This is a genomic window from Streptomyces sp. NPDC032126 (genome assembly GCF_055580085.1).
The window spans coordinates 244,081-470,479 of sequence record NZ_JBVIMA010000007.1 but is presented as its reverse complement, the minus strand read 5'-3'; the positions used below and the strand labels follow the sequence as shown (position 1 = coordinate 470,479).

Annotated in this window: 203 protein-coding genes, 1 tRNA gene and 2 pseudogenes (2 of these 206 running past the window's edge); 128 read left to right on the top strand and 78 right to left on the bottom strand. The window is 72.1% G+C overall.

Annotated elements, in window-relative coordinates; all coding sequences use genetic code 11:
• The 7 genes from ald to ACZ5NW_RS27320 all read left to right on the top strand — a co-directional run.
• A protein-coding gene (gene ald, locus ACZ5NW_RS27350; RefSeq protein WP_468746577.1) for an alanine dehydrogenase crosses the window boundary here: on the top strand, positions 1-499 show its 3' portion. 626 nt of this gene lie to the left of the window's left edge; the window shows 499 of its 1,125 coding nt (coding positions 627-1,125); its start codon lies off the left edge, out of view; the stop codon is at positions 497-499.
• Positions 500-914: 415 nt separating this feature from the next.
• A complete protein-coding gene (locus ACZ5NW_RS27345) occupies positions 915-2,051 on the top strand; it encodes a ParA family protein (protein WP_468746576.1) in 1,137 nt (378 codons plus the stop codon).
• Positions 2,036-2,632 (top strand): hypothetical protein, encoded by a 597-nt coding sequence (locus ACZ5NW_RS27340; protein WP_468746575.1) that lies wholly within the window; start codon positions 2,036-2,038, stop codon positions 2,630-2,632. The genes ACZ5NW_RS27345 and ACZ5NW_RS27340 overlap by 16 nt, the downstream gene beginning before the upstream one ends.
• Before the next feature lie 18 nt (positions 2,633-2,650).
• Entirely contained in the window at positions 2,651-3,697 is a 1,047-nt protein-coding gene (locus tag ACZ5NW_RS27335) for a segregation and condensation protein A (RefSeq protein WP_468746574.1), read from the top strand.
• A complete protein-coding gene (gene scpB, locus ACZ5NW_RS27330) occupies positions 3,694-4,344 on the top strand; it encodes an SMC-Scp complex subunit ScpB (RefSeq protein WP_468746573.1) in 651 nt (216 codons plus the stop codon). Before ACZ5NW_RS27335 ends, scpB begins: the two co-directional genes overlap by 4 nt.
• An 11-nt stretch (positions 4,345-4,355) precedes the next feature.
• Positions 4,356-5,474, top strand: coding sequence for a pseudouridine synthase (locus ACZ5NW_RS27325; RefSeq protein ID WP_079310585.1), 1,119 nt, complete (start codon positions 4,356-4,358; stop codon positions 5,472-5,474).
• Between the two features lie 53 nt (positions 5,475-5,527).
• Complete coding sequence (locus ACZ5NW_RS27320; protein ID WP_468746572.1) at positions 5,528-6,547, top strand: ADP-ribosylglycohydrolase family protein; 1,020 nt, start codon at positions 5,528-5,530, stop codon at positions 6,545-6,547.
• Between the two features lie 3 nt (positions 6,548-6,550).
• Here the strand turns inward: ACZ5NW_RS27320 and ACZ5NW_RS27315 are convergent, their stop codons facing one another.
• From ACZ5NW_RS27315 to ACZ5NW_RS27305, 3 genes are read right to left on the bottom strand one after another with little or no spacing between them, the layout of a single operon-like run.
• Positions 6,551-6,973 carry a Rieske (2Fe-2S) protein gene (locus ACZ5NW_RS27315; protein ID WP_468746571.1) on the bottom strand — a complete coding sequence of 141 codons (423 nt, stop codon included), beginning with the start codon at positions 6,971-6,973 and terminating at the stop codon, positions 6,551-6,553.
• Positions 6,970-7,542 (bottom strand): DUF6529 family protein, encoded by a 573-nt coding sequence (locus tag ACZ5NW_RS27310; RefSeq protein WP_468746570.1) that lies wholly within the window; start codon positions 7,540-7,542, stop codon positions 6,970-6,972. The genes ACZ5NW_RS27315 and ACZ5NW_RS27310 overlap by 4 nt, the downstream gene beginning before the upstream one ends.
• 24 nt (positions 7,543-7,566) lie before the next feature.
• Complete coding sequence (locus ACZ5NW_RS27305; RefSeq protein ID WP_468746569.1) at positions 7,567-8,229, bottom strand: hypothetical protein; 663 nt, start codon at positions 8,227-8,229, stop codon at positions 7,567-7,569.
• Positions 8,230-8,457: 228 nt separating this feature from the next.
• Here ACZ5NW_RS27305 and aroH point away from each other — a divergent pair, with 228 nt between their 5' ends.
• From aroH to der, 5 genes are all read left to right on the top strand, one after another.
• Complete coding sequence (aroH, locus tag ACZ5NW_RS27300) at positions 8,458-8,820, top strand: chorismate mutase (protein ID WP_468746568.1); 363 nt, start codon at positions 8,458-8,460, stop codon at positions 8,818-8,820.
• The gene (locus ACZ5NW_RS27295) at positions 8,817-9,902 is read left to right on the top strand and encodes a prephenate dehydrogenase (RefSeq protein WP_468746567.1); all 1,086 of its coding nucleotides are present in this window, start codon (positions 8,817-8,819) and stop codon (positions 9,900-9,902) included. Before aroH ends, ACZ5NW_RS27295 begins: the two co-directional genes overlap by 4 nt.
• A 119-nt stretch (positions 9,903-10,021) precedes the next feature.
• Positions 10,022-10,711 carry a (d)CMP kinase gene (gene cmk / locus ACZ5NW_RS27290; RefSeq protein ID WP_468746566.1) on the top strand — a complete coding sequence of 230 codons (690 nt, stop codon included), beginning with the start codon at positions 10,022-10,024 and terminating at the stop codon, positions 10,709-10,711.
• Positions 10,669-11,364 carry a lysophospholipid acyltransferase family protein gene (locus ACZ5NW_RS27285; RefSeq protein WP_468746565.1) on the top strand — a complete coding sequence of 232 codons (696 nt, stop codon included), beginning with the start codon at positions 10,669-10,671 and terminating at the stop codon, positions 11,362-11,364. The genes cmk and ACZ5NW_RS27285 overlap by 43 nt, the downstream gene beginning before the upstream one ends.
• Positions 11,365-11,440: 76 nt before the next feature.
• Entirely contained in the window at positions 11,441-12,925 is a 1,485-nt protein-coding gene (gene der / locus ACZ5NW_RS27280; RefSeq protein WP_468746564.1) for a ribosome biogenesis GTPase Der, read from the top strand.
• A gap of 65 nt (positions 12,926-12,990) precedes the next feature.
• On the opposite strand, the gene ACZ5NW_RS27275 is transcribed toward der, so the two are convergent.
• Positions 12,991-13,410, bottom strand: a complete 420-nt coding sequence (locus ACZ5NW_RS27275; protein WP_468746563.1) for a hypothetical protein — start codon at positions 13,408-13,410, stop codon at positions 12,991-12,993.
• A 68-nt stretch (positions 13,411-13,478) separates the two neighbouring features.
• Entirely contained in the window at positions 13,479-14,261 is a 783-nt protein-coding gene (locus tag ACZ5NW_RS27270) for a hypothetical protein (RefSeq protein WP_468746562.1), read from the bottom strand.
• Positions 14,262-14,778: 517 nt separating this feature from the next.
• On the opposite strand from ACZ5NW_RS27270, the gene ACZ5NW_RS27265 reads away from it, so the two are divergent.
• On the top strand, positions 14,779-15,468 hold the full coding sequence (locus tag ACZ5NW_RS27265) for a LysM peptidoglycan-binding domain-containing protein (protein ID WP_468746561.1): 690 nt from the start codon (positions 14,779-14,781) through the stop codon (positions 15,466-15,468).
• Between the two features lie 81 nt (positions 15,469-15,549).
• On the opposite strand, the gene ACZ5NW_RS27260 is transcribed toward ACZ5NW_RS27265, so the two are convergent.
• Genes ACZ5NW_RS27260 through ACZ5NW_RS27250 form a run of 3 tightly spaced genes read right to left on the bottom strand, consistent with a single transcriptional unit; the run spans position 15,550 to position 19,348 of the window.
• Positions 15,550-16,251: an ABC transporter ATP-binding protein gene (locus ACZ5NW_RS27260; RefSeq protein ID WP_468746560.1), complete on the bottom strand. Its 702-nt coding sequence runs from the start codon at positions 16,249-16,251 to the stop codon at positions 15,550-15,552.
• The gene (locus ACZ5NW_RS27255; RefSeq protein WP_468746606.1) at positions 16,248-18,872 is read right to left on the bottom strand and encodes an ABC transporter permease subunit; all 2,625 of its coding nucleotides are present in this window, start codon (positions 18,870-18,872) and stop codon (positions 16,248-16,250) included. The genes ACZ5NW_RS27260 and ACZ5NW_RS27255 overlap by 4 nt, the downstream gene beginning before the upstream one ends.
• Positions 18,872-19,348, bottom strand: a complete 477-nt coding sequence (locus ACZ5NW_RS27250) for a hypothetical protein (protein WP_468746559.1) — start codon at positions 19,346-19,348, stop codon at positions 18,872-18,874. Before ACZ5NW_RS27250 ends, ACZ5NW_RS27255 begins: the two co-directional genes overlap by 1 nt.
• Before the next feature lie 133 nt (positions 19,349-19,481).
• Between ACZ5NW_RS27250 and ACZ5NW_RS27245 the strand changes: the two genes are divergently transcribed.
• The 3 genes from ACZ5NW_RS27245 to ACZ5NW_RS27235 are packed head-to-tail and all read left to right on the top strand — an operon-like array spanning position 19,482 to position 22,400.
• Positions 19,482-20,072: an MTB12 C-terminal domain-containing protein gene (locus tag ACZ5NW_RS27245; protein WP_468746558.1), complete on the top strand. Its 591-nt coding sequence runs from the start codon at positions 19,482-19,484 to the stop codon at positions 20,070-20,072.
• Positions 20,041-21,333 carry an ABC transporter substrate-binding protein gene (locus tag ACZ5NW_RS27240; protein ID WP_468746557.1) on the top strand — a complete coding sequence of 431 codons (1,293 nt, stop codon included), beginning with the start codon at positions 20,041-20,043 and terminating at the stop codon, positions 21,331-21,333. The genes ACZ5NW_RS27245 and ACZ5NW_RS27240 overlap by 32 nt, the downstream gene beginning before the upstream one ends.
• A gap of 14 nt (positions 21,334-21,347) precedes the next feature.
• The gene (locus ACZ5NW_RS27235; protein WP_468746556.1) at positions 21,348-22,400 is read left to right on the top strand and encodes a helix-turn-helix transcriptional regulator; all 1,053 of its coding nucleotides are present in this window, start codon (positions 21,348-21,350) and stop codon (positions 22,398-22,400) included.
• Here the strand turns inward: ACZ5NW_RS27235 and ctaD are convergent.
• A pseudogene (gene ctaD / locus ACZ5NW_RS27230) lies at positions 22,303-23,970 on the bottom strand (aa3-type cytochrome oxidase subunit I); the annotation flags it as partial. The gene ACZ5NW_RS27235 and the pseudogene ctaD sit on opposite strands and share 98 nt — an antisense overlap.
• Positions 23,971-24,400: 430 nt before the next feature.
• On the opposite strand from ctaD, the gene ACZ5NW_RS27225 reads away from it, so the two are divergent.
• Entirely contained in the window at positions 24,401-24,616 is a 216-nt protein-coding gene (locus tag ACZ5NW_RS27225; protein WP_468746555.1) for an I78 family peptidase inhibitor, read from the top strand.
• Between the two features lie 114 nt (positions 24,617-24,730).
• Here ACZ5NW_RS27225 and ACZ5NW_RS27220 read toward each other — a convergent pair whose 3' ends face one another.
• Positions 24,731-25,771 carry a phosphatase PAP2 family protein gene (locus ACZ5NW_RS27220; RefSeq protein WP_468746554.1) on the bottom strand — a complete coding sequence of 347 codons (1,041 nt, stop codon included), beginning with the start codon at positions 25,769-25,771 and terminating at the stop codon, positions 24,731-24,733.
• Positions 25,772-25,976: 205 nt separating this feature from the next.
• Positions 25,977-27,341, bottom strand: a complete 1,365-nt coding sequence (locus ACZ5NW_RS27215; RefSeq protein WP_468746553.1) for a hypothetical protein — start codon at positions 27,339-27,341, stop codon at positions 25,977-25,979.
• Between the two features lie 261 nt (positions 27,342-27,602).
• Between ACZ5NW_RS27215 and ACZ5NW_RS27210 the strand changes: the two genes are divergently transcribed.
• On the top strand, positions 27,603-29,204 hold the full coding sequence (locus ACZ5NW_RS27210; protein WP_468746552.1) for an MFS transporter: 1,602 nt from the start codon (positions 27,603-27,605) through the stop codon (positions 29,202-29,204).
• A gap of 84 nt (positions 29,205-29,288) precedes the next feature.
• The gene (locus ACZ5NW_RS27205; RefSeq protein WP_468746605.1) at positions 29,289-30,461 is read left to right on the top strand and encodes an acyl-CoA dehydrogenase family protein; all 1,173 of its coding nucleotides are present in this window, start codon (positions 29,289-29,291) and stop codon (positions 30,459-30,461) included.
• A gap of 39 nt (positions 30,462-30,500) precedes the next feature.
• Here ACZ5NW_RS27205 and ACZ5NW_RS27200 read toward each other — a convergent pair whose 3' ends face one another.
• Positions 30,501-30,938 carry a cell division protein SepF gene (locus ACZ5NW_RS27200; protein WP_468746551.1) on the bottom strand — a complete coding sequence of 146 codons (438 nt, stop codon included), beginning with the start codon at positions 30,936-30,938 and terminating at the stop codon, positions 30,501-30,503.
• Between the two features lie 321 nt (positions 30,939-31,259).
• Here ACZ5NW_RS27200 and ACZ5NW_RS27195 point away from each other — a divergent pair, with 321 nt between their 5' ends.
• The 7 genes from ACZ5NW_RS27195 (at position 31,260) to adhE (ending at position 41,934) form a co-directional block, all read left to right on the top strand.
• Positions 31,260-32,510 carry a DUF5685 family protein gene (locus ACZ5NW_RS27195; protein ID WP_468746550.1) on the top strand — a complete coding sequence of 417 codons (1,251 nt, stop codon included), beginning with the start codon at positions 31,260-31,262 and terminating at the stop codon, positions 32,508-32,510.
• 381 nt (positions 32,511-32,891) lie between these two features.
• Positions 32,892-34,721: an FAD/NAD(P)-binding protein gene (locus tag ACZ5NW_RS27190; RefSeq protein ID WP_468746549.1), complete on the top strand. Its 1,830-nt coding sequence runs from the start codon at positions 32,892-32,894 to the stop codon at positions 34,719-34,721.
• A gap of 73 nt (positions 34,722-34,794) precedes the next feature.
• Positions 34,795-35,577, top strand: coding sequence for a DUF1684 domain-containing protein (locus ACZ5NW_RS27185; protein WP_468746548.1), 783 nt, complete (start codon positions 34,795-34,797; stop codon positions 35,575-35,577).
• A 338-nt stretch (positions 35,578-35,915) separates the two neighbouring features.
• A complete protein-coding gene (locus tag ACZ5NW_RS27180; protein WP_468746547.1) occupies positions 35,916-36,818 on the top strand; it encodes a S1 family peptidase in 903 nt (300 codons plus the stop codon).
• A 156-nt stretch (positions 36,819-36,974) separates the two neighbouring features.
• On the top strand, positions 36,975-37,817 hold the full coding sequence (locus tag ACZ5NW_RS27175; RefSeq protein ID WP_468746546.1) for a slipin family protein: 843 nt from the start codon (positions 36,975-36,977) through the stop codon (positions 37,815-37,817).
• Between the two features lie 262 nt (positions 37,818-38,079).
• The gene (locus ACZ5NW_RS27170; RefSeq protein ID WP_468746545.1) at positions 38,080-39,162 is read left to right on the top strand and encodes a S1 family peptidase; all 1,083 of its coding nucleotides are present in this window, start codon (positions 38,080-38,082) and stop codon (positions 39,160-39,162) included.
• A 168-nt stretch (positions 39,163-39,330) separates the two neighbouring features.
• Positions 39,331-41,934: a bifunctional acetaldehyde-CoA/alcohol dehydrogenase gene (gene adhE, locus ACZ5NW_RS27165; RefSeq protein WP_468746544.1), complete on the top strand. Its 2,604-nt coding sequence runs from the start codon at positions 39,331-39,333 to the stop codon at positions 41,932-41,934.
• Positions 41,935-41,964: 30 nt separating this feature from the next.
• Here the strand turns inward: adhE and ACZ5NW_RS27160 are convergent, their stop codons facing one another.
• On the bottom strand, positions 41,965-43,026 hold the full coding sequence (locus ACZ5NW_RS27160; protein WP_468746543.1) for a DUF3533 domain-containing protein: 1,062 nt from the start codon (positions 43,024-43,026) through the stop codon (positions 41,965-41,967).
• Between the two features lie 134 nt (positions 43,027-43,160).
• On the opposite strand from ACZ5NW_RS27160, the gene ACZ5NW_RS27155 reads away from it, so the two are divergent.
• Genes ACZ5NW_RS27155 through ACZ5NW_RS27145 form a run of 3 tightly spaced genes read left to right on the top strand, consistent with a single transcriptional unit; the run spans position 43,161 to position 48,728 of the window.
• Positions 43,161-46,601 carry a DNA polymerase III subunit alpha gene (locus ACZ5NW_RS27155; RefSeq protein ID WP_468746542.1) on the top strand — a complete coding sequence of 1,147 codons (3,441 nt, stop codon included), beginning with the start codon at positions 43,161-43,163 and terminating at the stop codon, positions 46,599-46,601.
• Positions 46,598-47,572, top strand: a complete 975-nt coding sequence (locus tag ACZ5NW_RS27150; protein ID WP_468746541.1) for a DNA polymerase Y family protein — start codon at positions 46,598-46,600, stop codon at positions 47,570-47,572. The genes ACZ5NW_RS27155 and ACZ5NW_RS27150 overlap by 4 nt, the downstream gene beginning before the upstream one ends.
• A 16-nt stretch (positions 47,573-47,588) precedes the next feature.
• Positions 47,589-48,728 carry an NADAR family protein gene (locus ACZ5NW_RS27145; RefSeq protein ID WP_468746540.1) on the top strand — a complete coding sequence of 380 codons (1,140 nt, stop codon included), beginning with the start codon at positions 47,589-47,591 and terminating at the stop codon, positions 48,726-48,728.
• On the opposite strand, the gene ACZ5NW_RS27140 is transcribed toward ACZ5NW_RS27145, so the two are convergent.
• Entirely contained in the window at positions 48,706-49,080 is a 375-nt protein-coding gene (locus ACZ5NW_RS27140; RefSeq protein ID WP_468746539.1) for a cupin domain-containing protein, read from the bottom strand. The two genes, ACZ5NW_RS27145 and ACZ5NW_RS27140, sit on opposite strands and share 23 nt — an antisense overlap.
• An 85-nt stretch (positions 49,081-49,165) precedes the next feature.
• Between ACZ5NW_RS27140 and ACZ5NW_RS27135 the strand changes: the two genes are divergently transcribed.
• From ACZ5NW_RS27135 to ACZ5NW_RS27125, 3 genes are all read left to right on the top strand, one after another.
• Entirely contained in the window at positions 49,166-49,612 is a 447-nt protein-coding gene (locus ACZ5NW_RS27135) for a MarR family winged helix-turn-helix transcriptional regulator (protein WP_468746538.1), read from the top strand.
• A 138-nt stretch (positions 49,613-49,750) separates the two neighbouring features.
• Positions 49,751-50,608, top strand: coding sequence for an esterase/lipase family protein (locus tag ACZ5NW_RS27130; RefSeq protein ID WP_468746537.1), 858 nt, complete (start codon positions 49,751-49,753; stop codon positions 50,606-50,608).
• 163 nt (positions 50,609-50,771) lie between these two features.
• Positions 50,772-51,221 (top strand): GNAT family N-acetyltransferase, encoded by a 450-nt coding sequence (locus tag ACZ5NW_RS27125; RefSeq protein ID WP_468746536.1) that lies wholly within the window; start codon positions 50,772-50,774, stop codon positions 51,219-51,221.
• A gap of 9 nt (positions 51,222-51,230) precedes the next feature.
• Here ACZ5NW_RS27125 and ACZ5NW_RS27120 read toward each other — a convergent pair whose 3' ends face one another.
• A complete protein-coding gene (locus ACZ5NW_RS27120) occupies positions 51,231-51,365 on the bottom strand; it encodes a hypothetical protein (protein WP_468746535.1) in 135 nt (44 codons plus the stop codon).
• 141 nt (positions 51,366-51,506) lie between these two features.
• On the opposite strand from ACZ5NW_RS27120, the gene ACZ5NW_RS27115 reads away from it, so the two are divergent.
• The gene (locus ACZ5NW_RS27115; RefSeq protein WP_468746534.1) at positions 51,507-52,130 is read left to right on the top strand and encodes a class I SAM-dependent methyltransferase; all 624 of its coding nucleotides are present in this window, start codon (positions 51,507-51,509) and stop codon (positions 52,128-52,130) included.
• Between the two features lie 49 nt (positions 52,131-52,179).
• Here ACZ5NW_RS27115 and ACZ5NW_RS27110 read toward each other — a convergent pair whose 3' ends face one another.
• On the bottom strand, positions 52,180-52,683 hold the full coding sequence (locus tag ACZ5NW_RS27110; RefSeq protein WP_468746533.1) for a ribonuclease FAU-1 family protein: 504 nt from the start codon (positions 52,681-52,683) through the stop codon (positions 52,180-52,182).
• Positions 52,664-53,593 carry a GNAT family N-acetyltransferase gene (locus ACZ5NW_RS27105; RefSeq protein ID WP_468746532.1) on the bottom strand — a complete coding sequence of 310 codons (930 nt, stop codon included), beginning with the start codon at positions 53,591-53,593 and terminating at the stop codon, positions 52,664-52,666. Before ACZ5NW_RS27105 ends, ACZ5NW_RS27110 begins: the two co-directional genes overlap by 20 nt.
• Before the next feature lie 107 nt (positions 53,594-53,700).
• On the opposite strand from ACZ5NW_RS27105, the gene ACZ5NW_RS27100 reads away from it, so the two are divergent.
• Positions 53,701-54,072 (top strand): GntR family transcriptional regulator, encoded by a 372-nt coding sequence (locus ACZ5NW_RS27100; RefSeq protein WP_468746531.1) that lies wholly within the window; start codon positions 53,701-53,703, stop codon positions 54,070-54,072.
• Between the two features lie 76 nt (positions 54,073-54,148).
• Here ACZ5NW_RS27100 and ACZ5NW_RS27095 read toward each other — a convergent pair whose 3' ends face one another.
• The 5 genes from ACZ5NW_RS27095 to ACZ5NW_RS27075 all read right to left on the bottom strand — a co-directional run bounded on the left by ACZ5NW_RS27095 (position 54,149) and on the right by ACZ5NW_RS27075 (position 58,827).
• On the bottom strand, positions 54,149-54,916 hold the full coding sequence (locus ACZ5NW_RS27095) for a DUF72 domain-containing protein (protein ID WP_468746530.1): 768 nt from the start codon (positions 54,914-54,916) through the stop codon (positions 54,149-54,151).
• A 23-nt stretch (positions 54,917-54,939) separates the two neighbouring features.
• Positions 54,940-56,037 (bottom strand): DUF5925 domain-containing protein, encoded by a 1,098-nt coding sequence (locus tag ACZ5NW_RS27090; RefSeq protein ID WP_468746529.1) that lies wholly within the window; start codon positions 56,035-56,037, stop codon positions 54,940-54,942.
• A gap of 134 nt (positions 56,038-56,171) precedes the next feature.
• On the bottom strand, positions 56,172-56,972 hold the full coding sequence (locus ACZ5NW_RS27085) for a polysaccharide deacetylase family protein (RefSeq protein WP_468746528.1): 801 nt from the start codon (positions 56,970-56,972) through the stop codon (positions 56,172-56,174).
• A complete protein-coding gene (locus ACZ5NW_RS27080; protein WP_468746527.1) occupies positions 56,969-58,000 on the bottom strand; it encodes a glycosyltransferase family 2 protein in 1,032 nt (343 codons plus the stop codon). The genes ACZ5NW_RS27085 and ACZ5NW_RS27080 overlap by 4 nt, the downstream gene beginning before the upstream one ends.
• Positions 57,997-58,827, bottom strand: coding sequence for a glycosyltransferase family 2 protein (locus ACZ5NW_RS27075; RefSeq protein WP_468746526.1), 831 nt, complete (start codon positions 58,825-58,827; stop codon positions 57,997-57,999). The genes ACZ5NW_RS27080 and ACZ5NW_RS27075 overlap by 4 nt, the downstream gene beginning before the upstream one ends.
• Before the next feature lie 636 nt (positions 58,828-59,463).
• Between ACZ5NW_RS27075 and ACZ5NW_RS27070 the strand changes: the two genes are divergently transcribed.
• Positions 59,464-60,270 carry an SGNH/GDSL hydrolase family protein gene (locus tag ACZ5NW_RS27070; RefSeq protein ID WP_468746525.1) on the top strand — a complete coding sequence of 269 codons (807 nt, stop codon included), beginning with the start codon at positions 59,464-59,466 and terminating at the stop codon, positions 60,268-60,270.
• A 6-nt stretch (positions 60,271-60,276) separates the two neighbouring features.
• On the opposite strand, the gene ACZ5NW_RS27065 is transcribed toward ACZ5NW_RS27070, so the two are convergent.
• From ACZ5NW_RS27065 to ACZ5NW_RS27050, 4 genes are all read right to left on the bottom strand, one after another.
• On the bottom strand, positions 60,277-61,890 hold the full coding sequence (locus ACZ5NW_RS27065; protein ID WP_468746524.1) for a serine/threonine-protein kinase: 1,614 nt from the start codon (positions 61,888-61,890) through the stop codon (positions 60,277-60,279).
• A gap of 75 nt (positions 61,891-61,965) precedes the next feature.
• Positions 61,966-63,693 (bottom strand): urease accessory protein UreH domain-containing protein, encoded by a 1,728-nt coding sequence (locus tag ACZ5NW_RS27060; RefSeq protein WP_468746523.1) that lies wholly within the window; start codon positions 63,691-63,693, stop codon positions 61,966-61,968.
• The gene (locus tag ACZ5NW_RS27055) at positions 63,690-65,036 is read right to left on the bottom strand and encodes a tetratricopeptide repeat protein (protein WP_468746522.1); all 1,347 of its coding nucleotides are present in this window, start codon (positions 65,034-65,036) and stop codon (positions 63,690-63,692) included. The genes ACZ5NW_RS27060 and ACZ5NW_RS27055 overlap by 4 nt, the downstream gene beginning before the upstream one ends.
• Positions 65,037-65,252: 216 nt before the next feature.
• Entirely contained in the window at positions 65,253-66,785 is a 1,533-nt protein-coding gene (locus tag ACZ5NW_RS27050; RefSeq protein ID WP_468746521.1) for a DUF4331 domain-containing protein, read from the bottom strand.
• 207 nt (positions 66,786-66,992) lie between these two features.
• Here ACZ5NW_RS27050 and ACZ5NW_RS27045 point away from each other — a divergent pair, with 207 nt between their 5' ends.
• The 3 genes from ACZ5NW_RS27045 (at position 66,993) to ACZ5NW_RS27035 (ending at position 68,746) form a co-directional block, all read left to right on the top strand.
• A complete protein-coding gene (locus ACZ5NW_RS27045; RefSeq protein ID WP_468746520.1) occupies positions 66,993-67,535 on the top strand; it encodes a sigma-70 family RNA polymerase sigma factor in 543 nt (180 codons plus the stop codon).
• Entirely contained in the window at positions 67,532-68,344 is an 813-nt protein-coding gene (locus ACZ5NW_RS27040; protein WP_468746519.1) for an anti-sigma factor, read from the top strand. The genes ACZ5NW_RS27045 and ACZ5NW_RS27040 overlap by 4 nt, the downstream gene beginning before the upstream one ends.
• Positions 68,345-68,470: 126 nt before the next feature.
• A complete protein-coding gene (locus tag ACZ5NW_RS27035; protein ID WP_468746518.1) occupies positions 68,471-68,746 on the top strand; it encodes a hypothetical protein in 276 nt (91 codons plus the stop codon).
• 196 nt (positions 68,747-68,942) lie between these two features.
• Here the strand turns inward: ACZ5NW_RS27035 and ACZ5NW_RS27030 are convergent, their stop codons facing one another.
• Positions 68,943-69,716 (bottom strand): ABC transporter permease, encoded by a 774-nt coding sequence (locus tag ACZ5NW_RS27030; protein WP_468746517.1) that lies wholly within the window; start codon positions 69,714-69,716, stop codon positions 68,943-68,945.
• Positions 69,713-70,666, bottom strand: a complete 954-nt coding sequence (locus tag ACZ5NW_RS27025) for an ATP-binding cassette domain-containing protein (protein ID WP_468746516.1) — start codon at positions 70,664-70,666, stop codon at positions 69,713-69,715. The genes ACZ5NW_RS27030 and ACZ5NW_RS27025 overlap by 4 nt, the downstream gene beginning before the upstream one ends.
• 62 nt (positions 70,667-70,728) lie before the next feature.
• Between ACZ5NW_RS27025 and ACZ5NW_RS27020 the strand changes: the two genes are divergently transcribed.
• On the top strand, positions 70,729-71,454 hold the full coding sequence (locus tag ACZ5NW_RS27020; protein ID WP_468746604.1) for a TetR/AcrR family transcriptional regulator C-terminal domain-containing protein: 726 nt from the start codon (positions 70,729-70,731) through the stop codon (positions 71,452-71,454).
• Here ACZ5NW_RS27020 and ACZ5NW_RS27015 read toward each other — a convergent pair.
• From ACZ5NW_RS27015 to hmgA, 3 genes are read right to left on the bottom strand one after another with little or no spacing between them, the layout of a single operon-like run.
• Complete coding sequence (locus ACZ5NW_RS27015; RefSeq protein WP_468746515.1) at positions 71,447-72,595, bottom strand: type ISP restriction/modification enzyme; 1,149 nt, start codon at positions 72,593-72,595, stop codon at positions 71,447-71,449. The genes ACZ5NW_RS27020 and ACZ5NW_RS27015 overlap by 8 nt on opposite strands.
• A gap of 47 nt (positions 72,596-72,642) precedes the next feature.
• Positions 72,643-73,395: a GntR family transcriptional regulator gene (locus ACZ5NW_RS27010; RefSeq protein WP_468746514.1), complete on the bottom strand. Its 753-nt coding sequence runs from the start codon at positions 73,393-73,395 to the stop codon at positions 72,643-72,645.
• A 27-nt stretch (positions 73,396-73,422) separates the two neighbouring features.
• The gene (hmgA, locus tag ACZ5NW_RS27005; RefSeq protein ID WP_468746513.1) at positions 73,423-74,799 is read right to left on the bottom strand and encodes a homogentisate 1,2-dioxygenase; all 1,377 of its coding nucleotides are present in this window, start codon (positions 74,797-74,799) and stop codon (positions 73,423-73,425) included.
• 170 nt (positions 74,800-74,969) lie between these two features.
• Here hmgA and ACZ5NW_RS27000 point away from each other — a divergent pair, with 170 nt between their 5' ends.
• From ACZ5NW_RS27000 to ACZ5NW_RS26945, 12 genes and pseudogenes are all read left to right on the top strand, one after another.
• Positions 74,970-75,695 (top strand): nuclear transport factor 2 family protein, encoded by a 726-nt coding sequence (locus ACZ5NW_RS27000; RefSeq protein ID WP_468746512.1) that lies wholly within the window; start codon positions 74,970-74,972, stop codon positions 75,693-75,695.
• Complete coding sequence (locus ACZ5NW_RS26995) at positions 75,692-76,309, top strand: TetR/AcrR family transcriptional regulator (RefSeq protein WP_468746511.1); 618 nt, start codon at positions 75,692-75,694, stop codon at positions 76,307-76,309. The genes ACZ5NW_RS27000 and ACZ5NW_RS26995 overlap by 4 nt, the downstream gene beginning before the upstream one ends.
• Before the next feature lie 96 nt (positions 76,310-76,405).
• Positions 76,406-77,272 (top strand): hypothetical protein, encoded by an 867-nt coding sequence (locus ACZ5NW_RS26990; protein ID WP_468746510.1) that lies wholly within the window; start codon positions 76,406-76,408, stop codon positions 77,270-77,272.
• A complete protein-coding gene (locus ACZ5NW_RS26985; RefSeq protein WP_468746509.1) occupies positions 77,247-82,679 on the top strand; it encodes a caspase family protein in 5,433 nt (1,810 codons plus the stop codon). Before ACZ5NW_RS26990 ends, ACZ5NW_RS26985 begins: the two co-directional genes overlap by 26 nt.
• Positions 82,680-82,768: 89 nt before the next feature.
• A complete protein-coding gene (locus ACZ5NW_RS26980) occupies positions 82,769-85,000 on the top strand; it encodes a molybdopterin oxidoreductase family protein (protein ID WP_468746508.1) in 2,232 nt (743 codons plus the stop codon).
• A gap of 124 nt (positions 85,001-85,124) precedes the next feature.
• Positions 85,125-86,540 (top strand): CitMHS family transporter, encoded by a 1,416-nt coding sequence (locus tag ACZ5NW_RS26975; RefSeq protein WP_468746507.1) that lies wholly within the window; start codon positions 85,125-85,127, stop codon positions 86,538-86,540.
• A 6-nt stretch (positions 86,541-86,546) separates the two neighbouring features.
• Positions 86,547-87,684, top strand: a pseudogene (locus ACZ5NW_RS26970) (MFS transporter).
• Positions 87,685-87,785: 101 nt separating this feature from the next.
• Complete coding sequence (locus ACZ5NW_RS26965) at positions 87,786-88,367, top strand: hypothetical protein (protein WP_468746506.1); 582 nt, start codon at positions 87,786-87,788, stop codon at positions 88,365-88,367.
• On the top strand, positions 88,354-89,319 hold the full coding sequence (locus ACZ5NW_RS26960) for a class F sortase (RefSeq protein WP_468746505.1): 966 nt from the start codon (positions 88,354-88,356) through the stop codon (positions 89,317-89,319). The genes ACZ5NW_RS26965 and ACZ5NW_RS26960 overlap by 14 nt, the downstream gene beginning before the upstream one ends.
• Before the next feature lie 141 nt (positions 89,320-89,460).
• On the top strand, positions 89,461-90,798 hold the full coding sequence (locus ACZ5NW_RS26955) for an ABC transporter ATP-binding protein (protein ID WP_468746504.1): 1,338 nt from the start codon (positions 89,461-89,463) through the stop codon (positions 90,796-90,798).
• 112 nt (positions 90,799-90,910) lie between these two features.
• Entirely contained in the window at positions 90,911-92,299 is a 1,389-nt protein-coding gene (locus ACZ5NW_RS26950) for an aldehyde dehydrogenase family protein (RefSeq protein WP_468746503.1), read from the top strand.
• 14 nt (positions 92,300-92,313) lie between these two features.
• On the top strand, positions 92,314-93,396 hold the full coding sequence (locus tag ACZ5NW_RS26945) for a Zn-dependent alcohol dehydrogenase (RefSeq protein WP_468746502.1): 1,083 nt from the start codon (positions 92,314-92,316) through the stop codon (positions 93,394-93,396).
• Positions 93,397-93,474: 78 nt separating this feature from the next.
• On the opposite strand, the gene ACZ5NW_RS26940 is transcribed toward ACZ5NW_RS26945, so the two are convergent.
• Both ACZ5NW_RS26940 and ACZ5NW_RS26935 read right to left on the bottom strand, forming a co-directional pair.
• Complete coding sequence (locus ACZ5NW_RS26940) at positions 93,475-94,185, bottom strand: ArsR/SmtB family transcription factor (protein WP_468746501.1); 711 nt, start codon at positions 94,183-94,185, stop codon at positions 93,475-93,477.
• 31 nt (positions 94,186-94,216) lie between these two features.
• Entirely contained in the window at positions 94,217-94,867 is a 651-nt protein-coding gene (locus ACZ5NW_RS26935; protein WP_468746500.1) for a TetR/AcrR family transcriptional regulator, read from the bottom strand.
• An 89-nt stretch (positions 94,868-94,956) separates the two neighbouring features.
• On the opposite strand from ACZ5NW_RS26935, the gene ACZ5NW_RS26930 reads away from it, so the two are divergent.
• Together ACZ5NW_RS26930 and ACZ5NW_RS26925 are read left to right on the top strand one after the other, a co-directional pair.
• Positions 94,957-96,108 (top strand): acyl-CoA dehydrogenase family protein, encoded by a 1,152-nt coding sequence (locus ACZ5NW_RS26930; RefSeq protein ID WP_468746499.1) that lies wholly within the window; start codon positions 94,957-94,959, stop codon positions 96,106-96,108.
• Positions 96,109-96,231: 123 nt separating this feature from the next.
• Positions 96,232-96,855, top strand: a complete 624-nt coding sequence (locus ACZ5NW_RS26925; RefSeq protein ID WP_468746498.1) for a TetR/AcrR family transcriptional regulator — start codon at positions 96,232-96,234, stop codon at positions 96,853-96,855.
• 10 nt (positions 96,856-96,865) lie between these two features.
• On the opposite strand, the gene ACZ5NW_RS26920 is transcribed toward ACZ5NW_RS26925, so the two are convergent.
• A complete protein-coding gene (locus ACZ5NW_RS26920) occupies positions 96,866-97,327 on the bottom strand; it encodes a MaoC family dehydratase (RefSeq protein WP_468746497.1) in 462 nt (153 codons plus the stop codon).
• A gap of 112 nt (positions 97,328-97,439) precedes the next feature.
• Here ACZ5NW_RS26920 and soxR point away from each other — a divergent pair, with 112 nt between their 5' ends.
• Complete coding sequence (gene soxR / locus ACZ5NW_RS26915) at positions 97,440-97,910, top strand: redox-sensitive transcriptional activator SoxR (protein ID WP_468746496.1); 471 nt, start codon at positions 97,440-97,442, stop codon at positions 97,908-97,910.
• Between the two features lie 44 nt (positions 97,911-97,954).
• On the opposite strand, the gene ACZ5NW_RS26910 is transcribed toward soxR, so the two are convergent.
• A complete protein-coding gene (locus tag ACZ5NW_RS26910; RefSeq protein WP_468746495.1) occupies positions 97,955-99,022 on the bottom strand; it encodes an RNA ligase (ATP) in 1,068 nt (355 codons plus the stop codon).
• Between the two features lie 154 nt (positions 99,023-99,176).
• Here ACZ5NW_RS26910 and ACZ5NW_RS26905 point away from each other — a divergent pair, with 154 nt between their 5' ends.
• Positions 99,177-99,905, top strand: coding sequence for a hypothetical protein (locus tag ACZ5NW_RS26905; protein WP_468746494.1), 729 nt, complete (start codon positions 99,177-99,179; stop codon positions 99,903-99,905).
• Between the two features lie 51 nt (positions 99,906-99,956).
• Here ACZ5NW_RS26905 and ACZ5NW_RS26900 read toward each other — a convergent pair whose 3' ends face one another.
• On the bottom strand, positions 99,957-100,559 hold the full coding sequence (locus ACZ5NW_RS26900) for a hypothetical protein (protein ID WP_468746493.1): 603 nt from the start codon (positions 100,557-100,559) through the stop codon (positions 99,957-99,959).
• Between the two features lie 232 nt (positions 100,560-100,791).
• Here ACZ5NW_RS26900 and ACZ5NW_RS26895 point away from each other — a divergent pair, with 232 nt between their 5' ends.
• Positions 100,792-103,572 carry a penicillin acylase family protein gene (locus ACZ5NW_RS26895; protein WP_468746492.1) on the top strand — a complete coding sequence of 927 codons (2,781 nt, stop codon included), beginning with the start codon at positions 100,792-100,794 and terminating at the stop codon, positions 103,570-103,572.
• A 22-nt stretch (positions 103,573-103,594) separates the two neighbouring features.
• Here the strand turns inward: ACZ5NW_RS26895 and ACZ5NW_RS26890 are convergent, their stop codons facing one another.
• Complete coding sequence (locus ACZ5NW_RS26890) at positions 103,595-104,908, bottom strand: serine-threonine protein kinase (protein ID WP_468746491.1); 1,314 nt, start codon at positions 104,906-104,908, stop codon at positions 103,595-103,597.
• A gap of 162 nt (positions 104,909-105,070) precedes the next feature.
• Between ACZ5NW_RS26890 and ACZ5NW_RS26885 the strand changes: the two genes are divergently transcribed.
• The 3 genes from ACZ5NW_RS26885 to ACZ5NW_RS26875 are packed head-to-tail and all read left to right on the top strand — an operon-like array spanning position 105,071 to position 108,118.
• Positions 105,071-105,832, top strand: coding sequence for an SDR family oxidoreductase (locus ACZ5NW_RS26885; RefSeq protein ID WP_468746490.1), 762 nt, complete (start codon positions 105,071-105,073; stop codon positions 105,830-105,832).
• A complete protein-coding gene (locus ACZ5NW_RS26880) occupies positions 105,829-107,496 on the top strand; it encodes a class I adenylate-forming enzyme family protein (RefSeq protein ID WP_468746489.1) in 1,668 nt (555 codons plus the stop codon). The genes ACZ5NW_RS26885 and ACZ5NW_RS26880 overlap by 4 nt, the downstream gene beginning before the upstream one ends.
• 28 nt (positions 107,497-107,524) lie before the next feature.
• A complete protein-coding gene (locus ACZ5NW_RS26875) occupies positions 107,525-108,118 on the top strand; it encodes a TetR/AcrR family transcriptional regulator (RefSeq protein ID WP_468746488.1) in 594 nt (197 codons plus the stop codon).
• Positions 108,119-108,134: 16 nt separating this feature from the next.
• On the opposite strand, the gene ACZ5NW_RS26870 is transcribed toward ACZ5NW_RS26875, so the two are convergent.
• The 6 genes from ACZ5NW_RS26870 to ACZ5NW_RS26845 form a co-directional block, all read right to left on the bottom strand.
• Positions 108,135-109,352 (bottom strand): acyl-CoA dehydrogenase family protein, encoded by a 1,218-nt coding sequence (locus ACZ5NW_RS26870; protein ID WP_468746487.1) that lies wholly within the window; start codon positions 109,350-109,352, stop codon positions 108,135-108,137.
• Positions 109,353-109,358: 6 nt separating this feature from the next.
• Positions 109,359-110,384, bottom strand: a complete 1,026-nt coding sequence (locus ACZ5NW_RS26865) for a phosphotransferase family protein (RefSeq protein WP_468746486.1) — start codon at positions 110,382-110,384, stop codon at positions 109,359-109,361.
• Positions 110,385-110,520: 136 nt separating this feature from the next.
• Positions 110,521-110,844 (bottom strand): DUF202 domain-containing protein, encoded by a 324-nt coding sequence (locus ACZ5NW_RS26860; RefSeq protein ID WP_468746485.1) that lies wholly within the window; start codon positions 110,842-110,844, stop codon positions 110,521-110,523.
• Positions 110,841-111,233 carry a YidH family protein gene (locus ACZ5NW_RS26855; RefSeq protein WP_468746484.1) on the bottom strand — a complete coding sequence of 131 codons (393 nt, stop codon included), beginning with the start codon at positions 111,231-111,233 and terminating at the stop codon, positions 110,841-110,843. Before ACZ5NW_RS26855 ends, ACZ5NW_RS26860 begins: the two co-directional genes overlap by 4 nt.
• 10 nt (positions 111,234-111,243) lie before the next feature.
• On the bottom strand, positions 111,244-111,759 hold the full coding sequence (locus ACZ5NW_RS26850; protein ID WP_468746483.1) for an NUDIX hydrolase: 516 nt from the start codon (positions 111,757-111,759) through the stop codon (positions 111,244-111,246).
• A 460-nt stretch (positions 111,760-112,219) separates the two neighbouring features.
• A complete protein-coding gene (locus ACZ5NW_RS26845; RefSeq protein WP_468746482.1) occupies positions 112,220-113,113 on the bottom strand; it encodes a DMT family transporter in 894 nt (297 codons plus the stop codon).
• A gap of 446 nt (positions 113,114-113,559) precedes the next feature.
• Here ACZ5NW_RS26845 and ACZ5NW_RS26840 point away from each other — a divergent pair, with 446 nt between their 5' ends.
• From ACZ5NW_RS26840 to ACZ5NW_RS26830, 3 genes are all read left to right on the top strand, one after another.
• Positions 113,560-114,501, top strand: a complete 942-nt coding sequence (locus ACZ5NW_RS26840; protein WP_468746481.1) for a hypothetical protein — start codon at positions 113,560-113,562, stop codon at positions 114,499-114,501.
• Between the two features lie 97 nt (positions 114,502-114,598).
• Positions 114,599-115,324, top strand: a complete 726-nt coding sequence (locus tag ACZ5NW_RS26835) for a molybdopterin-dependent oxidoreductase (protein WP_468746480.1) — start codon at positions 114,599-114,601, stop codon at positions 115,322-115,324.
• Positions 115,308-115,934 (top strand): cytochrome b/b6 domain-containing protein, encoded by a 627-nt coding sequence (locus ACZ5NW_RS26830; protein ID WP_468746479.1) that lies wholly within the window; start codon positions 115,308-115,310, stop codon positions 115,932-115,934. Before ACZ5NW_RS26835 ends, ACZ5NW_RS26830 begins: the two co-directional genes overlap by 17 nt.
• Positions 115,935-115,970: 36 nt before the next feature.
• Here the strand turns inward: ACZ5NW_RS26830 and ACZ5NW_RS26825 are convergent, their stop codons facing one another.
• Entirely contained in the window at positions 115,971-116,861 is an 891-nt protein-coding gene (locus ACZ5NW_RS26825; RefSeq protein ID WP_468746478.1) for an NAD(P)-dependent oxidoreductase, read from the bottom strand.
• Between the two features lie 73 nt (positions 116,862-116,934).
• Here ACZ5NW_RS26825 and ACZ5NW_RS26820 point away from each other — a divergent pair, with 73 nt between their 5' ends.
• Complete coding sequence (locus ACZ5NW_RS26820; protein ID WP_468746477.1) at positions 116,935-117,327, top strand: MerR family transcriptional regulator; 393 nt, start codon at positions 116,935-116,937, stop codon at positions 117,325-117,327.
• Here ACZ5NW_RS26820 and ACZ5NW_RS26815 read toward each other — a convergent pair.
• Positions 117,320-118,717 carry a GntP family permease gene (locus ACZ5NW_RS26815; RefSeq protein WP_468746476.1) on the bottom strand — a complete coding sequence of 466 codons (1,398 nt, stop codon included), beginning with the start codon at positions 118,715-118,717 and terminating at the stop codon, positions 117,320-117,322. The genes ACZ5NW_RS26820 and ACZ5NW_RS26815 overlap by 8 nt on opposite strands.
• A gap of 50 nt (positions 118,718-118,767) precedes the next feature.
• Entirely contained in the window at positions 118,768-119,286 is a 519-nt protein-coding gene (locus tag ACZ5NW_RS26810) for a gluconokinase (protein ID WP_468746475.1), read from the bottom strand.
• 130 nt (positions 119,287-119,416) lie between these two features.
• Between ACZ5NW_RS26810 and ACZ5NW_RS26805 the strand changes: the two genes are divergently transcribed.
• The gene (locus tag ACZ5NW_RS26805) at positions 119,417-120,118 is read left to right on the top strand and encodes a FadR/GntR family transcriptional regulator (RefSeq protein ID WP_468746474.1); all 702 of its coding nucleotides are present in this window, start codon (positions 119,417-119,419) and stop codon (positions 120,116-120,118) included.
• A 6-nt stretch (positions 120,119-120,124) separates the two neighbouring features.
• Here ACZ5NW_RS26805 and ACZ5NW_RS26800 read toward each other — a convergent pair whose 3' ends face one another.
• The 5 genes from ACZ5NW_RS26800 to ACZ5NW_RS26780 form a co-directional block, all read right to left on the bottom strand.
• Complete coding sequence (locus ACZ5NW_RS26800; protein WP_468746473.1) at positions 120,125-120,502, bottom strand: YchJ family protein; 378 nt, start codon at positions 120,500-120,502, stop codon at positions 120,125-120,127.
• Between the two features lie 27 nt (positions 120,503-120,529).
• Entirely contained in the window at positions 120,530-121,873 is a 1,344-nt protein-coding gene (locus tag ACZ5NW_RS26795) for a M1 family metallopeptidase (protein ID WP_468746472.1), read from the bottom strand.
• Between the two features lie 74 nt (positions 121,874-121,947).
• Positions 121,948-125,799, bottom strand: coding sequence for a Pls/PosA family non-ribosomal peptide synthetase (locus ACZ5NW_RS26790; RefSeq protein ID WP_468746471.1), 3,852 nt, complete (start codon positions 125,797-125,799; stop codon positions 121,948-121,950).
• Between the two features lie 198 nt (positions 125,800-125,997).
• Positions 125,998-126,150, bottom strand: coding sequence for a hypothetical protein (locus ACZ5NW_RS26785; RefSeq protein WP_468746470.1), 153 nt, complete (start codon positions 126,148-126,150; stop codon positions 125,998-126,000).
• A gap of 546 nt (positions 126,151-126,696) precedes the next feature.
• Positions 126,697-126,784, bottom strand: a tRNA-Leu gene (locus tag ACZ5NW_RS26780).
• A 202-nt stretch (positions 126,785-126,986) separates the two neighbouring features.
• Between ACZ5NW_RS26780 and ACZ5NW_RS26775 the strand changes: the two genes are divergently transcribed.
• The 3 genes from ACZ5NW_RS26775 to ACZ5NW_RS26765 all read left to right on the top strand — a co-directional run bounded on the left by ACZ5NW_RS26775 (position 126,987) and on the right by ACZ5NW_RS26765 (position 129,649).
• Complete coding sequence (locus tag ACZ5NW_RS26775; protein ID WP_468746469.1) at positions 126,987-128,312, top strand: M20/M25/M40 family metallo-hydrolase; 1,326 nt, start codon at positions 126,987-126,989, stop codon at positions 128,310-128,312.
• Positions 128,313-128,468: 156 nt separating this feature from the next.
• Complete coding sequence (gene chpH, locus ACZ5NW_RS26770) at positions 128,469-128,702, top strand: chaplin ChpH (RefSeq protein WP_468746468.1); 234 nt, start codon at positions 128,469-128,471, stop codon at positions 128,700-128,702.
• A 113-nt stretch (positions 128,703-128,815) separates the two neighbouring features.
• Positions 128,816-129,649, top strand: coding sequence for a chaplin (locus ACZ5NW_RS26765; protein ID WP_468746467.1), 834 nt, complete (start codon positions 128,816-128,818; stop codon positions 129,647-129,649).
• 124 nt (positions 129,650-129,773) lie between these two features.
• Here the strand turns inward: ACZ5NW_RS26765 and ACZ5NW_RS26760 are convergent, their stop codons facing one another.
• Positions 129,774-129,962 carry a DUF5703 family protein gene (locus ACZ5NW_RS26760; RefSeq protein ID WP_040896034.1) on the bottom strand — a complete coding sequence of 63 codons (189 nt, stop codon included), beginning with the start codon at positions 129,960-129,962 and terminating at the stop codon, positions 129,774-129,776.
• Positions 129,963-130,009: 47 nt separating this feature from the next.
• Between ACZ5NW_RS26760 and ACZ5NW_RS26755 the strand changes: the two genes are divergently transcribed.
• Positions 130,010-130,705 carry a hypothetical protein gene (locus tag ACZ5NW_RS26755; RefSeq protein WP_468746466.1) on the top strand — a complete coding sequence of 232 codons (696 nt, stop codon included), beginning with the start codon at positions 130,010-130,012 and terminating at the stop codon, positions 130,703-130,705.
• Positions 130,706-130,772: 67 nt separating this feature from the next.
• Here the strand turns inward: ACZ5NW_RS26755 and ACZ5NW_RS26750 are convergent, their stop codons facing one another.
• Entirely contained in the window at positions 130,773-133,007 is a 2,235-nt protein-coding gene (locus tag ACZ5NW_RS26750; RefSeq protein ID WP_468746465.1) for a helix-hairpin-helix domain-containing protein, read from the bottom strand.
• A complete protein-coding gene (locus ACZ5NW_RS26745) occupies positions 133,004-133,990 on the bottom strand; it encodes an aldo/keto reductase (RefSeq protein ID WP_468746464.1) in 987 nt (328 codons plus the stop codon). Before ACZ5NW_RS26745 ends, ACZ5NW_RS26750 begins: the two co-directional genes overlap by 4 nt.
• A 175-nt stretch (positions 133,991-134,165) precedes the next feature.
• Here ACZ5NW_RS26745 and ACZ5NW_RS26740 point away from each other — a divergent pair, with 175 nt between their 5' ends.
• Together ACZ5NW_RS26740 and ACZ5NW_RS26735 are read left to right on the top strand one after the other, a co-directional pair.
• A complete protein-coding gene (locus ACZ5NW_RS26740; RefSeq protein WP_468746463.1) occupies positions 134,166-135,221 on the top strand; it encodes an LLM class F420-dependent oxidoreductase in 1,056 nt (351 codons plus the stop codon).
• A 196-nt stretch (positions 135,222-135,417) separates the two neighbouring features.
• On the top strand, positions 135,418-136,206 hold the full coding sequence (locus tag ACZ5NW_RS26735) for a ferritin-like domain-containing protein (protein ID WP_468746462.1): 789 nt from the start codon (positions 135,418-135,420) through the stop codon (positions 136,204-136,206).
• Between the two features lie 7 nt (positions 136,207-136,213).
• Here the strand turns inward: ACZ5NW_RS26735 and corA are convergent, their stop codons facing one another.
• Entirely contained in the window at positions 136,214-137,209 is a 996-nt protein-coding gene (corA, locus tag ACZ5NW_RS26730) for a magnesium/cobalt transporter CorA (RefSeq protein WP_468746461.1), read from the bottom strand.
• 62 nt (positions 137,210-137,271) lie between these two features.
• Between corA and ACZ5NW_RS26725 the strand changes: the two genes are divergently transcribed.
• From ACZ5NW_RS26725 to mshC, 4 genes are all read left to right on the top strand, one after another.
• The gene (locus ACZ5NW_RS26725; RefSeq protein WP_468746460.1) at positions 137,272-137,958 is read left to right on the top strand and encodes a histidine phosphatase family protein; all 687 of its coding nucleotides are present in this window, start codon (positions 137,272-137,274) and stop codon (positions 137,956-137,958) included.
• 85 nt (positions 137,959-138,043) lie between these two features.
• Positions 138,044-138,634, top strand: a complete 591-nt coding sequence (locus ACZ5NW_RS26720; RefSeq protein ID WP_468746459.1) for a DUF3090 domain-containing protein — start codon at positions 138,044-138,046, stop codon at positions 138,632-138,634.
• A complete protein-coding gene (locus ACZ5NW_RS26715) occupies positions 138,598-139,416 on the top strand; it encodes an SCO1664 family protein (RefSeq protein WP_468746458.1) in 819 nt (272 codons plus the stop codon). Before ACZ5NW_RS26720 ends, ACZ5NW_RS26715 begins: the two co-directional genes overlap by 37 nt.
• Positions 139,417-139,511: 95 nt before the next feature.
• Positions 139,512-140,741, top strand: a complete 1,230-nt coding sequence (gene mshC / locus ACZ5NW_RS26710) for a cysteine--1-D-myo-inosityl 2-amino-2-deoxy-alpha-D-glucopyranoside ligase (protein ID WP_468746457.1) — start codon at positions 139,512-139,514, stop codon at positions 140,739-140,741.
• Between the two features lie 88 nt (positions 140,742-140,829).
• On the opposite strand, the gene ACZ5NW_RS26705 is transcribed toward mshC, so the two are convergent.
• From ACZ5NW_RS26705 to ACZ5NW_RS26680, 6 genes are all read right to left on the bottom strand, one after another.
• On the bottom strand, positions 140,830-141,879 hold the full coding sequence (locus ACZ5NW_RS26705; RefSeq protein ID WP_468746456.1) for a PAC2 family protein: 1,050 nt from the start codon (positions 141,877-141,879) through the stop codon (positions 140,830-140,832).
• Between the two features lie 145 nt (positions 141,880-142,024).
• The gene (locus ACZ5NW_RS26700; protein ID WP_468746455.1) at positions 142,025-142,696 is read right to left on the bottom strand and encodes a FadR/GntR family transcriptional regulator; all 672 of its coding nucleotides are present in this window, start codon (positions 142,694-142,696) and stop codon (positions 142,025-142,027) included.
• 170 nt (positions 142,697-142,866) lie between these two features.
• On the bottom strand, positions 142,867-144,483 hold the full coding sequence (locus ACZ5NW_RS26695) for a glycerol-3-phosphate dehydrogenase/oxidase (RefSeq protein WP_468746454.1): 1,617 nt from the start codon (positions 144,481-144,483) through the stop codon (positions 142,867-142,869).
• A 51-nt stretch (positions 144,484-144,534) separates the two neighbouring features.
• On the bottom strand, positions 144,535-146,073 hold the full coding sequence (glpK, locus tag ACZ5NW_RS26690; protein ID WP_468746453.1) for a glycerol kinase GlpK: 1,539 nt from the start codon (positions 146,071-146,073) through the stop codon (positions 144,535-144,537).
• 60 nt (positions 146,074-146,133) lie between these two features.
• Complete coding sequence (locus ACZ5NW_RS26685) at positions 146,134-146,928, bottom strand: MIP/aquaporin family protein (RefSeq protein WP_468746452.1); 795 nt, start codon at positions 146,926-146,928, stop codon at positions 146,134-146,136.
• Positions 146,929-147,313: 385 nt separating this feature from the next.
• Positions 147,314-148,078 (bottom strand): IclR family transcriptional regulator, encoded by a 765-nt coding sequence (locus ACZ5NW_RS26680; RefSeq protein WP_468746451.1) that lies wholly within the window; start codon positions 148,076-148,078, stop codon positions 147,314-147,316.
• Positions 148,079-148,396: 318 nt separating this feature from the next.
• Between ACZ5NW_RS26680 and metH the strand changes: the two genes are divergently transcribed.
• The 4 genes from metH to ACZ5NW_RS26660 all read left to right on the top strand — a co-directional run bounded on the left by metH (position 148,397) and on the right by ACZ5NW_RS26660 (position 156,446).
• Positions 148,397-151,909 carry a methionine synthase gene (gene metH / locus ACZ5NW_RS26675; RefSeq protein ID WP_468746450.1) on the top strand — a complete coding sequence of 1,171 codons (3,513 nt, stop codon included), beginning with the start codon at positions 148,397-148,399 and terminating at the stop codon, positions 151,907-151,909.
• 110 nt (positions 151,910-152,019) lie between these two features.
• The gene (locus tag ACZ5NW_RS26670) at positions 152,020-152,721 is read left to right on the top strand and encodes an HAD family hydrolase (RefSeq protein ID WP_468746449.1); all 702 of its coding nucleotides are present in this window, start codon (positions 152,020-152,022) and stop codon (positions 152,719-152,721) included.
• A gap of 461 nt (positions 152,722-153,182) precedes the next feature.
• Positions 153,183-154,793: an ABC transporter substrate-binding protein gene (locus ACZ5NW_RS26665; RefSeq protein WP_468746448.1), complete on the top strand. Its 1,611-nt coding sequence runs from the start codon at positions 153,183-153,185 to the stop codon at positions 154,791-154,793.
• A gap of 72 nt (positions 154,794-154,865) precedes the next feature.
• On the top strand, positions 154,866-156,446 hold the full coding sequence (locus tag ACZ5NW_RS26660) for an ABC transporter substrate-binding protein (RefSeq protein ID WP_468746447.1): 1,581 nt from the start codon (positions 154,866-154,868) through the stop codon (positions 156,444-156,446).
• Between the two features lie 118 nt (positions 156,447-156,564).
• On the opposite strand, the gene ACZ5NW_RS26655 is transcribed toward ACZ5NW_RS26660, so the two are convergent.
• Positions 156,565-157,236 carry a response regulator gene (locus ACZ5NW_RS26655; protein WP_468746446.1) on the bottom strand — a complete coding sequence of 224 codons (672 nt, stop codon included), beginning with the start codon at positions 157,234-157,236 and terminating at the stop codon, positions 156,565-156,567.
• 230 nt (positions 157,237-157,466) lie between these two features.
• Positions 157,467-158,363 (bottom strand): RecB family exonuclease, encoded by an 897-nt coding sequence (locus ACZ5NW_RS26650; RefSeq protein ID WP_468746603.1) that lies wholly within the window; start codon positions 158,361-158,363, stop codon positions 157,467-157,469.
• Between the two features lie 194 nt (positions 158,364-158,557).
• Here ACZ5NW_RS26650 and ACZ5NW_RS26645 point away from each other — a divergent pair, with 194 nt between their 5' ends.
• The 3 genes from ACZ5NW_RS26645 to ACZ5NW_RS26635 all read left to right on the top strand — a co-directional run bounded on the left by ACZ5NW_RS26645 (position 158,558) and on the right by ACZ5NW_RS26635 (position 162,045).
• Complete coding sequence (locus tag ACZ5NW_RS26645) at positions 158,558-160,243, top strand: site-2 protease family protein (RefSeq protein ID WP_468746445.1); 1,686 nt, start codon at positions 158,558-158,560, stop codon at positions 160,241-160,243.
• Between the two features lie 62 nt (positions 160,244-160,305).
• The gene (locus ACZ5NW_RS26640) at positions 160,306-161,208 is read left to right on the top strand and encodes a tRNA (adenine-N1)-methyltransferase (protein ID WP_468746444.1); all 903 of its coding nucleotides are present in this window, start codon (positions 160,306-160,308) and stop codon (positions 161,206-161,208) included.
• Positions 161,209-161,466: 258 nt separating this feature from the next.
• On the top strand, positions 161,467-162,045 hold the full coding sequence (locus ACZ5NW_RS26635) for a hypothetical protein (RefSeq protein WP_468746443.1): 579 nt from the start codon (positions 161,467-161,469) through the stop codon (positions 162,043-162,045).
• A gap of 57 nt (positions 162,046-162,102) precedes the next feature.
• Here ACZ5NW_RS26635 and ACZ5NW_RS26630 read toward each other — a convergent pair whose 3' ends face one another.
• A complete protein-coding gene (locus ACZ5NW_RS26630; RefSeq protein ID WP_468746442.1) occupies positions 162,103-162,408 on the bottom strand; it encodes a ferredoxin in 306 nt (101 codons plus the stop codon).
• 243 nt (positions 162,409-162,651) lie between these two features.
• On the opposite strand from ACZ5NW_RS26630, the gene arc reads away from it, so the two are divergent.
• The 5 genes from arc (at position 162,652) to prcA (ending at position 168,469) form a co-directional block, all read left to right on the top strand.
• Positions 162,652-164,418 (top strand): proteasome ATPase, encoded by a 1,767-nt coding sequence (gene arc / locus ACZ5NW_RS26625; protein WP_468746441.1) that lies wholly within the window; start codon positions 162,652-162,654, stop codon positions 164,416-164,418.
• 243 nt (positions 164,419-164,661) lie between these two features.
• Complete coding sequence (gene dop, locus ACZ5NW_RS26620; RefSeq protein ID WP_468746440.1) at positions 164,662-166,173, top strand: depupylase/deamidase Dop; 1,512 nt, start codon at positions 164,662-164,664, stop codon at positions 166,171-166,173.
• Positions 166,174-166,361: 188 nt separating this feature from the next.
• Positions 166,362-166,580: a ubiquitin-like protein Pup gene (locus tag ACZ5NW_RS26615; protein WP_356149350.1), complete on the top strand. Its 219-nt coding sequence runs from the start codon at positions 166,362-166,364 to the stop codon at positions 166,578-166,580.
• Between the two features lie 220 nt (positions 166,581-166,800).
• A complete protein-coding gene (prcB, locus tag ACZ5NW_RS26610) occupies positions 166,801-167,646 on the top strand; it encodes a proteasome subunit beta (RefSeq protein ID WP_468746439.1) in 846 nt (281 codons plus the stop codon).
• 58 nt (positions 167,647-167,704) lie between these two features.
• The gene (prcA, locus tag ACZ5NW_RS26605; protein ID WP_468746438.1) at positions 167,705-168,469 is read left to right on the top strand and encodes a proteasome subunit alpha; all 765 of its coding nucleotides are present in this window, start codon (positions 167,705-167,707) and stop codon (positions 168,467-168,469) included.
• A gap of 98 nt (positions 168,470-168,567) precedes the next feature.
• On the opposite strand, the gene ACZ5NW_RS26600 is transcribed toward prcA, so the two are convergent.
• Positions 168,568-169,584, bottom strand: a complete 1,017-nt coding sequence (locus ACZ5NW_RS26600; RefSeq protein WP_468746437.1) for a LacI family DNA-binding transcriptional regulator — start codon at positions 169,582-169,584, stop codon at positions 168,568-168,570.
• A gap of 120 nt (positions 169,585-169,704) precedes the next feature.
• Between ACZ5NW_RS26600 and ACZ5NW_RS26595 the strand changes: the two genes are divergently transcribed.
• The 17 genes from ACZ5NW_RS26595 to ACZ5NW_RS26515 all read left to right on the top strand — a co-directional run bounded on the left by ACZ5NW_RS26595 (position 169,705) and on the right by ACZ5NW_RS26515 (position 186,969).
• Positions 169,705-170,964 carry an MFS transporter gene (locus tag ACZ5NW_RS26595; protein ID WP_468746436.1) on the top strand — a complete coding sequence of 420 codons (1,260 nt, stop codon included), beginning with the start codon at positions 169,705-169,707 and terminating at the stop codon, positions 170,962-170,964.
• Between the two features lie 9 nt (positions 170,965-170,973).
• Positions 170,974-172,335, top strand: coding sequence for a Pup--protein ligase (gene pafA, locus ACZ5NW_RS26590; RefSeq protein WP_468746435.1), 1,362 nt, complete (start codon positions 170,974-170,976; stop codon positions 172,333-172,335).
• 127 nt (positions 172,336-172,462) lie between these two features.
• Positions 172,463-173,473 carry an FKBP-type peptidyl-prolyl cis-trans isomerase gene (locus tag ACZ5NW_RS26585; RefSeq protein ID WP_468746434.1) on the top strand — a complete coding sequence of 337 codons (1,011 nt, stop codon included), beginning with the start codon at positions 172,463-172,465 and terminating at the stop codon, positions 173,471-173,473.
• Positions 173,474-173,534: 61 nt separating this feature from the next.
• The gene (locus tag ACZ5NW_RS26580; protein ID WP_468746433.1) at positions 173,535-173,906 is read left to right on the top strand and encodes an FKBP-type peptidyl-prolyl cis-trans isomerase; all 372 of its coding nucleotides are present in this window, start codon (positions 173,535-173,537) and stop codon (positions 173,904-173,906) included.
• Positions 173,907-174,035: 129 nt separating this feature from the next.
• Entirely contained in the window at positions 174,036-175,004 is a 969-nt protein-coding gene (locus ACZ5NW_RS26575) for a helix-turn-helix transcriptional regulator (protein ID WP_468746432.1), read from the top strand.
• A gap of 17 nt (positions 175,005-175,021) precedes the next feature.
• Positions 175,022-176,017 (top strand): helix-turn-helix transcriptional regulator, encoded by a 996-nt coding sequence (locus ACZ5NW_RS26570; RefSeq protein ID WP_468746431.1) that lies wholly within the window; start codon positions 175,022-175,024, stop codon positions 176,015-176,017.
• 125 nt (positions 176,018-176,142) lie between these two features.
• On the top strand, positions 176,143-176,403 hold the full coding sequence (locus ACZ5NW_RS26565) for a hypothetical protein (RefSeq protein WP_468746430.1): 261 nt from the start codon (positions 176,143-176,145) through the stop codon (positions 176,401-176,403).
• Between the two features lie 20 nt (positions 176,404-176,423).
• The gene (locus tag ACZ5NW_RS26560; RefSeq protein ID WP_468746429.1) at positions 176,424-176,618 is read left to right on the top strand and encodes a hypothetical protein; all 195 of its coding nucleotides are present in this window, start codon (positions 176,424-176,426) and stop codon (positions 176,616-176,618) included.
• A 261-nt stretch (positions 176,619-176,879) separates the two neighbouring features.
• The gene (tatA, locus tag ACZ5NW_RS26555; RefSeq protein WP_468746428.1) at positions 176,880-177,161 is read left to right on the top strand and encodes a Sec-independent protein translocase subunit TatA; all 282 of its coding nucleotides are present in this window, start codon (positions 176,880-176,882) and stop codon (positions 177,159-177,161) included.
• 47 nt (positions 177,162-177,208) lie between these two features.
• Entirely contained in the window at positions 177,209-178,156 is a 948-nt protein-coding gene (tatC, locus tag ACZ5NW_RS26550) for a twin-arginine translocase subunit TatC (RefSeq protein ID WP_468746427.1), read from the top strand.
• A gap of 31 nt (positions 178,157-178,187) precedes the next feature.
• Entirely contained in the window at positions 178,188-179,111 is a 924-nt protein-coding gene (locus tag ACZ5NW_RS26545; RefSeq protein WP_468746426.1) for a diacylglycerol kinase, read from the top strand.
• Between the two features lie 40 nt (positions 179,112-179,151).
• Positions 179,152-182,004 carry a DEAD/DEAH box helicase gene (locus tag ACZ5NW_RS26540; protein WP_468746425.1) on the top strand — a complete coding sequence of 951 codons (2,853 nt, stop codon included), beginning with the start codon at positions 179,152-179,154 and terminating at the stop codon, positions 182,002-182,004.
• A gap of 327 nt (positions 182,005-182,331) precedes the next feature.
• Positions 182,332-183,969, top strand: coding sequence for an ATP-binding protein (locus ACZ5NW_RS26535; RefSeq protein WP_468746424.1), 1,638 nt, complete (start codon positions 182,332-182,334; stop codon positions 183,967-183,969).
• On the top strand, positions 183,966-184,373 hold the full coding sequence (locus tag ACZ5NW_RS26530) for a roadblock/LC7 domain-containing protein (RefSeq protein WP_468746423.1): 408 nt from the start codon (positions 183,966-183,968) through the stop codon (positions 184,371-184,373). Before ACZ5NW_RS26535 ends, ACZ5NW_RS26530 begins: the two co-directional genes overlap by 4 nt.
• Positions 184,370-184,801 (top strand): DUF742 domain-containing protein, encoded by a 432-nt coding sequence (locus ACZ5NW_RS26525; RefSeq protein WP_468746422.1) that lies wholly within the window; start codon positions 184,370-184,372, stop codon positions 184,799-184,801. Before ACZ5NW_RS26530 ends, ACZ5NW_RS26525 begins: the two co-directional genes overlap by 4 nt.
• Entirely contained in the window at positions 184,782-185,402 is a 621-nt protein-coding gene (locus ACZ5NW_RS26520; protein WP_468746421.1) for a GTP-binding protein, read from the top strand. Before ACZ5NW_RS26525 ends, ACZ5NW_RS26520 begins: the two co-directional genes overlap by 20 nt.
• 76 nt (positions 185,403-185,478) lie before the next feature.
• Positions 185,479-186,969: a cytochrome P450 gene (locus ACZ5NW_RS26515; protein WP_468746420.1), complete on the top strand. Its 1,491-nt coding sequence runs from the start codon at positions 185,479-185,481 to the stop codon at positions 186,967-186,969.
• Positions 186,970-187,049: 80 nt separating this feature from the next.
• Here the strand turns inward: ACZ5NW_RS26515 and ACZ5NW_RS26510 are convergent, their stop codons facing one another.
• Entirely contained in the window at positions 187,050-188,000 is a 951-nt protein-coding gene (locus ACZ5NW_RS26510; protein WP_468746419.1) for an RluA family pseudouridine synthase, read from the bottom strand.
• Between the two features lie 136 nt (positions 188,001-188,136).
• Here ACZ5NW_RS26510 and ACZ5NW_RS26505 point away from each other — a divergent pair, with 136 nt between their 5' ends.
• The 3 genes from ACZ5NW_RS26505 to ACZ5NW_RS26495 all read left to right on the top strand — a co-directional run bounded on the left by ACZ5NW_RS26505 (position 188,137) and on the right by ACZ5NW_RS26495 (position 190,780).
• Positions 188,137-188,784 (top strand): PadR family transcriptional regulator, encoded by a 648-nt coding sequence (locus ACZ5NW_RS26505; protein ID WP_468746418.1) that lies wholly within the window; start codon positions 188,137-188,139, stop codon positions 188,782-188,784.
• Positions 188,785-188,972: 188 nt separating this feature from the next.
• The gene (locus ACZ5NW_RS26500; protein WP_468746417.1) at positions 188,973-190,007 is read left to right on the top strand and encodes an ATP-binding cassette domain-containing protein; all 1,035 of its coding nucleotides are present in this window, start codon (positions 188,973-188,975) and stop codon (positions 190,005-190,007) included.
• The gene (locus ACZ5NW_RS26495; protein WP_468746416.1) at positions 190,004-190,780 is read left to right on the top strand and encodes an ABC transporter permease; all 777 of its coding nucleotides are present in this window, start codon (positions 190,004-190,006) and stop codon (positions 190,778-190,780) included. The genes ACZ5NW_RS26500 and ACZ5NW_RS26495 overlap by 4 nt, the downstream gene beginning before the upstream one ends.
• 75 nt (positions 190,781-190,855) lie before the next feature.
• Here the strand turns inward: ACZ5NW_RS26495 and ACZ5NW_RS26490 are convergent, their stop codons facing one another.
• Both ACZ5NW_RS26490 and ACZ5NW_RS26485 read right to left on the bottom strand, forming a co-directional pair.
• The gene (locus ACZ5NW_RS26490) at positions 190,856-191,704 is read right to left on the bottom strand and encodes a siderophore-interacting protein (protein WP_468746415.1); all 849 of its coding nucleotides are present in this window, start codon (positions 191,702-191,704) and stop codon (positions 190,856-190,858) included.
• 102 nt (positions 191,705-191,806) lie between these two features.
• Complete coding sequence (locus ACZ5NW_RS26485; RefSeq protein WP_468746414.1) at positions 191,807-192,730, bottom strand: 5'-3' exonuclease; 924 nt, start codon at positions 192,728-192,730, stop codon at positions 191,807-191,809.
• Positions 192,731-192,944: 214 nt separating this feature from the next.
• Here ACZ5NW_RS26485 and ACZ5NW_RS26480 point away from each other — a divergent pair, with 214 nt between their 5' ends.
• The 4 genes from ACZ5NW_RS26480 (at position 192,945) to ACZ5NW_RS26465 (ending at position 197,584) form a co-directional block, all read left to right on the top strand.
• A complete protein-coding gene (locus tag ACZ5NW_RS26480) occupies positions 192,945-194,003 on the top strand; it encodes a quaternary amine ABC transporter ATP-binding protein (protein ID WP_468746413.1) in 1,059 nt (352 codons plus the stop codon).
• The gene (locus ACZ5NW_RS26475; RefSeq protein ID WP_468746412.1) at positions 193,996-195,813 is read left to right on the top strand and encodes an ABC transporter permease/substrate binding protein; all 1,818 of its coding nucleotides are present in this window, start codon (positions 193,996-193,998) and stop codon (positions 195,811-195,813) included. Before ACZ5NW_RS26480 ends, ACZ5NW_RS26475 begins: the two co-directional genes overlap by 8 nt.
• A 479-nt stretch (positions 195,814-196,292) precedes the next feature.
• On the top strand, positions 196,293-196,856 hold the full coding sequence (locus tag ACZ5NW_RS26470) for a helix-turn-helix domain-containing protein (RefSeq protein ID WP_468746411.1): 564 nt from the start codon (positions 196,293-196,295) through the stop codon (positions 196,854-196,856).
• Entirely contained in the window at positions 196,853-197,584 is a 732-nt protein-coding gene (locus ACZ5NW_RS26465) for a helical backbone metal receptor (protein WP_468746410.1), read from the top strand. Before ACZ5NW_RS26470 ends, ACZ5NW_RS26465 begins: the two co-directional genes overlap by 4 nt.
• On the opposite strand, the gene ACZ5NW_RS26460 is transcribed toward ACZ5NW_RS26465, so the two are convergent.
• On the bottom strand, positions 197,496-198,656 hold the full coding sequence (locus tag ACZ5NW_RS26460) for a TDT family transporter (RefSeq protein WP_468746409.1): 1,161 nt from the start codon (positions 198,654-198,656) through the stop codon (positions 197,496-197,498). The two genes, ACZ5NW_RS26465 and ACZ5NW_RS26460, sit on opposite strands and share 89 nt — an antisense overlap.
• A 70-nt stretch (positions 198,657-198,726) precedes the next feature.
• Between ACZ5NW_RS26460 and ACZ5NW_RS26455 the strand changes: the two genes are divergently transcribed.
• The gene (locus ACZ5NW_RS26455) at positions 198,727-199,659 is read left to right on the top strand and encodes a LysR family transcriptional regulator (protein ID WP_468746408.1); all 933 of its coding nucleotides are present in this window, start codon (positions 198,727-198,729) and stop codon (positions 199,657-199,659) included.
• Between the two features lie 92 nt (positions 199,660-199,751).
• Here ACZ5NW_RS26455 and ACZ5NW_RS26450 read toward each other — a convergent pair whose 3' ends face one another.
• Complete coding sequence (locus tag ACZ5NW_RS26450; RefSeq protein ID WP_468746407.1) at positions 199,752-200,450, bottom strand: gamma-glutamyl-gamma-aminobutyrate hydrolase family protein; 699 nt, start codon at positions 200,448-200,450, stop codon at positions 199,752-199,754.
• Between the two features lie 76 nt (positions 200,451-200,526).
• Positions 200,527-201,261, bottom strand: coding sequence for a FadR/GntR family transcriptional regulator (locus ACZ5NW_RS26445; RefSeq protein ID WP_468746406.1), 735 nt, complete (start codon positions 201,259-201,261; stop codon positions 200,527-200,529).
• 117 nt (positions 201,262-201,378) lie between these two features.
• Here ACZ5NW_RS26445 and ACZ5NW_RS26440 point away from each other — a divergent pair, with 117 nt between their 5' ends.
• The 3 genes from ACZ5NW_RS26440 to ACZ5NW_RS26430 are packed head-to-tail and all read left to right on the top strand — an operon-like array spanning position 201,379 to position 204,898.
• On the top strand, positions 201,379-202,737 hold the full coding sequence (locus ACZ5NW_RS26440; protein WP_468746405.1) for a glutamine synthetase family protein: 1,359 nt from the start codon (positions 201,379-201,381) through the stop codon (positions 202,735-202,737).
• Between the two features lie 8 nt (positions 202,738-202,745).
• On the top strand, positions 202,746-204,119 hold the full coding sequence (locus ACZ5NW_RS26435; protein ID WP_468746404.1) for an aldehyde dehydrogenase family protein: 1,374 nt from the start codon (positions 202,746-202,748) through the stop codon (positions 204,117-204,119).
• Positions 204,116-204,898, top strand: coding sequence for a 3-oxoacyl-ACP reductase (locus ACZ5NW_RS26430; protein ID WP_468746403.1), 783 nt, complete (start codon positions 204,116-204,118; stop codon positions 204,896-204,898). The genes ACZ5NW_RS26435 and ACZ5NW_RS26430 overlap by 4 nt, the downstream gene beginning before the upstream one ends.
• A 3-nt stretch (positions 204,899-204,901) precedes the next feature.
• Here ACZ5NW_RS26430 and ACZ5NW_RS26425 read toward each other — a convergent pair whose 3' ends face one another.
• Entirely contained in the window at positions 204,902-206,104 is a 1,203-nt protein-coding gene (locus tag ACZ5NW_RS26425) for an amino acid deaminase/aldolase (protein ID WP_468746402.1), read from the bottom strand.
• A 965-nt stretch (positions 206,105-207,069) separates the two neighbouring features.
• Here ACZ5NW_RS26425 and ACZ5NW_RS26420 point away from each other — a divergent pair.
• Both ACZ5NW_RS26420 and mycP read left to right on the top strand, forming a co-directional pair.
• A complete protein-coding gene (locus tag ACZ5NW_RS26420) occupies positions 207,070-208,167 on the top strand; it encodes a hypothetical protein (RefSeq protein ID WP_468746401.1) in 1,098 nt (365 codons plus the stop codon).
• Positions 208,164-209,336, top strand: a complete 1,173-nt coding sequence (gene mycP / locus ACZ5NW_RS26415) for a type VII secretion-associated serine protease mycosin (protein ID WP_468746400.1) — start codon at positions 208,164-208,166, stop codon at positions 209,334-209,336. Before ACZ5NW_RS26420 ends, mycP begins: the two co-directional genes overlap by 4 nt.
• A gap of 46 nt (positions 209,337-209,382) precedes the next feature.
• Here mycP and ACZ5NW_RS26410 read toward each other — a convergent pair whose 3' ends face one another.
• Positions 209,383-210,348 (bottom strand): serine hydrolase, encoded by a 966-nt coding sequence (locus ACZ5NW_RS26410; protein WP_468746399.1) that lies wholly within the window; start codon positions 210,346-210,348, stop codon positions 209,383-209,385.
• A 149-nt stretch (positions 210,349-210,497) separates the two neighbouring features.
• Here ACZ5NW_RS26410 and ACZ5NW_RS26405 point away from each other — a divergent pair, with 149 nt between their 5' ends.
• The gene (locus ACZ5NW_RS26405; RefSeq protein ID WP_468746398.1) at positions 210,498-211,226 is read left to right on the top strand and encodes an SseB family protein; all 729 of its coding nucleotides are present in this window, start codon (positions 210,498-210,500) and stop codon (positions 211,224-211,226) included.
• Between the two features lies 1 nt (position 211,227).
• Here ACZ5NW_RS26405 and ACZ5NW_RS26400 read toward each other — a convergent pair whose 3' ends face one another.
• A complete protein-coding gene (locus tag ACZ5NW_RS26400; protein ID WP_468746397.1) occupies positions 211,228-211,605 on the bottom strand; it encodes a DUF1844 domain-containing protein in 378 nt (125 codons plus the stop codon).
• 387 nt (positions 211,606-211,992) lie between these two features.
• Between ACZ5NW_RS26400 and infC the strand changes: the two genes are divergently transcribed.
• The 10 genes from infC to ACZ5NW_RS26350 all read left to right on the top strand — a co-directional run bounded on the left by infC (position 211,993) and on the right by ACZ5NW_RS26350 (position 222,701).
• On the top strand, positions 211,993-212,658 hold the full coding sequence (infC, locus tag ACZ5NW_RS26395) for a translation initiation factor IF-3 (protein ID WP_468746602.1): 666 nt from the start codon (positions 211,993-211,995) through the stop codon (positions 212,656-212,658).
• Between the two features lie 108 nt (positions 212,659-212,766).
• A complete protein-coding gene (gene rpmI / locus ACZ5NW_RS26390; RefSeq protein WP_004933563.1) occupies positions 212,767-212,961 on the top strand; it encodes a 50S ribosomal protein L35 in 195 nt (64 codons plus the stop codon).
• A 102-nt stretch (positions 212,962-213,063) separates the two neighbouring features.
• Positions 213,064-213,447, top strand: coding sequence for a 50S ribosomal protein L20 (gene rplT, locus ACZ5NW_RS26385; protein WP_196463978.1), 384 nt, complete (start codon positions 213,064-213,066; stop codon positions 213,445-213,447).
• A gap of 98 nt (positions 213,448-213,545) precedes the next feature.
• Positions 213,546-214,394, top strand: a complete 849-nt coding sequence (locus ACZ5NW_RS26380; protein WP_468746396.1) for a TrmH family RNA methyltransferase — start codon at positions 213,546-213,548, stop codon at positions 214,392-214,394.
• 102 nt (positions 214,395-214,496) lie between these two features.
• Positions 214,497-215,636 (top strand): sensor histidine kinase, encoded by a 1,140-nt coding sequence (locus ACZ5NW_RS26375; RefSeq protein ID WP_468746395.1) that lies wholly within the window; start codon positions 214,497-214,499, stop codon positions 215,634-215,636.
• Positions 215,637-215,765: 129 nt separating this feature from the next.
• Entirely contained in the window at positions 215,766-216,887 is a 1,122-nt protein-coding gene (gene pheS, locus ACZ5NW_RS26370; protein ID WP_468746394.1) for a phenylalanine--tRNA ligase subunit alpha, read from the top strand.
• Positions 216,887-219,400: a phenylalanine--tRNA ligase subunit beta gene (gene pheT / locus ACZ5NW_RS26365; protein WP_468746393.1), complete on the top strand. Its 2,514-nt coding sequence runs from the start codon at positions 216,887-216,889 to the stop codon at positions 219,398-219,400. The genes pheS and pheT overlap by 1 nt, the downstream gene beginning before the upstream one ends.
• A 147-nt stretch (positions 219,401-219,547) precedes the next feature.
• The gene (locus ACZ5NW_RS26360) at positions 219,548-220,582 is read left to right on the top strand and encodes a PP2C family protein-serine/threonine phosphatase (protein WP_468746392.1); all 1,035 of its coding nucleotides are present in this window, start codon (positions 219,548-219,550) and stop codon (positions 220,580-220,582) included.
• 192 nt (positions 220,583-220,774) lie between these two features.
• Positions 220,775-222,115, top strand: a complete 1,341-nt coding sequence (locus ACZ5NW_RS26355) for a transcriptional regulator (RefSeq protein ID WP_468746391.1) — start codon at positions 220,775-220,777, stop codon at positions 222,113-222,115.
• A gap of 55 nt (positions 222,116-222,170) precedes the next feature.
• Positions 222,171-222,701, top strand: a complete 531-nt coding sequence (locus tag ACZ5NW_RS26350) for an NUDIX hydrolase (RefSeq protein ID WP_468746390.1) — start codon at positions 222,171-222,173, stop codon at positions 222,699-222,701.
• Here ACZ5NW_RS26350 and ACZ5NW_RS26345 read toward each other — a convergent pair.
• The gene (locus ACZ5NW_RS26345) at positions 222,698-222,955 is read right to left on the bottom strand and encodes a hypothetical protein (RefSeq protein ID WP_468746389.1); all 258 of its coding nucleotides are present in this window, start codon (positions 222,953-222,955) and stop codon (positions 222,698-222,700) included. The two genes, ACZ5NW_RS26350 and ACZ5NW_RS26345, sit on opposite strands and share 4 nt — an antisense overlap.
• 206 nt (positions 222,956-223,161) lie before the next feature.
• Complete coding sequence (locus ACZ5NW_RS26340) at positions 223,162-224,037, bottom strand: 3-hydroxybutyryl-CoA dehydrogenase (protein WP_468746388.1); 876 nt, start codon at positions 224,035-224,037, stop codon at positions 223,162-223,164.
• A gap of 182 nt (positions 224,038-224,219) precedes the next feature.
• Between ACZ5NW_RS26340 and ACZ5NW_RS26335 the strand changes: the two genes are divergently transcribed.
• On the top strand, positions 224,220-225,461 hold the full coding sequence (locus tag ACZ5NW_RS26335; protein ID WP_468746387.1) for a glycoside hydrolase family 10-like protein: 1,242 nt from the start codon (positions 224,220-224,222) through the stop codon (positions 225,459-225,461).
• A 1-nt stretch (position 225,462) separates the two neighbouring features.
• Here ACZ5NW_RS26335 and ACZ5NW_RS26330 read toward each other — a convergent pair whose 3' ends face one another.
• Together ACZ5NW_RS26330 and ACZ5NW_RS26325 are read right to left on the bottom strand one after the other, a co-directional pair.
• Positions 225,463-225,654, bottom strand: coding sequence for a DUF1918 domain-containing protein (locus ACZ5NW_RS26330; protein WP_468746386.1), 192 nt, complete (start codon positions 225,652-225,654; stop codon positions 225,463-225,465).
• A gap of 79 nt (positions 225,655-225,733) precedes the next feature.
• On the bottom strand, positions 225,734-226,399 hold the 3' portion of the coding sequence (locus ACZ5NW_RS26325) for a DMT family transporter (protein WP_468746385.1). The gene runs 249 nt beyond the window's last position; only the last 666 of its 915 coding nucleotides appear in the window; the start codon falls outside the window, past its right edge; the stop codon is at positions 225,734-225,736.

Genomic DNA, 226,399 nt, shown 5'->3' with positions numbered 1-226,399 from the left:
GGCCGACAAGATCTTCGGTACGAAGATCAAGGCCGTCATGTCCAACGCCTTCGAGCTGGAGAAGGCCGTCCTCGACGCCGACCTCGTCATCGGCGCGGTCCTCATCCCGGGCGCCAAGGCCCCGAAGCTGGTCACCAACGAGCTGGTGTCCCGGATGAAGCCCGGAAGTGTCCTTGTCGACATCGCGATCGACCAGGGCGGCTGCTTCGAGGACTCCCGTCCGACCACGCACGCCGAGCCGACCTTCACGGTCCACGGCTCGGTCTTCTACTGCGTCGCCAACATGCCCGGCGCGGTCCCCAACACCTCCACCTACGCGCTCACCAACGCGACGCTGCCGTACATCGTCTCGCTCGCCAACAACGGCTGGGTGGAGGCGCTGCGCCGCGATCCCGCGCTCGCCAAGGGCCTCAACACCCATGACGGCAAGGTCGTTTACAAGGAGGTCGCCGAGGCGCACGGCCTGGAGCACGTGGAGCTCGGCGCGCTGCTCGGCTGACACCCCCGGTGACCGGTCGGGATCAAGTCATCCCCAGGTAAAAGGCGATTCGTCAACACAGGTCGTCAACCCCGCACATCCGGCCGGACCTTGCCCCACAAGGTCCGGCCGGATGTGTGTATGGTCACTTTGCGGCTCTCGGTCAACTCGCCTCGAACGTAACCCTTCGACCGATTCGCACACCGGTGAAACCTGCTGTGCGACGGCCGTACGCCCTTGACAGCGGGATGTTTCATTGCCGACACATCGGGCCGGGTCCGGCGGATTGTGTTGCTGCGGACGCCCGACACGCCATAGAGTCGCCAACCGTCGGCATGGTGCCACGCTGACCTTGTCTAGAAGTTTCCTGGTCACCAAGGAGGTAAGACGACTTGTGAATGAGTCGACATTTTCTCCCGGGGGTGGTCAACCAGGAATGCCTACGCGGGGCCCGGGCCCCACGGGGCTCGAGGCTGTCGGCTCCGTCGCTGTCCGAACCTTCGCAGCCCACCAGAGCCAGACCAGCCCCCGCACGGCTCTGTCAGCACACCAGAGCATGGACGGTCATCACGTGAACGCCATGGCCGGCGACGGAAGTGGCGCGCCCCACAACCACTTCGCCGACTACGACGAACTGCCCGACGGGCACTTCTACGATCCCGACGCCGAGTACGAGCCGGACCCCGAGTACGCGGCCACCCTCGCGCCCGACGCGGCCCGCCAGCGCCGCGAGCGCATCGGCCCGACCGGACGCCCGCTGCCGTACTTCCCGATCCCGGGCCCGCTCACCGATCACGGCCCCGCGACGATCATCGCGATGTGCAACCAGAAGGGCGGCGTCGGCAAGACGACGTCGACCATCAACCTGGGTGCCGCGCTCGCCGAGTACGGCCGCCGCGTGCTGCTCGTGGACTTCGACCCGCAGGGCGCGCTGTCGGTCGGCCTCGGTGTCAATCCGATGGAGCTCGACCTCACCGTCTACAACCTGCTCATGGAGCGGGGCATGTCGGCCGACGAGGTCCTCCTGAAGACCGCGGTCCCCAACATGGACCTGCTGCCCAGCAACATCGACCTGTCGGCCGCCGAGGTCCAGCTGGTCTCCGAGGTCGCGCGCGAGTCGACCCTCCAGCGGGCGCTGAAGCCGCTGATGGACGACTACGACTACATCGTCATCGACTGCCAGCCCTCGCTCGGCCTGCTCACCGTCAACGCCCTCACGGCCGCGCACAAGGTGATCGTGCCGCTGGAGTGCGAGTTCTTCGCCCTGCGCGGTGTCGCGCTGCTGACGGAGACCATCGAGAAGGTCCAGGAGCGGCTCAACCCGGAGCTGGAGCTCGACGGCATCCTCGCCACCATGTACGACTCGCGTACGGTGCACAGCCGCGAGGTGCTCGCGCGCGTGGTCGAGGCGTTCGACGACCACGTCTACCACACGGTCATCGGCCGCACGGTCCGCTTCCCGGAGACCACGGTCGCCGGTGAACCGATCACCACCTACGCCTCCAACTCCGTCGGTGCCGCCGCCTACCGCCAGCTCGCCAGGGAGGTGCTCGCCCGGTGTCACGCCGAGTGAGTCTGCCGGGGGCCGACGAACTCTTCCGTACGACAGGGGGAATGGCGCTTCAGCCGTCCTCGCCCCGGCGCCCCGCGGGCGGCGAGGCCCGGGTGCCCGCTCCGGCGGGCGAGAGCGACGCGACGGCGAACGGGGCCGCTACGCCGCTCCCCGCCGAGGACGCGCCGGCGTCGGTGCCCGCCCAGGGCGGCGACGGCGAGGGCGCGGAGCATGTCGCCGCCGGCGCCGAGCAGACCGACGGCGGTGAGTCCCGCAGCCGGGGCGCCGCCGCGGAGCGCTCCGGGCGGCGCACGGAGCCGCAGGAAGGTTCTGCCGCGTCCGACGGCGCCCAGCCCCGCAAGCGGGGACGTGCGGCCAATCGCCGGCCCAGCGGGCGGGAGCGTCACGACGAGAAGATCACCGTGTACGTGTCCGCCGAGGAACTCATGGACCTGGAGCACGCGCGTCTCGTGCTGCGCGGGGAGCACGGGCTGGCCGTCGACCGCGGGCGGATCGTCCGGGAGGCCGTCGCCGTGGTCCTGGCCGACCTGGAGAGCCGTGGCGACGCCAGCATCCTCGTACGACGGCTGCGGGGGCGGTAGGGGTAGCCTGCCAGGGCTATGACCTCGAACGACCTTCCCGCAGCCGCGCCCGGTGCCTCCGGTGGCCGCCGACGTGCGCTGGGGCGGGGGCCCGGGACGGCGATCCCCGAGGTCGAGGAACCGGTTCTTCAGCCGGAGCCGGAGGCCGAGGTCGTCGTCCCCGGGGCGGACGCCCCTGTCGCCGAGCGCGAGGAAGGCCCCGACGGGGTCTTCACGGTCCGGCTGGCCAACTTCGAGGGGCCCTTCGACCTGCTGCTCCAGCTGATCTCCAAGCACAAGCTGGACGTCACCGAGATCGCCCTGTCCAAGGTCACCGACGAGTTCATGGCGCACATCCGGGCCATGGGACCGGACTGGGACCTCGACCGCACGACCGAGTTCCTGGTCGTCGCCGCCACGCTGCTCGACCTCAAGGCGGCCCGGCTGCTGCCCACCGCAGAGGTCGAGGACGAGGCCGACCTCGCCCTGCTCGAAGCCCGCGACCTGCTCTTCGCGCGCCTGTTGCAGTACCGCGCGTACAAGCAGATCGCCGACATCTTCACCGCACGCCTCGACGACGAGGCCCGCCGCTACCCCCGCACCGTCGGCCTCGAACCGCACCTGGCCGAACTGCTGCCCGAGGTCGTCATCAGCATCGGCGCGGAGGGCTTCGCCAAGCTCGCGGTCAAGGCGATGCAGCCCCGGCCCAAGCCGCAGGTGTACGTCGACCACATCCACGCCCCGCTGGTCAGCGTGCAGGAACAGGCCGGGATCGTGGTCGCACGGCTCAGGGAACTCGGCGAGGCCAGCTTCCGCGCCCTCGTCGAGGACACCGACGACACCCTCACCGTCGTAGCGCGGTTCCTGGCGCTGCTGGAGCTGTACCGGGAGAAGGCCGTGGCCCTCGACCAGGAGACCGCCCTCGGGGAGCTGCTGGTGCGCTGGACGGGCGGGGACGGGGAGGCCACCCCGAGGGTGACCGACGAGTTCGACCGGCCGCCCGAGGTGCCCGAGGCGGGCGGGGCGTCCGGGGCGTCCGGGGCGGCCGGGCCGTCCGGGCCGTCCGGGAAGGAGAAGAAGGCGTGAGCGAGCAGATCGGCGAGGTCCCGGCCGGGTCGCGGTCCGTCGCGGACCTCGATCTCAAGCCGGCCCTGGAGGCCGTCCTCATGGTCGTGGACGAGCCCGCGACCGAGGAACACCTGGCGAAGATCCTCGACCGGCCCAGGCGCCGGATCGCGGACGCGCTGCGCGAGCTGGCCGACGAGTACACCGTGCAGGGCCGCGGCTTCGAACTGCGCTACGTCGCGGGCGGCTGGCGTTTCTACACGCGCGCGGAGTACGCGGCGGCCGTCGAGCGGCTGGTCCTGGACGGTCAGACGGCCCGCCTCACCCAGGCCGCCCTGGAGACCCTCGCGGTCGTCGCCTACCGCCAGCCGGTCAGCCGCAGCCGGGTCTCCGCGGTGCGCGGAGTCAACTGCGACGGTGTGATGCGCACCCTCCTCCAGCGCGGTCTGGTCGAGGAGGCGGGCACGGAACCCGAAACAGGTGCGATCCTGTACGTGACGACGAACTACTTCCTGGAGCGGATGGGCCTGCGCGGTCTGGACGAGCTCCCGGAGCTCGCGCCCTTCCTCCCGGAGGCGGAGGCGATCGAGGCCGAGACACTGGAAGGGGTTCCGTCGTTCGATCCGGACGCTCCTGACGCGCCGGACGGCCAGGACGCAGACGACTAGACGGAAATTTGATGCGAAGCAGCAGCGGCAGGAACAGCAGCGGAAACAACGGCGGGAGCCGTGGTGGCAACAGCGGCGGCCGCGGCGGGAGCAGCGGCGGCCGCGGGAATTACCGCGGTGCCGGTAACTCCCGTGACGACAAGCAGGGCGGCCGGCCGAAGAAGCCGCGCCCCGAGGAGCGCCAGTACGACGTGGGTCCCGGCGCCTCTCCGCAGGGTCCGAAGTCCGGGCGCGGCGCCTCGGCGCGCGGCGGCGCGAAGGGCGGGCCTAAGCAGGGTGGCACCGGGCGCGGCCGTTGGGTGCCGGCGACCTCCCGCGAGTACGAGGCGCGGGCCGAGGAGCGCAACCGGGAGCGGTACGCGGGCAAGAAGGACGTCAAGCTGCCCAAGACCTTCCCCGGCGCCGAGCAGGAGGGCGAGCGGCTGCAGAAGGTCCTCGCGCGCGCGGGCTACGGCTCCCGGCGCGCCTGCGAGGAGCTCATCGAGCAGGCCCGCGTCGAGGTCAACGGCGAGATCGTCCTGGAGCAGGGCAAGCGCGTCGACCCGGAGAAGGACGAGGTCAAGGTCGACGGTCTGACCGTCGCGACCCAGTCGTACCAGTTCTTCTCGCTGAACAAGCCCGCCGGTGTCGTCTCCACCATGGAGGACACCGAGGGCCGCCAGTGCCTCGGCGACTACGTCACCAACCGGGAGACGCGGCTCTTCCACGTCGGCCGGCTGGACACCGAGACCGAGGGCGTCATCCTGCTCACCAACCACGGCGAGCTGGCCCACCGGCTGACCCACCCCAAGTACGGCGTGAAGAAGGTCTACCTCGCGCACATCGTCGGCCCGATCCCGCGCGACCTGGGCAAGCGCCTGAAGGACGGCATCCAGCTGGAGGACGGGTACGCGAAGGCGGACCACTTCCGGGTCGTCGAGCAGACCGGCAAGAACTACCTCGTCGAGGTCACCCTGCACGAGGGCCGCAAGCACATCGTGCGCCGGATGCTGGCCGAGGCCGGCTTCCCGGTCGACAAGCTGGTGCGCGTGGCCTTCGGCCCGATCACCCTGGGCGACCAGAAGTCGGGCTGGCTGCGCCGGCTGTCCAACACCGAGGTCGGCATGCTGATGAAGGAAGTCGACCTCTAAACGCCTTGCCGTGATCACCCATCCCTTTTATTGTCAGGGTGACGATAAAAGGGATGGTGAATCGCGTGTCCAAAAGTGCCGCAACGGGATCTCTCCTCGGGCTCGCCCTCGGGGACGCGCTCGGGTTTCCGACCGAGTTCAAGACGGTGCCGTCGATCCTCACGACGTTCGGGCCCTGGCGGGAGATGGAGCTGCCGGAGCGCGCCCGCGTCTCCGACGACACGCAGATGACCCTCGCCGTCGCCCGTGGCCTGCGCACGGCCATGGACCGGGGCGTGCTCGCGCCGAAGCGGCTGGAGCGGCCGCTTCGGGAGGAGTTCGTCGACTGGTACCAGTCGCCGGAGAACAACCGCGCGCCCGGCAACACCTGCATGACCGCCTGTTACCTGCTGAAGACCGAGGGGCGGGCCTGGCAGGACGCCAGCCAGATCGACTCCAAGGGCTGCGGCGCCAACATGCGCGTGGCCCCCGTCGGCCTGGCGCCGGGGCTGAGCGAGGAACAGCGCGCCGGGGCGGCCCAGTTGCAGTCCGGTCTCACCCACGGGCACCCCACCGGGCTCGCCGCCTCCGACCTCACCGCGCACGCCGTACACCTGCTCGCCCAGGGAGCCGACCCGGCCGCGCTCATCGGGCTGCTGCGCTCGTACGCCCTCGCCAACCGCACCCGCTACCACCACGCCTGGCTCGGCGACCTGTGGACCCGGAGCCAGGACCCCGACCCCGAGCACTTCATCGCCCGGGGCTGGGACGAGTGCCTGGGCGTCCTGGACCGGCTGGAGGAGGCCCTGCGGGTCCCCTCGCCGGAGAGCGACCCCTGCCTGGCCACCGGGGAGGGCTGGATCGCCGAGGAGGCCATGGCGACCGGGCTGCTGTGCTTCCTGCTCTTCCCCGACGAGCCGGTCACCGCGCTGCGCCGCGCCGCCTGCACCTCCGGCGACTCCGACTCCATCGCCTGTCTCACGGGTGCCTTCGCGGGCGCGTACGCCGGTGCCGCCGCCTGGCCCACCGCGTGGGCGGACCGTATCGAGTACGGCAGCGAGCTGGTGACCCTCGGGGCGCTCTGGGACGCCTGACCGTCAGGCCAGCCGGATCGAGTCGCCCTCGACCGTGATCTGCTCGGCGGGCAGCGGGCGGGGGGCCGGTCCGCCCGCCACCGAGCCGTCGGCGATGCGGAACTTGCTCTTGTGGCAAGGGCAGTTGATCGTGCCGTCGGAGACCGTGCCCACCGTGCAGCCCTGATGGGTGCAGATCGCCGAGAAGGCCTTGAAGTCGCCCTTCGCCGGCTGGGTGACCACGACTTTCTCCTTCTTGAAGATCGTGCCGCCGCCGACCGGGATGTCGGCCGTCTTCGCCAGCACCTGGCCGGGCGAGGCCTGCGCCGACGAGGAGGTCTCCGCCGAGCCGTTGTCGCCGTACTCGCTGCAGCCCACGGACCCCGCGGCGAGCGCCGCCGCGCCCGTCGCGAGGAGGACCGTGCGTCGTGTTGCGGGGTGGGTCATGTCGTCACTCCGAAGGTGCGGAAGAACCAGAGGGCCGAGGTCAGCCAGATGAGGGTGAGGACGGCGAGGACGAGCCCGCCGACGACGGGCAGCAGCCAGCCGGGGAGCCGCTCCGAGCGGAGCAGCAGCATCTTCGCGCTGAAGGCACCGAAGAAGAAGCAGCCGAGCAGGGAGTGCCACATCACGCGCGTCTCGTACGTCTGATAGCCCAGGGCGTACAGGCAGTGCACCGCCACCGGGACCGCCACGAGGAACGCCACCCGGCCGGACCAGCGGTGCAGCGCCGGTGCCCAGCGCGGGCCCGGCAGCTTCCCGTACATCATCAGGGCCGAGGCCAGCTGCACCAGCGCGAAGAAGAGAGCCGTCGAGGCGAGCCATGACTTCACCGCGCCCGTGCTGCTGAAGCCGGCCAGGTTGAAGGCGGTGCCGGCCGGGTCGTGGACCTTGCCGTACACGCCCAGGGCCACCGCCACCGCGGCGGCGACCAGCGCGGGGACGATGTAGCGGGCGGCGCCGGCGCGGCGCTGGGGCGGGAAGCTCTGCGTGGCGGCGTTCGGGTCGACGGTCATCGTCGCCTCCCTGATCGGAACGGGTCATGGAGTCACGGGGCGCGCCGTGATCTGCTGGCCGTCGACCGTCGTCGCACCGGTCGCCGGGTCGATCCGGGGAGCCGCCTCGGGCTCGCCGTCGCGGGTGAGGACACCGACCTGCGTGCCGTCCTTCAGCACGATCCAGCCGCTGTCGATCCGCGCGGAGCGGACCGTGGCCGTCGCCCGCCACAACCCGGACGGCTTGTGCGCCCGCTCGGCCGTGAACGCGTGCTTCCCGCCGACGGCGACCGTGCCGGTGATCCGCTTCCCGTCGTCGACCGTGCCGTCGAGCCGGGTCCCGCCCGCGCCGGTCAGATGGAGCGTGCCGTCGGCCGCCACCGGGCCCTTCAGCCACGACTCCTTCGTCCGGCCGTCGCAGAAGTAGGCGATCGCCCGCCCGTCGCGCACGGACACCGCGATCGCGGCCGTGTCGTCGTCGGTACGGCCGGCGTAGTCGGCGGCGGGCACCGGGGTCGCGGTCGGCGTGGGCGTGGGTGACGGGGCGGTCGCGCTCGGCGGGGCGGAGGTCTTCGACGGGGTCGGGGCCGGGGGCTCCTGGTACGAGGAGGACGTGCTCCGCGTCCCCGTCGTCGCGTTCAGCGACAGCAGGACCAGGCCGAACACCAGTCCCGCGAGCAGGGTCAGCAGCGGTCCGGGACGTTTCATGCGGGCCTCCCCCGAGGCGGGTTTCCTGCCATCAGAGCCGACATCGCGCCCCGGCGTAAAGAGGCGCACCGGGGCGATCTCCCCCGAAGTGGCGGAACTGCGCGATTCGGGTGACAGTGGCGGACGGCCCGCGCGTCTCAGCGTGCGGCCGCCCCACCGCCGGCGCGCGGGGGCTGACTACGCTGGACGGACCAAGAGCCGATACGCACATCAGCAAGGAGCAGCACCGTGGCGGTACGAGCGGTCCGGGGGGCCGTCCAACTGGAACGGGACGAGGCCGGACACATGGACGAGCAGGTCGGGGCCCTGCTCACCGCCATCCTGGAGCGCAACGGCCTCACCGGCGACGACCTGATCAGCATCTGGTTCACCGCCACGCCCGATCTGCACAGCGACTTCCCGGCCGCCGCCGCGCGCAAGCTGGGCATCGTCGACGTGCCGCTGATCTGCGCGCAGGAACTCGACATCGACGGCGCCATGCCCCGGGTCGTCCGGGTCCTCGCGCACATCGAGTCCGACCGGCCGCGCGCCGACATCGCCCATGTCTACCTCGGCGCCGCCGCCGCCCTGCGCAAGGACATCGCCCAGTGAGAACCGCGCTCGTCATCGGAACCGGACTGATCGGCACGTCCGTCGGCCTGGCCCTCGCCCAGCGGGGCGTCGTCGTGCATCTCACCGACCACGACCCCGCGCAGGCCCGTACGGCGGCGGCCCTCGGCGCCGGCACGGACGAGGCGCCCGAGGGAGCCGTCGACCTCGCGGTCGTCGCCGCGCCGCCCGCCCATGTGGCGGCCGTGCTCGCCGACGCCATGCGGCGGGGTCTGGCGCGCGGCTACGTCGACGTGGCCAGCATCAAGGGCGGGCCGCGGCGCGAGCTGGAGGCGCTCGGGCTGGACCTGACCACGTACATCGGCACGCACCCCATGTCGGGCCGCGAGAAGTCGGGGCCGCTGGCCGCGACCGGCGATCTCTTCGAGGGACGGCCGTGGGTGCTCACGCCGACCCGGGACACCGACACCGAGGTGCTGAACCTGGCGCTGGAGCTGGTCTCGCACTGCCGGGCCGTGCCGGTGGTCATGGACGCCGACGCGCACGACCGGGCCGTCGCGCTCGTCTCGCACATGCCGCAACTGGTCTCCAGCATGGTCGCCGCGCGGCTGGAGCACGCCGAGGAGGCGGCCGTACGGCTGTGCGGCGGGGGCATCCGGGACGTGACGCGGATCGCCGCGTCCGATCCGCGCATGTGGATCGACATCCTCTCCGCGAACCCCGGGCCGGTCGCCGATCTGCTGTCGGACGTCGCGGCGGACCTGGACGAGACGGTACGGGCGCTGCGCGCCCTGCAGTCCTCCGACGACGACAAGCGGCGCGAAGGTGTCTCCGGCATCGAGGACGTGCTGCGGCGCGGGAACGCCGGGCGGGTGCGGGTGCCGGGCAAGCACGGGGCCGCGCCGCGGACGTACGAGGTCGTGGCGGTGCTCATCGACGACCAGCCCGGTCAGCTGGCCCGTATCTTCGCGGACGCCGGGCGGGCCGGGGTCAACATCGAGGACGTGCGGATCGAGCACGCCACGGGGCAGCAGGCCGGCCTGGTGCAGCTGATGGTCGAGCCGAAGTCCGCGCCGGTGCTGTCCGCCGCGTTGCGTGAGCGGGGATGGGCCATCCGGCAGTAGGCGGTCGGCCGGGGGGCGAGAAGGCGCGGCCGGATGAGTGAGCGGGGCCCGGTAACCTTGTGCGGGGCACCTTTGCGCCCCGTCCAGCCCGCCACCTCGCACCAGGAAGGTGTCCGCCCGTGGAAAACGGCGCCGCCCAGCCCGTGATCGTCGCCATCGACGGCCCCTCCGGCACCGGCAAGTCCAGCACCTCCAAGGCCGTCGCCGCGCAGCTCGGGCTGAGCTACCTGGACACCGGCGCCCAGTACCGGGCGATCACCTGGTGGATGGTGACCAACGGGATCGACATCGACGACCCGCACGCCGTCGCCGCCGCGGCCGGCAAGGCCGTCATCGTCTCCGGCACCGACCCGGAGAAGCCCACGATCACCGTCGACGGCATCGACGTCTCCGGCCCGATCCGCACCCAGGAGGTCACCTCCCGGGTCAGCGCGGTCAGCGCGGTGCCCGAGGTGCGGGCCCGGATCACCGAGCTGCAGCGGTCCATCGCGGCGGACGCGACGACCGGCATCGTCGTCGAGGGGCGGGACATCGGCACGACCGTGCTGCCCGACGCCGACCTGAAGATCTTCCTCACCGCCTCCCCGGAGGCCCGCGCCGCCCGCCGCAGCGGTGAGCTCGGCAAGGGCACCGATGTGCACGCCACCCGCGAGGCGCTGATCAAGCGGGACCAGGCGGACTCCAGCCGCAAGACCTCCCCGCTCGCCAAGGCGGACGACGCCGTCGAGGTGGACACCACCGAGCTCAGCCTGCAGCAGGTCGTCGAGTGCGTGGTCACCCTCGTCGAGGAGAAGCGGGCCGCGAAGTGACGTCTCCCTCGACTGCCGCCTCCGAGCGGGGCGCCGAGGTCGGGCGGCGCATCGGCGTCGGCCTGATGTACGGGCTGTGGAAGCCGCGCGTGCTCGGCGCCTGGAAGGTGCCGGCGAGCGGCCCGGTGATCCTCGCCGTGAACCACTCGCACAACATCGACGGCCCGATGGTGATGGGCGTGGCGCCCCGGCCGACGCACTTCCTGATCAAGAAGGAGGCGTTCGTCGGCCCGCTCGACCCCTTCCTGACGGCCATCGGCCAGCTGAAGGTGGACCGCGAGACCACCGACCGCACGGCCATCACCCGGGCGCTGGACGTCCTGGCGGCCGGCGGCGTCCTCGGCATCTTCCCGGAGGGCACACGGGGCGAGGGCGACTTCGCCTCGCTGCGCGCCGGGCTCGCCTACTTCGCCGTCCGCAGCGGTGCCCCGGTCGTCCCGGTCGCCGTCCTGGGAAGCACCGAGCGCCCCGGACGGTTGATAAAGGGGCTGCCCCCGCTGCGCAGCCGCGTCGACGTCGTCTTCGGTGAGCCCTTCGACGCCGGTGACGGCAGCGGGCGGCGCACGCGCAAGGCCCTCGACGAGGCGACCGAGCGCATCCAGAAGCAGCTCACCGGCCACCTGGAAAACGCCAGGCGCCTCACCGGGCGCTGAGCCACACTTTGAGTAGTGGATCACCCCGACCGGGTGCTCCACCGACCACCACGAAGAACGACGAGGTACGGACTCCATGAACGACCACATCCAGCCCGGCGACTCGGCCCCGGAGCACGAGTACGACCACGGGGCTCTCGGCGACGCCGAGTACGCGGAGTTCATGGAGCTCGCCGCGGAAGAGGGCTTCGACATCGAGGACGTCGAGGGCGCCATCGAGGAGGTCGGCCACGGCCCGCTCCCGGTGCTCGCGGTCGTCGGCCGGCCCAATGTCGGCAAGTCGACCCTCGTCAACCGGATCATCGGACGGCGCGAGGCCGTCGTCGAGGACAAGCCGGGCGTCACCCGTGACCGCGTGACCTACGAGGCCGAGTGGGCGGGCCGCCGCTTCAAGGTCGTCGACACCGGCGGCTGGGAGCAGGACGTCCTCGGCATCGACGCCTCCGTGGCCGCCCAGGCCGAGTACGCGATCGAGGCCGCCGACGCCGTCGTGTTCGTCGTCGACGCCAAGGTCGGCGCCACCGACACCGACGAGGCGGTCGTACGGCTCCTGCGCAAGGCCGGCAAGCCCGTCGTCCTGGCCGCCAACAAGGTCGACGGCCCGAGCGGCGAGGCCGACGCGGCCTACCTGTGGTCCCTGGGCCTCGGCGAGCCGCACCCGGTCTCCGCGCTGCACGGCCGCGGCACCGGCGACATGCTGGACGCCGTCCTGGAGGTGCTGCCGGACGCCCCCGCGCAGACCTTCGGCGGCGCCGCGATCGGCGGCCCCCGCCGGATCGCCCTCATCGGCCGCCCCAACGTCGGCAAGTCCTCCCTGCTGAACAAGGTGGCGAACGAGGAGCGCGTCGTCGTCAACGAGCTGGCCGGCACCACCCGTGACCCGGTCGACGAGCTGATCGAACTGGGCGGCGTGACCTGGAAGTTCGTCGACACGGCGGGCATCCGCAAGCGGGTCCACCTCCAGCAGGGCGCCGACTACTACGCCTCGCTGCGCACCGCCGCGGCCGTGGAGAAGGCCGAGGTGGCGGTCATCCTGATCGACGCCTCCGAGTCCATCTCCGTGCAGGACCAGCGCATCGTGACGATGGCCGTCGAGGCCGGTCGCGCCATGGTCATCGCCTACAACAAGTGGGACACCCTCGACGAGGAGCGCCGCTACTACCTGGAGCGGGAGATCGAGACCGAGTTCGGCCAGGTCGCCTGGGCGCCACGGGTGAACGTCTCGGCGCGCACCGGCCGCCACATGGAGAAGCTGGTCCCGGCGATCGAGACCGCGCTGGCCGGCTGGGAGACCCGGGTCCCCACGGGCCGTCTCAACGCCTTCCTCGGCGAACTGGTCGCCGCCCACCCGCACCCGATCCGGGGCGGCAAGCAGCCGCGCATCCTCTTCGGCACCCAGGCCGGCACCAAGCCGCCGCGGTTCGTGCTCTTCGCCTCCGGCTTCATCGAGGCGGGCTACCGGCGCTTCATCGAGCGCCGTCTGCGCGAGGAGTTCGGTTTCGAGGGCACCCCGATCCACATCTCGGTGCGGGTGCGCGAGAAGCGCGGCAAGAAGAAGTGAGCGACGGCGAAGGGGCGGCCCCACCGGGGGCCGCCCCTTCGCCGTGTCCCGCTGCGGTGGCGTGGTCAGTAGCCGCCGCGTGGAAGCGGTGGCAGCGCCGGGACGGGCGTCATCCCCGAGTGCTGCCGGCCGATCTGCCCGACCCGCTGCCACTGTCCCTGCCCCTGGCTCAGCTGGCTCAGCTGTCCGAGGCCCCGGCGCGCGCTCTGCGCCCCCGCGCTGTAGGCGCCGTAGGAGCTGCTGAACGAGCCGGGCCGGGGGGCGTCGTAGGAGCGCGGGGTGTGCGGAATGCTCCCGAAGGCGGTGAACCCCAGGTTCTCCTCGCCGCTGCGGTCACCCGGCAGCGAGCGGAAGGACTTGACGTACTCGGCGTAGAGCGCGTCGTAGATCGGCGTGGCCGATGGGCCGCCGAGGGGGTCCGGCGCCGGTCGCGAGGACGGGATCGACGGGTGGACCTGGCGGCGGGGGGTGTCGTATGCGTGCACGTATGTCCAAACGACCGGCGACCGCAGGAGATGCGGGCGGGGAGCCCGCGCCCCCTCAGTGGGCGAACTCAGGTCCCGGCGAGCGGCAGGGCGGCCGCCACCAACTTGCCGTTCGCCGCGGCCTTGTCGAGCGCGTCCCGCAGCAGGTCCTCGCGCGGCTGGCGCCCGATGGAGCCCACCGGCGCCGCGAACATCAGCACCTGCTGGTGCTTGTTGGCGGCGGCCCGCCAGCCCTCGGTCACCTGGAGCGGCTGGTGCGCCTGCCACCAGGCCACCGGCTGGCCGCCGTTGGCCGACGGCTGGAGCACGGCGTGCAGCTGGCCCATGGCCAGCAGCACCGACCAGCCGTGCCGCACCGGCGGCACCTCGGAGAGCTCGGTCACCGGCATGAAGCCCTGCTCGATGAGCAGCGGCAGGAAGTCGTCGCCGAGGCCGGTCGTGCCGGGCCGCACGATGGGCGCGGTGGGCTCGACGACCAGCGCGGGGTGCAACTCCCCGGCGATCAGGACGAGTCCACTGGTGACCCCGAGCACGGCCTGCTCGGGCACGACCTTGTCCGGGTCCAGGTCGACGGTGTCGCCGCTGATGGAGCGCACGGCCCCCTGGAGCTGCTCCTCGGTGACCTGGACGACCTGGGAGGGCAGGCAGGTGGCGTGGGCGAAGGCGAGGACGGCGGTCTCGTCCCCGATGAACAGGACGGTGCTGGTGCGCTCGTGCTCGGAGTCGCCCGGCGTGCGGCAGGACGTGCAGTCGTAACTGCCCGGGGCGTTCTCTCCGGCGAGCAGCCGGTCGGCTTCTTCGTCGCCGATCTCGGCGCGTACCTCGTCGCTGACGTCGAGCATGCGCGGCACGGGTGGCTCCCTCGGGGATGCGGTGCGTTGGGACGGCCGGGTGGCTCCCCGGCTCATGAACGAGACAACGGGCGATCTGTGGCGGGAGTCACGCTGTTCGGAGAACGGAATCGAACCGTCGGGCACGGACGGTCACGTTCGGTGCGGAATCGGGCACTCATGGTCAATCGGCGTCGGTTCGGCCGGGGTGACGTCCGTGAACTGACTCACAGTGTGCCCGAGTTGCCGGTCGCCATATCGGGAAATCAGCGGATACGCCGGGTGGCAGGAATTCACTGCTACTGCCGGTAACGGTCAACTGGCCTGCGAGAACAGGGAGTTGGTTGATAACGACTCGTCAAAGTCCCTACATTCCTCCGCCGTGTGCAACGAGCACCGCTCGGGAACGTCCGCCGGCCGCGCAGAGCCAGACACGCGCAGCACGACCGCCGGTGGACGGGGCGGAGCGTCCCACCCGCGCCCTTGCGCGGGAGGCGCCCCGCCTTGGGGGACCCCGGGTCCGTTGAGAGGGAATTACATGTCCGAATGTGCCGATACCACTCGCTTCAGCGTCCGTAGGACGCGTACGACGGCGGTCCTCACCGGGGCGGCGCTGCTCGCCCCCCTCGGACTGCTGGCCGCGACCGGCAACGCCGCCGCGGCGGACAGCGGAGTGTGGGACCGCATCGCCCGGTGCGAGAGCGGCGGCAACTGGCACATCAACACCGGCAACGGCTACTACGGCGGACTTCAGTTCTCCGCCTCCACCTGGCGCGCTTACGGCGGTACGGCCTACGCCCCGACCGCCGACCAGGCCACCCGGGAACAGCAGATCGCCGTCGCCGGCAGGGTTCAGCGCGCCCAGGGCTGGGGCGCGTGGCCGACCTGCTCGGCGCGGGCCGGGGCCTACGGGAGCGCACCCGCGACCGGCTCCTCCGCGTCCACCAGGTCCGGCTCGAAGCCGACGACGACGTCGAGCAGGTCCACGAAGCCGGCCGAGGCCACCCGGTCCACCAAGGACACCGAGTCCACCCCGGCGCCGGAGCGTTCCACCGGACACACCGCCCGGGGCACGTCCCGCGGCGACTACACGGTCCGTGAGGGCGACACGCTGAGCGCGATCGCCGCCCGCCACGGGACCACCTGGCAGCGCCTCTACGCGGCCAACAAGGCCGTGATCGGCGGTGACCCCGATCTGATCGTGCCCGGCCAGCGCCTCGTCCTCTGACGGGTCCCCCTGGCCCGGGGCACGCCCCCGCGGCACACCGGCCCCACCCGGTCCACCGACCGAGTGGGGCTCCGGCCGTCCCTAGGGGGTGGACCGGCGATCGGGAGGCGGCCGCCTCCGGCCCTTCGCCGCCTGCTCCCGGGACAGCCACTCGCCCGCCTCTCCGGCGAATACGACGGTGCCGCGCCGGAGTTCGTACACGAACCCCGCCCGGTCGCGCAGGGCCGGGGGCAGCCGCTGTTCGGCGACGACCACGCACGCGTGCAGGTCGGCCAGCAGGTCGTACGTGCGGGCCGCGACCGCCGGGGACATGCCCTGGGCGGGCTCGTCGACGAGGACCACGCGCGCGTGCGTGAGCAGGGCGCGGGCCAGGGCGAGCATCCGCTGCTCACCCCCGGAGAGGGTGCCGGCCCGGCGCGTCAGCAGGCCCTGGAGCCGGGGATAGGCGGCGAGCGCGGAGTCGTAGGCGGGGGAGGCGAGTTCGAGGTTCTCCCGGACGGTCAGCGAGCCGAAGACGGCCCGTCGCTCGGGGATCAGGCACAGACCGCGCCGGGCCCGCTCGAACGCGGGCACGCGGGTGATGTCGGCGCCGTCCCAGACGACCGAGCCCGCGGTCAGCGGCACGGTTCCGGCCAGCGCGCGCAGCGCCGTCGTACGGCCCGAGCCGTTGCGGCCCAGCAGCACGGTGAGGCCGGGGGAGGGGGCGGCCAGGGTGATGCCGTGCAGGGCCTCCAAGGGGCCGTAGCGCACGCGCGCGTGACGCAGGGACAGGGCGGGGGTCATGCCGGGGCCTCCCGCAGGGCGTCCAGGACGCGGTCCGGCGGACCCGAGGCGACGATCCGGCCCGCCGCCATCACGTGGACGACATGGGCCAGACCCGCGACCAGGTCGAGGTCGTGCTCGACGACCAGCAGGGCGGTGCCGTCGGCCGCCAGGGCGGCCAGCAGCCTCGACAGGGCGGTGACCTCGGCGATGTCGAGCCCCGCGGCGGGCTCGTCGAGCAGCAGCACCCGGGGGCCGCCCGCGAGGGCCCTGGCCAGCTCGACCCGGCGGAGCGTGCCGGTGGGCAGGCCGGCCGCGGGTGCGTCGCGCAGGCCGTCCAGGCCGCACAGCGCCAGCGCGCGGTCAGTGGCCGCCGGGTCGTGCACGCGGCCCTGTTCGGCTCCGACGCGGACGTTCTCGGTCACGGTGAGGGAGGGGAAGACGGCCAGTTGCTGGAAGGTGCGGGCGATGCCCAGGCGGGTGCGGGCGTGGGCCGGGAGGCGGGTGATGTCGCGACCCGCGAGGGTGACGTGGCCGCGGGTGGGGCGCAGCGTGCCGGCGAGGCAGTGGAACAGGGTGGTCTTTCCGGCGCCGTTGGGGCCCACGACGGCGGTGACGCGGCCGGGGGCGATGTCGAGGTCGACGCCGGAGAGGGCCGTGAAGCCGCCGTAGCGGGCCTGGAGGCCGCGGGCGGTGAGGAGGGGGCTGGGCGGTGGCCCCGGTGGGGGTGCGACGCCGTCGGCGGCCCCCTGGTGTGCTCTCCCCGTGCGCACCCCCCTTTGGGTAGTCACAGTCGCAGGCGCGGTCGGCCTCAGTCGCCTCCGCACCTCCGCCCCCAGCGCCGTGAGCGCCGGTCTCCGGTGCAGCCGCAGACGTACCGCCTCGTACGGCCCCTCGGGGAAACGGCCCACCAGGACCGCCAGTACGCCGATCAGCGCCGCCGCCACGCCGCCCCGGGCTCCCGCGTCCAGGCCCACCAGCAGGGCCGCCGCGGCCAGTGCGCCCAGGGTGCTGTCGGCGCCCAGGACCACCACCGCGGCGAACCAGAGGAGGCCGCGGACGGGGTCGTAGGCGGCCGGGTCGAAGGCGCGCAGGCCCATCGCGAGCAGGGCGCCACCCAGCGCGGCCAGGGCGGCGCCCGCGACGAACGCCAGGAGCTTCAGGGACGGCACCCGGACGCCGGCCGCCGACGCGCCCGCCTCGTGGTCGCGCATCGCCGCCAGCGCCCGCCCGGCCCGGCCCCGGCGCAGCAGCCGGGTCGCCAGCAACGCGGCGGCCAGCAGGACGAGCTCCAGGACGTAGTACGCGCGGTCCCCGTCGAAGCCGGCCGGGCGGCCCGGCGTCAGGTCCGCCGTGGCGTACGGCTGGGCGAAGACGAACCGGCTCACCCCGACGCCGACCGCGAAGGTCGCGAGCGCCAGGGCCAGGCCGTGGCGGTGGATCGCCGGCCAGCCCGTGAGCAGGCCCAGCGGGGCGACCAGCAGCACCGCGAGGCCCAGCGCGGCCAGTTCGGGGACGCGCGGCAGCCCCGGGAAGCGGCCGGCCGCCAACAGCGCCGTGAACAGGGCGCCCAGGCCCGCGTACGCCGCCTGCCCGAGGGAGATCTGGCCGCCCCGGCCGGTCACCACCACCAGGGACAGCAGGATCACGCCCAGCGCCGGGACCTGCACCGACGTGTGCAGATCGGAGCCCGCGAAGCCGAGCGGCAGCAGGAAGAGCACCACCGCCACCAGCCACGCGCCCGGCGGCGTCGGCACGCGCACGGCGGCCGTGCGGGGCAGGGCGTCCCGGGTGCCCACCCCGGGCAGCACCAGGGCCGCGAACAGCAGGGCCACCACGAACAGGTTCGCGCCGACCGCCCGCAGCAGCGGCTCGCCCCAGCCCGCCGGGTGCAGCCGGGTCAGCTGGCTCTGCGCGACCCCGATGCCCAGGGCCACCGCCACCGCGACCGGCAGGCTGCGCATCCGCGCGGCCACCGCGACCGCGACCACCTCCATGACCAGCAGGGGCAGCCCGTAGGGATCGAGGCGGACGTACGGCGCGAGCAGCACGCCCGTCAGTCCCGCCGTGAACGAGCCGAACGCCCAGCCGGCCGCCGCCACCCGGTCCGCGTCGATCCCGCCCAGCACCGCGAGCTGCCGGTCGTCCACCACCGCCCGCAGCTCCCGCCCGAACCGCGTCCACCGGACCACCGCACCGACGCCGGCCGACAGCACCACCACGACCGCCAACTGGCCCCAGGGGTCCGACGACACGAGCTCCGGCGCGTCGTCCCGCGCCCCCTGGCCCCACACCAGCGCCGCCCCGCCCACCAGGAGCACGAACACGCCGATCGACGCGACGAGGGTCTGCGCCGGATCGCCGCCGAGCATCGCCGTCGGACGGAAGACGAACCGTTCCAGCACCACCCCGATGCCCGGCGCCAGCACCAGCAGGGTGACCACCGCGGCCGCCCACAGCGGCCAGCCCCACTCGACCACGCACTGCCGCAGCGCGTACGCGCACACCATCGCGACCGCGCCGTGCGCGAAGTTGAGCACGCCCGTCGCCCGGTACGTCACGACCAGCCCGATCCCGGTCAGCGCGGCCGCGCTGCCGACCGACAGACCCGCGAGCGTGAGGTCGTACGTCAGGGACGACATCAGGAGTCCGCGGCGTCCGGCTCGCAGATCGGGCACGGGGCCAGCTCACCGCTCGCCAGCACCCGGCCGTCCACCGGCAGCGCCTCCGCCTTCCCGGCGACCATCGGGCAGTCCGCGCGGTGCCACAGCGTCCCGCCCGGCACCATCCGCAGTTCCCCGCTGACCGCCACGGGCACCGACGCCGGCCGCCCCGCCTCCTCCGCGTCGGCGGGCTCGGCGGCCACCAGAAGGCCGTACAGCTCCTCCACGCGCGCGGCGGCCACGCTGTCGCGGCTGTGCGCGAGCAGCACCGCCCCGGCGACGATCAGCGCGGCGCCGGGGACCGTGCTCGACGCGAGATAGGGCAGCTGCCGTTCGGCGAACCGCTCGCCGGAGACGCCGTACCAGCCGATCACGCACAGCACCGCGCCGGCCGCCAGCGCGGTCCAGCCGGCCCACAGGACGGGGTGCTCGGTCCGCAGTCGCGCTGTCCGCATCGCTGGCTCCCACACGTCGTATGTCGTCGTATGTCTGTGCATGCCGCCCAATGGCTTGCACTATGCCCTCCGGAAGCTGACCCTGAAAGCACCGGGCGCCCACCGCCCGGACCGACACCCGGTGGTGAGCCAGATGGTTCTCGGGAGCGACCTCAGACGGGGGACGGCGACACGGGGCCGTGGCCCGCGCGCGGCGGGACGGGGTACGGCACTGGCGGCCGGCCTCGTCCTCATTCTCGCCCCGGCCCTCGCGGCGTGCGGCGACAACAACGGCGGTGGCGCCACCGACACCAAGCCGCCCACGCCGTCCGCTCCGGCGACGACCGGCACCCTGCCCACCACGTCGCCGACCGCCCCGGCCGATCCGGCGAAGGCGGAGCAGGAGATCAGGCAGAACTGGGCGAAGTTCTTCGACCCGGCGTCCTCCCCGCAGGACAAGATCGCGGTCCTGGAGAACGGCGAGCAGATGGCCCCGGTGCTCCAGGCCTTCGGCAGTGACAAGCGCGGCGGCCAGGTGCAGGCCAAGGTGACGAAGGTCGCGTTCACCTCGCCCACCGAGGCGACGGTCACGTACGACATGACCCTGAGCGGCGCGACGGCCCTGCCGGGCGCCACGGGGAAATCGGTCGAGCAGGACGGCACCTGGAAGGTCTCCGTCAGCACGCTGTGCGCGCTGGTCGCGTTGAGCGGCAATGCCTCCGCGTCGGCGCTCCCGGGCTGCTGAGGCCGTCGCCGCGGTCCTGCTGCTCGTGCTGGGCACGGCCTGCGGCAGCCGGCTGCCCGAGAGCGACTTCGAGCGCCCCTCCCGCACCCCCGCGCCCTCGGCCGCCGAGCCGCTCCGCGTCGGCGTCATCGCCAGCGTCACCAGCCCGGTCGGCGGCGCCGCGTTCACCGGCCCCCGCGACGGCGCGAAGGCGTACTTCGACCGGCTCAACGCGCGCGGGGGCATCGCCGGCCGGCGCGTCGAGGTCCGGGAGTGCGACGACGGCGGCAGCGGCGTCGGCAACACCACCTGCGTGCACCGGCTGATCGACGAGGACAAGGTCGTCGCCCTGGTCGCCACCACCGCCCTCGACTACGCGGGCGCCTCCCGCGTCTCCCACGCGCGCGTGCCCGACATCGGCGGCCAGCCCATCGGGCCCGCCTACGACACCTGGCCGCACCTGTACGGCATCTACGGCAGCTCCGCGCCCCGCGACGGCACGACCGGCTGGAACGGCAAGCTGTACGGCGGCACCGAGGTCTACCGCTACTTCCAACGCGAGCACGGCGCCCGGACGGCCGCGGTGGTGTCGTACAACCAGTCCGCGTCCGCGGCCTACGCCCGGCTCGTCGAGCGCGGGCTGAAGGCGGAGGGCTACACCGTCGTCACCGAGCAGGTCGACTTCGCGCTGCCCAACTTCCGCGCGGTCGCCGCCGATCTGAAGGAACGCGGCGCCGACCTGGTCTTCGACGCCCTCGACACGCACGGCAACGCGCGGCTGTGCGAGGCGATGGACGCGGTGGGCGCCCGGGTGACCGCCAAGGTGACCAACGTGCAGAACTGGACGTCCACCGTCCCCGAGGACTACAAGGACGCACCGCGCTGCCGCAACGCCCTCTGGGCGACCGGCTCCAGCCGCAACTACGAGGACACCGCGCAGCGGGCCGTACGGGAGTTCCGGGACGCCACACGGGCTCTGCCGACGCATTCCCAGTGGCAGGTGGAGGGATGGGCGGCCGCCCTGTGGTTCACCGAGGCGGCGCGGCACTGCGCGAAGACCGGCATCACGCGCGCGTGCGTCGACGACTTCGTGAACCGCGGCGCCGGATACACCGCCGACGGGCTGCTCCTGCCCGTGTCGTTCACCCCGTCGGCCGAACCGCCGCGGACCCGCCGGACCTGTCTGTCGGTCGCGCGCTGGAAGGACGGCCGGGGCTGGGTGTCGCAGGGAGAGATGACGACCACCTGCTTCGAGGTGCCGCAGCTGGCGTACACCCCCTGAGAGAGACTGTGACCATGCTGGACACCTCGGCACGGCTGTTACGTCTCCTGTCCCTCCTCCAGGCCCACCGCGAGTGGTCCGGCGCCGCCCTGGCCGAACGCCTCGGCGTCACCCCGCGCACGGTGCGCCGGGACGTCGACCGGCTGCGCGAGCTGGGCTACCCCGTCAACGCCAGCCCCGGCACCGGTGGCGGCTACCAGCTGGGCGCGGGTGCCGAACTCCCGCCGCTGCTGCTGGACGACGACGAGGCCGTCGCCGTCGCCGTCGGCCTGCGCACGGCCGCCGGACAGGGCATCGAGGGCATCGGCGAGACCTCCGTACGGGCGCTGGCGAAGCTGGAGCAGGTGCTGCCGAACCGGCTGCGCCGGCGGGTGAGCGCCCTCAACGCCTTCACCGTGCCGATGCTGCGCGCCCCGCGCCCCGCCGGCGTCGACCCGGCCGTCCTGACCGAGTTGGCCCATCTGTGCCGGGACGCCGAGCGGCTGCGCTTCGACTACCGCGACCACGACGGCACGGCCACCCGCCGCACCGTCGAACCGCACCGCCTGGTGTGCAGCGAGCGCCACTGGTACCTGGTCGCCTGGGACCTCGACCGCGCCGACTGGCGGACGTTCCGCGTCGACCGGGTCGTCCCGAAGCCGCCGCACGGCCCGCGCTTCACCCCGCGCACCCCGCCCGCCGAGGACCTCGCCGCCTACGTCTCCCGGGGTGTCTCCACGCGCGTGTACGCCACCCACGCGGTGGTCCGGCTGCTGGCGCCGCTGGCGCAGGCCGTCGAGCGGATCTCGCCCTCCGCGGGCACCCTGGAGGCCGACGGCCCCGACACATGCGTCCTGCGCGCGGGAGCCGCGAGCCTCGATGTGATGGTCCTGCACCTGATGATGACGGGCTTCGAGTTCGAGGTGCTGGAGCCCGCCGGACTCGTCGACGCGATCAGGGTCGCGCGGGACCGGCTGGACCGGGCCGCGGCTCGGACGGCTGCGCGGGCGGACCCTCCAGCGCCGCGTACTCAGGATGGTGCAGATCGAACGCCGGGGACTCCGAACGGATCCGGGGCAGCGAGGTGAAGTTGTGCCGCGGGGGCGGGCAGGAGGTCGCCCACTCCAGGGAACGGCCGTAGCCCCAGGGGTCGTCGACCTCGACCTTCTCGCCGTACTTGGCGGTCTTCCAGACGTTGTAGAGGAACGGCAGCGTCGAGATGCCGAGCAGGAAGGCGCCGATCGTCGAGACGGTGTTCAGGGCCGTGAAGCCGTCGGCGGCCAGATAGTCGGCGTAGCGGCGCGGCATGCCCTCGGCGCCCAGCCAGTGCTGCACCAGGAACGTGGTGTGGAAGCCCACGAACAGCGTCCAGAACTGGAGCTTCCCCAGCCGCTCGTCGAGCATCCTCCCGGTGAACTTGGGCCACCAGAAGAAGAAGCCGGCGAAGATCGCGAAGACGACGGTGCCGAAGACGACGTAGTGGAAGTGCGCCACGACGAAGTACGAGTCGGTGACGTGGAAGTCCATCGGCGGGGACGCCAGGATCACCCCGGTCAGCCCGCCGAACAGGAACGTCACCAGGAAGCCGGTGGCCCACAGCATCGGCGTCTCGAAGGACAGCGAGCCCTTCAGCATGGTCCCCGACCAGTTGAAGAACTTCACGCCGGTCGGCACCGCGATCAGGAACGACATGAAGGAGAAGAACGGCAGCAGCACCGAGCCGGTGGCGAACATGTGGTGCGCCCACACCACCACCGACAGACCGGTGATCGCCATGGTCGCGCCGACCAGCGTCAGATAGCCGAAGATCGGCTTGCGGCTGAAGACCGGGATGATCTCCGTGATGATCCCGAAGAACGGCAGCGCGATGATGTACACCTCGGGATGCCCGAAGAACCAGAACAGGTGCTGCCACAGCAGCGCCCCGCCGTTGGCGGCGTCGAAGATGTGCGAGCCGAACCGCCGGTCCGCCTCCAGGCACAGCAGCGCGGCCGCCAGCACCGGGAACGCCATCAGGATCAGGATCGACGTGAAGAGCGTGTTCCAGGTGAAGATCGGCATCCGGAACATCGTCATGCCGGGGGCGCGCATCCCGATGATGGTGGTGATGAAGTTGACCGCGCCGAGGATCGTGCCGAAGCCGGCCAGCGCCAGCCCCATGATCCACAGGTCGGGGCCGACCCCGGGCGAGCGCATCTGGCTGTTGAGCGGCGCGTAGGCGAACCAGCCGAAGCCGGGCGGCCCGTCGGGCACCGCCAGCGAGCTCAGCACGATCAGCCCGCCGAACAGGAACAGCCAGTACGAGAACATGTTCAGCCGGGGGAAGGCCACGTCGGGGGAGCCGATCTGGAGCGGCATCAGCTCGTTGGCGAAGCCCGCGAAGGCGGGGGTCGCGAACAGCAGCAGCATGATCGTGCCGTGCAGGGTGAACAACTGGTTGAACTGGTTGTTGTCCATGAGCTGCAGACCGGGCCGGGCGAGTTCGGCGCGCATCAGCAGCGCCATCACACCGCCCGCGAGGAAGAAGACGAACGACGTGATCAGATAGAGGTGGCCGATCTTCTTGTGGTCGGTGGTGGTCAGCCAGTCCACGATCACCCGGCCCTGCGGCAGCGGCCCCCAGGGGCGCGCCTCGGCCGATACGGTGTCCGTCCCCATCGCTCGCTCGCCCCTTCGCTCGTCGCGCCCCGGGCCCGCCGCCCGTGCCGCACGCGTCGACGCGAGCTCACGCCATCATGCGCGCGCCCCGTGCCGGGCGACAGGGGGCGTACGGAGGTTCTGTGGGGGAGCCGTGTATTTCTTATGCGCTGTCAGCTCCCGAGAACGCCCGGAATCGGAATGCGGCGGGGGTCGGGAACGGTTCTCCCGGGAACTTTCCGCCGCCTTGTCGAGGGGGTCGCGGCGACACGCGGGAATTGCGTTCGATTACGCGCGGAAGGCGTACGGCGGCCTGTCGCGCCTTTGCGGAATCATGACCGAGTGCGGTCAAAACGCGGGTCGTGATCCTGTGACAGAAGTGTGACCGGAGTGATCCACCGCGAGCCCGCGGGGGCTTCCGGGACCGCCGCGCTCCGCCTAGCGTGGCCGTATGGCACCCCTCCCCACCCCGCCCCAGGAACCCCACGACAGCCCGGACGGATACGTCGGCCTGGACGCCGAGCACGCCGAGCGGCTCGCCCGGGAACGCGGCTGGTCGACGGTGCGCACACTGCCGCCCGGCGCGATCGTCACCATGGAGTACCGGTTCGGCCGGCTGAACTTCGAGGTGCGTGAGGGCCGGGTGGCCCGCGCCTGGAAGGGCTGAGCGCGCCGGCGCCGGAACGCCGAAGGCCCCGGCGCCCTGTCCGTGCGGACCGGGAACCGAGGCCTTGTCGCGGGGCCGGGTTGTGCGTACCGGGGCCCCGCCGTCGTGAGCCGGTCAGCCGCCCGTCAGGGGGCGGGCCGCCGTCCCGCGCGGGAGACGGTCGGCGTGCGGCGGTCGGCGACTGCCGACGGGGGTGACCGGGGTGCGCTCCGAGCGGGCGCTGTGCGGGCCCGGCGCGAGATACGCCGGGGGATGGACCGGGGTCTTGGCCGTACGGGCCGCGGCGACTGTCTCGCGGGCCGCCGGGACGTCGTCGCGGGGCGTGGTCGGCTGGGCCTTGAGCGGCACGGGCACGGTGACCGGGGCGGCCGGGACGGGCCGGGGCGCCACACCGGCGCGGCGGGCGCGCCAGCGGTCGCGCAGATCGAGGATCCCGACCTCGGCGCGGGTGATCAGCGGCTCGAACCAGGGCAGTGCCAGCAGGATCAGCAGGCCCGCGGTCCAGCCGAGGACGACGTCGCTCAGCCAGTGCGTACCGAGGTAGACGGTGGCCATGCCGACGCCCAGCGAGGTGACCGCGGACAGCGCCGACAGCCAGCGGCGGGCGCGCGGGGTGGAGGCCAGATACGCCAGGATTCCCCAGGTCACGACCGCGTTGGCGGTGTGGCCGCTGGGAAATATATCGCCGCCGAGACCCATCTCGTTGGAGCCGATGGTGGTCGCGTAGTGCGGACCGAGCCGGCCCATGCCGAGCTTGGCGGCGCCGACGGTGATGTTCAGCAGGAGCAGGGAGGCGCCCAGGGTGAGCAGCGGGCGCAGGGTGTGCTGGCGCCAGGATCTCCAGCCGAGCCAGGCGGCGACCATCACGGCCGTCGGGCCGCGCTGGCCGAGGACCACGTAGTAGTCGACGAACCAGTGGATGCCGGACCACTGCTGGTAGGGCCGGAAGAACATGACCTGCCAGTCCAGCCGGACCAGCCAGGAGGTCGTGACCACGAGCCACACGATCGCCAGATAGAAGGCCAGGGTCGCCGAGAGCAGCGCGACCCGGTGCCGGCTCATCTTCGGCACATCGATGTGGGCCGGTCGTTCCGGCTCACGGTCCAGCCTGGCGAACACCCGGTCCAGACGGGTGAGCTTTCGTTCGGTACGCACTCAATCGACGTTACAGCGAGTGAGCTCAGTTCCCGGGCGATTCAGCCGGTTTGTGATGACGATGTGATGTGGGATTGCTCTCAGGATGATGTTTATTCCTGAGGAATGCGCAATCCGAACACGCCTTTCCTTTCAATTCCTTTGATCGTTCCGCATCCGGCTTTTACCGGGCTTGCGAATCGGTTCACCGAAACGGGGCGGTGATTTACGGCGGCCCGGAGCCGTTCAGCCACCAGGCGCCGTACACGGCCGACGCCAGCGCGATCGCCGCCACCGTCGCCGCCGCCCGGGAGGTCCGCAGCCGGGCCAGCGCCAGGGCGAGCGGCAGGAGCAGCGGGAAGGCGGGCAGCAGCAGGCGCGGCTTGGAGCCGAAGTAGCTCGACGCGCACAGGGCGAGCGCGGTGACGACACCGGCGTACACCAGCAGGGGGAGCGGCTGGCGCTGCCGTACGCAGACGACGTACAGCCACAGCAGGAGGGCGACGCCGACGACGAGGGCCAGCCCGGCGAGCGCGCCCGGGACCGAGGTGAACTTGTCGGCGACGAAGCGGGCGAAGGCGTAGCCGCCGTCGAAGCCGTTGCGCCAGCCGGCCTGCACGTCGAGGTAGCCGAGGGGGCCGCCGCCGGTGCGATGGCCGACCCACAGGACGTAACCGGCGGTGCCGAGAGGGGCGATGAGGAGGCCCAGGGCGCGCCGCGCCGACGGCGAGGAGAGGCGGCGGGCGCGCGTGGTGAGAGCGGGGGCGCGCCGGGTGTCCTGCGCGCCGTCCTGTGCACGGATGCGCGGGGGCGGCGTGTCGTCGGTGGCCGGCGGGGCGTGCGGGCCGGCACCCGCGCCGATGTCGCGCGCAGCGCTGCGATCCCGCACGAACGAGGCGGCACCGGGGGTCGGCACCGCCGTGCTGTCCGAGGTCGGCGTCGCCGCGTCGCGGTCTCGTACGTACGACGCGAGCCCCGTGGCCCACACCGCGGCGGCGACGGCGAGGCCGACCGGGCGGGTCAGGCCGGCGAGTGAGGACAGGGCGCCCGCGGTCACCCAGCGGCCGGTCAGTACCGCGTAGAGCGACCACGCGGCGAGCGCGGTGAACAGCGACTCGCTGTACGCCATCGACTGCACCACGCCCACCGGCAGCACGGCCCACACCAGCACCGCGCACACGCCGGCCCGCCGACCGTACACATGGTCCGCGACCGCGAAGATCCCCCAGGCCGCGGCGAGCGAGGCGAGCAAGGACACGACGAGACCCGCGTCGGCGTACCCCAGCGGCGTCACCGCGTGCAGCAGCCGCTCCAGCCAGGGCAGCAACGGGAAGAACGCCAGGTTGGAGTGCACGTCGCCGTTCGGCAGCCGCACCTCGTAGCCATAGCCCAGCTCGGCCACGCGCGTGTACCAGAGCGCGTCCCAGCGGGCCGTGAGCAGCGTGTACGCGCTCTTGTCGCGCGCGGCGCTCCACAGGGCCAGGGCGAGCAGGCCCAGGGCGCGCACGGCCACGTACCCGAGCAGGGCCGGAGCCGCCCGGCGCGGCCCGGGGGCGCGGGCCGGGATCGCACGCGTGTCAAGATCGGTCACGGACTCGATTATCGACCGGGTGCCGCGCGGGCCCGTCCGGCGGGGGCCTGCCGGACGGCGGGCGAGTGGCGTACGCCACATGGGTTCCCCGCGGAGTGTGAGAGGTCCGCCACGTGGTCGGGGCGCGAACTCGCGTACGCTGCGTGTCACTCGTCGTTCATCTGCGCGAGCCGGAGACCCCGCTCCTCTCCGGCCGAGCCGCGGGGAGTCCCCGACCCGCGAGCCCCGCCGAACGCGAGGGAAAACCTGGGAGGTACGTGCATGTCCGGGACGACCACGGCTGCCGCGATGCTGCGCCGTCGGGCGGCCGGGGCCGGTGCAAACCGCTGGGTCGTCCTCGTGGTGCTGTGCGTGAGCCTGCTGCTGGTCGCCGTGGACGCGACCGTGCTGCATGTCGCGGTGCCCGCCGTCACCGAGGACCTCAGGCCCGGCGCGATAGAACTGCTCTGGATCGTCGACACCTATCCGCTGGTCTGCGCCTCGCTGCTGATCCTCTTCGGCACGCTGGGCGACAAGGTGGGCCGCAGACGCGTTCTGCTCCTCGGATACGCGCTGTTCGGCGTGGCGTCCGGGGTCGCCGCCCTCGCCCAGGACGCCCAGGTGCTGATCCTCGCCCGGGCGCTGCTCGGTGTCGGCGGGGCGATGATCATGCCGGCGACGCTGTCGATCCTGCGGCAGGTGTTCCCTGACCGGCGCGAGCGGGCGCTCGCGATCGGGATCTGGAGCGCGGTGGCGGCGGTCGGCGCGGCGGTGGGGCCGCTGCTGGGGGGCTTTCTGCTGGAGCACTTCTGGTGGGGCTCGGTGTTCCTGGTCAACATCCCGCTGATGCTGGTCAGTCTGCCCGTCGGGCGCATGCTGCTGCCGGAGTCGCGCGGCGCCGGCGACGGGCCGTGGGACGTGATCGGCGCGCTGATGGCGGCGGTCGGGCTGTTCGGAGTGGTGCTCGGCGTCAAGCGGCTGGGCGGCGGGGAACCGGCCGCGAGCCCGCTGACCGTGGTGCCGCTGCTGGTGGGGGCGGTGCTGCTGGTGCTGTTCGTACGACGGCAGCGACGGCGTACGCATCCTCTGGTGGATCTGCGGATGTTCGCGCGGCCGACGTTCAGCACGGCCGTCGGCTGCATCGTGCTGGCGATGCTCGCGCTGGTGGGACTGGAGCTGATCGCGGCGCAGTATCTGCAACTGGTGCTGGGGCTCTCGCCGCTGGAGACCGGTCTACGACTGCTGCCGCTGACCTTCGCCGCGATGGCGGCGGGGCTGGCGGGGGCGAAGCTGCTGCGGAGGTTCGGGCCCCGGCGGATGGTGTGCGGGGGGTTCTGTCTCACGGCGGCGGCGGTGGTGACGCTGACGGCGATGGGCGCGGAGGACAACGCGGGGCTGCTGCTGTTCGGGTTCGTGCTGCTGGGGTTCGGGCTGGAGACGACGCTGTTCGCGGCGTACGAGTCGATGCTGAGCGAGGCGCCCGCGGCGCAGGCGGGCGGGGCGGCGGCGATCGGGGAGACCTCGTACCAGCTCGGGGCGGGGATCGGGATCGCGCTGCTCGGCAGTGTCATGAACGCCGCCTACGCGCCGGGGCTGTCCTCGGTGCCGGGGGTTCCCTCGCGGGCGTCGGCCGCGGCGGGGCACTCGTTGGGGGAGGCGTACGAGGTGGCGGGGCAGCTGGGGGGCTCGACCGGGATCGCGCTGCGGCAGGCCGCGCGGGAGAGCTTCGTGCACGGGCTGCATGTGACGTTGCTGGTGAGTGCCGGGTTGTTGCTGCTGGGCGCGGTGATGGCGGTGCGGTTGCCGCGGGTGATGCACTGTGAGGGTGTGGCGGTGGAGGTGCCCGCACCTCGGGAAGCCGTGAAGTCACGCGTCTCCGCCTGAACTCTGTGTGGGTTGTCGGTCGCTTCGGGCTTGCGTAACGTCTGAGTAATTAGCGGTGCTAGTTTTGGAGGGGTTGTGGCTGCGTTGCCTCCGTTCGATCCGGCTGATCCGCTCGGGATCGACGACCTGCTCGACGCCGAGGACCTGGCCGTCCGGGACACCGTGCGGCGGTGGGCCGCCGATCGCGTGCTGCCGTATGTCGCCGAGTGGTACGAGGCCGGCGAGCTGCCCGTCATCCGTGAGCTGGCCCGTGAGCTGGGCGGCATCGGCGCACTCGGGATGTCCCTGGAGGGGTACGGCTGCGCCGGGGCCAGCGCCGTGCAGTACGGGCTCGCCTGTCTGGAGCTCGAAGCCGCCGACTCCGGGATCCGCTCCCTCGTCTCCGTGCAGGGCTCCCTCGCCATGTACGCCATCCACCGCTTCGGCAGCGAGGAGCAGAAGCAGGGCTGGCTGCCCGGCATGGCCGCCGGCGAGATCATCGGATGCTTCGGCCTCACCGAGCCCGACCACGGCTCCGACCCCGCCTCCATGCGCACCTACGCCAAGCGCGACGGCTCCGACTGGGTGCTCACCGGCCGCAAGATGTGGATCACCAACGGCTCCGTCGCCGGTGTCGCCGTGGTGTGGGCGCAGACCGAGGACGGGATCCGGGGGTTCGTGGTGCCCACCGACAGCCCCGGTTTCTCCGCGCCCGAGATCAAGCACAAGTGGTCCCTGCGCGCCTCGGTCACCAGTGAGCTGGTGCTCGACGAGGTGCGGCTGCCCGCGGACGCCGTGCTGCCCGGTGTCGTCGGGCTCAAGGGGCCGCTGAGCTGTCTCTCCCACGCCCGGTACGGGATCGTCTGGGGGTCCATGGGGGCGGCGCGGTCCAGTTTCGAGGCCGCGGTCGACTACGCGAAGTCCCGGGAGCAGTTCGGGCGGCCCATCGGCGGCTTCCAGCTCACCCAGGCCAAGCTCGCCGACATGGCGGTCGAACTGCACAAGGGGATCCTGCTCGCCCATCATCTGGGGCGGCGCATGGACGCCGGCCGCCTGCGTCCCGAGCAGGTCAGCTTCGGCAAGCTCAACAACGTACGGGAGGCGATCGAGATCTGCCGTACGGCGCGGACGATCCTCGGCGCCAACGGGATCTCGCTCGAATACCCCGTCATGCGGCACGCGACCAATCTGGAGTCGGTGCTCACCTATGAGGGCACCGTCGAGATGCACCAGCTCGTGCTGGGCAAGGCGCTCACCGGGCTCGACGCCTTCCGCTGATCCCCGTCGAGGGGGGCAGGGCCGGTGAGCGGCCCTGCCTCAGCTCTGGTTGAAGAAGCCGTCCGCGCGGTGCGGGGCCGGATCTCCGTTGACGATCTCCGTGTTGGCCGGGGTCAGCAGGAACACCCGCGTCGACACCCGCTCGATCGAACCCCGCAGGCCGAAGATCAGCCCCGCCGCGAAGTCGACGACGCGCTTGGCGTCCGCCGGCTCCATCGCCGTCAGGTTCATGATGACCGGGACACCCTCGCGGAACAGCTCACCGATGGCACGCGCGTCCCGGAAGCTGTCCGGGGTCACCGTGCCGATCCGACGGCCCTTCTCCTCGGCCGTGTCCGTGGCGACCTTCACCCGGGGGTCGGTGACCCAGGCGTCCCCGGAGTCGGTCCCCTCGGAGTAGTCGTCGTCGTAGTAACGCTCGTCATCGTTGTCGTCGACGAGGCCAAGCCAGGCACTCGCCTTGCGCACCGATCCCATGGACGCCTCCTCTCACAGCGGTCTTTCTTGCTTTCCGCATCCCCATGGTCGTCCATGATGCGGATGTCGCGCCAAGTGGATAGACGCCGCGCGGGGGGTTTGTGACGGTACTGGTGCACAGCGGATCCGTCGAGAGCCCGCGTCTCCCAAGGGTCGTACCGCATACGGCTGCTGACTGTGAGTGAAATATGATTCTTCGTGGCGTCCGAGTGACTGGTGATGCGTACGGGTGAACAGGGGTGATCGCGCCGGGGATGGTTCCGGTGCGATGGTCGGCCGATAGCATGCGGCCGAATGTCGTAGGCAGCACGGGGGATCGTCATGTTCGGAATCGTCAGGCCGTGTCAGCACCGGCTGGGGGACTCGCTCAAGGCCGAGTGGATGGCGCACTTGTGCGGGCTCTGTCTCGCGCTGCGCCGGGATCACGGGCAGTTCGCCAGGATCGTCACCAATTATGACGGTTTGCTCATATCCGTTCTGACGGAGGCTCAGGCCGAGCGGACCACCGCGGGTCGGCGCACGGCGGGACCGTGCCCGCTGCGCGGGATGCGCACCGCGTCCGTCGCGCAGGGGGAGGGCGCGCGGCTCGCGGCCGCCGTCTCGCTGGTGCTCGCCTCCGCCAAGGTCCGCGATCATGTCGCCGACGGCGACGGGCTGCTGGCGCGGCGTCCGATGGCGCTCGCCGCCCGCAAGGTCGCCACGAGCTGGGGGCGGGCCGGTGAGCGCGGTGGCTCCGCCGTCGGCTTCGACACCGGCCTCCTCGTCGACGCGGTCGACCGGCAGGTGGGCATCGAGGCCCTCGCCGGGCCCGGGACGTCCCTGCTGACCGTCACCGAGCCGACCGAGACCGCCACCGCCGCCGCCTTCGCGCACACCGCCGTGCTCGCCGGCCGGCCCGGCAACGCCGAACCGCTCGCCGAGGCGGGGCGGCTGTTCGGGCGGCTGGCGCATCTGCTGGACGCCGTGGAGGACCAGCAGGCCGACGCCGCCTCCGGCGCCTGGAACCCGTTGACCGCCACGGGCACGCCCCTGGCCGAGGCCCGCCGACTCGCCGACGACGCGCTGCACGGCATCCGGCTCGCCCTGCGGGACGTCGAGTTCGAGGACGCCAAGCTCGCCCATCTGCTGCTCGCGCACGAGCTGCGGCGGTCGGTGGACCGGGCGTTCGGCGCCTCGACATGCGGGCACGCGCCCGAGGACCGGGGGCCGGTGGGTGCCGGGCTGGGCCCCGAGGGTGCCTTCGGGCCGCCGCAGGGTCCCTATGCGCCCCAGGGGCCGCAGACGCCCTACGACCCGGCCAACCCGTACGGGGGCGGCAACCCCTACGGGGGCGCTCCCTTCGGAGGGCAGCCGCCGCACCCGGGGAAGCGGGGCTTCTGGGCCGGGTGCGCGGCCGCCATCGGGCTGTGCTGCACCTGCAAGGTCTGCTGTGCCGACGAGTTCGAAGGTCCCTGGTCGCGCAAGAAGCGCGAGGGTGCCTGCGCCAACTGCGGCAATTGCGACGGGAGTTGCTGCGACGTGTGTTCGTGCTGCGAGTGCTGTGAATGTTGCGCGTGCGACTGCTCCTGCTGACGGGGTGCTGCGCGGGGTGAGGGGTGCGCGTGAAGGCGGGGGAGACAGAGAAGAAGGGGAGAAGGGGAAGAACGCGAAAGTCGCCCGCCGGATTCAGGGGGCGCGCAGGGGGAGTCGGCTCAACAGGAAGAGGACCACACGCGACCGAGGTCGATGTGGGAGCGCTTGACCAGCCACTGCTGCGGATGCATGGGGCAAGTGGAACAGGCATCCGGTGATGCGTCAACCGAGTTGAGACGTACCGCTCACAGTATGGACAGCCTTGACAGTGAGGGGAAACGGCCCCGTAGTCTCGACGGACGGCAGCTGCTGAGGGGCTCTGCCGTGTCCGTGTGAAGGCATCCACCGAGTTCGACCCACTCGACGCTACGGAGCCTTCCCATGTCCTCCGACACCCTCACCGAGGCACCCGCCGTTCTCGTGATCGTCGGGGCCGGGCCGCGCGGGACCGGTCTCATCGAGCGCATCGCCGCCAACGCCCCCGAGCTGTACGCCGGCAGAGACCTCGACATCCATCTCGTCGACCCCCACCCACCCGGCGCCGGGCGCATCTGGCGGCGGGCGCAGTCCCCGCTGCTGTGGATGAACTCGCACGCCGAGGACGTCACCATGTTCACCGACGAGACGGTGGTCATGGCCGGACCGGTGCGCCCCGGCCCGACCCTGCACGAATGGGCGGGTGTCGACGGGCGGCTCTTCGCCGACCGGCCGCTGCAGGGCGACTATCTGGCCTGGGTGCACGAGCGGGCCGTCGCCGCGCTGCCGCCGCGGATCCGGGTGCACCACCATCCCCGGCGCGCGGTGCGGCTGACCGGGCCGCGCGAAGGGCGTCAGCAGGTCTGGCTGGAGGGCCGCGCGCACCCGCTGACCGCCGACCTGGTGGTGCTCGCCCTCGGCCATCTCGACGCCGAACTCGACGACGAACAGCGCCGCTTGGCGTCGTACGCGGCCGAGCACGGGCTGACCCACCTGCCGCCGGACTTCACCGCCGACAGCGACCTGTCCGCACTGCGGCCCGGCGAACCCGTCCTCGTCCGTGGCTTCGGGCTCGCCTTCGTCGACCTGATGGTGCTGCTCACCGAGGGCCGCGGCGGACACCACGAGGGGGAGACCTACATACCCTCGGGGCGCGAACCGGTGCTCTACGTCGGATCGCGGCGCGGAGTGCCGTACCACGCGAAGATCGGCTACGGCCTGAGCGGGGAACGGCCGCCGCTGCCCCGTTTCCTGGGGCCCGCGCAGATCGACGCCCTGCTCGCCCGGCCGGAGGGCTTCGACTTCCGCGCCGACGTCTGGCCGCTGGTCGCCAAGGAGGTGGGCTTCGCCCACTACCACCGGCTGTTCACGGCCCACCCCGAGCGGACGGCCATGGACTGGGCGGACTTCGAGCCGAGGTACGCGGCGGCCACCGGGCCCGAGGCCGAGGCGCTGATCGCGGCCGCCGTGCCCGACCCGCGCGACCGGCTCGACCTCGACGCGCTGGACCGGCCGCTGGAGGGGGTGCGGTACGCCGGCCATGAGGAGTTCCAGGCGGGGCTGCGGGAGTACATCGAGGCCGACCTGATCCGCCGCCACGATCCCTCGTACAGCCCTGACCTGGCCGTCTTCCTCGCTCTGCTGTCGGTCTACGGGCAGCTGGTGCGGCTCGGGGACATCGGGGGCTGGTGGCACGGCTTCTTCAGCTATCTCGACTCCGGGCCGCCCGGACCCCGGCTGCGGCAGATGCTCGCGCTGTCGCGGGCCGGGCTGCTGCGGTTCGTCGGCGCCGACATGACCGTGCGCGCCGAGGACGGCGTGTTCCGGGCCACCAGCCCCACCGTGCCCGGCTTCACCGTCGAGGCCCGGGCGCTGGTCGAGGCGCGGCTGCCGGAGCCCACCGTCGGGCGCGCCCGCGATCCGCTGCTGCGGGCCCTGCACGAGGAAGGGGTCGGCGAGACGCCGGACGGGCTGCTGCGGGTGGACCCCGCCGACGGCCGGATCCTGGACCGGTACGGCCGGCCGCACCCTCGGCGCTTCGCGCTCGGGCCGCACACCGACGCACGGGTGCCGGGCGCCTTCACCCGGCCGCGCACCGGCGGGCCCGCCTTCCGCCAGAACGACGCGGCCGCGCGGGCCGCCCTCACCTTCCTGCGCGATCTGACGGAACAGCACCTCATTCCCGAGGCCCCTGAGCCCGCCCCGTCCGACGAGCCCAGGGAACGCGTCTCATGAGCGCGACGGCCGACATCGGGTCGGTGCGAGCGGGGCGGGCCGGACTTCGTGACGAGAGACAAGGGTGGAGCACATGACGACGGACGCGTCCCAGGCGTGGAAGCGGTGGCAGGAGCGCCGCGAGGAGACGGTGGCGGCACCGTACGGCCCGCTCGCGCTCACCGGCACGTACTGGCTGGAGGACTATCCGGAGGGTCGACTTCCGGACATCCCCGGGACATGGGTGGCGGAGGAGGACGCAGTGGTTCTCACCGCGACGGAGGCCGACGGACTGACCCTGGACGGGCGTCCCTTCGCCGGCGAGGTGCGCCTCGGCGCCGACACCGGTCCGGTGGACGCGGCGCGGGTCGCGCGGGGCGGGCGCCGGCTGGTGGTGCTGGTGCGCGAGGGCGTCCGGGGGGTGCGCGACTACGACCCGGACGCCGAGGCCAGGCGCCGGTTCCGGGGCATCGACGCCACGCCGTACGAGCCGCGCTGGGCGGTGCCGGGGCGCTTCACCCCGTACGCCGAGGGGCGTACCGTCCGGGTGTCGAACGCCGACGGACGGGAACGCGGGCTCGGGCTGGGTGGGGAGGTCGCCTTCCGCCTCGACGGGCGGGATCTCACGCTCCAGGTGTCCGTGCAGGGCGACGGCTCGCTGTGGGCGGTGTTCGCCGACGCCACCAGTGGGACCAGCAGCTACCGGTTCCGCTTCCTGTACCCGGCCGCGCCCGACGCCGAGGGGCGTACGACGGTCGACTTCAACCGGGCCCAGCTGCCCCCGTGCGCCTTCGCCGAGCATTTCATCTGCCCCTTCCCGCCGCCCGGGAACACCCTGGACGTGGCGGTCGAGGCGGGGGAGCGCACGGTGGCCTGACGTGTCGGTCCGCTGTCGGGGCGGAGGCATCGTGAGCGGCCTGATCTTGACCACGGGGTGCGCGGAGCCCGGCGATTCCGGCGGCCCGCTCAGCGCGTAAGGGGTGGGTGTGTACTGATTCGTTCCATGTGGTCAACCGCCGTTCGGTGACGGGAGGTTGAAGGTCGCACGGCCGAAAGGTGCCCTTGCGCCGACCGGCCGTTCGGCCGAATACTCCCCCTCAGCGCTTGTCAGGGCCACGGCGTGTCCGCTATCCGGAGCATGGCGTGGCCCTCGACTGCGCCTCACGGGCCCCGACCCCACGCGGGCCCCTGGATTCCCCTAGGAGGGAACGAAAAGTGAGGATCAAGCGCACCACCCCCACCAGCGGCATCACGAGACGGACCCGGCTGATCGCCGTATCCACCGGACTCGTGGCCGCGGCCGCGATCGCGATCCCCAGCGCGACCGCGGCGGACGCCACCACCTTCAGCACCACCCAGCTCAAGAGCGCCAGCGCCTCGGTGCTCAAGGCCGACATCCCCGGCACCGCCTGGGCGGTCGACAGCAAGACCGACCGTGTCGTGGTCACCGTCGACAGCACCGTCTCCAACGCCGAGATCGCGAAGATCAAGGAGCAGGCCGGGGCCAACTCGGGCGCGCTCACGATCAAGCACACCCCGGGTCGGTTCAACAAACTGATCTCCGGCGGCGACGCCATCTATGCGAGTAGCTGGCGCTGCTCCCTGGGCTTCAACGTCCAGGACAGCAGTGGCAACTACTACTTCCTGACCGCCGGTCACTGCACCGACGGCGCGGGCACCTGGTGGTCGAACTCGTCCCACTCGACCACGCTCGGCACCACCGCCGGCTCCTCCTTCCCCGGCAACGACTACGGCATCGTCCGCTACACCAACAGCTCGGTCAGCAAGTCGGGCGCCGTGGGCAGCCAGGACATCACCAGCGCGGCCACGCCCTCCGTCGGTACCACGGTCTACCGTCGCGGCTCCACGACCGGCACGCACAGCGGCCGTGTCACCGCGCTGAACGCCACGGTGAACTACGGCGGCGGCGACATCGTCTACGGTCTGATCCAGACCACGGTCTGCGCCGAGCCCGGCGACTCCGGCGGCCCGCTGTACGGCGGCAGCACCGCCTACGGTCTGACCTCCGGCGGCAGCGGTGACTGCTCCTCGGGCGGTACGACGTTCTTCCAGCCGGTGACCGAGGCGCTCAGCGCCTACGGGGTCCACGTCTACTGACCCCACGCTCCCGGCCGGCCGGAAGCATCGGAGCCCCCGCACGCGAACCCTCGTGCGGGGGCTCCCCCTTGCTCCCCGCACGGAGTTACCGTCGAAGGACGGGCGGACGTCCTCCCGAGAGCCGTACGCCGTCCTGAGCGGACCCTGGGGGCCGACATGGTCGAGGAGCTGGTCGCGGTCGGAGTGACACTGGCGTCCGCCGGCGCGGTGTACCTGATGGCGGGGGCGCGGGTCGTCAAGCAGTACGAGCGGGGTGTGGTCTTCCGGCTCGGCAGGCTGCGGGACGAGGTGCGTGGACCGGGGCTGACGCTGATCATCCCGGGCGTGGACAAGCTGCGACGGGTCAACATGCAGATCGTCACGATGCCCGTGCCCGCGCAGGAGGGCATCACCCGGGACAACGTGACCGTGCGCGTCGACGCCGTCGTCTACTTCAAGGTGACCGCGCCCGCCGAGGCGGTCGTGCGGGTGGAGGACTACCGGTTCGCGGTCTCCCAGATGGCGCAGACCTCGCTGCGTTCGATCATCGGCAAGAGCGAGCTGGACGATCTGCTGTCCAACCGCGAAATGCTGAACCAGGGGCTGGAGTTGATGATCGACAGTCCGGCCGTGGAGTGGGGCGTGACCATCGACCGGGTCGAGATCAAGGACGTGTCGCTGCCGGACACGATGAAGCGGTCCATGGCCCGCCAGGCCGAGGCCGACCGGGAACGCCGGGCCCGGGTCATCAACGCCGACGCCGAGCTCCAGGCGTCCAAGAAGCTCGCCGAGGCGGCCCAGCAGATGGCGGAGACACCGGCGGCACTCCAACTGCGGCTGCTCCAGACGGTGATGGCGGTGGCCGCCGAGAAGAACTCGACGCTCGTGCTGCCGATCCCGGTGGAGCTGCTGCGCTTCCTGGAGAGGGGACCCCAGACCCCTCTCCCGCCATCGCCCGCGACGGAACAGCGGGCCGGCTCGGCTCCGGTGGAGCGGCAGGAGGACGAGGGGACGGAGTGACCCGGAGTGAGCCGGGGTGCCCCGGGGTGAGCCGGGGTGACCTGGGGTGACCTGGGGTGGGGCCACGCCGCGCCCCGGGCCCCGTGGACGTCGGGTGGGGTGAAGGTGTGGGGAGTGCGGGGTGGAGACCGTACGTGCGTCCGGTGGGTGACCTTGTGTGCCCGCTGCGGGGTTCGGAAGAGTTAACGGTCGTCAACCCAGCCCTTCGGCCCGGGGCGGTCCCCACAACCGCCCCGGTCGACCCCCCACAGGAGGACGTGAGTTGAAACACCGACGCATATCCCGGCGACGGGCCGCCCTCGCGGGCGCGGGCGTGATCGCCCTCGTCGCGGCCGGAGTCACCCTCCAGACCGCCAACGCCAGCGAGAGCACGAACACCCCGCAGCCCCGCACCCTGACCGCCCTCGCCGCCGGGAAGCTCGCCTCGACGCTCGGCACGGACCTCGGCACCGACGCGGCCGGCGCCTACTACGACGCCACCACCAGGAGCCTCGTCGTCAACGTCCTCGACGAGGCCGCCGCGAAGACCGTCGAGGCGGCCGGCGCGCGGGCCAGAATCGTCGAGAACTCGCTGGCCGAACTGAGCGGTGCCCGCACCACCCTGAAGCGGGACGCGACCGTCGCCGGCACCTCCTGGGTGACCGACCCGCGCACCGACAAGGTGGTCGTCACCGCCGACCGCACCGTCTCCTCCGCCGCGTGGGCGAAGCTCACCAAGGTCGTCGACGGGCTCGGCGGCAAGGCCGAACTACGCCGCACGAAGGGAGAGTTCACCCCCTTCCTCGCCGGCGGCGACGCCATCACCGGCTCCGGCGGCCGCTGCTCGCTCGGCTTCAACGTGGTCAAGGACGGCGCACCCTACTTCCTGACCGCCGGTCACTGCACCCAGGCGATCTCCACCTGGACGGACTCCTCCGGCACCGTCATCGGCCAGAACGCGGCCTCCCACTTCCCCGGCGACGACTACGGCCTGGTCAAGTACACCGCCGGCACCGACCACCCCAGCGAGGTCGACCTCTACAACGGCTCCACGCAGGCCATCACCGGCGCCGCCGAGGCCACCGTCGGCATGAAGGTCACCCGCAGCGGCTCCACCACCCAGGTCCACACCGGCACGGTCACCGGCCTGGACGCCACCGTGAACTACGGCAACGGCGACGTCGTCAACGGCCTCATCCAGACCGACGTCTGCGCCGAGCCCGGGGACAGCGGCGGCTCCCTGTTCTCCGGCAGCAGCGCCGTCGGCCTCACCTCGGGCGGCAGCGGCGACTGCACCTCCGGCGGGGAGACGTTCTTCCAGCCGGTGACGGAGGCCCTGTCGGCGACGGGCTCGCAGATCGGTTAGAACCCCTTCGAGGTCCCGGCCGGGACCTCCGTACGGCCCTGTACCGGGGACCTTGGGCCCCCGGTACAGGGCCGTTCTCATGCCCACCGCCGCCCGCCCCCGGTGTCGAATGGAGGTGACACAGATGAGCACGGACAAGTCGCCGATGCCGTGAGAAGGAGGCCTGCCATGCAGGTCATATCGGTCGAGGACCGAGTGGACGCTCTGGTGGGGAACGCGCTGGAGGCGCTGGCCCGGTTCGAGACGTACGACCAGGAGCAGGTCGACCACATCGTCAAGAAGGCGTCCCTGGCCGCACTGGCCGCCCATGGGGAGCTGGCCCGGCTGGCCGTCGAGGAGACCGGGCGAGGTCTGTTCGAGGACAAGGCCGTCAAGAACATCTTCGCCTGTGAGCACGTCACCCACTCGATGCGCGGACTGCGCACCGCCGGTGTGATCCACCGCGACGAGCTGACCGGTGTCACCGAGATCGCCGAGCCGGTCGGGGTCGTGTGCGCGATGACCCCGGTGACCAACCCGACCTCGACGACCGTCTTCAAGGCGCTGATCGCCCTGAAGACCCGCAACCCGATCGTCTTCGCCTTCCACCCCAGCGCCCAGAGGTGCTCGGCCGAGGCCGCCCGGATCGTCCGGGACGCGGCGGTCGCGGCCGGCGCCCCCGAGGGCTGTGTGCAGTGGATCGACGAGCCGTCGATGGAGGCCACCCGGCTGCTGATGAACCACGACGGCGTCTCCACCATCCTCGCCACCGGCGGCAACGCGATGGTCAGGGCCGCCTACTCGTGCGGCAAGCCCGCCCTCGGCGTCGGCGCCGGAAACGTCCCCGCGTATGTCGCCCCGGACGCCGACCTCGCCCGCGCGATCCACGACGTCGTCCTGTCCAAGGCCTTCGACAACGGCATGATCTGCGCCTCCGAGCAGGCGATCGTCCTGGACGAGGGGCTGTACGAGGCCGGCATCGCCGAGATGAGGCGGCTGGGCGCGCACATCGTCACCGCCGGCGAGAAGGAGAAGCTGCAGGAGTTCCTCTTCGGCGTCGGCGCCCACGGCGGCAGCTGCGCCGGGGCGAAGCTGAACGCGGCGGTCGTCGGCAGGTCCGCCGTCTGGATCGCCGAACAGGCCGGGTTCACCGTGCCCGAGGGCACCTCGATCCTCGTCGCCGAGTGCGCGGAGGTGGGCGAGCGCGAGCCGCTGACCCGGGAGAAGCTGTCCCCGGTGCTGGCCGCGCTGAAGGCCGACGACATCGAGCACGGCCTGCGACTGTCCACGCGGATGGTGGAGTTCGACGGCCTCGGGCACTCCGCCGCGATCCACACCGAGGACGAGGAGCTCGCCGAGGAGTTCGGCAAGCGGGTCAAGGCGATCCGGGTGATCGTCAACGCCCCGTCCAGCTTCGGCGGCATCGGCGACGTCTACAACGCCTTCCTGCCCTCGCTCACCCTGGGCTGCGGCTCGTACGGCCACAACTCGGTGTCCAACAACGTCTCGGCGGTCAATCTGCTCAACATCAAGCGGATCGGACGGCGCAACAACAACATGCAGTGGTACAAGGTGCCGCCGAAGATCTACTTCGAGAAGGGCGCCCTGCGCTATCTGAAAGCGATGCCCGATGTGCACCGCGTCACCGTCGTCACCGACCGCACGATGGAGCAGATCGGCTTCGTCCGCCGGGTCACCGAGATCCTCAACTCCCGTGAGGAGCCGGTGCTGCTGCAGTACATCGACAACGTCGAGCCCAACCCGGAGCTGGCCACCGTGCGGGCGGGCGCGGCCGAGATGCGGGAGTTCCGGCCGGACACCATCATCGCGCTCGGCGGCGGATCGCCGATGGACGCGGCGAAGGTCATGTGGCTGATGTACGAGCGGCCGGAGGTGGAGTTCGCGGACACGAAGGAGAAGTTCTTCGACATCCGCAAGCGGGCCTACACGTTTCCGCAGCTGGGTGAGAAGGCCAAGCTGATCGCGATCCCGACCACGTCGGGCACCGGCTCGGAGGTCACCCCGTTCGCGGTCATCTCCGACCCGGAGGCGGCCCAGAAGTACCCGCTCGCGGACTACGCGCTCACCCCGCACGTGGCGATCGTCGACCCGGTCCTGTCGATGAACCTCCCGCCGACGGTGACCGCCGACTCCGGCTTCGACGCCCTCACCCACGCGACGGAGGCGTACGTCTCGGTGTACGCGAGCGACTTCACCGACGGGCAGTGCCTCCAGGCGATCAAGCTGATCTTCGAGAACCTGGAGACCTGCGTGAAGGAGGGCGCCAGGGCCCCGAAGGCCCGGGAGCGCATGCACAACGCGTCGACCATCGCCGGGATGGCCTTCGCCAACTCCTTCCTCGGCCTGGTCCACGCCATGGCGCACACCCTGGGCAACACCTTCCACGTCGCCCACGGCCGCACCAACGCGCTGCTGCTGCCGCACGTCATCCGGCACAACGGCAAGGTCACCCACAAGGCCACCCCGTGGCCGAAGGCCGAGACCTACCGCGCCCCCGAGCGCTACCAGGACCTCGCCCGCATGCTGGGCCTGCCGGCCGCCACCCCGGAGGAGGGCGTGGAGTCCTACGCCCGGGCCGTGGAGGAACTGCGCGAGCGCTGCGGTATCCCGGCCTCCTTCCAGGCGGCGGGCATCGACGAGGAAGCCTTCCTCAACGCCATCCCGCAGCAGGCGGTCAACGCCTACGCCGACCAGTGCGCGCCCGCCAACCCGCGGATGCCGATGCTGGAGGACATGGAGGAGCTGATGCGCAGGGCGTACTACGGCGGCTGAGCGATCCGCGCAGCCGAGCGGCGGCGTCCCCTACGGCGCCTGAGCGCCCGCCGGGCGGTGTGCGGTCCCCTCATCGGGGCCGGACGCCGCCCGTCTGGCGTGCAGGGCGGCCGTCAGCAGGGTGATCAGGGTTCCGGCGACCGCCCAGGCCGACAGCACCAGCATCGAGCCGGTCATGTCGTTGCCCTCGAAGTAGGCGATCGAGCGCGCCGACCAGGTGCCCGCGCCCGGTGGCAGCGCCGGGCCGATGTCCCTCCAGAACGGCGGGAGCATCGGCGGTGGCAGGGCGCCGCCCGCGCTGGGGTTGCCCAGGATCACCACGAGCAGGATGGCCAGGCCGATGCCGGCGAGTCCGAACAGACCCTGGAGGGCGAGCGTGGCCGCGCCCACCGCGAAGACGATCAGCGCTCCCAGCCCCCACAGGGCCGCGAAGCTGCCCGGCAGCGCGCCCAGGACCGGGCCGACGATCAGCGCGCCGCCGAGTCCGCCGACGACTCCGACGAGGGCCATCGTCACGAGCCGGATCACCGCGCGCCGTGGGGTGGAGCGGGCCGCGCCCGAGCTGATCACCATGATCGACGCGCACAGATAGCCGCCCACGCACCAGCCGACCGTCACATAGAAGGACGACAGTCCGTTGGCGTCCTGTCGGTCGGCCGGGGCCGCGTCGATCGTCCGCAGGGTGCGCGACTGGGCCCTCTCCAGGCCGGCGACCAGCGCCTCCAGGGTCGCGGCCAGCACCTTTCCGCCGCCGGTGGCGACCAGAAGGGTGTCGGTGGTGCGGGCCGGGTCGATGATCAGGGCCCCGTCGATCGTCCGCTCCCGGATCTGCCGCCGGGCGGTCGCCGCGTCGGCGACCACGCGCGGGTCCAGGGGGTCGCCGGGCAGCCTCTCCAGCCGGGCCACCGCCTGCTGGGCGGCCGCCGGGGGCGCGACCACCCCGAAGGGCACGTCCTTGGGTTTCGGGTCGTGCAGTGCTCCCACATAGGAGGTGATGAACAGCAGCGAGAGCGCGATGACGCCGACGACCAGCAGCGTGGCCCGCGGGGTGACCGCGTCCTTCACCTCGTCGAGGAAGGAGGACTGTGTCATGTCCCCACAGTCCGGGCACAGGGGTGTTTCCGCAGGTGGGAGACGGCCGAACGGTTGTCGTACAGGCGTTCGGATTTTGGTCTATGGTGGGGGTGAGCAGGTTGGGAACGGATGTTCGATAGCGGGAGGTGCGGATGCCGGGCTTCACGCATCTGCGCACCGTCTCCGGTTTCTCCGTGCGCTACGGCGCCTCGCACCCGGAGCGGCTGGCCGAGCGCGCCTTCGAGCGGGGCATGGACGCCCTCGCCCTCACCGACCGCGACACCCTCGCCGGCGCGGTGCGCTTCGCCAAGGCCTGCGCGAAGGCCGGCGTCCGCCCGCTGTTCGGCGTGGATCTGGCGGTCGCGTCACCGGCCGGGGCCACGCCCGTACGAGGGGGAAGGCGCCGCACCCCGGTGCGCGGAGGTGCCTTCGTCGACGAGTCGACACCCCGTGTGACCTTCCTGGCCCGGGACGGCGCCGCCGGCTGGGCCGGCCTGTGCCGCCTGGTCACCGCCGCCCACACGGCCGAGGGCACCCCGCTGCTGCCCTGGTCCGACAACCACGGCGACGGGCTGACCGTCCTGCTCGGCCCCGGCTCCGACGTCGGCCGCGCGCTCGCCGCGGGCCGCCCGGACCGGGCCGCGCGGCTCCTCGCCCCCTGGCGCGAGATCTACGGCGACGCCCTGCGCCTGGAGACCGTCTGGCACGGGCGCGAGGGCACCGGACCCGGCTCCCTGCGCCTGGCCGCGCGGACCGTCGGCTTCGCCGCCGAGCAGCGGATCCGGCCGGTGCTCAGCAACGCCGTCCGGTACGCCGACCCCGGCCAGGGCCCGGTCGCCGACGTGCTGGACGCCGCCCGCCGGCTGGTCCCGATCGACCCCACCAAGGAACTGGACTCCGGCGAGGCCTGGCTCAAGGACCCCACCGCCATGTTCCAGGCGGCCGAACGGATCGTGGAGGCCGCGGGTTTCCGCCGGGACACCGCCCACCGGCTGCTGGAGCAGACGCAGAACACCGCGCTCGCCTGTGCCGTCGACCCCGAGGACGACCTCGGCATGGGCACCGTCCACTTCCCCGAGGCGCACCTCGTCGGCGCGGGCCGCCGCACCGCCCAGCGGGCGCTGGCCTCGCGGGCGGTGGCCGGCATGGTGCTGCGCGGCTACGCCGACCGCCCCGCGTACTGGGAGCGGATGCATGACGAGCTGGACATCATCGCCCACCACGGCTTCGCCTCCTACTTCCTGACGGTCGCTCAGGTCGTCGACGACGTACGGCGGATGGGCATCCGGGTGGCCGCCCGGGGTTCCGGCGCGGGCTCCCTCGTCAACCACCTCCTCGACATCGCGCACGCCGACCCCGTCGAACACGGGCTGCTGATGGAGCGCTTCCTGTCCAAGGAGCGGATCGTGCTGCCCGACATCGACATCGACGTGGAGTCCGCGCGCCGGCTGGAGGTCTACCGCGCGATCATCGACCGGTTCGGCACCGAGCGGGTCGCGACCGTCGCCATGCCGGAGACCTACCGGGTCCGGCATGCCGTGCGGGACGTCGGGGCCGCCCTCTCCCTGGACCCCGCCGACATCGACCGCATCGCCAAGTCCTTCCCGCACATCCGCGCCCGCGACGCCCGCGCGGCGCTCGACGAACTGCCCGAACTCAGGCAGCTCGCGGGGGAGCGGGAGAAGTACGGGAAGCTCTGGGAGCTGGTCGAGGCCCTCGACGCCCTTCCGCGCGGGGTCGCCATGCACCCGTGCGGGGTGCTCCTGTCCGACGCCTCCCTCCTCGCCCGTACGCCGGTCGTGCCGACCAGCGGCGAGGGGTTCCCCATGTCCCAGTTCGACAAGGACGACGTGGAGGACCTCGGGCTGCTCAAGCTCGATGTGCTGGGCGTGCGGATGCAGTCGGCGATGGCGCACGCGGTCGCGGAGGTGGCGCGCGCGACGGGGGAGCGGATCGACCTGGACGCGCTGTCGCCGGGCGACCCGGCGACGTACCGGCTCATCCGTTCCACCGAGACGCTGGGCTGCTTCCAGATCGAGTCGCCGGGGCAGCGCGATCTGGTGGGGCGGCTTCAGCCCGCCACGTTCCACGACCTGGTCGTCGACATCTCGCTGTTCCGGCCCGGGCCGGTCGCCGCCGACATGGTGCGGCCGTTCATCGAGGCGCGGCACGGGCGGGCGCCCGTCAGGTACCCGCACCCGGACCTGGAGGAGCCGCTGCGCGGCACCTACGGGGTCGTGGTCTTCCACGAGCAGATCATCGACATCGTGGACATCATGACCGGCTGCGGACGCGGCGAGGCCGACCGGATCCGGCGCGGGCTGTCCGACCCCGAGTCGCAGGGGCGTATCAAGGTCTGGTTCGCCCAGCACGCGGCGGAGCGGGGATACAGCGCGGAAACGATTCAGCGGACCTGGGAGATCATCGAGGCGTTCGGCTCCTACGGCTTCTGCAAGGCCCACGCGGTCGCCTTCGCCGTACCGACGTACCAGTCCGCCTGGCTGAAGGCGCATCACCCGGCCGCCTTCTACGCCGGGCTGCTCACCCATGACCCGGGGATGTACCCGAAGCGGCTGCTGCTGGCGGACGCGCGGCGGCGCGGGGTGCCGATCCTGCCGCTGGACGTGAACCTGTCGGGGGTCGCCCATCGCATCGAACTGGTGTCTGAATCCCCTGGTTCTCCCGGGCGCTGGGGACTGCGGCTCGCCCTCTCCGACGTCTACGGCGTCAGCGAGGCCGAGGCCGCGCGGATCGCGGACGGCCAGCCCTACGCCTCCCTGCTGGACTTCTGGGAACGGGCGCGGCCGAGCCGTCCGCTCGCCCAGAGGCTGGCCCAGGTCGGCGCGTTGGACGCCTTCGGCGCCAACCGGCGTGATCTGCAACTGCACCTGACCGAACTGCACCGGGGCGCCCGGGGCGGCGGCGGAGGCCAGCTCCCCCTGGCCGGCGGCCGGAAGACCGCCTCCGCCGGACTGCCGGACCTGTCGGAGACCGAGAAGCTCAGCGCCGAACTGGGCGTGCTGTCCATGGACGCCTCCCGCAATCTGATGGACGACCACCGCGCCTTCCTCGACGAGCTGGGCGTGGTCCCGGCCCGCCGGCTGCGCGAGGCCCGGCACGGGGAGACCGTGCTGGTCGCGGGCGCCAAGGCGGCCACCCAGACCCCGCCGATCCGCTCCGGCAAGCGGGTCGTCTTCACCACCCTGGACGACGGCACGGGCCTGGTCGACCTCGCCTTCTTCGACGACTCCCACGACACCTGCGCCCACACCGTCTTCCACTCCTGGCTGCTGCTGGTGCGCGGGGTGGTGCAGCGGCGCGGCCCGCGCAGCCTCAGCGTGGTGGGCTCGGCCGCCTGGAACCTCGCCGAACTCGTCGAACTGCGCGCCGACGGCGGCCTCGACGAGGTGGCGGCCCGGCTGGCGGAGCCGGCACCGGTGCCGCCGGGGCCGGACGGCGACCCGACCGGGGGCAGGCGCATCCACCTGCCCACCGGATACGAACTGCATCCATGGGCCGATCTGCGCCCGGCGGGCGAAGAGCCCGCGAAGGTACGGAAGTTGTGGCACCAGAGTCCGGGGAGTGCGGGATGACCATCCTCTGCGTACGTTTCCAGCTGCCGCCGGCGCACGAGGCCGCCCTGCCGGGACTGCTCGGCCTCCTGGAGGACCTCACGCCGGTCGTCGAGGCGCTGCCGCCGGACCGGGCGCTGGCCGATCTGCGGGGCGCCGAGCGGTACTTCGGGCGCACCGCCGCCGAACTGGCCGCGGTGATCCGGGTGCGCGCCCTCGCCCTGTACGGCGTCGACTGCGCGATCGGCGCCGGACCCGGCCCGCTGCTCGCCCGTATGGCGCTGGCCGACGCCCGTCCCGGGGCGACCTGTGCCGTCCCCGAGGACCCGGACGGCATCGCCGCGTTCCTCTCCGGCAAGCCCGTCGCCGCGCTGCCCGGCGTCGGTACGGCCACCGCCCGCACCCTGTGCGAGTACGGCCTCGACACCCTCGGCCGGGTCGCCGCCGCGCCCCTGTCCACGCTCCAGCGCCTGGTCGGCGCGCGGACCGGCCGCGAGCTGCGCGAGAAGGCCGGCGGCCTCGACCGGGGCCGGGTCGTCCCGAACGCGATCTCCCGCTCCCTCGCGACGGAACGCCCCTTCGACCGCGACGAGTTGGACCCCGACCGGCACCGGCGCGCCCTGCTGTCGGCCGCCGGAGAGATCGGCGCCCGGCTGCGCGCCGTGGAGAAGGTCTGCCGCACCCTGACCCTCACCGTGCGCTACGCCGACCGCACCTCCACCACCCGCAGCCGCACCCTCAAGGAGCCGACCGCGCACTCGGCGGCGCTGACGAGGACGGCCTACGCCCTGTACGAGGCCCTCGGCCTGCAACGCGCCCGCGTCCGGGCGATCGCCCTGCGCGCCGAGGGCCTGACCCCGGCCGAGGACGCCTCCTACCAGCTCACCTTCGACCCCGCCGACGAGAAGCTCCGCCGCGTCGAGGAGGTCACCGACCGGGTACGGGCGAAGTTCGGAGCGGGGGCGATAATGCCGGGCACGCTGGCCGCGTGACGGCTAAGGTGCGCGGATGATGTGGCGGGGACCGACGTACAAGAGGGTGGACGGGGAGCGGATCGACGGGGTGTGGTGCCATGTCTGGCGCCGCCACCGCTGGAGCGACACCTACTTCGTCGACGACCTGGTCGTCTTCGCCGACGGCACGATCCGCTGTGAGCGCCAGACCGATCCGGACGGGCTGAGGCGGCTGCTGGACTCGGGCGAGGTCGTGCTCCGGGACCCCGCGGCGCCGCCGCAGGAGGAACCCGCCAACCGGTGGGAGTCCCGTAGCGGCGAACCGCTCACCGCGGAGGGTTTTCTGCTCGAAGTGGCCGACGAGATCGAGGAGTTGGCGGGCCGGACGACCTCGTACGACCGCTGCCGCGAGGCGATCCGCGGCTACGCGGAGGCCCCCACCGAGGCGGGCCGCGCCCGGCTCCGTGAGGCCTATCTGGCGCTCCCGCCGCACCGGCGCATCTACTGTCTGGGCGACATGGACCTCCAGGACCGCCCCCTGCGGATCCTGTTCACCGACATCGGTGAACGGGTCGACGGGGACGGCCCCGTGGCGACCGCCGACATGCACCAGTGGGCGTTGGACTACTTCATCCGCGGTGAGCAGGGCCGGGAGGAGCAACGGCGTCGGCTGGCCGTCCGGTACGCGGACGAACCGGAGACGCCGGGCGGCCCGGCGGTCGTCCTGCACGAGACCGTCTTCCCGAACGGACGGCCCGCGGAACCCGGGCCGTTCGTGCTGCGCAACGACCATCCCTCGCCCGTCCGCTTCGCCGGCGACACCTACCCCTCCGTCCTGCACGCCTACTGGGCCCTGTCCACGGCGGAGGAGGCCGACCGGATCGCCGTCCGCGACACCGAGGACCCGCGTGACGCCCACGAGCGGGGCGGCCTGGCACGCCGCCGCGACGACTGGCCGTCCGTCCGCCTCGCCGTCATGGCCGGGCTGCTGCGCGCGAAGTTCACCCAGCACCCCGGCCTGGCGGAGATCCTGCTCGGCACTGGGGACGCGCCGATCAGCTACACCGGCTACTCCGACGCGCCCTACTGGCGGGACACCCTGGACGACCGCGGCCGCAACTGGACGGGCCGCCTGCTGGAGCTGGTCCGCGCCGAACTGCGCGCGGAGCGGATCAGTTGGCCCACGGAGGAGTGATGCGTGTGCCGTCGGCCATCACCGCCTCCAGGCCGATCGAGGTGGTGACCCAGGACAGCGCGGTGTGATCGGTCGGGTTCTCGACGGCCAGCGTCGCACCCGGATTGATGATCACCGTGTCCCCCGCGCCGATCCGGTGGGTCTCCCCGTCGAGCGTGATCAGGAGCTCGCCGACGAGCAGATGGAAGATCTCCTCCCGGCTGACCGTGTGCGCGGGGGCCTTGGTTCCGGCGGGGATCTCGCCCCGCCAGGCGCACAGCTCCTTGCTGCCGGTGAGGGGATTGGCGTACGAGACGAAGCGGGCGCCGTGGATCTCATGGGTCACGGCGTCGGACGAACGGATGACGGGCACGGCGACTCCTCGCAGCGATGGTCAAGCAACTTGACTATATGGTCAAGCTGCTTGACCAAGTAGTCAAGGGTGTTTCAATGCCCTCGTGCAGAACTCGGAAGCCATTGCCCTGTCCGCCGTGGTGCTCGCCGTCGCCGGTGAGCTCACCCAGCGCATCCAGGACGGCGTCGTCGCCCGGGGTTTCGCGGAGATCCGGCCCGCGCACGGCTTCGTGTTCGCGCGCATCGCGCCGGGTGGTGCGACGGTGACCGAGATCGCCGCCCATCTCGGGGTGACCAAACAGGCGGCCAGTCAGCTCGTCGACGAGCTCGTGCGCAAGGGGTATGTCGAACGGCACCCGCACCCCGGCGACGCGCGGGCCCGGCTGATCGTGCTCACCGGGCGCGGGCGGGAGTGCACCCGGGCGGCCGAGGAGGCGGCCGCCGAGGCCGTCGAGGCGTGGGCCGAGCTGCTCGGCGAGGGTGAAGTGCGCGCGCTGCGCGACCGTTTGGCACGTATCGCCCCCCATGGTCCCATCAGGCCCACCTGGTGACGGAGTTTTTTACTGACGCGTAACTTCACACGTGGGCTACTCGCCCGTAACTTGACGAATGAACAGCATCCACGTGATCCGGATCACTGGGAGTAAGGCCCTCGCACCTTCCCCCTTGAGCCGCAAGGAGATCACCCGATGCTGCCCTGGAAGCGAGTGTTCAGACCGCTGGCCGCACTGCTGCTGGCCGCCGCGGTCGTCACCCTCCCCACCGCCTCCGCCCACGCCTCGACGACCACGAGTGGCTGGAACGACTACTCCTGCAAGCCGTCCGCCGCCCACCCCCGCCCCGTCGTCCTGGTCCACGGGACCCTCGCCAACTCCGTCGACAACTGGCTCGCTCTCGCGCCCTACCTGGAGGACCGCGGCTACTGCGTCTTCTCCCTCGACTACGGCCAGCTCGACGGCGTGCCCTTCTTCCACGCCCTCGGCCCCATCGACCAGTCCGCCGCCCAGCTCTCCACCTTCGTCGACAAGGTGCTCAGCGCCACCGGCGCCGCCAAGGCCGACCTCGTCGGCCACTCCCAGGGCGGCATGATGCCCCGCTACTACCTCAAGTTCCTCGGCGGCGCCGCCAAGGTCGACTCCCTGGTCGGCATCGCGCCCAACAACCACGGCACCACCCTCAGTGGGCTGACCCATCTGCTGCCGTACTTCCCCGGCGCCGAGAAGCTGCTCACCCTGGCCACCCCCGCCCTCGCCCAGCAGATCGTCGGCTCCGACTTCATGACCAGGCTCAACGCGGGCGGCGACACCGTCCCCGGCGTGCACTACACGGTCATCGCCACCCAGTACGACGAGGTGGTCACACCGTGGCGGACCGCGTTCCTCAGCGGACCCGACGTCAAGAACGTGCTCCTGCAGGACCTCTGCCCGCTCGACCTCTCCGAACACGCCCTGGTCGGGCTGACCGACAGGATCGCCTTCCACGAGGTGGCCAACGCGCTCGACCCCGCCCACGCCACCGACACCACCTGCGCGTCCGTGTTCAGCTGAGCCACCCCGCCACCGCGGCCTGACCGGCCTGAGCCGCCGGTCAGGTCCCGCGGTGCCGGATCCACGAAACCGTGAAATCCCCCGCCGCAGGAGGCCCCTGGCGATCTTTATGGTCGCCTTAAGGGAGTGCTCAGCGTGAGATCAGGTAGATACCGTGCGGGGCATGACGAACGAGGAGATCAGAACCGCCACGGCGGCGGACGTGCCGGCGGTGCGCACCGTGACCGACGCCGCCTACCACCACTACATCGAGCGCATCGGCGTGGTGCCGCAGCCCATGGAGGCGGACCACGCCGCCGATGTGGCCGCGGGGCGGGTCTTCGTGACGGGGGATCCGGTCGTCGGCCTCGTCGTGCTGGAGGCGCGTGCCGACCACCTCTTCCTCGACAGCATCGCCGTCCACCCCGACGCCCAGGGCACGGGCGCGGGACGGCGGCTGCTGGAGTTCGTCGACACACGCGCGCGTGCGCTCGGCCTGCCCGAGGTCAGGCTCTATACGAACGCCCTGATGTGGGAGAACCAGCGGATCTATCCGAAGTACGGCTACGACGTCGTGGAACGACGTGTGGACGGGCCCTACGACCGCGTCCATTACCGCAAGCGGCTGACCTGACCGGCAGGCTCAGCCGTCCGGCCACCAGGTGCGCGCGATGTCCTTGCGGACCTCCGGGCGTCCGGCGGGGCGCTCGTCGGCCTCGTCGCGCACCTTGCGGCTGTCGGTCCTCTTCAGGGGCTTCTGCAACGTCACACGGCGCATGGCTGCCTCCTTGAGGGACTACCGAGTTCCGCGTTCTCACGGAGATAGACCCTTTGGAGGAGAGTTCCTCATCGACCACCGGTCTGTCAGTGGCGGCTGTCACGATTCGGACTGTCAGTGGTGGCTGTCACCCTTGGGGGCATGACGAACGCGAGTGACGACAGCATGACGACGAGTGTCGACTGGGACGCCGAGGCACCCGGCTTCGACGACGAACCCGACCACGGCCTGCGCGACCCCAAGGTGCGCGCGGCCTGGGCGGACCGGCTGCGCGGCTGGCTGCCCGGGCGCCCCGGCGACCTCCTCGACCTGGGCTGCGGCACCGGCAGCCTGTCGCTCCTCGCGGCCGCGCAGGGACACCGCGTCACCGGCGTCGACAGCTCGGCCCCCATGCTCGACCGCGCCCGCGCCAAGCTCGCCGGGCATGACGCGGAGTTCCTCCTCGGTGACGCCGCGGCACCCCCGGTGGGGGAGCGCCGCTTCGACACCGTGCTCGTCCGGCACGTGCTGTGGACCCTCCCCGACCCCGCGCGCGTCCTGCGCCACTGGCGTGGCCTGCTCCGGCCCGGGGGACGTTTCGTGCTGGTCGAGGGCGTGTGGGGCACGCTCACCCCGGTCGGCATACCCGCCGACCGACTCACCTCCCTGCTGACCCCGCTCACCGGGCACGTACGCGTGGAGCGGCTGTCCGAGGACCCGGCGCTGTGGGGGAAGCCGGTGGAGGACGAGCGGTACGCGGTGGTGGGGGTCCTGGGCCAGGAGTGACCCCAGGCTGGTCCGGCCCGGGCAGGAGCGACCCCGGGCCGGTCCCGCCCTAGGTCAGGAGCGGCTGCAGGCCGTCCGGGTCCCTCGCGAGTCTCTCCAGGTCGTCGAGGGCCCTCACTGCGGCCGCCGCGGCCTCCGGGTCCCGTTCGGCCAGGCCGCTCTCCGCGAACTCGTCCTCGTCCAGCCGCCGTACGTCCGAGCCGTCGGCCGAGCGCCACAGGTCCAGGTCGAGGTCCTCGACGATCAGCTCGCCGCCCGAGAGCGTGGCCGGGCGGGTGATGTCGCAGTACCAGCCCTTGAGCGCGCCGGACGCGGCACGGACCTCCTTCACGGCGTACCAGCGGTCCCGCCAGTAGTACTCCGTGAAGACGTCCCCCGGCTCGAAGCGCACGAAGCCGAAGTCCCGTACGCCCTCCCCGGCCCAGGCGGCCCGAACGGCGACCCGGATGCCGTCGTCGGAGAGCAGCTCCGCCGCGTAACGGATCTTCGTGCGGCCGCCCTTGACGAGGACGACGTCCACCGGGGCGGCCGTCTCAGCCGAGTTCGCGGACATAGCGCACCTCCGTCGCGCAGACCTCGTAGCCCAGCCACTTGTTGATCGCGAGCATCGGCCCGTTGTCCGTGTCGTTGCCCGTGTACGCCTCCGTGATCCCGGCGGTGCGAGCGCGGTGCAGGGAGTCGGCCTTGACCAGCTTGGCCAGGCCGCGGCCGCGGAAGGCGCGGGCCGTGCCGGTCATGGCCGTGTGATAGCGGGCGGCCCCGTCCGTGTAGGCCACGGAGAAGGCGACCGGACGGCCGTCGGCCACCGCGACCGACGTCAGGTCCAGGCTGAGCAACGGGTGCTTCCAGTGGTGCTCGACCCACGCCTCGTAGTCCGTGAACTCGGTGGCGATGTCGCCGGGTTCGTCGGACACCGTCTCCGCGTCCAGCTGGAACAGCGGTCGCGGGTCGTCGGCGAAGTCGGCGGCGGTGCGCAGCTCGACGCCCGGCGGGACGTCCTGGAGCGGGGGCAGGGTGCCGTGCGCCAGGTCCAGCCGGAGGAAGTGCGCCGCGCGGCTCGGGCCATAGCCACGGCGTACCGCGAACGCGCGGTTGTCCGGCTCGTCCAGCACCCAGGCGAACGCCTTGGTCACGCCCAGCGCGGCCAGATGCTCCTCGCAGGCCTGCACCAGCAGGGTGCCCGCACCGCGCCGCCGCCGCTCGGCCAGCGTGTACACGGTGAGGTGGCCCTGCCCGGGCTCCGGGCTGTCATGGGCCAGACCGACCTGCGCGGCGCCGACGATCTCGCCGTCGTCCACGGCGACGAGCTGCCGGAACCGCGCGTCGGGATGGACATGGGCGAGGTCGTGCAGCACCGACTCCGGGGTGGACAGCATGAACGGCAGGGCGAGCCGGCGGACCCGGGAGAAACCCTCGGCGTCGGCTCGTGCGTCGGGACGCAGATCGCGTACGGACATGGTCATGGAGGCGCACGCTACGGGGGGACGCGCCGGGGTGCCTCCCATTTTCCGCCTCGCCTTCTCCAGCCGGCACGGAACAACTTCTCCCGCCGGTACGGGACAATCGCAGCGTGACCTTGAAGATCCACATCGACGACAGCGCCCCGCCGTACGAGCAGGTGCGGGCGCAGATCTCCGAGCAGGCGCGGTCCGGCGCGCTCCCGGTGGGGTACCGGCTGCCGACCGTGCGGGGACTGGCCGAGTCGCTGGGGCTGGCGGTGAACACCGTCGCCAAGGCGTACCGGGCGCTGGAGACGGACGGGGTGATCGAGACGCGGGGGCGGCACGGCACGTATGTCGCCGCCGCCGGCCCGGCCGCGCAGCGCGAGCTGGCCGCCGCCGCGCAGGCGTACGTGGAGCGGGCCCGTCGGCTGGGGCTGGGGGAGGAGCAGGCACTGGCCACCGTGCGGGACGCCCTGCGGGCGGCTCACGAGGAGAGCTGAGCCCAGCCCCAGGCCGCCTCGGGCCGCGGCTCACCAGGAGGGCTGAGCCCGGCCCCGCGCCCGCCTCGGGCCGGGATCACCCGACCGGCTCCAGTTCGGTGCGTGTCGGGCGTAGGCCCGCTCTTCTCGCCGTGCGGGCGAACTGTTCCGCGTTGCGCACCGCGGCCCCGCCCGGGTCGTTGTTGAAGTAGGCGTACACGTCGTCCCCGGCCCGCCAGGTCGTGGCGATGCGGTCGATCCATGTCTCCAGGGCGCGATGGCCGTACTGCGGCCAGGGGTGCGCCCGGCCCTCGTGGAAGCGGACGTAGCCCCAGTCGGTGGTGCGCCACAGCGGGGTCGTCGGGCGGGCGCGGGCGTCCGCCCAGCACAGGGCCGCGCCCCGGGACTCCAGCACCGACCGGACCTCGGGCGTCCACCAGGAGTCGTGGCGCGGTTCGACGGCGACCCGGGTGCCGCGCGGGAAGCGGGCCAGGCAGTCGTCCAGCAGCTCCGCGTCCCCGCGCAGGGTGGGCGGGAGCTGGAGGAGGACCGGGCCGAGCCGGTCGCCCAGGCCCGCCGCGTGGCTCATCAGCCGCTCCACCGGCTCCCGGGGGTCCTTCAGCCGCTTGATGTGGGTGAGATAGCGGCTCGCCTTCACCGCGACCACGAAGTCGCCCGGCACCCGGTCCCGCCACGCCGTGAAGGTCTCCTTCGTCGGCAGCCGGTAGAACGCGTTGTTGATCTCTACGGTGGCGAAGTGGGTGGCGTACTCCTCCAGCCACCGGCGCGTCGGCACGTCCGGCGGGTACAGGACGCCCTTCCAGTCCTTGTACTGCCACCCGGATGTGCCGACGTACAGGGGCATACCTCCATCAAAGCACCCCGGATCTAGAGATACAGCCCCGCGTCCGACGTCTCCCGCGGCTCCGGCAGCGAGGTCGGTGAGGTGCCCCGGCGCAGGGCGTACAGCTCCGCCAGGGTCGCCCCGTCGCGGCCGACGCCCTCCTCGGTGCCCAGCCACCGCACCGCCTCGGCGCGGTCGAGCCGGCCCACCTCGATCCGGGCCAGGCAGCGGCCGGGGCGGACGACGGCCGGGTGCAGACGCTCCAGGTCCTCGTTGGTGGTGACGCCGACCAGGACGTTGCGGCCCTGGCCGAGCAGTCCGTCGGTCAGGTTGAGCAGCCGGGACAGGGCCTGTCCGGCCGTGTGCTTGGCCTCGCCGCGGATCAGCTCGTCGCAGTCCTCCAGCAGGAGCAGCCGCCAGCGGCCCTTGCCCGTCGCGTCCTCCTCGCCGATCGCGATGTCCATCAGATAGCCGACGTCGGAGAACAGCCGCTCCGGGTCCAGGACGCAGTCCACCTGGCACCAGTCCCGCCAGGAGCGGGCGAGGGTGCGCAGCGCGGACGTCTTGCCGGTGCCGGGCGGGCCGTGCAGCAGGAGCAGCCGGCCCGCGATGTCCTGCGGGGTCGTCGCCATCAGGCGGTCCATGGCGTCCGCGACCGGCGCGGTGTAGTTGGCGCGCACCTCGTCCCAGGTGCCCGCGGAGATCTGGCGGGTGGTGCGGTGCGGGCCGCGGCGCGGGGAGACGTACCAGAAGCCCATCGTCACGTTGTCCGGCTGGGGTTCGGGCTCGTCCGCCGCGCCGTCCGTGGCCTGGTTCAGCACCTGCGCGGCCAGTTCCGCGCTGGTCGCCGTGACGGTGACGTCGGCGCCCCGGTTCCAGCGGGAGACCAGCAGCGTCCAGCCCTCGCCCTCGGCCAGGGTGGCGCTGCGGTCGTCGTCGCGGGCGACGCGCAGCACGCGGGCGTCGGGCGGCAGCAGGGTCGCGCCGGAGCGCACGCGGTCGATGTTCGCCGCGTGCGAGAACGGCTGCTCGCCCGTCGCGAAGCGGCCGAGGAACAGCGCGTCGACGACGTCGGACGGCGAGTCGGAGTCGTCGACGGTGAGCCGGATCGGCAGAGCGTCGTGGGGGTGTGCGGCAGACATGCCGCCATGATCGGGCAAGCGGGCCCCCTGTGCACCCGGTTTCCGCAGTGCGCGTGGAGTGTCGGCTGTGTCCGGTACGTTCCGCTGCCGCCGGTGCCCGTCGCGAGGCGGGTGCGAGGGCACCGGCGGGTGGGTCAGACGAGTGTGGCGGCGGCGGTCCGGCCGAGCCGCCGGGTCCGGCGGACCACGGCGTATCCCTTGGTCAGGGCACGGTCCTTGGCGAAGGTGCGGGTGATCGCCCGGCCGTCGAGAAGCCGTTCGAACTCGTCGGCGGTCGTGCGACGCCGTACGGTCACCCGCCGCAGGGCGTACGGTCCCTGGGCGCGGCGGGCCAGCGCGTTGCCGACGGCGAGGGCCTGGGTGAAGCCGTTCTCGCGCACCGCCGTCCGCACCCGGCGACTGGAGTAGCCGAACGGATAGGCGAACGACACGGGCAGGGCGCCGAGTTCGTCGGCGACGATGTCCCGGCAGCGGGTCAGCTCGGTGCGCAGGGTCCGGTCGTCGAGCTGGTCGAGCTGGGGGTGGGTGTGGCTGTGGCCGCCGATCTCGACACCGGCGGCGGCCAGTTCGCGCACCTGCCGCCAGTCCAGCATGGTGTCGGGGGCGCCACCGGTGTCGTACGCACCCCGGATCCAGCCGGTGGAGACGAACAGGGTGGCCGGGAAGCCGTGTTCGGCGAGGGCGGGGAGGGCGTGCCGGTGCACCCCCTCGTATCCGTCGTCGAAGGTGATCAGGACGGGGCGCGCGGGCAGCGGCCGGCCCGCGCGCCAGCGGGCCGCGAGCGTGGCGGTGGTGATCGGGGTCAGCCCCCGTTCCGCGATCCGCGCCAGCTGCGCGGCGAACGCCCGCGGGCTCACCGACAGGGCGCGGGTGGCGTCGTCCGGCTCGGCGGCGACCGCGTGATACATCAGGATCGGCACCGGCGCGGGGCTCATGCGGCGGTCTCCTGTTCCGTCCCGGCCGCCGTCCCGATCTGCTCGACCTCCTCCGGGTCGATCCGTACGACGTGGAAGCTGGTGCCGTGGCGACGGGCCCGGACGCTGCCCACGAGGTAGCCTCCGGCCGCGGTGAGCACCCCGGCGACGATCGCGCCCGCCCGGCGGGCCCCGCCGCGCCGGGCCAGGGCGGCGTCGCGCAGTCCGCGCGCGACTCCGGCGGGCAGCACCCGGGTGGTGTACTGGCGTTCGGTCTCCAGCCCCTTGTCGACGCCCACGCTGCGGGCGACCAGCGCCTTGGACAGCCCCTCGGCGTACGCGCGCGTGCGGAAGTACCCGAAGTGCTCCCGCGCCTCGGGCACCTTGTGGTGGATCACGGCTCTGTCGTCGACGAGCAGGATGGCGTCCGGTCTCGCGCGCCCGAGCCGGATACAGAGCTCGGTCTCCTCGCCGCCCAGCGGACGTCTGTCGTCGTCCCGGCCGATGCCGGTGGCGAACCCGCCGACCAGGTCGAACGCCTCGCGCCGGAAGGAGGCGTTGCCGCCGAGGATGTTGCGTACCCGGACCCGGCCGCGCGGCAGGCCCAGGTAGGAGCAGCCGACCACCCAGTCGAACTCCTCGGGGAACCACACGGGCCGCTTCCCGGAGGACCACACGGGCTCGCACCGCCCGCCGACGGCCAGCACCCGGGGGTCGCTGTAGGGGTCGGCGAAGCGGCGCAGCCAGTCCTTCTCGGCGACGGCGTCGTCGTCGAGGAAGGCGATGACCTCGCCGCGTGAGGCGGCCACCCCGGTGTTGCGGCCGGCCGACAGGCCGCGCGGGCCCGCGTTGGGCAGCACCCGCACCTCGTCGGTCTCCTTGAACTCCCGCGCCAGCCGGTCCAGGAGGCCCGGGTTGTGGTCGACGACGACGAGGGTCTCCAGCGGCGGGTGGCTCTGGGCGCGCACGGAGGCGACGGCGGCGAGGATGTCCGCCCAGCGGTCGTCGGTGTAGACGCAGATCACCACGGAGATGCCGATCGGGATCACGACGCCTCTCCCCGCGCCGAGTCGAGCAGCGGCGAGCGGTTCGGGCGGCGGCGCAGCGCACGCCGGTTGGAGCGCTCCTTGAGGATCACCCGCAGCACGCGCAGCCCGTCGCGCACGGCGCGCAGATTGCTGACGCCGTGGATGCGCAGGTACTCGTGGCTGGGGATCTCCTGCACCCTCAGCCCGGCCTTGACGACCCGGATGTTCATCAGGGTCTCGACCTCGAAGCCGGTGCAGTCGAGCTCGATCTTGTCCAGGCAGTGCCGCCAGAAGGCGTTGTAGCCGTAGCACAGGTCGGTGTAGCGGGCGCCGAACTTGCGGTTGACGACGGCGCACAGCGCGCGGTTGCCGAGCCGGCGGATGAAGGTCATGTCGTCGGTGCCGCCGCCGTTGGCGAAGCGGGAGCCCTTGGCGAAGTCGGCGCCGGAGACGAGGGCGGAGACGTACGACACGATCTCGCTGCCGTCGGCCGAGCCGTCGGCGTCGACCATGACGATGATGTCGCCGCTGCACGCCTCGAACCCGGTGATCAGGGCGTCCCCCTTGCCCTTGCCCCGCTGGCCGACGACCTTGACGCCGGGCCACAGTTCGCGGGCGACCTCGACGGTGTCGTCGGTGGAGTTGCCGTCGACCAGGACCACCTCGTGGATCCAGTCTGGCAGGCTCTTGAAGACGTACGGAAGGTTCTCCGCCTCGTTCATGGCGGGGATGACGACGCTCACCGGCGGCGCGATGGCCAGGTGAGAGGAGATCGGCCGGTAGGCGCCGGCGGGTGGGTGATCGTGGTGGTCCTGGCTCGATGTCGCGGGCTGCAGAACGGAACTCATGAGTCTGGTCCCTCTCGTCCGGTGGGCCGCCCGCCCCTGGGCGGCCCGGATCCACGTCCGGTTCGAAAGGGGGGTTTCTCACCTCCCGCGCTCGCGGGCACGGCGGAGCCGGCCCCGCTCACGCCGGGTGAGCTGGCAAAGCAGGTCGGTCATGGAAAGACGGCCGACCGGTCGCGCGGCACGGCTCGGTCACCGGTGCGGTCACCGAGCACGGCACCCCCCTACCGCGCCCCGCCCCGGATTCCGTCGCGGTCCTTGAGCCCTCCCCTGAGCCGCGTGCTGACGGACCGATGCGGGTGAGTTGTCTGACGGTATTGATGATTGCGCCTGTATGGCAAGGCCTGGAAGGAGGCCTCACGATTTTGTTCGTTTGACCGTTACACTACGGGTCGTCCCGTCGCGGTTCCCGAGTTTTCCGAATTTTCCTCGCTGAGCGTGAACTTACTGTTACGCAGACGGAGTTGACGACGCGTCTGCGGCCGGCGAGAGGCGCCAAGAGGGCGCGTACACCCGAGCCGCACCCCTAATGCACCCGGAACATCGCATTCACCCCCTTATTTTTGGCATGGACACTTCCCGTCAACACGCGTAGTTGCTACGACAGTTATGGCAGAGATCCTGCTAAAGGGAGGTTCCATGAGACGTTCCCGAATCGCGGCATTCGTCAGCTCCGTCCTCCTCGCCGCCGTGGCAGCCCTCACCGGGGCGGCCACGGCGCAGGCATCCCCTCTCGCTGCCACCGGCGGTTATGTGGCCCTCGGCGACTCCTACTCCTCCGGTGTCGGCGCGGGCAGCTACATCAGCTCCAGCGGCGACTGCAAGCGCAGCACGAAGGCGTACCCCTACCTGTGGAACGCCGCCAACTCACCCTCGTCCTTCACCTTCGCGGCCTGCTCGGGCGCCCGAACGGATGACGTTCTGGCGAACCAGCTCGGCGGCCTGTCCTCGTCCACCGGCCTCGTCTCGATCAGCGTCGGCGGCAACGACGCCGGGTTCGCCGACGTCATGACGACCTGTGTGCTCAGCTCCGACAGCACCTGCGTCGACCGCATCAACACCGCCCGGGCCTACGTCGACTCGACGCTGCCCGGCAAACTCGACAACGTCTACTCGGCGATCAGCGCCAAGGCACCCAACGCCCACGTGGTCGTACTGGGTTACCCCCGCTTCTACCTGCTCGGCGCCACCTGCCTCGGCCTGTCCGAGACCAAGCGCAAGGCCATCAACGACGCGGCCGACTACATGGACGCCGCCATCGCCAGGCGGGCCACCGCCCACGGCTTCGCCTGGGGCGACGTCCGCACCACCTTCACCGGCCATGAGATCTGCTCCGGCAGCTCCTGGCTGCACAGCGTCAACTGGCTCAACATCGGTGAGTCGTACCACCCGACCGCGTCCGGTCACTCGGGCGGCTATCTGCCCGTGTTGAACGCCAACGACTGAGGACGATCAAGCACTCGGCGAAGCCGAGGAAGCCGAAGGGGAGGCCCCGCCCGTCGGGGTCTCCGTCTCGCACGTCACCGAGAACGCCACCTGGTTCGACGTCGCCCGCTTCGGCTCGCGCACCTCCACCCCGAGCGCGTTCTCGTACGTCCCGCCCTCGGCGTACGTCGTCACGATCACCCGGGCCCGCTCGGTCTTCGCGCCCCCCTCGGGGAAGTCGAGCGTCTTCCAGCCGTCCCCCACGACATCCCCGCTCCGCGTCACCCAACGATAGCTGACCCGCGCGGGCAGCCGGCCCACCGTGATGGTCGCGGTGAACGCGGGCGCCCGCTCGTCCGGCGGCGGACAGGAACCCGTGTAGTCCGTGTGCGCGCCCGCGACGACGACCGACACGGACTGCGCCGGGGCCGCCGAGGTCGTACGGCCACGGGGACTCGGCGAAGCGGTGTCCGCGCTGCTCGACCCGCTCGGCGTCGCGGCCGGACTCACCACCACGGAGGGGCTGCTGCCGCCTCCCGTGGTGTCGCCGCCGCCCCCGCGGTTCAGCAGACCGTACGTCAGCCCGGCCACCGCCAGCGCCAGGACGATCACCCCGATGATCAGCAGGGCGGCGGAACGCCGGTCGCGGCGCGGACCGTCCGGCGGCGGGCTCGACGGCTGCGCGGAGGCCGCCGGGACCGGCCACGGGGGCGTCGGCGGCTCCTGGCGCAGCGGCTCGGTGGGCGCCGTCGGCGGATACGGGTACGGCGTCGTCGGCAGGGTGCCGGCGCCGTACCCGCCGCCGGAGGGCATGCCCCCGGCCGCCACCAGCCGCAGGTCGTCCTCCGCGCGATTGGCCGGCAGCCGCTCCTCGGGATCCTTGCGCAGCAGACCCTCGATCACCGGGGTGAGCGGACCGGCCCGAAGCGGCGGCGGCAACTCCTCGTCGACGATGGCGCGCAGGGTGCTCAGCGGCGTGTCGTGGCGGAACGGCGAGTTGCCCTCGACGGCCGCGTACAGCAGCACACCGAGGGACCACAGGTCCGACTCCGGGCCGGGGGTGCGCCCCAGCGCCCGCTCCGGCGCGAGGAACTCCGGCGAACCGATCACCTCGCCGGTCATCGTCAGCGCCGAGCTGCCCTCGACCGTGGCGATGCCGAAGTCGGTGAGCACCACCCGGTCGTCGTTCGTCAGCAGCACATTGGCCGGCTTCACGTCCCGGTGCAGCACCCCCGCGTCGTGCGCGGCGCGCAGCGCGTTCAGCACCTCCGCCCCGATGTAGGCGGCGCGCCGCGGGTCGACCGGTCCCTCGGCGTCCAGGAGGTCGGCGAGCGAGATGCCACGGATCAGCTCCATGACGATCCAGGGGCGGCCGTCCTGGGTGACCACGTCGTAGACCGTCACCACATTGCGGTTCGCGACCCGGGCGGCCGCCCACGCCTCGCGCTCCAGGCGGGCGTACATGCGCTCCACGTCCGCCGTCGGCAGCCCGGCCGGGGCGCGCACCTCCTTCACGGCGACCTCGCGGTGCAGCACCTCGTCGCGGGCCCGCCACACCGTGCCCATGCCGCCCTCGCCGAGCGGGGACAGCAGGCGGTACCGGCCCGCGATCAGACGTTCACTGCCCGGCTCTTCGGACACGGCCGTCCCCCATTCGCATCCCGGTTCTCATCCGGGTGAAAGCTGCACTCCGCTCGATATCTCCCCAAAAGTAGCTCAGCCGAGTACGGATGCCGCCCCCTTCAACACGAGTCCGGCGCCCAGGATCAAGACGATCAGCGCCGACCAGAGGGGCGCGGCCCGGCGCGCGGCGTCGACCGCGGGGTGCGTGGTCCAGCGCGGGCGCCGGTCCAGGGCCCGGGTCACTCCCGCGCCCAGCCGGACCACGGCGAACCCGGCCGCCGTCAGGGTGAGGGCCAGGCCGGCGCCGTACGCCACGACGAGCAGCAGCCCGAACCACGCGTGACCGAGCGCCGCGGCGCCGACCAGCACGACGACGGCGGAGGGACTGGGCACGAGCCCACCGGCGAAGCCGAGCAGGAGCGTGCCGCGGAGGGTGGGGGCGATGGGGTGCGAGTGGGTGACACCGCCGTGGGTGTGGGTGTGCTCGTGGGGGTGGTGGTGATGCTTGTGCGCGTGCCCCTTCTCGTGGCCGTGGCTGGGGCCGTGGTCATGGCTGTGGTCGTGATCGTGGCTGTGCTCGTGGTCATGACCGTGGTCGTGGTCGTGGTCGTGTCCATGGTCGTGCTCGTGGTGGGGGTGGTCGTGGGTGGGGGCGGTGCTCCGGGTGGTGGTCCGTGCGCCGGCGAGGGCGAGTTCGCGGTCCGGGGTCTTCACGGGCTCGTGGGGCGGGTGGGGGTGCGGATGGGGGTGCGCGTGCCCCTGCCCGCCGCGTCCGCCGCGCCACGCCCGGCGTACGAGGCTCACGCCCGCCATCAGCACCAGGGCGCCGCTGGCCAGGCCCAGCCAGGCGATCACCGAGGGGGCCGCGGCGGAACCGGCCGTGACCAGGAGGCCGAGGGCGACCACGCCGAGGGTGTGGGTGACCGTGACCGATGCCGCGAGGGGCAGCACGTCCTTGACGCGGGCCCGGCCGCCCCGGGCGGCGGCGGTCGCGGCCATGAGGGTCTTGCCGTGGCCCGGCGCGAGCGCGTGCATCGCGCCGAGGACGACCGCGATGACGAGGGCCAGCGCCGCGAAGCCGACGGTGAGGTCCTGGCGGGCGACGAGGCTGTCCAGGGCCCGGGTCCACCGGTCGGCCCCGCGCGGCAGGACGGACGCGGCGGGCGCGTCCCGCCCGTCTCCGGCCCCGTCGTCCCCGGCGGCGAGCGCCGGTCCGCCGGGCCGGACCCGCAGGGACGCGGTCGCGGTGTCGGCGGGGGAGGAGAGCAACTCCTGCGGATAGCGGGTGAGTTCGTCCGAGACGGAGGACTTCGGTACGTCCGTGGAGGTGAGCGTCGTCCGGTCGCCGCGCGCGGTGATCTCCCGCCAGCCGGGGCCCGAGGAGGTGCCCGCGCTGTGGAAGGTGAGGGAGATGGCGGCGTCGGCGGGCAGGGGCGCCGTGAGCCGGCACTCGACGCGCAGGGTGTTCAGGCCGGCCTGCCCGGGGCGTACGGCGGCGTGGGCGGTGGCGGTGGTCAGGGTGACGGGGCGGCCGTCGACGGTGACCTCGCTGCCGGAGGCGGCCGTGTCGCACCGCTGCCGGGCCCAGGTGTCCAGGCCGAGCCGCTCGACGTCGGGCTTGGCCTGGGTGGCGGGGATCTCGGCGAGGTCCTCGACGTGGTCGACGCGGAGCTGTCCGGGGGCGGTGACGAGACCGTCGTAGCGGTTGACGGTGAAGTTGCCGAGGGGGTGCGCGCTCGCCTCGGCGGCGGGGAGCAGGGCGAGCGCGCAGCCGGCCGTGAACACGGCCGCGCAGGAGGCGAGCAGGCGACGGGGGTTCACTGGTGCGCCTCCGTGAGAGTCGTACGGGCGGCTCGGGCGCCCAGGGGAGAGAAGCCCGGGTTGAGCTTCAGCGCGGCGGAGAGGTGGGCCCGCGCGTCCGGGGCGTGGCCGGTGGCGGCCTCGATCGTGCCGAGGTGGTACAGGAGGGAGGCCGTGCGGTAACCGGTGGCGACGGCCTGCCGGGCGTACGGGAGGGCCTCGCTGTCCCGGCCGTTGACGTGCAGGGCCCAGGCGAGGGCGTCGGCGGTGTGCACGGTGTGGCGGCGGGCCCACTCGGCGCGGGCCGCGCGCAGGGCCGCGGCCTTGTCGCCGTGGTCGGCGGCGGCGAGCGCGGTGTCGAGGTCGGCGTTGACGCCGTTGGCGCGGGCGAGGGCGGTCCAGGCGTCGACGAGGGCGTACTGGTTCCGGGCCTTGGCCTGGTCGCCCTTGCCGCCGCGGGCCTCGTACAGCTCGCCGAGCGCCACGAGCGGGCCGGGCAGGGGGGCGCGGGCCACGACGGCCTCCAGGCCCTTGATCGCCTCGGCCGGCCGGCCGCTCGCCGCCTGGGCGCGGGCCCGGCCCTCCAGCGCGGGGAGGTAGTTCTCGTCGGCGGCCAGCGCGCGGGCGTACAGGTCCAGGGCGGTGGCGTACTCGCCCTGGTTCCAGGCGAGTTGGGCGAGCTGGGTGGCGACGTAGGCGATGTCGCCGGGGGTGGTCGACGCGGTGAGGGCCTGGGTGAGGACGCGGCGGGCGGTGGGGATGTCGCCGCGCAGTTCGTAGACGTAGGCGTAGCGCGTGAAGACGGGGACGCCGGGGCGGCGGGTGTCGGCCGTCTTCGCCGCCTCCAACGCCTCGTCGTAGCGGCCGAGTTCGACGAGCGCGTCGATACGGGAGCACAGCGCGCGTTCGCTGTAGGGGTTCTGTCGCAGGGCCCGGTCGGCGTAGGTCAGCGCGCCGGTGAAGTCGTGGCGGGCCGCGGCGAGGGCGGCGCGGCCGGTGAGGGCCTGGTCGTTGTCGGGGCGCAGGGCGAGGGAGCGTCCGAGGGCCTGCTCGGCCTGCGGGTAGCGGGCGGGGTCGCCCTGGGTGCGGGCCTGCTCGACGTAGGCGAGCCCGAGGGTGGCCCAGGCGCCGAAGTCCTTCGGCTGGGTGCGCAGATGGGCCTGGAGCGAGGCGACCCCGGCGTTGAGGTCACCACTGGCGAGCAGCCCGGGCGAGACGGCGGCCGCGGTGGGCCGTGCCGTCCCCGAGTCGTCCCGCGCGGCCCCGATGGCGATGGCGCCACCGGTGAGGGCGACGGCCAACAGGGCTGAGCTCGCGGCCAGTTGCATCGACCGCCACCGTTTGCCGTCCGTACGCGGGGACATGCCCTCTCCTACCTAGCCTGTGTGATGTCGACGTAGCGAAGCGGCGCGACCCGCGCAGTGGGGGATGGTTGAACGCGGGCCGCGCCGGTTGGTGGGGGCGGGGAGCTGCAGGGGTCTCCCCACCCCGGTCAGGAGGAGCGCCCCGAAAGGGGCGCGGGGAACTGCGCGATCAGCCACACACGACCAGCGGTCGCGCGACGGCCCGGCGCAGCCGACTCAGTAGGCGCGCCCCCGACGCCGCCACCACATGAGCCCACCACCGATGAGCAGAACCCCGATCGCACCGGCACCGGCGGACCCGGCGATCAGCGCGGTGTTGTCATCGGTCGAGCCCGCCGCGGGCGACAGCGCGTCGCCCAGCTGGCTGCGCACGTCGTTGCCGCCGCTGACACCCTTGGCCAGCGCGCCGCGCGACCCCTCGGTCGGCAGGGCGACGTACGGGAACGACTTCTCGAACTCCTTGTCGTTCTTGTCGACCGCGTCACCGAGGTCGTTCTTGGAGCCGACGAGTTCGCCCTCGACGACCTGGAGCGAGGCGTCGATCACGTCGTCGGTGAGCCGGCGCCCGTTGGGGAAGCCCGCGGTGTCGCCGTCGAGGACGCCGAGCCGCTTCGGGTGCATCGACGGCTTGATCGAGGTGTTGAGCCGCAGCTCCTCCGACGGCTTCACGTACGGGGGCTGGTTGAGCCCCTTCACGCCCTTGAGGAACACGTCGACGAGGTCGTTGCGCGGCTCGGCCGGCGCCTTGATCTTGTAGATCGCCTCGATGAGCTTCGGCAGCTCGGGGTTGGTGACGTTCTTCAGGAACTGGGCGTCCTGCCAGGGCTCGGACGCGTTGAACTTGTCCTTGTCCTTGAGGGGGTTGACGACCTCGTTGACCAGCGGGTTGCCCAGCCGGGAGACCTGCGAGTAGTAGCCCTGGGCGTTGCGGCGCTGGGTGGTCGACCAGATGCCGACGATCGGCTGGTGCGACGACTCGGTGATCATGTCCGTCGGGACCTGGAGGGCTATGGAGTTGACGTTGTAGCCCTTGAGGGTGTCGTTGCCGACCTCGGAGAGGTTGCCTCCGTAGAGCAGGTCGAAGACGCGCAGGTCCAGGAAGAACGGGTCGTCGGCCTGGCCGGCGAAGGTCTGGGCGCCGTTGGAGAGCTTGTAGATCGCCTGGTGGCGCAGCTTGGCGTAGTCCGGCATGGACGCCTTGCCGACGTTCGACGGCGCGACCGGCACGTCGTCGGCCAGCTTGGTGCGGTGCACGACCTTCTGGTTCTTGAGCTTGATCAGCTCCAGGTCGTAGGTCTGCGTCACGTTCAGGTCGGGGTCGTCCAGGCTCTCGACCGCGCCGGTGTTGTACAGGAACGTCTTCTTGTTCTTGGTGTGCGTCTTGAACGTGTACCGGAACAGCAGTTCGCCCTGGGCGTCACCGTTGTTGTCGATGTGGATGTCGTACTGGGCGTCCTCGGCGAACGGGAAGAAGTTGGGCCCGCCCGCCGGCTCCTCGAAGGGGATCCAGTTCGCGACGATCGTCGTCGTGTCCGGCTTGTCCGGGCTCACGAAGGCGTACACGTCGGTGTTGTCGTACTGCGGGGTCCCCGAGATCAGCGGGGCCTCCCGGTGGCTGGAGGCGGACGCCGCCCCCGGTTCCAGCGTGGCCACGCCGGCGGCTGCGAGCCCCCCGGCTGCCAGCGCACCACAGATGAGGGTCGCAACGCTCCTGCGTCCCGCGCCGCTCTTGGAGTTAGGTGTGGTCATGCCGTCCGTCCTCAGTGCCAACTTGCCTGACGGACGGGTATACGGAGCGGAGGGCCCGATCGGATGGGTCCTCGGCGAAATTTTTCTTTTCCCTTCCTCCACCCGCGTTTTGGGGCCGGTGATCCGTAACCCCATCCGGAGGTGTGTTCGTTGCGAATGCCTGGTGTGACCGGACGGCCCGGCTGCGGCCGCGGAGAGGGGGACCGCGTGGAGGCGGACGAGCTTCTGGTGCTGGTGGCGGGAGGCGACCAGAAGGCATTCGAGCAACTCTACGGACTGGTGTCCGGGCCGGTCTTCGGACTCGTACGACGGGTGCTGCGCGACGTGGCGCAGTCGGAGGAGGTGGCCCAGGAGGTGCTGCTGGAGTGCTGGCGCACCGCGGGCCGCTACGATCCCGGCCGCGGCAGCGCCCTGTCCTGGATCCTCACCCTCGCCCACCGCCGGGCCGTCGACCGGGTGCGCAGCGTCCGGGCGGCCGGCGAGCGCGAGCAGCGCGAGGCCCAGCGCGCCCACCACCCCGCCTTCGACCAGGTGTCGGAGGAGGTCGAGGCGGGCCTGGAGCGCGAGTGGGTGCGCCGCTGCCTGGACCGGTTGACGGCGCTGCAACGCCAGTCCGTCACCCTCGCCTACTACGACGGCTACACGTACCGTGAAGTGGCCGAACGGCTGAAGCTGCCGCTCGGCACGGTCAAGACGCGCATGCGCGACGGACTCACGCGGCTGCGGGACTGCCTGGGAGGAGCCGCATGAGCCTGCTCGACCGTCTGCGCCGCGAGGACCCGCACTCGCTGGCCGCGCCCTACGCCCTCGACGCCCTGGACGCCGACGAGCGGCGCCGCTTCGAGCGGCATCTGAGAAGCTGCGACCGGTGCGCCGCCGAGGTGCGGGCGCTGGCCGAGGACGCCGTCCGGCTCGCCTGGTCGACGGCCGCCCCGCCGCCCGCCGCGCTGCGCGACCGGGTGCTGGCCGCCGTGCGCGCGACCCCGCAGGAGTCCGCCGCGCCGGTGCGTGAGCGCACGGCACAACTCCCGCCGCACGTCTGGGGCACGCAGCCGCCGCCGGGACGCACCCGTGCGCCCCGGCAGCGCCCCCTGTTAGTGCCGTTCGCCACGGCGACCGCCGCGGCGGCCCTCGTCGTCGCCTCCCTCTTCGCCGTCCAGGCGAACCGCACCCAGGACCAGTTGGACGCCTCGCGGGCCCAGGCGCGTGAGATCGCCCACGTTCTCGCCGCCCCGGACGCCCGGGCGACGACCGGCAAGGACGCGCGGGGCCGGAGTATCGGAGTGATCGCTTCCGCATCGACGGGACAGGCCGTCGTCACCCTGAGCGGATACGGCGGCCTGCCGAGCGGCAAGGTGAACCAGCTGTGGCTCATGCGCCCCGGCGCGCAACCGCGCTCCCTCGGGCTCTTCGACGGCGACACGCCCTTGGTCGCGGACGGTCTCGACAAGGCTGCGACATCACTCGCTGTGACCGTCGAGCCCGACGGAGGGTCAGCTCAGCCCACCAGTCAGCCAGTTGTCCAACTCGCCCTGGAATCGGTTGGATTCGGAGAGTGACCGAGGAGGCGTCGTCAACCCCCTTATGGGGAAGGTGAATCCTGTGACCGCGATACACGCGTGCCCCGACGGGGCGATAGGGTTAACCTGCCCGGGCCGGGTGGACTCGTACGGGTGGGGAGTGACATGGATCAGATAACGATGCGCAGCAGGGCGAGGGTCCCTGCGATCACCTGCGGGAGCAGCGCGACCAGCTCGCGGCTCGACCGCCATCTCTCGGTGCTGGCGGGCCCCGCCATACCGCAACGGGAGACGGTCGAGGCCACCTCGCTGATGCGGGAACTGACCGCGCGCGACACCCGGCACAAGACCGGCGACGTCGGTGCCCGGGTGAGCCGTGTCTCGCTGTTCGCGCCCCTGCGCCGCCTGCGCCGTTCGCTGTTCGGCGGACACCGGCACTGAGATCCCCGGGCCCGCGCTCAGGCGGACGCACCGACCCGGCGCAGTGCTGCGATCCTGTCGTCCGTCATCCCCGCGGGCGGCAGCAGTGCTCCGGTGTGCTTCCCGAGCGCGGGCGCATCACCCCGGCGTGCCTCCCCACCGCCCGGCAAGGTGATCGGGGCCCGCTTCTCCCTTCCGGCTGCCCCCGTGACGCGCGTCAGCGCGCGTAGCGCCGTACGGCCAGGGGCACGAACACCGTGAGCAGGACCGCGCACCACGCGAGCGACCCGGCGATCGGATGGGCCACCGGCCAGGCGGCGCCGTCCGGTACGGGCGCGTTGCCGAAGAGGTCGCGCAGCGCCGTCGTCACCGCGCTGATCGGATTCCACTCGGCGAGCGTGCGCAGCCAGCCGGGCAGGTTGTCGGTCGGGATGTAGGCGTTCGACAGCAGCGGCAGCATGAAGGTGGCGCTGCCCAGCTGACCGGCCGCCTCCTCGCTGCGGGTGAGCAGACCGAGGAAGACGCCGATCCAGGCGCAGGCGAAGCGGAACAGCAACAGCAGCGCCACCGCTCCCACCGCGGCGGGCGCCGACCCCTCGACCCGCCAGCCCACCGCGAGGCCCACCAGCAGGAACGGCACCGTCCCGGCCGCCGTCACCAGCAGATCGGCCGCGGTCTGCCCGAGCGGCACCGCCGCCCGGCTCACCGGCAGGGTGCGCAGCCGGTCCGTCACGCCCCGGTGGACGTCCTGGGCCGCCTGGAACATGCCCGTCATGATCCCGTTGGCCGCGGTCGCCACCAGCAGGCCGGACACCAGGAAGGAGCGGTACGCGGCGCCGGGCATCGCCAGCGCGCTGCCGAAGACGTAGCCGAAGAACAGCAGCATGGTGATCGGCATGGTCTGGGTGAGGATCGCCAGCGCCGGGTTGTTGCGCACCCGCAGCAGCTGGCGCCCCAGCATCGCGGTGCCGTCGTGGGCCAGGCCGCTCATGCCGCCACCTCGTCCCTCGCGTCGCCCTGGGTGAGCCGTAGGAAGACCTCGTCCAGGGAGGGTGGCCGGATGCTCGCGTCCAGCAGGGGGACGCCCGCCGCGTCGAGTTCGCGGACCAGGCGGGGGAGCGTGAGGGTGGTGTCCCGGACCAGCGCGCCGGCGGCGTGCCGCTCGGGGTCGAGCGAGGGCCGGGCGCCGGTGAGCCGGTCGAGGACGGCGGCCGCCCTCGGCAGCACCTCCGCGTTCGCGACCACCACGTCGGCGTAGGAGCCGACGATCGCCTTGAGCTGCCGGGGCGAGCCGGTGTGCGCGAGGCGCCCGCGGTCCATCAGGGCGATCTCGTCGGCGAGTCGGTCGGCCTCCTCCAGGTACTGGGTGGTGAGGACGACCGTGGTGCCGTCGCCCTTGAGTTCCCGCACGGCGTCCCAGATGTCGTTGCGGGAGGCCGGGTCCAGGCCGGTCGTCGGCTCGTCGAGGAACAGCACCTCGGGCCGCCGGATCAGGCTCGCGGCGAGGTCGAGCCGACGGCGCGTCCCGCCCGAGTACGTCGACGCGGGCCGGTCGGCGGCCTCGGTGAGCCCGAAGCGCTCCAGCAGTTCGCCCGCCCGTCCGCCGGGGTCGCGCACCCGGTGCAGCCGGGCGAACAGGCGCAGGTTCTGCCGGCCGGTGAGGTCGCCGTCGACCGTCGCGTACTGGCCGGTGACGGCGATCAGGCGCCGTACGGCCGCCGCCTCCCGTACGAGATCGTGCCCCGCGATCCGCGCCGAGCCGGCGTCCGGGCGCAGCAGCGTGGTCAGGACGCGCACCGCCGTGGTCTTGCCCGCCCCGTTCGGGCCGAGGAGGCCGCAGACCGTGCCCGCCGGGACGGCCAGGTCGAGCCCGCGCAGGGCGGCGACCGCGCCGAAGCCCTTCTGCAGGCCCTCACTAAGTACACCGTACGTAGTAGTCATGCGCCGACCATAGCGCACTACGTACGCTGTACGTAACTACGATGGTGGCCGAGGTGATGACCATGGCGGGCCGTGCGGCCGTACCCGAAGTGATCTGGGCCCGGCCCGAGCGGACCGGCCGTGGGCCCAGGCCCGCGTTCACACGCTCCGACATCGCGGCGGCGGCCGTGCGGATCGCCGACGCCGAGGGGCTGGACGCGGTCTCCATGCGGCACGTGGCCGGCGAACTGGGCTGCGGCACGATGTCGCTGTACAACTACGTCCCCCGCAAGGAGGACCTCTACGAGCTGATGGTGGACGCCGTCAGCGGAGAGCACGAGCTGTGGGAGCCCAGCGGGGACTGGCGGGCGGACCTGCTGCGGGTCGGCCGGCAGACACGGGAGCTGATGCACCGGCACCCCTGGCTGCCCAGGCTGATGTCCCCCGTCTACGGCTTCAGCCCCAACGCCCTGCGCTACCTGGAGCACTGCCTGGCGTGCATGGACCCGCTGGACATGACGTACGGCATGAAGATGCAGCTCCTCGGCATGCTCAACGGCGTGGTGACGACCTACGTCGCCACTGAGCTGGCCACCGCCGAACGGGCGCGGGCGCTGCCCTGGTCCGTGGAGGAGGAGAACGCCGTGCGGATGGCCTATCTGGGCAGCCAGATCGCCGGTGGGGCGTATCCGCGCATGGCCGCCGCCTTCGCGGAGGATCCGGGGCCGATCGATCTGGAGGCCGTGTTCGAGATGGCGCTGGAGAGGGTGCTCGACGGCTTCGCGCCCCGGGACCGGGACGTCAGATGAGCGCGAACTGGCCCTCCGGGCCCTCCTCGTGATGGTCCAGGACCGAGGCCGGCCTGCGGGCCGGCTCCGGGACCGGCAGCACGCCCGCCTCGCGCAGCTCCGCCGCCGTGATCGGTGAGGTCACCTTCAACTCCTCGCGCTTCGGGCGCAGTTCGGCCAGGAGCGCCAACACCGTGATCAGTTCGAGGAGTTCCGAGGTCCAGGTCTGCGGCCAGGTCGCCGGGCGGATCGCGGCCAGCGTGCCCGGCTCGGGCTCCGCCGTCCGCACCGCGAACCACCGCTCCAGCACCCGCACCCCGTCCGCCTCGAAGTCCCACGCCTCCGGCGGCACCGGGGAGACCCGGCCCTCGTCCAGATGGAGGGTCTCCTCGTCGCGGTCGTAGCGCAGGGTCAGCGGGCGGGCCGGGAGCGGGGCCCGGACGTACGGGCGGCGGCCGCCGGGCAGCTTGGGCCGGTCGCCGTCACGGCGCATCAGCCACAGCAGCCGGTGGCCCAACGCGACGCCGCGCGCCCAGAGTTCGGCGTCCCCGGTGAGCGGGACGGTGAGGTCGGGGCCGGCCGTCGCGAGGATCCAGGCCAGTACGTCCGGCGGCGTGGGCGCCCGACCGAGGCGGCCGGACAGATGGTCCAGCAGGCCCGGCGTCAGATTCGGCTCCCTGCCGCCCGGGCGCCGGTACAGCGGGCGGACGCGTCCGGGGCGCAGCAGGGGCAGCAGTGCGGTGGCGACCGGCCCGTCCGGTGTCTCGACGAGGAACACCTGCCGCTCGTCCGCCACCCGCCACACCTCCGGGCGGGCCGCGTCGATGAGCCGGTGATCGGGGATCAGCCACTGCTCGTCGAAGGGCCCGTACAGCACCCTGACGGGTTCCGGGCAGGGGCCCGAGGCGCGCAGGAGCCGGTCCGTGCCCGTGGCGTGGCCCGGCAGCTGGGCGACCGCCGAGTGCAGGGTGCGGGCGCGGGTCGGGGCGAACAGGGCCTCGCGGTCCCGCCCGTCGGCCTTCACCAGGGCGTCCCAACGGGCCTTCAGACAAGCCGCGTCGGGAGCTACCGGCCAGGCCCGCCCGAGCCGGACCGGTGCGACGGACCACGGCATGAGGTCCGCGAGAGGCGGAGCGTCGTCGTAGGGCGTCACGCGGGGCATCGTACGACGCCGGTTCGTGACCGCGCCCCGAGAGCCGGCCCGCGGGCTCAGGACGACGCGTCCAGGGTCACGGTGAACGAGAAACGGTCGCCGCGGTAGGAGATGACGGCGACATCCAGCACCCGTCCCTGAGCGTCGTAGGTCACGCCCGTGTAGTGCAGGATCGGGCTGAGCAGCGGCACGTCGAGCAGCCGGGCGGTCTCCGGGTCCGCGAGGCGCGCCTCCACCGTGTCCGTGATGCGGCTGATGGCCGCGCCCACGACGTCCCGCAGGACCTTGGTCATGGGGTGGCGGATCAGGTCGTCGGGGTGGAAGCGGGCGGCCAGTTCGGGGCGGACCCAGTTGCGGGCGTGGTTCGTCGGCTCGCCCGTCTTCTCGTCGCGGCGCAGCCGGTGGTACGTCGCCACCTCGTCGACGTCCGGGAAGTACTCGGCGGCCTCCGGCGGCACCGGCACGGGGCCGTGGTCCAGCAGCTCGGTCGCCATACCCGACTGCTGGGCCACGATCGCGTCCACCGAGCCGAGCAGCCGCACCGGGGCGCCCCGGCGGGCGTCCGGCTCGATGAACGTGCCGCGCCGGCGATGGCGCGTGATCAGCCCCTCGTCCTCCAGCTCCTTCAGCGCCTGCCGCATGGTCAGCACGCTCACGCCGTAGTGGCCCGCCAGCTGCTCCTCGGTCGGCAGCCGCAGCGGATCACGCGGCGAGCGGCCGAGTATCGAGGCGCGCAACGACTGCGACACCTGGTACCAGAGCGGCAGCTTGCGGTTGAGGACGATGGAGTCCGGGGCGAAGGAGGTCACGGGCCATCCGTACCGGGAGGGGATCTTCTAGTGCAAGGGGCGGTAGTGGCGCTCCAGACCCTGCCACACGTCGTCGTAGCGGCGCTGGAGGTGGTCGGCGCCCGCCGCCTGCGGGGTGAGGGTGACCGGCCAGCGCGTCTCGAACATGAACGCCAGCCCGTCGTCGACCTTGTGCGGCTTCAGCTCGGCGGCGCTCGCCCGGTCGAAGGTCTCCCGGTCGGGTCCGTGCGCCGACATCATGTTGTGCAGCGAGCCGCCGCCCGGCACGAAGCCCTCGGCCTTGGCGTCGTAGGCGCCCTCGATCAGGCCCATGTACTCGCTCATCACGTTCCGGTGGAAGTACGGCGGCCGGAAGGTGTCCTCGCCCACCAGCCAGCGCGGCGCGAACACCACGAAGTCCACGCCCGCCAGGCCCGGGGTGTCCGACGGCGCCGTCAGCACCGTGAAGATCGACGGGTCGGGATGGTCGTACGAGATCGTCCCGATGACGTTGAAACGGCGCAGGTCGTACACGTACGGCACGTGGTTGCCGTGCCAGGCGACCACGTCCAGCGGCGAGTGGTCGTAGGTGGCGCCCCAGAGGTTGCCGCAGAACTTGTTGACGACCTCCACCGGGCCCTCGACGTCCTCGTACGCGGCGACGGGCACCCGGAAGTCGCGGGCGTTGGCCAGGCCGTTCGCGCCGATCGGGCCGAGGTCGGGGAGGCGGAAGGGGGCGCCGTAGTTCTCGCAGACATAGCCGCGGGCGGTCGGGCTCTGCCCGCCATCGGACGCAGTGTCGAGGAGGTCGGCGCGGAAGCGGACCCCGCGCGGGATCAGCGCCATCTCGCCCGGCTCCACGGCCAGCAGACCGAACTCCGTGCGCAGCAGCAGGCCGCCCCGCTCGGGGACGATCAGCAGCTCGCCGTCCGCGTCGCTGAAGACGCGGTCCATGGACGCGGTGGCGTGATACAGGTGCACGGCCATGCCCGCCCGCTGGGTGGCGTCCCCGTTGCCGCCGAGGGTCCACAGGCCGGCCAGGAAGTCCGTCCCGGCGGGCGGCTCGGGCAACGGGTTCCAGCGCAGGCGGTTGGGGTCGGGGACCGTCTCCGCGAAGGGCGCGGTGCGGATCGCGCCGTTGTCGATCCGGGTGAACGCCGGATGCGCGGCCGACGGGCGGACGCGGTACAGCCACGAGCGGCGGTTGTGCGCCCTCGGCTCGGTGAACGCCGTGCCGCTGAGCTGCTCCGCGTACAGGCCCAGCGGGGCCCGCTGGGGGGAGTTGCGGCCGTCGGGCAGGGCGCCCGGCACCGCCTCCGAGCTGTGCTCGTTGCCGAACCCGCGAAGGTACGTCAGCCCCTCGGCGGTCTTGCGCGCGTCCCCACGCTCGAACACGCTCGTGCGGGCGGTGCCCCCATCGCTCATCGTCGCTCCCTCGCGTCCGTCCCCGACTGATTCCTATAGGACACCGTAGGATTGCGGTTGCCGCGGGCGCAAGACGTCCGGGCCTCCTCCTCTCGGAGGACGATCACCCGCTCCCGGAACCAGACCCCAGGGGGATCCGCCGGTCGGACCGGTGTTCTACGCTCCCGGGCATGTCGTGGAAGCGCGGACGCCCAGTCGCGCTCGCGGTCTGTGTCCTGCTGCTGACCGGATCCGCGAGCTGCGGCCCCAGCGGTGATGCCCAGGAACGGAAGAACGGGGAGTCGACCGTGCCGGTGGGCAAGCTCCTCGACGACACCGACGCGCAGGGCCGGCACTACCGCGAGGTGGACAAGAAGGCGGCCCCCGAGGTCGGCATCGTGGTCACCCCGGACGCCGACGGCAGCTGGGACACGCGGCTCACCCTGCGCCGCTTCCGCCTCTCACCGCAGGGCACCCCCCAGCGGGCGGTCGCCGGACGCGGCATCGCGCGGCTCTTCGTCGACGACCGGCCCGTGGCCGACCTGCGCACCCCCGCGTACCGCATCCCGGCCGGCTACCTCCCGCACGGCACCCACCACGTCACCGCCCGCCTCTACGCCGACGACGGCACGGTGTGGGCGGCCGACGGCAAGCCGGTGGAGAGCACGGCGGACATCACCGCGTCGGCGGAACAGGCGTCGCCCTCCGGCACGGCCCCGCCCACGAGCACGGCCCGGCCCTCGGCTCCGGCGTCGGCCGCGGTCACGGTCCCGCCGTCGGCCGCCCCGCCCACGGTCACCGTCTCGCCGTCCGCCTCGGCCTCGCCCACCGCCGTGCCCTCCGCGTTGAGTGCACCGGGCACCCTTCCTCGTACAGAAGGGCGAGCTTCACCGGATCCCGGCGGAAAGGCATCATGAAGGCCGTGCCCCATGCGACCACCCTCCGTCGCGCGCCCGTGCAGCGGCGCAGCGCCGAACGGCTGACCAGGATCCTCGACGCCTGCGCCGACCTCCTCGACGAGGTCGGCTACGACGACCTGAGCACCCGCGCCGTCGCCCAGCGCGCCGGCGTCCCCATCGGCTCGGTCTACCGCTTCTTCGGCAACAAACGGCAGATGGCCGACGCCCTCGCCCAGCGCAATCTGGAGCGCTGGTCGGAGCGGGTCACCGAGCGCCTGAAGGACGTGCGGCCGGGCGACTGGCGGACCGTCATGGACGCCGTGCTCGACGAGTACCTGGCGATGAAACGCACCGCGCCCGGCTTCTCCCTCGTCGACTTCGGCAACCAGATACCGGTCGGCGCCCGCCACGCCGAACCCAACACCCGCGTCGCCGACCGCCTCACCGACCTGCTCGCCGGCTACCTCGACCGCGACCCCGACGACGATCTGCGCCGCGCCTTCCTCGTCGCCGTGGAGACCGCCGACACCCTCGTCCACCTGGCCTTCCGGATCGACCCCCAGGGCGACGAGAAGATCATCGAGGAGATGCGGGTGCTACTGCGGGCCTATCTGACCCGGCTGTTGGACTGAGGCCGGCTCCCGGAGTGACTCCAGCGCATGGACTGACCCCGTCGACACCCCCGTTGCTAAGGTGATCCGACCTCGGCCCGGCCACAGGGGGACGCCATGACGCGGGTGGTCTGTATCCACGGTGTCGGTCAACAGCACGCGGGGGAGCACCAGTTGGCCTCCGCCTGGCACGCCGCGCTCGCCGACGGCCTGCGCCGCGCGGACTCCCCGCTCACCCTCGCCCCGGACGACGTGCGCTGCGTCTTCTACGGCGACCTGTTCCGCCCACCCGGCCGCACCCTCGCCTTCGGCGACCCGCCCCTGGACGCGTCCGACGTCGAGGAGGGCTTCGAGACGGAACTGCTCCTCGCCCTGTGGGAGGAGGCGGCCCGCACGGACCCCGCGGTGGTGCCGCCGGACGCCCGCACCCTCGCCCGCACCCCGAACAGGGTTCAGCGCGCCCTCGACGCCCTCAGCCGCTCCCGGTTCTTCGCGGGCCTCGCCCTGCGCGCCCTCGTCCTCGACCTCAAGCAGGTCCGCGCCTACCTGTGCGACCCCGCCGTGCGCGACGCCGTCCAGGCACGGGTCGCGCACGCGGTGGACGAGCGGACCCGGGTGGTCGTCGCGCACTCGCTGGGCAGCGTCGTCGCCTACGAGGCCCTGTGCGCCCACCCGGAGTGGCCCGTGCGCGCCCTGCTGACCGCGGGCTCGCCCCTGGGCATCCGCAACCTGATCTTCGACCGGCTCCGCGCCGGAGAGGGCGGCAAGCCGGGCGACTGGCCGGGCGGCGTCGAGCAGTGGACCAACCTCGCCGACGACGGAGACGTCGTCGCCCTGGTGAAGGACCTGCGCCCGCTCTTCGGCGACCGCGTCCGCTGCCATGTGGTCCACAACGGGGCACGGGCCCACGAGGCGACGCGCTACCTCGACACGGCCGAGGCGGGCCGGGCGGTGACCGATGGACACGGCCCCCTACCCGGCTGAGCCCGCGGTGCCGGACGGCCCGGAAACCGGCCCGGCGCGCCGCTATCTGATCGCGGCCGCCGTCACCGACGTGGCGGCCCACCCTGACGCCGAACGCGCCGAACTCGCCGACGACCTGCGCCGGATCGAGGCACTGTTCCTCGGCGAGCTCGGCTACACGCGGGGCGCCGACATCGGCATCAACCCCACCCGGGAGCGGCTGCGGACCGCCCTGCGCCGCTTCGCCACCGCCCCCGACCGCCGCCCCGACGACCACGTGGTCCTCTACGTCGCCGCCCACGGCGTCATCGACCCCGACACCGGCCTCCACCACCTCCTGCTGCACAACAGCCGGGGCGACGACCTGTACGACACCGCGCTGCCCACGGAGGACCTCGTCGGCGGGCTCTGGCAGGGCACCGCCATCGAGCGGCTGCTCGTGCTGATCGACGCCTGCTACGCGGAGGAGGGCGCCGACAAGGCCCTGCGGGGCGCCCTGGACGCCCGCCGCTTCCGGCCGCCGGTGACCGAGCACGGCAACACCGGCCTGGTGCTGGTCGCCGCGTCCCGCCGCAAGGAGTTCGCTCTCACCGGCGTCCTGTCGGCCGCCTTCGACCGGGCCGTGCGCCGGCACGCCACCGTCGGGAACGCGCCCGCCCACATCGGCCTCGAACAGGTCATGGCGGCCATCAGCGCTGACCCGGAGGTGCCGCCCGCCCAGCGCCCCGTCTGGTCCCTCGCCCACGCCACCGGCGACATCCCCGCCTTCCTGCCCAACCCCCGGCACATCCCCGACTCCGCCGGCCTGAAGCTGGAGGAGATCGACCGGATCGTGGCCCTCGGCGCCCGCGAGCGCGACGCCCGCGACCAGGACATGCGCGGCTTCTTCCTGCCCCGGGCCCGCGGCACCGACGTCCCCACCGAGGAGGTCTGGGACTTCACCGGCCGCCATGCCGCCCTCGGCGACGTCACCACCTGGCTCGACCCGCGCCGCACCGACGAACGGCTCTGCGTGGTCACCGGCGACCCGGGCTCCGGCAAGTCCTCGCTGCTCGGCATGGTCGCGGTGCTGACCGACCCCGAGCGCGCCGACGCCGTCCCCCGCGAGGCGCTGCCCCCCGTGCTGCCCCGCCCCGGGGACGTCGACGTCCGCGTCAACGCCAGCCATCTCTCCACCCGGCAACTGCTCGACGCCCTGTCCGGCGCGGCCGGCTGCGCCGCCGGCTCCCTCGGCGCGCTCTCCGCCCACCTCCAGACCAGGAGCAGACCCCTCGTCGTCCTCCTCGACTCCCTGGACGAGGCCCTCGCACCGCAGGAGGCCGTCGACGAACTCCTCGCCCCGCTCACCGACCCCGAACGCGGGCTCCCGCTGCGCCTGCTGGTCGGCGCCCGCCCGCACATCGCCGCCCGGCTCCCCGCCGACGCCCCGCGCGTCGACCTGGACTCCGACCGGTACGGCGACCCCGACGCCGTCCGCGCGTACACTCGCAAGCTGCTGTGCGCCTCCGGATCGACCCTGCGCCGCGCCGAACCCCACCTCCTCGACGCGATCGCCGAGGCCGTCGCGGACGCCGCCGGCCGCTCCTTCCTGGTCGCCCGTATCACCGCCCGCACTCTGGCCCGGCAGGCGTCTTTGCCGGACCCGTACGACCAGCGGTGGCGCGACGAACTCCCGCGCCTGCCCGGCGAGGCGATGGAACGCGACCTCGTCCAGCGCCTCGGCCCCCTAGCCGCCCGCGCCCGCGACCTCCTCCTGCCGCTCGCCTACGCCCAGGGCGCGGGACTGCCCTGGGCGGGCGTCTGGCCGCGCCTCGCCTCGGCGCTCACCGGCCGGGAGCATGGCGACGAGGACGTCGTGTGGCTGCGGCAGGCGGCCGGGTCGTACGTCGTGGAGAGCGTGGAGGCGGGCGGTTCGGTGTACCGGGTGTACCACCGGGCGCTCATCGAGTACCTGCGGGAGGGACGGGACGCGGAGGCCGTCCAACGGACGATCACGGAGGCCCTGCGGGATGTCGAACACCCTTATGTCCGCCGGTACTTGGCGCTGCACGCGGGGGAGGGCGGGGTGCTCGACGGGCTGGTGCAGGACGCGGGGTTCGTGCTGAGCGCGGAGCCGGCGCGGCTGCTGGCGGCGCTGCCGCGCCTGCGGACCCGGGAGGGCCGGCGGGCCGGGCAGGCGGTGCGGGACCTGGAGGAGGAGTTGCGCCGCCGCGCGGGCGGGGGGCCGGATCCGCAGGCGCGGGCCCGGCTGCGACTGGCGGCGGTGTGCTGGAGGGCGGGGGCGCTGGCCGACTCGTGCGACGAGGGGGACGTACGGCTGCCGTGGCGGGCGCGGTGGGCGGCCTGGAACCCGGAGCAGGGGGAGCGGCGGTACGACGGGATGAGTGTGGGGGTGGGGACCGGGGTGGTGGTGCCCGGCCGGGGCGGGGCGCGGTTCCTGGATCTCGCGCGGCGGAATCCGGTGTGGATCGACCTCGACGACGGCGGCGTGACGCGTGCGAGTCAGAGCGAGAGCCGCTGGATGTCGTCGACGCTGACCACCGTGCCCCAACTTGTGGAGGGCGCAGCCGGGCTGGACATCATGCGGGAACTCGCGCTGGACAAGGACGGCCTGCGGATCACCCGGGGCATTCGCGTGCTGCACCTGTGGGAGGGAAACCGGCGCAGGACATGGGTGTTGTCGCGCTTCCCGGGCGTGGACGGCATGGCGGATTGGGACTTCCCGGAGAGCCCGGAGCAAGTCGTGGTGCTCGCCCCCGGGGGAGGGCCCTCGGCGGTGGCGCTGCGGATGGGGAGCGGCCATCTTCTCGTCCACCAGTTGGAGTCCGACCTTGCCTACCCGCCCCCGGCCCGGCGGGAGAGGAAGTCCCGCCTGAAATGGGAGCTGGAGCTCTGGGAGGAACGGGCGGGCTGGCGGCGATCCAGGCGCCTGTTGGCCCTGTCCCCGGCGGAGACCGGCAAGCGGATCACGGCGTGTGCGGCACCCCGTGGACTGGCCCCTGGGGCGCTCCTGCTGGGGCGCGACGACGGCAGGGCGGAGCACTTCTCACTCGAGTCCGGCACGGTGGCGGAGGTCGTCACCGGCCACGACGGCGCCGTCGAACTCGTCGACCTGGTACCCGGCCACCCCCAGGGCCGGCTGCTGCTGACCGCGGGCGCGGACAACACCGTACGGCTGTCGTCCCTCACCACGGGCGCCCCCGTCAGAATCCTGCTGACGGATCCCGCCCCGATCGCCTCGCTGGCCGTGCACCGCGTCGGACGGCAGTGGATCGTGGCCGTGGTGACCCGGGACGGCCGGCTGCACCGCGTCGACCTCGACACCGGCCGTCCGCTGGGCCTGCCCCGGCGGGTGGACCGGGGCCCGTCCGTTCGGCTGGAGGCCTTCGACCTGGGCCCCACGGCCTGTGTCTCCGTCCAGGGCGACACGCGCGGCCTCCAGCTCTACGACCTGGTCACCGGTGACCGCGTGGGCGGCCAGGTGCTGCCGCACGCGGCGACCGCGCTGTGCCGGGTCGGCGGCACGGTCTGCGTCGGCGGCTCGGACGGCATCGTACGGCTGTGGCCCACCCCGCACGCGGCGGACTCCACGCACGTCACCGCCCACGACAGCCGGGTCCTCGCCGTGGGGGAGATCCGCGGCCCGGGCGGCGCGCCGGCCCTGGTCAGCGTCGGGCAGGACCAGGAGATCCGCTGCTGGGACCTGGTGCGGTCGCACGAACGGTGGCGGCGCAGCGTCCACATCCCGGTGCCCGGACCGCCCGTCTGGTCGTACCCGCTGATGACCTGCGCCGCCGTCGGGCGGACCGCCGACGGCCGGGACTACGCCGCCACCGGCGAGAACGCGGGGCGCGTGCGGATCCTCGTCCTGCACGCCGGACTGCCGGTCGCGGAACAGGAGTTCGCCGTCCCCGACACGATCACCACGCTGACCACCGGCCGGGTGCGGGGCCGCGACGTGCTGGTGGTCGGCACGGGGTCGGGCCGGATCGTCTGCTGGGACGTGGGCGCCGGACGGATGTACAGCTACGGCCCCGACCCCGACGAGGACGTGTGGACCACCGCGCTGGCCCTCGCCCCCGACGGCTCCGGGCGGCTGGCCGTGGGCGGGCTCGACGGGTCCGTGCGCGAGTGGTCGCTGCCGGCCTGCCGTCCCCTCGGCCCGGCCCGCGTCAGGCACCAGGGCGCCGTGCGGGCGCTCGCCCACACCCCCACCGGCCTGGTCAGCGGCGGGATCGACGGCCGGCTGATCGCGTACGACGACGGCTGGGAGCGGCGGATGCCGTGCTCCGTCGCCACGCTGCACCTGACCGAGGGCGGGTTGCTGTGCGGTGACGACCACGGGCACATCTGGTGGGTGCGGGAGGGGCCGGAGGGCCGCCGGGTCGTGGAGGCGCTGGACGGCGTGCGGCCCGTCACCGCTGCCACGCCGCTGCCCGTCGGCCCGCGAGCCGGAGAACCGGCCGTCGTGGTGGGGAGCGGCGACGGTTCCGTCCAGGTCCGGGCGGCGGCCGACGGCACGCTGCTGCGGCGCTTGCGGCCGGTCGGGGAGTCCGAGGTGCTCTGGCTGGGCGTCGTGTCGGGTTCCCGGCCGCGGCTCTACGCCCGCACCGACGACCGGCTGCTGCAGTCCTGGGAGCTCGGCGCCGACGGTCCGCTCGCCTCGACGGGCCGGCCCGTCTTCCTGCCGCTGACCCACGAACGCGGCGACGCCCTGCCGGGGGTGGTGCCCGACGGCAGCGGGTCGGAGTCCCTGCTGTCGCTCACGGTCGACTGGTCCGGTCATTCCCCGCTCCGCGACCGGCTCCTCGTCCATGACGTCGACCGGGGCCCGCTGACCGAACAGCTGTGTGCCCCCATGGGGAAGGAGAATCGCAACGCCGATGGCCTGCGGGCGGTGCGCTGCGCGGGCAGGCTGCTGGTCCTGCTGCCGCTCGAACCGACGGTGCTGGGCGTGCTCGACACGACGACCCGGCGGTGGGCGATGGTGCGGCTGTCCGAACCCTGGCTCATCGGCGCCTTCGCCCTGCCCGGGTCCGACGGCGAGGACCTGCTGCTGGTCAGCGATGTCGGTGCCACGATCCTGCCGTGGCAGGAGCTGCGGGCCCGCTTCCCGCAGCGGGGCGAACGGCCGCGGCCCGTCCGGCAGTTCCGGTTCCGGGGCGTCCGCTACTGGCACTCGGTCCCCGAACTGCCCGTCACGCCGCACGGGCGGTCGTTCCTGGCGGAGCGCTGCGTCCTCCTGCCCGGCCGCGAGCACTACGTCGTGAGCGACGGGTCGCTGCTCGCCGTCGTCCACGTCCGCACCGGGGAGACCCTCCGCCGCCTCGACCTGCCCTCCCCCTGCACCGCCCTCGCCACCACCCCCCACGGCGAGCTGATCGTCGGCACCGGCAACGGCCCGATCCTCTTCGACCGGCTCTACTGACCCCGCCGCCCCCCTCCCCCTCATCCATACCGGTCGGTATGCTCACCCCACGTACGAGCGCCACCGCCGACGCCCCACCGGGAGGACCCGTGTCCCGCACCGCCCTGCGAATCTGCCCCCTGTGCGAGGCCACCTGCGGGCTGACGCTGACCATCGAGGGGACGGCCGTCACCGGCGCCCGCGGTGACCGTGAGGACGTGTTCAGCAAGGGGTTCATCTGCCCCAAGGGCGCCTCCTTCGGCGCCGTCGACGGGGACCCGGACCGGCTCCGCGCCCCCCTCGTCCGCCGCGACGGCGAACTGCGCGAGGCGACCTGGGAGGAGGCCTTCGACGCGGTGGCCGCCGGCATCCGTCCCGTCGTCGAACGGTACGGACCGCACGCGGTCGGCCTGGTCCTCGGCAACCCCAACGTGCACACCGTGGCCGGCGCCCTCTATCCGCCGGTCCTGATCGCCGGCCTCGGCAGCCGCAGCCTGTTCACCGCCTCCACCGTCGACCAGATGCCCAAGCACGTCTCCAGCGGCCTGCTCTACGGCGACGCCAACGCCATCCCCGTGCCCGACCTGGACCACACCGACCATCTGCTCCTCATCGGCGCCAACCCCCTGGAGTCCAACGGCAGTCTGTGCACCGCGCCCGACTTCCCCGGCAAGCTCAAGGCCCTCAAGGCCCGCGGCGGCACCCTCACGGTGATCGACCCGCGCCGCACCCGCACCGCGAAGCTCGCCGACCGGCACATCGCGATCCGGCCCGGCGGTGACGCCCTGCTGCTCGCCGCGATGGCCCACACCCTCTTCGAGGAAGACCTCGTGGACACCGGCGCGTTGACGCCGCACCTCCAGGGACTCGACGAACTCCGCGACGCCGTACGGGACTTCACCCCGGAGGCGGTGGCCGCCGCCTGTGACGTCGAGGCGCCCCTCATCCGCACCCTCGCCCGCGAACTGGCCGCCGCCCCCACCGCCGCCGTCTACGGCCGCATCGGCAGCTGCACCGTCCCGCACGGCACCCTCGCCAGCTGGCTGGTGGACGTCCTCACCATCCTCACCGGCAACCTCGACCGGCCCGGCGGCGCCCTCTTCCCGCAGGCCGCCACCGACAAGGCACCGCGTCCCGCCGGACCGGGACGCGGCTTCCAGCTCGGCCGCTGGCGGTCCCGGGTCGGGCAACACCCCGAGGCCAAGGGCGAGTTGCCGCTGTCCGTGCTCGCCGAGGAGATCGACACCGCGACGGAGGACGACGAGCCGATCCGGGCGCTGATCGCCGTCGCCGCCAACCCCGTGCTGTCCGCGCCCGACGGCGACCGCCTCGACAAGGCCCTGGACTCCCTCGACTTCATGGTCAGCGTCGACCCGTATCTCAACGAGACCTCGCGCCACGCCGACGTCGTCCTGCCCCCGCCCCCGCCCTCGCAGAGCCCGCACCACGACTTCGCCTTCAACACCCTCGCCGTGCGCAACCAGGTGCGCTACTCCCGCCCGGCCGTCCCACTGGAGCCCGGCCGGATGGCCGAGTCGGAGATCCTCGCCCGGCTCACCCTGGCCGTGACCGGCATGCACGGCGCCGACCCGTCGGCCGTCGACGCGATGGTCATCGACCAGACCCTCGGCAAGGCCGTCCGCGACGAGCACTCGCCCGTGCACGGCCGGGACCCGAAGGAACTCGCCGCCCGGCTGACGGGCGACACCGGCGCCGAGCGCCGACTGGACATGATGCTGCGGCTCGGCCCCTACGGCGACGGCTTCGGCGCACGGCCCGACGGGCTGAGCCTCGCCGAACTGCTCGCCCACCCGCACGGCATCGACCTCGGCCCCCTGCGCCCCCGGCTGCCGCAGCCGCTGAAGACCCGCAGCGGCAAGGTCGAACTCCTGCCGCAGCCGATCGCGGACGACCTGCCCAGGCTCGCGCGCGCCCTGAGCGAGAGCACCGACGGACTCGTCCTCGTCGGCCGCCGTCATCTGCGCTCCAACAACAGCTGGATGCACAACGTCCCCGCCCTCACCGGCGGCACCAACCGCTGCACCCTGCACATCCACCCCGAGGACGCCGAGCGGCTCGGCGTGCGCGACGGGGCCGCCGTACGCGTCAAGGGCGCTGGGGGAGAGGTGACCGCCCCCGCGGAGATCACCGACGGCATCCGGCCGGGCGTGGTGAGCCTGCCGCACGGCTGGGGACACGACCGGCCCGGCACCCGGCTGAGCCACGCCGCCCTCGACCCCGGCGTCAACGTCAACCAGCTCCTCGACGGCAGCCTGCTGGACCCCCTGTCGGGCAACGCGGTGCTCAACGGAGTGCCCGTCGAGGTCAGCGCAACTCTGTGACCTGGAGTTTTGCGCTTATTGCTCGCACGTCAACGTCTTGTTAACCCCGGATGGCGCGACCTAACGTCAACGCACCGCCGACCCCCAGGTGGGATGTTCAAGGGCGAACGTTAGGTATCCACACATGCTGACCATCCTCGGCTTCGCCATGATCGCGACCTTCCTGGTCCTGATCATGCTGAAGAAGATGTCGCCGATCGCGGCGCTCGTGCTCATACCGGCACTCTTCTGTGTCGTCGTGGGCAAGGGCGCCGAGCTCGGCGACTACGTCATCGACGGCGTCACCGGCCTCGCCCCCACCGCGGCGATGCTCATGTTCGCGATCGTCTACTTCGGTGTGATGATCGACGTCGGTCTCTTCGACCCGATCGTTCGGGGCATTCTCAAGTTCTGCAAGGCCGACCCGCTGCGCATCGTCGTCGGCACCGCGGTCCTCGCCGCGATCGTCTCCCTCGACGGCGACGGCTCGACCACCTTCATGATCACCGTCTCGGCGATGTACCCGCTGTACAAGCGCCTGAAGATGAGCCTGGTCGTGATGACCGGTGTCGCCGCCATGGCCAACGGCGTGATGAACACCCTGCCGTGGGGCGGCCCGACCGCCCGCGCCGCGACCGCGCTGAAGCTCGACGCCGGCGACATCTTCGTGCCGATGATCCCGGCCCTGGCGATGGGCCTGCTGTTCGTCTTCGCGCTCTCCTACGTCCTCGGCCGCCGCGAGCGCAAGCGGCTCGGCGTGCTCACGCTGGACGAGGTGCTCGTGGAGGAGACCGAGACGGTGCTGGTGGGCGCGGCGGCCGGCGGCAGCGAGGGCAAGGGCGGCAGCAGCAGCGGCAAGGCCACCGGCGGCTCCGGCTCGGGCACGGACGCCGATGTCCCCTTCGAGGAGGCCGACGACCTCCAGGGTCTCGACCCGCACCGCGCCACCCTGCGCCCCAAGCTCTACTGGTTCAACGCGCTGCTCACGGTCGCCCTGCTCACCGCCATGATCATGGAGTGGCTGCCGATCCCGGTGCTCTTCCTGCTCGGCGCGGCCCTGGCCCTGACCGTCAACTTCCCGCACATCCCGGACCAGAGGGCCCGCCTCGCCGCGCACGCCGAGAACGTCCTCAACGTCTCCGGCATGGTCTTCGCCGCCGCCGTCTTCACCGGAGTGCTCAAGGGCACCGGCATGGTCGACCACATGGCCCGCTGGCTGGTGGACAACATCCCCGACGGCATGGGCCCGCACATGGCCTTCGTCACCGGTGTCCTCAGCATCCCGCTGACGTACTTCATGTCGAACGACGGCTTCTACTTCGGTGTCCTGCCGGTGCTCGCCGAGGCCGGCCAGGCCCACGGCGTCTCCTCGCTGGAGATCGCCCGCGCATCGCTCGTCGGCCAGCCGCTGCACATGTCCAGCCCGCTCGTCCCTGCCGTGTACGTCCTGGTGGGCATGGCCAAGGTCGAGTTCGGCGACCACACCCGGTTCGTCGTGAAGTGGGCCGCGCTCACCTCCCTGGTGGTGCTCGGCGCGGGCATCCTGTTCGGCATCATCTGATCGGCCCTGGAGGGGAATTCATGGCTCGTCATAGCCTTCGCCTTCGCGCAGGGGGCGGTGTCGATGGCCCGGCCCGCCGTCTCCTACCGGGCGCTCGCGCTGGGCGCCGACGAGCGGGCGGTCGGTGTCATCGCCGGTGTGTACGCGCTGCTGCCGCTGTTCGCCGCGGTCCCGCTGGGCCGTCGTACCGACCACGGCCGGTGCGCGCCCCTGCTGCCCGTCGGTGTCGTCCTCATCTCCGGCGGCTGCGCGCTGAGCGGCCTCGCGAACTCCCTGGTGGCGATGGCCGTCTGGAGCGGGGTGATGGGCCTCGGCCACCTCTGCTTCGTCATCGGCGCCCAGTCCCTCGTCGCCCGCCGGTCCGCGCCGCACGAACAGGACCGCGACTTCGGGCACTTCACCATCGGCGCCTCCCTCGGCCAGCTGGCCGGCCCGATCGCGGCCGGCGCCCTGATCGACGGTTCCGACCACGCCGCGAGCAGCGCCCTCGCCCTGCTGACCGCGGGCGCGGGCGGCGCCGTCGCCCTCACGTCCCTGTGGCGCGTCGAACGCCCTACGACGGCCACGTCCCGCACGCCACCGGGTGATCGCGTCCCGGTGAGCCGCATCCTGCGCGCCCGGGGCGTCCCGGCGGGCATCCTCGTCAGCATGTCGGTGCTGTCGGCGACCGACATCCTCACCGCCTACCTTCCGGTCGTCGGCGAGCACCGGGACATCGCCCCGTCGGTGATCGGGCTGCTGCTCAGCCTGCGGGCGGCGGCCTCCGTCGCCTGCCGTCTCGTCCTCACCCCGCTGCTGCGGCTGCTCGGCCGGAGCGCCCTGCTCACCGCGACCTGTCTGGCGGCGGCCGCGCTCTGTGCCGGCATCGCGCTGCCGGTGCCGGTGTGGGTGCTGGCCCTGATGCTCGCGGTCCTCGGCTTCTGCCTCGGCGTCGGTCAGCCGCTGTCGATGACGACGGTCGTCCAGGCGGCGCCCGACGGCCGGGGTCGCGGGGGTGGCCGCGCCCTTCGTGATGCTCGCCGGGTTGCTGCTGCTGTCGTCGGGGGTGGCGCTGCGGTCGCCGGAGCGGCCGGCCGGTGCGTCCGGGCCGGCGCCGAACGCCCCGCGGATGAAGAGGGTGGTGGGCCGGAAGAGGGACAGCTGACGGGTCGTAGGGCGCTGCTCCTGCGATTCGCCGGGCACATATGACAAAGAGTCAGAAGACAAACGATTTGTATGAAAATCGTCTGACTCGGAGGAGTGTGCATGTCCACCATGTCCCTGCCGCGCCGCGCGGCGGCCCCGCTCGCGGCCCTCGTCGCCGTGGGAAGCGTCCTGACCGCCGCGCCCTCGGCCACCGCGGCCCCGGGCGACAACGGCGACGTCAAGATCCACGTGTGGGGCAAGCCGGAGGCCGAGCCGGACAACAACCCGCACGTCTGCCGTTTCTACCTCGACGCCTTCAACTTCGACCCGGGGGAGACGGTCAACTGGAAGATCGAGACCCAGCCCCCGTCCACTGGCGGCACCCCCCGCACCGGCTCCGAGGTCATGGACGCCATGGGCAACGGCAAGACCGACGAGATCAAGGGCCTGCCCGACGGCCACTATCGGCTCACCTGGCTGTCGACGAACGGTCATGGGGCGGGTAAGCACAAGGTGTTCTGGATCGACTGTGCCCCCGGCGGCCCCGGCGGCGGCCCCAACGGCGGTCCGCCCGCCGGTGGTGGCGGCCTCGCCAAGGAGGAGGCGTTCTCGCCGGTCGCCGGTGCCGCCGCCGTCGGTCTCGCCGCGGTCGCGGGGGCGGTCTGGTTCCGGCTCCGCCGCCGCTCGCATGGCGCCGCGTAGACCCACCCGCAGGCCGTGGCACCGGACCCGCGCCTACCGCCTCGCCCGGACGGCGGTCCTGGCCGTCTCCCTGGCGGCGACCGGCGCCTGGTGGTCCCACGCCGAGGACCCCGGGGAAGCGACGATCACCGCTTCCCCGGGCTCCCGGGCCCACACCACGCCCCCGAACACCGCGCCCCCGGCCCAAGCGGCCACGCACCCCGACGGCACGGCCCCGACCCAGAACACCCCGAACCGAGCCGGCCTGGGCACGGGCCTCGCACTGGCGGGCGCGGTGGCCCGACCGACACCCCCGCCAGAAGCATCGGGCGGCGCTGACCCCACGCGGCCCAGCCCACCGGCAACCGCCCGGGCGACCCGGCCGACACCCCCGTCGGGAGCCCCGGACCGCCCCGCCCCCACCGCCCGGGCCCGCACGACGGCCCCCGGCCCCGCCCGGGGCCGCCCCACCCCCCGCCGTCCCCCCGGCCCCCTTCCGCTGCCCCCCTCCCGCGCCGTCCGCCTGACCGTCCCCTATCTCGGGATCGACGCCCCCGTCACCGGGCTTCGGCTCGGTGCGGACCGGCGGTTGCCCGCGCCGCCCGACGACGATCCGAATCTGGCCGGCTGGTACGAGGGGGGCCCGGCGCCCGGGGGTGCCGGGACCGCCGTGGCCGTCGGGCATCTCGACACCGATCACGGGCCCGCCGTCTTCGCCCCCCTGAGCGAGATGAAGCCCGGGCACACGGTCGAGGTCCGCCGCGCGGACGGACGCACCGCCGTCTACACGGTCGACGCCGTGAAGGAGTACGAGAAGGCGCACTTCCCCAGCCGGAAGGTCTACGGCGACCGGGGCCGCCCCGAGCTGCGGCTCATCACCTGCGGCGGCTCCTACGACCGCCGCAAGGGCTACTCCGGCAACATCGTCGTCTACGCCCACCTCACCGCCGTACGACCGCCCCACTCGCACTGAATCGATCCGTCCGCTTTCTCACCTGTCGGACCGGCCGCCCGATTCCCGCTCCGTCCCTTTCCCGGGCGCGCACAGTCCGTTAGCTTCCGTGACTCGCACAGGCCACGTACGACCCGCGAGTGAGCCCGAGGGACGACTCTCATGACACGCGCCATCTCCCTGCACGACGTGAGCAAGGTGTACGCCAAGGGCGTGCGCGTGGTGGACCGGCTCACGCTGGACATCGCACCGGGCGAGTTCCTCGTACTGCTCGGCCCCTCCGGCTGCGGCAAGTCCACCGTGCTGCGCATGATCGCCGGCCTGGAGGAGATCACCGAGGGCGAACTGCTCCTCGACGGCGCCCCGTCGGGCCATCTGATGCCCGCCGAGCGGAACATCGCGATGGTGTTCCAGAACTTCGCCCTCTACCCGAACATGACGAGCCGCGACAACATCGGCTTCCCGCTGCGCATCGAGGCCCCCGGCACCGACCCGCGCGACCGCGTCGACGCCACCGCCCGCATGCTCGGCATCGAGGAACTCCTGCACCGCTTCCCGGCCCAGCTCTCCGGCGGCGAACGCCAGCGCGTCGCCATGGGCCGGGCCATCGCCCGCCGCCCCTCAGCGTTCCTGATGGACGAGCCGCTGTCCAACCTGGACGCCAAGCTCCGCAGCCATCTCAGGGCCGAAATATCCACCCTGACCCGCGCGTTGGGCGTCACCACGGTCTACGTCACCCACGACCAGGCCGAGGCCATGTCCCTCGGCGACCGGGTGGCCGTGCTGCGCGGCGGAGTGCTCCAGCAGATCGACACCCCGCGCTCGGTCTACGCCCTGCCCCGCAACCTCTTCGTCGCCGCCTTCGTCGGCACCCCCCGCATCAATCTGCTGCGCGGGACGGTCCGCGCCCCCCTCGACGGCGCGATGACCATCAGCCTCGGCAAGCAGGCGCTGCGGCTGCCCGAGCCGCTCTCCACGGACCACCGGCTGCTGCGCGTGCAGCAGGGCCGCGAGGTGATCGTCGGACTGCGCTCGGAGGCCGTCCGCGTCGCCGACCCGGCCACCGCCCGGCCCGGCGAGACCCTGATCACCGGTCTGGTGGAGCACGTGGAGTTCCAGGGCCACGAGGTGCTCGCGCACTTCAACACCGGGTCCCGCCCGGCCGTCGTACCCGAACTGGAGGCCCCGCGCCCGGCTCCCGACGCGCCCCGCCGCCGGCGCCGGCGCCCGGAGGGCTCGGTCCTCGACCGGCTCCGGGAACGCGCCGGAAGCCTGCGGGCAGGGCCGGTCGTGGTGCTGGACGAGCCGCAGGAGCAGCCCGTGGCGCCCCCGGAGGGCCGCCTCCCCGGCGATCTGGTCGTGCGCACCACCCCGGACTTCGACCTGCGCCACGGCATGCAGGTCCCCCTCCTGGTGGACCTCGCCCACCTGCTGGTCTTCGACCACTACGGCGACCGCATCTGCCCGACCCCGGCCCGCCTGCCGGACCTGGACGAGTGAACCGTCCGCCCGGGCGGGCCCGCGGCCCGTCGCCACCGGTCCGCTCTGGTGCCGCAAAACTAACGCCGATAGTTTGGGCCCCGGACGACGAGGACCGCCCGGAAGGAACCCGATGAAGGCACACGACGGCATCTACCTCGACGGCGCCTGGCGCCCGGCCGTGAGCCGGGAGGTGATCGACGTCGTCAACCCGGTCGACGAGCAGGTGATCGCCCAGGTCCCGGCGGCCGGCCCGGAGGACGTCGACGCCGCCGTCCGCGCGGCCCGCGCCGCCCTGCCGGCCTGGGCCGCCACACCGCCCGCCGAGCGCGCCGCCCGCCTGGCCGCCCTGCGGGACGTGCTCGCGGCCCGCGCGGAGGAGATCGCCGAGACCGTCACCGCCGAACTCGGCTCCCCCCTGGCCTTCTCCCGGGCGGTCCACGCCGGCGTGCCGATCGCGGTCGCGGGCTCCTACGCCGACCTGGCCGCGACCCATGTCTTCGAGGAGCGGGTCGGCAACTCGACCGTCCTGCACGAGCCGATCGGCGTGGTCGCCGCGATCACCCCCTGGAACTACCCCCTCCACCAGATCGTCGCCAAGGTCGCCCCCGCGCTCGCGGCCGGCTGCACGGTCGTCCTGAAGCCCGCCGAGGACACGCCGCTGGTCGCCCAGCTCTTCGCCGAGGCGGTCCATGAGGCGGGCGTCCCCGCCGGCGTCCTCAACCTGGTCACCGGCCTCGGCCCGGTCGCCGGACAGGCCCTCGCCGGGCACCCCGGCGTCGACCTGGTCTCCTTCACCGGCTCCACGGCCGTCGGCCGGAGCATCGCCGCGACGGCGGGGGCGGCGATCAAGAAGGTCGCCCTCGAACTCGGCGGCAAGTCCGCCAACGTCATCCTGCCGAGCGCCGACCTCGCCCGCGCCGTCAACGTCGGCGTCGCCAACGTGATGTCCAACTCCGGCCAGACGTGCAGCGCCTGGACGCGGATGCTGGTGCACGACGCGCACTACGAGGAGGCGGTCGAGCTGGCACGGGCCGCCGCCGCGAAGTACGGCGACCGCATCGGGCCCCTCGTCAACGCCAAGCAGCGCGACCGGGTGCGCGGTTACATCGACCAGGGCATCGCCGAGGGCGCCCGCCTGGTCACGGGCGGCACCGAACCGCCGTACGAGAAGGGGTACTTCGTCAGCCCGACGGTCTTCGCCGAGGTGACGCCGGAGATGACGATCGCCCAGGAGGAGATCTTCGGCCCCGTCCTGTCGATCCTGCGCTACGCCGACGAGGAGGACGCCCTGCGCATCGCCAACGGCACGGTCTACGGCCTCGCCGGAGCCGTCTGGGCCGGCGACGAGGCCGAGGCCGTCGCCTTCGCCCGCCGCATGGACACCGGGCAGGTCGACATCAACGGCGGCCGCTTCAACCCGCTGGCCCCCTTCGGCGGCTACAAGCAGTCCGGCGTCGGCCGCGAACTCGGCACCCACGGCCTCGCCGAGTACCTCCACACCAAGTCCCTGCAGTTCTAGGAGAGTCGACCCTGATGACCGTACGAGCCGCCGTCCTGACGGCCATCGGTGCCCCGCTGGAGATCACCGAGATCGACCTCCCGGACCCCGGCCCCGGACAGGTCCGTGTCCGCCTCGCCGCCGCCGGCGTCTGCCACTCCGACCTGTCCCTCACCAACGGCACCATGCGCGTGCCGGTCCCGGCCGTCCTGGGCCACGAGGGCGCGGGCACCGTCGTGGCCGTCGGCGAGGGCGTGACCCACGTCGCGCCCGGCGACGGGGTGGTCCTCAACTGGGCCCCGTCCTGCGGCGCGTGCCACGCCTGCTCGCTCGGCGAGGTCTGGCTGTGCGCCAACGCCATGAACGGCGCCGCGAACGTGTACGCCCGCACCACGCGGGGCGTCGACCTCCACCCCGGCCTGAACGTGGCCGCGTTCGCCGAGGAGACCGTCGTCCCGGCCGCCTGCGTCCTGCCCCTGCCGGAGGGCGTCCCCCTCACCGACGCGGCCCTCCTCGGCTGCGCCGTCCTCACGGGCTACGGCGCCGTCCACCACGCGGCGCGCGTCCGCGAGGGCGAGACGGTCGCCGTCTTCGGCGTCGGCGGGGTGGGCCTGGCGACCCTCCAGGCGGCCCGGATCGCGGGCGCGTCGAGGATCGTCGCGGTCGACGTCTCCCCGGAGAAGGAGGAACTGGCCCGCGCGGCGGGCGCCACGGACTACGTCCTCGCCTCCGCGGACACCGCCCGCGAGATCCGCGGCCTCACCGGCAAGCAGGGCGTCGACGTGGCGGTGGAGTGCGTGGGCAGCGCGGTCACCATCCGCACGGCCTGGGAATCGACACGCCGAGGCGGCCGCACGACGGTCGTCGGCATCGGCGGCAAGGACCAACAGGTCACCTTCAACGCCCTGGAGATCTTCCACTGGGGCCGCACCCTGGCGGGCTGCGTCTACGGCAACACGAACCCGGCGGAGGACCTGCCGATCCTGGCCACCCACGTACGCGAGGGCCGCCTGGACCTAACGGCGTTGGTGACGGACCGCATCACCCTGGACGACATCCCAACAGCTTTCGAAAACATGCTGGCAGGCAAGGGCGCGAGAGCCCTGGTGATTTTTTAAAGAGGGGCGAGTGAAACGCGCCCCGAAAGGGGCGCGGGGAACTGCGCGATCAACCACAACGCAGCCGCACCAAACCACCTACCGCAACGCACCCACATCAATCCCCAGCAACTCCCCAAACACCCGCTCCCCGACGGCAGTCACCCGCACCGCCCGCTCGGACCCGATCCGCTCGCACCACCCCACGTCCAGCGCGTGAGCGCACAACGCCGCCCCCGCCACACCGGCGAGGTGAGGACGCCGCTCGGTCCAGTCGAGACAAGCCCGAACCAGCGGCCGCCGCCCCGCGCGCTCAAGGGAGATGCCGACGGCGGCAAACCACCGCAGACCCGCGTCCGTCAACGCGAACCCCGTGTCGTCCCGCAACAGCCCCCGCGAGGCCATCGCATCGGTGACCGCGATACCGAGCCGCCCCGCGAGATGGTCGTAGCAGGTGCGCCCCCGGGCCATGGCCGACCCGGCACTGGACTCCCGCAACGTGCGGGGCCGCCGTACCTCCTCCGGAGCGATCCGCCCGGCGAGATCCTCGACGAGGTGCGCGACCGACGCGTCGGCGAGGCGCACATACCGGTGCCGCCCCTGCCGCTCCTCGCCGAGCAGCCCGCCCGCGACCAGCTTGCCGAGGTGCTCGCTGAGCGTCGACGGGGCGACGCCCGCGTGCCGGGCCAGCTCACCCGCGGTCCAGGCCCGCCCGTCCAGCAGTGCCAGCAGGCACGCGGCCCGTGTCTCGTCGGCGATCAGCCCCGCGAGCCGGGCCAGCCGAGCCGCCTGCGATTCCCTGGTGGTCATGCGTCCCAGGATGGCGCACGGACACTTCGGTTCACGCCGAAGTGTCCGCGGCGGCGCGCTGCTGGTACTGCAGGGCCAGCCCGTCCAGCAGTGCGTCGAGCCCCGTCTCGAAGGCGCGCTCGTCGATCTTCTCCCGCTGTTCGGCGAGCAGGTGGGCCTGGCCGAGGTGGGGATAGTCGGCCGGGTCGTAGGCGCTGGCGTCGTCGACGAAGCCCCGGGCGAAGGAGCCCAGCGCGGAGCCCATGATGAAGTACCGCATCAGCGCGCCGATCGAGGTGGCCTGCGCGGGCGGCCAGCCGGCGTCGACCATCGCGCCGTAGACCGCGTCGGCGAGCCGCAGCGCGGCCGGGCGGCGGCCGGGGCCGCTGGCGAGGACGGGGACGATGTTGGGGTGGTCGCGCAGGGCGCCGCGGTAGGAGACGGCCCAGTCGTGCAGCGCGGTCCGCCAGTCCCGGCCGTCGTCGAACATCGACAGGTCGACCTGCGCGCTCACCGAGTCCGCGACCGCCTCCAGGATCTCGTCCTTGGTGCGGAAGTGGTTGTAGAGCGACGGCCCGCTCACTCCCAGCTCGGCGGCGAGCCGGCGGGTGGAGACGGCCGACAGGCCCTCCGCGTCCACGAGTTCGCGCGCCGTCTCGACGATCCGGTCGGTGCTCAGGAGGGGCTTGCGCGGTCGGGCCATGGCGCACATAGTAGGGCTGCGTCCGGAAACTAGCAGTGCTAATTTAAATGTACGGCTTTCAAGGTCCGTTATCTGTGGGGTGACTCGGCATGAACCTGGAGCTCAGCGAGGAGCAGACCGCCGTACGGCGGCTCGCCCGGGACTTCGTGGAGCGCGAGATCGCCCCTCACTCCGTGGCCTGGGACCGCGCCGAAGAGGTCGACCGCTCGATCGTCAAGAAACTCGGCGAGGTCGGCTTCCTGGGCCTGACCGTCGACGAGGAGTACGGCGGCTCGGGCGGCGACCATCTGGCGTACTGCCTGGTCACGGAGGAGCTCGGACGCGGGGACTCGTCCGTGCGCGGCATCGTCTCCGTCTCGCTCGGGCTGGTCGCCAAGACGATCGCCGCCTGGGGGAGCGAGGAGCAGAAGCGGCACTGGCTGCCGGGCCTCACCTCCGGCGAGCTCGTCGGCTGCTTCGGCCTCACCGAGCCCGGCACCGGCTCGGACGCCGGGAACCTCACCACCCGCGCGGTCCGCGAGGGCGGCGACTTCGTGATCAACGGCAGCAAGATGTTCATCACCAACGGCACCTGGGCCGACGTCGTCCTGCTCTTCGCCCGCTCCACCGACGCCCCCGGCCACAAGGGCGTCTCCGTCTTCCTGGTCCCGGCGGACACCCCGGGCCTGACCCGCCGCCCGATCCACGGCAAGCTCGGCCTGCGCGGCCAGGCCACCGCGGAACTCGTGCTCCAGGACGTCCGCGTGCCCGCGTCCGCGCTGCTCGGCGAGGAGGGCAAGGGTTTCTCGGTGGCCATGTCGGCGCTGGCCAAGGGGCGGATGTCGGTGGCCGCCGGCTGTGTCGGCATAGCGCAGGCCGCCCTGGACGCGGCCGTGCGCCAGGCGGGCGAGCGCGAGCAGTTCGGCAGGACCATCGCCCACCACCAGCTCGTCCAGGAGCTGATCAGCGACATCGCCGTCGACGTGGACGCCGCGCGCCTGCTGACCTGGCGGGTCGCCGACCTCGTCGACCGGGGCCTGCCCTTCGCCGTGGAGTCCTCCAAGGCCAAGCTCTTCGCCTCCGAGGCCGCCGTGCGCGCCGCCAACAACGCCCTCCAGGTCTTCGGCGGCTATGGCTACATCGACGAGTACCCGGCCGGAAAGCTGCTGCGCGACGCCCGTGTGATGACTCTCTACGAGGGCACCACCCAGATCCAGAAGCTGCTCATCGGCCGCTCCCTGACCGGCGTCTCGGCCTTCTGAGCACGTACCCGTCGAGAAGCTCTGCGCCATGCCGTGGGCCGCGCCCCGAAGGGGCCACTAAGCGCTCGCTCACCTTCGGCGGTATGGTGGTGCCCCTGTCGGAGACGAGGAACGGGGCGAGTGATGAGTGCGGCGGAGGAGATCGGCGGCGGAGACGCGCAGCCGTGGGGCGAGGTCACCCCTGACGCGGCCCGGCGACTGCTGATCGCCGCGGTCGAGGCCTTCGCCGAGCGCGGCTACCACGCCACGACGACCCGGGACATCGCGGGCCGCGCCGGGATGAGCCCGGCCGCGCTCTACATCCACTACAAGACCAAGGAAGAGCTGCTCCACCGCATCAGCCGGATCGGCCACGAGAAGGCGCTGGACATCCTGCGCTCGGCGGCCCGGCGCGAGGGCACCGCGACCGAGCGGCTCGCCGACGCGGTCAGCTCCTTCGTCCGCTGGCACGCGGGCGGACGCACCACCGCCCGGGTCGTGCAGTACGAACTCGACTCCCTCGGCCCCGCGGCCCGCGCCGAGATCGTGGGACTGCGCAAGCAGGTCAACGCCGAGGTGCGCGGCATCATCGAGGACGGCGTCGCCACCGGCGAGTTCGACGTGCCCGACGTGCACGGCACGACGCTCGCCGTGCTGTCGCTGTGCATCGACGTCGCCCGCTGGTTCAACGTGAACGGTCCCCGGACGCCCGACGAGGTCGGCGCGCTCTACGCCGACCTCGTGCTGCGGATGGTGGGGGCCAAGTAGCCGCCGCCGGTCAGAGGTAGTACCGGGACACCGACTCCGCGACGCAGACCGGCTTGTCGCCGCCCTCGCGCTCGACCGTGAAGGAGACGGTGACCTGCACACCGCCGGTCACGTCGTCGACGCCGGTGATCGTCGCGGTGGCGCGCAGCCGGGAGCCGACCGGGACGGTGGCGGGGAAGCGGACCTTGTTGGTGCCGTAGTTGACACCCATCTTCGCACCCTCGACGGAGATCAGCTGAGGGCCGAAGAGCGGCAGCAGCGACAGCGTGAGATAGCCGTGGGCGATGGTCGTCCCGAACGGCCCCGCCGCGGCCTTCTCCGGGTCGACGTGGATCCACTGATGGTCGCCCGTGGCCTCGGCGAACAGGTCGATGCGCTTCTGGTCGATCTCCAGCCAGTCGGTGTACCCCAGCTGCTCGCCCACCGCCGACCTCAGTTCGTCGGCGGACCTGAAGATCCTCGGCTCTGCCATGTGTCTCCCCGGCCTCTCGTGCGGTGCCATGCTAAGCGACTGCTTAGCATGCTCGCCCCGGGTTCCCCTGTCAACGGACACGGGGTGTCACACGATCGGTAGGCTTCGAGGGGTGCCCCAGATTCCCGAGAAGATCCACGAGCTCACCGTCGGCCAGCTCTCCGCGCGCAGCGGCGCGGCCGTCTCGGCCCTGCACTTCTATGAGGCCAAGGGCTTGATCAGCAGCCGGCGCACCTCCGGCAACCAGCGGCGCTACGGCCGCGACACCCTGCGCCGGGTCGCCTTCATCCGGGCGGCCCAGCGGGTCGGCATCCCGCTGGCCACGATCCGGGAGGCCCTGGCGGAACTGCCGGAGGAGCGGACCCCGACCCGTGAGGACTGGGCCCGCCTCTCCGAGCGCTGGCGCTCCGAACTGGACGAGCGCATCAGCCAACTCAACCGGCTCCGCGACCACTTGACCGACTGCATCGGCTGCGGCTGCCTGTCGCTGAGCAGTTGTGTCCTGTCCAACCCGGACGACGCCTTCGGCCGGCGGGGCCCGGGCTCCCGCCTGATGGCGGAACACCCCAAGGAGCGCTCCTAGCTCCTGGAACACCCCAAGGAGCGCTTCTGGTATTGACCGCAGCCCTACTCGTACTCGGTCCCACCCTTTCGGGTCAGATACGCCGCGCTCACCGCCTTCGCGATGGCCCGGCCCCCGACCACCGGGCTGTACCGCTCCACGGCCGGCCGGATCACCACGCCCTCCCGCAGATGCAGCTCCCGCCCCGACACGGTCTCGCGCCCGCTCGCGTGCCGCAGGACCGTCTCACTGTCGTACGGCCCCTCGAACACCCGGGGCACCAGCGGCAGTTCGCCGTCCAGCAGCTCCGCGGCGTCCAGCCACCGCACCTCGCCCCCGATCTCCGCCGACACATCGAACACCGCGTACCCCAGCGTGTCCCGCCGTCCGTCCGCGCCGTACGTCAGGTCCTGGACCCCCGCGCCGAACACCTCCCCGAAGATCCCGACCCGCCGCGCCCCCAGCCGTCCGGCCAGCCGCGCCGCGACCTCGGGGACCCCGTGCCCCCGCACGGCCCGCCAGTACAGATTGCGCGGATCCTCCTTCAGCGCCAGCGACTTCGCCCCGAAGCCCTTGGACGAGACGAACACCCGCTCCTCGTCGGCGACATACGTCACCAGGCACGCCGATCCGTGCAGCTTCTCGGTCAGCACCACCGGCTCGCCGGCCGTGAAGACGTCCGGATACCGCTGGATGTTCTCGATGTCGACCCACGGCAGCAGATCGGGCGCGGACTCCACATCCCCGTTCATCGTCGGGGGGATCGGCGGCACCCACTTCGTGATGCCCAGCAGCTCCGCGAAGTCCGTGCCGTCCGCCGCGGCCCGCGCCAGATCGACGTCCGCCAGCGCCTTCGGCCGGCACACGATCCCCTGCGACAGCTCGCCCCGCAGCCGCACCGCCTTCACCCGGTCCGCGTTGCCGCCCGCCAGCCGCCCGGTCAGCCCCAGCTCCTCGATCAGCCCCGCCGGAAGCACGGACTGCTCGGGGATGTACACGGCCACCTCGCCGGTGCGGTAGGCGCCCTTGGCCACGACCGCTCGATACAGGCCCACCTGGGCCAGTTCGAGGGCGTCGGCGTTCGGATGCTCATGGACGGTCAGCACTTCGGCGGTGACGCGCAGCGTCGACATACGGGGCTCCTCCGGGAACTCAGCTCGGTTTCATCGCCCCCACTGTCGCGATCGGATAAGCGCTGGAGCGACCCGATTAGCGGCTGGTAGTGTCGCGCTCTTCGGCCGGCGGCCATCCGCCGCCGCGCACGGAGTTCCGACGGGACCGACTCCCATGACCTCGAAGGCCCTCGCCGCCGCGCTGGCGGACATCGACACCGTCTTCAACGGCTTCGCCAGCCCCCGCGAGACCAACTGCCCGCTGTGCCACGCCCCCGAGCACGCCGCCCACCTGCGCACGCCGTACACCCGTGTGCCCCCCGACGTCGTGGAGATGTACGTCTTCGAGGTGGCCGACCACTTCGACGACCACGCCGCCTCGATGCGCCGGCTGCTGCCGCAGGCCTCGCACGCGCTGGCGGACGGCACGCTGGACGGGGTCGGCTGGGGTGCGCACGGTCTGGTCAAGGCGGACTGGCGGACCTGGCCGGCCGAGCAGGCGGCGGCCATCGACGCGTTCGTGCGCGCCTGGTGGCAGGAGGTCCTCGCGACGCCCGAGCCCGCCTACGCGGTCCATGAGATCTTCGAGCTGTGTAGCGCGATCGCCCGGACCGTGACGCCCTTCCTCGACACCTGGGTCCGCGGCCCGGCGGCGGACGCGCATCTCGTCCCCTGCGTCGAGGAGTGGCTCTACGATCTGCTCTCCGACTACTCGCCGTTCGACTGGTGGCAGAACGACAGCGAGGACGCGGCCGTCGCCGAGCTGCGCGCGTGGCTGATCGGGCCGGGTGCCGCCCGGCTGCGCGCCCAGGGCGAGTCCGATCTCGCCGCCCGCTGCGAACTCCTCGCCCTGCCCTGCGACGAGCGCTGGGTCCATCCGTACTGGGACACCGTCACCGGCTGAGCGGTGGACGTCCGCAGGGGGTGCGGCATCCCCGGCGCACCCCCGCCGTGCTCAGGCCGACATCAGCAGCCGTTCGCGCCGGGCGAACGCCAGCGCCTCGGGCGTCAGCACGGGCCGCGGCACGAGTATCCCGCAGTTCCCGCAGACCGGACCGGAGGACGGCTCATGGTCCAGGTCGTATGTCCACCGCAGCCGTTCGCCGCCGCACACCGGGCAGGCCGCGCCCGGTTCGCGCTCCAGCGCGGCGATCAGCCGGCGCAGTACCTCGGCCAGCGGCTCACGGGGGTGGACCCGCGGGTCGTCGCACCACGCCACACCGAAGCCGCCCCAGGTCAGCCGGTGCCAGTCGTCGACACTGCCCGGCCTGCGCAGCCCGTCGTGCTTCTCCTTCCTGCGGCGCTCGGCGAACTCCACCTCGTAGGCGAGCCACACCGCGCGTGCCTCCTCCAGCTCCTCCAGCGCGGCCACGAGCCGCACCGGGTCGGGGGAGCGGTCCTCCGGGTCGAACCCGGCCCGGGAGCACAGGTGGTCCCAGGTCGCCCGGTGGCCGTAGGGCGCGAAACGCTCAAGGCACTTGCGCAGGGAATAACGCCGCAGGGCCAGATCGCACCGCGGGTCGCGCACCTGTCTCGCCAGACTCCGGAAACCGGCCATCGCCTTGCACCTCCGTCACATCTGCACCTGTACTTCGGTCACTTCGGCGTCGTCGCACATCCTTCGCGCGGCGTCGACGAATAGACGTATCGACAGGCGATTCGGCTCCATCCGATCTCTCCGCGCTTCCGCCGGCCGTGGAGGCCGACTTCGAAAAGTGACGCATGTTCATCTTCAATCCCGGGGATACCGCCGGTAACCTTCCGGCCACCCCCGTCGCTAGGAGCTGACCATGCCTCGGCGAACTCCCCGTACCACACTCGACAGACTGAGAACTCCCGGCGCGTTCCCCGGGTTCCTGAAGACCGCGTCCATATGCGCGCTCATCGCCGGACTTCTGTCCCCGCTCTCCCAGGTCGGCGTCGCCCAGGCCGCGACCTCGAACGACTACTGCGGCGGCCAGTGTTCCGACATCCTCCCGCCCGGTGAGAACGGCAACGCCACCCTCGCGCAGGTCCTGCTCAACCAGGCCTTCGGCACCCAGCCCGACCACGCCGAGGACCAGCTCGGCCCCTACGCCAACCTGGCCAAGGGCTACCCCACCCTCACCAACGCCACCATCAACTCCTTCTTCAACGACGCCTCGTTCGGGGTCGCCTCCGATCAGGTCGCCTCCTCCGAGAAGCCCGCGGGCCGCTCCGACGTGACGATCGTCCGCGACAAGAAGACCGGCGTCCCGCACATCACCGGCACCACGCGGTACGGCACCGAGTTCGGCGCCGGCTACGCCGCGGCCGAGGACCGGCTGTGGCTGATGGACGTCTTCCGCCACGTCGGCCGCGGCCAGCTCACCTCCTTCGCCGGCGGCGCCGCCTCCAACCAGGGCCTGGAGCAGCAGTTCTGGCGCAACGCGCCCTACACCGAGGCCGATCTCCAGGCCCAGATCGACAACGCGGTCGCCGTCAACGGCGCCCGCGGCCAGCAGGCCCTCGCCGACGCCAACGCCTATCTGGCGGGCATCAACGCCTACATCGACGCCTCCGACAGCGGCCGCTACTTCCCCGGCGAGTACGTCCTCACCGGCCACAAGGACTCGATCACCAACGCCGGCACCATCGACCACTTCAAGATCACCGACATGGTGGCGCTCGGCTCGGTCATCGGCGCGCTCTTCGGCTCCGGGGGCGGCGGCGAGGTCAACAACGCGATCTCCCTGCTCGCCGCGCAGGAGAAGTACGGCGTGACACAGGGCACCGCGGTCTGGGAGTCCTTCCGCGAGCGCAATGACCCCGAGGCCGTCCTCACCGTCAACAGCGGCAGCTTCCCGTACGCCACCCGCCCCGCCGACCCGCAGGGCGAGGCACTGCCCGACGCCGGGTCGGTCGTCGAGGAACCCCTGGTCTACGACCGTACGGGCACCGGCGCCACCACGAGCGCGAGCAGGGCCTCCACCACGGCCGCCGCGACCGCCCTCAGCTCCGCCCGGCGCGGGATGTCCAACGCCCTCGTCGTCAGCGGCAAGCACACCGCGAGCGGCCATCCGGTCGCCGTCTTCGGCCCGCAGACCGGCTACTTCGCCCCGCAGCTGCTGATGCTCCAGGAGATCCAGGGCCCGGGCCTGAGCGCCCGCGGCGCCTCCTTCGCCGGCCTGAGCCTGTACGTCGAACTGGGCCGCGGCCAGGACTACTCGTGGAGCGCCACGACCTCCGGCCAGGACATCATCGACTCGTACGCCGTCGAACTCTGCCAGGACGACTACCACTACCTGTACCACGGCACCTGCACGGCCATGGACAAGGTCGAGCAGAAGAACGCCTGGAAGCCGACCACGGCCGACGGCACCGCGGCCGGCTCGTACACCATGCGCGTGTGGCGCACCAAGTACGGGCCCGTCACCCACCGCGCGACCGTCGGGGGCAAGAAGGTCGCCTACACCACCCTGCGCTCCTCCTACCTCCACGAGGCCGACTCGATCATCGGCTTCCAGATGCTCAACGACCCCGACTACGTCAAGGGCCCGGAGAGCTTCCAGAGCGCGGTGCAGCACATCAACTACACCTTCAACTGGTTCTACGCCGACTCCACGCACACCGCGTACTACAACAGCGGCGACAACCCGGTGCGCGCGAGCGGCGTCGACGCCGAGTTCCCGGTGTGGGCGCGGTCCGCGTACGACTGGCGCGGCTGGGACCCGGCGACCAACACGGCCTCCTACACGCCGGCTTCGGAGCACCCCAACTCCATCGACCAGGACTACTACATCTCCTGGAACAACAAGCAGGCCAAGGACTACACGACCGCGCCGTGGGGTGACGGGTCCGTGCACCGCGGCAATCTGCTGGAGGACCGGGTCAAGAAGCTGGTCGCGGCGGGCGGGGTGACCCGCGCGTCGCTCGCCGGGGCGATGGGCGAGGCGGCGCTGGTCGATCTGCGCGCCGAGGACGTCGTACCGGACCTGCTGAAGGTGATCAACAGCTCGACGGTCACCGACACCACGGCGGCGGCCGCCGTGACCAAGCTCCAGACCTGGCTCTCGGCGGGCGGCAGGCGCACCGAGACCTCCGCCGGATCGAAGAAGTACGCCGACGCCGACGCGATCCGCATCCTGGACGCCTGGTGGCCGCTGCTGGTGAAGGCCGAGTTCGAACCGGGCCTCGGCAGCGGTCTCTACACCGCCTTCACCGCCAACCTGCCGATCGACGAGGCCCCGTCGGCCGGCCACGGCCCCACCGGTTCCCACGCCGGCAGTTCCTTCCAGTACGGCTGGTGGAGCTATGTCGACAAGGACATCCGGGCCGTGCTCGGCCAGAACGTCCAGGGGCCGCTCGCCCAGAAGTACTGCGGCGGCGGCAGCCTCAGCGCCTGCCGGGACGCCCTGATCAGCACCCTGAAGACCGCGGCCGGCAAGACCGCCGCCCAGGTCTACCCGGGTGACGACCAGTGCTCGGCGGGCGACCAGTGGTGCGCCGACGCGATCGTCCAGCGCACCCTGGGCGGCATCAAGCACGGCAAGATCAGCTGGCAGAACCGCCCGACCTTCCAGCAGGTGGTGGAGTACACCTCGCACCGGTGAGACCCCCGCGGCGGGCCGGAGTTCAGTGGATCCGGCCCGCCGCCAGAACCACCCGCGCCAGCTCCGGGTGCACGATGTCGCTGTGCGCCCCGGCGGGCGGCCCTCCGCGCCGGACCACCTGCGCGGCATCGACGTTCACACACCCCGACGCCGGCAGGGGGCCGGCCAGCGCCTCGGCGAGGGTCAGCGCGCGGGTGCCCGGCACCGCCTGCACCCCGTCGAAGCCCAGCGCCCCCCACTTGGCGCCCAGCAGCTGCCCCAGCCCGAACTCCGCGACGGCGCCCTGCGCGTCCCCCGCCATCTTCGAGGCCAGCGGATACATGGTCCCCAGCGCCGCGTCGTGCTGCGAGTGGCAGCACACCAGAGGGCCGTCGACCCGGTTCTGCTGGCCGTGCAGCATGCCGCCGGCGCGGGCGTCGTGCGGCAGCCGGGCGGCGAACGCGTAGTGGGAGAAGGCCCCTTGCAGGAGCGTCACCGACTTCACCGCGCGTACGCCCTCCGGCAGTCCCCGCAGCGCGAACGACACCAGCCGGGCGCCGAAGCTGTGCCCGACCAGATGCACCCGCACCCCGGGCGACTGCCGCGCCAGCCCGCCGATCGCCGGCCCCAGCCCCCGCTCGCCGACCGTGCCGGCCCGGCGCTTCATCGCGTAGTACGTCGCCTGCCGCAGGAGTTCCTTCCCGCCGTCCCACGGGTCGGGCAGGCTGAACGTCTCGGCCCCCTCCGGCGTGTGCAGCCCCGCCAGCGCCGCCGCGAACTCCTCGCAGGCCGCCTCGGTCCGCGTGAACATCTCCGGCTCGTCCTGCGGCACCCCCTCGGCGAGGGTGTCGGCCGCGAACTGGGCCTGCGGGCCCGGCGGTACGACGTCCACGAGCAACTGCACCAGACGGCCGAACTCCTCCAACTCACCGTCCACCGGCCGCTGTTCCAGCATCCTGGCGATCTGCTCCACGATCGTCGCCCGGCCGGGGAAGGCCTCCAGCAGGGCGTGCCGGGTGTCCTTGTCGAGGGCCGGCGGGCGGGCCTCCAGGACGGCCACGGAGCGCGGGAAGTCGGGGATCGGCTCGTCGGCGAAGCGCATGGACGGCCAGAGCACGCCCGCGTACCCGAGGCTCGCGTGCGGCGCGAGCGGGGGAAACTGGGCGAAGAAGCGGCTGTAGAGACGGGTGGCGGTCGAGCGGTCGTTGTTCCAGCCGTGGGCGAAGACGATCAGGTCCCGCACGCCCGTCGAGGTGATCCCGGCCAGGAGCCGGTCGCGTTGGCGGCGGTCCACGTCGCCGTCCGCGTCGAAGGTCAGCTCCCAGTAGGGAGTCACGCTCATTGCCGGATCAGCCATGACAGGCCTCCTCGCCCCCGAGTGGTGCGCGATCTGCGGCGCATCGTCCTGCTAACAGGGGGAAATGGCCATACGTCACGGCTCGGGAAGTCACTCTTCCCAGCGACATACCGACTGGTTAGTCTGGCCAGCCAGAGCCGTGTCGTGTCGAAGGAGACCGAGGTGGAAGCCGTGCAGGGTGCTGGAGTGGTCGTCACGGGAGCCGGAGGCGGTATCGGAGCCGCGCTCGCCCGGCGGTTCGCCGCCGAGGGAGCCCGCGTCGTCGTCAATGACCTCGACCCCGACAGGGCCGCGGCCGTCGCCGACGAGATCGGCGGCATAGCCGTCCCCGGCGACGCCTCCCTCGTCGTCGACGCCGCCCGCGACGCCCTCGGCGGCACCATCGACGTCTACTGCGCCAACGCCGGGGTCGGCTCCGGCGGTTCCGAGGCCGCCGACGAGAGCGTCTGGGCGCTGGCCTGGGACGTCAACGTCATGGCCCACGTCCGCGCCGCCCACGTCCTGGTGCCCGAATGGCTGGAGCGGGGCAGTGGACGCTTCGTGTCCACCGTCTCCGCGGCCGGACTGCTCACCATGATCGGCGCCGCCCCCTACAGCGTCACCAAGCACGGCGCCTACGCCTTCGCCGAGTGGCTGTCGCTGACGTACCGGCACCGCGGGATCAAGGTGCACGCGATCTGTCCGCAGGGCGTGCGCACCGACATGCTGGAGGCCAGCGGCAGCGCGGGCGACCTGGTGCTCAGGCCGACCGCGATCGAGCCCGACGACGTGGCGCAGGCCCTGTTCGAGGGCATCGCCAAGGACCGCTTCCTGATCCTGCCGCACCCCGAGGCCGCCGCGTACTACCAGGCCCGGGCCGCCGACCCCGACCGCTGGCTGACCAGCATGAACCACCTCCAGCAGAAGTGGGAGGCCACCGAGTGACCGCCTCCCGGTACGAAGCCCGCCCCTGGCTGGCCCTCCTCGACGACGCCCAGCGCGGCCCGGTCCACCCCCTCGACTCCCTGGTGCACTCGCTGCGCCGGTCCGTCGCCGAGGCGCCCGAGCGGACCTTCCTCGCCTACTTCGACGGACGGCTGACCTACCGCGAGGTGGACGAGCTCAGCGACTCCGTGGCCGGTCATCTGGCCGCACGCGGCCTGGAGCGCGGCGACCGGGTGGCCGTCCTGCTGCAGAACTCCCCGCTGTTCGTCATCGCGCTGCTGGGCGCCTGGAAGGCGGGCGCGATCGTGGTGCCCGTCAACCCGATGTACAAGTCGGGGGAGGTCGGCCACGTCCTGCGGGACGGTGAGGTGGCCGCGCTGATCTGCTCCGACCGGGCCTGGGCGGAGTATCTGCGCGAGACGGCCGCCGACTCGCCCGTGCGGATCGTGCTCACCGGCTGTGAGCGGGACTTCCAGACGCGCGACGACGCGCGCGTGCTCGCCTTCGAGCGGCTGCCGCCGGCCGAGGACGCCGACGACCTCGTCGCCGTGGCCCGCGCCGGCCACCGGGCGCCCGAGGGGCGCGACCTCGCGCCCGCCGACATCGCGCTGATCAGCTACACCTCCGGCACCAGCGGCACCCCCAAGGGCGCCACCAACACGCACGGCAACATCATGGCCAACGTCGAGCGGCAGTGCACCGGACTGCCCCTGCCCGACGCCCCGGTCTACTACGCCCTCGCGCCGCTGTTCCACATCACCGGCATGGTCTGCCAGTTCGGCGCCTGTCTGAACGCCGCGGGGACGCTGGTGCTGACGTACCGCTTCGAGGCGGGCGTCGTCCTGGAGGCCTTCGCCGAGCACCGGCCGCACTACACCGTCGGCCCGTCCACCGCCTTCATGGCCCTCGCCGCCCACCCGGCCGCCACCCCGGACCACTTCGCCTCCTTCGTGAACATCTCCTCGGGCGGCGCGCCGGTGCCGCCGGCCCTGGTGGAGAAGTTCCGGGCGGGCTTCGGGCCGTACATCCGCAACGGCTACGGGCTCACCGAGTGCACCGCGCCCTGCGCCTCCGTGCCGCCCCAGCTGGAGGCGCCCGTCGACCCCGCCTCCGGGACGCTCGCGGTGGGCGTGCCGGGCCCCGACACGGTCGTACGCATCGTCGACGACCTGGGCGAGGAGGTGCCCTTCGGCGAGCAGGGCGAGATCGTCGTGCGCGGGCCGCAGGTCGTGCCCGGGTACTGGCGGCGGCCCGACGCCACCGCCGAGACCTTCCCGGGCGGCGAGCTGCGCACCGGCGACATCGGGTTCATGGACGAGCGGGGCTGGCTCTACGTCGTCGACCGCAAGAAGGACATGATCAACGCCTCGGGCTTCAAGGTGTGGCCGCGCGAGGTCGAGGACGTGCTCTACACCCATCCGGCGGTGCGCGAGGCGGCCGTCGTCGGGGTGCCCGACGGGTACCGCGGGGAGACCGTCAAGGCGTACATCAGCCTGCGGCCGGGCGCCGAGACGGACCCCGCCGCGCTGGCCGCCTACTGCAAGGAGAGACTGGCGGCCTACAAATATCCGCGCCAGGTGGAGATACTGCCCGACTTGCCCAAAACGGCGAGTGGGAAGATCCTCCGTCGGGAACTGCGTTCCCGTGCGGGCGACAGCAAGTAAGGACCGAGGAAGAAGGCAGGTGGCGGCAGTGCCCAGGACGACGGACGGCGCGGGGGCCCCCGTTCCGCAACGGCTTCTCGCCGCTGCCACCCGGCTCTTCGCCGAGCAGGGCTACGACCGCACCTCGGTGCAGGAGATCGTCGAGGCGGCCGGCGTCACCAAAGGGGCGCTCTACCACTACTTCGGCTCCAAGGACGACCTCCTGCACGAGGTGTACGCGCGCGTGCTGCGCGTCCAGCAGGAGCGCCTGGACGCCTTCGCGAACGCCGACGAGCCGATCGAGAAGCGGCTGCGGGACGCGGCGGCGGACGTCGTCGTCACGACCATCGAGAACCTCGACGACGCGTCGATCTTCTTCCGCTCGATGCACCATCTGAGCCCCGAGAAGAACAAGCAGGTCCGCGCCGAGCGCCGGCGCTACCACGAGCGCTTCCGCGCGCTGATCGAGGAGGGTCAGGACGCGGGCGTCTTCTCCACGGCGACCCCCGCCGACCTGGTGGTGGACTACCACTTCGGTTCCGTGCACCACCTGTCGACCTGGTACCGCCCCGACGGCCCGCTCGGCCCGCAGGAGGTCGCCGACCATCTGGCCGACCTGCTCCTGCGGGCCCTGCGGCCCTGAGGCGGGCACCGCCCCGCTACGCCAGGTACTTCTTCAGCTCCCGCCGGGCCAGCGACCGCTGGTGGACCTCGTCCGGGCCGTCGGCGATCATCAACGTGCGCGCCCCGGCGTAGAGTTCGGCCAGCGGGAAGTCCTGGCTGACGCCGCCCGCGCCGTGCAGCTGGATCGCCCGGTCGATGATGTCGACGACCGCGCGGGGCGTGGCGATCTTGATGGCCTGGATCTCGGTGTGGGCGCCCCGGTTGCCGACGGTGTCCATCAGCCAGGCCGTCTTCAGCACCAGCAGCCGCAGCTGCTCGACCGTCACGCGCGCGTCCGCGATCCAGTTGTGCACCACGCCCTGCTGGGCCAGCGCCTTGCCGAAGGCCGTACGGGACACCGCCCGCCGGCACATCAGCTCGATCGCCCGCTCGGCCATGCCGATCAGCCGCATGCAGTGGTGGATACGGCCGGGGCCCAGGCGGGCCTGGGCGATGGCGAAGCCGCCGCCCTCCTCGCCGATCAGGTTCGACACCGGCACGCGCGCGTCGTCGAAGATCACCTCGGCGTGGCCGCCGTGGTAGTGGTCCTCGTAGCCGAAGACCCGCATGGCGCGCTTCACGGTGACGCCCGGGGTGTCGCGCGGGACCAGGACCATGGACTGCTGGCGGCGGATGTCGGCGCCGTCCGGATCTGTCTTGCCCATCACGATGAAGATCGCGCAGTCCGGGTTCATCGCCCCGGAGATGTACCACTTCCGCCCGGTGATGACGTACTCGTCACCCTCCCGCCGGATGTGCGTGGTGATGTTGGTGGCGTCCGAGGAGGCCACGTCCGGCTCGGTCATCGCGAACGCCGAGCGGATCTCGCCGGCGAGCAGCGGCTCCAGCCACTGCTTCTTCTGCCGCTCGTCGGCGAACTGGGCCAGCACCTCCATGTTCCCGGTGTCCGGTGCCGCGCAGTTCAGCGCCGTGGGCGCGAGCTGCGGGGAGCGGCCGGTGATCTCGGCCAGCGGCGCGTACTGGAGGTTGGTCAGCCCGGCACCGTACTCGGCGTCGGGCAGGAAGAGGTTCCACAGGCCCTGCCGGCGCGCCTCGGCCTTCAGTTCCTCGACCACCGCCGGGGTGTCCCACGGCGAGGCCAGCGCGGCGCGCTGCTCCTCCGCGACGGCCTCGGCGGGGTAGACGTACTCGTCCATGAAGGCGAGCAGTTTGGCGCGCAGTTCCTCGGTGCGCGCGTCGAACGCGAAATCCATGGCCGGTCAGCCTTCCTGAAGAGTCGTCAGTCCGTGTTCGATGAAGACCGGGACGAGTTCGCCGATGCGGTCGAAGCCGCGGCCGACCGTCTGACCCAGCGTGTACCGGTAGTGGATGCCCTCCAGGATCACGGCGAGCTTGAACCACGCGAACGCCGTGTACCAGGAGACGGCCGACACGTCCCGCCCCGAGCGCGCGGCGTACCGCTCGATCAGCTCGGCCGGTTCCGGGTGCCCGGGCGCCTCGGCGGTGGTGGAGACGGGGGAGTCGGGCATGCCCAGCGGCATGCTGTACATCACCAGCAGGCCCAGGTCGGTCAGCGGATCGCCGAGCGTCGACATCTCCCAGTCGAGGATCGCCTTGATCCGGTCGTCGGCGCCGATCAGGACGTTGTCCAGCCGGTAGTCGCCGTGGATCACCGTGGGCGCGGGGGAGACGGGGAGCCGCCGGCCGAGCGTCGCGTGCAGCTCGTCGATGCCGGCCAGCTCGCGGTTGCGGGAGGCGTCCAGCTGCTTGCCCCAGCGGCGCAGCTGCCGGTCCAGGAAGCCCTCGGGGCGGCCGAAGTCGCCGAGGCCCACCTCGGCGGGGTCGACGGCGTGCAGCTGGACCAGCGTGTCGACGAGCGACAGCACGGCGTCGCGGGTGCGCTCGGGGCCCAGCGGGGCGAGCTGGCCGGCCGTGCGGTACGGGGTGCCCTCGACGAACTCCATGACGTAGAACGGGGCGCCCAGCACCTCCTCGTCCTCGCACAGCAGGACCGGCGTCGGCACCGGCACGTCCGTCGCGTGCAGGGCGCTGATCACGCGGTGCTCGCGCTTCATGTCGTGCGCGGTGGCCAGCACGTGCCCGAGCGGGGGCCGTCGTACGACCCACTTCGAGGTGCCGTCGGAGACCGCGTACGTGAGGTTGGACCGTCCGCCCTCGATCAGCCGGCCGGTGAGGGGACCGCGCACCAGGCCGGGCCGCTCGCGCTCCAGCAGCGCGCGCAGCCGGTCGAGGTCGAGTCCGGGCGGGTGGTCGTCGGGGCTCATGCGTCGCTCCTACGGACGGGTGAACGGGTCCCGACTCATGATGCCGACCGGTCGGTATGTCGTCCAGTGGGCGGGGCCAACGTGATCGGGGCCACGATAGGCCGACCGCTCCCGCCGCAGAAGCACGCGGCGGGTCTCACAGGACGAGCGCCGCCGCGCACACCGCCATCGCCACCGTGCACAGGACCGCCGCGGTGGCGTGCCGGGCGGGAAGCGCGGCCGGGCGCGGAGTCGCCGCGAGAGCGCGGATACGGTGGTGCGCCACCGCGAGGAACCCGAGCCACAGCGCGCCGCACAGCCCGCACACCACCATCCCCGGGGCCGACGGCCCGCCGTGCAGCGCCGTCTTCACGGCGAACACGGCGGCCACGGTGCTCGTCAGCGTCGTACGGCGCCAGGCGAGCCGGGTGCGCTCCGGCTGCAGCCCGGGATCCCGGTCGCGCGCCCCGCGCCCGCTCATCCCTCCCACCCGACGAGCACGACGACCACCATCACCAGGGCCACCACCGCCACCACCACACTCAGCAGCGCCGGGAACCGCGACGGGGGCAGATCCTCGCCCCGCCGCATCGCCCGCTCACAGCGCACCCAGTGGTTCACCGCGCGCAGCGAGCACAGCACGCCGGCGGCGAGCAGCGCGAGCGCCAGCCCGACCCGCCAGCCCCAGCGCAGGTCCGGCAGGAACTGATCCACCGCGAAACCCCCGCCGATCAGCGCGAGGGCCGTGCGCAGCCAGGCCAGGAAGGTGCGCTCGTTGGCCAGCGAGAAGCGGTAGTCCGGCGTGCTGCCCTCCTGCCGCACCTGCTCCGGCGCGAACCACAGCCGGACGTTCCGCACGAAGTCGATCACGCCGAGGACCCTACCCGGCCGCCCGGAAGCGCCTGAGCCGCTCGTACGCCGCCAGGCCGTCCGGCACCCACTCCCACTCGGGCAGGCGCCGTACGACCTCTCCCTCCGGCAGGAAGTCGTGCCAGGCCACCTCCTCCACCTGGGGGCGGACGGGCAGCTCGCAGCGGACCTCGTAGACGGCCGACCACCAGCTGGCGCCGGACGCGTCCTCGTAGAGGAACTTGAAGAGGAACGTGGGCCTCGGCAGCCCGCTCACGCCGAGCTCCTCCTCGGCCTCGCGCAGGGCCGCGTCGTCGTAGGACTCGCCGGCGCCGACGACTCCGCCGACGAACATGTCGTGCAGGGAGGGGAAGACGAGCTTGGTCGCGGTGCGCCGGTGGACGAAGATCCGGTCCTGGGCGTCGCGCGCCTCGATGAAGACACAGCGATGACGCAGCCGCTCCGCGTACACCCGCCCCCGCGGAAGCCGGTCGACGACCCGGTCCTGCTCGTCGACGATGTCGAGGATCTCGTCAGCTGCGCTCATACACCCCATCCAAGCAGGAGGACACGACGGGCGTCAGTCGGGCTCAGGTGGGGGGCTGGTGCGGCGGCCTCGCGCGATGCGGCTGAGGGGGGCTCGCGTGATGGGGCTGGGGTGGGGCTGTGCTCAATGGGGCTGAGGCCGGGCCCGCGCGCGATGCGGCTGGAGCGGGGGCTTGTGCTCGACGGGGCTGATCCGGGCCCTCGCTCTGTGCGGCTGAGGCCGGGTCCGCGCGCGGTGCGGCTGGTGCGGGGGCTTGTGCTCGACGGGGCTGATCCGGGCCGTCGCTCTGTGCGGCTGAGGCCGGGGCCGCGCGCGGTGGGGCTGAAGGGGGGGCTTGTGCTCGGCGGGGCTGATCCGGGCCCTCGCTCGATGCGGCCGAGGGCTGGCCCTCGTCTCGATGCGGCTGACGCCGGGGTCTTGCTCGACTCCGTGCCTCATGTGGCGGAAAGCCGGTCTTGGCTCAGTTCGGCTGGAGGCGGGGCACTCGCTCCTGGGGGGCCGCGCCCCTCGGCATTGCCGGGTGCAGGCCGAGCAGGACGATGCCGGCGACGATCGCCGCGAGGCCGGCCGCCTCCCAGGCCAGTGCCCCGGTGTCGGTGCGCAGGCGGTCGCCGAGGAAGCCCACGCCGCAGGCGATGCCGGCGAGCGGCTGGGCGGCGGTCAGCGCGGGCAGGGACATCCGCAGCGGCGCCGTCTCGAAGGCGCTCTGCACCAGGACCAGTCCGGTCACCCCGAGCGCCAGCACGGCGTACGGCTGCCACCCGGTGAGCAGCTCCAGCAGGCCGCCCGTGGAGAAGCGCTCCCCGCTGACCCGGGTCAGGGCGTCCTGCACGCCGTAGAGCAGTCCGGCGGCCAGGGCCAGCAGCACCGGGCCCGAGCTGAGCCGCGAGCGCTTGGCGTAGGTGGTGAGCAGGAGCGCCAGGCCGATCATCGCGCCGATGATCACCCAGTGCCGCAGCGGATCGGTGACGGCGTCGCCGCCGCGCGGCTGGCCCGCCATGATGAAGGCGGTCACCCCGCCCGCGAGCAGCGCCAGACCCGCCCAGCCCTGGCGGCCCAGGGTCTGCTTGGTCCGGCGGCGGGAGAGTGCGAGGGCGAACAGCAGGTTCGTCGCCAGCAGTGGCTCCACCAGGGACACCTCGCCCTGGCCGAGCGCGACCGCGCCCAGCGCCATGCCGACCACCATGAGGCCGATGCCGCCGAGCCAGTGCGGGATGCGCATCAGGTCGAGCAGCAGCCGCGGGGAGAGGAAGTCGCCCAGGGGCGCCTTCTGCGCGGCGGCCTGCTGGAGGACGAACCCGAAACCCAGACAGCACGCGGCACTCACGGCGAGAATCAGAACCAGAACCGACACGCTGCGTACCTCGATCATTCGGCCGGGCCACGGGTGCGTAATGGCTGACTGTAGCGCCCCCGCGCCCTCGATGCCCGTGGGAGTACCCAGAAGGGCACTCCTCAGCCATGGTGTGCGGCCGACCCCGCGAAGTCCATGGCGTACGCCACATCGGAGCCGCCGATTCCGCGCCCTCCCCGGGCCGACCTGGGCCGGAGAGGAATCAAGTTTCCTCCGCCGCACGGCACTTGCCGGGTGACATGGTCCAGGGCGCTTGACGCCGAGTGTTGGCTGCGGGTTTGCTGTGCGTGATCGGTCGATCGCGCGCCGACACCGACTTCTGTCATGTCCCCGCGCCCTTCCCCGCCGATGTCCCCCTGTGCCCTGCCCCCGCCACCTCCCCATGTGCCCTGTCCCCTGCCACGTCCTCGCGTCGTGTCCTTCCAGCAGGATGAGGAAGTCCCGCGGTGCCTCCACCCCCGTTCACCCCCGAGTTAGTCGCCGGCGATCCGGACGACGCCCTCGACGACACCGAACTCCGCGCCGCCCGGGCCGCGTTGGCCCAGGGCCGCTGGCAGGTCGCCCGCACCCTGCTCGCCCGCACCGGTGACGACTGGGACCGCCGCGGCCATCGGATCACCGTCCTCGCCGCAGGCCCCCACGCCGTACCCTGGGCCCGCGCATGGCAGCTCGCCGACCCCGGCAGCGCCGACGCCGCCACCCTCCTCGCCCTCGCTCTGGTCCGCCGCGCCTCGCGCGGCCACGAGGAACCAGGCAGGGCCCGCGCCGCCTGCCGCGCCGCCGCAGCGCTCGCCCCCGCCGACCCCACCCCCTGGCTCGGCCTGCTCCTGCTGGAGCCCGACGGCGGCCCGGCCGCGATCCGGCTCTTCGAGGAGATCCGCGCCCGTTGCCGCGACCACCACCAGGCCCACCACCTGATGGTCGCCCGGCTCGCCGAGCGCCGCGCCGCCACCGGCGCGGACCCGCTGCACGAGGTCTACGACTTCGCCGCCTGGGCCGCCGAGAACGCCCCCGCCGACTCCCCGCTCGCCATCCTGCCGGTGGTCGCCCACGCCGAGCGCTACCGCGTCCTGGCCGCCCACGGCTTCGCGCCCGCCGACCCCGCCGCCTCCGGCCACTGGTCCGACGGGCGGTCCCGGGAGGTGATGAAGGCCGCCTTCGACTGGTGGCTGGAGTGGGAGCACGACGGCCACCCGCGCCGCCTGCTCGACCTGAACTTCCTCGCCCACGCCAAGGTCTGCGAGGGGCGGGGCGCCGAGGCCGCCGCCCTCTTCCAGCGCATCGGCGACCACGCCACCGCCGCCCCCTGGTCGTACCCCGACCGCGACCCGGGCACCGCCTTCCGGGAGGCCAGGGCCGCAATCCTGGGCGGCGGCCGCACACGGTGACCGCGGACGCGGCCACGGACACGGCGAAGGTGACGGAAGTCTGACGGATCACCGGGGTCCCTGGCTTCGCGCACCCCCTCGGTGCTCGAATGGACACGTGAACCCCGAACCACCTCAGGAGCGCGGCACCCCCGTCGGCCGCCGCGTCTTCCTGGGCACCCTCGGCCTGGGCGCCCTCGGCGTGCTCACCGCGCCCACGCTGCAACGCGGCATGGAGGCCTTCCTCGGCAACGCCGCCGGCAAGGACCCCACCGGCCTGACCGGACTGCTCCCCAACGGCGGCGGCTTCCGCTACTACTCCGTGGCCTCCTCCGTCCCGCACAAGGACGCCTCGACCTACCGCCTCACCGTCGACGGCCTCGTCGACCACCCCCGCCAGTACACCCTCGCCGATCTCCGGGCCCTGCCGCAGACGCGGCTGGTCAGGGACGTCCAGTGCGTCACCGGCTGGCGGGTCCCCGGCACGCCCTTCGAGGGGGTGCGGCTGTCCACGCTGCTCGACGCGGCCGGCGTGCGGGCGAAGGCGGGCGCGATCCGCTTCACCTGCTTCGACGGCACCTACAGCGAGAGCCTCACCCTCACCCAGGCCCGCCGCGCCGACGTCCTCGTCGCCCTGCGCATGCAGGACAAGGACCTGGGCCACGACCACGGCGGCCCCGTCCGCCTCTACGTGGCGCCCATGTACTTCTACAAGTCCGCCAAGTGGCTCTCCGGCATCACCGTCACCGAGGACGTGCGGCCCGGCTACTGGGAGGACCGCGGCTACGACGTCGACGCCTGGGTGGGCCGGTCGAACGGGCGGGACGATGACCCTACGAGCTGACCCGGCCCCGGCGGCCGAGACCCGGGTCCGGCGGTTCGGCCGCGCGCCGCGCTGGGTCCACCGCACCACCGCGCTCCTCATGGGCGTGTGCGTGGTGACGGCCGCCGTGCTCTACATCCCCGAGTTCGCCCAGCTCGTCGGCCGCCGTGAGCTGGTCGTCCGCGTCCACGAGTGGGCCGGGCTCGCCCTGCCGGTGCCCGCGCTGACCGGCCTCGCCTTCCGTGCCTTCCGCGCCGACCTCGGCCACCTCAACCGCTTCGGCCCGCACGACCGGATCTGGCTGCGGGCGGCCCTGCGCCGGGACAAGCGGCGCGAGGCCCGGCCGGCCGGCAAGTTCAACGCGGGCCAGAAGATCTACGCGTCCTGGATCGCCGGGGCGACGCTGGTGATGCTCGGCACCGGGCTGCTGATGTGGTTCACCCATCTCACCCCGATCAGATGGCGCACCAGCGCGACGTTCGTCCACGACTGGCTGGCCCTGACCGTCGGCATCGTCCTCGCCGGCCACATCGGCATGGCCCTGGGCGACCCGGAGGCCCGCCGGGGAATGCGGACGGGCTGGGTGAGCCAGGCCTGGGCGGACCGCGAGCACCCCCTGTGGCGCCGCTGAGAACCAGGCTCCGGGGGCCCGTCCCACCGGCCTCCCTCACACCCCCCGGTGTTCGCTCAAAACCCTGGCGAGGCGGGCCAGGCCCTCCGTGCCGTGGCCGTGGGCCACCGCGCGGTCCGCCGTGCGCCGCGCCGCGGCGAGGGCGCCCGTGTCGAGGCCGTGGGCGGCGGCCGCCTCGACGAGGTGGCCGAGGGTCGTCGCCGCGGAGGCGATCGTCGAGCGCTCGCCCGGGAAGTCGTCCGCCGCCAGCTGATCCGCGAACCGTGTGACCATCTCCGGCAGCAGCCCGCCGATGCCCACGGCGTACGGGGCGAGGTCGCCCGGCGCGATCCCTTCCGCCTCGGCGAGGGCGAAGGCGTGCGTGACACCGTGCACCGCGACGGCGAACAGGTCGAGCAGCGCGACCTCGTACGCGGCCGCCCGCCCGGGATCCTCGCCCAGATGGACCGCCGTGCCGCCGAGCGCGCCCATCGTCTCCCGCACCGCCTCGTACGCGGCGCGCTCCCCGCCGTACAGCACGGCGGCCGCCGGTGTCCCGATGGCGTCGGTCGGGGTGAGGATCGCGCCGTTCAGCAGGCGGACGCCCCGCCCGGTCGCCCAGTCGGCGAGCGCGCGGGCCCGGGCCGGTCCGCCGCTGGTGAGGTTGACCAGGACCCGGCCCGGCCAGTCGGCGTCCGCGGAGTCGAGAACGGCGCGTACGGCGTCGTAGTCCCGCAGGCAGACGACGACCACCCGCCCGTTCTCCACGGCCCGCGCGACCGAGCCGGCCACGACGGCGCCCCGGCCGGGGAGGTCGCCGGTCCGGCCCGGGGTGCGGTTCCACACGGTCACCGGATGGCCGGCGGTCAGGAAGGCGGAGGCGAGGGCGTGGCCCATCGGGCCGAGGCCGAGGACGGAAACGGGGGTGCGCGCGGCGGAGATCGTCATACGGTGATGCTCGACCCTCACGTCGACGTGAGAGTCAAGTCCCCGCCGCGCCGGGCCACATGAGGAGGCCACCTTGCGTATCGGCGAACTCTCCCGCCGCACCGGAGCCAGCCCGCGCGCCCTGCGCTACTACGAGGAACAGGGGCTGCTCACCCCGGAGCGCCGGCCGAGCGGATACCGGGAGTACGCGGAGCGGGACGTCACCACGGTCCGACGCATCCAGGTGCTGCTGAGCGCCGGCCTCGGCACCTCCGCCATCGCCGAGATCGTGCCCTGCGCCGACGACCAGGACGTCGTCCTGGTCGGCAGGTGCCCCGAGATCCTCGACGGGATCGCGCGGGAGCGGGAGAGGATCACGGCGGCGATCGAGGACCTGACCGCCGCTCGCGACATCCTGGACACCCTGGTGGGGCGCCCGCTTCAGGGTCCTTCCGGGCGCCGGACCACCAGGCGCCCGGCTATATGACCAGGGAGAGCAGCAGGACCAGGCCGCCGGCCGTCACGGAGATGATCGTCTCCATCACCGACCAGGTCTTCAGGTTCTGCCCGACGCTCAGCCCGAAGTACTCCTTGACCAGCCAGAACCCGGCGTCGTTGACATGGCTGAAGAAGAGCGAGCCGGCGCCGATGGCGAGGACCAGCAGGGCCGCGTGGGTGGTCGACATGTCGGCGGCCAGCGGCGCGACCAGACCGGCCGCCGAGACGGTCGCCACGGTCGCCGAACCGGTGGCCAGCCGGATGGCCACGGCGATCAGCCAGGCCAGCAGCAGGGCCGGGATGTTCCAGTCCTGGGAGATGTCCAGGATCATCTGACCCACGCCGGAGTCGATCAGCGTCTGCTTGAAGCCGCCGCCCGCGCCGACGATCAGCAGGATGCCCGCGATGGGCGCGAGCCCCTTCTCGACCAGCGCGGAGATCCGCTCCCTGGAGAAGCCGGCGGGCACGCCCAGCGTGAAGATGCCGACGATCACGGCGGTGAGCAGGGCGATCAGCGGAGAGCCGATCACGTCGAAGACGCGCTGCACGGTGTGCTCTTTGTCGTCCACGACGATGTCGACCAACGCCTTGGACAGCATGAGGACGACGGGGAGGAGGATCGTGGCGAGCGTCGCGCCGAACCCCGGGCGCTTCTCCAGTTCCTCCGAGGGCCGCTGGGGGATCATGCGCTCCGGCGCCTGGACATCCACCCAGCGGGCGGCCACGCGGGAGAACAGGGGGCCGGCGACGACGACCGTCGGGATCGCGACCAGGACGCCGAGCGCCAGCGTGACGCCCAGGTTGGCGCCGACCGCGTCGATCGCGACCAGCGGGCCGGGGTGCGGCGGCACCAGACCGTGCATCACGGAGAGGCCGGCGAGCGCGGGGATGCCGACGCGCATCAGCGAGTAGTTGCCGCGCCGGGCGACCATCAGCACGACCGGGATCAGCAGGACGACACCGACCTCGAAGAACAGCGGCAGGCCGATCACGGAGGCGATGAGGACCATCGCCCACGGCATCGAGCGGCCGCCGGCCTTCGCGAGGATCGTGTCGACGATCTGGTCGGCGCCGCCGGAGTCGGCGAGCAGCTTGCCGAGGATCGCGCCCAGCGCGATCAGCACGCCCACACCGGCGACGGTGGCGCCGAGCCCGGTGGTGAAGCTGGATATCGCCTTGTCGAGCGGCGCCCCGGCGAACGCGCCCAGCGCGAGCGAGCCGATGGTGAGCGCCAGGAAGGCGTGGAGCTTGAACTTGGTGATCAGCAGGACGATGACGGCGATTCCGCCCAGCACGGCGATGCCCAGCTGGGCGTGGCCGGCCGAGGTGATCGGCTCGACGGTGTCCGCTGCCAGCATCTCGACGCTGAGTCTGGTCACGGGGGTTCCCTTGCAGATACGGGGATGGGGAGAGGGGTGCGGGGGGTGGTCTAGCGCGTCGGCTCGGGGAGCTCGCCGAGGGCGCGTACGGCGCGTTCGGTGATCTCCTCCGGGCCGCCCGTGACATCGACGACGACTCCGGCCTCGTCGGCCTGGAGCGGTTCGAGCGTGGCGAACTGGGAGTCGAGCAGCGCGGTCGGCATGAAGTGGCCCTGCCGATGCCCCATCCGGTCCGCGATCAGCTCGCGGGCGCCGGTCAGGTGCACGAACAGCAGCCCGGGCGCGGCGGCCCGCAGCCGGTCCCGGTACGACCGCTTCAGCGCGGAACTGCTGACCACCCCACCGAGCCCCGCCCGGCCGTGCGCCCAGGAGCCGATGGCGTCCAGCCAGGGCCACCGGTCCTCGTCGGTGAGCGGCGTGCCGGCCGACATCTTGGCGATGTTGGCCGGCGGGTGGAAGTCGTCGCCCTCGGCGTACGGGACGCCGAGCCGGGCGGCGAGCAGGGGACCGATGGTGGTCTTGCCGGTGCCCGCGACGCCCATGACCACGACGACATGGGGGGTACTCATCGCTGCCTCGCTGTCTTCGTCGACACGTGATGTCGACGTCACTGAAACCCATTAGGTACGACGAATTCAAGAGCCTGTGATGAATAAGTCTGACTTTTTGTTCGCGTGATCCGCCCCGTACTCTGTGTGCATGACCACTCCGGGCCGGGGTCTGCACGGCCATGTACTGGACACCCTCGGCCCCGCGATCACCGCCGGCGAGTACCCGCCGGGCAGTGTGCTGCGGACCGACGAACTCGCCCAGCGCTTCGAGGTCTCCCGCTCCGTGATGCGCGAGGCCGTGCGGGTCCTGGAGTCCATGCACCTCGTCGAGTCGCGGCGGCGCGTGGGCGTGACGGTGCGCCCCAAGGTCGAGTGGAACGTCTACGACCCGCAGGTCATCCGCTGGCGGCTGGCCGGCGCCGACCGCCCGCACCAGCTGCGCTCACTGACCGTGCTGCGCTCCGCCGTCGAGCCCGTGGCGGCGGGCCTGGCCGCGCGGCACGCCACGGCCGAGCAGTGCGCCGAGCTGACCGAGTGCGCGCTCGGCATGGTCGCCAACTCGCGCGGCCACCGGCTGGACCAGTACCTGATCCACGACGTGGCCTTCCACCGGGTCATCCTCGTCGCGTCCGGCAACGAGATGTTCGCCCGCCTCGGCGACGTCGTCGCGGAGGTGCTGACCGGCCGCACCGAGCACCAGGTGATGTTCGAGGACCCCGACCCGCCGGCCGTCACCCTCCACGTCCAGGTCGCCGAGGCCGTCCGCGAGGGCGACGCGGCCCGCGCGGAACGGCTGACCCGGGAGATCACGACGGGCGCCCTCCAGGAACTGGACATCCTGGCGCCCTGACCACGGCTACGCCTCGGGGAACTCCCCGTCCACGTAGACCCACGCCCCGTCGACCCGCTCGAACCGGCTGACCTCGTGCAGCGAACCGCCCCGGTAGGACGCCCGGAACTCCACCGTGCCGGTCCGATGGAACGCCGTGCCCTCACCGGTCGCGATGATCTCCAGCCCCGTCCACCGCATGCGCGGATCCAGCTCCAGCCGCTCCGGGCGGGTACGCGGATGCCAGGTGCGCAGCAGATAGCCCGCGTCGCCCTTCACGAACGCGCTGTACCGCGACCGCATCAGCGCCTCGGCGGTGGGCGCGGCGACGGCACCGGAGTGGAACCGCCCGCAGCAGGCGTCGTAGGGCTGGGCCAGTCCACAGGGACAGGAACGGGTGCTCATGACGGCCATTCTCCTGGACGACCCGCCCTAGACCGCCGCCCGCGTCTCCGCCGTCGGCAGCGGCGGCAGCGCCGTGCCGTACAACCACGCGTCGAACAGCTCCTCCACCGGCTCCTCGGCGAACCGGGCCACATGGGCCGTGAACGTGGCGGTGGTCACCGCGCCGCCCCGGTGCAGCCCCGCCCAGGCCCGCAGCATGTGGAAGAACCGGTCGTCGCCCAGCGCGCAGCGCAGCGCGTGGATCGTGAGCCCGCCGCGCTCGTACAGCCGGTCGTCGAACATCGACTTGCGGCCGGGATCGGCGATCCGCAGGTCCTGCGGCAGCGTCGACAGCAACCGGTGGGCGACCGTGGCCAGTTGCTGGGCGCTGCGGCCGCCCGCGTGCTCCGACCACAGCCATTCCGCGTACTTGGCGAGCCCCTCGTTCAGCCAGATGTGCCGCCAGTCGGCGATGGACACGCTGTTGCCGAACCACTGGTGCGCCAGCTCGTGCGCCACCAGCCGCTCCGAACCCCGCGCCCCGTCCACATGGTTGGCGCCGAACAGCGACAACGCCTGGGCCTCGACGGGGACATCGAACTCCTCGTCGGCCACGACCACCGCGTACTCGTCGAAGGGGTACGGCCCGAACACCCGCTGGAACAGGTCCATCATCGCGGGCTGCCGAGCGAAGTCCCGGGAGAACTCCGGCAGCAGGTGCGCCGGTATGTGCCCGTGCATCGGCACCCCGCCGAACCCGGGGTCGCCCAGCAGCACCGTCTGGTACTTGCCGATCGCCAGCCCGACCAGATAGGTCGATGTCGGCGCCGCCTGCTCGTACACCCACGTCGTCGTGGACGCCTTCGTCGCCCGGGTCAGCAGCCGGCCGCCCGCCACCACCGAGTACGCCGACGGACAGGTGATCGAGATCAGATACGACGCCTTGTCGGCGGGCCGGTCGTTGCACGGGAACCACGAGGGCGCGCCGATCGGCTGGCTCGCCACCAGCGCGCCGTCCGTCAGCTCCTCCCAGCCGAGCCCGCCCCAGGGGCTGTTGACCGGCTTGGGGTTGCCCGACCAGTTCACCTCGACGGTGAACGCGGCCCCGGCGCGCACCGGCTTCGCGGGCCGCACCCGCAGCTTGCCGCCCCGGTGGGTGTAGTGCGGCTGCCGCCCGTCCACCCGGATCCGGCCGATCTTGAAGTCGGCCAGGTTCAGCTGGAACTCGGCCAGCGGCGCCCGGCCCGCGATGGCGTTGATCCGGGCCGTGCCGGACAGCCGGTTGGGGCCGGGCCGGTAGTCCAGCGTGAGCTCGTAGCGGTGCACCCGGTACCGGGGATCCCCGTGGTCCGGGAAATAGGGGTCCGGACCCGCTGACTGCTGAACTGCCACTTCCCCGTCCGCTCCCTGCGCTGTGCTCGAACCACTGACCGGTGCACCGCCCGCATGCGCCGAGTGGCCCGCGCTCAGGGACGCCATGCCTCGATCGGATTGCCGAGCCAGCGGGTGTCGTCCGGGACGGACTCCGCGGCCATGACGAGCGACGCGGGACCCAGCGTCGTACGGGCCCCGATCGTGCTGCCGGGCAGCACGATCCCGCCAGGGCCCAGCGTGGCGCCCTCACGGAGGACCACAGTATCCGTCCGCAAGATCCGGTCGTGGAAGAGGTGGGTCTGCAGGACACAGCCCCGGTTCACACTCGCCCCGTCCTCCAGCGTCACCAGGTCGCTCTCCGGCAGCCAGTAGCTCTCCAGCCACACACCCCGCCCGACGCGCGCGCCGAGCGCCCGCTGCCAGGCCGTCATCACCGGCGTACCCGGCACCGCGCCGGCCAGCCACGGCACCGCGAGCACCTCCACGAAGGTGTCCGCCAGCTCGTTGCGCCACACGAAGGAGCACCACAGCGGATGCTCCCCGGCGCGGTGCCGCCCCACCAGCAGCCACTTCGCGACGACCGACAGCGCGCACGCGACGACGCCCGCCCCCAGCAGCACGGCGCCGCCGAGCAGCGGCGCCCACACCCCCAGCGCGCCCAGCGCCAGCACGGTCAGCACGGCGAGAGCGGCCGAGCAGAACACCGGCACGATCCTGCACAGTTCCACCAGCCCGCGCGCCCACAGCAGCCGCGCGGGCGGCTCGTACGTACGGCTCTGGTCCCCGTCCGCCGTACTGCGCGGCAGCCTCACCGGCGGCAGGCCCAGATACGAGGTGCCCTTCTTCGCCTTCTTGGGCGCCGCCGACAGCACCCCGACCAGACCGCCGTCCGGCACCCGGCGCCCGGGTGCGGTCATCCCCGAGTTGCCGAGGAAGGCCCGCCGCCCGATCCGCGCCCTGCCCACCCGCACCCAGCCGCCGCCCAGCTCGTACGGCGCGGTCAGCGTGTCGTCGGCCAGGAACGCGCCCTCGCCGACCGTGGTGAGACTGGGCAGCGCGAGCACCGTCGACACCTCGGCGCCCCGCCCGATCCGCATCCCCAGCAGCCGCAGCCACACCGGCGTCACCAGCCCCGCGTACAGCGGGAACAGCGTCTCCCGGGACCGGTCCATCAACTGCGTCACGGACCACGCCTGCCAGGCGATCCGCCCGTGCCCGGGATGCGTGCCCTCGCGCAGCCCCACACTCAGCAGCCGCACGGCGACCAGGATCAGCAGCGCGTACGTCACCCCGTAGGCCAGCGTCGCCGGGACGAGGGCGATCGCGACCCCCGGCAGCGGACGGGAGAGGTCCGCGCACACCCCCGCGACCAGCAGCGCCACGGCGCCCGCGCACACCGGCAGCAGACCGAGTCCCACGCCCGCAGCCCCGTACATGAACCGCCAGAACGTCCGCCGGGGCGGCCGCTCCCGGGGCCAGTTGCGCTTGGCGCGGCCCAGCTTCACCGCCGGGGCGCCCGCCCAGCGCTGCCCGGTCGGGATCTGCCCGGTGACCGCCGAACCCGGCGCCACCTCGGCCCGCTTGCCCACCCGGGCGCCCGGGAACAGCACACTGCGCGTCCCGACGACCGCGTGCGCGCCCACCTTCACCGCGCCGATCTCCAGCCGGTCCCCGTCCAGCCAGTACCCGGACAGGTCCACCTCGGACTCCACGGCGGCGCCCCGGCCCAGCTTGAGCAGCCCGGTCACCGGCGGCAGCGCGTGCAGATCGACATCCGGCCCGACCTTGGCGCCCAGCGCCCGCGCGTACCGCTGGAGCCAGGACCCGGTCAGCGAGGTCGCCCCGCTGACCTCGGCCAGCCGCTCGGCGGCCCACAACCGCAGGTGGACACCGCCGCCGCGCGCGTACCGGCCCGGTCGCACACCCCGCAGCAGCAGCCGCGCCCCGCCCGCGCCGAGCGCGAGCCGCCCCGGCGGGCTGAAGAACAGCAGCGCCCCGGCGCCCACCAGCCACCAGGGGGCCGTCGGCAGCCAGGACCAGGCGGGCAGCAGATTGCCGAGCGCGGCCGCCGCCACGCTCCAGCGCAGCCCCATCAGGGTGAACAGCGGCAGCAGGAAGAGGAGTTGGAGGGCCTGCGCCCGCCGGGGCACCGGCGCCACCGTGCGCCGCGCGGCGTCGTCCCGCACCGACGCCTCCAGCCGCCGCGCCAGCTTGCGCAGGGTCGGCTGCTGGTAGACGTCCAGGACGGCCGCGCTCGGGTAGCGAGTGCGCAGCCGGGTGGTGAGCTGGGCGGCGGCCAGACTGCCGCCGCCGATCGCGAAGAAGTCGTCCGAGGCGCTGCCGACCGGGATGCCGAGGACCTCGGTCCACTGCTCCGCGAGCCACGCCTCCGTGCCGTAGAGCTGCTCCCGCGTCGGCTGCTCCACGCCCTCCAGCGGCCACGGCAGCGCGTTGCGGTCGACCTTCCCGGAGGTGCGGGTGGGCAGGTCGGGCACCGGCGCGAGCAGCGGCACCAGAGCGGCCGGCAGCTCGGCGCGCAGCCGCTCCACGGCGGCCGTGTGGTCCCAGCCGTCCTGGGTGACGACATAGCCGACGAGCAGCTGATTGCCGCTGCGGGCGGTGCGCACGGCGGCGGCCGCCCCGGCGACCCCGGGGAGCGCCTGGAGCGCCGCGTCCACCTCGCCCAGCTCGATCCGCCGCCCGCCCAGCTTGACCTGCTCGTCGGCCCGGCCGAGGAAGACCAGCCCCTCGGGATCGGCCCGCACCAGGTCGCCGCTGCGATACGCCCGCTCCCAGCCGAGGGAGGGCAGCGGCGCGTACTTCTCGGCGTCCTTCTCCGCGTCGAGGTACCGGGCGAGCCCGACGCCCCCGATGACGAGCTGCCCGCTGCCGCCCGGGGCCACGGGCTCCCCGGCCTCGTCGACGACGGCCAGCTCCCAGCCCTTGAGGGGCAGCCCGATGCGGACGGTCTCCTCGCCGCCCATCAGCGCGGCACAGGCCACGACGGTCGCCTCGGTCGGCCCGTAGGTGTTCCACACCTCGCGCCCCTCGGTCACCAGCCGCTGCACCAGCTCGGGCGGGCACGCCTCACCGCCGAAGATCAGCAGCCGTACGTCGCTCAGCGCCTCCGGCTCCCACAGTGCGGCCAGCGTCGGCACCGTCGACACGACGGTGATCTCCTGCTCGACCAGCCACGGCCCGAGATCGGCGCCGCTGCGGACCTGCGACCGCGGCACCGGCACCAGACAGGCCCCGTACCGCCAGGCGAGCCACATCTCCTCGCACGAGGCGTCGAAGGCCACCGACAGCCCGGCCATGATCCGGTCGCCGGGCCCGATCGGCTCGTCGACGAGGAACAGCGCGGCCTCGGCGTCCACGAACGCCGCCGCGCTGCGATGGCTGACGGCGACGCCCTTGGGCTTCCCGGTCGATCCGGAGGTGAAGATGATCCACGCGTCGTGCTCGACGGTGGGCCGGGCGGCGGGCGTCTCGCCGCGGGAGAGGACGGTCAGCTCGTGCCCGGCGCCGACCACGGCCCGTACGTCCGCCTCGCCGAACACCAGCTCGGCCCGCTCGTCGGGGTCCTCGGCGTCCACGGGCACATACGCGGCGCCCGCAGCGAGTACGGCGAGGATGGCGACGTAGAGGTCATTGCTCCCGGACGGCACCCGCACGCCCACCCGGTCCCCGAGCCCGACCCCGCGGGCGCCCAGCCGCCGCCGCAGCCGTTCCACCTCGACGGCCAGTGCGCGGTAGGTGAGTTGGCGCGTCCCGTCGTCCAGCGCGAGCTCGTCCGGCCACGACCGCACCGACGCCTCGAAGACGTCGACGAGCGTGCGCGGAGAGGCCGCCGGTCCACCGGAGAAACGCGCCACCTCGTATGCGTTCGCACCGATTTCTTCGTCCAGCAGGCCGAGAGCAGTGCCCTCGTGTATGGCGGCCATTCGGTCCTCGCGTCTCGGCTCCGGCTCGGTAACAAACCGGAAATACTAGTACGACGCTAGGTTCGAGGCCGTCGGCTCGCCAGTCGGCACGGCCGTTCGGGGGACGCCGAAGCGCCGAACGGCCGTCCGTGAGCTGGGAGTTCTCCTCACCGGCGAGAGATGCCCCACATCAGAGGGCCACGCGCGACCCCACCCGGATCAGAAGCTGCCGTACGCCGGTCCGACGCCGACGGCGAGCGCCGCGACCACGCCGGCCTCCTCCCCGTCCGAGGTGGAGGTGACCTTCAACTGGAGCTGGATGTCGCCCGAGACCTCGGCCTCGCCGCCGGTCACCGGGTGTGTCTTGAACACGTGCCGCGGCCCGTGACTCGGCCTTGAGCCGCGAACACAGCGCGTCGAGCGCGACACCCCCGACGGCCCGGGCCGCCCCCGAGGCCACGGCGGCCTCCAACGCCGCGACGTCGGGCGCCAGTTCGCAGGCGAGCGGGAAGGCGCCGCCCCACGCCACCTTCAGCGGCCCGTTGATGGACAGTTCGGCGCGGATCGGCGGGGCGGTGCCCGGCTCGACGAGACCGACCAGCCGACTGGAAGCCGCGAACGGCCTCGCACAGTTCGGGGGAGGCCAACCCGTCCCCGATCGCCGGAAGGGCGCCGATCGGGGTACCGCCGGCCGGGAGCCCCACCGCGTCCAGCAGCTCACCGACCTGCTGCTGGTCCGATGGCCGGTTGGGGTACTGCGTGCCCTCGTCGGTCAGCCCGACTGCCTCGCGTGCGCGCGGAGCTCGGCGCCCGCCGTTCCTTCCGCCGGCGCCCTCCCGTTATCGCACGGTGACCTCCGCACCGCATCCGGACCGCACACACGCCGAGGGCCCGACCGGAAACCGGTCGGGCCCTCACTGGTGTCCGAGGGGGGACTTGAACCCCCACGCCCGATAAAGGGCACTAGCACCTCAAGCTAGCGCGTCTGCCATTCCGCCACCCGGACAAGGTGTCTGTCGCGCGGGGTTTCCCTCGCGGCGACGTCGTAAACATTACCAGGCTTTCGAGGGTGGCCGATCACCGGTGACGGCCGGGGCGCTCGCGCGGGCGTGAACGCGGTGTGACGGGCGCGGATCCGTCTTGGGCGGGGCCGCCCGGGGAGGGAGGATGAGGAGGACCCACCAGCAGCGACAGCGGGAGGAATCAGCGTGAGCGAGACCGACTCGGCCAGGCACGTCACCGGCGAGGACGAGGTCGTGGACCTCTGTCGCGAGCTGATCCAGTTCGACACCAGCAACTACGGCGACCACTCCGGCCCCGGCGAGCGCAAGGCGGCCGAGTACGTCGCCGGCAAGCTCGCCGAGGTGGGCCTGGAGCCGAAGATCTTCGAATCCCACCCCGGCCGCGCCTCCACCGTGGCCCGCATCGAGGGCGAGGACCCCTCCCGGCCCGCGCTGCTCATCCACGGCCACCTCGACGTCGTACCGGCGAACGCGACCGACTGGACCCACCACCCCTTCTCCGGCGAGGTCACCGACGGGTGCGTGTGGGGGCGCGGCGCCGTCGACATGAAGGACATGGACGCGATGACGCTGGCGGTCGTGCGGGACCGGCTGCGCAGCGGGCGGCGCCCGCCGCGGGACATCGTGGTCGCGTTCCTCGCCGACGAGGAGGCCGGCGGCGTCTACGGCGCACGCCATCTCGTCGACCACCACCCCGAGCTGTTCGAGGGCGTCACCGAGGCGATCAGCGAGGTCGGCGGCTTCTCGTTCACCGTGAACGAGCAGCGGCGGCTCTATCTGATCCAGACGGCCGAGAAGGGCATGCACTGGATGAGGCTGAAGGTCGCGGGCACGGCCGGGCACGGCTCGATGATCCACCGGGACAACGCCATCACCGAGCTGTCCGAGGCGGTCGCGCGGGTCGGCCGGCACAAGTTCCCGGTGCGGGTCACCAAGACGACCCGGGCCTTCCTCGACGAGCTGGGCGACGCCCTCGGCACCGACCTCGACCCGGAGGACATGGAGTCGACGCTCGCGAGGCTCGGCGGCATCGCCAAGCTCATCGGCGCGACGCTCAGCAACACCGCCAACCCGACCCAGCTGAACGCCGGTTACAAGGTCAACGTCATCCCCGGCGAGGCCACCGCGGGCATCGACGGGCGCTTCCTGCCCGGCCACGAGGAGGAGTTCCTCGCCGACCTCGACCGGCTCCTCGGCCCCCACGTCCAGCGCGAGGACGTGCACTCGGACAAGGCCCTGGAGACCAGCTTCGACGGCGCGCTGGTGGAGGCGATGCAGTCCGCGCTGCTCGCCGAGGACCCGACCGCCAAGGCCATCCCCTACATGCTCTCCGGCGGCACCGACGCCAAGTCCTTCGACGACCTCGGCATCCGCGGCTTCGGCTTCGCCCCGCTGAAGCTGCCGCCGGAGCTGGACTTCGCCGGAATGTTCCACGGCGTCGACGAGCGGGTGCCGGTGGACGGACTGAAGTTCGGGGTGCGCGTGCTCGACCGCTTCATCGACGCGTCCTGAATTCGCCCACTGAAACGAAACTTCACTATTCGCGCGCGTGTACGGGAACGACCTGGAAGAGTGAATGCGACCATAAGCTCGTAGCCCCATTACTCCCTCCTCGTTACTGGTGACGTGATCCGCTCATTGGGATCGCATTGCCAACAAGGAGGAATAATGATCAAGAAGGTCGTCGCTGCTGCGGCTGCCACTGGTGGGCTGGTTCTCGCGGGCGCGGGCCTGGCTGTCGCCGACGCGGGTGCCCAGGGTGCCGCCGTGCACTCCCCGGGTGTCGCTTCCGGCAACGTCGTTCAGGTGCCCGTGCACGTCCCGGTGAACGTCTGCGGCAACACGATCTCGGTGATCGGGCTGCTGAACCCCGCCTTCGGCAACACCTGCGTCAACAACTGACGTACGCCCGCTGAGGGGGTCGTCGACACCGTCGGCCCCGGAGCGCGCGCCATGCGCTCCGGGGCCGGCCGGTATTTCGGCAACGAATTCATATTTTCGAGGGGGATTCAGCAGTGCGACAGATCACGCGCAAGAGCCTTATGACAATGGCGGCGGCGACCGGGGTGATCGCCGCCGCGGGTGGTTACGCCCAGGCGGATTCCGGTGCCATCGGATCCGCATCGGATTCACCGGGCGTGCTCTCCGGAAACACCGTGCAGGCGCCGGTGAACGTCCCCGTGAACGTCTGCGGGAACACCGTCGACGTGGTCGGGGTGCTCAATCCGGCGATGGGTAACTCCTGTGCGAACACAGGGGGATCCGGATCGGGATCCGGTTCCGGTTCCGGAAGCCACGGTGGCTCGGGTGGCGGCTCCGGCGCGCACACCGGCTCAGGGGGCGCGCAGTCCGGCGGGCACACCGGTGACTCGTCCGGCGTCGCCTCCGGCAACCACGTAGAGGTCCCGATCGACGTGCCGGTGAACGTGTGCGGCAACAGCGTCAATGTCATCGGGGCCGGGAACGCGGCGTACGGCGACGACTGCGACAACGGCGGCGGCTCCGGCGGGGGCCACCACGGGACGCAGCCGGGCGGCGGCGGGCACGGGAGCACGCCGGGCGGCCCGGGAGGGCACGGCGGTTCCGGTGATCACGGCGGGCCCGGCAGCCAGGGGCACCCCGGTCAGGAGGGTGTCCACAGCGCGCAGGGCGGACCGGTCGACTCCGGGCGGCCCGGCGCCGGCGGTTCCTCGTCCACCGTCCGGGCGGGCCTCCGGACGGCCGGTCAGCAGGGTGTTTTCGGACAGCTTGCGCACACCGGCGGAGACCTGGAGTACGTCCTGCCGGCCGGCGCGGGCGCGCTGCTCGCGGGCGCGGTCCTCTACCGCAGGGCCCGGCGCTCGGCGTAGCGCCCGGGGAGCGTGCAGGGGCGTGAGGCACGCCTACAGGCGAGAGAGCGGGCCCCGCGCCCTTGCGGGGCCCGCTCGTCGCGGTCATGGCCCGGTCGCCGGGGCGGCCGGGCGCCGTCTCAGCTCACCACGTGGCGCGCACCTGGCGGATGATCCTCCGGCGCAGGCGCACCCTGCGGCTGCCGTCGCGCATCAGGCTCAGACGGTGCAACTCCCAGTGTCCGTACTCGGCATGGTCCGTCAGCAGACGTGTCGCCTCCTTGCGGGAGACCCCGCGAGGCACGTACACGTCGACAAATTCGTATTCCGGCATCGCATCTATTGTGCGGGCTGGGGCCCGGTACGGATAGCGTCTGCACTATGTCTGATGCTGCGCAGCCCACCGCTGCCGAGGTACGCGCCGCCGCCGAGGCGGTCAAGACCGCGCTCGACCGCCACCTGGCGGCGGTCGAACGCCGGTCGGGAGAGGACGACCCGGCCGTCTACGAGGCGTTCAACCAGCTGGCCGCGGCCGCGGAGGCGTACGACGAGCTGCTCTACGACCGCTACGACGAGGTGACCCCCTTCGAGATCCCGGGCGCGGAGGACGCGCTTCCGCCGTACGCGGGCCCCGGGGAACCGAGCGCGCTGAGCGTCCTGATCCGCCGGGACTACGCCGTCGTGGAACCGCAGCGGCTGCTGGCCCAGGCGCAGCGGGTCGAGGAGGCGGACCAGGGCGGCGCGGGCGAGGGCGACGCACGCACCGTGCCCGGGGCACTGGGCGTCCTGTTCGGCGAGTTCGAGGCGGACGAGATCGCCTCCCGGCACAAGGAGTTCGGCCTGGAGGAGGGCGACTCCACGCTGTGGGTACTGGCCACGGACGAGCCGGCCGAGCCGGGGGAGTGGCTGGAGAGCCCCTTCGAGCAGATGGATCCGCAGCGGGTGGTCTGCCGCTTCGACGTGAGCGCGGTCTTCGACGAGGACGTCGATGAGGACGCCGACGAGGCCGAGGACCCCGAGGACGACCCCGAGCTGGACGACGAGCTGGACCTGGAGCCGCTGGACGTCGATCGCTGAGCCGGCGGCGGGTGAGAGGGAGGGCGGCGGCGCTGCGGGCCGCAGGGCCGCCGCCCTCTCGTCGGCCCTATTCCGCCGGCGTCGGTACCAGCGTGCGCAGCAGCAGCGGCAGGCGCGTCGTGCGGGGCTTGGCGGTGACCTCGGCGACCGCTCTCGGCAGGGCCTGCTCCACTCCGTGCACCACGGACAGATGGCGCTCGCCCCGCCCGAAGGCGGTGTACACCCAGGGGCGGGACAGGGTCTGCGCGGCGTCCCCGGGGAGTACCACGACCGCCGCGGGCCAGCGGCCGCCCACCGCCTGGTGCGCGGTCAGCGCCCACCCGTGCCGCACGCACTGCTCGACGCGCTCTCGCGGTACGACGACGGGAGCGCCCGCGCACGACAGGTGCAGCCCGTCGGCGTCGGCCCCCACGACCTGCCCGGGCACCGTACGACCCGGGGCGGGGGAGTAGGCGATCCGGTCGCCGGGGTCGAAGCCGCCGAAGCGGCCGGGACCCGGATTCAGCCGTTCCTTGAGCGCCGCGTTGAGCGCGCGTGTACCGGCCGCGCCGCCATGGCCCGGAGTGATCACCACCGTCTGCTCGGGCGGCACCCCGATCGCCCGGGGCACCGAGTCGGCGACCAGCTGCACGGTCCGGTGCACGGCCTCGCCCGCGTCCCGCACCGGCACGATCACGAGCTCCTTGCCGGGCGCGTCGACCTGGTTCAGCTCGCCGACGCCGATGCCGGAGACGAGCTCGCCGAGCGGGCCGGGATCGGGGGTGCGCGAGGCGATCTGCGGGCAGGCGCGCGCGGCGAGCAGGTCCGCGAAGACCCGGCCCGGACCGGCCGACCACAGCAGCGCCGGATCCCCGCTGAGCACGAGCCGCGCCCCGTCCGGCAGCGACTCCACGATCATCGCCGCGCTCTCCACGTCGAGCTGGGGCGCGTCCAGCAGGACCAGGAGGTCGAGCTCCAGGGCCCCGTCGGCGTCCCGTCCCGGACCTTCGGCGCCGGCGAGGAGACCGGCGACGGTGACGACGGACGGCGTGCCGTCCTCGTCGCCCGTGGCCGCCGCGAACCGGCGCCGCCCGTCCGGTGTGTGGCAGGCGGCGACGGTCCGCAGGCCCAGCGCACGGGCCGCGGTGACCAGCGCCGCCGCTTCCGCGCGGGACGCCTCGCCGCCGGTGTGCAGCACCAGCCCGTGCCCGGCGACGGCACGGATCAGCTCGGCCGCGCTGCCGGAGGCGTCCGCCGCCGCCGGCCCCCAGTCGGGTGAGGTCTCCTTGGACAGGGAGTTGACGATCCGGGCCAGGCCGTCGGCGAGGCTCTCCTCCGCGAGCGCGTACCGCTCCAGGCCGATCAGGACCCGGACCGGGCGGGCCTCCTCGGCGTCGTCCTCGCCGTCCTCACCGGCGGGCGCCGGGTCGGCCGGTCCCTCCTCCAGGGCGTCCTGGAAGGCGAGGGCCTCGCCCTCCGCGAGCGCGCTCTGGACGGCGGCGTCCGCGTCCGGCACGCCCCGCTGGGACAGCGCCGCCGTCAGCGCCGGCAGCTCCAGGGCGGTGTGCCCGGCCAGGGCCGCCTGCTCCAGGAGCCACACGGTGACCGCGCGGCCGCGCCGCTCGTCGTCCGGGCGGCACTCCGCGCCGAGCAGGGCCCGCGCGAACCCGTCGGCCTGCTCCGGACGCACGCCGGGGACGCGCAGCAACTGCCAGGGGTCCGCACGCAGCAGTCCTTCCGCCCCCTCGCCCAGCGCCGAGGCGGCCTGCGGGGCCAGCGCCTCCGGGGCACCGGCCGCGGCCAGCACGCCACGCACGGCGGCGACCGTCTCCGGGGCGGGCGCGGCGGGGGCGACGGCGGCTGCCTCGGCGGCCACCGGCTGCGGGCGCCGGACCGGCTCGGGCGCGGGGCGGCGGGGCGCGGGCGCCGGCTCGGCGAACACGGTGGCCGTCGGCTTCTCACCGCTCTCCACGGCCCGGACGGCGGCCAGCAGATCGGCGGCCTTCCCGCTCAGCTTGGCCCCGCTGGCGATGGGCCCCTGCCGCTCGGCCTTGCGCCGCTCGATCCGTTCCCGCTCGACCCGCTGAGCGGCGAGCTCGGCCTGAGCCTCGGAGAGCCCCGCGTCATCACCGGCCTCCGCGGCACCCTCGACGGCCGACGCCTGTTCGCCTTCGGCGGTGTCTTCGGCGGCCGACTCCTGTTCGCCCTCGGCTGTCGCGGTGGCCTCGTCCTCCCCCTCCGAGCCACTGTCCACCGCCGCGCCCCCCGGCGTCTCCGGTGTCCCCGGCTCCGTGTTCTCCGTGGTCTCCGGTTCCGTGCTCACAGCGTGCTCCAGTCGTGATCGGGATAGCGGTGCACGGGGGCCGACACATCGTCGAGCGCCCGGCAGATCTCGTCAGGAAGACTAAGCGCCTCCACTGACAAAGCCGCCGTGAGCTGCTGCGCGGTGCGCGCGCCGACGATCGGGGCGGCCACACCGGGCCGGTCGCGGACCCAGGCGAGGGCCACCTGGAGCGGAGTCACCGCGAGCCCGTCCGCCGCGGTCGTCACGGCGTCCACGATCCGGCTCGCGGTGTCGTCGAGGTAGGGCTCGACGAACGGGGCGAAGTGGTCGGAGGCGGCACGGGAGTCCGGCGGCAGGGCGTCCCCCCGGTACTTGCCGGTGAGGACGCCCCGGCCGAGCGGGGAGGACGGCAGCAGCCCGATGCCCAGGTCCAGCGCGGCCGGCAACACCTCGCGCTCCACGCCGCGTTGCAGCAGGGAGTACTCCATCTGCGTGCTCGCCAGCCGGGTGCGCGTGCCCGGCGCCGCGAGCTGCCAGGTGGCGGCCTTGGCGAGCTGCCAGCCGCAGAAGTTGGACACGCCCGCGTACCGCGCCCGTCCGCTGGCGACCGCGATGTCGAGGGCCTGGAGAGTCTCCTCCAGCGGGGTGTCCGGGTCGAAGGCGTGCACGTGCCACACGTCGACGTAGTCCGTGCCGAGGCGGGTCAGGGAGGCGTCGAGGGCGGCGAGCAGGTGGCCGCGGGAGCCGTCGAAGCGGCGGTCCGGGTCGGGGACGCTGCCCGCCTTGGTGGAGATGATCAGGTCCCGGCGCGGGACCAGCCCCTCTATGAGGCGTCCGAGCAGATACTCGGCCTCCCCGTCGCCGTACACGTCCGCCGTGTCGACGAGGGTGCCGCCGGCCTCCCAGAACGTCTTCAAGAGGTCCGCGGCGTCATGCTCGTCCGTGTCGCGGCCCCAGGTGAGGGTGCCGAGCCCGATCCGGGACACACGCAGGCCGGTCCGGCCGAGATGCCTCTGCTCCATGGACGCCGAGATTACTGGCCAGAACCGGGCGGTGGGTTGCCTGTGGATAACCGAATTCCGGCCGCGGACTGCGGTTTCGTACGGTCGTCCCCGCCCCATCGCCCTGCCCCGTCGGACACGTGCACGCTAGTGTCTGCCCAACAGCGTCGTTACTGATCAGTAAGGGGATTCGGCCATGCAGCTCGGGATCAACCTCGGCTACTGGGGCGCGGGAATGGACGCGGACAATCTCGCCGTCGCCCAGGAGGCCGACCGCCTCGGCTATGCCGTCTGCTGGGCCGCGGAGGCCTATGGCTCGGACGCGGCGACCGTACTGAGCTGGGTCGCCGCCCAGACCGAGCGCATCGACGTCGGCTCGGCCATCTTCCAGATCCCTGCCCGTCAGCCCGCGATGACCGCGATGACCGCCGCCACCCTCGACTCCCTCTCCGGCGGCCGCTTCCGCCTCGGCCTCGGTGTCTCCGGTCCCCAGGTCTCCGAGGGCTGGTACGGCGTCAAGTTCGACAAGCCGCTGTCGCGCACCCGGGAGTACGTCGAGATCGTCCGCAAGGCGATGACCCGCGAGCGGCTGTCGTACGACGGAGAGCACTGGACGCTGCCGCTGCCCGGCGGCCCGGGCAAGCCGATCAAGCTGACCGTGCACCCGCAGCGCGAGCACATCCCGCTGTACATCGCCGCGATCGGCCCGAAGAACCTGGAGCAGACCGGCGAGATCGCCGACGGCGCCCTGGTGATCTTCCCCTCCGCCGAGCACCTGGAGGAGACCACCGTCCGGCATCTGCGCGCCGGCCGCGAGAAGGCGGGCAAGACACTCGACGGGTTCGACATCTGCCCGACGCTGCCGCTGGCCGTCGGCGAGGACAAGGACGTGACCGCGCTCGCCGACACGTTCCGTCCGTACACCGCGCTGTACGTCGGCGGCATGGGCAGTGCCAAGCAGAACTTCTACAACCGGCTCGCCCAGCGCATGGGCTTCGAGGCGGCGGCCGCCGAGGTCCAGGACAAGTACCTCTCCGGCGACAAGCAGGGCGCCGCGGCCGCGATCCCGCACGACCTGATCGACAAGACCACGCTGCTGGGGTCCGTGGACCGCATCGCGGACCGGATGAGGGAGTACGCGGCGGCCGGTGTCACCACCCTGAGCCTGGCTCCCGCGGGCTTCACGCTCGACGAGCGCCTGGCTTCCCTCCGGGCGGGCGCCGAGGCCCTGGAGCTGGCCGGGCTGGCCTGAGGGGCCGGACGGCGGGAGGAGATTTCCAGCGGCCGTGGTGGGGGCTCGGGGGTCTTCCCCGCCACGGCCGTCATCGGGAACAACGCGCCCGCGCGCGCGTGGTTACGCGCCGGGCGGGACGTCGGCCGTCCTTCTTTTGGCGCAGTTGTCCGGCACATCTGTTGCGGCGCCCGGCTTGCGGCATTTGACTCGTTCCATGCTTTCGGCCAAGAGCCTGTTCCAGGAGATCCTCGACAACGACGCCTCCTTCGCCCTGTTCTGCTCCATCGCCGCCAGCGGGGAGTCGCAGGGCGGCTGGGAGAACGCCCGGATCGCCGCCCTCGTCCCGCCCGGCGAACGCGATCTCGCCCCCAAGATCACCCGCCATGGCGCCGACGAGGACAAGCACGGGCGGATCTTCAACGCGCTCATCAAGAAGCGCGGCCTCGAACCCGTCCCGGTCCCGCCCGAGACCGACTACACCATGCTGCTGGAACGGGCCGGCATCGGCCTCGCCCACGACAAGCTCAAGGCCGACCGGCCGCTGACCGTGCAGGACATCGTCACCTACCTCGCCCACAGCCGGGTCACCGAGCAGCGCGCCTCGGAGCAGATGGACCTGCTGCGCAAGCACTTCGCCGACCATCCCGACATCGGCCGCGCCGTGAAGATGATCTCGGGCGACGAGGACAACCACCTCGCCTACTGCCACGAGGAGCTGCTGCGCTTCGCGTACGCCGGACACGGGCGCGCCATCCAGCGGACGCTGCGCGAGTGCGCCCTCGCCGAGATCCGGATCTACCGGGACGTCAGCCTGGCCGTGATGGCGCACATGGGCCGCATCCTCGGCTGGCCGCGCGCCAAGTCGGCGGTCCTCGCGGCCGGCATCCACGCCGTGTACGCCTGGGAGCGGGTCGCGGGCTGGCGGCGCATGGTGTCCCTGAGCATGCCCGAACGCCGCGACGCCCTCGGCGGACCGGCCACGACGTCCCCCGAGTTCGCCTGACCTCCGGCTACAGCCAGCCCCGCCTCTTGAACAGCCGGTACAGCACGACCTCCAGGGCGGCCATGAGCAGGATCAGCGCCGGATACGCCGCCGTCCAGTGCAGCTCCGGCATGTGGTCGAAGTTCATGCCGTAGATGCCCGCCAGCATCGTGGGCACCGCGGCCATGGCCGCCCACGCGGAGATCTTCCGCATGTCGTCGTTCTGCCGGACGCTCATCTGGGCCAGATGCGCCGACAGGATGTCCGAGACCAGCCGGTCCAGGCCCTCCACCGACTCGTTCACCCGCACCAGATGGTCGTGCACGTCCCGGAAGAACGGCCGCGCCTTGTCGTGCACGAACGGCAGCACGCTGCCGAACGGACCGCTGCCCGCGAGCCGCATCAGGGGCAGCCCGAGCGGGCCGGTCGCCCGGCGGAACTCCAGGATCTGCCGCTTGAAGGTGTAGATCCGCGACGCCGTGTGGCGCGACCCGCCGCCCTCCGGCGAGAACACCTCCGTCTCCAGCTCCTCCAGGTCGGTCTGGAGCTCGTCGGCCACCTCCAGGTAGTGGTCCACGGTGGCGTCCGCGATGGCGTAGAGCACCGCCGTGGGGCCCTTGGCGAGCATCTCCGGCTCGTGCTCCAGCCGGCGCCGCACGGACGCCAGCGGCGAGCCCTCGCCGTGCCGGACGGTCACCACGAAGCAGTCGCCGAGGAAGACCATGACCTCGCCGGAGGACACCGTGTCGTGCCGCGGCTCGTAGACCACCGGCTTCAGCACCAGGAACAGCGAGTCGTCGTAGACCTCCAGCTTGGGCCGCTGATGCGCCTTCAGGGCGTCCTCGACCGCCAGCGGGTGCAGCGCGAACTCCTCGGTGACCAGGTCGAACTCCGCCTCGGTGGGCTCGTGCAGCCCGATCCACACGAACCCGCCCGACCCCCGCGCCACGTCCAGGGCGTCGGAGAAGTCGTCGGGTCCCTCCGTGCGGTGCCCGTCGCGATAGATGGCGCAGTCGACGATCACGGAGCGAATTCTCCCGCCGCGCGCCGTCCGCCGCACCCCGGTGTGTGCCTACTCTGGGCCGCATGCCCACCCTCATCCTCGTCCGGCACGGACGGTCCACCGCCAACACCTCGGGCGTGCTCGCCGGACGGACGCCCGGTGTCGCGCTCGACGAGCGCGGTGCCGCACAGGCCGCCGCGCTGCCCGGACGGCTCGCGGACCTTCCCCTCGCCGAGGTCGTCACCAGCCCCCTGCAGCGCTGCCGCGAGACCCTCGGGCCGCTCCTCGACGCCCGCCCGGAACTGCGCGCGCACACCGAGGAGCGGATCACCGAGTGCGACTACGGCGACTGGAGCGGCCGCAAGCTGGCCGAGCTGAGCGACGAGCCGCTCATGCAGATCGTGCAGGCCCATCCCTCCGCGGCCGCCTTCCCCGGCGGCGAGTCCATGCGGAGCATGCAGACCCGCGCCGCCGAGGCCGTACGCGAGTGGAACGCGCGCGTGGAGCGTGAACACGGCGCCGACGCCGTCTATCTGATGTGCTCGCACGGCGACATCATCAAGTCGCTCGTCGCGGACGCGCTCGGACTTCATCTCGACCTCTTCCAGCGGATCTCCGTCGAACCGTGTTCCATCACCGCGATCCGCTACACCCGGCTGCGTCCCTTTCTCGTGCGCCTCGGCGACACCGGCGACTTCGCCTCGCTCGTGCCGCGCGAGGAGCCGCCCGCCGAGGAGGCCACGGTCGGGGGCGGCGCGGGCGCGCCGTGATCGTCCCGCAGTAGGGTGAAGCGGTCCGCACACACGCGTGCGCGTATGGACGTTCACGTACTCACGATTCCCAGGGAGACAGGACGTGTCCCGTCAGGTGTTCCTCTACGACCCCCCGGACCGCTTCGTGGCCGGTACGGTCGGACTGCCCGGGCGCCGTACCTTCTTCCTCCAGGCCTCCGCCGGCTCCCGCGTGACCAGTGTGGCCCTGGAGAAGACCCAGGTCGCAGCGCTCGCCGAGCGCATGGACGAGCTGCTGGACGAGGTGGTGCGCCGCAGCGGCGGCAGCGCCTCCGTGCCCGCCATGGCACCCTCCGAGAACTCCGACACCGCGCCCCTCGAGACCCCCATCGAGGAGGAGTTCCGGGTCGGCACCATGGCCCTCGCTTGGGACGGTGAGGAGCAGCGCATGATCGTCGAGGCGCAGGCCCTCGTGGAACTCGACGCCGAGACCGAGGAGGACCTCGCCGAGGCCGAGGAGCGGCTGCTGCAGGACGAGGAGAACGGGCCCCCGATGCTGCGGGTCCGGCTCACCGGCGCGCAGGCCAGGGCCTTCGCCAAGCGCGCCCTCGACGTCGTCAACGCCGGCCGGCCGCCCTGCCCGCTGTGCAGCCTGCCGCTCGACCCGGAAGGACACGTATGTCCGCGCCAGAACGGATACCGCCGCGGAGCATGACCGCCGCGGAACTGCTCGCCCAGGGCGAGCTCACCGTGCGCGGACGCATCCGTGACGCCTCCAACGCCGCCCTGTACTGCACGGTGACGCACGAGGGCCGCGAAGCCCACTGCGTCTACAAGCCGGTGGTCGGGGAGCGCCCCCTGTGGGACTTCCCCGACGGCACCCTCGCCCAGCGCGAGGTCGCCGCCTACGAGGTCTCCGAGGCGACCGGCTGGGGTCTCGTCCCGCCCACCGTGCTGCGCGACGGGCCGTACGGCGAGGGCATGTGCCAGCTGTGGATCGAGGTGACCCCGGAGGCGGAGCTGCTCGCCCTGGTCGACGCGGAGGAGCCGGAGCCCGGCTGGAAGGCGATCGGCTTCGCCGAGGTCGGCGAGGGCAGGACCGCCCTGCTCGTGCACGCCGACGACGACCGCCTGCGCCGCCTCGCCGTCCTGGACGCGGTCATCAACAACGCCGACCGCAAGGGCGGCCACTTCCTCCCCACCGCCGAGGGCCGCCTGTACGGCATCGACCACGGGGTGACCTTCAACACCGAGAACAAGCTGCGCACCCTCCTGTGGGGCTGGGCCGGCGAGCCCCTGACCGCCGAGGCCACGCGAGTCCTGCACCGGCTGGCGGACGCCCTCGCATCGGGCGCGGCCCTAGCCGAACGGCTCGGGTCCCTGATCACCGCGGCCGAGGTCGATGCCACACGCGCGCGGGTCGAGGCGCTCCTGACGTCGGGGCGGCACCCGGAACCGAGCGGCGAGTGGCCCGCGATCCCCTGGCCGCCCGTGTGACAGCACACAGGCCGGAAACCCGCAAGACGGCCTTCCCGGCCAACCCGGCCCCCTCCGGTTCGTATACCGAACTCCGGTCCGGTTACGCTCATGACATGCATGCCTGGCCCGCTTCCGAGGTCCCCGCCCTGCCCGGTCAGGGCCGCGACCTCAGGATCCACGACACCGCGACCGGCGGCCCGGTCACCCTGGACCCCGGTCCCGTCGCCCGCATCTACGTCTGCGGCATCACCCCGTACGACGCCACCCACATCGGCCACGCGGCGACGTACAACGCGTTCGACCTCGTACAGCGCGTGTGGCTCGACACCAAGCGGCAGGTTCACTACGTCCAGAACGTCACCGACGTCGACGACCCGCTCCTGGAGCGCGCCGAGCGGGACAACGTCGACTGGGTCGCCCTCGCCGAGAAGGAGACCGCCCTCTTCCGCGAGGACATGACCGCGCTGCGGATGCTCCCGCCGCAGCACTACATCGGCGCCGTCGAGGCGATACCGGGCATCGTGCCGCTGGTCGAGCGCCTGCGTGAGCTCGGCGCCGCGTACGAGCTCGACGGGGACATCTACTTCTCCGTGGAGTCGGACCCGAACTTCGGCAAGGTCTCCGGACTGGACGCCGCCGCCATGCGGCTGCTGTCCGCCGAGCGCGGCGGCGACCCCGAGCGTCCCGGCAAGAAGAACCCGCTCGACCCGATGCTGTGGATGGCCGCCCGCCCGGGCGAGCCCAGCTGGGACGGCGGCTCGCTCGGCCCCGGCCGGCCCGGCTGGCACATCGAGTGCGTGGCCATCGCCCTGGACCACCTCGGCATGGGCTTCGACGTCCAGGGCGGCGGCTCCGACCTCGCCTTCCCGCACCACGAGATGGGCGCCTCCCACGCCCAGGTGCTCACCGGCGAGTTCCCGATGGCCAAGGCGTACGTCCACGCCGGCATGGTCGCCCTGCACGGCGAGAAGATGTCCAAATCCAAGGGCAACCTCGTCTTCGTGTCGCAGCTGCGGCGCGACGGCGTCGACCCGGCCGCCATCCGGCTCGCCCTGCTCGGCCACCACTACCGGGCCGACTGGGAGTGGACCGACGAGGTGCTCCAGGACGCGCTCGCCCGGCTCGGCCGCTGGCGTTCCGCGGTCTCCCGCCCCGACGGGCCGCCCGCCGAGGCTCTCGTCGAGGAGATCCGCGAGGCCCTGGCGAACGACCTCGACGCCCCGGCCGCCCTGGCCGCCGTCGACCGCTGGGCCGAACTCCAGGAACGCGAGGGCGGCACGGACGCCGGAGCCCCCGGCGTCGTCTCGCGGGCGGTCGACGCCCTGCTCGGCGTCGCGCTCTGACACGAGAACACCAGAACCCGGACGAGGGGCGCTCCATGGGAACGCCCCTCGTCCGGGTTCTGTCGGTCCGGCAGGTCCGGCCGTCGCCTCAGTCCTCCGACGAATCGTCCTCACCGGGGTCGGAAGACCCGGAGGGGCCGGAAGACCCGGGGGACTCGGGGGAGTCGAAGGGCCCGGCGGACTCGGAGGGGCCCGGGGACTCGGAGGGCCCGGCGGACTCGGAGGGGTCCGCGGAGTCCGCGCCCGGCTTCGACGGCCTCGGCGGGCGGGTCCGCTCGCCCGGGTCCACGGGGCCGCCCCCGTCGCGGCGCCGCAGATACCGCTCGAACTCGCGGGCGATCGCCTCGCCGGACGCCTCCGGCAGCTCCGCGGTGTCGCGGGCCTCCTCCAGCGTCTGCACGTACTCCGCGACCTCGCTGTCCTCCGCCGCCAGCTGGTCCACGCCCACCTGCCACGCGCGCGCGTCCTCGGGCAGCTCGCCCAGCGGGATGCGCACGTCGATCAGGTCCTCCAGCCGGTTCAGCAGGGCCAGCGTGGCCTTGGGGTTCGGCGGCTGCGAGACGTAATGCGGCACGGCCGCCCAGAGGCTGACCGCGGGCACGCCCGCGTGCGTGCAGGCCTCCTGGAGGACGCCGACGATGCCCGTGGGCCCCTCGTACTTGGTCTCCTCCAGATCCATCCGGCGGGCCAGGTCCGGGTCGGACGTGGTCCCGCTGATCGGGACCGGACGGGTGTGCGGGGTGTCACCGAGCAGCGCGCCCAGGATGACCACCAGCTCCACCCCCAACTCGTGGGCGAAGCCCAGCAGCTCGTTGCAGAACGACCGCCAGCGCATGGACGGTTCGATGCCGCGTACGAGCACCAGGTCCCGCGGCTTCTCGCCGCCGACCCGCACCACCGACAACCTTGTCGTCGGCCAGGTGATCTTGCGGACACCGCCGTCCATGAACACCGTGGGGCGGTTCACCTGGAAGTCGTAGTAGTCCTCGGCGTCGAGCGCCGCGAACACCTCGCCCTTCCATTCCCTCTCCAGATGCGCGACCGCGGTGGAGGCGGCGTCGCCGGCATCGTTCCAGCCCTCGAACGCGGCCACCATGACCGGGTCGATCAGCTCGGGAACCCCCTCGAGCTCGATCACCCAGCGCCTCCTTCCAACATGCCCTCGCCTGACCACCCAACCTTACGGCGTGCGGCGGGGGCGCCCGCAGCCCCCTTGCACGGGGGAGTGAACGGATCACTGCCCCGTTCGCCACCCCGGAACACCCCACGACGATCACGGGCCCTCACAGTGAGCTGCGCAGCCACTGCTCCACGCTCGCGATGTGCACCGTGGCCCAGGAGCGCGCCGCCTCCGCGTCCCGGTCCCGCAGCGCCGCGAGGATCGCCCGGTGCTCGCGCAGCGTGCGCGCGACCGCGTCCTCCTGGGTCAGACCGCGCCAGATCCGGGCCCGGGTGGTCGGCCCGGACAGGCCGTCCAGCAGCGAGCACAGCACCGAGTTGCCCGAGCCGGCCACGATCCCGCGATGGAACTCCAGGTCGCCCGCGACGAGTTCCTCCACGGAGGGCGCCTCGCCGAGTCGGTCCAACTGGGCGTCCAGCGCGTCCAGTTGCTGCGCGCTGATGCGCGTCGCCGCCATCCCCGTCGCGGCCGGCTCCAGGATGCGGCGCACCGCGAGGAACTCCAGGACCGTGTCGTCGCGGTGGAAGTCCACCACGAAACTCAGCGCCTCCAGGAGCAGTTGGGGATCGAGGCTGGTCACGTACGTGCCGTCGCCCTGCCGGACGTCCAGGATCCGGATCAGCGACAGCGCGCGCACCGCCTCCCGCAGGGAGTTGCGCGACAGCCCGAGATCGGCGGCCAGCTCGCTCTCCTTGGGCAGTCGGTCACCGGGCCGCAGCGCACCCGAGACGATCATGTCCTTGATCTTCTCGATCGCCTCGTCGGTGACTGCCATGCCGGCCTCCTGTTGCTCCCGCCCAGACGTCGGACGTCTGGCCCTCCATTATGGCCCGGCATGCGAGAGGGGCGGCTCCGTCGGCGGGAGCCGCCCCTCTCGTGTGCCGGTCCCGGTGCGGTGGGACCGGCCCGTGCCGGCCCGGTCAGGGGAGTGGCCGGCGCCGGGGTCTACTTCTTGTCGAGCAGGTCCTGCACCTTGGCGCGTACGTCGTCCGTGGCCAGGCCGCGGATCGTCAGCGTCGTACGGCGGCGCAGCACGTCGTCCGCCGTCTCGGCCCACTCGTTGTCCCGGGCGTACACGACCTGCGCCCAGATCTCGGGGGCGTCGGGGTGCACGCGCTGCCCCAGCTCCGGGTTCTCGTTCGCCAGGCGGGCGATGTCGAAGGCCAGGGAGCCGTAGTGGGTCGCCAGGTGCTTCGCCGTGTCGGCGGCCATGCGCGGGCCGGGCGCCGGGTTGTCGACGAGCAGCCGGTGGGCCACCGCGCGCGGGTTGGCGACGCCGGGCAGCGGCAGCTTCTTCGGCAGCGAGTTGATCGGCTCGAAGTCGTCGCCCAGCGGGTGGCCCGGCAGGGCCTCCAGCTTCTTCATCACCGTGCGGCCGATGTGCCGGAACGTCGTCCACTTGCCGCCCGCGACGGACAGCATGCCGCCACGGCCCTCCGTGACCACCGTCTCGCGCTTGGCCTTGGCGGTGTCGCCGGGGCCGCCCGGCAGCACCCGCAGACCGGCGAAGGAGTAGGTGATCAGGTCACGGGAGAGCTGCTGGTCCCGGATGGAGAACGCGGCCTCGTCCAGGATCTGGGCTATGTCCTTCTCGGTGACCGCGACATCCGCCGGGTCTCCCTCGAACTCCTCGTCGGTCGTGCCGAGCAGGAGCATGTCCTCCCAGGGGAGGGCGAAGGTGATGCGGTACTTGTCGATGGGGGTCGCGAGCGCGGCCTTCCACGGGGAGGTCCGCTTCAGGACCAGATGCGCGCCCTTCGACAGACGGATCGACGGCGCGGCATTCGGGTCCTCCATACGACGCAGGTGATCGACCCACGGGCCGGTCGCGTTGAGCACCAGACGGGCGTTGACGCCGAACTCGTCACCCGTCGTGCGGTCCTTCAGGTCCGCCCCGGTCACCCGGCCCTTGGTGAAGCGCAGGCCGGTGACCTCGGCGTGGTTGAGCACGACCGCGCCCGCCTCGACGGCCGCGCGGACCGTCATCAGCGCCATGCGCGCGTCGTTCATCTGGTCGTCGCCGTAGACGGCGACGGCCTTGAGGTTGTCGGTGCGCAGCTCCGGCACGTCCTGCGCCGCCTTGGCGGGGGACAGGAGGTGGCCGACGCCGTCACCGAACGCGGAGAGCGCGGAGTAGGCGAAGACGCCCGCACCGAGCTTCGCGGCGCCGTGCGGCCCGCCCTTGTACACGGGGAGGTAGAACGTGAGCGGGTTCGCCAGGTGGGGGGCCACCTGGCGGGAGACCGCACGGCGCTCGAAGTGGTTCTCCGCCACCAGCTTCACCGCGCCGGTCTGCAGGTAGCGCAGACCGCCGTGGAGCAGCTTGGAGGAGGCGGAGGAGGTGGCGCCGGCGAAGTCGCCGGCGTCGACCAGTGCCACCCTCAGGCCGGACTGCGCGGCGTGCCAGGCGGTGGAGATGCCCAGGATGCCGCCGCCGATCACGAGAAGGTCGTACGACGCCTTGGCGAGTTGCTCCCGGGTCTCGGCGCGGCTCGGGTTGGAGCCGGAGGCCGGGCGCGTACCGAGGGCAGGCACGGACGGGAGGGTGGACTGACTGGTCATATCGGGTTCTTACTCCTCATCAGAGCGTTCGAAAGCCGTCAGGAGCTTTCGTCAGCTCTCGTCCTCGATCCAGCCCATGGTCCGCTCGACGGCCTTGAGCCAGGTCTTGTACTCACGGTCGCGGGTCTCCGCGTCCATGCGGGGGGTCCACTCGGCGGCCCGGCGCCAGTTGGCGCGCAGGTCGTCGGTGCTGGTCCAGAAGCCGACGGCGAGACCGGCGGCGTAGGCGGCGCCGAGGCAGGTCGTCTCGGCGACCATCGGGCGCACCACGGGGGCGTCCAGGAAGTCCGAGAGGGTCTGCATCAGCAGGTTGTTGGAGGTCATGCCGCCGTCGACCTTGAGGGCCGCGAGCTCGACGCCGGAGTCCTTCGTCATGGCGTCGGTGATCTCACGGGTCTGCCAGGCGGTGGCCTCCAGGACGGCGCGCGCCAGGTGCGCCTTGGTGACGTACCGGGTGAGGCCGGCGATCACACCGCGGGCGTCGGAGCGCCAGTGCGGGGCGAACAGGCCGGAGAAGGCCGGCACGAAGTAGGCGCCGCCGTTGTCCTCGACGGAGAGCGCGAGCGTCTCGATCTCGGCGGCGGTGGAGATCAGGCCCATCTGGTCGCGCATCCACTGCACCAGCGAACCGGTGACGGCGATGGAGCCTTCCAGGGCGTAGACCGGGGCCTGGTCGCCGATGCGGTAGCCGACGGTGGTGAGCAGGCCCGAGTACGAGTTGATGATCTTCTCGCCGGTGTTCATCAGCATGAACGTGCCGGTGCCGTACGTCGACTTGGCCTCGCCCTCGGAGAAGCAGGTCTGGCCGAACAGGGCCGCCTGCTGGTCGCCGAGCGCGGAGGCGACCGGGATGCCGCCGAGCAGGTCGCCCAGCTTGCCGCCCTTGATCTCGCCGTAGACCTCGGCGGAGGAGCGGATCTCCGGGAGCATCGCGAGCGGCACACCGATGGACTCGGCGATCTTCTCGTCCCACTCCAGCGTGTGGAGGTTCATCAGCAGGGTGCGGGAGGCGTTGGTGACGTCGGTGTAGTGCTTGCCGCCGTCGACACCGCCGGTCAGGTTCCAGATGACCCAGGTGTCCATGGTGCCGAAGAGGATGTCGCCGGCCTCGGCGCGCTCGCGCAGGCCCTCGACGTTGTCCAGCAGCCAGCGGGCCTTCGGACCGGCGAAGTACGAGGCCAGGGGGAGGCCCGTCTCGCGGCGGAAGCGGTCCTGGCCGACGTTGCGGCCGAGCTCCTTGCACAGGGCGTCGGTGCGGGTGTCCTGCCAGACGATGGCGTTGTGGACGGGCTCGCCGGTGTTCTTGTCCCAGAGCAGAGTGGTCTCGCGCTGGTTGGTGATGCCGATGGCCTTGATGTCGTCACGGGTGATGCCGGCCTTCTCGACCGCTCCGGCGACGACCTCCTGGACGTTGGTCCAGATCTCGTTGGCGTCGTGCTCGACCCAGCCCGGCTTCGGGAAGATCTGCTCGTGCTCCTTCTGGTCGACGGAGACGATACGGCCGTCCCGGTCGAAGATGATGCAGCGGCTGGAGGTGGTGCCCTGGTCGATGGCGGCGATGAAGGGGCCGGCGGTGTGGGCGTCGGTCACTGTGTGCTCCTGGGTTTCCGTGAGTGAGGGGTCGGTCTACGACTGCTTCTACTGGTGCTCTTAGGCGAAAGCGACGTTGTAGATGCCTGCGGCGATCGCCCCGCCGATCAGCGGACCGACGACCGGGATCCAGGCGTAGCCCCAGTCGGAGCCGCCCTTGTTGGGCAGGGGCAGGAGGGCGTGCACGATACGCGGGCCGAGGTCACGGGCCGGGTTGATCGCGTAGCCGGTCGGGCCACCGAGGGAGAGACCGATCGAGACGACCACGAGCGCCGTGACGAGGGCGCCCAGGGTGCCCAGGCCGTTGCCCTTGTCGTTGAGGCCCTGAGTGAGGACGGCGAGCACGAGCACGATGGTGCCGATGATCTCCGTGGCGAGGTTCTGCACGGCGTTCCGGATCTCCGGACCGGTGGAGAAGATGCCGAGGACGGGGCCGGCGCCCTGCTCCTGGGCCTCGACGGCCTTCGCCGACGTGGTCTGCGCACCCGGACCGCCGACGATCTCCTTGTCGGTGAGGTGCGCCTGGAACTGGCCGTAGTAGGCGACCCAGACCAGGGTCGCGCCGATCATGGCGCCGAGCAGCTGTCCGCCCCAGTAGGTGGGGACGTTGCTCCAGTCGTCGTCCTTGATCGCGAGCGCGAGCGTCACGGCCGGGTTCAGATGGGCGCCGGACAGCGGCGCCGAGGTGTAGACCGCCGTGAGCACTGCGAAGCCCCACCCGAAGGTGATGGCGAGCCAGCCGGCGTTGCGGGCCTTGGAGGCCTTCAGCGTGACGGCGGCGCAGACGCCACCGCCGAGCAGGATGAGTATGGCGGTACCGATGGTCTCGCCGATGAAGATGTCGGAGCTGGACACCCGCGACTCCTTTGTCCTTCGTCCAGGGAAGCCGAACCCCGGGTCCCACCGGGTGGTTCGAGCGCCCTCGGGGGTGAGAGCTGCCGGCCCTTGGCGTTGTCACACTCTAGCGTGTATTGCCGGTAGGTGTTCGACAATGCCGACCGATGGACGGGAGTCTTGCTCCGGCGTCACCTGCGCGTCAAGAGTGCTGTTATCGAAAACCTGATCGTTATTGATCGCTGCGGGTTATCGATCTTGCCTGGTCGGCCGCTTATGGCAGGGGAACGGTCATGGGGCGTACGGCGTGGGCGGTTTGCCTGTTGTGTCAGGGTACGACTGAGGCCGGAACGTCGCCCGACGTCCCGGCAGCTCCCTCCGTTTGCGCTGGGCCCGGCCCGGCTCCTCAGAACCGTCCGGCGCCCAGGTCCCGCGACACCGCGCGGGCACAGTCCCGTACCGCCGCGATCAGCTCGGGGCGCAGCTCCCCGTCCCGGCACACCCGCTCCACGGCGCCGGTGATGCCCACCGCGCCCACGGGCATGCGGCGCCGGTCGTGGATGGGCGCGGCGATGGACGCGACGCCCTCCCAGGTCTCCTCGACGTCGGCCGCGTAGCCACGCGCGCGCGTGATGTCGAGGAGCTGCTCGAAATCGTCCAGGTCGCACACCGTGCGGTCCGTGAACGCCTTGCGGTCGGCCTCCAGGGCCTCGCTGTGGGCCACCGGGTCGTAGGCCGACAGGACCTTGCCCAGGGCCGTGGAGTGCAGCGGCTGCATGGCGCCGATCTCCAGCACCTGCCGGCTGTCGTCGGGCCGGAACACGTGGTGCACGACCAGGACGCCCTGCTGGTGCAGCACGCCCAGGTGCACGCTCTCGCCGCTGGAGCGGGCCAGATCGTCCGTCCAGACCAGGGCACGCGCGCGCAGCTCGTGCACGTCGAGATACGTGGTGCCCAGGCGCAGCAGCTCCGCGCCCAGCTGATAGCGGCCCGAGGCCTCGTCCTGCTCGACGAATCCCTCCAGCTGGAGGGTGCGCAGGATGCCGTGGGCGGTGCCCTTGGCCAGGCCAAGGGCCGAGGCGATGTCCGACAGGCCGAGCCGCCGCTCGCCGCCCGCGAGCAGCCGCAGCATCGCGGCCGCCCTTTCGAGCGACTGGATGTTCCGTGCCATCGCCGCCGTGCCTCCGTCCCCTTCGTCCGGCCGACCGGCCCTTTCGTAGTGTGAACTACCCCCGTTCGGCAATGTCGAACACTACCGGTCCATGCCGACCTCCCGCTAATGGTCGGTCGACATGTGTTTCGCCACGCGTCCCTCCGGAGTCACCCGAGTGGCGCTGGAGCCACCCCGTCCGCCCCGTGGACGCCCTGACCATAAGCCCTCGGTCCCGGATACCCTGACGGCGTGCGCTCCCTCGGCGCCGACCGCGCGCACGTGGTGGGGCCCGGGGGCCGTAAAGCCGACAGCCGTCGCACCCGAAGGAGCCCATTCATGGCCTCTGTGCCGCCGCCCCCTTCCGCCGACAGCCGGACCCGTGTGTCCGCGCTCCGTGAGGCGCTGGCCACCCGTGTGGTGGTCGCCGACGGAGCCATGGGCACCATGCTCCAGGCCCAGGAGCCCACCCTCGAGGACTTCGAGAACCTCGAAGGGTGCAACGAGATCCTCAACCTCACGCGCCCCGACATCGTCCGCTCGGTCCACGAGGCGTACTTCGACGCCGGCGTCGACTGCGTCGAGACGAACACCTTCGGCGCCAACCACGCGGCCATGGCCGAGTACGACATCGCCGAGCGCGTCCACGAACTCTCCGAGGCCGGCGCCCGCATCGCCCGCGAGACCGCCGACGCCTATTCCGCGCGCGACGGGCGCCCGCGCTGGGTGCTCGGCTCCATCGGCCCCGGCACCAAGCTCCCCACCCTCGGGCACGTCCCGTACACCACCCTCCGCGACGGCTTCCAGCAGAACGCGGAGGGCCTGCTCGCCGGCGGCGCCGACGCCCTGATCGTGGAGACCACCCAGGACCTGCTGCAGACCAAGGCGTCGATCCTGGGCGCCCGCCGCGCCATGGATTCCACCGGCGTCGAGGTCCCGCTGTTCGTCTCCATGGCCTTCGAGACCACCGGCACCATGCTGCTCGGCTCCGAGATCGGCGCCGCGCTCACCGCGCTGGAGCCGCTCGGCGTCGACATGATCGGCCTGAACTGCTCCACCGGCCCGGCCGAGATGAGCGAGCACCTGCGCTACCTCACCCGGCACTCCCGCATCCCGCTGCTGTGCATGCCGAACGCCGGTCTGCCCGTCCTCACCAAGGACGGCGCCCACTTCCCGCTCGGCCCCGAGGGTCTGGCCGACGCCCAGGAGAACTTCGTCCTGGACTACGGCCTCTCCCTGGTCGGCGGCTGCTGCGGCACCACCCCCGAGCACCTGCGCCAGGTCGTCGAGCGCGTCCGCGAGCTCACCCCCGTGGAGCGGCACCCGCAGCCCGAGCCCGGCGCCGCCTCCCTCTACCAGACCGTCCCCTTCCGCCAGGACACCTCGTACCTGGCCATCGGTGAGCGCACCAACGCCAACGGCTCCAAGAAGTTCCGCGAGGCCATGCTGGAGGCCCGCTGGGACGACTGCGTCGAGATGGCCCGCGAGCAGATCCGCGAGGGCGCGCACATGCTCGACCTCTGCGTGGACTACGTCGGCCGCGACGGCGTCGCCGACATGGAGGAGCTGGCCGGTCGCCTGGCCACCGCCTCCACCCTGCCGATCGTCCTGGACTCCACCGAGGTCGAGGTCATCCGGGCGGGCCTGGAGAAGCTCGGCGGCCGCGCGGTGATCAACTCGGTGAACTACGAGGACGGCGACGGCCCCGAGTCGCGCTTCGCCAAGGTCACCCGGTTGGCCCAGGAGCACGGCGCCGCGCTCATCGCGCTGACCATCGACGAGGAGGGCCAGGCCCGTACCCCCGAGAAGAAGGTCGAGATCGCCGAACGGCTGATCGACGACCTGACGACGAACTGGGGCATCCACGAGTCGGACATCCTCATCGACACCCTGACCTTCACCATCTGCACCGGTCAGGAGGAGTCCCGCAAGGACGGCATCGCCACCATCGAGGCGATCCGCGAGCTCAAGCGCCGTCACCCGGACGTGCAGACCACCCTCGGCCTGTCCAACATCTCCTTCGGTCTCAACCCGGCCGCCCGCATCCTGCTGAACTCGGTCTTCCTGGACGAGTGCGTCAAGGCGGGTCTGGACTCGGCGATCGTGCACGCCTCGAAGATCCTGCCGATCGCGCGCTTCTCCGAGGAGGAGGTGCGGACGGCCCTCGACCTCATCTACGACCGCCGTGCCGAGGGCTACGACCCGCTGCAGAAGCTGATGGCGCTGTTCGAGGGCGCCACCGCCAAGTCCCTCAAGGCCGGCAAGGCCGAGGAGCTGGCCGCCCTGCCGCTGGACGAGCGCCTCAAGCGCCGCATCATCGACGGCGAGAAGAACGGCCTGGAGGCCGACCTCGACGAGGCCCTGCGGGACCGGCCCGCCCTGGACATCGTCAACGAGACCCTCCTGGACGGCATGAAGGTCGTCGGCGAGCTGTTCGGCTCCGGCCAGATGCAGCTGCCGTTCGTCCTGCAGTCCGCCGAGGTCATGAAGGCCGCCGTCGCCTACCTCGAACCGCACATGGAGAAGTCCGACGCCGAGGGCAAGGGCACCATCGTGCTGGCGACCGTGCGCGGCGACGTGCACGACATCGGCAAGAACCTCGTCGACATCATCCTGTCCAACAACGGCTACAACGTCGTCAACCTCGGCATCAAGCAGCCGGTCTCCGCGATCCTGGACGCCGCCGAGGAGCACCGCGCCGACGTCATCGGCATGTCCGGCCTGCTGGTCAAGTCCACGGTGATCATGAAGGAGAACCTGGAGGAGCTCAACCAGCGCGGCCTGGCGGCGAAGTTCCCGGTCATCCTCGGCGGCGCCGCCCTCACGCGCGCGTACGTCGAGCAGGACCTGCACGAGCTGTACGAGGGCGAGGTGCGCTACGCCCGGGACGCCTTCGAGGGACTGCGCCTCATGGACGCCCTCATCGGCGTCAAGCGGGGCGTGCCCGGGGCGAAGCTGCCCGAGCTGAAGCAGCGCCGGGTGCGCGCCGCCGCCGTGGAGATCGAGGAGCGCCCCGAGGAGGGGCATGTGCGCTCCGACGTGGCCACCGACAACCGCGTCCCCGAGCCGCCGTTCTGGGGCACCCGGATCATCAAGGGCATCCCGCTCAAGGAGTACGCCGGCTGGCTCGACGAGGGCGCCCTGTTCAAGGGGCAGTGGGGCCTGAAGCAGGCCCGCACCGGCGAGGGCCCGACGTACGAGGAGCTCGTCGAGACCGAGGGCCGGCCGCGCCTGCGCGGTCTGCTGGACCGCCTCCAGACGGAGAACCTCCTGGAGGCCGCCGTCGTCCACGGGTACTTCCCGTGCGTGTCCAAGGACGACGACCTGATCATCCTGGACGAACGCGGCAACGAGCGCACCCGCTTCACCTTCCCGCGCCAGCGCCGCGGCCGCCGGCTGTGTCTGGCCGACTTCTTCCGCCCGGAGGAGTCGGGGGAGACCGATGTCGTCGGCCTCCAGGTCGTCACCGTCGGCTCCCGCATCGGCGAGGAGACGGCCCGCCTCTTCGAGTCGAACTCCTACCGCGACTACCTCGAACTGCACGGCCTGTCCGTGCAGCTGGCCGAGGCGCTCGCCGAGTACTGGCACGCGCGCGTGCGCTCGGAGCTGGGCTTCGCCGGCGAGGACCCCGCCGCGATCGAAGACATGTTCGAGCTGAAGTACCGCGGTGCCCGTTTCTCGCTGGGCTACGGGGCCTGCCCCAACCTGGAGGACCGCGCGAAGATCGCCGAGCTGCTCCAGCCCGAGCGGATCGGTGTCCACCTGTCCGAGGAGTTCCAGCTGCACCCCGAGCAGTCCACGGACGCGATCGTCATCCACCACCCCGAGGCGAAGTACTTCAACGCGCGCTGAGGCGTGCCGCACAGCACGCTGATCCGATAAGTCGTACACTGGTCGGTCCACTGCAGGCCGGTTCCCTGTCCGGGGAACCGGCCTGCTCGTCCCCCGACGGAGGTACGTGGATGACCAGCACAGTCCCCGCCCTCGGAACACGCACGGCCGAAGGCTCCGCCCTGCAGGCGGTGCTCCTCGACATGGACGGCACCCTGGTGGACACCGAGGGCTTCTGGTGGGACGTCGAGGTCGAGGTCTTCGGCGCCCTCGGCCACACCCTGGACGAGACCTGGCGGCACGTCGTGGTCGGCGGTCCCATGACCCGCAGTGCCGGATTCCTGATCGAGGCCACCGGAGCCGACATCACCCTCGCCGAACTCACCGTCCTGCTCAACGACGGGTTCGAGGAGCGCATCGGGCGCGCTCTGCCGCTCATGCCGGGCGCCACCCGGCTGCTCGCCGAGCTCTACGAGCACGAGATCCCGACGGCCCTGGTCTCCGCCTCCCACCGGCGCATCATCGACCGCGTCCTGACCTCCCTCGGCCCCCACCACTTCACCCTGACCGTGGCCGGCGACGAGGTCTCGCGCACCAAGCCGTACCCGGATCCGTATCTGCTCGCCGCCACCGGCCTGGGAGCCGATCCGGCCCGGTGCGCCGTCATCGAGGACACCGCGACCGGCGTCGCGGCGGCCGAGGCGGCGGGCTGCCAGGTGGTGGCCGTGCCGTCCGTGGCCCCGATCGCCCCGGCCGTCCGGCGGACCGTCGTGCCCTCGCTGGAACAGGTCGACGTGGCATTTCTGCGCGGTCTGATGACGGAAATGCGATAGACGTTCACCCAGCGTGCACCGCCGTTAGCCGTCGCGCCCGCGATCATTGCCGCCCCGGCGCACCCTCGTTTGGAGAGGAATTCGGCGCCGTCCCGCCACGGAAATTCCGATCAACGCAGACGGCCGAATTCCACTCCCCGCCACCCCTGCCGGATGTGTGACGTTCACCACTCCGTCGGGGTGTCAGGGGTGGGATCCCACGCGCCGGGCACCCCCGATCGGGGGGTATCGGCGTGCCCATGTGTCCCGATTGATGGATTGCTGCACCGAATCCTTCCGCTGTCGGGTTTTCGGTCCGTCCGCATCCGGTTCCACAGCGTGATGGGGTTTCAACTCCGGTGGCCGCCAGCCCTCGTGCGGGCGCGGACTAATCTCGTCGCGAGAACATCGCACTTCCCCGTGATCCGCTGCGACACCCCTGCATGCCGGATACACGGACTCGACGCTGGAGAAACTCGAGCATGAACCGCAAAACCTTGGTGCTGCCGGCCGTAGTGGGCCTGCTCGCGCCCGTTCTCGCCGCCTGCGGCGGGTCCGACAGCGGCAGCGGCGGCGGCGACGCCATCGTCGTGGGCACCACCGACCGGTTCACCGCTACGAAGGACATCCCGGCGCCCCTCGACCCCGCCTACGCCTACGACGTCGGCACCTGGAACATCCTGCGCCAGACGGTGCAGACCCTGATGATCCAGCCCAAGGGCGAGGGCAAGCCCGTCCCCGAGGCCGCCGAGAGCTGCGGCTTCACCGACAGCGGCAACGAGCGCTACGCCTGCACGCTGCGCGACGGCCTGGAATTCGCCAACGGCGACAAGGTCACCGCCGAGGACGTCAAGTTCTCCATCGACCGCGCCATCGCCATCAAGGCCGAAGGTGGCCCCTCCGGACTGCTGTCGACCATCGACACCGTCGAGACCAAGGGCGAGCGCGAGGTGATCTTCCACCTCAACACCGCCGACGCCACCTTCCCGTTCAAGCTGTCCACGCCGGTCGCGGGCATCGTCAACCCCGACGACTACGACAAGGGCAAGCTGCGCGACGGCTTCGAGGTGGACGGCTCCGGCCCCTACACCCTCAAGGCCGAGACCGACGGCGACGACATGACCCGCGCCGTGTTCACCAAGAACCCCCACTACAAGGGGACGCTGAAGGTGAACAACGACAAGGCCGAGCTCGTCTCCTTCGACGACGCCGACGCCATGGGCGCGGCTCTCGAAAAGGGTGACATCGACGTCATGACCCGCACCATGACGCCGGAGCAGATCAAGAAGCTCTCCACCGCCACCTCCGGCGGCAACGGCATCGACATGGTGGACGTGGCCGGCCTCGGCACCCGCTACCTCGCCTTCAACACCGACGCGCCCGGGGTCGAGACCAAGGCCGTCCGCCAGGCGATCGCCCAGGTGATCGACCGCACCCAGCTCGTCTCCCAGGTGTACGGCACCCAGGCCGAGCCGCTCTTCTCGCTGGTCCCGGCCTCCGTCACCGGCCACTCCAACTCGTTCTTCAACAAGTACGGCGACCCCAGCGTCGGCAAGGCCAAGGACCTGCTGGAGAAGGCGGACGTCAGCACGCCGGTGAAGCTGACCCTGAACTACACCACCGACCACTACGGCGCCGCCACCAAGCAGGAGTTCGAGGTCCTGCAGAAGCAGCTCAACGACAGCGGCCTGTTCGACGTCACCATCAAGGGCAGCCCCTGGAAGACCTTCGTCCCCGCCGAGCGCAAGGGCGAGTACGCGGTCTACGGCATGGGCTGGTTCCCCGACTTCCCCGACGCGGACAACTTCCTCGCGCCGTTCGTCGACAAGGACAACTTCCTCAAGTCGCCGTACTCCAACAGCGAGATCATCAGCACCCTGATCCCGCAGTCCCGCCGCGAGGCCGACCGCGCCGCCGCCGAGAAGAGCCTGACGGCGATTCAGGACAAGGTCGCCGAGGACGTCCCCTACCTGCCGCTGTGGCAGGGCAAGGAGTTCATCGCCGCCCGAGACGACATCACGGGCACGGCGTACGCGCTGAACTCGTCCTCGACCCTCCAGCTGTGGGAGCTCAGCCGCGGTGTGAGTGGCTGATCTGCCCGTTGTACCCGGGGCCCGGGACGGCGGCCCCGGGGTTGACCAGAACCGAAGACAAGGCACACGCACGTGAACCTGCGCAACCAGTGGCCGGTCCTGCCCATCGTGGCAGGGCTGGCCTCCGGCCTGTTGACCGGATGCGGCACGGAGTCCGGGGGCTCCGGGGGGAAGGGCTCCTCCGTGGTGATGGGGATGTCGGACGACGTCCTCGCCACGGACCCCGCGTCCGGCTACGACCCCGGCTCGTGGCTGTTGTTCAACAACGTCTTCCAGTCGCTGCTCAGCTTCCCCAAGGGGGGTACGGAACCCGAGCCCGACGCGGCGGAGCAGTGCACCTTCACGGACACCGCGACCAAGGTCTACCGGTGCACCCTGAAGGACGGCCTGAAGTTCAGCAACGGTGACGGTCTCACGTCCGAGGACGTGAAGTTCTCCTTCGACCGCATGCTGAAGATCAACGACGAGGCCGGTCCGGCGATCATGTTCCCGATGCTGGACAAGGTCGAGACGCCGGACGAGAAGACGGTCGTCTTCCGCCTCAAGGTCCCCGACGCCACCTTCCCCAGCAAGATCGCCTCGGGCGCCGGTTCCATCGTCGACCACCGGCAGTACGACGCCGACGGGCTGCGCAAGGACGGCGAGGCCGTCGGTTCCGGCCCCTACAAGCTGGAGTCCTTCGGCAAGGACGAGGCCGTCTTCGGCGTCAACGGGAACTACAAGGGCACCGCCGAGGTCAAGAACTCCGGCGTCACCCTCAAGTTCTTCCACGGCGACCAGGCCGCCCTGAAGAAGGCCCTTCAGGACGACGAGGTCGACATCGCCTACCGCGGTCTCACCGCCGCCGACATCGCCGACATCGAGAAGGCCAACGGCGCCTCGGGCGTCGAGGTCGTCGAGGGCAGCAGCGCCGAGGTCCAGCACCTCGTCTTCAACATGGACGACCCGGTCGCCGGAAAGCTCGGCGTGCGCAAGGCCATCGCCTACCTGATCGACCGCGACGCGCTCATCAAGGACGTCTACCAGGACACCGCCGAGCCGCTCTACTCGATCATCCCGGCCGGCATCGCGGGCCACAACACGGCCTTCTTCGACCGCTACGGCGACACCCCCTCCAAGGCCAAGGCCGCCGCGGCGCTGCAGGGCGAGGGCATCACCGACAAGGTGCGGCTCACCCTGTGGTCCACCCCCTCCCGCTACGGCCCCGCGACCGACCAGGAACTGAAGACGATCGCCGAACAGCTCAACGCCAGCGGCCTGTTCGAGGCAGACGTCAAGTCCGTCGCGTACGACCAGTACGAGAAGGACGTCGCGAACGGCAAGTACGGCGTGTACGTCAAGGGCTGGGTGCCGGACTACCCCGACGCCGACAACTTCACCGCGCCCTTCTTCGGCAAGGGCAACGTGCTGAGCAACAACTACACCAACAGCACGATCAGCGACACGCTCATCCCGCGCACCGCCGCCGCGAGCAACCGGTCCACCACCGACAAGGACTACGGCTCGCTGCAGAACATCGTCGCGCAGCAGCTGCCCGTCCTGCCCGTCTGGCAGGCGAAGCAGTACGCCGTCGTCCGCGACCACGTCTACGGCCTGGAGTACTGCCTCGACGCCTCCACGGTGTTCCGCTTCTGGGAACTCAGCAAGGGCTGACGGGAGTTCAGAGGGCGAGCGGAGGCCGGCGGTGGCCGACCCGCCCCCGGGAACGCCGAGAGGGCGCCCGCTGCTTCGGCAGGGGGCGCCCTTCGCGTCGTAGCGGACGGTGCCCGGGCTACTGGGCGCCGGGGCGCACCAGCCCGCTCTCGTACGCGTACACCGCGGCCTGCACCCGGTCGCGCAGGCCCAGCTTGGTCAGGACGTGCCCGACGTGCGTCTTCACGGTGGTCTCGCTGACGAACAGGTCGGCGGCGATCTCGGCGTTCGACAGCCCGCGCGCCACCAGCTTCAGCACCTCCACCTCGCGGTCGGTGAGGGTGTGCAGCGTGTCCGGCACCGGCTCGTCGCCGGACGGCAGATGCGTGGCGTACTTGTCGAGCAGCCGGCGGGTGATGCTCGGCGCGAGCATGGCCTCGCCGGCCGCGACCACCCGGATCGCCTGCACCAGCTCATGCGCGGGCGCGTCCTTCAGCAGGAAGCCGCTCGCGCCGGCCCGCAGCGCCTCCACCACGTACTCGTCGAGGTCGAAGGTGGTCAGCACCAGCACCTTCGCCGGGCCGTCCCGCCCCGGACCGGTGATCTGCCGGGTCGCCTCGACGCCGTCCATCCGCGGCATACGGATGTCCATCAGCACCACATCGGGCTGCAGGGCCCGCACCTGGTCCAGGGCCTGCAGGCCGTCTCCGGCCTCGCCGACGACCGCGATGTCCTGCTCGGCTTCCAGGATCATCCGGAAGCCCGTACGCAGCAGCGGCTGGTCGTCGACCAGCAGGACGCGGATGGCCACGTAAGTCTCCTTCGCTCAAGGTCTCTTCTGGATCGGGCCGACGGGAGTGGGGCGTGCCCGCCGACCGACCCGGGCGGGTCTGGGGCGTGCGGCTGCGAGGCGGCCGTGGGCGTCGACGCGCCGGTGCCCCCGCGCGAGCGCACGCGCGTGTGGGGGGATCGGCAACCGACGACAACGCGGCAGATGCGTGTACCAGCCTCGCGTCGCCGACATGATCCAGAAGACACCCCCTAGTCCGGCCCCATTCTGCCCTGTGCGCCCCCGGCCGGGTCGGCCGGGATCACCGGCAGGGGATACGGCGGGGGAGTGCCGCCGAACTCCGGGCAGTGCGCCTGGTGGTCGCACCAGCCGCACAGCTTCGTCGGACGCGGCCGCCAGTCACCGGTCTCCGTGGCCAGCCGGATCGCCTCCCACAGCGCGTGCAGCTTGCGCTCCACCCGCTCCAGGTCGGCGATCACCGGGTCGTAGGTCAGCACGTCCCCGCTGCCCAGATACACCAGCTGGAGCCGACGGGGGATCACCTTCTTCAGCCGCCACACGACGAGCGCGTAGAACTTCATCTGGAACAGCGCGCCCTCCGCGTACTCCGGGCGCGGGGCGCGGCCCGTCTTGTAGTCGACGATGCGCACCTCGCCGGTCGGCGCCACGTCGACCCGGTCGATGATGCCGCGCAGCCTCAGCCCCGACTCCAGCTCGGTCTCCACGAACAGCTCGCGCTCCGCCGGCTCCAGGCGGGTGGGGTCCTCCAGCGTGAACCAGCGCTCCACGAGCTGCTCCGCCTCGCTCAGCCAGCCCGCCAGCCGCTCGCCCTCGGGGTCGTCGGCGAACAGCTCCATGATCTCCGGCCTGCTCTCGCGAAGCCGGTCCCACTGGCCGGGGATCAGCGACTTGGCGCGCGGCGCGGTCCGCTCGACCGCAGGGTCGTCGAAGAGGCGCTCCAGGACCGCGTGCACCAGCGTGCCCCGCGTGGCCGCCGCGCTCGGCTTCTCCGGGAGACGGTCGATCACCCGGAACCGGTACAGCAGCGGGCACTGCATGAAGTCACCGGCGCGCGACGGGGACAGGGAGGTGGGCGCTATGGCCGTCACGCCGGACTCCGCCGCCGCTGCCTCGACCTGTGCCGTCATGTCCTCGCCGCTGTTCTCCATGACCACAGACCTTACGGCCCACCACTGACAGTCACCCACTCCCCGCCGTGGCCGGTGCGACGGCGGGGAAAACACAGGGGGTGCCGGGCGGAACACGTCGCGACGGCCGCATACCATCGTCGAAGACCCTTCCGTCCGGCAGAGGCGGGAGACGCTGCGAACGAGGGGACACCGTGGTGGAAAGCGGCGGGAGCGGGCGGCCGCGCCAGGCCAACGAACAGCCGTCCGAGCACCCCACGGAGCCGACGGCTCCACCCACCGGATCGCCCTCATCCGACGACCACACCGAGGGCGGCCCCCGCCGCTCCGCCCCGGAATCCGGGCTTCCGACCCCCACGCCCCCGAACGGCACCACCGAGGCCGCCGACCCCGGCACCGGGCGCCCCGATGTCCCCGCCGACACCGAAGAAGACCCGACCGACACCGACCAGGCAGGCATCCGGAACCCCGCAGAGTCCCCCACCGAGGCCACCGGGGGACCCTCCGCCGACCGGCCCACCGAGGAGACGGCGCGTCCTTCCGCCGACGGGCACACCGAGCACACCGAGGCCACCGAGGACACCGAGCACGCCGAGGCCACCCAGCAGACCGAGCACACCGCGCACACCGCGCATCCCCCCGTCGACCCGCACGCCCGCTCCGAAGCCCACAGCTCCGGCGGATCCGGCGTTCCCCACGCCAAGCCCCGTCCGCCCCGGCGCCCCCCGGAGCCCCGCAACGGGCTGCTCATGGGGCGGCCCTTCGGGGTGCCGGTCTATGTCGCGCCCAGCTGGTTCCTCGTCGCCGCGCTGATCACCTGGGTCTTCGGCGGACAGCTCGACCGGGTCCTGCCCGAGCTCGGCGCCGCCCGCTACCTCGTCTCCCTCTTCTTCGCGGTCGCCTTCTACGCCTCCGTCCTCATCCACGAGCTCGCGCACACCGTCGCCGCCCTCCGCTTCAAGCTCCCGGTCCGCCGCATCCAGCTCCAGTTCTTCGGCGGCGTCTCCGAGATCGAGAAGGAGGCCGAGACCCCCGGCCGCGAGTTCTGGCTGGCCTTCGTCGGCCCCCTGCTCTCCCTCGTCCTGGCCGGTCTCTTCTACCTCGCCCTCCAGCCGGTCGAGCCCGGCACGGTCCCCGGCGTCCTCCTGGCCGGCCTGATGGTCTCCAACCTCATCGTGGCCGTCTTCAACCTCCTCCCCGGCCTCCCGCTCGACGGCGGCCGCATGCTCCGCGCCGTCGTCTGGAAGATCACCGGCAGGCCGATGAGCGGCACCATCGCCGCCGCCTGGGTCGGCCGCGCCCTCGCCGTCTCCGTCCTGATCGGCCTCCCGCTGCTCACCCAGTCCGGCGCCCTCGGCTCCACCGCCGAGGACAGCGTCGGCATGGACACCGTCACCGACGCCCTGCTCGCCGCCATCCTCGCCGCGATCATCTGGACCGGCGCCGGCAACAGCCTGCGCATGGCCCGCCTGCGCGAACACCTCCCCGAGCTGCGCGCACGCAACCTCACCCGCCGCGCGGTCCCGGTCGAGACCGACACCCCGCTGTCGGAGGCCCTGCGCCGCGCCAACGACGCCGGCGCCCGCGCCCTGGTCGTCGTAGACGCCCACGGCGAGCCCCTCTCGCTCGTCCGCGAGGCCGCCATCGTCGGCGTCCCGGAGCACCGCCGCCCCTGGGTCGCCGTCAGCGGCCTCGCCCAGGACCTCACCGACGGCATGCGCGTCTCCGCCGAACTCGCGGGGGAGGACCTCCTCGACGTCCTGCGCGCCACCCCCGCCACCGAGTACCTGGTGGTCGAGGAGACCGGTGAGATCTACGGCGTCCTGTCGGCGGCCGATGTGGAGCGCGCCTTCGTGAAGGCCATGGCCAGACCGTCCTAGGCAGGTCCGCCGGACAGGCCCTGGTGGTCGGCGGCCCCCGCAATCCCCGGTAGTCTGTTCACATGTCCGAACCGACCGGTGCCGCCCGCAGGCGCGGGCCCTTCAAGGTCGGGGACCAGGTTCAGCTGACCGACCCCAAGGGCCGCCACTACACGTTCACGCTCGAAGCCGGAAAGAACTTTCACACCCACAAGGGTTCCTTCCCGCACGACGAGCTGATCGGCGCTCCCGAGGGCAGCGTTGTCCGCACCACCGGGAACGTCGCCTACCTCGCGCTGCGCCCCCTGCTCCCCGACTATGTCCTGTCCATGCCCCGCGGGGCGGCCGTCGTCTACCCGAAGGATGCGGGGCAGATCCTCGCCTTCGCGGACATCTTCCCCGGCGCGCGCGTCGTGGAGGCCGGCGTCGGCTCCGGCTCGCTCAGCAGCTTCCTGCTGCGCGCCATCGGCGACCAGGGCATGCTCCACTCCTACGAGCGCCGGGCGGACTTCGCCGAGATCGCGCAGGCGAACGTGGAGCGCTACTTCGGCGGCCCGCACCCCGCCTGGCAGCTCACCGTCGGCGACCTCCAGGACAATCTGTCCGACACGGACGTCGACCGCGTCATCCTCGACATGCTCGCCCCCTGGGAGTGCCTGGAGGCCGTCTCCAAGGCGCTCGTCCCCGGCGGCATCGTCTGCTGCTACGTCGCCACCACCACCCAGCTCGCCCGGACCGTCGAGTCCATCCGCGAGATCGGCGGCTTCAACGAGCCGACCGCCTGGGAGACGATGATCCGCAACTGGCACATCGAGGGCCTGGCCGTCCGCCCGGACCACCGGATGATCGGTCACACCGGCTTCCTCCTCACCGCCCGCCGCCTCGCGGACGGCGTCGAGCCGCCCATGCGCCGTCGCCGCCCCGCCAAGGGCGCCTACGGCGAGGACTACGACGGCCCCAACGCCGACGGAGGCGTGGGCCGCTAGCCGGACCCGGGCCCACCGCCCGGCCGGCCCGCGCCCCATCAACGGACGAACGCCGTGGCCGAGTTCCCCGCACCGACCGGGAACTCGGCCACGGCACCGTCGTATTGAGACCACGTCGGACCACCCCGCCGCGGCCGCGTGACCCTCCCCGCGGCAGCGGTGCGGAACAAGCCCCGACCCCACCGTTCCCCAGCTCTGTGACGTGTGGCACGATGCTGGCCACCCCCACCGGCACAGCCCTCACAGGAGACACTCCTAGTGCAGCATTCCGCCGTTCCGGAACTGGCACACACCCACACCCGGCCGATCCACTGGGTCGCGACCGCCACCGCCGTGGCCGGCGTCGTGGCGCTCTCCTCGATCCTCCAGCCGGATCCGGCCACCGCGGCCCAGGGGTCCGGTCCGGAGCCGAAATCCGCCGCCGCGACCGCCCCGGCGCCCGGCACCGCCGGTGTCGACTTCCCGCTGGAGTGCGGCCCGGTGCAGGCTCTGGTGCAGCGCCGGGCGTCGGGGGACCTCGACGGCGACGGCCGGCCGGAGACGGTCGCCGTGGTGCACTGCGACGCCCCCATGGGCACCCCGCCCGACGCCGTCTACGTCCTCACCCAGGGCGCCGACGCGACCGCCCCGCGCGTGGTGGCCACCCTCGTCGACCCCAAGGAGCGCACCACGGTCACGAGTCTGTCCGTCAGGGACGGCGCCGTACTCGCCTCGCTGCTCGGCTACTCGTCGGACGACGTGCCCAGTTGCTGCCCCGACGTCAAGGAAGGCGCCAAGTGGCGCTGGAAGGACAGCCGGTTCGTCCGCTCGACGCCCGCGAGCGCCCACAGCGTCTGACGCCCGGCAGGACCGGTGTGAGAAATCAGACAGCGGTCACCGGCCGGACCTGGCCGGTCACTCCGCGTCGGGACCGTAGACCTCGACGCTGTCCGAAACGCGCCGCACGTGGATGCACTCGCCCGGACACTCCCGTGCCGAGTCCACCACGTCCGTGAGCAGCGGCAACGGCACCGGCGCCGTGGCCCCCTTCTCCTGCAGCAGCACGTCGTCCGGGCTCTTCACATAGGCCAGCCCGTCGATGTCCAGCTCGAACACCTCCGGCGCGTACTGCGCGCAGATGCCGTCGCCGGTACAGAGATCCTGGTCGATCCAGACCTCCAGCGCCTCGCCTGCGACCGACGCCTCCTGCTGCACGCTCATGTCTCCTGCCGTTTGGTGCCGAGCCGCGGGGGAACGATGCAGGCTCTGACGGGTGTTGAACAGTTCGACCCTACCTCTGGCAGCTTTCCAATCATGTTCGGTGGGTATTCCCCTGGCGTGAGGGAGAGCGCAAGGGTGAAGATCGGACACACCCCGACCGTCTTTGTGATCTAGGGGTTTCAATCGACACCCACCCAGGTAGGGTCTGGAAGCGTCCAGCTCCCCTTGGAGGAGGTGAGGACCGTGGCAGCCCACGACGACGACATGAACCGCGGCATCCGCCCGGGACGAGGGTCCGACGACCCGGCCGGGCAGATTGCCTACCTTGAGCAGGAGATCGCCGTCCTGCGACGCAAGCTCGCCGACTCTCCGCGGCACACGAGGATTCTCGAAGAGCGGATCGTCGAGTTGCAGACGAACCTGGCCGGCGTATCCGCACAGAACGAGCGACTCGCCAACACGCTCCGTGAGGCCCGTGACCAGATCGTGGCCCTCAAGGAAGAGGTCGACCGGCTCGCCCAGCCGCCCGCCGGTTTCGGTGTCTTCCTGTCGGCGAACGAGGACGGCACCGCCGACATCTTCACCGGCGGCCGCAAACTCCGGGTGAACGTGAGCCCGAGCGTCGAGGTCGAGGACCTCCGGCGCGGCCAGGAAGTCATGCTCAACGAGGCGCTCAACGTGGTCGAGGCCATGGAATTCGAGCGCGTCGGCGACATCGTCACCCTCAAGGAGATCCTGGAGGACGGCGAGCGCGCCCTGGTGCTCGGGCACACCGACGAGGAGCGGGTGGTGCGGCTCGCCGAGCCGCTGCTGGACGTCACCATCCGCCCCGGCGACGCCCTGCTCCTCGAACCCCGCTCCGGCTACGTCTACGAGGTCGTGCCCAAGAGTGAGGTCGAGGAACTCGTCCTCGAAGAGGTCCCCGACATCGGCTACGAGCAGATCGGCGGTCTCGGCAACCAGATCGAGGCCATCCGCGACGCGGTCGAGCTGCCCTACCTGTACCCGGACCTGTTCAAGGAGCACGAACTGCGCCCGCCCAAGGGCGTCCTGCTCTACGGGCCGCCCGGATGCGGCAAGACGCTCATCGCCAAGGCCGTCGCCAACTCGCTGGCCAAGAAGGTCGCCGAGGTGACCGGCCAGGCCGCCGGCAAGAGCTTCTTCCTCAACATCAAGGGCCCCGAGCTGCTCAACAAGTACGTCGGCGAGACCGAGCGGCAGATCCGCCTGGTCTTCCAGCGGGCCCGTGAGAAGGCCAGCGAGGGCACCCCCGTCATCGTCTTCTTCGACGAGATGGAGTCCCTCTTCCGCACCCGTGGCTCCGGTGTCAGCTCGGACGTGGAGAACACCATCGTCCCGCAGCTGCTCGCCGAGATCGACGGCGTGGAGGGCCTGCAGAACGTGGTCGTGATCGGCGCCTCCAACCGCGAGGACATGATCGACCCGGCCATCCTGCGCCCCGGTCGCCTGGACGTGAAGATCAAGATCGAGCGTCCGGACGCCGAGGCCGCCAAGGACATCTTCGGCAAATACCTCACCGAGCGCCTTCCGCTGCACGCGGACGACCTCGGCGAGCACGGTGGCAACAAGTCGGTCACCGTCGAGAGCATGATCCAGACGGCCGTCGAGCACATGTACGCCGAATCCGAGGAGAATCGCTTCCTGGAAGTCACCTACGCCAACGGCGACAAGGAAGTTCTTTACTTCAAGGACTTCAACTCCGGCGCCATGATCGAGAACATCGTGGGCCGCGCCAAGAAAATGGCGATCAAGGACTTCCTGGAGAAGAACCAGAAGGGCCTTCGCGTCTCCCACCTCCTCCAGGCGTGCGTGGACGAGTTCAAGGAGAACGAGGACCTGCCCAACACCACCAACCCGGACGACTGGGCCAGGATCTCCGGAAAGAAGGGCGAGCGGATCGTCTACATCCGTACCCTCATCACCGGAAAGCAGGGCGCGGACACCGGACGCTCCATCGACACGGTGGCCAACACCGGACAGTACCTGTAAAAGGCAGGGCGGCTGCGGGTGCCCTCTCCGGGTATCCGCAGCCGACTGTTTTTCGGGCGACGGCCGGAAAAGGGCGAGCAAGGCAATGACGCAAATGATCTCCCCACCAGCGCAGAGGCGTTCTAGGCTCTTCGGTACCGCCGGGTCGCGCAGTGCGGGGACGGGCACCGCACAGGCACCGGAGCACCAGCGGTACGCGAGCGGCGCCCACGACCGAGGGTGCCGCCGGGCAAGGAGGGCCGCATGACCGTACGGCGAGTAATGGGCATCGAGACGGAGTACGGCATCTCCGTCCCCGGCCACCCCAACGCCAATGCCATGCTCACCTCGTCCCAGATCGTCAACGCCTACGCGGCGGCGATGCACCGGGCCCGCCGGGCCCGCTGGGACTTCGAGGAGGAGAACCCGCTGCGCGACGCGCGGGGCTTCGACCTCGCCCGTGAGGCCGCCGACGCCAGCCAGCTCACCGACGAGGACATCGGCCTGGCCAATGTGATCCTCACCAACGGCGCGCGTCTCTACGTCGACCACGCACACCCCGAGTACAGCGCCCCCGAGGTCACCAACCCCCGCGACGCCGTCCTGTGGGACAAGGCCGGCGAGCGGATCATGGCGGAGGCCGCCGAACGCGCCGCCGCGCTGCCCGGCGCCCAGCCCATCCACCTCTACAAGAACAACACCGACAACAAGGGCGCCTCCTACGGCACGCACGAGAACTACCTGATGAAGCGGGAGACGCCCTTCTCGGACATCGTGCGCCACCTCACGCCCTTCTTCGTCTCCCGCCAGGTCGTCACCGGCGCGGGCCGCGTGGGCATCGGTCAGGACGGCCACGAACACGGCTTCCAGCTCAGCCAGCGCGCCGACTACTTCGAGGTCGAGGTCGGCCTGGAGACCACCCTCAAGCGCCCGATCATCAACACCCGCGACGAGCCGCACGCGGACGCCGAGAAGTACCGCCGCCTGCACGTGATCATCGGCGACGCGAACCTGTCGGAGATCTCGACCTACCTCAAGCTCGGCACCACCGCCCTGGTGCTGTCGATGATCGAGGACGGCTTCATCGCGGTGGACCTGGCCGTCGACCAGCCCGTACGGACCCTCCACCAGGTCTCCCACGACCCCACCCTCAAGCGTCTGGTCACGCTGCGCAGCGGCCGCACCCTCACGGCGGTGCAGTTGCAGATGGAGTACTTCGAGCTGTCGCGCAAGTACGTCGAGGAGCGCTACGGCGCGGACGCGGACGAGCAGACCAAGGACGTCCTGGCCCGCTGGGAGGACACTCTCACCCGGTTGGAGAACGACCCGATGAGCCTGGCCGGCGAGCTGGACTGGGTCGCCAAACGGGAGCTCATGGAGGGCTACCGCCGCCGGGACGGCCTCGACTGGGACGCGGCGAAGCTCCACCTCCTCGACCTCCAGTACGCCGACGTACGGGCCGAGAAGGGCCTCTACAACCGTCTGGCGGCCCGCGGCCGCATGAAGCGGCTGCTGGACGAGGCCGACGTCGAGCGGGCCAAGGGCACCCCTCCGGAGGACACGCGCGCGTACTTCCGCGGCCGCTGCCTGGAGCAGTACGCCGACGACGTCGCGGCCGCCTCCTGGGACTCGGTGATCTTCGACCTGCCCGGGCGGGACTCGCTCCAGCGCGTTCCAACCCTGGAACCGCTTCGCGGAACGCGAAATCACGTCAAGGAGCTCCTGGACCGCTGTCGCACGGCGGAGGACCTGGTCAGGGTCCTGTCCGGGGGCTGAACCGGAACGCGCGCGGTACCGGGCGCGCGGGTGGAAACCCCGCCGCCCGGGAATCATCGAGGTGGCCCCCGTACGTTGGAGAAACCACGGGGCCGATGTCGGACCCGCCTTGTAGGGTCTGATCATCACCGATCGGCAGGAAAGCCGACCTGTCGACCATGTCGGGCGATCTGAGCGGGGTGAGGGTTATGGCGACCAAGGACACCGGCGGCGGCCAGCAGAAGGCCACGCGCTCCACCGAAGAGGTCGAGGAGCAGGCGCAGGACGCGCAGGCGACCGAGGACCTCAAGGAGCGGCACGAGAAGCTGAGCGACGACGTGGACTCGGTTCTGGACGAGATCGACGACGTGCTTGAGGAGAACGCGGAGGACTTCGTGCGCTCCTTCGTGCAAAAGGGTGGCCAGTAAGCGATTTCGCCTTCGAATCGAAGGTTCGAGGGTGCGGGGGTGTGAGTGACCGGTGAACCCGCGACCCGTCGTGGGTTCACCGGTCCTCGCACTCCCGACAGGGTGCCGCGCGATCCGTGCGACGGCTTCGGTCAGGGATGTGGATCACCGCCGCGAGCCGGGTATGGTCCGTGGCGTACCACCGCTTCAACGGCAAGTCGGCCTCTCCGGAAGGAAACTCGTGGAAGCCAACTCTCGTGGCATCGGGCGTCTACCAGCTGCCTTCCTGACGCCCGGATCGTCGTCCTTCATGGACTTCCTCTCCGACCATCAGCCGGAGCTGCTCCCCGGCAACCGTCAACTCCCGCCCACCCAGGGCGTGATCGAGGCGCCGCACGGGACGACCATCGTGGCCGTGACCTTCCCCGGCGGCGTGGTGCTCGCCGGTGACCGGCGAGCCACCATGGGCAATGTGATCGCCCAGCGGGACATCGAGAAGGTGTTCCCGGCCGATGAGTACTCCGCCGTCGGCATCGCCGGCACCGCCGGTCTCGCCGTCGAGATGGTCAAGCTCTTCCAGCTGGAGCTGGAGCACTTCGAGAAGGTCGAGGGGGCGCAGCTCTCCCTGGAGGGCAAGGCGAACCGGCTGTCGACCATGATCCGGTCCAACCTGGGCATGGCCATGCAGGGCCTCGCCGTCGTCCCGCTCTTCGCGGGCTTCGACGTCGACCGCGACAAGGGCCGCATCTTCTCCTACGACGTCACCGGCGGCCGCTCCGAGGAGCACGGCTACGCCGCCACCGGCTCCGGCTCGATCTTCGCGCGCGGCGCCATGAAGAAGCTGTTCCACGACGACCTGAGCGAGGCCGAGGCCACCACGCTGGTGGTCCAGGCCCTGTACGACGCGGCAGACGACGACTCGGCGACCGGTGGTCCCGATGTCGCCCGCCGGATCTACCCCATCGTCACCGTGATCACCGAGGACGGCTTCCGCCGGCTCACCGACGAGGAGTCCTCCGAGATCGCCCGCTCGGTGCTGGAGCGCCGGCTGCAGCAGCCGGACGGCCCGCGGGCCGCCCTGCTGTAACCGGCCGACGCTTTCGAAGGGTGATCCAGTGACTTCCACAGAAAGGGACGGATAACCGGTGTCGACGCCGTTCTATGTCTCACCCCAGCAGGCCATGGCCGACCGCGCGGAATACGCGCGCAAGGGCATCGCCCGCGGCCGCAGCCTGGTCGTGCTGCAGTACGCCGACGGCATCGTCTTCGTCGGCGAGAACCCGTCCCGCGCGCTGCACAAGTTCAGCGAGATCTACGACCGGATCGGCTTCGCGGCCGCCGGCAAGTACAACGAGTACGAGAACCTGCGCATCGGCGGCGTCCGCTACGCCGACCTGCGCGGTTACACCTACGACCGGGACGACGTGACCGCCCGCGGTCTCGCCAACGTCTACGCCCAGACGCTGGGCACGATCTTCTCCTCGGCGGCCGAGAAGCCGTACGAGGTGGAGCTGGTCGTGGCCGAGGTGGGCGAGACGCCCGAGGGCGACCAGATCTACCGGCTGCCGCACGACGGCTCGATCGTGGACGAGCACGGCTCGGTCGCGGTCGGCGGCAACGCCGAGCTGATCAGCAACTACCTCGACCAGCGCCACCAGGACGGCATGACCCTGGCCGAGGCCCTCAAGCTCGCCGTCCAGGCGCTGTCCCGCGAGTCGAACGGCACCCAGCGGGAGATCCCCGCCGAGCGCCTGGAGGTCGCGGTCCTGGACCGTACGCGTCCGCAGTCGCGCAAGTTCAAGCGGATCGTCGGGCCCCAGCTGTCCCGTCTGCTGGCCGAGGGCGGCGTGGATGTCGCCAAGGAGGACGCCGACTCCGGGTCCAAGGAGTCCGGCTCCGAGGACGAGTGACCTCACGGGTGACCCCTCGGTGACCTCCGGGACGCCCGAGAAGGTCCCCCGTGCGCCCCGGCCGATCCTCGGCCGGGGCACACGGCGTTCAGAGGCGCTCAGGGGCCGCTCGGGGTCGCCGTGGATCCCCGGACGACCAATTCCACCGGGATGTCACCCGCGTCCGGTGTGCGGCCCTCCAGGACCGCCAGCAGCGCCCGCATGCCGCGTTCGCCGAACAGCTCGGCGTCCAGCCGGATCGTCGTCAGCTCGGGGTCCAGGGCGGCGGCCAGGGCGATGTCGTCCACGCCCGTCACCGAGACGTCGTCCGGTACGCGCAGCCCTCGTCGCCGTACGGCCTTGTAGACGCCCGCCGCGAGCTTGTCGTCGTCGCAGACCACGGCCGTGGGCAGGGGGCCCGGCGCGGTCAGCGCGGCTTCCGTGGCGGCGAGGGCGCCCTCGATGCTCATCGGGGTGTGCGCGGTGCGCAGGGAGGTCCCCGGCACCGTGGCGAGCCGGGCCGCCAGCTCACGCGCGCGTACCTCGAAGGTCCAGGACGGGATGTCCGCTGCCACATGCAGGAAGCGGCGGTGCCCCAGGCCCAGCAGATGGTCGGCGATCCGCCGCACGCCGTCGGCGATGTCCAGGTTGACGGTGGCCGCGCCCAGGCTGCCCGCGGGGTCGCTGTCCAGCATCACCAGGGGCAGCTGGTCGCCGCGGATGGCGGTGAGGGCGTCGGCGGCCATCGAGGAGGCGATCACGCCGTCCAGGGCGGCCTGGGCCGAGGCGAAGGGGTCGCGGGCCGGGCCGATGCCCTCGGGGGAGGGGTAGAGCACCACGCCGAAGCCGTGGTCGGCCGCGACCCGGGCGGCGCCGGTGTAGACGCCCGCGAAGAACTCGGTCGTCAGGGCGGGGACCACGAGCAGCACGGTGCGGGTGCGGCCCAGGCGGAGGTGGCGTGCGGCCAGGTTGGGGCGGTACCCGAGGTCGCGGGCGGCCTCCCGGACGCGTTCGGCGGTGGCCTCGGACACCCGTCCGCGCCACTTGTCGCCGAGCACCAGCGAGACGGCCGCCTGTGACACGCCCGCGGCCTGGGCGACGTCACGGCTGGTCGGGCGCGTGCTGCTTCGTGCCACCCCGGGCCCCTGTCTTCCGTCTGGACTCCTGAACAGCGCACATGGTACGTATGACGGAGGACGTTATACGTAAAACTCCGGGGCGGGCCGAGGCCCCGGCGAGCTGACGGAGGCGGGACGATGGCCGCGGGATACCTGGAGATCCTCAGGGCGAGGCACGCGGCGCGGCTGCTCACCGGCACCCTCGTGGGCCGGCTGCCCAACGCCGTCGCCGCGATCGCGATCGTGCTGTTCGTGCGCGCCGAGGGCGGGAGCTACAGCCTCGCGGGCGCGCTGGCCGCGGTGTACGGCCTCGCCAACGCCGTCGGCCAGCCGGTCCTCGGCCGGCTCGTCGACCTGCGCGGGCAGCCGCGCGTCCAGCTGCCCGCCGCCCTCGCCTCGGCCCTGGCGATGGCCGTCTTCGCCCTCACCGGCCTGGAGCCGCTGCCCCTGGCCTACGCCGCCGTCGCGGCCTCCGGACTGTTCACCCCGCCCCTGGAGGGCGGGCTGCGGGCCCTGTGGCCGTCGGTGCTGCGCCGCGAGGACCAGGTGCACACGGCCTACGCCATGGACGCCGTGGCCCAGGAGGTCATGTTCACCGTCGGCCCGCTCCTGGTCACCCTGTGCGCCGCGCTCTGGTCGGCCCAGGTGGCCCTGCTCGTCCTGAACGCCCTCGGCGTGCTCGGCGCGCTCTCCGTGGTCGTCTCGCCGCCCTCGCGCGCGTGGCGCTCCGCACCGCGCGAGGCGCACTGGCTCGGCGCGCTGCGCTCACCCGGCCTGGTCGTCCTCCTCGGCGCCTTCCTGTTCGTCGGGATGGCCCTCGGGTCCATCGCGGTCGCCTCCGTGCCGTACGCCGACGACCACGGCGGCGACGCGGTCTACGGCTGGCTGATGGCGGCGCTGGGCCTCGGCGCGCTCATCGGCGGCACCCTCTACGGGGCGCGGCCGTGGCCGGGCGTACCGGAGCGGCGACTGCGCGTCCTGGTCGGGTTCCTGGCGGTGTGTTACCTGCCGCTGATGCTGATGCCGGGCCCCGTCGCCATGGTGGCGCTCAGCGCGCTCGCCGGTGTGTTCCTGGCGCCCGCCATCGCCTGCGCGTTCGTCATCGTGGACCGGCACGCGCCGAGCGGCACGGTCACCGAGGCGTTCTCCTGGCTCGTCACCACGTTCACCGTCGGCGCGTCGGTCGGAACGGGCGTGGCGGGGCCCGTCGTCGAGGCGGGCGGCGCGCTGTGGGGCTTCGCCGTGCCGGGTGTCGCGGGCGCCGTGTCGCTGATGGTTTTGCTGGCCACCGGGCGGGTAATGGCAGTACCCGCCGTGCACACGGTTGTTGCGTCTTCATCGGAAAATGATCCAAACCGTGCCCCCGAACCCCGTTTCAGTTCAGGGGATCGGGCGTAATGTTCACTCATGGACCGCCGCATTTTCGGGCTGGAGAACGAGTACGGCGTCACGTGCACGTTCAGGGGACAGCGCCGCCTGTCGCCTGACGAGGTGGCGCGGTACCTCTTCCGCCGTGTCGTGTCATGGGGCCGCAGCAGCAATGTGTTTCTGCGCAACGGCGCCCGCCTCTATCTCGATGTGGGCTCGCATCCGGAATACGCGACACCCGAATGTGACAACGTGACCGAACTGGTCACCCACGACAAGGCCGGCGAGCGCATTCTCGAAGGACTGCTGGTCGACGCGGAACGCCGCCTGCACGAGGAGGGAATCGCGGGCGACGTCTACCTCTTCAAGAACAACACCGACTCGGCCGGCAACTCCTACGGCTGCCACGAGAACTACCTGGTGGCCCGCCATGGGGAGTTCTCCCGGCTCGCGGACATCCTCATCCCCTTCCTGGTGACCCGGCAGCTGCTCTGCGGCGCCGGCAAGGTGCTGCAGACCCCGCGCGGGGCCGTGTACTGCGTCAGCCAGCGGGCCGAGCACATCTGGGAGGGCGTCTCCTCGGCGACCACCCGCTCCCGTCCCATCATCAACACCCGCGACGAGCCGCACGCCGACGCCGAGCGCTACCGCCGCCTGCACGTCATCGTGGGCGACTCGAACATGTCCGAGACGACCATGCTGCTCAAGGTCGGCGCCACCGACCTGGTGCTGCGCATGATCGAGGCGGGCACCGTGATGCGCGACCTCACCCTGGAGAACCCCATCCGGGCGATCCGCGAGGTGAGCCACGACATCACCGGCCGGCGCAAGGTGCGCCTGGCCAGCGGCCGCGAGGCCTCAGCGCTGGAGGTGCAGCGCGAGTACTACGAGAAGGCCGTGGACTTCTGCGAGCGCCGCGGCATCCGTACCGGCACCGTCGAGCAGGTCCTGGAGCTGTGGGGCCGCACGCTGGACGCGATCGAGGCCGAGGACCTCGACCGGATCGGCACCGAGATCGACTGGGTGATCAAGTACAAGCTCATCGAGCGGTACCGGGCCAAGCACAACATGACCATGTCGCACCCGCGCGTGGCGCAGATAGACCTCGCCTACCACGACATCCACCGCCGTCGTGGCCTGTACTACCTGCTGGAGAAGAAGGGTCAAGCCGCCCGCGTCTGCGACGACTTGAAGATCTTCGAGGGCAAGTCGGTTCCGCCGCAGACCACTCGGGCCCGGCTGCGCGGCGACTTCATCCGCAGGGCCCAGGAGCAGCGCCGTGACTTCACCGTCGACTGGGTCCACCTCAAGCTCAACGACCAGGCGCAGCGCACGGTGTTGTGCAAGGACCCGTTCCGTTCGGTGGACGACCGGGTGGAGAAGCTGATCGCCGGAATGTGAGCACAGCGTCCGGACGAGGGTCCGGAACGCAACACGGGCGCCGTACGTTACCCGTACGGCGCCCTTCTCACGCCGTAGAGTTGCGCGCACGCCATCATCAAGATCGACCGATTACGAGGCCCCCACCGTGCGCCGACGCTCCCTCATCCTCGCCGCCGTACCCGCAGGACTGGTCACGCTCGCCGGCTGCGGCGACGACAAGTCCGACTCCAGCGAGGCGAGCGACAGCACGTCGCCCTCCGCCTCCGCCGCGGCCCCCTCGGCGGCTCCGGCGCCGAAGATCGTCGACGGCCCGCTGCCGGCGATCACCGCGGGCACGAAGTTCGGCGAGAAGCCGACCGTCGCCAAGGGCACCGGCAAGCCGTCCGACCAGCTCGCGGTGAAGACGGTCATCACGGGCGGCGGTCGCACGGTCGCGGAGAACGACTTCGTGGTGGCCCACTACCTCGGCCAGATCTGGGACACCGCCAAGGTCTTCGACAACTCCTACGACCGCAAGACCGCGCTGGCCATCCAGCTCTCCCAGGGCAGCATCATCGACGGCTGGCGCTATGCGCTGGCCGGCAAGAAGACCGGCAGCCGGGTCCTGTTCGCCGTCCCGCCGACGTGGGGTTACGGCACGGGGGGCAACTCCCAGGCGGGCATCAAGGGCACCGACACCCTGGTGTTCGTCGTCGACGTCCAGGGCACCTACCCGGTCACCAGCTCCGCCAAGGGCAAGGACGTCCCCCAGGACGACGCGGACCTGCCCAAGATCGGCACGAACACCGACGGCAAGGCACCCTCCATCGAGGTCCCCAAGGCCGACCCGCCGAAGAAGCTGGTGGCGAACTACATCATCGAGGGCGACGGCGAACCGCTGGCGGCCGACAGCTCCGTGCTCGTGCAGTACAAGGGCGTCGTCTGGAACACGGGCAAGGAGTTCGACTCCACGTACGCGCGCAAGACGCTGACCTCCTTCGGTCTCGGGCAGGTCGTGAAGGGCTGGGCGCAGGGCCTGACCGGCAAGAAGGTGGGCAGCCGGGTCCTCATCGTCGTGCCGCCGGACCTGGGGTACGGCGACAACCCGCCGAGCGGCAGCGGCATCGAGAAGGACTCCGTGATGGTGTTCACCGTGGACATCCTCGCGAAGCTGTGATCGCCGCCGGATGTAAGACTGTGCGTGTCGCCTATTTCGACCATCAGCAGGAGCTAGAGACGTGAGCATCGACAAGCCCGAGATCGACTTCCCCGAGGGCGAGGCCCCCGCGGACCTTGAGATCAAGGACATCTGGGAGGGCGACGGCGAGGTGGCGACGGCGGGTCAGACCGTCACCGTCCACTACGTGGGTGTCGCCTTCAGCACCGGCGAGGAGTTCGACGCCAGCTGGAACCGCGGTACGCCGTTCACGTTCCCGCTCGGTGGCGGCCGCGTCATCAAGGGCTGGGACCAGGGTGTGCAGGGCATGAAGGTCGGCGGCCGTCGCCAGCTGACCATCCCGGCGCACCTCGCCTACGGCAACCAGAGCCCGACTCCGGCGATCAAGCCCGGCGAGACGCTGATCTTCGTCGTGGACCTGATCGCGGTCTGAGCCGGATCCGACCGGAGCCGATCATCTGGGGTCCATGCCTGTCCGGGCATGGGCCCTCGGCTTTTGCCCCGCCACCACGGGGCGGTACGGTCATCGTTCGTAAGCACCATAGGGAGGCGAAGCGCGTCGATGGCCATTGCCAAGGCCGAGCGGCTGATGAACCTGGCGCTGTGTCTGCTGGGGACGCGGCGGCCGCTCAGCAAGCGCGAGCTGCGCGAATCCATCGAGGCGTATGTCGAGGCCTTCGGCGGGGGTCCCGGCTCCGACGACTCCTTCAACCGCATGTTCGAGCGCGACAAGGACGACCTGCGTGAGCTCGGCCTGGTCATCGAGACCGTGGAGAGCCTCGACGGCGAGGTCGGCTATCTCGCCCGCCGCGACAGCAACCGGCTCCCCCCGATCACCCTGGACGCCGAGGAGGCCGCCGCCCTCGGCCTCGCCGCCAAGGTGTGGCAGCAGGCCCGGCTCGCCGGCGCGGCCAGCGGCGCCCTGCAGAAGCTGCGCGCGGCCGGTCTCCCCGAGGACGTCGACCCGTACGAGGCGCATGGCGCGCTGGAGCCCCGCATCCCCGTGCACGAGGTGGCGTTCGAGCCGCTGATGCTGGCCTGCCGCGACCGCCGCCCCGTCGTCTTCGACTACCGCAAGGCGACCGCCGCCCACCCCGAGCCCCGGCACGTCGAGCCCTGGGCCCTGGAGTGCTGGCGCGGCCACTGGTACCTGGCGGGCTTCGACCGAGACCGGGGCGCCGAGCGCGTCTTCCGGCTGTCCCGGATCACCGGCAAGGTGCGCTCGCGCGGCGGCCGCTTCACCGCCCCCGTCCCCGACGTCGTCACCGTCCGCGAGACCGTCGCGAGCTGGGCGGGGGAGACCGCCGACCGCAGCGCGCGGATCCGGCTGCGCGCCGACGCCGGGTACCCCTTGCGGGCGAGAGCCACCTCCGTACGGGAACTCGGGGACGGCTGGGACGAGTTGGAGATTCCGTACGGGCACGGGCTGGACGCCTGGCTGGTGGAGTTCGGGCCGGACGTGGTGGTCCTGGAGCCCGCCGAGCTGCGGGCGGACGTCGTGGACCGGCTGCGGGCCGTGGCCAAGGGCTGAGGGGGAGCGAGCGCACAGTGGCAGGCAAACCGGTCAGGCCCGTCAACGCCATCGACCAGACCCGGCGGATGCTCTCGCTGGTGACGTATCTGCGGGAGCGCCCCGGGGCGCGCATCGAGGATGTCGCCCGGGCCTTCGGGATCACTGAGGACGAGCTGGTCTCGGACCTCGATGTGCTGCCCATGTGCGGCACCAGCTTCCGGGGCGGCGATCTCCTCGACATCGACACCGACGGCGAGCGCATCTGGTGGCACAACCCGGCCGCGCTCGGCGCGGAGGCCGCCGAGCCGCTGCGGCTCGCCGCCGACGAGGCGACCGCCCTGCTGGTGGCCGCCCGCGCGGTGGCGACCCTGCCGGGGCTGCGCGAGAGCGACCGGCAGGCGCTGCTGCGGGCGACCGCCAAGGTGGAGACCGCGGCCGGCGAGGCGGCGGGCGCCAGCTCCCGGCTGTCCGTGACGTTCGAGTCGGAGGGCGGTGTCTTCGCCGACGTCGACCGCGCCATCTCCGAGCGGCGCCGCCTGTGGATCCGCTACTACTCGCCCGCGCGCGACGAGCTCACCGAGCGCGAGATCGACCCCATCCGCCTGGTCAGCGTCGGCCACACCTATGTGGAGGCCTGGTGCCGCCGCTCCGAGGCGCGCCGCACCTTCCGCCTCGACCGGGTCGCCGAGATCAGGATCCTCGACGAGCCGTCCGCGCCGCCGGAGGTCGAGCTGCGGGACCTGTCGGAGGGGCTGGTGCAGCCGGCCGCGGAGGACCCGGAGGTCGTGGTCGAGGTCGGGCCCGGGGGCCGCTGGGTCGCCGAGTACTACCCGCACGACAGCGCGGATGAGCTTCCGGACGGCGGCCTGCGTATTGCTTTGCGCACGCCCGACCCCGCCTCGCTCAGACGCCTGGCCCTGCGGCTCGGCCGCGACGGCCGGATCGTCGCCCCGCAGGACCTCGCCGACAGCGCCCGCCGGGCCGCGCGCGAGGCGCTCGCGGCTTACGACGGGATCGAGGCGGAGGCGTGACGGGCGGTCGGCCGGACCGGTGCCGGGGGACCGGCGGGCCGCGGGACAGGCATGTCGACGGACCGGCATTTCGACGGACGGGAGCAGGGGCTGTGAGCGAGTCGACGGGGTCCGGGGGACGGGGCATGTCCGTGGCGACCGCGTTCGCCGGGATGCGCAGCGTGGTCCCGGTCGTGTTCAAGGCGGGCTGCCCGGACTGCCGGGGCCACTTCGAGCTCGCCGCGGGCGCCCTGCGCCTGGCCATCGGCGCCACCAGCCGCACCACCTTCTACTCCTTCACCTGCCCCGACTGCGGCGCGGCCGTACGCAAGCCGGCGGGGGAGCGGATCGTGGAGCTCCTCACCCGCGGCGGCGTCAGGACCCTGCGGCTGCGGTCCACCCCCTGACACGGGCTAGGCTCAGCGGCATGTTCTGGCCGATGTTCGCGGTAGCCATGGGATTCGTCGGACTCGCCGTCCTCGGGGTGCTCGCCGTGCGGGTCTTCCTGGAGGCGCGCCGGCTCGGGCGGCAGGTCGCGGACTCCGCGGCCCGGATCAACAGAGCCGCCGAGGACCTGGAGCGGGCCGCCGTGAGCACGGCGCGCGCCGTGGACTCGCTGTGAGCGCTGCTGCGATGGCTCTGTGAGTCGTGCGGGACAGGCGAATTGGGCGGCTTCGCCCTCCCGCGCCGGTCCCGGCGGCAGGTACGCTGCTGATCGCGGTCCGGAACACGAGGCCTGGATCGCTTGACCGGGAGAACGCACGGGGATTGCCTGACGTTCACCCCCGAGCGTTACGATCGCTGTCGAACCGATCGTTCGGACACATGTCCGACCGGCCGGACAGCATCCCCACCCGCCCGCCTCGGTGAGAAGGTAAAACTTATGGGACGGCTCGGACCTACCGAGATCATTCTGATCCTCGTCGTCATCATCCTCCTGTTCGGTGCCAAGAAGCTTCCGGACATGGCGCGATCGCTCGGCAAGTCCGCTCGCATCCTGAAGAGCGAGGCCAAGGCGATGAAGGAAGAGGGCAGCACCCCCGCTCCCGCCGACCCGCCGAACACCGGCGAGCAGCCCCCGGCGCAGCGCACGATCCAGGCCGCCCCCGGCGACGTGACCAGCTCCCGCCCGGTCACCGAGCCGACGGACACCACCAAGCGCTGACGCAGGGCCGGTGACCTCCGGCCCGCCGCACGAGATGGGATCGTGGGTTGCTCAAGCCTGCCCGCAAGAAGGAGAAGGATCCCGAGGGGCGGATGCCCCTCGCGGAACACCTTCGTGAGCTCCGCAACCGGCTCGCGAAGGCGATCCTGGCCATCGTCGTCGTGACGATCGTCGCCGCCTTCTTCTACAACGACATCATCAACTTCCTCACGAAGCCGATCCTCGACTCGGTCGGCTGCAAGGAAAGCTTCGAGGAGCTGGCGAAGTCCTCCGGCGACGACCAGTGCGCCCGGATCACGATCAACGGCCTCCTCGCCCCCTTCACGCTGGCCCTCCAGGTCTCGCTGATGGCGGGCGTCGTGTTCGCCTCGCCGGTCTGGCTGTACCAGCTGTGGGCGTTCATCGCCCCGGGGCTGCACAAGCACGAGAGGAAGTACGCCTACGCCTTCGTGGGCACCGGTGTGCCGCTCTTCTTCTGCGGTGCCTTCTTCGCCTACAAGATGCTGCCCACCACCGCGGGTGTGCTCATCGACTTCACTCCGCAGGGCGTCGACAACCTCCTGCCGCTCGACGATCTGCTGCAGCTCGTCACGCGCATGGTCGTGGTCTTCGGTCTCTCCTTCGAGCTGCCGCTGCTGCTGGTCATGCTCAATCTGACCGGGGCGATCACCGGCAAGCGCATGCTCGGCTGGTGGCGCGCGATGATCATCGGCATCACCGTCTTCGCCGCCGTCGCCACCCCCAGCACCGACCCCATCTCGATGATGGCGCTGGCCGGACCGATCTGGGTGCTGTACTTCGGCGCGGTCGCCTTCTCCCTGCTCAACGACCGGCGCCGGAGCCGCCGCGCCGCCCTGGGCCCGGACGACGACGAGGCCTCCGAGCTGGACCTCACCCCCGAGGACATCGGCGAGGTCGAGACGGTGTCCGCGAGCAGCGTCCTGCCCGAGCAGTCGAGCACGGACCGGGTCAACGGTTATGACGACGTGACCTGAGGATCACCGGGAAACTCTTAAGGTCGCTTCCGTGACCAGCGAGATCACCCTCTTCGTCAACCCCACCGCGGGCCGCGGCCGGGGCGCCCGCGCGGCGCAGCCGGCCGCTTCCGCCTTTCGGGACGCCGGCTTCTCGGTGCGGACCGTCGTCGGGGAGAACGCCGACGACGCCCTCGCACGCGCGCGTGCCGCCGTCACCGACGGCACCGGTGCCCTCGTCGCCGTCGGCGGGGACGGGCTGGTCAACCTCGCCCTCCAGGCCGTCGCCGGCACCCGCACCCCGCTCGGTGTGGTCGCCGTCGGTACCGGCAACGACTTCGCCCGCGCCCTCGGCCTGCCCGTGCGCGAACCGGCCGCCGCCGGACGGCTGCTCGCCGACGACCTCAAGCAGTCCCGCGTCCGCGACATCGACCTCGGGCGGATCGGCGACCACTGGTTCGGCACCGTCCTCGCCTCCGGCTTCGACTCCCGCGTCAACGACCGCGGCAACCGCATGCGATGGCCCACCGGACGGGTCAAGTACGACCTGGCGATGCTCGCCGAACTGGCCGCCTTCCGCCCGTTCCCGTACCGGATCCGGCTGGACGGCGGCACCGCGATCGAGGTCGAGGCCACCCTCGTCGCGGTCGGCAACGGATCCTCGTACGGCGGCGGCATGCGCATCTGCCCCGGCGCCGACCCCGCCGACGGACTCTTCGACGTGACCGTCGTCGGCGACTGCTCCCGTACGACGCTGCTGCGGGTCTTTCCGACGGTGTACCGCGGCACCCACGTCGAGCACCCGAAGGTCACCGTGTACCGGGCGGCCGAGGTCGAGCTGGCGGCGCGAGGCATCACCGGGTACGCCGACGGCGAGCCCGTGGGCCCCCTGCCACTCACCGCGCGCTGTGTACCGGGCGCCGTGCGCGTCGTAGGCTCGAAACCGACGGGCGGCGGGGCGGCCGTACGCTCGTGAGCTGCGGGGACCCCGGGTTTGGGCGGGCCCGATCCGGATAATGATCGTCCTGTTGTCAGTGGGGCCCGGTACGCTCGAAAGCACGATGACACAGGACCTCTCACCGGCCGAGCGGTACGCGGCTGCGCGCAGGCGCGCTGCCGAGCAGGCCACCGCGCTCGCGTCCTTCCGCGAGATGTACGACTTCGGCCTCGACCCCTTCCAGATCGAGGCCTGCCAGGCTCTTGAGGCGGGCAAGGGCGTCCTCGTGGCCGCGCCCACCGGCTCGGGCAAGACGATCGTGGGCGAGTTCGCCGTCCACCTCGCCCTCCAGCAGGGCCGCAAGTGCTTCTACACGACGCCCATCAAGGCGCTGTCCAACCAGAAGTACGCCGACCTGTGCCGACGCTACGGCAGCGAGAAGGTGGGCCTGCTCACCGGCGACAACAGCGTCAACTCCGATGCCCCGGTGGTCGTGATGACCACCGAGGTGCTGCGGAACATGCTCTACGCCGGCTCGCAGACCCTCATCGGCCTCGGCCATGTCGTCATGGACGAGGTCCACTACCTCTCCGACCGCTTCCGCGGCGCCGTCTGGGAGGAAGTCATCATCCACCTCCCGGAGTCGGTCACCCTCGTCTCCCTGTCGGCGACCGTGTCCAACGCCGAGGAGTTCGGCGACTGGCTCGACACCGTCCGCGGCGACACCGAGGTGATCGTCTCCGAGCACCGCCCGGTGCCCCTCTTCCAGCACGTCCTGGCCGGGCGGCGGATGTACGACCTGTTCGAGGAGGGCGAGGGCCGCAAGAAGGCCGTCAACCCCGACCTCACGCGCCTGGCCCGCATGGAGGCCAGCCGGCCCTCGTACCAGGACCGCAGACGCGGGCGCACCATGCGCGAGGCCGACCGCGAGCGGGAGCGGCGCCAGCGCTCCCGGGTGTGGACGCCCGGCCGCCCCGAGGTCATCGAGCGGCTCGACGCCGAGGGTCTGCTGCCCGCCATCACCTTCATCTTCAGCCGCGCCGCCTGCGAGGCCGCCGTCCAGCAGTGCCTGTACGCGGGCCTGCGGCTCAACGACGAGGAGGCCCGCGAACAGGTCCGCGCCCTGGTCGAGGAGCGCACCTCCGCCATCCCGCCGGAGGACCTCCACGTCCTCGGGTACTACGAGTGGCTGGAGGGCCTGGAGCGAGGTATCGCCGCCCATCACGCGGGCATGCTGCCGACGTTCAAGGAGGTCGTCGAGGAGCTGTTCGTCCGCGGGCTGGTCAAGGCCGTGTTCGCCACCGAGACGCTGGCGCTCGGCATCAACATGCCCGCGCGCTCGGTGGTCCTGGAGAAGCTCGTCAAGTGGAACGGCGAGCAGCACGCCGACATCACCCCCGGCGAGTACACCCAGTTGACGGGCCGCGCCGGCCGCCGGGGCATCGATGTCGAGGGGCACGCGGTCGTGCTCTGGCAGCGCGCCATGAACCCCGACCATCTGGCGGGCCTCGCCGGCACGCGCACGTACCCGCTGCGCTCCAGCTTCAAGCCGTCGTACAACATGGCGGTCAACCTGGTCGAGCAGTTCGGGCGGCATCGCTCGCGCGAGCTGCTGGAGACCTCCTTCGCGCAGTTCCAGGCGGACCGCTCGGTCGTCGGCATCTCCCGTCAGGTGCAGCGCAACGAGGAGGGGCTCGCCGGCTACAAGGAGTCCATGACCTGCCACCTCGGCGACTTCGAGGAGTACGCGCGGCTTCGGCGCGACCTGAAGGACCGCGAGACCGAGTTGGCCCGCCAGGGCGCGTCCCAGCAGCGCGCCGAGGCCGCGGTCGCGCTGGAGCGGCTGAAGCCGGGCGACGTCATCCACGTGCCCACCGGGAAGTACGCGGGACTGGCCCTCGTGCTGGACCCGGGGCTGCCCGCCGGGCGGGCCAACGGCCACCGCGGCTTCGACCACCACGACGGCCCGCGCCCCCTGGTCCTCACCGCCGAGCGGCAGGTCAAGCGGCTGGCGTCGATCGACTTCCCGGTGCCGGTCGAGCCGTTGGACCGGATGCGCATCCCGAAGTCCTTCAACCCGCGCTCCCCGCAGTCCCGTCGCGACCTCGCGTCCGCGCTGCGCACCAAGGCCGGGCACATTCCGCCGGAGCGGCACCGCAAGCGGCGCTCCCAGGCCGCCGACGACCGCGAGATCGCCCGGCTGCGCACGGCGATCCGGGCCCATCCCTGCCACGGGTGCAACGACCGCGAGGACCACGCCCGTTGGGCGGAGCGCTATCACCGGCTGCTGCGGGACACCTCGCAGCTGGAGCGGCGCATCGAGGGCCGCACGAACACCATCGCGCGGACCTTCGACCGGATCGTCGCGCTGCTGACCGAGCTGGACTATCTGCGCGGCGACGAGGTCACCGAGCACGGCAAGCGGCTCGCCCGCCTGTACGGCGAGCTGGATCTGCTGGCCAGCGAGTGTCTGCGCGCCGGCGTGTGGGAGGGCCTCGCCCCGGCCGAACTGGCCGCGTGCGTCTCGGCGTTGGTGTACGAGGCGCGGGTGGGCGACGACGCGATGGCGCCCAAGCTGCCCTCCGGGAAGGCCAAGGCGGCGCTCGGCGAGATGGTGCGGATCTGGGGGCGGCTGGACGCCCTGGAGGAGGAGTTCCGCATCAACCAGACCGAGGGCGTCGGACAGCGCGAGCCCGACCTGGGGTTCGCCTGGGCCGCCTACATGTGGGCCTCCGGAAAGGGGCTCGACGAGGTGCTGCGCGAGGCGGAGATGCCCGCGGGCGACTTCGTGCGCTGGTGCAAGCAGGTGATCGACGTGCTCGGGCAGATCTCGGCGGCGGCTCCCGTCGAGGGGTCCACGGTGGCGAAGGTCGCCCGCAAGGCCGTCGAGGGGCTGCTGCGGGGAGTCGTCGCCTACTCGTCGGTGGGGTGACCGCCGCGGGCGGCTGAGTCACCGTTTCCGGAAGGGGTTCACGCGATCGCGTGAACCCTTTTCGTATGCCCGCACGCCGTGACGGAGCGTGTGCGAACGAGATCCCAGCGTGTAAATGGGCCCGAGCGTACTCCTGTCCCGCGGTCGGTTTCAGGTGCTTGCTGAATATGACACAGCGATGATCCGGTCGGACTAAGCTCGCCCGCAGCGCACCGAGTTGAGCTAATTCGCGCGCTTGTTCCCCATGCATCCATAGATGTTCGTAAGTGTTCCCGCCTTTTCCCCGAAGAATCCGAAGACGCGGGCAGATTCCGACAGAGGGCCCCCATGGTGAGTGTTCAGTCCCCACCCGGTCGCCGTGAACTTCCCTACGCGCGCGTGCTGCTGCCCCCCGCGATACTGATGGCCGCGGCGACCGGAGCGGCCGCCGCCCTGGTGCCGGTGGTGAACCAGCTCGCCGTCGGCGTCAGCGGAGCCGTCGCCACCGTCCTGGTCCTCGCCACCGTCACCGGAGCGGTGCGCCGCGGCCGCCGGCTGCGCAGGCTCGACGCGGACAAGGACCAGCGCCTCGCCCACGTGGAGCATCGCCTCGCCCACTACGCGGCGCTCAACCGCCGCATCTGCGACGACTACCTGCCCGACTGCGTCCGCTATCTGCGCCAGGGAAGCTCCCCCGACGACGTGCTGCGGCACTACCAGGCCACGGATCCCTACTTCCGCGACTTCGACGACTCCCAGCTGGCGCTGCTCCGCCGCCTTCTGAAGATCGTCGACTACGAGCAGGACCTGCGCGACTCCGGCCAGCGTTCCTTCGTCAGCGTGGCCCGCCGGATCCAGGCCATCGTCCACCAGCAGAACAAGGAACTGCGGGAGATGGAGGAGGACCACGGCCGCAACCCCGAGGTCTTCGACGACCTCCTGCGCATCGACCACGGCACCGCGCTGATCGGCCGCCTCGCCGACTCCATCGGCGTCCTCGGCGGCGGCCGACCCAGCCGCCAGTGGCCCCAACCCGTGCCGCTGTACAGCGTGCTGCGCGGCGCCATGTCCCGCATCCTGGAGTACCGCCGCATCCAGCTCGACTCCATCGCCAAGGTCAACGTCCGCGGCATCTCCGTCGAGCCGGTCATCCACGCCTGCGCCGAACTCCTCGACAACGCCACCCGCTACTCGCCGCCCGAGAGCAAGGTGCACGTCAACGCCGTCGAGGTGCAGACCGGCATCGCCATCGAGATCGAGGACGCCGGCGTCAGCCTCAGCGAGGAGAGCCGCGCCAAGGCCGAGGGCATGCTGGAGGCCGCCATGGAGGGCGTCGACATCCAGGACGTCAGCGACGTCCCGCGCCTCGGCCTCGCCGTCGTCGGCCGTCTGTGCACGTCGTTCAACATGCAGATCGCTCTGCGCGCCTCGGCCTACGGCGGCGTCCGCGCCGTCCTCATCATCCCCAACGAGATGATCACCGGCGGGGCCACCTCCCTGTACGCCCACGGCATCGGCGCCGCCTCGCAGCCCATCCAGGACAACACCGGCGTCGACGTGCCCCAGCGCAAGCCCAAGAAGCGCCGGCCCACCAACCCGACCATCCCCGCGGGAATGTCCCTGGAGGACGACGTCCCCGTGGTGACCGAGTGGACCCCGCAGGGGCTGCCGCAGCGCCGCAGCAAGATCGCCATCCCCGTCCACGAGCAGATCATGGAGGCGTACCGCGCCCAGGCGCGCGCCGAGCGGGGCGAGCCGGACCCCTGGGCCCGGCCCGAGCAGACCGAGCCCGAGCCGGAGCCCGAGCCCAAGAAGGACGAGACCGCGCCCGGCCTGTGGGTCGACGCCTTCTGGGAGGGCCTCAGGAAGGACAACCCCGCTGAGGACCCCACCGACTTCACCCGTAACCCCACGAAGTACCTGCACCTGATCGAAGACAAGGACAAGGCCCGCACCGAGGCCGACGACGAGGGGGACCTCACGTGATCCAGCAGCGCGCCAACTTCGACTGGCTGCTCAAGGAGCTCTACGACGGAGTTCCCGGCATCGAGATGATCGTGGTGCTCTCGGCTGACGGACTGCGCATCGCCCGCTACGCCGGCGATCCCGACGCCGCCGACCGGGTCGCCGCCGCGTGCGCCGGACTGCAGAGCCTCGCGCAGGCGGTCGCCCAGGAGATCCCCACCACCGACGGCGACATGAAGCTCGTCGTCATCGAGATGAACGGCGGCTACTTCTACCTCATGGCGGCCGGCGCCAACGCGTACCTCGCGGTCCTCGCCGACGTGCGCTGCGAGCCGGGCCATATGAGCGCCAATATGCGCGACCTCGTCGTGCGCATCGGCTCCCACCTGACCAGTCCCCCACGGCACAACGGGCAGACCGTATGACCCCTCCGCAACGCCGACGGCGCCATCCCGTCAAGCAACAGTCACCCCCACCGCCCCCGCCGCCCCCACAGGCCCCGTCGGCCGAGCAGGGCCAGCAGGAGGGCGACGGCAAGCAACCCGAGCGGCTGTTCGTCATCTCGGGCGACGGAGAACGCGTGCCCCTCGACCTCGTCACCTTAATGGTGGCGCGCGCCGAGCCGCCCTCCTCCGCCACCCCGGAACAGTCGGCGGTCCTGCGCCTGTGCGCCGCCCCCCTGTCCGTGGCCGAGATCTCGGCCTACCTCAGTCTCCCGTTCAGCGTGGTCAGCGTGCTGCTCACCGACATGCTGGCGGCCGACCTGGTCCAGGCGCGCGCCCCGATCGTGCGGCAGCAGCTCCCCGACCGTTCCCTTCTCGAAGCGGTGATGCATGGACTTCAAAGGCTCTGACACGATCCCCGGCCCACGGGCCGAGGACCATCTGCCGCAGACCACCCAGGCCGCGGCGAAGATCGTCATCGTGGGCGGCTTCGGAGTCGGCAAGACGACCATGGTCGGTTCGGTCAGCGAGATCAGGCCGCTGACGACCGAGGAGACCATGACCCAGGCCGGTCTCGGCGTCGACGACAACTACGGCTCGGACACCAAGACCGCCACCACCGTGGCCATGGACTTCGGCCGCATCCGCATCACGGAGAAGGTCGTGCTCTACCTGTTCGGCACCCCCGGACAGGAGCGCTTCTGGTTCCTCTGGAACGGCCTGTTCGAGGGCGCCCTCGGCGCGGTCGTCCTGGTCGACACCCGCCGCCTGGAAGTCAGCTTCGAGGTGATGGGCCGGCTGGAGGAGCGCGGGGTGCCCTTCGTGGTGGCCGTCAACACCTTCCCCGACGGCCCCCGTTACCCGATCGAGGACTTGCGCCAGGCCCTCGACCTGGCGCCCCAGATCCCGATCATGGAGTGCGACGCCCGCCGCCGCGCCTCCAGCCGGGACGTCCTCATGACCCTGATGCGCTTCCTGCACACGCTCACGATGAGCGGCAGCCTCACCTGAACTCCCCACCCGCGCCACGCCGTTCACCCTCCCCGCCCGGACAACGGATCCACCACAGTCTCGAAAGCGACCCCTCGTGACGTCTGAACACCACTCCCCGACCGGTACGGACGACCTCACCCTCGAACCGCCCCCCGGCTGCCCCGCGCACGGCCGCGGCGCCGGAGGGCTGAACCGCCTCTACGGCGTGCAGGACCTGGCCGAGCTGTACGAGAGCCTCCGGGAGGAACACGGGCCCGTGGCGCCCGTGCTGCTCCACGACGACGTGCCGATCTGGGTGGTCCTCGGCCACGCCGAGAACCTGCACATGATCCGCACCCCCTCGCTCTTCACCCGGGACAGCCGCATCTGGACCCCGCTGCTCGAGGGCATGGTCAAGCCCGACCACCCGCTGATGCCGCACATCGCCTGGCAGCCCATCGCCTCGCACGCCGAGGGCGACGAGCACAAGCGGCTGCGCGGGGCGGTCAAGGCGGCCATGGCGAACATCGACCACCGCGGGGTGCGGCGGCACATCTACCGTTCGTCGCAGGCGCTGGTCAACCGCTTCTGCGAGGAGGGCCGGGCCGACCTGGTCGGCCAGTTCGCGGAGCATCTGCCGATGGCCGTGATGTGCGAGGTCCTCGGCATGCCCGAGGAGTACGGCGACCGGATCGTGCAGGCCGCGCGGGACGCGCTCAAGGGCACCGAGACCGCCATCGCCAGCCACGCGTACGTCATGGACGCGCTCAGCCGGCTCACCACCCGGCGCCGGGCCCAGCCCGCCGACGACCTCACCAGCCACCTCATCGCCCACCCGGCCGGTCTCAGCGACGACGAGGTCCGCGAACACCTGCGGCTCATGCTGTTCGCCGCCTACGAGGCCACGGTCAACCTGCTGTCCAACGTGCTGCGCCGGGTCATCGTCGACCCGCGCTTCTACGCCCGGCTCAACGGCGGGCAGATGACGGTGCCGGAGGCGGTCGAGCAGTCCCTGTGGGACGAGCCGCCGTTCAGCACGATCCTCGGCTACTTCGCCAAGCAGGACACCGAGCTGGGCGGTCAGCGCATCCGCAAGGGCGACGGCCTGCTGTTCGCTCCCGCGCCCGGCAACGTCGATCCGCGCATCCGGCCCGACGTCTCCGCCAGCATGCAGGGCAACCGCTCCCACCTGGCGTTCGGCGGCGGCCCGCACGAGTGCCCCGGCCAGGACATCGGCCGTGCGATCGCCGACATCGGCGTCGATGTCCTGCTGACCCGGTTGCCGGACGTCCAACTCTCCTGCGACGAGTCCGAGTTGCGCTGGACGACGTCCATCGCCTCCCGCCACCTGGTGTCGCTGCCGGTCCGCTTCGACCCGAAACCGGAGCAGGAGATCGCCCTCAGGCCCAGCAGCCTCAACCAGATCCCGGCGCAGGGCCGGGGCCTGGGGTCGACGTTCCGGCAGCCGGGGCCGATGGCCGTGGACCAGCTCCAGCCGACACCGACCGCACAGCCCACCCCGCCGCCCCAGCCGACGGCGGCACCGACCCCGACGCGCCGGCCGAACGCGTGGACGCGCTTCCTGGCGTGGTGGCGGGGCTACTGAACTGAGGAACGGCACCGCACCGGGGCGCCGCTCGGCCCCGGTGCGCGGGGTGATGCTCGCCGGCGCGGGAGCCCCTGCCGCTACTCGCCCGCCCACTCCTCGTACGACGTCCAGGCCCCCAGCGTGCGTGCGCTGCGCAACCGGTGTGTCCTGCCCGTCACCGGGTCGGTGAACTCCAGGTCCCGGGCGAGGAGTTGGAGGGGGCGGCGGAAGTCGTCCGGCGCCGTGGGGGCGGCCACCGTCGGGTAGAGGGGGTCGCCGAGCAGTGGGACGCCCAGCGCGGTCATGTGGACGCGGAGCTGGTGGGTCTGGCCCGTCTCCGGGGTGAGGAGATAGCGGGCCAGGCCGTCCGGGCGATGGGCGAGGAGTTCGACGCGGCTGACCGCGTTCGGCTCGCCCGGGATCTCCTGGGCCGTGAGCGTGCCCCGTTCCTTCACGATGCGGCTGCGCACCGTCACCGGAAGGGCGAGCCCGGGGTCGTACGGCGCCACGGCCTCGTACACCTTGCGTACCCGTCGGTCCCGGAACAGCGTCTGGTAGGCGCCCCGCTCCTCGGGCCGCACGACGAACAGCACCAGCCCGGCGGTCAGCCGGTCCAGTCGGTGCGCCGCGCTGAGCGTGGGGATGCCGAGCTCCCGCCGCAGCCGGGCCAGCACGGTCTCGGTGACATGGCTGCCGCGCGGTGTGGTGGCCAGGAAGTGCGGCTTGTCGGCGACGACGATGTGCTCGTCCCGGTACGCCACCTCCACCGGGAACGGCACCGGCACCTCGGCGGCCAACTCCCGGTGGAACCATACGAACATCCCCGGCACATACGCCGCGTCCGGCGCCAGCGAACGCCCGTCCGCCCCGACGAACGCGCCCGCCGTGAACATCCCCTCCACGACCCCGGCGCCCGCCCCCGACAACCGCTCCACCAGATGCTCCCGCACGGTGGCCCACGGCCCCTGGGCCGGCAACCGCACCCGCACCGGATCGACCCCGTCGCGCTGGGGTAGCGGGGCGGGCGGGGGCGGCGTACGGCGTCTCATCGGGATCAAGCGTACGGCGCCGCGAAAACCGGTCCCTCCCTCATCGCGATACATCGTGTCTCTTGACGCGTCGGCCGCGCTCGCGATATGTTCGGCTACGGATATTCGGATACGAGGCGGAAGGGAGGTGACCGTCATGCCGGGCAAGCGCCGCAAGCTGAGCAACCCGCTCGCGCTGACCGTGCTGACCACCCTCTGGCAGAAGCCGATGCATCCGTACGAGATCGCCCAGACCCTGCGCCGTCAGGGCAAGGACGCCAGCACGAAGATCAACTACGGCTCGCTCTACACGGTCGTGCAGAACCTGGAGAAGCACGGCTTCGTCGAGGTCGTCGACGTGGAACGGCACGGCAATCGCCCCGAGCGCACGATCTACGCGCTCACCGACGCCGGCCGCCAGGAGATGACCGAGTGGCTGTCGGACCTCGTCGCGATCCCCGCGAAGGAGTACCCGATCTTCGAGACCGCCCTGTCGCTGCTGGGGGCACTGCCCCCCGACGACGTGGTGCGGCTGCTGGAGGAGCGGCTGACGGCCCTGGAGATCCAGCTGACGAGCGGACGCGCGGTGCTGAACCAGGCGTACGAGACGCTGCCCCGGCTGTTCCTCATCGAGGTCGAGTATCAGTTGCACATGGTCGAGGCACAGGCGGAATGGGTGCGCGGCTTCGCCCGGGAGATCCGGGACGGCTCGCTCCCCGGCGTCGAGGCCTGGCGCCACTTCCATGACACGGGGGAGTTCCCCCCGGAGCTGAAGGAGGTCGAGGAGCGCCACTTCCAGAAGTGACGCCCGCAGCGGACCACGCCCCACGAGACAGAAAGACCCCGGCAGCGCTGTTGCAGCAGCGCCGCCAGGGTCACGAACCCCGAACCGAATCCACCCGAGGCGGCTCCGGCGACCGAGGTGCGGCACATCAAGGGTAGCCCGGCGCTCCTCGCGTGGATCATTCACCTTCCGTACAGGAGAGATCCGCCATGAGCGCTACCCGCGCGCCCGCCGTCGAGGCGCGGCACCTGATCAAGTCCTACCCCGGCGATGTCACCGCCCTGGCCGGCCTGGACATCACCGTCGCGACCGGCACCGTCTTCGGCCTCCTCGGGCCCAACGGCGCCGGCAAGTCCACCACCGTCAAGATCCTCACCACCCTCGCCCGCCCCGACTCCGGCACCGCCACCGTCGCCGGACACGATGTGCTGCGCCACCCCGACCGGGTGCGCCGGGCCATCGGCGTCGTCGCCCAGAACTCCGGCGCCGACCCGGTCGCCACCGGCAGGGAGAACCTCCAGCTCCAGGGCCGGCTCTACGGCATGAAGGGCGCCGCCCTCACCCGGCGCGTGGACGAACTGCTGGAGCGCTTCACCCTCACCGACGCCGCCCGGCGCCCGGTGAAGGGGTATTCGGGCGGCATGCGGCGCCGCCTCGACGTCGCCCTCGGCCTGGTGCACCGCCCCGAGGTGCTCTTCCTCGACGAGCCCACCACCGGCCTGGACCCGGAGGCGCGCACCGCGATGTGGGACGAGATCGGCCGCCTGGCCGCCGAGGACGGCCTGACCGTTCTGCTCACCACGCACTATCTCGACGAGGCCGACCGGCTCGCCGAGCGCATCGCGATCGTCGACCGGGGCAGGGTCGTCGTCGAGGGCACCCCGGGCGCCCTCAAGGACGAACTGCGCGGTGACGCCGTCCACCTGGAGCTGCGCACCCCGGTCGAGGAGGCCGGCCGCATCCTGCTCACCGACGCCCTCGGTGCCCTTCCGGGCGTGCACGAGGTGCTGTTCGACGGACGCCGGATCAGCGTCCGCGCCGACGACGGCGCCGCCGCGATCCCCGCTCTGCTCGGCGCGCTCGACGGGTCCGGGGCCGCCGTGGCCAGCGCGACCGTGGCTCGCCCCTCCCTCGACGACGTCTACCTCCGCTACGCCGGCCGCCGTTACGCGGAGGCCGACGCCGCGTCCGCCGACCCCACTCGTTCCGCCGACTCCCTCGCCCTCGCCGGAGGTGCCCGATGAGCACCGCGCTCACCCAGACCTGGTTCATGGCACAGCGTCAGCTGATGGTCTTCGCCCGGCAGCCCGCCTACGCGATCATCACCCTGATCCAGCCGGTGATCTGGCTGTTCCTGTTCGGCGGCCTGTTCAAGAAAGTCGTCGAGCTGGGCGGCTTCGGCACCACCTCCTACCTCGACTACCTGGTGCCGGGCGTCGTGGTGATGAGCGCGCTCGCCGCCAACATGTGGGCGGCCATGGGCATGCTGGAGGAGATCCAGCGCGGCACCCTCAACCGGTTCCTGACGACCCCGGCCAGCCGCGCCGCGCTGATGAACGGCAATGTCGTGCACAACGGCATCGTCACCGCCCTGCAGTCCCTCGTCATCGTGCTCCTCGGACTCCTCGGCGGCGCCGACTACGCGGGCGGGATCGGCGGCGTCGCGGTCCTCGTGCTCGCCTCGGTCCTGCTCGGCACGGTCTTCGGCGCGCTGTCCAACGCGCTGGGCATGCTGGTCCGGGAGCGGGAGTCGATCATCGGCATCAACACTTTTCTGCTGCTGCCGCTGACCTTCCTGTCCTCCGCCTTCATGGCACCGTCGCAGATGCCGGGCTGGATGCGGCACGTGGCCGACTTCAACCCGCTCGACTGGGCGATGGTGGCGGGCCGTTCGGCACTGTCCGACCAGCCCGACTGGGGCGTCGTGCTCGGCAGGAGCGGTGCGCTGCTGGCGCTGGCGGTCGCGGCGGTGTGGGTGTCGATACGGACGTTCCGGGCGTACCAGAAGTCCGTCTGAGTCCGTCCAGGCCTGACCGTCAGGAGGCCGCCGCCCAGGCCCGGCCGTCAGGAGGCCGCCGCCCAGGCCCGGCCGTCAGGAGGCCGTCGCGTCGGCGGTCTCCTGCTCCGCCTCGATCGCCGCGTTCCAGTCCCGCTTCGACGCCTGCCAGCCGTCCTCGTTGTGGCCGAGCCGCCAGTAGCCGGAGATGGACAGATCGTCGCGCGGGACGCCCCGCTCGACCCGCAGCAGATGGCGCAGCTGCTTCACGAAGTGCGCCTCGCCGTGCACGAAGGCGTGCACCCGGCCGGCGGGGAAGTCCAGTGCCCGTACGGCCTCGAACAGGAGCTCGCCGACCGGCCGGTCGCCGCGGTGCAGCCAGACGACGTCCACATCGGAGTCGATCTTCTGCTCCTCCTCGGGCCCGGCCACCTCCACGAAGGCGCGGGCCACGGCGCCGGCGGGCAGCGACTCCAGGGCGGCGGCGATCGCCGGCAGGGCGCTCTCGTCACCGGCGAGCAGATGCCAGTCGGCTTCCCGGTTGGGGGCGTAGGCGCCGCCGGGGCCCATGAAGCGGACCGTCTCGCCCGGCTGGGCGCGGACGGCCCATGGGCCGGCCAGGCCCTCGTCGCCGTGGATCACGAAGTCCAGGGTCAGCTCGCGGTGCTCGGGGTCCCAGGCGCGCACGGTGTAGGTGCGGGTGACCGGCCACTGCTCGCGGGGGAACTCCGCCCGCACGCGCTCCAGGTCGAAGGGCTCGGGATAGGTCACGCCCTCGGGGCCGAACAGCAGCTTCACATAGTGGTCCGTGCAGGAGCCCGCGGTGAAGTCCGCGAGTCCCTCGCCTCCGAGGACCACACGCTGCATGTGCGGGGTCAGCCGTTCGGTGCGGACGACCTGCGCGGAATGGGGCTTCCGCGGCTTCCGTGCCGGACGTTCTGCCATGACGGCCTCCCAGGGCTCCCTTGCTTAGGCTTACCTAAGTTAGCACTTCTCCCTTCGGGAAACACAAGAACATCGATCGCGCCGAGACCGACGGCGGAGGCGTCAGGACGCGCTGAGCGTCGTCAGAAGGCGGTGCAGGGACCCGCCCAGGCCCCAGCGGGCGCCCAGATCCGCCACGGCCCCCGGGTCGCGCGGAGCGCGGGGCAGGGCCGTGTCCACCGTCGGCAGGGGGACGTCGTCGGCGACCTTCACGACCTTCGGGGCGACCTCCACATAGGGGCGGGCTTCGGCCAGGCGCTTGCGCTGCGACGGCGTGAGCTTCGCCTTCGGGTCGTCGACCGCGGCCATGATCCCGGCCAGATCGCCGAACTCGGCCAGCAGCTTGGCCGCCGTCTTCTCACCGATGCCCGGCACACCCGGCAGACCGTCGCTCGGGTCGCCGCGCAGCAGCGCCAGATCCGCGTACCCCCGGCCGTCGACGCCATACTTCTCGCGCAGCACCGCCTCGTCGGTCAGCTGGAGCATGCCCACGCCCTTGAGCGGATACAGCACCCGCACCCCGCGCGCGTCGTCCACGAGCTGGTACAGGTCGCGGTCGCCGGTGACGATGTCGACCGGGCCCGCCGCGCGCCCGGTGAACGTACCGATCACGTCGTCCGCCTCGTACCCCGCGACCCCCACGCGCGCGATGCCCACCGCGTCGAGCACCGCCTCGATGATCGGCACCTGCGGCGACAGCGTGTCGGGCACCTCCTCCTCGTCCGGCCCGACCGCGTGCTCCTCGGCGACGCGGTGCGCCTTGTACGAGGGGATGAGGTCGACCCGCCACTGCGGACGCCAGTCGGCGTCCATGCAGGCCACGAGCTCGTCCGGCCGGTGGTCGCGGACCAGCCGGTCGATGAACTCCAGCAGTCCGCGCACGGCGTTCACCGGAGTGCCGTCCGGTGCCTTCACGGAGTCGGGCACACCGAAGTACGCGCGGAAGTAGAGCGAGGCGGTGTCGAGCAGCATCAGTCGTCCGGTCACGCACGCATCATGCCGCACGGCACCGACAGTCACCCGTCCGGCGACCCGCCCCGCAACGCGTTGCGCCCTGCGCACCAGGGGTGAGCCCGCCCACGTGTGCGTTTGTCCCCCGGGGGCCCGGGCAGGCGCGGCCTCGGAGCGGTGCCGGCCCCCGGGTTCACCTGTCGCGGCCGACGACCGCTCCTGTTCATGTCCCCGAGACGAGAAGGTACGTGTGTCCGCCAGGCTAGAGGCCGAACATCTCTTCAAGGTGTTCGGCAGACGACCGGACGAGGCAGTCGAACGGCTCCGCGAGGGAGCCGACCGGGAGGAACTGCGCGCCGACGGCACCACCGCCGCCGTGATCGACGCCTCCTTCACCGTGGACCCGGGCCAGATCTTCGTCGTCATGGGCCTGTCCGGCTCCGGCAAGTCCACCCTGCTGCGCATGCTCAACGGCCTGCTGGAGCCCACCGCCGGCCGCGTCCGCTTCGACGGCCAGGACCTGACCGCGCTCACCGACCGCGAGCTTCGGGCCGTACGCGCGCACAAGATCAGCATGGTCTTCCAGCACTTCGCGCTGTTCCCGCACCGCAGCGTCCTCGACAACGCCGCCTACGGCCTCGCCGTCCAGGGCGTGCCCCGCGCCGAGCGCGAGCGCCGCGCCGCCGAGGCCCTCGCCCTGTGCGGCCTGGAGGGCTGGGAGAAGTCCTGGCCGGACGAGCTGTCCGGCGGCATGCAGCAGCGCGTGGGCCTGGCCCGCGCCCTCGCCACCGACGCCGACCTGCTCCTGATGGACGAGTCCTTCAGCGCCCTGGACCCGCTGATCCGCCGCGACATGCAGGACCAGTTGCTCACCCTCCAGAAGACCCTGAAGAAGACCATCGTGTTCATCACCCACGACCTCAACGAGGCCATGCGCCTGGGCGACCGCATCGCCGTCATGCGCGACGGCCGCATCGTGCAGACCGGCACCGCCGAGGACATCCTCGTCCGCCCCGCGAACGACTACGTGGCCTCCTTCATCCAGGACGTCGACCGCTCCCGCGTCCTCACCGCGTCCGCCGTCATGGACACCGAGCCGCGCGGCGACGAGGCGGACTGCGCCTGCGAGACCGCGACCCCGGACACCCCGTTCACCGAGCTGTGCGCCATCAGCGCGCGCGTGCCGCACCCCGTGGCGGTCGTGGAGGCCGGCGCCCTCGTCGGCGTCGTACCGCGCCGGAGGCTGGTCGGATTCCTCGGCGACGAGCACACGGCGGAAACCAGCTGCGAGGTGACCGCCCGTGCCTAGGCTCCACCTCGGCGACCGGGTCGACTCCGGCGTCAACTGGCTCGTCACCCATCTGTCCTGGCTCTTCGACGCCGTCAAGGCGGTCGTCGAGGGCATGTACGACGGCATCGACGCCGTCCTCGCCGCCCCCGCGCCCCTGCTGCTCGCGGGCATCCTCGCCGTCCTCGCCTGGTGGCTGCGCGGCCTCGCCGCGGGCGCGCTGTCCTTCGTCGGGTTCGCCCTGATCGACTCGCTCGCGCTGTGGGACGAGGCGATGTCGACGCTGTCGCTGGTCCTGGTCGCCACGGTCATCGCGCTCGTGATCTCGATCCCGCTGGGCATCTGGGCCGCCCGCTCCCGGGCCGTCAGCGCGACCCTGCGGCCCGTACTCGACCTGCTCCAGACCATGCCGTCGATGGTCCTGCTGATCCCGGCGATCCTGTTCTTCGGCATGGGCGTCCCGGCCGGTGTCGTCGCCACCCTGATCTTCGCGCTGGCCCCCGGCGTGCGCATGACCGAGCTGGGCATCCGCCAGGTCGACGCGGAACTCGTCGAGGCCGCCGAGGCGTTCGGCACCACCCCGCGCGACACCCTGCTGCGGGTGCAGCTGCCGCTCGCCCTGCCGACCATCATGGCGGGCGTCAACCAGGTGATCATGCTGGGGCTGTCGATGGTCGTCATCGCCGGCATGGTCGGCACGGGCGGTCTCGGGGGCGCCGTCAACGAGGCCATCGGCCAGCTCGACATCGGCCTCGGCTTCGAGGCGGGCCTCGGCATCGTCGTCCTCGCGATCTACCTGGACCGGCTCACCGGCGCCCTGGGCACCCGCCTCTCCCCGCTGGGCCGACGGGCGGCCGCCAAGGCCCGTACGACGGTGTGGACGTACCGCCCGCGCGCGGCCGTGGCCGTGGTCGCCGCGGTGGTGCTCGCCCTGGTCGCGGGTGGCCTGAACGTCTTCGGCACCGGGGGATCGGGCACCGCCGAGGCCACCGCCGGCAAGGTCGGCAAGGGCCGGGAGATCAGCATCGGCTACATCCCCTGGGACGAGGGCATCGCCTCCACCTACCTCTGGCAGGAGATCCTCACGGAGCGCGGCTTCAAGGTCACGACCACCCAGTACGCTGCCGGTCCCCTCTACACCGGCCTCGCCACCGGCCAGCTCGACCTCCAGACGGACGCCTGGCTGCCGACCACCCACGCCGAGTACTGGCAGAAGTACGGCAAGAGCCTCGACGACCTCGGCCAGTGGTACGGCCCCACGTCCCTGGAGCTCACCGTCCCCGCGTACATGAAGGACGTGAACACCCTGGCGGACCTGAAGGCCCACGCCTCCGAGTTCGGCGGGAAGATCGTCGGCATCGAGCCCAGCGCGGGCATGATGGGCCTGCTCAAGAGCAAGGTCCTCCCGGCGTACGGCCTTCAGGGCTCCTACGACGTCGTGGACGGCTCCACGCCCGCGATGCTCGCCGAGCTCAAGCGCGCGTACGCCAAGAAGCAGCCGATCGCCGTCACGCTCTGGTCCCCGCACTGGGCGTACAGCGAGTACGACCTCAAGAAGCTCAAGGACCCGCAGGGCGCCTGGGGCAAGGGCGACGGCGTCCACACGGTCGCCCGCGAGGACTTCGCCGAGGACAACCCCGAGGTCGCCCGGTGGCTGAAGCACTTCTCGATGACCGAGGAGCAGCTCACCGGTCTGGAGGCGCTGATCCAGCAGGCCGGCAAGGGCAAGGAGCGGGACGCCGTCCGCGCCTGGCTGAAGCGGCACCCGGGCCTCGTCGACCAGTGGGCTCCCGTCGCCGGGGCGACGGCCGGCAGCCGGGCCGCCGGGTGACCTGACCACCCGGCGCCCCCTGGGCGGGCCCCGCCGTGACGACTCCGGTCGCGCGGCGGGGCCCGCCCTTCCGCGTTCCGGAGCCCTGACTCACGGGCGCGGAGCGACCCGGAACGCTCCGAAGGCCACGGCAAGGATCCGGCCAACCACGCAGAGCCACGCCGTCACCCGAACTCGGCCCCGCGCGGCGCCCGGGCCCCCCGCCCGGCCCGTGGGCGGAACACGGGGAGGTGCCGGAGCATTGAACCGGAGGGCCGCACCGTGCGAACCTGCCCGCACCGGCGGCTCGCAGGAGCAGATCGACTGGCGCGAACCGACCACTCCGGCACCGTGCGACGTGTCGTCGATGTGACGGGCACATGAAACGGTTTGCCGAACATGCGTAGGGTGCAGAGAACTCAGAAGACGTCCGCCCCCGGCAGGGCCCGCGGACCGCGACACCGACCGTGAACCGACGAGCGAAGGAGGGAGCCGGAGCGATGGGCGACCACAAAGAACAGCCCCTGCGGGTGGGCGCGGCCGTGCGCCGCCGCCGTCGGGCCCTGGAACTCACCCTCGCCGTCGTGGCCGAGCGCAGCGGCCTGTCGGTCCCCTTCCTGAGCCAGATCGAGAACGACCGGGCGCGGCCCAGCACCAGCTCCCTGGAGAAGGTCGCCGACGCGCTGCGGACCACGGCCGTGGAGCTGCTCGCCGCTGCCGACCCCGCGTGCAGCGTCGACGTCGTACGCGCGGACGTCAACGAACCCGGGCCCCGGCCCCAGTCCCGTTCCCTGGTGCGCGGTCACCATCAGATGCACGCGACCGAGTTCACCGGCGACCACGACGCGGGGCGCGAATTCCGTTACCGCAACGACCAGTTGATGTTCGTCGCCGACGGCGGGGTGGAGATCGAGGCGGAGGGGCGGGCGTATCGCCTCGGGCGCGGGGACACGCTGTATCTCACCGGTGGGGTGCGGCACCGGTGGCGGGCGACCGTGCCGGACACCCGGCTGGTCGTGGTCGCGGTGGCCGAGCACATCGAGGCGGTCCGGGACCGGGAGTGAAGACCTCGCCCCGCGTCGTCTCCCTGGTGCCGTCGCTCACGGAGGCGGTCGCCGCCACGGTCCCGGGCGTGCTCGTGGGGGTCACCGACTGGTGCAGCCACCCGGGCGATCTCGACGTCCCCCGTGTGGGTGGCACCAAGAATCCCGACCTGGACCGTATCGCCGCCCTCGCCCCCGACCTCGTCGTCGCCAACGAGGAGGAGAACCGCGAGCCCGATCTGACCGCTCTGCGCTCGGCGGGTCTCGATGTGCTCGTCACCGAGGTGCGGGACGTGCCGGGCGCCTTCCGGGAACTGGACCGGGTGACGGCGGCCTGCGGCGCGCGCACCCGTCCGCGCTGGCTGGACGAAGGCGAGGCGGCGTGGGCGGACCTGCCCGGCCCCGGCCGCCGTACGACCGCCGTCGTACCGGTGTGGCGCCGCCCGTGGATGGTGCTGGGCCGCGACACCTTCGCCGGCGACGTGCTGGCCCGGCTGGGCGTGGACCAGCTGTACGCCGGGCACGTCGAGCGCTACCCGAGGATCCCCCTGGACGAGCTGAACGCCGCCCGGCCGGACGTCGTGGTCCTGCCCGACGAGCCCTACCGCTTCACCGCCGACGACGGCCCCGAGGCGTTTCCCGGCCTGCCGTGCGCGCTGGTCAGCGGACGGCACCTGACGTGGTACGGCCCGTCACTGGCCGAGGCGCCCCGGGTACTGGGCGCGGCCCTGCGAGCAGCTCACCGCTGACCACCCCGCGCAGCGTGCGGGCGCCGGCCACACCCCAGGCGGCGACGAGGACGCCGTACAGCACGACGGCGAGACCGTCGTAGACGACGAGCCCGGTGTGCCGGGCCAGCGCCTCGGCGCCCGTGACGCAGGTGCCGACCGGGAAGGTGAAGGCCCACCAGGTCATCGCGAAGCCCATGCCGTGCCGCCGGGCGCGCAGCACATGCGCGGTGGCCAGGCACAGCCACAGCAGCGCGAAGCCCATGACGGGCACGCCGTACAGCACGGCGAACACCCGGAAGCCCTCCGCGTACGCCCCCGGGACGACCCCCGGGGCCAGGTCCGCGAACTTGCCGGCGGCCGTGGTGGACTGCCCGAGCGGGCCCAGCACCAGGAAGAACGTCGGGGTGAGGGCGAGCGGCAGCGGACCGCGCGTCACCAGCCGGGCGAAGACCATCGGCAGCATCACGAAGGTCGCCAGCAGACTCAGCCCGAACAGCGCCAGACACGCGAACAGCAGGGTCTCCCGTGGCTGCCCCGGCGCCAGATGCGGCACGAGCAGCGGCCCCAGCGCCGCGGACACCATCGGCGCGACGAGCGGCAGCAGCCACACCGGCGACGCCTGCCCGGGCTCCACCCGATGGCGTACGGCCATGAGGTACGGCACCGCGACGGCCGCCGCCAGTCCTACGACCGTCCCCACGCCGAAGAGGACCACGTCGAGGGCGACGGCCGCGCCGGTCCCGATCCAGTCCCGCCCGATCGTCAGGGCGCCGCCGCCCACCGCCAGCAGGGCCATGGACAGACAGCCGTAGAACGGTGCCGTCGCCGGGTCGAGAAGGTGGGCGCGGGCCTGGTCGCGGTGGTGGGTCCAGTGCAGGGCGCGGGCGGCGAGGAGGGTCACCAGCAGGGCGAGCGAGAGGGCCCAGACGGTCGCGCAGGCCGGCCGCAGTCCCGGCAGCCGCAGCGGGAGCGAGGCGCCCGCGGTGGCGACGATCGCCGTGCCCATGACCGTGGCGTACCAGTTGGGGCCCAGATGGCGGACGGCGGGGACGCGGGCAGGGGAGGGCGAGGGATGGGCTGCGGTGACCATGCGTCCACGGTTCCGGCCGAGGGCGTCCACCACCAGGGAGTATGTCTCTATGAGGGCATAAACTGACTTTATGAGCAGCGGGGAGACGGCAGACGACGGGCGGGCGACCGGGGGCTCGCTGGCCCATCGCGTCCCGGATCTGGGCGCCCTGGAGCTGCTGCTGGCGGTGGCCCGGCTGGGCAGCCTGGGGGCCGCCGCCCGCGAGCTGGGCATCACCCAGCCCGCCGCGAGCAGCCGGATCCGCTCGATGGAGCGCCAGCTGGGGGTGGCCCTGGTGGACCGCTCGCCGCGCGGATCCCGGCTGACCGACGCGGGCGCGCTGGTGACCGACTGGGCGCGGCGGATCGTCGAGGCGGCGGAGGCGTTCGACGTGGGCGCGCAGGCCCTGCGCGACCGCCGGGACTCCCGGCTGCGGGTGGCCGCGAGCATGACCATCGCCGAGTATCTGCTGCCCGGCTGGCTGCTCGCGCTGCGCGCCCAGCGGCCGGACACGGCGGTGTCGCTGCTCGCCGGCAACTCCGCGGCGGTCGCGGAGCGGCTGCTGGCCGGGGAGGCGGACGTGGGCTTCGTGGAGGGGCTGACCGTACCGTCGGGGCTGGACTCGGCGGTGATCGCCCATGACCGGCTGATCGTCGTCACGGCACCCGGGCACCCCTGGTCGCGGCGCAGGCAGCCGCTGTCGGCCCAGGAGCTGGCCGCCACTCCGCTGATCCTGCGGGAGAAGGGATCCGGCACCCGGCAGGTCCTGGACACGGCGCTCGGCGGGCTGGCGCGCCCGCTGATCGAGCTGTCCTCGACGACGGCGGTGAAGGCGGCGGCGGTGAGCGGGGCGGGACCGGCGGTGCTCAGTGAGCTGGCGGTGGGGGAGGAGCTGTCGTTGCGGAGGCTGGTGCGAATTCCGGTGGACGGGGTGTCGCTGGCCCGTGCTCTCAGGGCGGTGTGGCCTACGGGGCACCGCCCTGCGGGGCCGGCGCGTGAACTGCTGAGCCTCACTCGGGGCTAGGCCGCCAGGGGGGCTCCCGCCCCCCCCTGGACCCCCCGGCCTATGCCCACCCACCACCCGTTTCCAGTGGGTCGAGAGGTGAGCGATCCGACCTAGGCGGGGCGCGCTGCCTCTATCAGGGCCCGCATCACCCGTGCGTCCTCTCCCATCTCCGGGTGCCACTGGACGCCGAGCAGCCAGCCGGTGTCCTCGCCGGCGCCCCGTTCCACGGCCTCCACCGTTCCGTCCTCCGCGTGTGCCGACGCGATCAAGCCCTCGCCCAGGCGGTCCACCGACTGATGATGGAACGTGGGTACGGAGGTCTCCTCCGGGACCACCGTGGCGTACAGCGTGCCCGGTACCGGCTTCACCGGGTGCCGGCCGAAGACTCCCGGCACCTCGGCGTGCCCCTCGATGTGCTGCACGAGCGTCCCCCCGAGCGCGACGTTCAGCAGCTGCATCCCGCGGCAGATGCCGAGCAGCGGCACCCCGCCGGCGACCGCCGCCTCGATCAGCGCCAGCTCCCACGCGTCCCGCTCCCGCGCCGGCGGCCCCGTGCGGGGGTGCCGCTCCGCGCCGTAGCGGACCGGCTCGACGTCCGGGCCGCCCGCGATCACCAGCCCGTCGAGCCGGGCCACCGCCGCCGCCGCGTGCTCCGGCGCGTCCGGGGGCAGCATCGCCGCCAGCCCGCCCGCGCGCTGCACGAGCCGCGGATAGCCGGCCGGCAGCAGTGCCGCCTCCAGCTCCCACACGCCCCAGCGCGTCCGGGCCTCCAGATACGTGCTGACACCGATCAGCGGCCGTGCCGTCACCCTGTCCTCCCGGGATCCAAAGGTTCAACTCAAGGTTCAAGTCAAAGGTTCGAGAACATACCTTTGCAGAGCCCGCTCATGCCAGGAACCCCCGCAGCAGCGCCGCCGTGCCCACGCAGTGCTCCCGCATCATCTCCCGCGCCCCGTCCGCGTCCCCGTCCAGCACCGCGTCCACCAGCGCGGTGTGCTGCCGCTGCGAGTGCTCCAGGTTGCGCACCAGCAGCGGAATGCGGTCCAGCAGGTCGTTGACGGTCGCCCGCACCGCCGCGTACTGGGCGGCCAGCGACGGCGAACCGCACAGCTCGGCCAGCGTCAGATGGAGCAGGGTGTCCAGCCGCCGGTAGTCGGCCAGCGGCGCGTCCTGCGTCGCGGCCAGCGCGGCCCGCAGCCGTAGCGCCTGCCCGTCGCTCAGCCCGTGCTGCGCGCACAGCCCGGCCGCCCCGACCTCCAGCACCTCGCGGAAGCGCAGCACGTCCTCGATGTCGACCTCGGCGATCCGCCGCCGCAACTCGTCCTCGCCGCCCCCGCCTGCGCGCGGCAGCACGAACGTTCCGCCGTAGCGGCCCCGCCGGGACTCCACCAGCCCCTGGTCCTGAAGCACCTTCAGCACCTCGCGCAGCGTCACCCGGCTGATCCCGAGCCGCTCCGCCAGCTCCCGCTCGGCGGGCAGCCGCTGCCCGCCGGGCACCAGACCCAGCCGTACGACCTGGAGGATCTGCTCCAGCGCCTCCTCGAAGCCGTTGCCCGCCCGTACCGGACGCAGCACCGGGGTCAACCGGTCCTCCGGCCCTTGATCGGCATCCACCGGCATCCGGCCCCGCCCCCTTCCCAAGCAATGGTTCTCCGCAATACCTTATGGCTCGCGGTCGGCCGTACAAGTCCCAGCAGCCGGCCGGACCGGCCGAAGGAGCCCTAAGGAGGCCCTCCCGTGGCAGACCGCACACCCCCGCTCGGCGTCGAGGAACTGCACGCCCTCGTCGCAGGCGGTGAGATCGACACTGTCGTCCTTGCCTTCCCCGACATGCAAGGGCGGCTCCAGGGCAAGCGGTTCGCCGCCCGCTTCTTCCTCGACGAGGTCCTGCAGCACGGCACCGAGGGCTGCAACTACCTCCTCGCCGTCGACACCGAGATGAACACCGTCGACGGCTACGCCATGTCCTCCTGGGAACGCGGCTACGGCGACTTCGCCATGCGCCCCGACCCCGCCACCCTGCGCCGCGTGCCCTGGCACCCCGGCACGGCGATGCTCATCGCCGACCTCGCCTGGGAGGACGGCAGCCCCGTCGTCGCCGCGCCCCGCCAGATCCTGCGCCGCCAGCTGGAACGCCTCGCCGCCCTCGGCTACACCGCCCAGGTCGGCACCGAGCTGGAGTTCATCGTCTTCAAGGACAGCTACGAACAGGCCTGGGACGCCAACTACCAGGGCCTGACCCCGGTCAACCAGTACAACGTCGACTACTCCATCCTCGGCACCGGCCGCGTAGAGCCCCTGCTGCGCCGCCTGCGCAACGACATGGCCGGCGCCGGCCTGACCGTCGAGTCCGCCAAGGGCGAGTGCAACCCCGGCCAGCACGAGATCGCCTTCCGCTACGACGAGGCCCTCGTCACCTGCGACCAGCACGCCATCTACAAGACCGGCGCCAAGGAGATCGCCGCCCAGGAGGGCGTCTCGCTCACCTTCATGGCGAAGTACAACGAGCGTGAGGGCAACTCCTGCCACATCCATCTCTCCCTGGCGGACGCGGACGGGAACAGCGTGATGGCCGGTCCCGGGGGCATGTCCGACGTCATGCGGCACTTCCTGGCCGGACAGCTCGTCGCGCTGCGCGACTTCTCGCTCCTGTACGCCCCCAACATCAACAGCTACAAGCGGTTCCAGCCGGGCTCCTTCGCCCCGACCGCCGTCGCCTGGGGCCACGACAACCGCACCTGCGCGCTGCGGGTTGTCGGCCACGGCCGCTCCCTGCGCTTCGAGAACCGGCTGCCCGGCGGCGACGTCAACCCGCACCTCGCCGTCGCCGGCCTGGTGGCGGCCGGGCTGTACGGCATCGAGCAGCGGCTGGAGCTGCCCGACCCCTGCCCGGGCAACGCGTACACCGCCGAGTACGAGCACGTCCCCACCACCCTGCGCGAGGCCGCCGAGCTCTGGGAGAACAGCCCGATCGCCAAGGCCGCCTTCGGCGACGAGGTCGTCGCGCACTACCGCAACATGGCCCGCGTCGAGCTGGAGGCCTTCGACGCGGCGGTGACCGACTGGGAGCTGCGCCGCTCCTTCGAACGCATGTGAGGCATGACTTGTCGCAACCGTACGCACTCGACGTCCTCAACCCGGCGACGGAGGAGGTGATCGCGACCGTCCCCGGTGCCGACGAGCGGGACGTCGACTCCGCCGTGCACCGGGCCTCCCGGGCGCAGGAGCGGTGGGCGGCGCTCCCGCCCGCCGATCGGGCCCGGCTGCTGCGCCGCTTCGCCGCCGTGGTCGACGAACACCGGGAGGAACTCGCGCGGTTGGAGGTGCGCGAGGCCGGTCACACCCTCGGCAACGCCCGCTGGGAGGCGGGCAACGTCCGCGATCTGCTGGACTACGCGGCCGGGGGAGTGGAACGGCTGAGCGGCCGTCAGATCCCGGTGGCCGGCGGCCTGGACGTGACCTTCCTCGAACCGCTCGGTGTCGTCGCCGTGATCGCCCCCTGGAACTTCCCGATGCCCATCGCGGCCTGGGGGACCGCACCCGCCCTCGCGGCCGGCAACGCCGTGCTCCTCAAGCCCGCCGAGACCACCCCGCTGACCGCGCTGCGGCTGGCGGAGCTGGCCCTGGAGGCCGGCCTGCCCGAAGGGCTCTTCCAGGTGCTGCCGGGTCCCGGCCCGGTCACGGGCAACGCCCTGGTCGAGCACCCGGGCGTAGCGAAGATCGTCTTCACGGGGTCGACAGCGGTGGGCCAACAGGTGGCGGCGCGGGGCTCGGCGCTGCTCAAACCCGTCACCCTGGAACTCGGCGGCAAGAGCCCCAACATCATCTTCGCCGACGCCGACCTCAAGGCCGCCGCCGACCCCTTCTCCTTCCTCGACAACTCCGGCCAGGACTGCTGTGCGCGCACCCGGATCCTGGTCCAGGAGTCGGTGTACGACGAGGTGTCCGCGTACCTCGCCGACGCGCTCGCGGCCGTCGTCGTGGGCGACCCCGCCGACGAGAAGACGCAGATGGGCCCGCTCATTTCCCGCCGTCAGCTCGACCGGGTCCGCGGCTACGTCCCCGAGGACGCCCCCGCCCTGCGCGGCACCGCGCCCGAAGGCCCCGGTTTCTGGTTCCCGCCGACCGTGCTCACCGGCGAGCGGCCCGACTCCGCCGCGGCCCGCGAGGAGATCTTCGGACCCGTCGCCGTGCTGCTCCCCTTCACCGACGAACAGGACGCGATCCGCCTCGCCAACGACACCCCCTACGGCCTCTCCGGCTCCATCTGGACCCGCGACGTCGGCCGCGCCCTGCGTGTCTCCCGGGCCGTCCGGGCCGGAAACCTGTCCGTCAACTCCCACTCCAGCGTGCGCTACGCCACCCCCTTCGGCGGCTTCAAGCAGTCCGGGCTCGGCCGCGAGCTGGGCCCGGACGCCCTGACCGCCTTCACCGAAACCAAGAACGTCTTCATCAGCACGGAAGGCTCCGCACAGTGACCGACGAAATCATCTGCCGCCGCCTGGTCGGCCGCACCGCCGTCATCACCGGCGCCGGCAGCGGCATCGGCCTCGCCACCGCCCGCCGGCTCGCCGCCGAGGGCGCCCACGTCGTCTGCGGAGACGTCGACGAGGCCCGCGGCAAGGCCGCCGCCGAGGAGGTCGGCGGGACCTTCGTGAAGGTCGACGTCACCGACCCCGAGCAGGTCGAGGCGCTCTTCAAGACGGCCTACGACACCTACGGCAGCGTCGACATCGCCTTCAACAACGCCGGCATCTCGCCGCCGGACGACGACTCCATCCTGGAGACCGGCCTGGAGGCGTGGAAGCGCGTCCAGGAGGTCAACCTCACCTCCGTCTACCTGTGCTGCAAGGCCGCCATCCCCTACATGCGGCGCCAGGGCAAGGGCTCGATCATCAACACGGCGTCGTTCGTGGCGAGGATGGGGGCGGCCACGAGCCAGATCTCGTACACCGCCTCCAAGGGCGGCGTACTGGCCATGTCCCGCGAGCTCGGCGTGCAGTTCGCACGGGAGGGCATCCGCGTGAACGCCCTCTGCCCGGGCCCGGTCAACACCCCGCTCCTGCAGGAGCTGTTCGCCAAGGACCCCGAGCGGGCCGCCCGCCGCCTGGTCCACATCCCCGCCGGCCGGTTCGCCGAGGCCGAGGAGATCGCCGCCGCCGTCGCCTTCCTGGCCAGCGACGACTCCTCGTTCGTCAACGCCTCCGACTTCCTCGTCGACGGCGGGATCTCCGGGGCGTACGTCACCCCGCTCTAGGCCCTACAGGAACGTGTGGCCCTCGCCGCGATAGGTGGGCACGGTCGCCGTGACCGTGTCCCCCTCGACGAGGTGCAGTTTCTCGAACCGCTCGCACAGCTCGCCCGCCTTGGCGTGCCGGAACCACACCTTGTCGCCGATCAGCAGATCGTCGGCGGGCGAGCCGAGCAACGGGGTCTGCACCTCGCCGGGCCCCTCCTGCGGGTCGTAGCGCAGCCCCTCGGGCAGATACGGCACCGGCAGCCGGTCCGGTCCGGCCGCACCGGAGGCGGGGTATCCGCCGCCCAGCACGGTCACCACACCGACGCCGGGCCGCCGGACGACGGGCTGCGCGAAGAGCGCCGCCGGGCGCCCCGTGAACGACGTGTAGTTGTCGAACAGGCGCGGGACGTAGAGCCCGGAGCCGGCCGCGATCTCGGTGACCGCGTCCTCGGCGGCCGTGCTCTCCACACTGCCGGTGCCGCCGCCGTTGACGTACTCCAGATCCGGCACGACCGACCGCACCGCGCGCACCACCGCGCCGCGCCGCTCGGCGAGTTCCCGGCGGGCGGTCGCCTGCATCAGGCGGATCGCGCGGGAGCGGAAGGGCCGCCCGGCGAGCGAGTCGCCGACGCCCGCGATATGGCCCTCGTACGCCATGATCCCGACCAGCTTGAAACCCTGACGGCGCGTCACCGCACGGGCCATGTCGGCTACTTGGGTGGGGGAGTGGAGCGGCGAGCGGCGGGCGCCGACCCGTACTCGGCCGCCGAACAGCTTGAGCGCGGTGTCCAACTCCAGGCAGACCCGGACCACTTCGCGTCCACCGCCGCGCGAGGCGTCGATCAGATCGAGCTGGGCGACGTCGTCGACCATCACGGTGACGGCGGAGGCCAGCTTGGGGTCGCCGGCCAGCTCGGCGAAACCGGAGCGGTCCGCGGACGGGTAGGCCAGCAGGATGTCGTCGAACCCGGACCGGGCCAGCCACAGGGACTCGGCGAGGGTGAACGACATGATGCCCGCGAAGCCGTCCTTCGCGAGGACGCGTTCCAGCAGCGTCCGGCAGCGCACGGACTTGCTGGCGACCCGGATCGGCTTGCCGCCCGCCCGCCGGACGAGATCGTCCGCGTTGGCGTCGAAGGCGTCCAGATCCACGATCGCGAGAGGGGCGTCGAGATGGGCGGTGGCCCGGTCGTAACGGGCCCGGTCGGCGGCGCGCGCAGTCATGAACGCAGCCTGCCAGAACGGATTACCGCAGGGTAGGGGGACGATCCGGGCAGATGCCCCGGTGGCGCGGACTGGGTTCCCGTTCGGCCAGGAACAAGCCGTAGAGTGACGCGCACGCACGGAGGACCGCTCCGGCCGGACGACCGCGCCGGGATGCCGGTCCGCACGTGCGGGTATGCGTGCCAGGGTGGACCGCCGCGTCCGCACCGGGGCACCTGGGCATGAGACACGAGGGCCGGGCAGTACGTACTACGGACACGGCCCGGGTACGAGGAAACGGGGGGTGCATGAGCACGGAAGCACGCCGCGCCTCGATCCCCCCGCGCCCCCAGACACCCCCACAGCCCACCGTCCCACCCCGCCCCACGACCCCGCCCCGCCCGACGACGGCACCTCCGACCGAGCCCCACGAGGGAACCCCGCCGGCCGCACCGACGGAACGCCCGCCCGCCGCGACCCCCGACCGCGCGACCGCCGCGACCCCCGACCGTCCGGCCGACGGCGCCCGCGACGCGCGCTCCGCCACGGGCCCGCGGCCTGTGGAGCCGGTGCGTGGTGCGGCTTCCGGTGCGGGTGCGTCGGACGTGCGGCCGTCCTCGTCCCGTCCGTCGGCCTCCCGTGAGCCGTTCCCTTCCCCGCGCCCGGACACCGTTCCGCCGCCGGCCTCCGCGCGTTTCCCCGACAGCCCCCCGCCGACCGGACGCCCCTCCGCCGACCCCACGGCGGATCGTTCCGGCACGGCCGCCTCCGACCGCGCCCGGCCGCCCGCTTCCGGCGCCGCCTGGACGCCCTTCTCCCGCAGCGGCTTCCTCTTGCCGAACCAGGACCAGGGGTCCCGCGACGCCCGGGACAGGGCTCGCGGGGGCCTCGCGGGACCGAGCGAGCGTCACACCGCTTCCGGCGCCGGCCGGGGCCCCGGTGACCGTCCATCGTCTCCTCGTGAGACCACCCCGGACACCCGTCCCATGGCCGGCCCCGACGCTCGCCGCGCGGTCAGCCCCGACGCGCCGTCCCGGCCCTCCGTCGCCGCGACCGGTCCCAGCCGTGCGTCCGTGTCGGCGCCTGCGCAGGCACCCGCGCCCGCGCCGACCAGCGCCCCCGGGGCTCCCCGCAGCCCCCTCGACCCGTCCGCCCCCCGTACCACCGCTCCCGCCGCACCCCCCGCCACCGCCACCACCCCCACCCCCCGCCTCACCCCCGACCCCTCCCTCTCCTGGTCCGCCCCCATGGCGCCGGGCGGGGTTCCCGGCGCTCGGCCCTTTGTGACCTTTGCGGAGCCCGAGGTGCCCGGGGGCGTGTCGTGGGGCGGCAGGGCGCGTGGGCGCCTCGCGGCCGTCGCTGTCTGCGTCGTTCTCGGGCTCGGCCTCATCGGCGGGGCGATAACCGGGAGCTGGCTCGCCGGTGACTCCTCGGACGGCGGTGCGAGTGGCGCGTACGCCACCGCCGGCACCCTCTGGCACAGCGTCCCCGTGGATCAGCTCTTCCCGCCGACCGTCGTCGGACAGGGCGCCGGACCCGGCGGCGCCGACCGCACCTGGACGCGGATCGCCGTCGCCCCGGACAGCACCTGCGCGGGCGCCTTCGACCCGCTCCTGGCCCAGGTCCTCGCCCCGGTCGGCTGCGAACGCCTCCTGCGTGCCACCTACACCGACGCCACCCAGAGCTATGTCACCACCGTCGGCCTGCTGTTCACCACCGCCGACGCGACGGCCATGAAGGCCCTGGACACCCGCTTCGACAAAGAGGGCCTGACCCGCCGCACCGACCTGCTGCCGCACCCGTACGCCGTCAAGGGCACGGTCGCCGCGGCCTTCGGCGACGCCCAGCGCGCCTCCTGGACCGTCTCCGTCCTCACCGACGCCCCCGTGGTCGTCTACGCGGTCTCCGGCTGGGCCGACGGCCGCGCCGTCGACACCCCGCAGCCCGCCATCGAGGCCACCGCGACCGGCGCCACCACGGCCCCCGCCCAGTCCGGCCTCGGCAATGAGGCGCAGGGCCTCGCCGACCGCATCGAGCGCGGCCTGCGCAGGACCGCCGCCGCCCCCTCGGAGCAGCCCTCATGAGTCGCCGCCGTACGACGTGCCGCGCCGCGACCCTCAGCTGTCTGGTGGCCGCCGCCCTCGCCCTCGTACCGCCGACCGTCGCGCACGCCGACGCCATCCGCGCCCAGCAGTGGGGCCTGGAGGCCATGCACACCTCCGAGGCGTGGCGTACCACCAAGGGCAAGGGCATCACGGTCGCCCTGCTGGACACCGGTGTCGAGGCCGACCACCCCGACCTCGACGGAAACGTTCTGGCCGGCAAGGACCTGGTCGGCTTCGGCGCCGTGGAGGGCGACCGCGCCTGGGCCCGGCACGGCACCGCGATGGCCGGGATCATCGCCGGCCACGGACACGGCTACGGCAACGGCGACGGCGTACTGGGCGTCGCCCCCGAGGCGAAGATCCTGCCCGTCCGCGTGATCCTGGAGGACGGCGACCCGGCCCGGGCCCGCGCCCGCGAGACCCGGGGCAACGCCCTCGCCGAGGGCATCCGCTGGGCCGCCGACCAGGGCGCCGACGTCATCAATCTCTCCCTCGGCGACGACTCCGCCTCCGCGCATCCGGAACCCGCCGAGGACGAGGCCGTCCAGTACGCGCTGAAGAAAGGTGCCGTCGTCGTCGCCTCGGCCGGCAACGGCGGCGACAAGGGCGACCACATCTCCTACCCGGCCGCCTACCCGGGCGTGATCGCCGTGACGGCCGTCGACCGCTACGGCACCCGCGCGTCCTTCTCCACCCGCCGCTGGTACGCGACCGTCAGCGCCCCCGGCGTCGACGTCGTCATCGCCGACCCGGACCACAAGTACTACCAGGGCTGGGGCACCTCGGCGGCCTCCGCGTTCGTCTCCGGTGCCGTGGCCCTGGTCAAGGCCGCCCACCCCGGTCTGACGCCGGCCCAGATCAAGAAGCTCCTGGAGGACACCGCCCGGGACGCCCCCACCGGCGGCCGCGACGACTCCCGCGGCTACGGATTCGTCGACCCGGCGGCGGCGATCAAGGCCGCCAAGGCCCTCCGGCCGGAGGGCCTCACGTCCAAGGACTACGCCGACAAGTACTTCGGCAGCGGCCCCGACACCACCGCGTCCGACTCGACGGCGTCGGACTGGGCGGGCCCCCTCGCCGGCGGCACGGGCGGAGTCCTGCTGGTCGCGGCGGTGGTCCTGTGGCGTGGCCGCAGGGAAACACCCTGACGGTCAGGTCCCCGAAGGGGCCGGGGGAACCGCCGGCCCATCGCTCCTACGACGCCGACGCGACGCTCCGCACCGCGGCCCGGGCCGTCGCCTCGATCAGCGCGATGCCCTGCTCCTGCGTCGTCGTCCCCTTCGACAGCACGGCCACCAGATAGTCGACGCCGTCCACCGTGACGCGGCCGATGCTGTTGACGTCCCACAGCCCGGTCGTACTGCGCGGCAGCCACCCGTTCTTCAACGCCCAGCCGGAACCGTCCGCCGCGGCCGAGACCCCCCACCGCTGGCCCACGGCTATCTGCCCCATCAGGCCCCGCACATACTCCCGCGAGGCCCTGCTCAGCTCCGACTCGTCCCCGAACACCTGATGGAGCAGGGCGAGTTGATCGGCGGCGGTGGTCTGGGTCAGCCCCCACAGCGCCCCGTCGCCCCCGGTCGTCCCGGTCAGCCCGAACCGCTCGTTCGCCGCGTCCAGCCCCCGCGCCCGCCCGATGGCGTTCCACAGCGCCGTCGCCGAGTCGTTGTCGCTGTCCTGGATCATCGCGGTGGCGTACGTCTTCTCCTGGGCGGTCAGCCGCCGCCCCTCCTCCTGCGCCTGGAGCAGCAGCGTCGCGAGGATGTCGACCTTCACGATGCTCGCCGTGTCGAAGGCGCCCTCGCCGTACCGCGCGCTCTCCCCGCTGCTCGTGTCGAGCACGGCCACGGACACCGCCGCGCCGTCGGGCACGGTCACCGCCTTCATCGCCGTCGCCAGCAGACCGTCGTAGTCGGCCCGTGGCTCCAGCGCCTCGGCCTGGTCCTCCACCGCCACCGTCGCCTCCCCGTCCGATGCCGTCGCGGCCGACGGCGTCAGCGACGATACGGCGCCGGTGCCGGAGTGCGCCCGCGCCTTCACATAGACCGTGCCGGCCGCGCCGGCCCCGGCCACGGCGACGACGACGAGGGCCGAGGCGAGCAGGGGCCGGCGACGGGAGGGGCGGGCACGGCGGCCGCGGCGTGCTCTGGGGGACTCCATGCCCGCGATGGTGGAGCCGGTCGCTGTGCCGGCCGTTATCCGGACGTTAGATCCTCGTCAGCAGGGGCTGAGAAATCCGTGAGAGCGTCACCGCCGTGTTTCCGGCCCCGCACAAGCCCAGCAGGATCCCCCCGATAGGGTCGGTGACCGTGGCGAAGATGAACATTCCCGACCCCGGCTACTCCGACGACGACGGCTCCGCCGATCCCCGGCTGAGCGCCGCCCTCGCCGCCTGGGCCGAGGACCGTACGGCCGTGGGCCCCGTCCTGGAGGCGCTCAAGGGCGCCCGGCTGCTCGTCCCCGTCGTCGCCGTGCTCGGCGAGGTCGAGGAGGACGAGAACGGGCTGCGCCGCGAGAAGACCAGCGACATGGCCGTACCGACGCTGAAGGCCGGGCACCGCACCGCCCTGCCCGCCTTCACGTCCACCGACGCGCTGGCCCTGTGGGACCCGCAGGCCCGCCCCGTCGCCGTACCCCTGCACCAGGCGCTCCAGGCCGCCGCGCACGAGAAGGCGGACACGCTGCTGCTCGACATGGCGGGACCGGTGCCGTTCGAGCTGACCGGGCCGGCACTGCTGGCGCTCGCGGAGGGCCGTACGACGACCGATCCGCTGGCCGACCCGGCCGTCGTCGAGGCCGTACGGGCCGCGGTGGCCGCCGAGCCCGCCGTGGTCCGCGCCCACCTGGGCCCCGGACAGGCCGACGGCACCCTCGCCCTCGTCCTCGACCCGGCCGCCGCCCCCGCCGAGGCCGCCCGGGCGGTCGCCGAGCGCCTGGCCGCCGACGAGACACTGAGGGCCCGCCTGGTGCGCGGCCTCGACCTGGCACTGCTGCCGGCCGGGACGACGCCTCCGGGCGAGCCCCTCTATGTGAAGTAGGTCAGCCGTAGACCGGCCCGGTGTACTTCTCGCCCGGGCCCTGACCCGGCTCGTCGGGGACGAGCGACGCCTCGCGGAACGCCAGCTGCAGCGACTTCAGGCCGTCGCGCAGCGGCGCCGCGTGGAAGGAGCTGATCTCGGTCGCGGACGCGTCCAGCAGACCGGCGAGCGCGGTCACCAGCTTGCGGGCCTCGTCCAGGTCCTTGTACGTGTCGCCCTCTTCGGTCAGCCCGAGCTTCACGGCGGCGGCGCTCATCAGATTGACGGCGACCGTCACGATCACCTCGACCGCGGGGACCTCGGCGATGTCGCGGGTCATCTCGTCGAAGTCGGGGTTGCCGGGGGTCTCGGCGGGGCCGGAGGGGGAGGTCTCACTCATGCTGCACACCATAGGTGCCGGGCGAGCCGGGGCCCCAGTCGGCCTCGGTTCGCCGTTGCCCGGCCGAACTGCTAACCTTGTGTGACGACCGGCCGGACACGCCCTGCGTGTGCTCGGCCAACAAGTGGAGGCTCCGATCTCCCACCTGACCGCCCTCCGGGGCGGCGGGTCACCCCGGTCAGGCGGCCACCATCGTTCCGTACGGACGATGGAGCCGCCCGAATGTGCGCCCCGCGATCATCGCGGTGGTGCTCCGGTAGTGTTTTCGGAGCCCCGCCTGTGATCGTCCGGGGCATTTTTTGTGCTTCGGCGCGGTTAGGTCTAACGAACACAGACGTTACGCGGCGCTCAAGCCAGAGGGTCGCGTGGTGCTACCGAGGAGGATCCATCAGCGCCGAGCCCCGCATCAACGACCGGATTCGCGTTCCCGAGGTGCGACTTGTCGGTCCCAGTGGCGAGCAGGTGGGCATCGTCCCCCTGGCCAAGGCACTGGAGCTTGCGCAGGAGTACGACCTGGACCTGGTCGAGGTCGCGGCGAACGCCCGCCCGCCGGTCTGCAAGCTCATGGACTACGGGAAGTTCAAGTACGAGTCGGCCATGAAGGCCCGTGAGGCGCGCAAGAACCAGGCGCACACGGTCATCAAGGAGATGAAGCTCCGGCCGAAGATCGACCCGCACGACTACGACACCAAGAAGGGTCACGTCGTCCGGTTCCTCAAGCAGGGCGACAAGGTCAAGATCACGATCATGTTCCGTGGCCGTGAGCAGTCCCGCCCCGAGCTGGGCTACCGACTGCTGCAGCGTCTCGCGGAGGACGTCCAGGACCTCGGGTTCGTCGAGTCGAACCCGAAGCAGGACGGCCGCAACATGATCATGGTTCTCGGTCCGCACAAGAAGAAGACCGAGGCCATGGCCGAGGCTCGCCAGGCGCAGGAAGCCCGCAAGGCCGACGCGAAGGCCAACCCCGGCAAGTCGCAGAACGCCGCGGAGACTCAGGTCGACGAGGCTCCTGAGACCGCCGAGGCACAGACCGAGGCTCCGGCCGAGGCGTGATCCCAGGGACGTAAGTCCCCAGGACGTATCCGATACAAGAGCGACGCTCCACCGTGCCCGGTTTCACGACCGGGCATCGGAGCGCCACCCAGAGGAGAGAACGGCGCTATGCCGAAGAACAAGTCGCACAGCGGTGCCAGCAAGCGCTTCAAGGTCACCGGCTCCGGCAAGGTGCTCCGTGAGCGCGCCGGCAAGCGCCACCTGCTCGAGCACAAGTCGTCCCGCGTGACGCGTCGCCTCACCGGCAACGCCGAGATGGCCCCGGGCGACGCCGCGAAGATCAAGAAGCTTCTCGGCAAGTGACATCGGGCGCGAACCCACGTTTCGCGCCTGATCTCTGACCGGGACCCAATCGTTTCCGGGCCGTGTGAGTCCAACCACGGCCCCGCTACAAGGAGTTAAAAAGTGGCACGCGTCAAGCGGGCAGTCAACGCCCACAAGAAGCGCCGGGCGATCCTCGAGCAGGCCTCCGGCTACCGCGGTCAGCGTTCGCGCCTGTACCGCAAGGCCAAGGAGCAGGTCACCCACTCGCTGGTCTACAACTACAACGACCGCAAGAAGCGCAAGGGTGACTTCCGCCAGCTGTGGATCCAGCGCATCAACGCCGCTGCCCGCGCCAACGGCATCACGTACAACCGCTTCATCCAGGGTCTGAAGGCCGCGAACATCGAGGTCGACCGCAAGATCCTGGCCGAGCTGGCCGTGAACGACGCCACCGCGTTCGCCGCGCTGGTCGAGGCCGCGCAGAAGGCGCTGCCGGCGGACGTCAACGCGCCGAAGGCTGCGTGACACCGGCACTGGCTTGAAGCCGACGTTGTTGACGGACCCGCGGGCTGCTGCCTGCGGGTCCGTCGTCTTGAGTGGTAGCGACCGAAAGTGAAGAGCGCATGTCCTCCGCCAGCCCCGAGCTGATCTCCCCCCGATCCCCGCGCGTCTCCGCCGCCCGGCGGCTCGCCCGGCGGAACTTCCGGGGCAAGGAGCGGCTGTTCCTGGCCGAGGGCCCGCAGGCCGTACGGGAGGCGGCGGCGTACGGGGACACCCTCGTCGAACTGTTCGCCACCCTCGACGCCGCGGAGCGGTACGCCGACATCATCGGCGAGGCCCGCCGCGTCGGCGCCCGGGTGCATCTGGCCTCCGAGCAGGTCATCGAGGACATCTCCACCACCGTCACCCCCCAGGGACTCGTCGGGGTCTGCCGCTTCCTCGACACCCCCTTCGAGGACATCCTCACGAGCCGCCCGAAGCTCGTCGCCGTCCTCGCCCATGTGCGCGACCCGGGGAACGCCGGGACCGTCCTGCGGTGCGCGGACGCCGCCGGTGCCGAGGCCGTCGTCCTGACCGACGCCTCCGTCGACCTCTACAACCCCAAGGCCGTCCGCGCCTCCGTCGGCTCGCTCTTCCACCTGCCCGTCGCCGTCGGGGTCCCCGTCGAGCAGGCCGTCCAGGGGCTCAAGGACGCCGGGGTGCGCATCCTCGCCGCCGACGGAGCCGGGGACCGCGACCTCGACGACGAGCTCGACAAGGGCGGCATGGGCGGGCCCACGGCCTGGGTGTTCGGCAACGAGGCCTGGGGGCTCCCGGAGGAGACCCGCGCCCTCGCCGACGCCGTCGTGCGCGTGCCGATCCACGGAAAGGCCGAGAGCCTGAACCTGGCCACCGCCGCCGCCGTATGTCTCTACGCCTCGGCCCGCGCCCAACGCGCCACCGGCGGCTGCCGCACGGCCTCCGCGGGCTAGCTGTTTCCCGGCTCGGGGCGCCTTCGCGGGGTGCCGGATCGTCACCGAGAGCTAGTAGGGTGACCAGCTCGGGGATCCTCGGCTGAGAGGTGGGGTACGAGGATGAGTGTGGGCACCAGCGGCACACCGGGAGCCCGGGACGTGCGGCGCCCGCCGGCGGCGCGACCGCCCGGTGACCTCACCGCGCACGGCATCGACCCCGACGAGCTGCCCGACGGACTCGTCGTCGCCGACGAGCACGGCCGGGTCGTCTGCTTCAACGCCGCCGCCGAGCGCATCACCGCCCTCCCCGCCGCCGAGGCCCTCGGACAGCGCCTGGAGAAGGCCCTGCCGTTAGAGGATCTGGAGGGCCGGCGCTGGTGGCAGCTCACCGATCCCTACGGCGGCCTGGCCATCCGCGTCCGGCAGCCGGAGCGCAACCTGCTGCTGCCCGGCGGCCGCGAGGTGCTCGTCTCCGCCCGGTACGTCCGGGACGAACCCACCGGGCCGGTCCGGCGCGTCGTGGTGACCCTGCGCGACACCGAGGCCCGCCGCCGCACCGAGCGCTCCCACGCCGAGCTGATAGCCACCGTGGCCCACGAGCTGCGCTCCCCGCTCACCTCCGTCAAGGGCTTCACCGCCACCCTCCTCGCCAAATGGGTGCGGTTCACCGACGACCAGAAGCGGCTGATGCTGGAGACCGTCGACGCCGACGCCGACCGCGTCACCCGCCTCATCGCCGAGCTCCTCGACATCTCCCGTATCGACTCCGGGCGGCTGGAGGTCCGGCGCCAGCCCGTCGACATGGCCGCCGCCGTCGGACGGCACATCCACGCCTATGTCGCCTCCGGGCTGCCCGCCGACCGGTTCCTGGTCCGCGTCGAACAGCCGCTGCCCGCCCTCTGGGCCGACCCCGACAAGATCGACCAGGTGCTCAGCAACCTCATCGAAAATGCCGTGCGGCACGGCGAGGGAACCGTCACCATTGAGATCACGCCCGCCGCGTCCCCGCGCGAAGGAGAGGACACCGGCACGTCGGTCACCGTGAGCGACGAGGGCGCCGGCATCCCGGAGGAGTCCATGAACCGCGTCTTCACCCGCTTCTGGCGGGGCAGCAAGCGCGGCGGCACCGGCCTCGGGCTGTACATCGTCAAGGGCATCGTCGAGGCCCACGGCGGCACCATCACGGTCGGCCGCGCCGCCCAGGGCGGCGCGGAGTTCCGATTTACCTTGCCCGTGGCAGCCCCGGCGTATCTCGCCTAGTGGCCCACGGGCGCATTCGTACACCCTCACCCCGTTAGACTCGGCCTTTGGCACCTTTGTGTCCCAGGGACGGCCCTCAGCAGTCGGTGACGGGGACCTTCAGCCAGCCAATCGGAAGCACGGGAAGAGATGTCGGCACCCAATAAGTCGTACGACCCTGTCGAGGTCGAGGCGTTGAAACCGGAAGAGATCGAGCGCATGCGGGACGAGGCGCTCGCCGCCTTCGCCGCCGCGAGCTCCCTCGACGCGCTCCAGGAGGCCAAGGTCGCCCACACCGGCGGCACCTCCCCGCTGGCCCTCGCCAACCGCGAGATCGGCGCCCTGCCCCCGCACGCCAAGGCGGCCGCCGGAAAGCTGGTCGGCCAGGCCCGCGGCGCCGTCAACAAGGGCCTCGCCGCCCGCCAGGCGGAGCTGGAGGCCGAGCGGGACGCGCGCGTGCTCGTCGAGGAGGACGTGGACGTCACGCTGCCGTACGACCGCGTACCGGCCGGCGCCCGCCACCCGCTGACCACGCTCTCGGAGCGCATCGAGGACATCTTCGTGGCCATGGGCTACGAGGTCGCCGAGGGCCCCCAGGTCGAGGCCGAGTGGTTCAACTTCGACGCCCTCAACATCGGCCCGGACCACCCGGCCCGCGGCGAGCACGACACCTTCTTCGTGCAGGGCCCGCAGGGCGGCACCGAGTCCGGCGTCGTGCTGCGCACCCACACCTCGCCCGTGCAGATCCGCTCCCTGCTCGACCGCGAGCTCCCGGTCTACGTGATCTGCCCCGGCCGGGTGTACCGCACCGACGAGCTGGACGCCACGCACACCCCCGTCTTCCACCAGGTCGAGCTGCTCGCCGTCGACGAGGGCCTGACCATGGCCGACCTCAAGGGCACCCTGGACCACATGGTCCAGTCGCTGTTCGGCGAGGGCATGAAGACCCGGCTGCGGCCGAACTTCTTCCCGTTCACCGAGCCGTCCGCCGAGATGGACATGGTGTGCTACGTCTGCCGCGGCGAGTCCGTCGGCAACCCCGACCGCCCCTGCCGCACCTGCTCGTCCGAGGGCTGGATCGAGCTCGGCGGCTGCGGCATGGTCAACCCGCGGGTGCTCACCGCCTGCGGCGTCGACCCGGAGAAGTACAGCGGCTTCGCCTTCGGGTTCGGCATCGAGCGGATGCTGATGTTCCGCCACAACGTCGAGGACATGCGAGACATGGTCGAGGGTGACGTCCGGTTCACCCGGCCGTTCGGGATGGAGATCTGATGCGGGTCCCGCTTTCCTGGCTGCGGGAGTACGTCGACCTGCCGGCGACCGAAACCGGCCGTGACGTCCAGGCCAAGCTCATCGCCACCGGCCTGGAGGTCGAGACCGTCGAGCAGCTCGGCGCCGGCCTCAAGGGCCCGCTGGTCGTCGGCCAGGTGCTGACGATCGAGGAGCTGACGGAGTTCAAGAAGCCGATCCGCTTCTGCACCGTCGACGTCGGCACCGCCAACGGCACCGGCGAGCCGCAGGAGCTGATCTGCGGCGCCCGCAACTTCTCCGTCGGCGACAAGGTCGTCGTGGTCCTCCCGGGCGCCGTCCTGCCCGGCGACTTCGCGATCGCCGCCCGCAAGACCTACGGCCGCACCTCGCACGGCATGATCTGCTCCAGCGGTGAGCTGGGCATGGGCGACGACGGCACGCACGGCATCATCGTGCTGCCGCCGGAGACCGAGGTCGGCAGGGACGCCATCGAGCTGCTCGAACTGGTCGACGAGGTCCTGGACATCGCCGTCACCGCCAACCGCGGCGACTGCCTGTCCATCCGCGGCGTCGCCCGCGAGACCGCCATCGCCTACGGCCTGCCGCTGCGCGACCCGGCCCTGCTCGACGTCCCCGCGCCGAACGCCTTCGGCTACCCGGTCGAGGTCTCCGACCCGGTCGGCTGCGACCGCTTCACGGCCCGCACGGTCTCCGGACTGAGCCCCGAGGCGCGCTCCCCGATCTGGCTCCAGCGCCGGCTGCAGAAGGTCGGCATGCGCCCGATCTCCCTCGCCGTGGACGTCACGAACTACGTGATGATGGAGCTGGGCCAGCCGCTGCACGCCTACGACCGCACGCTGGTCCAGGGCACCATCGGCGTGCGCCGGGCCGAGCAGGGCGAGAAGCTCACCACCCTGGACGGCGTCCAGCGCGTCCTCGACGCCGAGGACCTGGTGATCACCGACGAGCGCGGCCCCATCGGCCTCGCGGGCGTCATGGGCGGCGCCAACACCGAGATCGCCGACCACGACGACGTGGAGAACGCCTCCACCGAGGTCGTCATCGAGGCCGCGCACTTCGACGCCGTCTCGATCGCCCGTACGGCCCGCCGCCACAAGCTGTCCTCCGAGGCGTCGCGCCGCTTCGAGCGCGGTGTCGACCCGGCCGCGGCCGCCGCGGCCGCCCAGCGCACCGTCGACCTGCTGGTGCTGCTCGCCGGCGGCACCGCCGACGCGGGCGTCACCCAGGTCGTCGCGCCCTCCGCGCCGCACACCATCGCCCTTCCGGCCGACCACCCGGACCGGGTCGCGGGCGTCGGCTACGGCCGCGAGACCGTCGTACGCCGGCTGCAGGAGATCGGCTGCGACGTGTACGGGCAGGACGAGCTGATCGTCACGGTCCCGTCCTGGCGGCCCGACCTGCTGGAGCCGAACGACCTGGCCGAAGAGGTCATCCGCCTGGAGGGCTACGAGGAGCTGCCCTCCACGCTGCCCAAGCCGCCGTCCGGCCGGGGCCTGACGCACCGCCAGCGGCTGCACCGCCGGGTCGGCCGCGCACTGGCCGGCGCCGGGTACGTCGAGGCGCCGAACTACCCCTTCGTCAGCGAGCAGGTCTTCGACCAGCTGGGCCTCGCGGCGGACGACCCCAACCGCCGGGTCGTGAAGCTGACCAACCCGCTCAACGACGAGGAGCCCGCCCTGCGGACCTCGCTGCTGCCCGGGCTGCTCGGCGCGCTGCGGCGCAACGACGGACGGGGCTCGCACGACCTGGCCCTGTTCGAGACGGGCCTGGTCTTCCACCCGCGCGAGGAGCAGCGCATCGCCGCCGCGCTCCCCGTCGACCGGCGGCCCACCGCCGAGGAGATCGCCGACCTGGACGCCGCGCTGCCCGAGCAGCCGCGCCATGTCGCCGCCGTCCTCACCGGCGCCCGTGAGCAGGCCGGCTGGTGGGGCGAGGGCCGTCCGGCCGGCTGGGCCGACGCGGTCGAGGCGGGGCGCCTGGTGGCCCGGGAGACCGGCGCGGAGCCGGTGATCCGCAAGGGCGCGTACGGGCCGTGGCACCCGGGCCGGTGTGCCGAGTTCGTGGTCGTCGTGGACGGTGCGGAGACCGTCGTCGGTCACGCCGGTGAGCTGCACCCGCGGGTCGTGAAGGCGCTGGGTCTGCCCGCTCGCACGTGCGCGATGGAGCTGAACCTCGACGTCCTGGAGCAGGTCGGCGACGGCACGCCGCAGGCGCCGAGCATCTCGACGTTCCCCGTCGCCACGCAGGATGTCGCCCTGGTCGTGGACCGCTTCGTCCCGCACGCGGACGTCGAGGCGGCGCTGCGCGAAGGCGCGGGTGACCTGCTGGAGGCCATCCGGCTGTTCGACGTCTACGTCAACGACGAGCAGCTCGGTGAGGGCAAGAAGTCGCTGGCGTACGCGCTCCGCTTCAGGGCCGGGGACCGGACGCTGACCGTGGACGAGGCTTCGGCTGCTCGGGATGCGGCGGTCGCCCTCGCGGGGGAGCGGACGGGAGCGGTACTGCGCGGCTGATCCCGCCCCCTTTCGGGGCGCTTCACTCATCTGGGTGATGATTTCAGGCGGCATGGTCCTTCTGAGTCATGGGCTCGACAGAATCAGACCGGCCTTTCGGGGCCGGTCTGATCTGTCGTGTCAGGGCCTAGATGGGGGGCCATCGACATGTTCCGCATCAGGCGGCCGCTACGCCGGGCCCTCGCGCTGGGGTTGCCGACGCTCTGGGGTGCCGTCGCGATCACCTACAAGCTGGCCTGTCCGCTCGGCCGGCAGACCTCCTTCGACGCGCGGCTCGTCAGCAGCGCCGTCTTCTTCGCCGTCGGCACCGGGCTCATCGTGCACGTACGGCAGGCCCTGCTGCGCGAGCTGCGGCAGGCCCGCCGGGTCGCCGGCGTCGCGCAGAACGCGCTGCTGCGGCCACCGCCCCCGCGCATCGACGGCCTCGACATCGCCGCCGCCCAGCTCTCCGCCGACCGGGGCGCCACCGTGGGCGGCGACCTGTACGAGGTGATCGGCACCGAGCACGGCGTGCGGGTGGTGATGGGTGATGTACGGGGTCACGGGCTGCCTGCCGTCGGCACCGTCGCCGCCCTGCTGGGCGGCTTCCGCGAGGCCGCCCACGACGAGGCGGATCTCGGGGGAGTGCTGCGCCGCCTCGACCGCACGCTGGCCCGGCATCTCCGCCAACGCGCCCGCGAGGGACATCCGGCGGCGGAGGAGTTCGTCACCGTGCTCCTGCTGGAGATCGCCCAGGACAACGAGGTCCAGGCCCTCAACTGCGGTCACCCATGGCCGTATCGGATCGCCGGCACGACGGTCACCCCGCTGGCCCGAGCGGACCCCCTGCCCCCGCTGGGCCTCTTCCCGCTTCCGGATGCCTTGCTGCCCCTGCAGTGCGACCCGCTCCGGCCGGGCGAATCGCTGGTCCTCTACACGGACGGCGTGGAGGACGCGAGGGACACGAGGGGCAGCTACTTCAGCCTGCCGCAGGCTCTGGCGACGATACGCAATTATCCGACCCAGTCGATTCCGCGCATGGTTTTCCAGGCACTCCTACGCCACATCGCAGGCAGGCCAAAAGACGACATCGCCCTCCTGGTCCTACGGAACGGCCGAACGCAGGCCAACCGCAACCCCCCAGGGGCGCGGGGAACTGCGCGACAAGCCACAACCCACCCGCAGCCGACACACAACGGCTGATCCCCCGGAGGGAGACGCCGGGCCGCCGCACTGTACGAGGGGGAGCCGACGACCCGGCATTTCAGTCAACCGGCCCGACACACTCCGCAACAGCGCGCGCACCCTACGGATATGCGTACTCCGTTCACACCCCGTGTGAACCCACCCCCACTACGCTGTCCGCACCGAGCCACCGGGGACCGGGGGGCACCCATGCAGCCCAACACTCTGCTCGACGCGATCCTGGACGAGGCGGGGATCTCGCACGCGGGCCTCGCCGCCCACGTCAACCAGGCCGGACGCGCCCGCGGACTCTCGCTGCGGTACGAACACACGGCGGTGGCCCGCTGGTTGAAGGGCCAGCGTCCCAGGGGCCAGGTGCCCGACCTGATCTGCGAGGTGCTCGCGGGACGGCTGCACCGGCCGGTCACCCTCGACGACATCGGCCTCGGCGTCCCGGGCGAGCCCTCCACGCCGCACGGCGCCTCCCTCTCCGGGTTCGTGGAGCGCGCCACCGCCCTGTGGCGCTCGGACGAACAGCAGCGCCCGCACCTCCTCGGCGCGCCCGCGGTCACCGGGACGCCCGCCGTGATGCCGGTGTGGGAGTGGGAGAACCCGCCCGAGGACGTCGATGTCTCGCGGGGCGGCCGGCACCGGGTCACCCCCGCCGACATCGAGATGCTGCGCGCCGCCCGCGCGCACTACGAGCAGCTGTACCGCAAGGCCGGCGGCATCGCGACACGCGCCCGGATCGTCGGCTTCCTCAACGCCGAGGCGGCCCCGCTGCTGCGCGGCAGCTACACCGACGCCACCGGCCGCCAACTCCACCGGGCCACCGGCGGGTTGGTGGCGATCGCCGGCATCTGCGCCTACGACTCCGACGCGCACGGTCTCGCCCAGCGCTACTTCCATCAGGCGCTCAGGCTGGCAAAGGCCAGCGGGGACCGGGGACTCGGGGCGTATGTCATCGCGCTCCTGGTCAACCAGTCGCTGTTCATGCGGGAGTACCGGCAGGCCGTCGCCTTCGCGGAGGCCGCGCTGCGCACCGCCGGCCGGCAGATCACCCCCGCGCTCGCCTCCGACCTGTACGCGATGCAGGCCAAGGCGTACGCCCACCTCGGCGACGGCACGAGCGCGCTGTCCTGCATCCGGCGGGCGGAGTCGGCCGCCGAAAGCATCCGGCGGGGGCATGAGCCCGACGAGACCGGCTATGTCCAGCCCGGCCTGGTGAACGTCCAGGTGGCGGAGGCGCTGCTCAGTCTCGGGGACCTCACCGCCGCCGCCGAACACGCCCTGGCCGCCGTGGACACCCCGGCCCACGACCGGGGCCGGGTGCACCGCCTCGCCATGCTCAGCACGATCGAACTGCGCCAGGGAAACGCCGACAAGGCGGTGGTCACCGCCGTGCAGATGGCCGAGCAGGCCCGGGGCATGGAGTCGCAGCGGCTGCGCGACAGACTCCGGGCGGTGCGCGAACACCTGGTGCGCAGCGGCTGTGCGGGCACCGCCGAGGCGGCCGAACTCATCGACGGAGCGCTGCGCGTACCGTTGTAGGCCTCATAGTCCCTGCTGCGATATTGCCACTTACTCGACGGAAGGTGGCAGAACCGTGCAGTGGACGAAACAGAACGAACAAACTGTGTATGAAAACCGCTGGTTCAGCGTCAACCTCGCAGATGTGGAACTGCCCGACGGCCGGCACCTGGACCACTTCCTGATACGGCTGCGGCCCGTCGCCGTGGCCACGGTGGTCAACGAGGCCAACGAGGTGCTGCTGCTGTGGCGGCACCGCTTCATCACCGACAGCTGGGGGTGGGAACTCGCGGCGGGCGTCGTCGAGGACGGCGAGGACGTCGCCGTGGCGGCGGCACGGGAGCTGGAGGAGGAGACCGGCTGGCGACCGGGACCCCTGCACCACCTCCTGAGCGTGGAGCCGTCCAACGGCCTCACCGACGCCCGGCACCACATCTACTGGTCGGACGAGGGCGAGTACGTGGGCCATCCCGTGGACGACTTCGAGTCGGACCGCCGGGAGTGGGTCCCGCTCAAGCTCGTCCCCGACATGGTCGCCCGCGGCGAGGTCCCGGCCGCCAACATGGCGGCCGCGTTACTGCTGCTGCACCACCTGAGGCTCGGTTAGCGGCCCAGCGCCTGCCAGACCGTGACGACCAGGGCCCCGACAGCGGTGACCGCCGCGAGCGACGGAAGGGGCCAGCGGCGGTGTTCGAGGATGACTAGTCGGGTGCTCAGCTCGTCCAGTTCCTTGGCGGTCTCCTTGGTGCGATGGGTCAGCAGGGCGAGACCTCCCTCGACGCGGGCGTAGGCCACGTCGAGCCGGCGGCGTAACTCTGCGAGTTCTTCATGGACCACGGGATGCTCCGGATCGGCGGTCACTGTTCCGCTCCTTTCCGCGGTGGACGCACATCCCTTGCATGGGGCATCAAGAGTGAACTCGCCTGGTGGGCGCGGGCGGAAGCGTGTGCGAGGGGCATATGCGGGTCCGGCGCTCACACGGTGTGTGAAGGCAAAGGGCCCGGCGCTCGGGGGAGCGCCGGGCCCTTTCAAGCCACTGTGCGTAGCCGGCCGCGCGGCGGCGACCGTCAGCCGTAGGTGTAGAAGCCCGAGCCGGTCTTCCGGCCCAGCCGGCCCGCGTCGACCATGCGCTGGAGCAGCGGGGGAGCGGAGTACAGCGGCTCCTTGTACTCCTCGTACATCGAGTTGGCGATCGAGACGATAGTGTCCAGACCGATCAGGTCGGACAGGCGCAGCGGGCCCATCGGGTGGGCGCAGCCCATCTCCATGCCGTTGTCGATGTCCTCGCGTCCGGCGATGCCCGACTCGAACATCCGGATCGCGGAGAGCAGATACGGCACGAGCAGCGCGTTGACCACGAAGCCGGAGCGGTCCTGGGCACGGATGGCGTGCTTGCCGAGCACCTTCTCGGCGAACAGCTGCGCCCGGCTGATGGTGTCCTCGGCGGTGGTCAGCGCCGGGATCAGCTCGACGAGCTTCTGCACCGGGGCCGGGTTGAAGAAGTGGATGCCGATGACGTGGTCGGGCCGCGAGGTGGCGACCGCCAGCTTGACCAGCGGGATGGAGGAGGTGTTGGACGCGAGGATCGCGTCCGGGCGGGTCACGACCTGGTCCAGGACCTGGAAGATCTCCGTCTTGACCTGCTCGTTCTCGACGACGGCCTCGATCACCAGATCGCGGTCGGCGAACTCGCCGAGGTCGGTGGTGAAGCTCAGCCGCGCCAGCGTGGCGTCCCGCTCCTCCTCCGTGATCTTGCCGCGCTCGGCGGCCTTGGCCAGGGAGTTGAACAGCCGGGTCCGGCCGATCTCCAGGGCCTCACCGGTGGTCTCGGCGACCTTGACGTCGAGGCCGGCCCGGGCGCACACCTCGGCGATGCCCGCGCCCATCTGGCCGCAGCCCACCACTCCGACGCGTGCGATGTCTCCCGCAGGGGTGTCCGTCACATCGTTCCTCTCGCTGGGTCGATTCCCGGCTTCGTGGGGCAGGCCCTCCGGGTCGCGGCACGCCTGCTCCGATCGTGCACGTTACTAGCAAGTATCGATGATCGATCAGCGGGGTGCGGGCATGCTGGGGCGCGAACGCGATCCGTGACCGAGCGGATCCGACGAGTATCGGGGTGTGTGCCATGGGGCGACTGACCCGGCGGGCCTTCGCGCTGGCGGCGCTGACGGCGGTCACGACGACGGGCTCGGCGACCGCCGCACCGGTCACCGCGGCCGCCACGGGCCGCAGGGGTGCCGCGGCGGCGGAGATGCGGGGCATGTGGGTCGCGACCGTCGCCAACCGCGACTTTCCCTCCCGTGCCGGACTCGGCGCCGCCGAGCAGCGCGCCGAGCTGATCTCCTGGCTCGATCTGGCCGTCCGGCGGCGTCTGAACACCGTGATCCTCCAGGTGCGGCCGACCGCCGACGCCCTGTGGCCCTCGCCGTACGAGCCGTGGTCGCAGGTGCTCACCGGCACCCAGGGCAAGGCCCCCGGCTGGGACCCGCTGGGCACGGCCGTCGAGGAGGCCCACGCCCGAGGCCTGGAGCTGCACGCCTGGTTCAACCCGTACCGGATCGCCACCCACGACGACCCCAGCAGACTGGTCGCCTCCCACCCCGCGCGCCGGCATCCCGAGTGGGTGGTGACCTACGGCGGGCGGCTCTACTACAACCCCGGTCTGCCGGAGGTCCGCGCCTTCGTGCAGGACGCGATCCTGGACGCCGTCCGCAGGTACCCGCTCGACGCCGTCCACTTCGACGACTACTTCTATCCCTATCCGGTGGCCGGGCAGACCTTCGACGACGACGACGCCTACGACCAGTACGGCGGAAGCTACTCCAGCCGGGCCGCCTGGCGGCGCGCCAACATCGACAAGCTGGTGCTGGAGACGGCCGACCGGATCAAGGCCGTCCGGCCCACCACGCAGTTCGGGATCAGCCCCTTCGGGGTGTGGCGCAACGCGAGCACCGACCCGCGCGGCTCGGACACCCGCTCGCTCCAGTCGTACGACGACATCCACGCCGACACCCGTAAATGGGTGAGCGAGGGATGGCTGGACTACGTCGTCCCCCAGCTGTACTGGAACATCGGTCTCGGCGTCGCCGACTACGCCCGGCTCGTGCCCTGGTGGGCGGAGGTGGCGCGGGGCAGCCGGACCCGGCTGTACCTCGGCGAGGCCCTGTACAAGGCGGGGGATCCGGCGCAGCCCGCGGCCTGGCAGGACCCGGCCGAACTCTCCCGGCATCTGGCCCTCGCCGACGCCTACCCGCAGACGCGTGGGCACGTCTTCTTCGCGGCCCGCGAGGTGCGCGCCGACCCGATCGGAGCCATGGCGCGGGTCATCGCCGACCACTACACCGAGCCGGCGACTCCCCCGCGCTGATTCAGGCGGTTTCCTTGTGGCGGATCTCGGTGTCGGGGCCGGGGGAGCACACACCCTCGTGCCCGTCCTGGAAGCGGACGCGGTACGGGGGGTTGCCCTTCTCGCCGAGGACTTCGACGATCTCGCCGACCTTGTCGTGCTGTCCGACCACCCTGCCATGCTGGACAAGCTGGTCGCCCACGGTTGCACGCATCTGTAGGGCCTCCTCCAAGTGCGGGAGCAGCGGTCCGTGGCCTTGAGTCCACGGCGCGGGGCCCGGCCCGGTACGCCTCTCAGCCCCGTGCCCGCTGGGTGACCGCGATGCAGACCAGCACCGCCGCCGCCGTCAGCGGGGCGGCCGCCGTCAGGTGCTCGCCGAGCAGCAGCACCGACCACACCAGTGTGAGCAGGGGCTGCGCCAACTGCAACTGACTGGCCTTGGGAATGCCGATGGCCGCCATGCCCCGGTACCAGACGACCAGGCCGAGGAACTGCGAGCCGGCCGCCACCCACAGCAGGCCGGCCACACTGTGCCCGGTGAGCCGGACGGGCTCGTGCGCCAGCGCCCACGCGGCGGCGGGCACGGTCAGCGGCACGCACAGCACCAGCGCCCAGCCGATGACCTGCCAGCCCGGCATGATCCGCGCCAGCCGTCCGCCCTCGGTGTAGCCGGCCGCGCACACCAGCAGCGCGGCGAAGAGATACAGGTCGGCCGTGGTGAGCGCGCCTCCGCTCTGCACCACCGTGAAGGCGACCACCGCGCCCGCGCCCGCCAGGGCCGCCAGCCAGAAGGTGCGCGAGGGACGGGTACCGACGCGCAGCGCGGACATCAGTGCCGTCGTCAGGGGCAGCAGGCCCACCACGACGGCGGCGTGCGCGGTGGTGGAGGTCCGCAACGCCAGCGTGGTCAGCTGCGGGAACCCCAGGACCACTCCGGCGGCCACCACCGCGAGCCCCGG

Bases quoted from the DNA above. Each gene is read 5' to 3' on its own strand.
- ACZ5NW_RS26830 (WP_468746479.1), top strand. From the start codon at position 115,308: ATGACCCTACGAGCTGACCCGGCCCCGGCGGCCGAGACCCGGGTCCGG.
- hmgA (WP_468746513.1), bottom strand. From the start codon at position 74,799: ATGAGCGATGGGGGCACCGCCCGCACGAGCGTGTTCGAGCGTGGGGAC.
- adhE (WP_468746544.1), top strand. From the start codon at position 39,331: ATGCAGGTCATATCGGTCGAGGACCGAGTGGACGCTCTGGTGGGGAAC.
- ACZ5NW_RS27050 (WP_468746521.1), bottom strand. From the start codon at position 66,785: ATGACCACACCTAACTCCAAGAGCGGCGCGGGACGCAGGAGCGTTGCG.
- ACZ5NW_RS26905 (WP_468746494.1), top strand. From the start codon at position 99,177: ATGACCTCGAAGGCCCTCGCCGCCGCGCTGGCGGACATCGACACCGTC.
- ACZ5NW_RS26925 (WP_468746498.1), top strand. From the start codon at position 96,232: ATGAGTGCGGCGGAGGAGATCGGCGGCGGAGACGCGCAGCCGTGGGGC.
- ACZ5NW_RS27105 (WP_468746532.1), bottom strand. From the start codon at position 53,593: ATGACCATGTCCGTACGCGATCTGCGTCCCGACGCACGAGCCGACGCC.
- ACZ5NW_RS27025 (WP_468746516.1), bottom strand. From the start codon at position 70,666: ATGACTACTACGTACGGTGTACTTAGTGAGGGCCTGCAGAAGGGCTTC.
- ACZ5NW_RS26595 (WP_468746436.1), top strand. From the start codon at position 169,705: ATGGCCGCGGGATACCTGGAGATCCTCAGGGCGAGGCACGCGGCGCGG.
- ACZ5NW_RS26560 (WP_468746429.1), top strand. From the start codon at position 176,424: ATGTTCTGGCCGATGTTCGCGGTAGCCATGGGATTCGTCGGACTCGCC.
- rpmI (WP_004933563.1), top strand. From the start codon at position 212,767: ATGCCGAAGAACAAGTCGCACAGCGGTGCCAGCAAGCGCTTCAAGGTC.
- ACZ5NW_RS26565 (WP_468746430.1), top strand. From the start codon at position 176,143: ATGTCCGTGGCGACCGCGTTCGCCGGGATGCGCAGCGTGGTCCCGGTC.
- ACZ5NW_RS26890 (WP_468746491.1), bottom strand. From the start codon at position 104,908: ATGGCTGATCCGGCAATGAGCGTGACTCCCTACTGGGAGCTGACCTTC.
- ACZ5NW_RS26540 (WP_468746425.1), top strand. From the start codon at position 179,152: ATGATCGTCCTGTTGTCAGTGGGGCCCGGTACGCTCGAAAGCACGATG.
- ACZ5NW_RS27090 (WP_468746529.1), bottom strand. From the start codon at position 56,037: ATGTCTGCCGCACACCCCCACGACGCTCTGCCGATCCGGCTCACCGTC.
- pheT (WP_468746393.1), top strand. From the start codon at position 216,887: ATGCGGGTCCCGCTTTCCTGGCTGCGGGAGTACGTCGACCTGCCGGCG.
- ACZ5NW_RS26490 (WP_468746415.1), bottom strand. From the start codon at position 191,704: ATGGCAGAACGTCCGGCACGGAAGCCGCGGAAGCCCCATTCCGCGCAG.
- ACZ5NW_RS26945 (WP_468746502.1), top strand. From the start codon at position 92,314: ATGACCGTACGAGCCGCCGTCCTGACGGCCATCGGTGCCCCGCTGGAG.
- ACZ5NW_RS27145 (WP_468746540.1), top strand. From the start codon at position 47,589: ATGATGTGGCGGGGACCGACGTACAAGAGGGTGGACGGGGAGCGGATC.
- ACZ5NW_RS26865 (WP_468746486.1), bottom strand. From the start codon at position 110,384: ATGAGCCCCGACGACCACCCGCCCGGACTCGACCTCGACCGGCTGCGC.
- ACZ5NW_RS27255 (WP_468746606.1), bottom strand. From the start codon at position 18,872: ATGTCGTCCCTGACGTACGACCTCACGCTCGCGGGTCTGTCGGTCGGC.
- ACZ5NW_RS27235 (WP_468746556.1), top strand. From the start codon at position 21,348: ATGCTGGACACCTCGGCACGGCTGTTACGTCTCCTGTCCCTCCTCCAG.
- der (WP_468746564.1), top strand. From the start codon at position 11,441: ATGAACGACCACATCCAGCCCGGCGACTCGGCCCCGGAGCACGAGTAC.
- mycP (WP_468746400.1), top strand. From the start codon at position 208,164: ATGAGTCGCCGCCGTACGACGTGCCGCGCCGCGACCCTCAGCTGTCTG.
- dop (WP_468746440.1), top strand. From the start codon at position 164,662: ATGACCGTACGGCGAGTAATGGGCATCGAGACGGAGTACGGCATCTCC.
- ACZ5NW_RS27120 (WP_468746535.1), bottom strand. From the start codon at position 51,365: ATGCGCCGTGTGACGTTGCAGAAGCCCCTGAAGAGGACCGACAGCCGC.
- ACZ5NW_RS26965 (WP_468746506.1), top strand. From the start codon at position 87,786: ATGTCCACCATGTCCCTGCCGCGCCGCGCGGCGGCCCCGCTCGCGGCC.
- ACZ5NW_RS27310 (WP_468746570.1), bottom strand. From the start codon at position 7,542: ATGACCGTCGACCCGAACGCCGCCACGCAGAGCTTCCCGCCCCAGCGC.
- ACZ5NW_RS26990 (WP_468746510.1), top strand. From the start codon at position 76,406: ATGACGCGGGTGGTCTGTATCCACGGTGTCGGTCAACAGCACGCGGGG.
- ACZ5NW_RS26615 (WP_356149350.1), top strand. From the start codon at position 166,362: ATGGCGACCAAGGACACCGGCGGCGGCCAGCAGAAGGCCACGCGCTCC.
- ACZ5NW_RS26985 (WP_468746509.1), top strand. From the start codon at position 77,247: ATGGACACGGCCCCCTACCCGGCTGAGCCCGCGGTGCCGGACGGCCCG.
- ACZ5NW_RS27250 (WP_468746559.1), bottom strand. From the start codon at position 19,348: ATGCGGACAGCGCGACTGCGGACCGAGCACCCCGTCCTGTGGGCCGGC.
- ACZ5NW_RS26505 (WP_468746418.1), top strand. From the start codon at position 188,137: ATGCCGGGCAAGCGCCGCAAGCTGAGCAACCCGCTCGCGCTGACCGTG.
- ACZ5NW_RS26525 (WP_468746422.1), top strand. From the start codon at position 184,370: ATGACCCCTCCGCAACGCCGACGGCGCCATCCCGTCAAGCAACAGTCA.
- ACZ5NW_RS27345 (WP_468746576.1), top strand. From the start codon at position 915: ATGCCTACGCGGGGCCCGGGCCCCACGGGGCTCGAGGCTGTCGGCTCC.
- ACZ5NW_RS26995 (WP_468746511.1), top strand. From the start codon at position 75,692: ATGAAGGCCGTGCCCCATGCGACCACCCTCCGTCGCGCGCCCGTGCAG.
- tatA (WP_468746428.1), top strand. From the start codon at position 176,880: ATGGGACGGCTCGGACCTACCGAGATCATTCTGATCCTCGTCGTCATC.
- ACZ5NW_RS27035 (WP_468746518.1), top strand. From the start codon at position 68,471: ATGGATCAGATAACGATGCGCAGCAGGGCGAGGGTCCCTGCGATCACC.
- ACZ5NW_RS27075 (WP_468746526.1), bottom strand. From the start codon at position 58,827: ATGAGTTCCGTTCTGCAGCCCGCGACATCGAGCCAGGACCACCACGAT.
- ACZ5NW_RS26410 (WP_468746399.1), bottom strand. From the start codon at position 210,348: ATGGAGTCCCCCAGAGCACGCCGCGGCCGCCGTGCCCGCCCCTCCCGT.
- ACZ5NW_RS27110 (WP_468746533.1), bottom strand. From the start codon at position 52,683: ATGTCCGCGAACTCGGCTGAGACGGCCGCCCCGGTGGACGTCGTCCTC.
- ACZ5NW_RS26335 (WP_468746387.1), top strand. From the start codon at position 224,220: ATGGGGCGACTGACCCGGCGGGCCTTCGCGCTGGCGGCGCTGACGGCG.
- ACZ5NW_RS26920 (WP_468746497.1), bottom strand. From the start codon at position 97,327: ATGGCAGAGCCGAGGATCTTCAGGTCCGCCGACGAACTGAGGTCGGCG.
- ACZ5NW_RS26670 (WP_468746449.1), top strand. From the start codon at position 152,020: ATGACCAGCACAGTCCCCGCCCTCGGAACACGCACGGCCGAAGGCTCC.
- pafA (WP_468746435.1), top strand. From the start codon at position 170,974: ATGGACCGCCGCATTTTCGGGCTGGAGAACGAGTACGGCGTCACGTGC.
- ACZ5NW_RS26330 (WP_468746386.1), bottom strand. From the start codon at position 225,654: ATGCGTGCAACCGTGGGCGACCAGCTTGTCCAGCATGGCAGGGTGGTC.
- ACZ5NW_RS26935 (WP_468746500.1), bottom strand. From the start codon at position 94,867: ATGGCCCGACCGCGCAAGCCCCTCCTGAGCACCGACCGGATCGTCGAG.
- ACZ5NW_RS26695 (WP_468746454.1), bottom strand. From the start codon at position 144,483: ATGACCAGTCAGTCCACCCTCCCGTCCGTGCCTGCCCTCGGTACGCGC.
- ACZ5NW_RS27020 (WP_468746604.1), top strand. From the start codon at position 70,729: ATGGCGGGCCGTGCGGCCGTACCCGAAGTGATCTGGGCCCGGCCCGAG.
- ACZ5NW_RS27040 (WP_468746519.1), top strand. From the start codon at position 67,532: ATGAGCCTGCTCGACCGTCTGCGCCGCGAGGACCCGCACTCGCTGGCC.
- ACZ5NW_RS26810 (WP_468746475.1), bottom strand. From the start codon at position 119,286: ATGAGTACCCCCCATGTCGTCGTGGTCATGGGCGTCGCGGGCACCGGC.
- ACZ5NW_RS26755 (WP_468746466.1), top strand. From the start codon at position 130,010: ATGTCTGATGCTGCGCAGCCCACCGCTGCCGAGGTACGCGCCGCCGCC.
- ACZ5NW_RS26735 (WP_468746462.1), top strand. From the start codon at position 135,418: ATGCTTTCGGCCAAGAGCCTGTTCCAGGAGATCCTCGACAACGACGCC.
- ACZ5NW_RS27320 (WP_468746572.1), top strand. From the start codon at position 5,528: ATGGTGAATCGCGTGTCCAAAAGTGCCGCAACGGGATCTCTCCTCGGG.
- chpH (WP_468746468.1), top strand. From the start codon at position 128,469: ATGATCAAGAAGGTCGTCGCTGCTGCGGCTGCCACTGGTGGGCTGGTT.
- ACZ5NW_RS26900 (WP_468746493.1), bottom strand. From the start codon at position 100,559: ATGGCCGGTTTCCGGAGTCTGGCGAGACAGGTGCGCGACCCGCGGTGC.
- ACZ5NW_RS26575 (WP_468746432.1), top strand. From the start codon at position 174,036: ATGGCCATTGCCAAGGCCGAGCGGCTGATGAACCTGGCGCTGTGTCTG.
- ACZ5NW_RS26535 (WP_468746424.1), top strand. From the start codon at position 182,332: ATGGTGAGTGTTCAGTCCCCACCCGGTCGCCGTGAACTTCCCTACGCG.
- ACZ5NW_RS27015 (WP_468746515.1), bottom strand. From the start codon at position 72,595: ATGCCCCGCGTGACGCCCTACGACGACGCTCCGCCTCTCGCGGACCTC.
- ACZ5NW_RS26460 (WP_468746409.1), bottom strand. From the start codon at position 198,656: ATGGTCACCGCAGCCCATCCCTCGCCCTCCCCTGCCCGCGTCCCCGCC.
- ACZ5NW_RS27125 (WP_468746536.1), top strand. From the start codon at position 50,772: ATGACGAACGAGGAGATCAGAACCGCCACGGCGGCGGACGTGCCGGCG.
- ACZ5NW_RS26355 (WP_468746391.1), top strand. From the start codon at position 220,775: ATGCAGCCCAACACTCTGCTCGACGCGATCCTGGACGAGGCGGGGATC.
- ACZ5NW_RS26760 (WP_040896034.1), bottom strand. From the start codon at position 129,962: ATGCCGGAATACGAATTTGTCGACGTGTACGTGCCTCGCGGGGTCTCC.
- ACZ5NW_RS27095 (WP_468746530.1), bottom strand. From the start codon at position 54,916: ATGCCCCTGTACGTCGGCACATCCGGGTGGCAGTACAAGGACTGGAAG.
- ACZ5NW_RS26800 (WP_468746473.1), bottom strand. From the start codon at position 120,502: ATGAGCACCCGTTCCTGTCCCTGTGGACTGGCCCAGCCCTACGACGCC.
- ACZ5NW_RS26680 (WP_468746451.1), bottom strand. From the start codon at position 148,078: ATGGCACGGAACATCCAGTCGCTCGAAAGGGCGGCCGCGATGCTGCGG.
- ACZ5NW_RS27335 (WP_468746574.1), top strand. From the start codon at position 2,651: ATGACCTCGAACGACCTTCCCGCAGCCGCGCCCGGTGCCTCCGGTGGC.
- ACZ5NW_RS26870 (WP_468746487.1), bottom strand. From the start codon at position 109,352: ATGGATTTCGCGTTCGACGCGCGCACCGAGGAACTGCGCGCCAAACTG.
- ACZ5NW_RS26960 (WP_468746505.1), top strand. From the start codon at position 88,354: ATGGCGCCGCGTAGACCCACCCGCAGGCCGTGGCACCGGACCCGCGCC.
- ACZ5NW_RS26665 (WP_468746448.1), top strand. From the start codon at position 153,183: ATGAACCGCAAAACCTTGGTGCTGCCGGCCGTAGTGGGCCTGCTCGCG.
- ACZ5NW_RS26805 (WP_468746474.1), top strand. From the start codon at position 119,417: ATGACCACTCCGGGCCGGGGTCTGCACGGCCATGTACTGGACACCCTC.
- ACZ5NW_RS26400 (WP_468746397.1), bottom strand. From the start codon at position 211,605: ATGAGTGAGACCTCCCCCTCCGGCCCCGCCGAGACCCCCGGCAACCCC.
- ACZ5NW_RS26455 (WP_468746408.1), top strand. From the start codon at position 198,727: ATGAGCAGCGGGGAGACGGCAGACGACGGGCGGGCGACCGGGGGCTCG.
- ACZ5NW_RS26650 (WP_468746603.1), bottom strand. From the start codon at position 158,363: ATGACGGCACAGGTCGAGGCAGCGGCGGCGGAGTCCGGCGTGACGGCC.
- ACZ5NW_RS27260 (WP_468746560.1), bottom strand. From the start codon at position 16,251: ATGACCCCCGCCCTGTCCCTGCGTCACGCGCGCGTGCGCTACGGCCCC.
- ACZ5NW_RS27245 (WP_468746558.1), top strand. From the start codon at position 19,482: ATGGTTCTCGGGAGCGACCTCAGACGGGGGACGGCGACACGGGGCCGT.
- ACZ5NW_RS27305 (WP_468746569.1), bottom strand. From the start codon at position 8,229: ATGAAACGTCCCGGACCGCTGCTGACCCTGCTCGCGGGACTGGTGTTC.
- ACZ5NW_RS27115 (WP_468746534.1), top strand. From the start codon at position 51,507: ATGACGAACGCGAGTGACGACAGCATGACGACGAGTGTCGACTGGGAC.
- ACZ5NW_RS27195 (WP_468746550.1), top strand. From the start codon at position 31,260: ATGTTCGGAATCGTCAGGCCGTGTCAGCACCGGCTGGGGGACTCGCTC.
- ACZ5NW_RS27185 (WP_468746548.1), top strand. From the start codon at position 34,795: ATGACGACGGACGCGTCCCAGGCGTGGAAGCGGTGGCAGGAGCGCCGC.
- ACZ5NW_RS26470 (WP_468746411.1), top strand. From the start codon at position 196,293: ATGGGCGACCACAAAGAACAGCCCCTGCGGGTGGGCGCGGCCGTGCGC.
- ACZ5NW_RS26375 (WP_468746395.1), top strand. From the start codon at position 214,497: ATGAGTGTGGGCACCAGCGGCACACCGGGAGCCCGGGACGTGCGGCGC.
- ACZ5NW_RS27155 (WP_468746542.1), top strand. From the start codon at position 43,161: ATGCCGGGCTTCACGCATCTGCGCACCGTCTCCGGTTTCTCCGTGCGC.
- ACZ5NW_RS26425 (WP_468746402.1), bottom strand. From the start codon at position 206,104: ATGACTGCGCGCGCCGCCGACCGGGCCCGTTACGACCGGGCCACCGCC.
- ACZ5NW_RS26930 (WP_468746499.1), top strand. From the start codon at position 94,957: ATGAACCTGGAGCTCAGCGAGGAGCAGACCGCCGTACGGCGGCTCGCC.
- ACZ5NW_RS26630 (WP_468746442.1), bottom strand. From the start codon at position 162,408: ATGAGCGTGCAGCAGGAGGCGTCGGTCGCAGGCGAGGCGCTGGAGGTC.
- ACZ5NW_RS27150 (WP_468746541.1), top strand. From the start codon at position 46,598: ATGACCATCCTCTGCGTACGTTTCCAGCTGCCGCCGGCGCACGAGGCC.
- ACZ5NW_RS26360 (WP_468746392.1), top strand. From the start codon at position 219,548: ATGTTCCGCATCAGGCGGCCGCTACGCCGGGCCCTCGCGCTGGGGTTG.
- ACZ5NW_RS26910 (WP_468746495.1), bottom strand. From the start codon at position 99,022: ATGTCGACGCTGCGCGTCACCGCCGAAGTGCTGACCGTCCATGAGCAT.
- ACZ5NW_RS27085 (WP_468746528.1), bottom strand. From the start codon at position 56,972: ATGAGCCCCGCGCCGGTGCCGATCCTGATGTATCACGCGGTCGCCGCC.
- ACZ5NW_RS26790 (WP_468746471.1), bottom strand. From the start codon at position 125,799: ATGGCCGCCATACACGAGGGCACTGCTCTCGGCCTGCTGGACGAAGAA.
- ACZ5NW_RS26825 (WP_468746478.1), bottom strand. From the start codon at position 116,861: ATGACGATCTCCGCCGCGCGCACCCCCGTTTCCGTCCTCGGCCTCGGC.
- ACZ5NW_RS26725 (WP_468746460.1), top strand. From the start codon at position 137,272: ATGCCCACCCTCATCCTCGTCCGGCACGGACGGTCCACCGCCAACACC.
- ACZ5NW_RS26950 (WP_468746503.1), top strand. From the start codon at position 90,911: ATGAAGGCACACGACGGCATCTACCTCGACGGCGCCTGGCGCCCGGCC.
- mshC (WP_468746457.1), top strand. From the start codon at position 139,512: ATGCATGCCTGGCCCGCTTCCGAGGTCCCCGCCCTGCCCGGTCAGGGC.
- ACZ5NW_RS27130 (WP_468746537.1), top strand. From the start codon at position 49,751: ATGCTGCCCTGGAAGCGAGTGTTCAGACCGCTGGCCGCACTGCTGCTG.
- ACZ5NW_RS26955 (WP_468746504.1), top strand. From the start codon at position 89,461: ATGACACGCGCCATCTCCCTGCACGACGTGAGCAAGGTGTACGCCAAG.
- ACZ5NW_RS27160 (WP_468746543.1), bottom strand. From the start codon at position 43,026: ATGACACAGTCCTCCTTCCTCGACGAGGTGAAGGACGCGGTCACCCCG.
- ACZ5NW_RS27315 (WP_468746571.1), bottom strand. From the start codon at position 6,973: ATGACCCACCCCGCAACACGACGCACGGTCCTCCTCGCGACGGGCGCG.
- ACZ5NW_RS27210 (WP_468746552.1), top strand. From the start codon at position 27,603: ATGTCCGGGACGACCACGGCTGCCGCGATGCTGCGCCGTCGGGCGGCC.
- ACZ5NW_RS26940 (WP_468746501.1), bottom strand. From the start codon at position 94,185: ATGACCACCAGGGAATCGCAGGCGGCTCGGCTGGCCCGGCTCGCGGGG.
- ACZ5NW_RS26640 (WP_468746444.1), top strand. From the start codon at position 160,306: ATGTCCGAACCGACCGGTGCCGCCCGCAGGCGCGGGCCCTTCAAGGTC.
- ACZ5NW_RS27055 (WP_468746522.1), bottom strand. From the start codon at position 65,036: ATGTCCCCGCGTACGGACGGCAAACGGTGGCGGTCGATGCAACTGGCC.
- ACZ5NW_RS26500 (WP_468746417.1), top strand. From the start codon at position 188,973: ATGAGCGCTACCCGCGCGCCCGCCGTCGAGGCGCGGCACCTGATCAAG.
- ACZ5NW_RS27240 (WP_468746557.1), top strand. From the start codon at position 20,041: ATGCCTCCGCGTCGGCGCTCCCGGGCTGCTGAGGCCGTCGCCGCGGTC.
- ACZ5NW_RS26740 (WP_468746463.1), top strand. From the start codon at position 134,166: ATGCAGCTCGGGATCAACCTCGGCTACTGGGGCGCGGGAATGGACGCG.
- ACZ5NW_RS26700 (WP_468746455.1), bottom strand. From the start codon at position 142,696: ATGGCAGTCACCGACGAGGCGATCGAGAAGATCAAGGACATGATCGTC.
- metH (WP_468746450.1), top strand. From the start codon at position 148,397: ATGGCCTCTGTGCCGCCGCCCCCTTCCGCCGACAGCCGGACCCGTGTG.
- ACZ5NW_RS26715 (WP_468746458.1), top strand. From the start codon at position 138,598: ATGTCCGCGCCAGAACGGATACCGCCGCGGAGCATGACCGCCGCGGAA.
- ACZ5NW_RS26850 (WP_468746483.1), bottom strand. From the start codon at position 111,759: ATGAGCGCAGCTGACGAGATCCTCGACATCGTCGACGAGCAGGACCGG.
- ACZ5NW_RS27265 (WP_468746561.1), top strand. From the start codon at position 14,779: ATGTCCGAATGTGCCGATACCACTCGCTTCAGCGTCCGTAGGACGCGT.
- ACZ5NW_RS26420 (WP_468746401.1), top strand. From the start codon at position 207,070: ATGGCCGGCCCCGACGCTCGCCGCGCGGTCAGCCCCGACGCGCCGTCC.
- ACZ5NW_RS27225 (WP_468746555.1), top strand. From the start codon at position 24,401: ATGGCACCCCTCCCCACCCCGCCCCAGGAACCCCACGACAGCCCGGAC.
- ACZ5NW_RS27175 (WP_468746546.1), top strand. From the start codon at position 36,975: ATGGTCGAGGAGCTGGTCGCGGTCGGAGTGACACTGGCGTCCGCCGGC.
- ACZ5NW_RS26895 (WP_468746492.1), top strand. From the start codon at position 100,792: ATGCCTCGGCGAACTCCCCGTACCACACTCGACAGACTGAGAACTCCC.
- ACZ5NW_RS27070 (WP_468746525.1), top strand. From the start codon at position 59,464: ATGAGACGTTCCCGAATCGCGGCATTCGTCAGCTCCGTCCTCCTCGCC.
- ACZ5NW_RS27190 (WP_468746549.1), top strand. From the start codon at position 32,892: ATGTCCTCCGACACCCTCACCGAGGCACCCGCCGTTCTCGTGATCGTC.
- pheS (WP_468746394.1), top strand. From the start codon at position 215,766: ATGTCGGCACCCAATAAGTCGTACGACCCTGTCGAGGTCGAGGCGTTG.
- ACZ5NW_RS26510 (WP_468746419.1), bottom strand. From the start codon at position 188,000: ATGAGACGCCGTACGCCGCCCCCGCCCGCCCCGCTACCCCAGCGCGAC.
- ACZ5NW_RS26445 (WP_468746406.1), bottom strand. From the start codon at position 201,261: ATGCCGGTGGATGCCGATCAAGGGCCGGAGGACCGGTTGACCCCGGTG.
- ACZ5NW_RS27325 (WP_079310585.1), top strand. From the start codon at position 4,356: ATGCGAAGCAGCAGCGGCAGGAACAGCAGCGGAAACAACGGCGGGAGC.
- ACZ5NW_RS26520 (WP_468746421.1), top strand. From the start codon at position 184,782: ATGGACTTCAAAGGCTCTGACACGATCCCCGGCCCACGGGCCGAGGAC.
- ACZ5NW_RS26380 (WP_468746396.1), top strand. From the start codon at position 213,546: ATGTCCTCCGCCAGCCCCGAGCTGATCTCCCCCCGATCCCCGCGCGTC.
- ACZ5NW_RS27000 (WP_468746512.1), top strand. From the start codon at position 74,970: ATGTCGTGGAAGCGCGGACGCCCAGTCGCGCTCGCGGTCTGTGTCCTG.
- ACZ5NW_RS27200 (WP_468746551.1), bottom strand. From the start codon at position 30,938: ATGGGATCGGTGCGCAAGGCGAGTGCCTGGCTTGGCCTCGTCGACGAC.
- ACZ5NW_RS26860 (WP_468746485.1), bottom strand. From the start codon at position 110,844: ATGAGCGGGCGCGGGGCGCGCGACCGGGATCCCGGGCTGCAGCCGGAG.
- ACZ5NW_RS26745 (WP_468746464.1), bottom strand. From the start codon at position 133,990: ATGGAGCAGAGGCATCTCGGCCGGACCGGCCTGCGTGTGTCCCGGATC.
- ACZ5NW_RS26495 (WP_468746416.1), top strand. From the start codon at position 190,004: ATGAGCACCGCGCTCACCCAGACCTGGTTCATGGCACAGCGTCAGCTG.
- ACZ5NW_RS26975 (WP_468746507.1), top strand. From the start codon at position 85,125: ATGCTGACCATCCTCGGCTTCGCCATGATCGCGACCTTCCTGGTCCTG.
- ACZ5NW_RS27030 (WP_468746517.1), bottom strand. From the start codon at position 69,716: ATGAGCGGCCTGGCCCACGACGGCACCGCGATGCTGGGGCGCCAGCTG.